We start from the raw sequence: 230,686 nt of genomic DNA, 5'->3' as shown, positions 1-230,686 counted from the left end.
TTGAGGTCTGTGCAACGCTTTGGCGGATTTTGCGGCGACATTTTCGCCGTTGCAGGTTAACTATTGGTTACAGACTGAGGCTAAAATGCCATCTATCGGCCGGATGCCGACCATCGGCATGGCTCGATGGCACCACAGGGCCTCTGTTTCGTATTCAGCCGCTGCACAAGACCCGGGGACCGGCATGCCGGTAAAGGGTGCAGTTTGTTTACTTCTGATGTGTGACGATTTCCGTGAAACTGATCATTGCCGTTATCTACGTTGTCTCCATTGCGTATGTCCATCTGCGTGGTCAGGTGCGCCATAAGCTGGGTCGCCAGTTGAGCGATCACTCGACGTTTCTGGCGCCGATCAACTGCTTTCTTTACCTGTTTTCGAAAACCCCCAACAAGCCGTACCTCGACCCGGCCGACTTCCCCGATCTGCGTGCGCTGCAGGCGCACTGGGAAGAAATTCGTGCCGAAGGCCGGAATCTGCTTCACGCTGGCGAGATCAAGCGTTCGAACCAATACGATGACGTCGGTTTCAACTCGTTTTTCAAGAGCGGCTGGAAGCGCTTCTATCTCAAGTGGTATGGCGACAGCCACCCGTCGGCCATGAAGCTCTGCCCGCGCACCACCGAGCTGTTGCAGGGTATTGACTCGATCAAGGCGGCGATGTTCGCCGAACTGCCGCCCGGCTCCAGACTGGTGCGCCATCGCGACCCGTATGCCGGTTCGTACCGCTACCACCTGGGCCTGGAAACACCCAACGCGCCGAGGGTTGCTACATCAATGTTGATGGCCAGAACTACCACTGGCGCGATGGCGAAGCGGTGATGTTCGATGAGACCTACATTCATTACGCGGAAAATACCACGCCGCACAATCGCATCATTTTGTTCTGCGACATCGAGCGGCCGATGAAGTATCGATGGGCGGCGGCATTCAATCGCTGGTTCAGTCGCCATGTCATGTCGGCCGCTGGTGCGCCGAACGAGGCGGGCGACAGGACCGGCGGGCTGAACCGACTGTTCGGCAGGATCTACAAGGTTCGCCTGCGCGGCAAGCAACTGAAAAAGCGTAACCGCACACTGTACTACCTCGAAAAGTGGTCGATCCTTGCCGGGTTGCTGGTGGTCTTCATTCTGATCTGAGAGGTGTTCTGTTACATCTTCCGGGGAGGTTCTTGTTAACAAATCCGAACCCCGGGCGTAGCGTGGTATCGAAGTCCTTATCCACGCGACGTCGAGAGGCACCCCATGAACCGATACGTGTTTGGCGCCATTGCGCTAGCCTTGAGTGCCATTCTGGGCTCCCAGGCACAGGCCGATGCCTCTGCTTCGTTGCAATTGGCCCAGAACCTGCCAGGCCGCACCAACAACAACCCTTACAACAGTCCGATTCAACGGGCCAATCCCAACAGCATGCAAGGCACTCAACCCAGTGCCCCGGCTATACGCGGACCGAATACCGTTCCGGTCCAGCGCTCGCCGACGCTGGACAACGGCGGCATCGGTAATCGCTATCCCGACCGGAGCGCTCCCGCCAACCCGCCGAAATTCATTGCCAATCCACCCCCACGAGACATCGGTAACAACATCCCTTGAGTGGCGGGCAGGTCGTCTGCCCGCTGTTTTTCAGCAGACCTCATGTTGATCAGAAAAGGAATCGTGCATGTTGCGCAAAAACCTGTTGGCAACCCTCTGTGCCGGCGCATTGATCACCGCCACTGCTGCAGTGCTTGCCGCACCCACCCAGACGATAAAAAGCGAAGCAGGCACCCTTGAGGTTACCCCTGTCGTGACGGGGCTGGAGCACCCCTGGGCGCTGGCGTTCTTGCCGGATGGTAAAAGCATGCTGGTGACCGAACGCCCCGGCAACCTGCGGCTGGTCACCGCCGACGGCAAGCTGTCGGCACCGCTCAATGGCGTGCCAACGGTCTGGGCTAAGCGGGGCAGGGCGGGTTGCTGGACGTGGCGTTGTCACCGGACTTCAAGCAGGACCGGATGGTCTATCTGTCCTATGCCGAAGGGGGTGGTGAGGGTAACAAGGCCGGTACTGCGGTGGGCCGCGGCCGGCTCTGCGAAGATATGACGGCGCTCAAGGATTTCCAGGTGATCCTGCGTCAGGAACCCAAGCTCTCGGTCGGCAACCATTTTGGCTCGCGGCTGGTGTTTGATCGCGACGGCTATCTGTTCGTGACCCTGGGGGAAAACAACGACCGCCCGACCGCCCAGGACCTCGACAAACTGCAAGGCAAGGTGGTGCGAATCTACCCGGACGGCACGGTGCCCAAGGACAACCCCTTTGTCGGCCAGGCCAACGTGCGCCCGGAAATCTGGTCCTACGGGCAGCGTAACCCGCAAGGCGCGGCGCTCAACCCGTGGAACGGCACGCTGTGGGAAAACGAACACGGCCCTCGGGGCGGCGATGAAATCAACATCATCGAGCGTGGCAAGAATTACGGCTGGCCGCTGGCGACCCATGGCATCAACTACTCCGGTCTACCGATTCCCGAAGCCAGGGGCGACAGCGCCGAAGGCACTGTTGCCCCGCACCATGTCTGGGGAAAGTCACCGGGCCTGAGTGGCATGGCGTTTTACGATGCCGACCGTTTCAAGGCCTGGCAGGGCAACGTGTTTATCGGCGCGTTGGTCAGCCAGGAACTGATTCGCCTGAAGTTCCAGGGCGACAAGGTGGTACACGAGGAGCGTTTGCTCGGGGAGTTGAAAAAGCGCATTCGCGATGTGCGACAGGGGCCGGATGGGTATTTGTATGTGCTGACCGATGAAGAGGATGGTGCCTTGTATAAAGTCGGATTGAAGTGAAACTCACACGCCGCCATCGCGAGCAAGCCTGCTCCCACAGGGAATGCATTTCAAGTGTGGGAGCGGGCTTGCTCGCGAAGGCGATCCTGTAGACGCTGCAATTTCCGGATCAGGCCTCTTGTCCGACTTTAAACAAATTTTTCCGATTCTGTAGTCCCCGCACCACCAGATACAACAATGGCCCAATCGATACAAAAATCACGGTGATCAATAGATAAGGCACTACTGAAAGCGCCGATTGCCCGCGCTTTCGCGCATCCTGGTACATCCAGATACCCGCCAACGTCGCCAGCAGATAGAGATCGATCACCACCTGTGCGGTATCCGGGCTGGACATCAGGCTGATGCCGAAATCGATCAGCGATTGCTCGGCCTTGAGCATCACCGAAACGGTATAACCGGCAAAGGCGATCAGGGCGATAAGGGGCAGGGCAACGGCCTTCATGTGTTCCTTCCTTGGGCAATGATTGGAATCAGCAGCCTATAGTGACCACCGCAAATTTGCCATTGACTTGCCACCACCGCACCGCTAATTTCGAGTCATGACTTCCTCCGTATTGCGCTGCCAGCCAAGCATTATTACCGCCATTCCTCATTTGGCGGGCTAGCTCACGACTGCAGCACCCAACCCGCCCTGGAGGCGGGTTTTTACTTTCTGTCTCCCGGGCCCCGATCAACGTCAGGAGACGACGATGAGTTTTACAACCGATCAGCAAGCCCTGCTTGAACGCTACGTCAAACAAATCCTTGCCGCGCCGGTGTATGAGCTGGCGGTGCGCACGCCGTTGCAACCGGCGTCGGCCTTGTCTGAAGCCTTGGGCAACCAGGTCCTGCTCAAGCGCGAAGACTTGCAACCGACCTTTTCCTTCAAGATCCGCGGCGCCTGCAACAAGCTGGTGCAACTGAGCGAAGCGCAAAAGGCTCGCGGCGTGGTCACGGCTTCCGCCGGCAATCATGCGCAGGGTGTGGCCCTGGCCGCGCGGGAGCTGGGGATCAATGCCACCATCGTCATGCCCTGCACGACGCCGCAACTGAAGGTCATCGGGGTGCGCAGTCGCGGCGCTGATGCGGTATTGCAGGGGGAAAGTTTTCCGTTTGCACTGGCCTACGCACTGGACCTGGCCGGGGAAACCGGTCGTACCTTTGTTTCACCCTTCGATGATCCCGAGGTGATCGCGGGCCAAGGCACGGTGGCCATGGAAATCCTGCGCCAGCATCAAGGGCCGCTGGATGCGATCTTCGTGCCGGTGGGGGGCGGGGGGCTGATCGCGGGTATCGCCGCTTACGTCAAATACTTGCGGCCGGAAATCCGCATCATCGGTGTCGAGTCGGAACATTCCGCGTGCCTGCAAGCCGCGTTGCTGACAGGTGAGCGAGTGATCCTGCCCAGCGTCGGCACCTTCGCCGACGGGGTGGCGGTGGCGCAGATCGGCGCTTTCGGCTTTGAGGTCTGCCGGTTTTGCGTCGATGAGGTGGTGACGGTCAGCAACGATGAGCTTTGTGCTGCGATCAAGAATATCTACGACGATACCCGCTCGATCACCGAACCTTCCGGCGCGCTGGCGGTGGCCGGAATCAAGAAGTACGTGGCACGGAGCGGGGCTCGTGGTCAGACCCTGGTCGCCATCGATTCAGGTGCCAACATCAATTTTGACAGCCTGGGGCATGTGGCCGAGCGCGCCGCATTGAGCGGCGCTCCGGCATGACGCTTGCGCAGTCCGCCAGCGGACGCCGCAAGGGGCCGCCAGATGACCGGGTCATTCCTGAATGGCTTTCTCGACCTTGTCCGACGCCGACCAGATCCGGTAGCGCACTTCGATGTCCTTTGGCACGTACAGCACGAGCGGCAGCTTGCTGTTGTAACGCAACCGGAAGCCGTCACCGACCACCGGTACGAAATCCTGTTTGCTCGTGCCGTCCGGGCAGGCCATCAGCGTGCTCATCGGGCCAATGACTTTTTCCAGGCGATAGAACGGGTAGCCCCAACCCTCGAGGTTCTTCTCCTCGAGGATGCCGCCCAGACGCGGGTGATTGCAGTCAACGCTCATTGTTTTGCCAGCCAGGATCTCGACCTGGAAGTCGTTTTCCCGGGTCTGTGGCGCGAGGTGAATCACCTGGCGGGTAAACCCGCTCTCGGCCTTCGGATAGGGCGCGGTTTCTTCGAGTTTGGCGGCGTGCGCCACGCCAGCAAGCCCCAGTGCGAATAGCGCCGCGCAAGCGTTAACGGTCAAAGAACTCATGATGCCTCCTTGCTTGAAGTGAAGGGCGGCATTCTCACTGTCGTGTGCAGTGAATGCAAACCCGGGGCGCCCAGTGTGCAAATTGCAGGGTTGCCAGGGGCGATTATTGCAACCTGCATGGCAGGTTTTACAGGTGACTTGCCTAAACTGTTGAGTTGCCGATGAGCTGCACAGCGAAATTCAGGGGATGTCTTATGCTGTAGCAGTCCTTGAAGCTTGCCGGGATCTGACATGAGCAAGCATTGACCGTTTTTGGCCGTCTCACAAAGGAGAGAGTCGCCATGTTTCTTTCTGCCCTGGAACTTCGCAATATCATCGAAAGCAGTTTTCTACCCAAGCGCTGCCAGTGCACGTTGTCACCGGATCTATCGATGACCGTCAAGGTTTATGCCGACGGGCAAACCGATCACCTGGATCTATTGGTCAGCGGCATCGATGCTTCCGGGCTCAATGGTTGTCGGGAAATAAACGAGTTGATTGCCCAACTGCGGTCCAGACAGCACCATATGGAGGTTGAGCCGCACTCGATGCTGGGCAAGGCGCTTTAACCGGCGGTTTCGAATTCCACTGGTATGCGCCGGGTCTGGAAGAACCCCAGGCCCAGCGCCAGTTCAACCCCGGCGGCCAGCAAAATACCCGTTACGGCATGGCCGTTGAGCCATTCGCCAGAACCCGGTATGGCCAATCCCCCAACAGACGTTTCAGTCAGCCTTGGTTCTCGCAGGCGTCGGAAAGTTTACGGTAGGTAATTTCTGCCGGTTTTCCCGTGTCATCGATGTACTTCATGTCGGCCTTCACCACTTTGCACTCCAGGGTGTCGGGCTCGGTCAGTGAAATCACTTTGCTGACATGCAATGGCATGCCGTAGTGATAGGGCACGGCTTGAGAGGTCGTGGTGTCATTGGCCTGAACCAGGCCGGCAAACGCCGTGCAGGCAAGGGCGGTGGTAACCAGCAGGGTGCGAGTGTTCATCAGCGATCTCCGGTGCGAACGGAAAGTCAGTTCGATGTGTGGCTTGTCGAACCTGCCGCACTGGGCGTCAGAACAGTCTGAGGGCGTGCGGTCCAGTTGAAGTGTTGGACCGCACGGTTAAGCGAGGGTTAACCCGGTTGAACGCCGTGTTTCGCGAATGTGCGGTCATTGTTTAGTTAAGACCATCGAGCGCCTGATAGAAAGTCATCGCGAGCAAGCTCGCTCCCACAATGCCCGAGCGTCAACACAAAAGTTGTGAACGACCCGGAACCCTGTGGGAGCGAGCTTGCTCGCGATGAGGGCGTCAGTGTCAGCGCATCTCCACCTGCTGCCGATAAGGCAAACCCGGCCCGGTCTTGCTGCACGTCAATGCGGCCGCCTGCACGGCGAACTTCAGCATGCGGTCGATCTGCTCTCGGCCCAGTTGCTTCACGCCCTCCACCGAATCCAGCTGCTGTTCGGTCAGCCAGGTAATCAGCGCCGCCTGAAAGGTATCGCCCGCGCCCACGGTGTCGGCGATTTTTACCGAACAGGCGGGAGCCGACCACGAACCATGAGCCCGGCTGAACACGGTCGCGCCTTCGCCGCCCCGGGTCAGGAACACCAGCTGACAGCTGTGCTGCAACCAGCCCTCGATCACCTGCGCCGGCTCCTGGCCGGGATACAACAGATGCAGGTCCTCGTCGCTGACCTTGATCAGGTCGGCCAGCTCTACCAGCGTCGCGATGCGTTTACGCCACAGTTCAATGTCCGGCTCGGGGTTCAGGCGCACGTTCGGGTCGAGGCTGATCAGGCGCTTGCCGCTTTCCCGGCGCACCAATGCCAATAGTGTGTCGGCAATCGGCTGCACCACCAGGGAATACGAGCCGACATGCAGGCCGCGTACCTCAGGCCCGAGTGCCGGCAGGTGCTCCGGTTGCAATTGCCGATCCGCGCAGCCTTCGCCACGGAAGCTGTACTGCGGCGAGCCATTGGCCCCGACCGCGACCATCGCCAGGGTGGTCGGCGCGGCAAAATCCACCAGGAATTCCTGGCGCACGCCTTCATCTTGCAAGGTTTGCAGCAAGCGCCGGCCCAGGTAGTCGGTGGACAACCCGGCCAACAGCGCCGCGTCCACGCCCAACCGGCGCAATCCCACTGCCACGTTGAACGGCGAGCCACCGGCAATGGCTTTGAAATTCACTTTGGAAGCCATACCGCTGGCGTCGTTTTCACTGAAAAAATCGAACAGAGCTTCGCCACACACCAGGTACATAGTTGTTCACTCTTCAAATTGGGTTGCGACATGCTGTCGATAGCGTTCATAAGCCTGCTGGCAGGCTTGCACATTGTCGGTGACCGGCAGGGTTTCACTGGCCGGGTCGAGTTGCAAACCGAACGTCGTGCCTTCAACCACCGCGCGGCACAGGTTGGCCCGGCTCAGGTTGGTCATGGTCAAGCCCGACAGACTGGCGCTGGCATGGGTGGTACATATGTATCGCACACCGGTTAATTGAGGCGGTTCTTTGCCTCGATCCATTGCGCCATGTACTGGGTACTTTTGTGTTGATGATGGCGCAACATGCTGCCGGTGAAGTTATCGCGCCTGATATGTGGCAGATTCCTTTGGCATTCGACCAGCCTGTCGATCAATGCAGGGCCATGGGTGGACTGCGGGTAACGGCTGGCCAACAAGTGCCGGGCCTGCATCTGGGCAGCAAGCCATTGAGTCTTGTCTTTATAAAGCCGCACGGCGTTGTCGGCGAACTCGCGCGCCGTACGGGTCACGGCACCGGGCCAGGGCTCTTCACCGTGCATGGCTTCCGCGCCGACCGGCGTGGTGACATTGGGCGTGCCGCAGAGCATCGCATCGACGATCTTGCCTTTGATCCCCGCACCAAAGCGCAGCGGTGCCAGGCACACCCGCGTCTTCGACATCACGTGCAAGGCATCTTCCGCCCAGTTCATCACATGGAAGCCCTGTGCCGCGTTGTGCAGGGCGGTGGCCTTGGGCGGGGTATACGCACCATAGATGTGCAACTGCGCATCAGGCAGTTGCGCGCGAATCAGCGGCCAGATCGCGGTTTTCAGCCAGAGCACTGCATCCCAGTTGGGCGCATGGCGAAAATTGCCGATGTGCAGAAAATGCGCGCGATCTTCGTACTCTACTGGCGCGCTGGTCGGAAGATCGACCATCAGTGGGCACCAGTGCAACAGGTTACGCGGGATCCTGAACTGCTCGACCAGCAATTCGATTTCCACCTCGGAAACCATCAGCGTCAGGTCACAACGATAAAATGAGGCGATTTCGCGCTTCGCCAGATCGGTATTGGCCATGTGTTCAAATTCTTCACGGGACGCCGGGGCGAACAGGTCGCTGAAGTCATTGTTGTCCTCACTGGCCTTCAAGCGCTCCTTGAGGCGTTGATGCCGACCCTGCCTGAGGCTTTGCAGGTCGCAACTTTCGAGCACGCGCAAGGCGTCGGGACAATGCTTCTCGACCCGCCAGCCGAACTGCTCCTCCATCATGAATTGATCGAACAACACGATGTCCGGTGCCAGTTCGCTGATGAATGCGTCGAAACTGCTGTTGTTCAGCTCGATAGGTACTTCGCGAATGCCCAGCGCCGTCAGGTCGGCACGTTGCTCGCCATAGCTGGCCGGGCTGCTGAACGTGATGTCCCAGCCTTGTTGCAGGAACACCTCGAGTATTTGCATGACATGCCCGCTGGCCGCGGAAGAGCGGGGCTCGGGCCAGACGTAACCGATGACCAGGACTCTGGTTGCGCGGGGCTGATTCATGTACGGGAATTCCTTGAAGCGGAGACAGGGCAGGGACGAAAAAGGCGCGCATTAAACCACAGCCGGGCGCAGGCTCACCCCAGGAGGCTTGTGACCTTGTCCCGCAACTGATCGATGGAGAACGGTTTGCCGATCACGTGCATGCCTTCTGGCACTTCGATGCTTTCGGCATACCCGCTGGCAAACAGGATCGGCAAGGCTGGATGCAAGGCCCGTGCTGCTTTGGCCAGTTCGCGACCGTCCATGTTCGGCAAGCCCACATCGGTCATCATCAGATCAATGTGCTGGTTCGAGTCCCTGAGCATCCCCAGCGCCTGTTCGCTGCCGTCGGCTTCCAGCACCTTGAATTCCAGTTCCTCCAGTACGTCGACGATCAGCATGCGCACAATGGCATCGTCTTCGACGACGAGGATAATGGGCGTGTTGGCGGAGGACATAATGGCTTTCCTGAAAAATGATGGGTTTTCGGGGGGAGTGAAATCACCGGCCTCTTGCATGAGTAAGTGGCGGATCCCGACAAGTTCCCGGCGTCGTGAAAAAGAATGGCCGTACAGGTCAAGCAAGGATAACCCGTGCACCAGAACGGGAGCAGCGGAATGTAGGACCTTGCGCGAAAACATGTCAGAAAATTGGAACAATGTGCCAAATTTGGGGCAAACTCCTTGCATTCTGACAGCTCGACAAGGCCTGCCTCATGCCCTCAGCGTCCTCGGTTGATGAACAACGATTTCGTAAACTCCTGAGCCGCAACATCAGCCTGCCATTGGGGCTGGGCCTCATCAGCGCGGTGTTCTTCGTATCGCTGATTACCTATCTGTTGTCGACGATCAAGTGGGTGGAACACACTGACCGGGTGATCAATAACGCCAATGAAGCGGTCAAGCTGACCGTGGACCTGGAAACCGGGATGCGTGGTTTCCTGCTCAGTGGCGACGAACATTTCCTCGATCCCTACGAAACCGCCAAGCCGCGAATTGCCGTGGCCCTCAATACCTTGCTCGAGCTGACCGCCGATAATCCGGTGCAATCCGACCGCCTGCTGCGGTTGCAGGCATTGCAGATGGAATGGGCCAACTATGCGCAATCGTTGATCGATTTGCAGCGTAGCGGCGGTGACTATCGCGCCGTGGTCAAGGCCGGACGCGGCAAGCGCCTGACCGATGAAATTCGCAAGCAGTTCGAGGACGTGATCGACACCGAACAACAGTTGCGCAGCGCTCGCAATGAAGACGTGCGGCAGAGCACGGTATGGAGCATCAGCCTCTATCTGTTGTTCATTGCCGGCGTCAGCGGCTTGCTGGCGTATGTCGGGCGCCGCGATCTGCTCAATCTTTCGCAAAGCTACAGCATCAATCTCGCTGCCCAACAAGCCAGCGCCCATCGCCTGGAGCAGCAGGCCTGGCTGCGCAACGGCCAGACCGAGCTCGCGGAGCAGGTGCTGGGGCAATTGAGCCTGAACCTGCTGGGACGCAACATCCTGCAATTTTGCGCGCAGTACCTGGGCACCGCCGTGGGGGCGATTTATGTCCGGGAAGATCATGGAGGCCTCAAACGCATTGCTTCCTATGGTTTTTCCCGTGAACAGGAAGCCCTTGGACAACACATCTACAACGATGAAGGCATTGTCGGTCAGGTAGCGCAACAGGCGCGGCTGATTCGCCTCGACGAGGTGCCGGGCGACTATTTCAAGGTCAGTTCCGGCCTCGGCGAAGGTTTGCCGCGCAGCGTGCTGGTAGTGCCGACCAGTGACGACAACCGGGTCAACGGCGTGATCGAACTGGGTTTTTTGCGTCCGCTGAGTGACCGCGACACCGAACTGCTGGAACTGATATCCAGCAACATCGGCACCTCCATCGAGGCGGCGCGCTATCGTCAGCGCCTGCAGGATATGCTGGCCGAAACCCAACAGCTCAACGAAGAACTGCAAGTGCAGCAAGAAGAACTCAAGGCCGCCAACGAAGAGCTCGAAGAGCAGTCGCGGATTCTCAAGGAATCGCAAGCTCACCTGGAAACCCAGCAGGTGGAGCTTGAGCAAACCAATGAACAACTCGCCGAGCAGGCGCAGGTGCTGGCCGATCAGCGCGATACCATGGACTTGAAGAACACCGAGCTCAACCAGGCACAGATTCAGCTTGAAGAACGCGCGGTCGAGTTGCAGCGCTCAAGCAAGTACAAGTCCGAATTCCTCGCCAACATGTCCCACGAGCTGCGCACACCGCTGAACAGCTCGTTGATCCTGGCCAGGTTGTTGGCGGAAAACCCGGAGCAAAACCTCAGTGCCGAGCAGGTCAAGTTCGCCGAGTCGATCTACTCCGCCGGCAATGACTTGCTCCACCTGATCAACGACATTCTGGATATTTCCAAGGTCGAGGCCGGGAAACTGGAAATCCGTCCTGAGAACACCAGCGTGGCGCGCCTGGTGGATGGCCTGCATGGCCTGTTCCAGCCATTGGCCACGGACAAGCAGCTGGATTTCCAGGTGGATATGCAGCAGGGGGCGCCGCAGATGCTGTTCACCGACCACCTGCGTCTGGAGCAAGTCCTCAAGAACCTGCTGTCCAACGCGCTGAAATTCACGGAAAGCGGCAGTGTCAGCCTGTCCGTCGCTCCTGTGCCGAACGACGGCATTGCGTTCAGCGTCCGTGATTCCGGGATTGGCATTGCGCCAGACCAGCACGAAAGCATCTTCGAAGCATTCCGTCAGGCCGATGGCACCACCAATCGACGTTATGGCGGTACCGGGCTGGGTTTGTCGATCTCCCGTGATCTGGCGGCCTTGCTCGGCGGCTCCATCAGTGTGACCAGCACGCCGGGGCAGGGCAGTGTGTTTACCCTGGTCTTGCCGCAGCAATACGTAGAACCCGGTGAAGTGCCTGTTGAACCGATGCGAGCCGCTCCTGTGGCGACTGCGCCGAGTGTATTGCCGCCCACGTTGTCGCCACTGATAGCCGACGTCGACATTCCGCGTTTCGACGACGATCGCAACAACGGTCCGTTCACCAGCCGCTGCATTCTGGTGGTGGAGGATGAGCCGAACTTTGCGCACATCCTCTACGACCTTGCCCATGAACTGGGTTATCAGTGCCTGGTGGCCCATGGCGCCGACGAAGGCTACGACCTGGCCAAGGCGTTCATCCCCGATGCGATCCTGCTGGACATGCGCCTTCCGGATCATTCCGGCCTGACCGTGCTGCAACGCCTGAAGGAACACGCCGAAACCCGGCATATCCCGGTGCATGTGATTTCGGTCGAAGATCGCATCGAAGCAGCGATGCACTTAGGCGCCATTGGCTATGCGGTCAAACCGACCACCCGCGAAGAACTCAAGGATGTGTTTGCACGCCTTGAGGCCAAGCTGACCCAGAAGGTCAAGCGCGTGCTGCTGGTCGAGGACGACGACTTGCAGCGCGACAGCATTGCCCGCCTGATCGGCGACGATGACATCCAGATCACCGCCGTTGGCCTGGCACAGGAGGCGCTGGACCTGCTGCGCACGTGCGTGTTCGATTGCATGATCATCGACCTCAAACTGCCGGACATGCTCGGCAATGACTTGCTCAAGCGCATGTCCACCGAAGACATCTGCTCCTTTCCGCCCGTCATCGTCTATACCGGGCGCAACCTGACCCGCAATGAAGAAGCCGAGCTGCGCAAGTATTCGCGTTCGATCATCATCAAGGGCGCACGCTCTCCGGAGCGGCTGCTGGACGAGGTGACGCTTTTTCTGCACAAAGTCGAATCGCGGTTGTCCCATGAACGCCAGAAGATGCTCAAGGTTGCCCGCAGCCGCGACAAGGTCTTCGAAGGCCGCAAGGTGCTGCTGGTGGATGACGATGTGCGTAACATTTTCGCCCTCACCAGCGCGCTGGAGCAAAAGGGCGCAGTCGTGGTCATTGGCCGCAACGGCCTTGAAGCAATTGAACGATTGAATGAAGTGGAGGACATCGATCTGGTGTTGATGGATGTGATGATGCCGCAGATGGATGGTTTTGAAGCCACCATTGAAATCCGCAAGGACCCGCGCTGGCGCAAGCTGCCAATCATCGCGGTGACCGCCAAGGCCATGAAGGACGATCAGGAGCGCTGCCTGCAGGCCGGCGCCAACGATTACCTGGCCAAGCCCATCGACCTGGATCGCCTGTTTTCGCTGATTCGTGTGTGGCTGCCGAAGATGGAACGTATCTAGTGGAGCGAGACAGCGAAATCGAATTGCGATTGTTGATCGAGGCGATCTACCTCAAGTACAGCTACGATTTTCGTGATTATTCCGGCGCTTCGATCAAGCGCCGGGTCAACCATGCGATGAGTCAGTTCGAGTGCAATACCATCTCGGCGCTGCAGGAAAAGGTCCTGCACGATCCGACGGCCTTCATGCAATTGCTGCAATTGCTGACCATTCCGGTCAGCGAGATGTTTCGCGACCCTTCGCACTTCCTGGCCATCCGCAAGGAAGTGGTACCGCTGCTGCGAACCTACCCTTCGATCAAGATCTGGATCGCCGGATGCAGCACCGGTGAAGAGGTGTATTCGATGGCCATTCTGCTGCGCGAAGAGGGCCTGCTCGACCGCACGAATATCTACGCCACCGACATCAATCCGCGCTCCCTGGAAAAAGCCAGGCAAGGGATTTTCTCGATGGAGAATGTCCGCGCCTACACTGCTAACTATCAGCAGGCCGGTGGCCAGTGTTCGTTTGCCGACTACTATACGGCAGCCTACGGGTACGCGATTTTCGACAAGACACTGCGCGAGAACGTGACCTTCGCCGATCACAGCCTGGCGACGGACAGCGTGTTTTCAGAAACTCAATTAATTTCATGTCGTAACGTACTGATTTATTTTAACAAAAAACTTCAGAATCGGGCATTCGGACTGTTTCATGAATCCCTCTGCCATCGCGGTTTTTTGGTGTTGGGCAGTAAGGAAACCCCGAATTTTTCAGCCTTCGGCAGTCAGTTCGAGCCGCTGGTCAAACTGGAACGGATTTACCGAAAATCATGAGCAGTGCAACGAACCTGCGAGCTATCGAAGCGATCGTGACCGGTGCCTCCGTTGGCGGCATCACCATCGTGCAGGACCCGCAAGAGGCTCAGGTTGCCACCAAGGCTGCGCTGGATACGCACCGGCCGGACCCCATACTTCCCGCACGCGGCATCGGCCGTCTGCTTGTCGAGCTGGAACGAATCGCATGCTAAGTAATATCCCGGCCAAACTGCTGATCGTCGACGATCTGCCGGAGAATCTGCTGGCGCTCGAAGCGCTGATCAGGCGTGAGGACCGGATCGTGTACAAGGCGTTGTCCGCCGACGAAGCCTTGTCACTGCTGTTGCAACACGAATTCGCCATGGCCTTCCTCGATGTGCAGATGCCCGGCATGAATGGCTTCGAGCTGGCCGAATTGATGCGTGGCACGGAAAAAACCAGGAACATCCCGATCGTTTTCGTCAGCGCCGCCGGGCGCGAACTGAACTATGCGTTCAAGGGCTATGAAAGCGGTGCCGTGGACTTCCTGCACAAACCGCTGGATATCCACGCGGTCAAGAGCAAGGTCAATGTGTTCGTCGACCTGTATCGCCAGAGCAAGGCGATGAAGGAACAAGTGCTGGCCCTGGAGCAGAGCCGCCGAGAGCAGGCGGCATTGCTCGAGCAACTGCAAAACACCCGGCTGGAACTGGAACAGGCGGTGCGCATGCGCGATGACTTCATGTCCATCGTCGCCCATGAAGTGCGCACGCCACTCAATGGCCTGATCCTTGAAACCCAGTTGCGCAAGATGCACCTGGCTCGGGACAATGCCGCCGCCTTCACCCTGGACAAGATGCACGCGATGGTCGACCGCGACGAGCGGCAGATCAAAAGCCTCATTCGCTTGATCGAAGACATGCTCGATGTTTCGCGCATTCGCACCGGAAAGTTGTCGATCCGGCCGACACGGTTCGACCTTTCGGCGTTGGTTCGTGACCTGCTGCATAACTTTTCCCAGCAAATCGACGCCGCTGAGGCGTCGGTCACACTGGCTGCCGAGCAGCCGGTGATCGGAAGCTGGGATGAATTTCGCATTGAACAGGTCATTTCCAACCTGTTGACCAACGCCTTGCGCTATGGGGCCAAGAGCCCGGTCTCGGTGAAGGTCTACAGTGAAGGGAGCACGGCGCTGGTGGACGTGCAGGACCAGGGGATTGGTATCAGCGAGGAAAACCAGCAGCGGATTTTCCAGCAGTTCGAACGGGTATCGGCCAGGCACGCCGTCGCCGGGCTGGGCCTGGGATTGTTTATTTCAGAACAGATTGTTACCGCCCATGGCGGTACTATTACGGTCCAGAGCAGGATTGGCGAAGGCGCCTTGTTTCGCGTTTGTCTGCCGCTGCAGGAAAACAGCCAGCTAAACGCAACCTCTGATCGACCCCACGGTCGTATCAGCAGCAAATGACCGAACAAAGGCTTCCCATGAGCGAAGATGCACAAGATGTAGTACTCGTCGTCGAGGATGATCCCTCGATTCTGATGGTGCTGTCCGCTTATCTGTCGGGCGAGGGGTACCGCGTATTGCAGGCCGAAAACGGCGAACAGGCTTTTGAGATCCTGGCGAGCAAACCGCACCTGGACATGATGATCACCGATTTCCGCCTGCCCGGTGGCATCTCCGGCGTGCAGATCGCCGAGCCCGCCGTGAAGCTGCGACCGGAACTCAAGGTGATCTTCATCAGCGGCTATGCCCAGGAAATCCGCGAGACCGACAGCCCGATCACACGCAAGGCGCCGATCCTGGACAAGCCATTCGATCTGGATAAATTGCAGGAGCTTATGCAGGACATGCTTTCGTAAGCATTGTGATCATCTGCAGGCCCGGATCGAGGAACCCGCTGCGCACTGCCGCAACGGGCTGTCTGTTCACTTGCCCCTTGACCGGGATGACGGTTCGACGAAATTCCGGTCGGGGGTCAAAGCCCCTGTTGCAGCGCCGGATCATCGGGGTTCATCTGTTCGAGTTGGGCCAACAGGATCTGCACGTTTTGCAGCTGCCCGCTTTCCTTCCAGTAATTGATCAGCAGTACCCGGGCCTTGCGATCGTTCGGATGGCGCTGAACGATTTCCTGCAACTGTTTCTGTGCCGCTTCCAGTTCCTTCTCAACATGCAACGTGGTGGCCAGGTCGTAGCGGTAATCCCGGTTGTTCGGCTCGAGTTCAACGGCTTTGGACAGGCCGAGGAGGGCGAATTCGCTTTGATCGTGGTGCAGCAACCAGAGTCCCAGGGCATGTTGCAGGTAGGCCGAATCGGGTTGCGCCTGGAGTTGTCTGGCCAGCAGTTGCCGGGCGGCGTCGTTCTGGCCCTGTTTATCCAGCACTTCGATTTGCAGCACCAGCGCCGGCAGGTTGTCCGGCGCCAGGCGCAGGGTGTTGTCCAGCGCCTGTTGCGCGTCCTTGAGCTCGGCGTTGTGCAGGTGCAGGCGGGCCAGTTGGTATTGGTTTTCGGCGCTTTGCGGTTCGCTCTTGAGCTCTTGCTCCCAGGCATCGATGGCTTGCTCCAGCGGTCCGAAATACAAACCGAGATCATCCGGGGACAAACCCAGCAGCGCGTTGATGGCGGCCAGCCGAACGCTTTGTTCGCTGTCATCGAGCAATGGCCCCAGCAATAAACTGCGCTGGCCGCTCGGTACCAGCCCGCTGATGCTCTTGATCGCGGCGATACGCACCTCGGGCGACTCGTTCTGCAAGTCGGCATCCGCCAGTTTCAGGGCCACAGAGCTTGGATAATTGGGCAACTCGGCATGCAACCAGACACGGCGCTTGGGGGACAGGTCCGGACGACCCAACTGCTGATAGAGCACCCGCGCAGCACCTGGTTGGCCGGCCCGGGCAGCCGCCAGCGCTTCGCTGTAGCCATGCTGGATGGCTTCGGGAACCACCGGGGTGGTATCGCGCAGGGAAAACCACGCAAGGCCGACGACGAGCAGGGCGAAGAGGCTGATAAACAGATAGCGGCGGGACTTGGGCATGCAGGAATCCGGAAGCTGGCGAGCTTTTGCAAAGGCGCCAGCTTCGGTCAGGCCAGGCTTTGAGTCAAACCTTGACGACGCTCACTGGCGAATCAAACCGTTGAAAAGCCCTTCAGCCGGCAATAAACGGGCATGCAAGCGGTGCCGACAGCAAAACCTCTCGAGGCACCGCCGCAGTGACTACGCTTGCTGGAGGTGTCTCGACGAGTGTTCCCATGCAAGCGTTGTTGCAGTACTTCAAGGCCATGCTCAACCCCGGGCCCGGGGTATTACTGTTTGCCCTACGAACCATCGCGGCCGGATTGTTGACCCTGTACCTGGCGTTCCTGTTCGATCTGGACCAGCCCAAGTGGTCGATCATGGCCGTGGTCATCATCAGCCAGCCACTGGGCGGCATGGTGCTGGCGCGCAGTTTTGGCCAAGTCATCGGGACCACCATGGGGGCGGTCGTAGCGGTGGCAATCATGGCGATTTTTCCGCAGGCACCGATGCCGTTCATCACCACCCTGGCCCTTTGGCTGGCGCTGTGCACCGCCGGTGGCACGCTCTTGCGCTACACCAGTTCCGGGGCATTCGTGCTCAGTGGCTACACCGCCGTGGTCATCGCGTTGCTGGCGATTCCCGATCAGGACGGCACCTTTTTGCTGGCCGTGACTCGCCTCACCGAAACCTTGCTGGCGGTTGCCTGCGTGTGCGTGGTCAGCCTGCTCACCGCCAGGCCGGAAGCCGTGGCCCGGGATTACTTCGCCAGGATCGATCAAATCACCCGGTTGCTGGCCACCCACGCCAGCGCCGTGATCCGCACCGAAGAGAGCGAAGCCGACTTCCAGCAACGGCAAATGCAGCTGTTGGGCCAGATCAGCGGCCTGGAGGGCGTGCGCCGGCACATGTACTACGATGCCCCGCGCTTGCGCAGTGCCAACGGTCTGGTGCAACTGTTGGGCAATCAATTGGTGTTGTTGACCGCGCGGCTGACGGCCCTGCGTCACCAGCGGCTGCTGTTGACCGAGCGTTGGGAGGGCGAGTTGCCTGAGGAAATTCAACGGTTGCTCGCCGAAGAACTGGCCTTTCTCGATGAGCTGGCGCGGGAGGGGCGATCGCTGTCCAGTGAACAGCGCCATCATTTCACGTCGCTGCAACAACGCTTTGATGAGCTGGCCTACAGGGCCGAACAATTGACCGAGCCGCTGCCGGCCACCTTGCGCTCGCTGGCCTGGTCGCTGCGCTGGGAGCAGGCACGCCTGCTGCAGCAGCTCGAGCAGATTCTGGAGTTGAGTGATGCCATCCAGAGCGGACGCCCCGCCAGCAGCGTGTTTCGCGGGCGCGAAAATCCGCTGCACCTGGACTTCACCCTGGCGACCATGAATGCCATCCGGGCCTTTTCCGCGCTGTTGATCGCCGGCCTGATCTGGATCGAAACCGGCTGGGACGGTGCGCGAGCCGGCATGGTGCTGCTGGGTATCCTGTGCTCGCTGATGTCGACGTTTCCCCGACCGCTGCTGGCCGTTCAAAGCTATGCGCGGGGATTCGGCCTGGCGCTGGTGGCGTCTGCGCTGCTTCAGTTCATGTTTGTGCCAATGATCAGCAATTTCGAGATGCTTGCGTTGCTGCTGGTGCCGCTGCTTTACGCCGTTGCGGTGGGGTTGGCCAGCCCACCCACCACCGGCACCGGCATTGGCCTGGGGCTCACGACGTTTCTGTTGCTCGGCCCGTTGAACGTGGGCATTGGACAAAATACCGCCAACCAATGGTTCGAATTTGCCGGGGCTTATACCTGTGCAACCGTACTTGCGTTGAGTGTCTACGCACTGGTTTTTCCGTTCCGGCCGGACTTGCGCTTGCGCCGGCTGCACAAGGAGAACGGCGAGCAGGTATACGCCTTGCTGAAAACCTCGGCGACCGATGAACAGCAGTTCGCGTTCGAGAGCCGCATGGTCGATCGGTTGACCATGATGCTGGGGCTGCTGCCGGCGACGCAGGAGCCACAGTCCCGTGAACTGTTCCAGGCCAGCCTGGGCTGCATGGCGCTTGGCATTGCCCTGAATCAACTCAGGCAGCAGGGGCAGAACAATGCATTGCTCAGCCCGGATCTGCAGAGCCGGCTGTTTTCGACCGTTCGGGAAACGGGAAGGCTGGTTGCCGGGCGGCCCGGAGTCGAAGTGGCGCAGGTACTCGACAACCTGCGCGCCCTGGGCGACGAGCTGGATGCCCTGCACACCGATGTTCATGAGCGCTTGTGGTCGGTGTTCCGGATGCGTGTGGCGCTATTGATCGTGGTGTCGTTCGTCGAGCGTTATCGCGGCTACTTTCAACCCGCTGGCCTTGAAGGAGACCCTGTCCTTGCCCATTGATCTGGAAGTGGGTGGTGCCTATCTGCCCCCGATTGCTCAGGCGCTGCTGTTGGGCCTGCCGATTTTCCTGTTGCTGGACTGGACGTTACGGCGTCTCGGTGTGCTGCAGTTTGTCTGGCATGAGGCATTGTTCGAAGGCGCGTTGTACGTTTGTGTCTGCGCCACATTGATACTGGTGATGGGAGCCTGATGCCTTGAAGAACATCCTTTCCCGACTCACGACGGTCGCTGTGGTGCTTCTGGCCCTTATCCTGGGCTGGTTCGCCTGGGAACATTACACCCGCGCGCCCTGGACCCGGGATGCCCGGGTGCGTGCCGATGTGGTGACCTTGTCCGCCGACGTTTCGGGGCGAATCGTCAGCCTGGCCGTGCAGGACAACCAACACGTGAACAAAGGCCAGGCGCTGCTGGAGATCGATCCGGCGCGTTACACGCTGGCAGTGGAGCATGCCAAACGTGCCGTTGAAGTGTCGAAAGCCTCGCTCGGCCAAGCCCAGGCGGCCATTACCGCCAGCGAAGCCTTGCTCAAACAACGTCAGAGCGAGGAGCAACGGCGGCGCACACTCAAGGATCGTTCGGCCATTTCCGGCGAAGAGTGGGAAAAAGCCAACACCGATGTGTCGGTGGCCCAGGCTGACTTGCTGCGTAATCAGGCCAACCTGGTGTTGGCCCAGGCCAACGTGCAACTGGCCATCGCGGCACTGACCCAGTCCGAGCTCGACTTGCAGCGGACCCATGTCGTCTCCCCGGTGACCGGTTACGTCACCAATCTGCTGACCCGGGAAGGCGACTACGCCTCGGCCGGAGGTCCATTGCTGGCACTGGTGGACAGCGATTCGTTCTATGTCAGTGGTTACTTTGAAGAAACCAAGTTGCCGCGGATCGGGGAGGGCGACCGGGTGAAGATCGAGTTGATGAGTGGCGAAACCTTCGGCGGCAAAGTACAGAGCATTGCCTTCGCCATTGCCGACCGGGAAAACCTGCCGGGCGGACGCCTGCTGGCCAACATCAACCCCAGTTACACCTGGGTCAAACTGGCGCAGCGGGTGCCGGTGCGGATCGAGATCGATGCCGACTATGCCGGCAAAGACAAATTGCGCGCCGGGACCACCGCGACGGTGACCGTCCAGGAACACCCCTAATCCCTGTAGGAGCGAGCCCGCTCGCGATGGTGGGAAACGATGACGCGGGCAGCCTGAATTAACGCGGTGTTCTCTGGTTCTTCGCGAGCAGGCTCGCTCCTACAAGAGTTGTGGTGAACATAAAAAAGCCCCGCGACCGAATGAGACGCAGGGCAAGGAAACTGGTTGGTTGCGGCCAACCAAAGGAGCGCTTCAAGACATCGGGTTAATTGCTCGCGACCGTTTCCGGCTGCCAGCCGCCTCCGGGCCTTGTAGATCGCGACGATGCCGCGATACAGGTCCACTTCAGCCTGGGCCTGGGTGTCTTCGGCCGCCAGGCGTTCACGCTGGGCATCGAGCAGCACGAGGAAATCGGCCGTGCCTTCGCGGTAGCGAATCTCCGCCAGATCGGCGGCCGAGCGGCTGGACTCGCTCTGACGAATCAGCGAGATCAGGCGCTGTTGGCGTTTGCCGTAGTCGCTGAAGGCATTTTCCGATTCTTCCAGGGCCAGCAGCACTTGCTGCTCGTAGGTCGCCAGGGCGCCTTCGGCATCGGCGTCGGCGCCGCGTATGCGGGCTTTTACGCTGCCCAGGTCAAACGCGGCCCAGGTGATGCTCGGGCCCAGCGCCCAGGCGTTGGCCGCTGAAGAGCCGATCTGCGAACCACGTCCGGCGGTCCAGCCAAGGAAGCCGCTGAGGCTGACCCGCGGGAACAGATCCGCCTTGGCCACGCCGATACGCGCAGTGGCCGAAGCCAGTTGGCGTTCGGCACTGAGAATGTCCGGACGGCGTTGCAGCAGTTCACCCGGATCACCGATCGGCAAGGCCTTGGCAATCGCCGGCAGGTCTTTTGGGCTCAGGTCCACGGTCAGCTTGTCCGGACGTTCACCCAGCAGGGTGGCGATGCGGTTTTTCTGCCGAACCTGTTCGGCCTGCAGTTGCGGCACGCTGGCTTCAACCGACGCCAGTCGCGCATCCGCACGCTCCACATCGAGCTGGTCACCGACGCCGGCATCACGCAGGCTGACCGTGATCTTGCGCGACTCCCGCTGGTTTTCCAGGTTGGCCAGGGCAATTTTTTCCCGCAGCTGCGCGCCGCGCAGTTGGCCGTAGGAATCCACCAGTTCGGCAATCATGGTGACTTGCAGTTGGTACAGATCGGCCTCGAACGCCTGTTGCTCGGCGTTGGCCGACTCCAGGTTGCGCTGGATGCGACCGAACAAGTCAATCTCCCAGGCCATGTCCAGGCCCAGGTCATAGCGCTCGCTGTTGACCCGCTTGGTGGTCTGGCCCGGGATCTGGCCTTTGCCCAAATCACTGCTGGCACGGCTGGTGATGGTCGGCATGGCGTCATTGCTGACGTCATCGCGGATCGCCCGTGCGGCTTTCCAGCGGGCGAAGGCGACGCGCAGATCACGGTTGCCCTTGAGCGACTCGGTCACCAACTGGTTGAGGGTCGGGTCTTCGAACTGTTGCCACCAGACGCCTTCGAAACGCGAACGGTCAAAATTCTTCTGTCCGGCGGCGCCATCGGTGGCGGTCGTGATATTCGCTGGTTCAGTGGCTGGGGTCTTGTAGTCCGGGCCCACGGCACAGGCACTCAAGGCCAGTGCCAGCAGGCTCGGCAGGAACGCTTTCAAACTCATCAGTGCGACTCCAGCTTCAGGTTGGCCTTGGCAGCTTTGCGTGCCTGGCCGCGCTCGACAAAGTTACGAATCAATACGTAGAACACTGGCGTCAACAACAGACCGAAGAAGGTCACCCCGAGCATCCCGGAGAACACCGCCACACCCATGGCGTGACGCATTTCGGCACCGGCACCGCTGGAGAACACCAGTGGCACCACACCCATGATGAACGCGAAGGAGGTCATCAGGATCGGCCGCAGACGCAGGCGGCATGCTTCCAGGACCGCAGCCAGCGGGTTGAGGCCTTCGAGCTGTTTGTCCTTGGCGAACTCGACGATCAGGATCGCGTTCTTGCACGCCAGGCCCACCAGTACGATCAGGCCGATCTGGGTGAAGATGTTGTTGTCACCGCCGGAGGCAATCACACCGGTGATGGCCGACAGCAAGGTCATCGGTACGATCAGGATCACCGCCAGTGGCAGGCTCCAGCTTTCGTATTGAGCCGCCAGTACCAGGAACGCCAGCAGCACGCAGAGCGGGAACACGAACAGCGCGGTGTTGCCGGACAGGATCTGCTGGTAAGTCAGGTCGGTCCATTCGTAGGTCATGCCGTTGGGCAGTTCTTCCTTAAGCAGTTTCTCGATGGCTTTTTCGGCCTGGCCGGAGCTGTAGCCGGGGGCTGCCGCACCGTTGATTTCAGCGGTGATGAAGCCGTTGTAGTGCATCACGCGGTCGGGACCTGAGGTGTCGCTGACCTTGATGAAGGTCGCCAGCGGGATCATCTCGCCCTTGTTGTTGCGCACTTTCAGCTGGCCGATCTGGTCGGATTCGAGGCGGAACTGTTGTTCGGCCTGAACGTTGACCTGATAGGTGCGACCAAAGCGGTTGAAGTCGTTGGCATACAGCGAACCCAGGTAGATTTGCAGGGTGTCGAAGATGTCGCTGACGGCAACGCCGTGGGTCTTGGCTTTTTCCCGGTCGATAGCCGCATCGACCTGCGGCACGTTCACCGTGTAGCTGGTGAACAGGCCGGCCAGCTCCGGCACGCTGTGGCTCTTGGCGATGATGTTCATGGTTTCCTTGTACAGCTCTTCGTAGCCCAGGTTGCCCCGGTCCTCGATCTGCAGGCGGAAACCGCCGATGGTGCCCAGGCCTTGTACCGGTGGCGGCGGGAAGATCGCCATGTAGGCTTCCTGGATGTTCGCGTACTGGCCGTTCAAGGCACCGGCGATCGCACCGGCGGACATGCTCGGGTCTTTGCGTTCGTCGAACGGTTTGAGGGTCACGAACACGATGCCGGCGTTCGGGCTGTTGGTGAAACCGTTGATCGACAGGCCGGGGAAGGCCACCGCACTTTCCACACCCGGCTGTTTCAGCGCCAGGTCGGACATGCGCTTGATCACGTCTTCGGTACGGTCCAGGCTCGAGGCGTCCGGCAATTGCGCGAAGGCCACCAGGTATTGCTTGTCCTGGCCGGGTACGAAACCGGTCGGGGTGCTGGAGAAACCGAAGAAGGTCAGGACCATCAGGCCGGCGTACAGCAGCAGGGCGATGCCGCTTGAGCGGATCACACGGGCAACGGTGCCGACATAACCATGGCTGGCCTTTTCAAAGAAGCGGTTGAACGGACGGAATAACCAGCCGCCGAAAATCTTGTCCAGCACCTTGGAGAAGCGGTCTTTCGGCGTGTCGTGGCCTTTGAGCAAGACGGCGGCCAGCGCCGGCGACAGGGTCAGCGAGTTGAAGGCCGAGATCACGGTCGAAATGGCGATGGTCAGGGCGAACTGCTTGTAGAACTGCCCGGTGAGGCCAGAGATGAACGCCGCCGGAACAAACACCGCACACAGCACCAGCGCCGTGGCAATGATCGGGCCGGTCACTTCACCCATGGCCTTTTTGGTTGCATCGAAGGGGGTGAGTCCCAGTTCGATGTTACGTTCGACGTTCTCCACCACCACGATGGCGTCGTCCACCACGATACCGATCGCCAATACCAGACCGAACAGCGACAGGGCGTTGAGCGAGAAGCCAAACAGGTGCATCACGGCAAAGGTACCGATCAGCGATACCGGCACAGCCACCAACGGAATGATCGAGGCGCGCCAGGTTTGCAGGAACAGGATGACCACCAGCACTACGAGGATCAGCGCTTCGAAGAGGGTGTGAACCACCGCCTCGATGGAGCCGCGCACGAAGATCGTCGGGTCATAAACGATGCTGAAGTCCATGCCTTCGGGGAAGCTCTTCTTCAGTTCGGCCATTTTCGCTCGAACTTCGTTGGAGATCTCGATGGCGTTGGAGCCAGGGCGCTGGAAGATCGGGATCGCCACCGCCGGCTGGTTGTTCAGCAGCGAGCGCAGGGCGTACTGGCTGGAACCCAGCTCAACGCGAGCGATGTCTTTGAGACGAGTGATTTCACCGTTTTCGCCAGAGCGAATGATGATGTTCTCGAACTCTTCCTCACTGACCAAACGGCCCTGAGTGTTGACCGACAGCTGGAAACTTTGGGCATTCGGGGCAGGGGGAGCGCCCAATGCACCGGCGGCCACTTGACGGTTCTGTTCACGAATGGCGGTTACAACATCAGTTGCAGTCAGGTTGCGCGAAGCGGTCTTGTTCGGGTCGAGCCACACCCGCAGCGAGTAGTCGCCCATGCCGAACAGTTGCACGTCACCGACACCGCCCAGTCGCGCCAGCTCATCCTTGATGTTGAGGATCGCGTAGTTGGACAGATAGAGCATGTCGTAGCGTTTGTCCGGCGAGGTCAAGTGCACCACCATCGTCAGGTCGGGTGACGCCTTGTCCACGGTGATGCCGATGCGCGTCACTTCCTCGGGAAGTTTCGGCTCGGTCCGGGTCACGCGGTTCTGCACCTGCACCTGTGCGTTGTCCAGGTCAGTACCCAGGGCAAAGGTGATGGTCAGGGTGATCTTGCCGTCAGCGGTGGATTGCGAGGACATGTACAGCATGTTCTCGACGCCGGTGATGGCTTGCTCCAGGGGAGCGGCCACGGTTTCGCCGATGACTTTCGGGTTGGCACCCGGGAAGTTGGCGCGGACCACCACGGTGGGTGGCACGACTTCCGGGTATTCGCTGATAGGCAACTGGAACAGCGAGATCGCACCGGCGATCAGGATCAGCAGCGACAGCACCGCTGCGAAGATCGGTCGCGAAATAAAGAATTGGGAAAAATTCATCTTGGAAATCCCTTAACCGCGTGGGGTCGTGGCAGCCAGTTTCACAGCCGTACCCGGTGCAACCCTGGCAGGCGCGACTTGGGGCAGGTTGCTGGCTTCCAGCGCTTGGCGTTGTTGTGCGAGTGCCGCGAGGGTTTGTTCGCTGGCCATCGGAATCACTTCAGGGGTGACCGGTGAACCAGGACGTACCCGTTGCAGGCCCTTGACGATGATGGTGTCGTCCTTGTTCAGGCCGCTGCGCACGATGCGCAAGCCTTCAATCTTCGGACCCAGTTCCACCGCGCGGTAGGCGGTCTTGCTGTCACCATCCATCACGATCACGAACTTCTTGCCCAGGTCGGTACCGACCGCTTCATCGTTGATCAGCATGGCGCTGTAGGTGCCGCTGCCCACCAGTTTCAGGCGTGCATACAGGCCGGGGGTGTAGCTGCCATCGCTGTTGTCGAACACGGCGCGACCACGGATGGTGCCGGTTTTCGGGTTGACCTGGTTGTCGACGAAGTTCATGACGCCCTGGTGCGGGTTGCCGTCTTCGTTGGACAGGCCCATGTAAACCGGAGTGGTGGCGCCGCGCTTGCCCTGGCGAGCAAGTTCCGTGTACTTGAGGAACACACGTTCGTCCGCGTCGAAGTAGGCGTACACCTTGTCGGTGGAGACCACGCTGGTCAGCGGAGTAGTGTCAGCGGTCACCAGGTTGCCGGCGGTGATTTCCGCACGACTGACGCGGCCGCTGATCGGCGCGGTGACGCGGGTGAAGCTCAGGTTCAATTTAGCCAGATCAAGCTGCGCTTGCAGGGCGCCGACGGCGGCGCGGGCTTCCTGTGCGGCGCTGGTACGCGAGTCAGCCAGTTCGGCGGAAATGGCGTTGCTGGTGCGCAGGCGCTCACCGCGCTGGGCTTCGTTTTCGCTGCGGGTGGCGTTGGCGCGCGATTGTGCAACCAGTGCTTCGAGGCGGCGGACCTCAGCCTGGAACGGACGCGGGTCGATCTGGAACAGCAGGTCGCCTTTCTTGACCAGGGCGCCTTCAGTGAAGGCCACTTCATCGATCTGGCCGGAGACCCGTGGACGAATCTCGACGGTTTCCGGCGCTTCGAGGCGGCCGGTGAATTCGTCCCATTCGTTGACCGGTTGCTCCAGCACCTTGGCCACACTGACCTTGGCTGCTGGCATGCTGGCGGCGGTTTCCGGGGCCTTGCCGCAGGCGCTGATCACCACTACGGCCAATAAAGCCAACGGGAAGCGCAAATGTTTGAGTGACTGTTCCATGGATGCATCCGCCAATGTGTTGAGATTGGCGAATGATGCGCGGCGGGTTTGTATCTCACGAATCGAATGGGGCGAAGGTAACTATCATTCGGAATGATATGAGACCCCAGCCAGCCCTCTAGCCTGCGCCTTGCGTTCGGTCGTCATCAACTGGATTGATGACAATTGTGTGTTGCATTGGATGCAATAGTCAGGAGGGAGACCGAGGTGCGGCCATCGCGAGCAGGCTCGCTCCTACACTGAATCTTTGTCGTTCCCAAATCCCTGGGGGAGCGGCGGTGCGGCGATCCGACTTGCCTGCGCTGTGCCAATTTCGTCACCGCCAATGCCCAAACCCATCAAGCCATAACGCCTCGGATAGACCACTCTGACCAGTCTGTCCAAGGAGATGACCATGATCCGACTGACCCTGATCGAAGCCCGTGAGTTGGCCGAATCGATCTTGTTGCACAACGGTTTTAATCTTGCCCATGCACAAGCGGTGGCGGCGACGGTGGTGGTTGGCGAGCGTGATGGCTGTGCCTCCCACGGTTTGTACCGGATTCTGGGGTGTGTGAATTCCCTGCGGGCCGGCAAGGTGTCAGCCGATGCCGAGCCACAGGTGATCGACCAGGCGCCGTCGATTGTGCGGGTGGATGCTGGCGGTGGCTTTTCGCAGTTGGCGTTTCAGGCGGGGTTGCCGTTGCTGGCGCAGAAAACCCGGGCCAACGGCATTGCGGCGTTGGCAATCAACCGCTGTGTACATTTCTCGGCGCTGTGGGTGGAGATCGAGCAGCTGACTGCTGCCGGTCTGGTGGCACTGGCGTGTAATCCGAGCCACGCCTGGGTGGCGCCGGCCGGAGGACGACTGCCGGTGTTCGGCACCAATCCCATTGCCTTCGGTTGGCCGCGTGCGGGGCAAGATCCGTTTGTGTTCGACTTCGCCACCAGCGCGATTGCCCGTGGAGATATCGAACTGCACCGGCGTGCCGGCAAGGCGATTCCCGAAGGTTGGGGCGTCGACGCCCAAGGCCAGCCGACCACCGATGCCAACGTGGTGCTCGACAGCGGCGCGATGCTGACGTTCGGCGGGCACAAGGGTTCGGCGCTGGCGGCAATGGTGGAGTTGATTGCCGGGCCGCTGATTGGTGACCTGACCAGTGCCGAGTCGTTGACTTACGACGGGGGCAGCAAGTCGTCGCCGTACCATGGCGAGTTGATCATCGCCCTGGACCCTCGGCGCTTTCTGGGGGACGCCACTGAAGAGCATTTGGCCCGGGCCGAAACGTTGTTCCAGGGCATTGAAGGGCAGGGCGCACGCTTACCGTCGCAACGACGTTACGCGGCGCGGGTACGCAGCCTGGTGGAAGGTGTGCAAATTCCCGAGGCGCTGTACAACGACCTCAAGGCCTTGCTCGCCTGATTGAATCAAAGTGCTCAATCCTGTGGGAGCAACTGTCTGAACCCTGCCATACGTCACCGCCATTCGGTGCCGTCGCGCAGCATGGCATTCAGCCTGATCAGTAGTACCCGCATGCAGACAAGAGCGCGACTTTCGCGCTCTTGCAAAGGGTAAGGGCAAAAGATCGCAGTCTGCGGCAGCACCTGCAGGAACAGTATCCATCCGTTAATGACGGGTGAATGCGGTCGGTGCAGGCGCTGGCGAAGCCTGCGATCTTTCGGGGCCATCAAGCCAAAGAGTCACCCCGGCGCGGGGTGGCTGGTACGGCTGCGTCCACGGCAGCAACCCGCGCCGCCGACTCGGCATCCACCTGGCGCAATGACTTGCCGCGGGTCTCGCGGGTCAGGCCGACAGCCACCACGGAAATCAGCGCGGCGCCCACCAGATACCAGGCGATCGGAGTCGAGCTGTGGTACTTGTTGAGCAAGGTGATGGCGATCAGCGGTGCCAGGGAACCGGCGAAGATCGGCGCCACCTGGTAGCACAGGGACAGAGCGGTGTAGCGTACGTGGGTCGGGAACAGTTCAGCCATCAGCGCCGAGTAAGGCGCGTAAGTCATCGACTCGATGGCCAGGCCCAGAGTGATGGCGGCCATGATCAGCCAGTTGTTGCCGGTGTCCATCATCGGGAAACCGATGAAACTCCAGAACGCTGTGAGCACCGCGCCGGTCAGGTACACCGGTTTGCGCCCGACGATGTCCGACAGATAGCCCATCAGCGGGATCAGGAAAAAGTGCACCAGGTGCGCGCCGAACATCAGCAGCAGAATTTGCGAAGTGTCCTTGTGCACCACCAGTTTCAGATAGGTAATCGAGAACGTCACCACGGTGTAGTAGAGGATGTTCTCGGCAAAGCGTGCGCCGATTCCCACCAGCACCGAACGCCAGTGATGACGCAGCACTTGCACCACACCGAGCTGTTGCTGTTTGGTCTGTGCCTGACGGGCCTGGGCTTCCTTGAAGATCGGCGCGTCATCGACACTGGTGCGAATCCAGTAACCGATCAACACGACTACCGCCGAGAACCAGAACGCCACGCGCCAGCCCCAGGCAAGGAACTGTTGCTCTGACAGGTTCGACGACAACAGCAGCAGGGCGACCGTGGCCACCAGGTTGCCGGCCGGCACCCCGGCTTGCGGCCAACTGGCCCAGAAACCCCGACGATTGTCCGGGCAGTGCTCGGACACCAGCAGAATCGCGCCGCCCCATTCGCCACCGAAAGCGAAGCCCTGGATCAACCGCAACAGCACCAGTAGCACCGGCGCTGCGTAACCGATCTGGTCGAAGCCAGGCAGGCAACCCATCAGGAAGGTGGTGATGCCGACCACTACCAGGCTCAGTTGCAGCAGGCGTTTGCGGCCGAATTTGTCACCGTAGTGACCGAATACCAAACCGCCCAACGGCCGGGCGAGAAAGCCGACCGCGTACAAGGCAAAGGCGGCGATGATGCCGTCGATGGGGCTGTCGGTCTGGCGGAAGAACAGCTGACCGAAGACCAGCGCCGAGGCGGTGCCGTAGAGAAAGAACTCATACCATTCGGCGACGGTGCCAGCCATGGCGGCGGCCACTACGCGTTTGAGTCCCGAGGGTGTGGTTGCGCTTTGCGTGTGTTGAGGATTCGACATGCTGACGTACCTTGTTAAGGCGCAAAAAAAACGGGCGGCCGGGCGGGGCCAGTAGAGGCCCGCCCGGCAATCACTCAGAGACCGACGTCCGGTAGTTCCGGGCGGTTGGCCAACGCCTTGGCCATGATCTGCTCGACAAATACGCGATCGGCTTCCGGCAGGGCCAGGCGTGGCGGACGGGTCAAGGCGCTGCCGCGACCGGCGATGGCTTCACACAGCTTGATGCACTGCACCAGGTCGGCACGGGCATCGAGGTGCAGGATCGGCATCAGCCATTCGTAGATCGGCATGGCTTCGGCGAAACGACCGGCCTTGGCCAGGCGGAAGATGGTTTCGCCTTCTTTCGGGAACACGTTGGACATGCCCGAGACCCAACCTTCGGCACCCACGGCGATGCTTTCCAGCACCACGTCGTCGAGGCCGGCGAACAGCACGAAACGGTCACCGACTTCGTTGCGCACGTCGATGAAGCGGCGGGTGTCGCCGGAAGAATCCTTGAAGCACACCACGTTGTCGCAGTCGGCAAGGGAAATCAGGATGTCCGGGGTGACGTCGTTCTTATAGATAGGTGGGTTGTTGTAGACCATCAGCGGCACGTCGGCGTTTTTCGCCACGTAGCGGTAATGCTCGGCGGTCTCGAACGGCTTGGAACCGTAGACCAGCGCCGGCATCAACATCACGCCATCGACGCCGACCCGGCGTACGGCATTGGCGACCTTGGCCGCTTGTATGCTGGTGAACTCGGCCACGCCGCAAATCACCGGTACGCGACCACGGGCGGCATCGACAGCGACTTCAGTCACGGCGATTTTCTCTTCGGCGGTCAGCGAGGTGTTTTCACCCACCGAGCCGCAGACCACCAGGCCTGAAACGCCGTCGCGGATCACGTTGGAAATCACCTGATGGGTTTTTTCCAGGTTGATAGAGTAGTCATCGTTGAATTGAGTGGTCACCGCTGGGAAGACGCCACTCCAGTTAATGCGCTTGCTCATTGTTGTCTCCGATTCGTTAATAGTATTTCGTATACGACATTTAAAATGACAATGCTCGGCTAGTGCTTTTTCTGGTTTTCGGGGTTTTTTACGGGCCGATGGTCTGGGGGGCAGGGGTTGCGTGATCAGGCGCCGGGCCAAGTGTCGGACAGGCGATAGCCTTGTGGCCACGGATCGCTTGGGTCGAGCAGCAATTGATGGGTGCCGGTGATCCACGCCCGGCCGGAAATGCACGGGTAAATCGCGGCGCGGCCGGCGACTTCGGTCAACGAATCAATGCGGCAGTGGAACTCGGAGCCGATAATCGAACGGCCGACAAAGCACTCGCCAACCTGCATCAAGCCTTTGGCCTGCAACACCGCCATGCGCGCCGAGCAACCAGTGCCGGTGGGGGAGCGGTCGATCTTGCCCGGTTGAATCACCACCGCATTGGCGCCGGTGGCGACGCCGTTCTCATGGACGATCGGCGCGGCGATCTGGCAGAAGGAAATGTGCGACCACTCGGGATTCAGCGGATGCACGAAGCCCAGTTGTTCGTTGGCCGCCCGAGTGATTTTCCGCCCGACCGCCACCAGATCGGCCGCTTCATCCGGGCGGATGGAGAAACCCAGGCCTTTGGCATCGGCAATCACAAAACTGTCGCCACCATAAGCGGTGTCAACCTTCAGCGAGCCGATGCCTTCGACTTCAATCCACGCATCCAGTCGATCCGCGAAGGACGGCACGTTTTTCACTTCCACCCGTTGCACCTTGCCATCCCGGCAGTCGGCCACGGCTTCGATCAGGCCGCCGGGCGCTTCCAGCACCAGGCGGGTTTGCGGCTCGGTCATGGGCAGGATGCCGCTGTCGAGCAATACGGTGGCGACGCACAACGAGTTGGAGCCGGACATCGGCGGGGTGTCCGCCGGTTCCATGATGATCCAGGCCATCTGCGCCCGTGGGTCCTTGGCCGGAACCAGCAGGTTGACGTGGCGGAACACGCCGCCGCGGGGTTCGTTGAGGACGAAGTTGCGCAGGGTTTCGTCCCGGGCGATCCAGCGCGACTGTTCCCACACGGTGGCGCCTGGCGGCGGGGCGACACCGCCCACGATCACGTCGCCGACTTCGCCTTCGGCGTGGCAGCTGACTACATGAATGACTTTTGATGAACGCATGACTTGATCCTTGTTTTTTCTGTTAGGACCTCGATCACTGTAGGAGCTGGCTTGCCAGCGAAGATTGCAAGGACGACGCGTTTATCCAGCATGCACGTGTCATCGTTGACGTTCATCGCTGGCAAGCCAGCTCCTACAGGATTGCTTTGGCCTTGGGTTATTTCACTGATTTCAGAAACTCTGCAGTCTCCGCACGCACCGGATTGCCAATCACCTGATCCGGCGAACCAATCTCATGCACCAGGCCATTGCGGAAGAACGCCACGCGGTCGGACACGTCCCGGGCAAAGCGGATTTCGTGGGTCACCAACACCATGGTCATGCCGTCTTCGGCGAGCATGCGCATGGTGTCCAGCACTTCACCTACCAACTGCGGATCGAGGGCCGAGGTGGCTTCGTCAAACAGCATGTAGTCCGGTGACATGGCCAGGGCGCGGGCGATGGCCATGCGTTGTTGCTGTCCACCGGACAGCTTGCCAGGGAAGGTCTTGAGCTTGTCGCCCAGACCGACGTGGGTCAGTTGCTTCACCGCCAGCTCTTCAGCTTCAGCCTTGCTTTTGCCCAGCACTTTGCGCGGCGCGAGCATGACGTTTTCCAGCACCGTCAGGTGCGGGAAGGCATTCCATTGCTGGAACACAATGCCGATTTTCTGCCGCAGGCGATTGAGGTCGGTGGCGCTGTGATGGACCTCGACGCCGTCAACGCGGATATTGCCTTTCTGGATCGGTTCCAGGCCGTTGATGCACATCAGCAAGGTCGATTTGCCGGAGCCGGAGCCGCCGATGATCGACACCACTTCACCCTTGTTCACCGTCAGGTTGACGCCCTTGACCACTTCGAGGTTGCCGAAGGATTTATGTACGTTGTCGATCTCAATCATTTTCTTGCCACCTTCTTTCCAGACGAGCGCCCAGGCGTGCGACCACCAGGCTCATGACGTAGTAGATAAGGCCCGCGATGCACAGCACCAGCAACGGTTCCTGGATGCGGGTGACGATGGTTTGCGAGGCGCGCAGCAGTTCGACGATGCCGATCCACATCACCAGCGCAGTGTCTTTCATTACACCGAGCACCAGGTTCAGCCAGCCGGGGAACGCTACCCGGGTGGCCATCGGCAGAACGATCCAGCGCAAGTCCTGCAAGAAGCTCAGCCCCAGCGAACGGCTGGCCCGGCGCACGGTGAACGGCACCGCCAGCACGCCGGCACGCACGATCTCGGTGAAGTACGCCGCAGCGTAAACCCCCAACACAATGCAGCCGACGCTAAAGGCGCTGATGTTCAAACCGATGATGCTTTTGAGTGAGTTGAACAGTACGAACTGGATCAGCAACGGCACGCTGCGAAACACGTCCAGCACCCAGGCCAACGGCCGGCTGGCCCGTGGCAACAAGGCCCGCAGCAGGCCGAAGACCAACCCGGCCAAGGAGCCGAGAATGATCGACCAGAACGTCAGTTGCATCGTGACCCACGCACCGTTGAGCAGGAACATCAGGTCATTCGAGGAAAAATCGGTGGAAAACATGGACAGCTCCTCAGTAACGGAACAACCGCCAGGCCATCAGCCGGGCTGCCGCGACGATCGCCTTGGCAATCAAGTAATACAGCACCGCCGCGATGGCGAAATACTCGAAGGTGCGGAAGGTTTTGACGTTGTATTCCTGGGTCACACCGGTCAGGTCATTGTTTAGTCCGACGATCACCCCCAGCGACGTCATCAACACCGCCCAGACCATCTGATTGGTCAGCGGGTAGAACACGATCCGTAGCAGTTGCGGGACGATGATCATGCGGTAGGCCTGGAAGGCACTCATGCCGAGGGAACGCGCCGCACGCACCTGCGTGTCAGGCACGGCCTTGAGGCCGCCGCGAAAGTTCTCCGCCAGATACCCGGCATTGTTGAAGGTGATCCCGGCCAGCAGGGCGAACCAGGAACTGACGTGCAGGTTCAGCGAGCCGAGGCCGAAGTAGAGGATGTAGATCTGGAACAGCGACGGGGTGTTGCGGGCAATCGATACCCAACCGTTGCCGAACCCGCGCAGTAATGGGTGTTTGGCCTCGCGCATCACCGTCAGGACCAGGGCGATCAGCACGCCGAAGATCATCGACAGCGCGGCGGTTTCGAAAGTGACGATGGCACCGGCAAGCATGTCCGGCAGGGCGCGCAAGGCGGAGCGCCATTGGAAGCTGTAGTCAAACATGTGCAGGGGTCTCCAGTAGGGCCGCAGGTTGTAACCAGGCCGGCAAACGTCCGCTGGCCGTTGCGGTGCAGGCCGCGTCGACGCATTCGGCAAGGCTGGCGAAGTGCACCTTGCGGCCGACCAGGCCCGGTGCGTAGTGGGCGTATTTGCCCGAGTTGGTCATCAGGGTTTTAGCCGCCAGGGGGATTACGGGTTCGCCGAGCATGCACCAGCAGGTGTCGGTGACCAGGGTCGCGCCAAACGCTTCGATCACGGCGATGTGCCCGGCCTCGCGGGCCTGCTCCAACACGGCACGGCCGCAGGTGATGGCAAGCACCACATCCGGGTGTCTTTGTCGTCCCCGGCACAGTCGCGCCAGGTGAGCGAACTCGCTGAGGGAAAAGTGCGGGTTACCCAGCGACACGACATCCACCCGGCTATCGCGAGCACTGTTGAGTTCGCGCCAACTCGGCAGCAGGTCCTTCAGGCGGATTTTTTCCACGGCAATGGCAGTGTCCGCATCCAGTACCTGCGCCGGGTCAATGGCCTCCGGGGTGACCCCGGCGATGTGGAACAGTGGTGCCGCAGAGGTGGTGGCGAAGGCCGCGCCAAAGGCTTTGAGGTCGTCCAGGCTTGGCTTGCGTTTTTCCAGTCCCAGCACCAGCGGCACGCGACTGCCGGCCAGGGCACCAATGTGGTAACCCAGCAGCGGGTAGAAGGCATCGTCCAGTTCACCGAGGGCAGGCAGCTCGAGCTGCAACCGGGCCTTGCGTTGCGCGTCCAGGTGGCAGCCGATCAGCGGGGCGCGACCGGTGAGGGCGATGCTGATGTCCAGGTAATCCGGGTATTTCAGGGTGCGTGCACCGAGCACGCTGTTGGCGTAGACCACTGCGTTGGATTCCGCCCAGACGATTTGCTCGCCAGCCTTCGGTGCAGTGTCGAGCAGGTACGGCGCGCAGGTGAAACTGAGCTGTGCGCCCATCGCCATATAGGCATCGCCCAAGGCACTGGCCGGTTCACCCAGTGCCGGATCGATACCCAGTTCGCGCCAACGGCGCTGGTCGACGGAAATTGAATTGAGGGTGGTGGGCACTCGCACTTTTGCTCCCCATTGCACCAGTTGCCCGGCAAAGCGCAGGCTCGCCGGTCCGGTGTAAATGCAGCCGTCGATGTGTGCTTGAGTGACATCCACCAAGTGGTCGGCACCCTGCAGTTCGGCCATACGCAGGACGATCTGCATGGCCATTTGCGCGGCCTTGCCATGCCGGCCATCGAGCAGCGCCCGATCGTGCTCGGTGAGCCTGATCGAGGCGGTGCTGTCAGTGTTTGGTAATGGGCTGTCGAGCGCCTGCCAGGCGTCGCCCGGCAGGTGATCGAACAGGCTCAGCGTTGTATTTTCGACCCGGGCGAAGACCTGGCCGCGAAAGGCGGCGAAGGCCTCCAGACCGATGCACAGCACCGGCAGGGAACGGGCAAAAATGGTCTGCGCCACCAGCACGCCCAAGGTCAGGATCTCGTCGGCTTCGGCCAGCACCAATGCCGCCGGTGCATGGCCGTTGCTGATCAGTTCCATCAACACACTGCTGCCGGTGCACGAGCCGCGACCACTGGGAATCGCCAGCACGCGGTCGGCCAGGTGTTGGCCGCTGAGCGGGTGATGGCGGTCGATGACTTCACCCGTGCAGGGGTCGACTCCGCCCCAGAAACTCAAGCCGACATCGGCGAACAGCAGGGCGCCTTGCGCGGCACCCGCCACCAGGCTGCGTCCGGTCAGAGAAATTGGCCCAGGCATGCCGGACATCTCAGTAGTAGACCTGAGGCACGGTCAGGTTGGTCGGCGGGATCTCGGTGCCGACCCATTTAACGAACAGCTCCTTGTAGCGACCGTTGCGCACTTGTTGGTTGACGAACAGGTTGAGGTAGTTGAGCAGGCCGTACTCGCTGCGCTTGGCACCCAGGGACACGTAGTCGATGACGTACGGGGCGTTACCGGCGACTTTCAGGTTTTTGTATTTGCCCGACTTGAGGGTGGCGGCGGCCACGGTGTTGGTGACGACAGTGGCATCGATGTGGCCTTGGGCGACGGCCAGCAGGGTATCGCTCTGCGACTGGTAGGCTCGGAAACTGCCCGAGCCCCAGTTCTTCACGTCTTTCTCCAGGGCGATGGCCTCATAGGTGCCGCTGGTGTTGCCCACGGCTTTGCCCTTGAGGTCGTCGAAGCCGTTGATGCCGGTGTCGTCGCGGGTCAGCACCACCATCTGGAAGGCAAAGTAGGGCACGGTCAGGCCAACGGTCTTGGCGCGTTCGAGGGTGTCGGAGGTGGACGCGACGATCACGTCAGCCCGCCCGGAGACCAGTGCCGGAATGCGATCCGGGAACGGCGTTTCCACCACTTCGGCCTCGACCCCGAGGATCTTCGCCAGGTCGTGGCAATAGTCCACATCGAAGCCGGCCGGCGAGTTGCTGGCATCGCGAAAGCCCATGGGCGGGAAGTCCAGGGTCACGGCGCAGCGCAGCTTGCCTGAACCGATGATGTCGTCGAGCTTGTCGGCTTGGGCAGTGGCGATAAAGGAGGTACTGAGAACAGCGCTGAGGGCTACGGCAAATGCGGGGTTTTTCATAGAGGCCTCGTTGATGTGAAGTGCTGTTAAATATCGTATCGTGGATTTCGAATACGATATTAACAATAGCAATCAGCGTGCCTATTTCCAGTCCGAGGGGTGAATTTAGTTGTCAGGCCTTGGCGTAGAGGTTTTGTAGCGCTGCAACCCGTAACGCGGTGACGCCAAGGCAGTGAGGACAGGTGTTACATATGGGAGCAGCGGTAGCGTGGGCGCACCTTTAAGAAACACTGGTCAATGCTGTGTGCGGCCTTGAACCACCGATGTCAGAACGATCGCTGAAGATCAAAAGATCGCAGGCTTCGCCAGCTCCTGCACCGAACCTCAGGGGCAGAGCACTTTGGTTACTTTCGCGCTTTTCGAAAGTGACCCGCTGTAAAAGCGGAACCGTAAGTGGCCGTTACCGCAGCAACGGATATGCCCCAAACCTAATGCTGGTTATCGCGATACTGACTCGGCGACAAACTGGTCAGCGCCCGAAACTGCCGGCTGAAGGCACTGTGGTCGGTGTAACCACAGCGCAAGGCAATCTCGGTAATCGGCAACCCGGTGTGCAGTAACAACCGCGAACCTTCTTCCAGGCGCGCCTTGTGAATCATTTGCCGTGGGGTGAGCTGGAACACCCGTTTGCAGTGCCGCTCCAATTGCGCCACGGAATAGCCAGCGATGGCGGTCAGTTCGGCGAGGCTGATGGAGCGGGCGAAGTGGCGGCGGATATGGGCATCCACCGCGGCGAGTTTCTGAAACGCCGGATGGTTGGACTGCGGCGATTGCAGGTCGCGGGAGATACCGGTCAGGCCCACGATTCGACCCTGTTCATCCTTCAAGGCGAGTTTGTGGGTCAGCTCAGTTCCGGTTCGCGCTGGCGCAGTGCACTGGCGCCGATCAGTTCGCAAGCCACGCCCTGGGCTTGCAGGTTCAGGAATTTGCTGTGGGCCACCGCCATTTCTTCGACATTCGCCGCCAGCCACAGCGTGCCGTTGCAGCGGTAGGCACAGCTGTCGGGCAGGTCCGCGCCCAGTTCGCGCCAGCGCTGCAACGAATATTGACTCAGGGCCAGTTCGGCGGGGTTGTCGTCGAGTACCAGCAAGTGGCCCATGCCGGCGGCCGTGGCGCCGTGCAGGCCGGCGTCCAGCACCAGCACCTGCAAGCCGCGACGGGCCAGCGCCTGGGCACAGGTGGCGCCGATAATGCCGGCGCCGATCACGATCACATCGGCCACCTGGCCCTCGTTCATGGACGAATGCCCCAGGCGAACGGGTCGTCCTGTTCGATGATCAGGCTCGCCTCGGCACTGATGAACGCGCGACCACGAATGGTTGGCACGATGCGCTCACCCTGCAGTTCGTAGGAACCCTCGAACTCGCTGCCGATGACGCTGGCCTGGCGCCAGATCTGCCCCGGTTGCAACTTGTCGTCGGCCGCCAGGCATGCCAGTTTGGCACTGGTACCGGTGCCGCAGGGCGAACGGTCATAGGCTTTGCCGGGGCAGAGCACGAAGTTGCGGCTGTCGGCGTGATCGTCATCGGCGAACAACTCGACGTGATCGATCAAGCCGTCGTCTTCACCGCGAATGCCTTGGGCTTCCAGTGCTTGCTGCACGGCGAAGGTGTAAGCGGTCAGCGCTTCGAGGTTGTCGCCGGCCACCCGCAGGCCATGCTCGGCGATCAGGAAAAACCAGTTGCCGCCCCAAGCGATATCACCGACTACTTGGCCGATGCCCGGCACCTGCACCGCCAGCGCCTTGCGGTAACGGTAGGCCGGCACGTTGCGCACGCTCACCGAATGGTCTTCATGCAGGGTTGCCTGCACCGTGCCCACCGGCGTTTCGATGCTGTGCACGCCGGGGCCGATCTTGCCCAGATGCGCCAACGACGCCACCAGGCCGATGGTGCCGTGGCCGCACATGCCCAGATAACCGGTGTTGTTGAAGAATATCACCCCTGCACAGGCGCCAGGGTCCACCGGTGTGCAGAGCAGGGCGCCCACCAGTACATCACTGCCCCGTGGCTCCAGCATACAGGCGGCGCGCCATTGATCATGCTGCTCGGCTAATACCTTGCGCCGTTCGGCCATGCTGCCAGTGCCCAGGTCAGGAAAGCCGGCGGTCACCAGGCGGGTCGGTTCGCCGCCGGTGTGGGAGTCGATCACAGAGATGCGTTTCATGGGAGGGCCACGTCCACTCGGTTGAGTGAACGCAAGAGTGGCCCGTGCGGCGGGGTGTCGGCTTGATGGATTTAGTCTGTGTCGATGACGAAATCGGCACAGTATCCGCAGCTGTCAGTGGGTGTGGGGCAGGTGTTCGAAAAGGGTCGTGCAGACGCCGGCAATGTGCTCGTCCAGAAGCTTCACCGCCAGGTCCACATCCCCGGCGCGGCAGGCCGCCAGGATCTCGCGGTGTTCGTGATCGGCCCGTTCCTTACCGGCCGACAAGCTCATCTGCATGCGTAGATAGCGCTCCAGCTTGTCGTTGACCGAACGGATCAGACTCACCAGAAACGGTCGCTGCGCCGGCTCGTACAGGCAGGAATGCAGCTCCCAGTTGAGCTCGGCCCAGCGCCCCACGTCGTCCTCGCCGATGAACTCCTGACAGATGCGCTCGGCACGGGCGAAGGTCTCTTCGGTCATGTTCGGAATGGCCAGGCGCAGAATCTTGTCCTCCAGCAACATCCGCACTTCGAACATCTGCGCCAGTTCCGCATCGGAAACCCGCGTGACCATCGCCCCGCGATTGCGCTGGAACATCACCAACCCTTCGGCCTCCAGCCGCTTGAGAGCTTCGCGCACCGGGATCTTGCTGACATTGAACTGGCGGGCGATGTCGTCCTGGCGGATCGGCTCATCCTCGGCAAAATGCCCGGCGACAATCGCATCCCGCAGATGGCGGGTGATGATTTCCGAAGTCGAAGGCGTGTTGCCAAGGTCGGGTGCGTTGAGTTTGGGTAGGTTCACGGCGGCGGTCATTTGGAGTGAGATAGCGCTAGGGTATACGAAATTCTTTTGCTGATCTTCCCCGGTTCGACGTCGATGCACCCGATGTCGGTCATGCAACCTGCTACAACAAAACGAGCGCCTGTTAAGGCACCCGTTTTCATTCAGGCCTGCGGCCGCTCCCACTTCACCGTTTGTGCTTGTGCCATTACTCAGCTGCACGCTGGAAGGTACGTCACTGAGTTTACGTCCAGGAGGTCTCTCAAGGTCCGCACTCATGGTTGGGAGCATCCTTTTTTGAGAAGGAGAAAGCTGCCCCCAAACATGCCTCCAGATGCGGTGGAATAAAGCGGATTTTGACGGATTGCACTGGAAGGCTGAAAGGCGTTAAGCGCAGCAAACCTGGTCCTCTTAGAGGTATTCTGCAAGCCTTCTCAGAGGCTATCCGGATCCCCAAAGAACATCTGAATCCGCGACCGCAACCAGCGCTCCCCCGGATCATTGTCCTGCGACCCGCGCCAGGCCATGTGCAGTTCAAAACTGCGCACCGGCAACGGCGGATCCTCCGCCCGCACACCGCCGGCGGCAGTCAATGCATCGGCGGTGTAGTCCGGCACCGTCGCCACGATGTCGGTTCCGGAGAGCAGGGTGCTCAAGCCATTGAACTGCGGCACCGCGAGCACCACGTGACGTTTGCGCCCGAGCTTTTCCAGCTCTTCATCTATGAAGCCGCTGAGGTCACCGGCGAACGACACCAGTGCATGGGGGCGGGCGCAGTAATCGTCCAGGCTCAACGGCCCCGGCACGGTGTCGGCGCGCAACAGCTTCGGCTGGCTGCGGCGCAGTACCTTGCGCTTGGCATTGGCCGGCAGGTCGGTGGTGTAACTGACGCCGATGGAGATCTCACCGGATGCCAGCAACCCCGGCATCAGGATGTAGTTGACCCTGCGCACCACCAGCACAATCCCCGGCGATTCGGCACGCAGGCGCTTGAGCAGCATTGGCAGCAAGGCGAACTCGACATCGTCCGACAGGCCGATACGAAACACCGCGGTGCTGGTGGCCGGGTCGAACTCGGCTGCACGGCTGACCGCGGTGGAAATCGAATCCAGTGCCGGCGACAGCAGGGCGAAAATCTCGATAGCCCGGGCGGACGGCTCCATGCTGCGGCCGGTGCGCACGAACAAAGGATCATCGAACAACCCGCGCAGGCGCGAGAGCGCCGCACTGATGGCTGGCTGGCCGAGGAACAGTTTTTCCGCGGCACGGGTCACGCTGCGTTCGTGCATCAATGTTTCGAAAACGATCAACAGGTTCAGGTCGACACGACGTAGGTCATTACGATTCATCTGGAGTCCTGGCAGAGTCAGCAAACTTGACGTGAGCGGCCATATGAGAACAATGGCCAGCAGGAATATTACGGGGAAAGGCTGGTACTCTGCACCGGGTAATTCAGATTTCCTGCCAAGGAGGCCAGTTTCCTGCAGCATTTGACGATGCTGTGGAATCAATGACAGGCATGTCGACTATTAATAGCCACTGATAGTGTTGGGTTGAAAGCCCAGCTAGAGTTCAAGGCATTAGAGGTTCATTTGGCGAGGTTTGCGATGTCCCGCACGATTCGTTTTCACAAGTTTGGTCCAGCCGAGGTGCTCAAATGCGAAGAGCATGCGGCGGCTCTGCCTGCACCGGGCGAAGTGCAGGTGCGCGTCGAAGCGATCGGCATCAGTTGGTATGACATTCTCTGGCGCCAGAACCTGGCCTCGTCCCATGCTCGCCTGCCTTCGGGCCTTGGTCATGAAATGGCCGGTATCGTCACCGCCGTCGGCGATGGCGTGGATGACCTGGCCGTCGGTGACAAGGTGGCCAGTTTCCCGGCCCAAAGCCCGAACGACTACCCCGTCTACGGCGAGCAGATCGTTCTGCCGCGCTCGGCACTGACCCGCTACCCGGATGTGCTCAGCCCGATTGAAGCCAGCGTGCACTACACACCGTTGCTGGTTGCCTATTTCGGCTATACGGATCTGGCACGGGTCAAACCCGGGCAGTTTGCCCTGGTGACCGACGCCAGCCATTGCGCCGGCCCCTCGTTCGTACAACTGGGCAAGGCCCTGGGTGTTCGAGTGATCGCCGCGACCAAGAGTGCGGAGGAGCGTGAATACCTGCTGTCGCTGGGTGCCGAGAAAGTCATCGTCACCGAGGAAGAAGATCTGCTGATACGGATCAATAAAATCACCGATAACCGCGGCGTGGATGTGGTGTTCGATGGTTTGGGCGGTCCTCAGATGTCGTTGCTTGGCGATGTGCTGGCCCCTCGTGGCAGCCTGGTGCTGTACGGCCTGCAAGGTGGCAACCAGACGCCTTTCCCGGCCTGCGCAGCGTTCCAGAAGAACATTCAGTTCTTCGTACACTGCATCGGCAACTTCACGGGCAAGCCGGAACTGGGCATCACCCAGGACCAGGTCGCACTGCAACGTGCCTTGCGCGACATCAATCAGCTGACCGCCGACCGCGTTCTGCTGCCGCTCAAGACTCGGGTCTTCCCGTTTGCCGAGTTTGTCGAAGCACACCGCTACATGGACGAATGCCCGTGTCGCGAAAGGGTTGCGCTGCAGGTCGAACCGGCCTGATTTACCCCTGAGGATCACCCTCGAAGAGTCCGTGCGCCCACGGACTCTTTCGCTTTCTGCGCTTTACTTCATGAGACGCCATTGACCTGTCGATGGGACTGTTCAGCAACTGAACCGTTTTTTGCTCTCGATCTGTAGCTTCTGATTGGCAACTAAGCCCTGATAATTGGATGATTACTTTAATCTCAAGGAATGAGTCATGGACGGCTATCAGATCGATACTTTTCAATGCGCTGCACGGCTGTCTATTGAAAAACAGCGCACTCTTACACAGTTGCAGAACAATCGTCGGCAACTTCTTTCTTTATTTTTTGTATTAAACGTCTGTGGGATTCTGTAGGGCGTTTCCTAGGATGTCGCGATCCGCTGCCAAAATCCCTTGAAACCGGGCTTTTCCGCTCCTTAGCGTGTGCTCATGGGTGTCTCCATCCGTCCAGTATCTGAAATACCGAGCTGAAAATTTCAGTGTTAGCATTCGTCCATAAATCCACTCATCAAATCATATCCAGGCCATTCCCTGCGCTGTGCGTGCAGTTGTTTGCGCAATATCGGACTTACGAGCATCAGGTAAATAAAGATGACCAGTATCCATGATCAAGCGATGACCTATGTCTACCAACAAGTGCTGCAGCGATTGTTGAGTTTCTTTTCCCGTACAGAACGCACGGCACTGCGGTTGTTGATTCAACGCCTGGGGTTTGCCGCCGGGGGCATGGAGCGGATAGGTGACTTCAAGGTGCTGGTGATCCAGTCCGGTTCTCGTGACAGTTGCTACACCCTGGCGTTGCTGCGCGCCGCACAATTGTCCATCGCCAGCCGGGCGCCGGCGACGTTCCATTTGCGGGTGGCGACCTTGCGCTTGAACGGCAGCAATCCGGTTGCGCTGGAGAACATCCATCGCACCTGCAGCGCGTTGTTCGTCTATGACGATCCACGGGTTGAAGTGCTGATGGTCGATAATCGGGAAGTCCTGGCGCTCGATCACTCGGCACCGATTTCCCCGGCCGGGCGCGAATCCAACCGGACGAACCTGCTGATGCTGGGGCATCGTCGGGTCTGGGAAGGACCGCTTGATCTGTGGGATGACGGTTATTTGTCCACCGGTGAGTTCTACGGGCAAATAGCTCGCTGGAACCATGGAGTCGATGCCTTGGTCAGCAGCGACACACCTGGCCAGCAAAAACAGTTTATCGAGGGTTTGAAACGCGCGGCCGCCAAGGCCGGGCTTCAAGCCTCGGACCAGCATGAGCCAGGCTACGCCGGGTTGTTCGCGTTGCTCGACGAGCTGGGCAACGAAGGCTATCGGCGGTTTTACACCGAGGATGGCCTGGATCCGTGGCGCCCGGCCGAACAGTTTGAAACCCGTCGTGGCGCAACGTTCATCGATATCCACGACATGCTGGTGAGCGATCTGGAGGAGCGTCGGCCATTGCTCACCGAATTTCTCGGATTCCAGGCAGACGAGCCGGCGGCGCAGCTCAGTGACAATGAATACATCAGCTTTCCGGTTTCGGCGCACCTGCGTGGGCTGCAGGCCTGTTTCTTACAAGGTCGCAGCTACGAGGCGGGCGTTGTCGAGTACCTGCAACGGGCCGTGGTGATGATGCGCCGCAAGCAACTGCCGGACCGCTTGTGCGAATTGGCGGAGGAGGTACTTGGCGATCCGGCGATCCTGGCGGATCTGCGTGCACGGGCGACGGCCGAGGCACAGTGCAGTCTGGGTCTTGGCGAAGCGCAATTGGTGTGTCTGCTGTTTGCGCCTTTTGCTGACAATGGCGCGAACCTTGAACGTTTTCTGCGTCAGTGCCACCCCGGCATGTTGGTGGCTATGCCGGAGTTGCACCGGGCCATGCAGGGGCATCCGGTCGCGGATCAGGTCGTGCAATGGATGGTCGACGTCAGCGGCTTGCCGGTCAATTTGATTGGCAAGCTCTATCGCATGGGGCCGGCGCCTGCGAATGAGAGCAGGGCCGTTGAATTGGCGACCTGTGATCCGGGCGTGGAAGCCGGCAACGACAACACCGCCATGACAGCCCCCCTGATGCCCCGTGAGACGAGTCGACATGCCTACACTCCCTTGCCATGAAAGGCCCCCTTCGGTTATTCACCCTCGCGCCATTTGAGCACCGAATGGCAAAGCGCCGGGAGAATTGTTCAGTCTCCAGGGGCTGCATACGCAATATCTGCGTTCGACAGGAATCACGGCCTCTCCACCGCGCTGGACTTGTTGGGGGGAGGCGTTGCGCCGGGAGTCGATCGACAGAGCAGGGCTGTTCGGGATTTTTAACTTTGCGCTTGAATCGAACCGGGATCGATAACGTCGCGCTGCGGTCAAACTGCCAGTAAACTGCGTTCCAATTCCTGAACCACTCTATTCCAGAGGTTTTGCATGACACTCAGTCATTTTGCGGGTAAACCGGCACCGGCAGAATTGTTGGTCGACATCCCGCGACTGGTAACGGCGTATTACACCGGCCAGCCTGATGCCGCCATTTCGACCCAACGCGTGGCCTTCGGCACGTCCGGGCACCGCGGCAGCTCCTTCGACCTGAGTTTCAATGAATGGCACGTGCTGGCGATCAGTCAGGCGATCTGCCTGTATCGCGAAGCCCAGGGCATTGATGGTCCGCTGTTCGTCGGCATCGACACCCATGCGCTGTCCACGCCTGCCGGTGCCAGCGCCCTGGAAGTGCTGGCCGCCAACGGCGTGACAGTGATGATCGCCGAAGGTGACGAATACACGCCGACGCCGGCCATTTCCCACGCGATTCTTTGCTACAACCGCGGACGCACCTCGGGCCTGGCGGACGGCATCGTCATTACGCCCTCCCACAACCCGCCCCAAAGCGGTGGCTACAAGTACAACCCTACCAACGGTGGCCCGGCCGATACCCACATCACCAAGTGGATCGAAGCCAAGGCCAACGAACTGCTGGGCAACAAGCTCGCTGGCGTCAAACGCATCAGCTACGAGCAGGCGCTGAAGGCCAGCACCACCCATCGTCACGACTATGTGAACACCTACGTCGCCGACCTGATCAACGTGATCGATTTCGATGCGATCCGTGATGCCAAGCTGCGTCTGGGTGTCGATCCGTTGGGCGGAGCCGGGGTGCGCTACTGGTCGGCGATTGCCGAGCATTACCGCCTGGATCTCGATGTTGTGAACAAGCAGGTTGATTCGACCTTCCGTTTCATGACCGTCGATTGGGATGGCCAGATTCGCATGGACCCGTCGTCCACTCACGCCATGCAGGGCCTGATCGGTCTCAAAGAGCGTTTCGACGTAGCGTTTGCCTGCGATCCGGACCACGACCGTCATGGCATCGTTACCCCCTCCGGCGGCCTGCTGGCGCCGAACAACTACCTCGCGGTGTCCATTGATTATCTGTTCCAGAACCGTCCGCACTGGCGTGCCGATGCGGCCGTGGGCAAAACCGTGGTCAGCAGCGGCCTGATTGATCGCGTGGCCAAGCGCCTGGGCCGCCGTCTGTACGAAGTACCGGTCGGCTTCAAGTGGTTTGCCGATGGTCTGTTCGACGGTTCCCTGGGTTTTGGTGGCGAAGAAAGCGCCGGTGCATCGTTCCTGCGCAAGGATGGTGGCGTGTGGAGCACCGACAAGGACGGCTTGATCCCGGCGCTGCTGGCAGCCGAAATGACCGCCCGCACCGGGCGCGATCCAAGCCAGGCCTATCGTGCCTTGACCGACGAATTGGGCGAACCGTTCTCGGTACGCGTCGACGCCAAGGCCAATCCGGAGCAGAAAGCCCTGCTGAGCAAGCTGTCGCCGGCGCAGGTCACGTCGACCGAACTGGCTGGTGAGGCGATCCAGAGCATCCTCAGCCATGCACCGGGCAACGACCAGGCGATTGGCGGTCTGAAGGTCATGACCGAGAACGGCTGGTTCGCGGCGCGTCCATCGGGCACCGAGGACATCTACAAGATCTATGCGGAAAGTTTTGTCAGCGATGAGCATCTGAAGCAGTTGGTGGCTGAGGCCCAGACCCTGGTGGATGGTGCTATTTCTGCGAAGTGATTGAATCCATTCGCGAGCAGGCTCGTTCCCACAGAAGGTTACTCAGACCTGTGGGAGCGAGCCTGCTCGCGAAGACTGCGTCATGAACGCTGCAAATTCGAATCAAAAAAAGGGCGACCAATGCGGTTAATGCCGATCAGTTAAGCCTCGTCGCTTGACCTTTGGCCGCAAGAAATCAAAATCCGATGCCTGAATAGGCATCGGATTTTTTTATGCGTCTGGCTCGGGCACTGGAACTAACCCACAACTTCGTCTCGACTCCCAATTCCATTGAGGGATTGGACTCGTTGCTTGATCCCTCTCTGGTCGAGCAAGCGTTGGAACAGGCCGGCGTAGCCACCCTTCGCAAGCGGCGTCTGCCCTTGGAAATGATGCTCTGGTGCGTCATCTCCATGGCGTTTTTCCGGCGCATGTCGGCGTGGGATGTGGTCAGTCGCATGAACATCATGCTGCCCGGGCAACGCCCACTGGTCGCACCCAGCGCCGTAGTCCAGGCCCGTCAACGATTGGGTAGCGAGGCCGTACGACAAGTCTTCGATCTGACGCAGAAAAGCTGGCATGAAGCGGCCGGCCATCCGACCTGGGCCGGATTGCGTTTACTGGGGGTCGACGGTGTCGTCTGGCGAACGCCCGATACACCCGAAAACCGTGCGCGTTACGACTCCGCCAGCAACCAGCATGGCGATACCGGTTTTCCTCAGGTGCGCATGGTTTGCCAAATGGAGTTGACCAGCCATTTGCTGATCGGCAGTGCTTTTGATGGCTATCGCAGTAACGAAATGAAACTGGCAGAGCAACTGATCGACACCACGCCAGATCACTCGCTGACGCTGTTTGATCGCGGTTTCTACTCCTTGGGGTTGCTGCACCAATGGCAGCAGGCCGGCACTGAGCGGCATTGGCTGATGCCGCTGCGTAAAGGTGCGCAGTACGAAGTGATTCAGCGCTTGGGGCGTCAGGATGCGGTGGTCTCGCTCAGCACTTCGCCGCAGGCCCGCAAGCAGTGGCCAGGCTTGCCAGAGCGCCTAACCGCAAGGCTCCTAAGCAAGACCGTAAAGGGCAAGGTCTGTCAGATTTTGACGTCGATGGTCGATCCGCTGCGTTTCCCATCCGATGAAATCGTCGACCTATACAGCCATCGCTGGGAAATCGAATTAGGATTCAGGGAAATGAAACAGACACTGCTCAACAGCAGCTACACGTTGCGTAGCAAGACGCCCGAGATGATCGAGCAAGAGTTGTGGGGCGTGTTGCTGGGCTACAACCTGTTGCGTTATCAGATGGTGGAAATGAGCCGCCATTGTCCGGGCATCCATCCGTGCGAGCTAAGCTTCACCGCGTGTACTTGGGCGATCCTGGGTTTTATCAATGGCGTTTCTGCGGATCGCTCAGGGAACATCCCCAAATACCTCGCCGAATTGCATGCCTCGGCCCCGCACTATGTACTGCCGCATCGCCGGGAAGAGCGGGTTTATCCGCGAGCTATCAGGCTGAAATCCCCGAAGTATCCGATCAAAAATAAAAATGCCAGTCAGCTTAACTGACTGGCATTAACCAATGCGGTCGCCCTTTTTTGTCTCTTACCGGATCAAGCCAGATCCACCAACACGATTTCACTGTCCTCCATCGCCGTCACTCGCAACACCTGCTCATCGGCAACCGCAACACCGTCTCGAGCTTGTGCACGCAAGCCATTGACCTCGATGACACCCGTGGCCGGTACCAGATAGGCGCGGCGGCCGTTATCCAGGTGGTACACGGCACTTTCACCGGCCTTGAGGTTCGCCGCCACCAGCCGCGCATCGGCACGAATGCGCAGGCTCTGATCGTCGCCCGCCTTGCCGCTGGCCAGAGTCACGAAACCTTCGCGCTCACCTTTGGGGAAGGGTTTTGCCCCCCAGGACGGCGCCAGGCCCGATTCATTGGGGATGATCCAGATCTGGAAGATCTTGGTCGGTTTCGCTTCCAGGTTGTATTCGCTGTGGGCGATGCCGGTGCCAGCGCTCATGACCTGCACGTCACCGGCCTCGGTACGGCCCTTGTTGCCAAGGTTGTCCTGGTGGGTAATCGCACCTTCACGCACATAGGTGATGATTTCCATGTCCCGGTGCGGGTGCTGCGGGAAACCGGTGCCGGGGGCGATCACGTCATCGTTCCACACCCGCAGGTTGCCCCAGTTCATGCGCTTGGGGTCGTAGTATTCGGCGAACGAAAAGTGGTGATGGGCATCCAACCAGCCGTGGTGCGCGCCACCGAGCGAGTTGAAGGGTCTGAGTTCAAGCATGATCGTCTCCTGAAAAGGTTCGTCATGAGGCAGGGTGCGTGGGCCACTTGGCGAGACCGGTGGTTGATGACGGGCATCATCCTTCAGCCAACGATCGAGAAAAAGCGTAAAAAGTGCCTCATAACCATCGAATTATTTGATATGAAGTACCCTCGAAACGTTCTTATCCAACATTCAATTCAACGCATAAGCCAATGAACCGAAAGCATTTCACTAGAACTCAACGGCAAATGCAGACACCATAGCTTCCACTGCCTCGAACCCTGGAGTCCGTCCGCGTGTCGCAACACACCCCCGATCTTCCACCCGAACTTCGTCCACTGGCCGAGATGCCGCTGCTCAAGCGCCTGGCCGCGCGTTTTTTTGGTCACGGCCTGACGCGTCTGCGCGCACAACACCGTGCCTCCTGGCTGCACGGCCAGGCGGACGGCTTTCGCAGCGGCCACACCGCAGGCGTGGAATACGGTTACAAGGAAGGCAAGCTTGAGGGGTTGGAAGAGGGCCGGCAGGTCCTGCTGATCCGTGACTCGCGCTCGACCGAGCATCGCCCGCCCAATATCGATGATCATCTGTTTGACGATTGGCGCCTGCCGCTGACCGCCGACATCAAGAAGCGCATGAAAGTCGACGTCGCTCGCCTGCTGCCGGCCCACGCGCAACCCAGTGCCGCCCAGTGGAAGATGATTTTCAGCGACACGCCGTCAACCTCGGTGATCGCCGGCGCTGGTGCCGGCAAGTCGACGACCCTGGTGCTGCGTATCGTGCTGCTGACCCATTACCTGGGGTTCGAGCTGGATTCGATGACGGTGGTGACCTTCACCCGCGAGTCGCGCAAGGACTTCATCAACAAGCTGATCGAACTGTTCGCGCTCTGGGGGCGGTCGCTCAGCTTCAAGGAGGCGCGGGATCTGGTGCGCACCTTCCATTCGCGGATCCTGCCGATGGTGCGCAGCCTGCCAGGCTTCGAACGCCTGCAAGCGTTCGAAAACCTCAGCTTGCGAGCACCCGGCGGCGATGAAGAGGTGGACAGCAATCCGTTCGACCTGCGTATCAACGACGCCCAGCGCCAGCAACTCAACGCCTGCTTTCACGCCTTGCATACCCGAGACGAGCGCTTCCGCGAACTGATCAAACCGTTGTCACGCCATGCCTTGCAACTCAAGGAGCTGGAGCGCGATCACCCGGATGTACAAAAGCGCATGGCGGTCACTGAGCTGGCGGCCAAGCGCGATGAAGAACTGTGCGATACGATCGAGGATCTGTGGTTTCGTGCCGGGGCCTGGCCGATCAAGGGCATCGAGCCGAGTCGCCAGACTTTCGATATCAATGGCTCGGTATTCCATTGCCATGGCTACATCCCATCCCTGGATGCCTGGGTGGTACTGGGGTTCGATCCCCGGGAGAATGCCCAGGTCACTCGCCCCAACGCCAAGTTGACGGTGCGCGCCGAATGGGCGGTAAAGCGCACTCTGTTTCAAGCTTTCTGTCGTAAACCATTGATATGGCTGGATAGTTACGAGTCATCCAGACGTGTGCTGGCGTCACTCGCCGGCGACGCCAGCGCCGGGCCGGGCTTCGAATACAAGGTCAAAGGCGAGTTGGCCGCAGCACCGTTGCTGGATGGCTTTGTCGCGGCGGCCGGGTTCATCGAGAACCTTGGCCTGGACGTGCCCAACGCCGTGAGCCAGATGAGTTTCGCCAAGGACGACCCGGACCGGTTTTTCTTCGAGGCCCTGAGCCTGTACTGGCGCGCCCTGGAAGATCATCTGCTCGACCAGAAGCCGCCGATCATGACCTACAACCGGATGTTTGCCTTGTTCAGCGAGCATTCCCCGGAAAATCTCAAGCTGCTGAGCGATGAGCTGTTGCGGCCGCTTTCGCACCTGATGATCGACGAATTTCAGGACGTATCGCCGCAGATCGTTTCCTGGATCCGCGCCAGCCTGAGCGAAATCCGTAGTCGCGGTCCGAGCATGCACGTTGGACGGGGTGCCCAGCGTTCATCGTTGCTCTGCGTCGGCGACGACTGGCAATCGATCTACGGGTGGCGTGGCAGTTCTCCGAGCTACTTCATGGAGTTCAACAAGGAGTTTTCATCGCCGAGCACCACCAAAGTCATGCTCAGCGACAACTACCGCAGCCACCAGCACATCATCGACGCCGCCGAACACATTGTGCGGGCCGCACCGGCGATTGCCGGGAAAAAGGCGAAGGCCAGTGGCGAGCCGAAGGATTTGCTGCCGGTCAACGTTCTTGATCGCGACGATCCGGGCATGGCCAGGCGCCTGATCGAGCACTATCGCCAGGGCGATTCAATCTTGATGCTTTATCGAAAAAGTAGCGATAAGTCATTGATAGAAGAGCATATTAAGTCTGTAGTTAATGTTGATTCTAGCTTGCCTCAGGAGGCACGACGCCTTAAGCAACTGACCTATCACAGCGCCAAGGGACTGCAGGCCGACGCGGTGTTCCTGCTTGGCGATTGCCAGCACCTGACCCGTTCGCCTTACAAGAATCAGGTGTACCGCATGGCGGGACTGGGCAAGCCCGGCGACAGCGAGCCGTATGACAATGCGCAGAAAGACGAAATCCTGCGTTTGGCCTATGTGGGCATTACCCGGGCGGTGAGTCATTGCTACTGGTATGTCGACGGCCAGGATGCCCAGGCGGCGAACATGCCCAAGGCTTCCGACCGGATCGGCAAGGGCAAGGCGTTCTTCGTCGATCATCGTCAGGGCAAAACGTCGGCGTGAGCCCTTTGTGAATGCATGAAAAAGCCCACATTCAGTGGGCTTCAGGTTTGCTATCCGGCCGTCAGGCATAACTCCTGAGGGCCACCGGCGGAATGAACGCTTCCAGCTCATCTTCCACCGCTTCGATTATTCGCTCGACATCGGCGGCATTCATGACCGTCGCACAAGGAATACCGGCAATGGCGATCATGGTCTCGCCACTGGCCCGATCAAACAGACGGGCAATCATGCTGCCCGGGGCATCCATGCTCGCCTCGAATCCCATGGGATGAAAATGCCAGCGCATCAGCTGGCAGGCATTTGGAAATGTGACCTTGCTGAACCCTTTATTCATATGTTGCCCGCCTTCTTCATCGAGCGCTTCCTTTAGCTCACGTTAGGAGGGAAGAACCTTCATTGGCTCAACCAGTGAGAGAATTTAAAAGTAGCATCCGGATGTGAAAAAAATATGCTTTTTTCAGTCCGTTTGGCGATTGCCGTATTTGTTTTGATTCAGGTCACCGTTCCAGCGCGGCTCGCCCAACCAGGCAGCCATTGATGCGGGCGGGAAACTTCGGCAAGCTCGGTTTTTTTCGTCGAGACCCTTATGCACGCCGAGGATGATGGTCCGCAGCAAACCCAGGCCACGGGCGAGACGGTCATGCGGTATCACTTGTGCTGGAAACACCGCGATCTCGACGGGGTCATGGCGCTGTATCACCCCGAGATTCAGTACAGCGACTTTTTCCAGAACCGCGTGATGGGGCTGGACGAATTGCGTGACTACGTAGGCAACAGCATGCCCCGCGATCCGGATGAAGCACTGGAACACTCGGACCGCATTCGCCTGGACGGTAACACTGCGTTCATTCAGTACCGCATCACCCTGCGCGGCGGGGAAGGCCTGGTGTCGTTTCGCGCCAGCGAGGCCATCACCGTGCGGGACGGACTGATCTGGCGGGTCAACGAGTACGCCTCACTGGTTCACGAGCAAGCAACCGGCAAAACCATCGGCAAGCAGCGTCCGGCGGTCAGTCGCCTCGGCTTGTCGCCGCGCCAGCTGAGCTTCATGGCCGACGATTTGCAGCAGTATTTCCAGCGTCAGCAACCCTATCTCGACCCTGAACTCGACCTGCAACGGGTGGCCAGGGAATGCGGGTACAGCCGCAATCAGATTTCCTATCTGCTCAATCAGGTGCTTGGCCAGAGCTTCTATCGCTACGTCAACCAGGCCCGCCTGCAACACCTGCTGGCAGCGCTGGAAAACACCACGCCACCGTGGCGCATCGATGAACTGGCATTCGCCGCCGGCTTCAATTCACTGTCGGCGTTCTACAGTTGTTTCCGCCAGCACACCGGTCAGTCGCCCAAGGCCTACGCCAAACAAATTTCTTTGCGTGCACGCGCGCAAGACAGCCTCTGAACCCACGCACTAGGATCAACGCCATCGAAGTTCGAGTGGCGGAGTCTTGCATGCCGGCGTGGCGCAGTATCAGTTTGTGGATGGACCAACTCGACGAGCCGCTATTGGCACGTCCGGCGCTGGAACAGGATCTGGACATCGACGTGGCAATCATCGGTGCCGGTTATACCGGGCTGTGGACCGCGTACTACCTCAAGCGTCAGGCACCGCAGCTGAACATTGCCATCATCGAGGCGCAGACCGCCGGTTTTGGTGCCTCGGGCCGTAATGGCGGCTGGCTGATGGGTAATCTGTTGGGCGAAGACCGGCTGCTGGCCGGCCTGTCACCGGAGCAGCGCCGGGCGTCCTATGACTTGTTGCACAACATCCCCGATCAAGTGCGAGTTGTCCTCGAGCGCGAAGGTATCGACTGCGATTTGCGCAAAGGCGGGGCATTGTATTGCGCCGCCCGCTACCCGGAGCAGGAAGCCAGCCTTCGGCTCTATCTGGACAAGCTCTACCGCCAGGGCCTCAACGAAAACGATTACCGCTGGCTCGGCCCGGAACAACTGGCGCAACAGATTCGTATCGCAAAACCCTATGGCGGCATCCATGCGCCCCACGTCGCGACCCTGCACCCGGCGAAACTGGCGCGCGGCCTGGCACGCACGGTCGAGCGCATGGGGGTCAGGATCTACGAAAACAGCCCGGTCACCCAATGGCAGTCCGGCAGCCTGCGCACGGCGCAAGCCTCGGTGCGCAGCCACTGGGTGGTGCCGGCGGTGGAGGGTTATGCCGTCACGTTGCCACCGCTGGGGCGTTATCAGTTACCGGTACAAAGCCTGATCGTCGCCACCGAACCGCTGTCCGCCGGCACCTGGGACGAAATCGGCCTCAGTCAGGGGCAGGCTTTCGGTGAAAGCAGCCGTCAGGTCACTTACGGCCAGCGTACCACCGACAACCGGCTGATCTTCGGCGCCCGGGGCGGCTACCAGTTTGCCGGTCGATTGCGCCATGACTTCGACCTGACCAGCAGCGAAATTGAGCTGCGCCGGTATCTGTTCGGCGAACTGCTCCCGCAACTCAAGAATGTGCGGATCACCCATGGCTGGGGTGGCAACCTGGGCATGTCCCGGCGCTTCAAGCCGCACATGCTGTGCGACCGGGCCAACGGCATTGCCTTGTCCGGCGGTTATGGCGGGGAGGGCGTCGGTGCCAGCAACCTGGGTGGGCGAACCCTGGCGGACCTGATCCTGGAGCGCGATACCGAGCTGGTCCGCCAGCCGTGGGTCATTGCCCAGGGCGGGCTCGACGCACTCAAGGCATGGGAACCCGAGCCGTGTCGCTGGCTCGGCTACAACGCGATCATCCGCAGCTTCGTCCACGAAGATCAGACCCTGGCCAATCCGGTCAGCGCGCCCTGGCGGCGCAAACTCGCCAGCGGGATCGCGGGGTTCATGGAAGGCTTCATGCAGTAAACGGCGCGCTCTTCAACTACAGGCTTTATCGACAGGTACCCCCAATGAGCATCACGCAATTCAAGAACACCGCAACCCTGAAGCTTGAAGAATCGAACCCGGTCGCCGTGCCACTGGGTACGCCCGTGGCCGTGGCTTCGACCACCAGCGTGGAGCGCGACGATGGCGTCGAAACTGGCGTCTGGGAATGCACGCCCGGTCGCTGGCGGCGGCAGATCGTCGCCCAGGAGTTCTGCCACTTCATCCAGGGCCGTTGCACCTTCACTGCGGATGACGGCAAAACCCTGCACATAGAAGCCGGCGACGCACTGATGTTGCCCGCCAACACCCTTGGGATCTGGGATATCCAGGAGACCGTGCGCAAGACATACGTTTTGATTTTTTGATTATTTGATTGCCTGCCAACAACAAAAAACCCTACAGGAATCGACTCATGCTCCGAAAGACACTGACCCTGGCACCCCTGATGCTCGCCGCTTCAATCAGTCAGGCGGCGCAAACCGTCAAGATTTACAACTGGTCGGATTACATCGCGCCGGACACCACGAAGAACTTCCAGAAAGAAACCGGCATCGCCTTCACCTACGACGTCTACGACAGCAACGAAACCCTCGACGGCAAGTTGATGACCGGCAAATCCGGTTACGACGTGGTATTCCCGTCCAACCATTTCATGGCGCGGCAGATTGAAGGCAAGGCGCTGTTGAAGCTCGACAAGAGCCAGTTGCCGAACTGGAAGAACCTCAACCCGGTATTGCTCAAGGCCTTGCAGACCAACGATCCGGGTAACGAACACGGCTTCCCGTACCTGTGGGGCAGTACCGGCATTGGCTACAACATTGCCAAGGTCAAAGCGGTGCTGGGCGATAAGGCCCCGGTGGACTCCTGGGACCTGATTTTCAAGCCGGAAAACATGCAGAAACTGCAGAAATGCGGTGTGGCCATCCTCGATAACGGCCCGGAACTGCTGCCCGCCGCACTGAACTACCTGGGGCTGCCGCACCACAGCAAAAACCCGGAAGACTACAAAAAGGCCGAAGCGCTGCTGATGAAAGTCCGGCCTTATGTCAGCTACTTCCACTCGTCCAAATACACCAGCGACCTGGCCAACGGCGATATCTGCGTGGCGGTCGGGTTCTCCGGCGACATCCTGCAAGCGGAAAATCGCGCCAAAGAAGCCAGGAACGGCATCGACATCGGCTATTCGATTCCCAGGGAAGGTGCTGCGATCTGGTTCGACATGGTCGCCATGCCCGCCGATGCCCCGGATGAGAAGGCCGGTTACGCCTTCATGGACTACCTGCGCCCGGACGTGATGGCGAGCATCAGCAACCATGTGCACTACGCCAATGGCAACGAGCAGGCGGACAGCCTGATCGACCCGGCCATCAAGAACGACACCAAGGTTTACCCGAGTCCCGAGATGATGGGGAAATTGTTCGCGCTGGAAGCGATGCCATTGAACATCGACCGGATTCGTACCCGGGTGTGGAACAAGATTCGCACCGGCAGCTGAGAAGCGGTATCTGGCCATCGGGAAAGGGTGTCCTGATGTGCCATCAGCCGGCTGGCTCGAACGTACAACGCATTTGCCCCGAGCCCGGGATCTGCAAAAAGGCCTCGTTATCGGTTTGCCAAAAGCTGTAGCTACCCCGCAAATCCTTGCCATTGTATTGACTGGCATAATCGTTCGGCACCTGGATAAGGGTGGCAGAGGTGTTCGCCCATTTCAGGTACACCACGCGCGGCTCGACATTGAAGTAAGTGGCGGCAATCAATGCGTTCAATCCTGCGCAACGAAAGGCTACGGGGCCATCGGTGAGCCTGCTTGGATCCTTGGTCCTCGGCAATGGCCGAACCCTGGCGAAGCTGGTGTGCGCGTTCGGCATAACTGCGAATCGTGCATGCCTTGGGCTCGGCCTTGGTGGCACATTGATTGCGCGCGTCGACCCAGAAGCGCTGCTCGATCTCGACCTTGTCGGGGCGCGGTACCGAATGATCGTCCGTGAGCGCCAGGCGATAAAGGCGTGTCAGTTCGATCTCCATCTGCCTGAGCTGTGGGTCGCGACAGATCAGCTTCTCGACGGATGCACTGGCCCTGGCGCAGTCGAAGCTGGTTGCCAGGACCGTCGTCGTCCCGGCATTTGCACAATTGCTAATTACCGCACCAGCGCTGGCGGCGATGAGGCAGCGGTCAAAAGGGCGTGACCATTTTCATGTCGGCTTCACCCGGATCATTTCGTGAGGCCCTGGTGCAAGGCAATCCATCGAGCCCTTGCACCCGTCATTCGTTCATAGGCTGTATCGCAGTTTAAGGCAGTGTGCAAAACCTGCCACACCGGGGAGGATTCCAAAGGGACTACAACGCCGGTTGTGTAGCCTTGCTGGAGCTGCAATCGCTATTGCCTGATGGTCATTCGTTACCTGTAATGGCCTCTTCGCGAACAAGATTGGCGTAAATCCTGTGGAAGCGAGCCTGCTCGCGAAGAACGATAACTCGGTATTCAGAGGTGATCACTTCATTGAAATGTTTAACAGATTAAACATATATAGTCGGACGATTCAACGCACAGAAACTTACCTGTATTTAATAATTAAATTGTCGATTGTCCGACAATAACTCCCGTCCAATGTTTTTTAACTCAATACTTTCTCGGTACGCCCATTGTTTGCGGGCACAGTCCTGAAATAGACAAATTTGACGTCAAAAAAGTAGTGGACGTTTGATTTCTGATTGTGTCAGTTTTCCTATGCCTTCAATGGGCGAGTGATAGGACGATCTCGCCAGGGATCGTCGTAATCTGACAAAAACTGTTCCATAGCTAAACAAGGAAGTGTGTTTATGTCGAAAGTAAAAGTTCACGCTATTGATTCCGCCGAACAGGTGCTGCTGCCACTGTCAGCATTGGCGGCGAGCAGTACTGCGTTCAATCAAGTTTACAGTTTCAGCCATCAGTATGATCGGGGCGGCAACCTCACGGTCAATGGCAAACCCTCGTTCTCCGTCGACCAGGCAGCCAACCAGTTGCTGCGCGACGGCGCCGCTTACCAGGACAAGGACGGTAGCGGCAAAATCGAACTGACCTATACCTTCCTGAATTCGGCATCGTCGAGCACGATGTACAAGCACGGGATTACCGGGTTCAGTCAATTCAGCGCGCAGCAGAAAACCCAGGCCGTGCTTGCCATGCAATCCTGGGCCGACGTGGCCAACGTCACCTTCACCGAGAAGGCCAGCGGCGGCGACGCTCACATGACCTTCGGCAACTACAGCGGTGGTCAGGAGGGTGCGGCGGCGTTTGCCTACTTGCCTGGCACCGGGGCCGGTTACGACGGTACCTCCTGGTACCTGATCGACAGCAGCTACACGCGCAACAAGACGCCGGACCTGAACAACTATGGCCGGCAAACCCTGACCCACGAAATCGGCCACACTCTGGGCCTGGCCCACCCCGGCGACTACAACGCCGGCGAGGGCACACCGACCTACAATGACGCCTCCTACGGGCAAGACACCCGCGGCTACAGCGTCATGAGCTATTGGAGTGAAAGCAACACCAGCCAGAACTTCAGCAAGGGCGGCGTCGAAGCCTATTCGTCCGGTCCGCTGATGGACGATATCGCCGCCATTCAGCAGCTCTACGGCGCCAACACCACGACCCGCACCGGCGACACTACCTACGGTTTCAACTCCAACACCGGCCGCGACTTCCTGAGCGCGTATTCGTCGACGGACAAGGTGGTGTTTTCGGTCTGGGATGCAGGCGGCAAGGACACCCTGGACTTCTCCGGGTTTACCCAGAACCAGAAGATCAACCTCAATGAAGCGTCGTTCTCTGATGTTGGCGGCCTGGTGGGTAACGTCTCCATCGCCAAGGGTGTCACCGTCGAAAACGCCATTGGCGGGTCGGGCAACGACCTGCTGATCGGCAATAACGTGTCCAACGAGCTGAAGGGCGGTGCCGGTAACGACATCCTTTACGGCGCTGGCGGCGCGGACAAACTGTGGGGCGGCGCAGGTTCGGACACCTTCGTGTTTGCGGCCAGCAGTGACTCCAAGCCTGGTGCGGCCGACCAGATCCTCGACTTTGTCAGCGGTCTGGACAAGATCGACCTGACCGGCATCACCAACGGCGCAGGCCTGCACTTTGTCAGCGCCTTCACCGGGGCGGTGGGCGATGCGGTGCTCAGCACGGCGGGCGGCAACAGTTTGTTGTCGGTCGACTTCTCCGGGCATGGCGTGGCTGATTTCATGGTCAGTACCGTGGGCCAGGCGGCGTATTCGGACATCGTGGCTTGATGTGAGATGAACAAGGAGGGCGGCGCTCGATGCGCCGCTCTCTTACCGTAAGCAGGGTTGCGGCCCGGAGTACGAAAACCTATGAGGCACAGCGTCTTTTCCCGCAAGGCAAGCACGTGGCTACTGGCAGCGCTGATGATGTTTTTTGGAGAGGAAACCATGGCAAGCAGTCTGAAACTGGCGGATCCGTCAGAGTTGGCCGGCAATTGGCTGGCTACGTTGAAAACCGCGCAAGACACGGACAAATCACCGCTCGTTGCTTCGAATGAATGCTTGATCGACCTTCAGCCAAACCAGACCCTGGGCGCTGGCGCGGACTGTTTCACCGCCTGGCTCGGGGAGCAGGCGATCGGCTGGTTTCCTGAACCGGACGGCATCGCAATCACCGGCAATGAGGGCTCGAAAATCCTGTTCCTCAGCCGCCAGTACGAAGGGTTTTATCAAGGCACTTTGAAGTCGGGTCGGATCATTACCCTCAAGCGGCCGGTGCGTTTGCCGCAAGGCAATCCATCGCCAGCCCCCGACACTTTATCGATCACAAAACTGTGTTCGTCACTTGTCAACGATAACGGGCAAACAATGTCTCGACCGTGTGCGGACAGTTAACTGGAACCTCGCCCACGGGTGGCGATAAATATCAGCTCAGGAATAACCAATGAAGATGGCGAAGGCCCCAGCCACTGCACCATTAATCAAGGCACTGGGGGACTATAAGAGCATCTTGATCAGCGTCGGTTGTTTTACCGCCCTGATCAATATTCTGATGTTGGCGCCCTCTATCTACATGCTGCAAGTCTATGACCGGGTACTGTCTTCGCAGAATGAAACAACACTGGTCATGTTGTCGCTGATGATTGTCGGGTTCTTTGCCTTTATCGGTTTACTGGAAGCTGTTCGCAGTTTCATCGTTATCCGTATCGGCAGTCAGTTGGAGCGACAATTCAATCTGCGGGTCTATCGGGCGGCGTTCGAGCGCAACCTGTTCAAAGGCGAAGGCAATGCGGGACAGGCGCTGGGGGATTTGACACATATTCGCCAGTTCGTCACCGGCCCTGCGTTGTTCGCGTTCTTCGATGCGCCGTGGTTCCCGGTGTACCTGTTGGTGATTTATCTGTTCAACATCTGGCTCGGCGTTTTTGCCACCGCGGGGGCTCTGTTGCTGATTGCGCTGGCCTGGCTGAATGAGTCCATGACCAAAAAACCGCTGGGTGAAGCCGCCGCGTGTTCCCAGCATTCCAGCCAATTGGCCACCAGCCATTTGCATAACGCCGAAACCATTCAGGCCATGGGCATGCTGGGGGCGTTGCGCAACCGCTGGTTCCAGGCGCATTCACGCTTCCTCGGCCTGCAAAACCAGGCCAGCGACACGGGCGCCGTCATCAGTTCCTTGAGCAAAACCCTGCGCCTGTGCCTGCAATCGTTGGTGCTGGGCCTGGGCGCGCTGCTGGTGATCAAGGGTCACATGACCGCCGGGATGATGATTGCCGGTTCGATCCTGATGGGCCGAGTGCTGAGCCCTATCGATCAGTTGATCGCCGTGTGGAAGCAGTGGAGCGGCGCCAAGCTGGCTTACCGCCGTCTCGACGCTTTGCTGCAGGCCTTCCCGTCGGGCGACGAGGCCATGGCGTTGCCGGCGCCGAAGGGCCAGATCACCTTTGAGCAGGTCAGCGCGGCGCCTCCGGGGCAACGGGCGGCGGCCCTGCACCTGATCAGTTTCAGCCTCGCTGCGGGTGAGGTGATGGGCGTGCTCGGTGCTTCCGGTTCCGGTAAGTCGACACTGGCACGGGTACTGGTGGGTGTCTGGCCGACGCTCGGCGGTACGGTGCGGCTCGACGGTGCGGACATCCATCGCTGGAGCCGCGACGACCTCGGGCCTTACATCGGTTACCTGCCGCAGGACATCGAGTTGTTCAGCGGCAGCATCGCGCAAAACATCGCGCGTTTCCGCGAGGCCGATCCACCGAGCGTCGTGGCTGCCGCGCAGCAGGCCGGGGTGCATGAACTGATCCTGCGCCTGCCGCAAGGGTACGACACAGTGCTCGGCGAAGACGGCAGTGGCCTTTCCGGCGGGCAGAAACAACGGGTGGCCCTGGCCCGTGCGCTGTACGGTCAGCCGAGCCTGGTGGTGCTGGATGAGCCGAACTCCAACCTCGACACCGTGGGTGAAGCGGCCTTGACCACCGCGATTGCGCAAATGAAGGCCCAGGGTACCAGTGTGATTCTGGTGACCCATCGTTCTTCTGCGTTGGCCCAGGCCGACAAGTTGCTGGTGCTCAACGACGGGCGCTTGCAGGCATTCGGTTCGAGCCAGGACGTGCTCAAGGCACTCTCGGGGGTTCAGCAAGCACAACATGAAAAAACCGCGCAAGCGCCGGCCGGGCTCAGCATGAGCTGGCAGTCTCAGCCCGCGACAAGGAGTTCGGGCGTATGAGCCACAGCCAAGTAAAACCTCAAAACGAAGCGACGATGGTGCAGGACTACCTGGCTGGGCAGCCTGAACGCGACGCGCGTTACTTCGCTCGCCTGGGCTGGATACTGGCGATTGTCGGCGCTGGCAGTTTCTTCACCTGGGCCAGCCTGGCCCCCCTCGATCAGGGCATACCGGTACAGGGCACAGTGGTGGTTTCGGGCAAGCGCAAGGCCGTGCAGTCGATGAGCAACGGCGTGGTCAGCCAGATTCTGGTGAGCGAAGGCCAGCGGGTGAAACAGGGGCAGCCGCTGTTCCGGCTCGACCAGACCCAGGTCGCCGCGGATGTGCAATCGTTGCAAGCGCAGTACCGCATGGCCTGGGCCAGCCTTGCCCGTTGGCAAAGTGAGCGGGACAACCTCAAGCAGGTGAATTTCCCCGCCGAGTTGAGCAACGATCCCGACCCGCGTCTGGCGTTGGTGCTGGAAGGCCAGCGCCAGCTGTTCAGCAGCCGCCGCGATGCGTTCGCCCGCGAGCAGGCCGCTTTGCGCGCCAGCATCGAAGGCGCTGGCGCGCAACTGGCCGGCATGCGCCGTGCCCGCAGTGACTTGAGTGCTCAGGCCGATTCCCTGCAACAACAGCTAAGCAATCTGACGCCACTGGCGGAAAACGGCTACATCCCGCGCAATCGCTTGATGGAGTACCAGCGGCAACTGTCGCAAGTGCAACAACAGTTGGCAGAAAATCTCGGCGAAAGCGGCCGGGTGGAGCAGGGCATTGTCGAGTCCCGCTTGAAGCTGCAACAGCATATCGAGGAGTACCAGAAAGAAGTACGCACCCAACTGGCCGAAGCGCAGCTCAAAAGCGTGACGCTGGAAGAACAGTTGACCTCCGCCGGGTTCGATCTGCAGCACAGCGAGATCATCGCCACGGCTGACGGCATTGCGGTCAATCTGGGTGTGCACACGGTAGGCGCGGTGGTGCGTCAGGGCGACAACCTGCTGGAGATCGTGCCTCAGGACACACGCCTGGAAGTGGAAGGGCACCTGCCGGTCAACCTGATCGACAAGGTCGGTCCGCACCTGCCGGTGGATATCCTGTTCACCGCCTTCAACCAGAGCCGTACCCCGCGTGTACCCGGTGAAGTCAGCCTGGTCTCCGCCGACCAGTTGCTCGACGAGAAAACCGGCGCACCGTACTACGTGCTGCGCAGCAGCGTCAGTGACCAGGCCATGGAGCAACTCAATGGCCTGGTGATCAAGCCTGGTATGCCGGCGGAAATGTTCGTGCGGACCGGTGAACGTTCGCTCCTCAATTATTTGTTCAAACCGCTGTTCGACCGGGCAGGCTCCGCGTTGACCGAGGAATAAGGATGTTCGGCTGTATGAATAAGCTTTCGATGCTCGGGGCGGCGTTGCTGTTGTTCGCGGGCAACCCGGCCGTGGCGGCCATGGGACCGTTCGAGATCTATGAACAGGCATTACGCAATGATCCGGTATTCCTCGGCGCCATCAAGGAACGCGATGCAGGCCTTGAGAACCGTGCCATCGGCCGCGCCGGGCTGTTGCCAAGACTGGGTTACAACTACAACAAGGGCCGCAATAGCTCCAAGGTCACCTGGCTCGACGAGCGCAGGCAAAACCAGAGCGATGACCGCAATTACAACAGTTACGGTTCCAGCCTGACCTTGCAACAACCGTTGCTCGACTACGAGGCCTATGCGGCTTATCGCAAGGGCGTCGCGCAATCGCTGTTTGCCGACGAAAACTTTCGTGGCAAGAGCCAGCAATTGCTGGTGCGGGTGCTGGAAAACTACACCAAGGCGTTGTTCGCCCAGGACCAGATCGATATCGCCCAGGCCAGGAAGAAAGCTTTCGAGCAGCAGTTCCAGCAGAACGAGCAGTTGTTTCGCCAGGGCGAAGGTACTCGCACCGACATCCTTGAAGCCGAATCGCGCTACGAACTGGCTACCGCCGAAGAAATCGAAGCGCGTAATGAACAGGATGCATCGCTGCGCGAACTCGGCGCGCTGGTCGGCGTGTCGGCGATCGACATTGCCGACCTTGCACCACTGGATCAAAACTTCCAGACCTTCACCCTGCAGCCAGCCAATTACGACACCTGGCATGAGATGGCCGTGGCCAATAACCCCAACCTGGCTTCCCAGCGCCAGGCGCTGGAAGTGGCGCGCCACGAGGTCGAACGCAACCGGGCCGGGCACCTGCCCAAGGTCAGTGCCTACGCCACGGTGCGTCAGAATGAGTCGGAAAGCGGCAACACCTACAACCAGCGCTACGACACCAACACCATCGGCATCGAAATCAATGTGCCGCTGTACGCCGGCGGTGGTGTTTCTGCATCGACCCGTCAGGCAAGTCGCGCGATGGAGCAGGCCGAGTACGAACTGGACGGCAAGACCCGGGAAACCCTGATCGAATTGCGTCGGCAGTTCAACGCCTGCCTGTCAGGGGTGAGCAAGCTGCGGGCCTATCAGAAAGCCCTGACCTCCGCCGAAGCGCTGGTGGTCTCGACCAGGCAAAGCATTCTGGGCGGTGAGCGGGTCAACCTCGATGCGCTGAACGCCGAACAACAGCTCTACACCACCCGTCGGGACCTGGCCCAGGCGCGCTACGACTATTTGATGGCCTGGACCAGGTTGCATTACCACGCCGGGACCTTGAGCGAGCAGGACCTGGCCAAAGTGGATGAGGCCTTCGGCCAAGGCCCGAGGGCGCAGTAGCTATTGGAAACAGTGTGGCGAGGGCTCACAAAATGCCTGTCGGTCAAGGAATTGAATACCGCGGCCTCTGTAGTAGCGCGTTTTAACCAGGAGGAATTGAGGCAAGGCTTCCAGCAACAAGGATTCAGGCAACACAACTAAGGACGGTAGCTCGATGAATAACAAGTACAACAACCTTGCCTTGCTCTGCGCGTTGGCCACACTGGGCACCGCACACGCGGCACCCTACGTGGAAAACGGCAGGACAGGCGATCCCGAAAGCTGGCGCAGCACAGAGTTCAACGCCGACTGGGGCCTGGGGGCGATCAACGCGCAGGATGCCTATGCGGCCGGTTACACTGGCAAAGGCGTGAATCTGGGGATCTTCGACCAACCGGTGTACGCCTTGCACCCGGAATTTTCCGGCGCCAATAAGGTCATCACGCTGGTGACCAGCGGCATCCGTGAATACACCGATCCGTACATTCCGGTCAAAGCCGGGGACGCCTTTCTCTATGACGGTTCGCCCTCGGTGGGCTCCAACGGCAAACTCGGTGCCCACGGCACTCACGTTGGCGGGATCGCCGCCGGCAGCCGCGATGGCGGGCCGATGCACGGTGTCGCCATTGGGGCGCAGATTATCAGCGCCGACAACGGCGACCCGGGCCCGGAAGACGGTATCGTACGCGGCAACGATGGCGCGGTGTACAAGTCCGGTTGGGACGCCCTGATCGCCAGCGGCGCGCGGATCATCAACAACAGCTGGGGCATCGGCATTACCGACCGCTTCGACCTGGGAGGTCGAAACCCGGCGTATCCGCACTTCACCGTGCAGGACGCACAACTGCAGTTCAACGAGATCCGGACCTTGCTGGGGACCAAACCCGGCGGTGCCTACGATGGCGCCATCGCGGCGGCCCGCAGCGGCATCGTGACGATTTTCGCCGCCGGCAACGACTACAACCTCAACAATCCGGACGCCATTGCCGGTCTCGGCTACTTCGTCCCCGAGATCGCGCCGAACTGGATGACCGTTGCGGCCTTGCAGAAGAACCCGGACACCAACAGCCCCGAGCTCTACAACATCAGCACCTTCTCGTCGCGCTGCGGCTACACCGCAAGCTTCTGCGTGTCGGCACCGGGCAGCCGGATCTACAGCTCGATCATCAGTGGCACCAATGCCGCTGATCTGACCAGCGGTTACGCCAATTATAACGGCACATCCATGGCGGCGCCGCACGTTGCCGGCGCGGCGGCGGTGTTGATGGAACGCTTTCCGTACATGACCGGCGCGCAAGTCGCCAGCGTGCTGCGCACCACCGCCACCGACCTCGGAGCATCGGGTGTCGACGAGCTATATGGCTGGGGGATGATCAACCTGCGCAAAGGCATCGATGGCCCGGCGATGTTCGTCACCGAGCAGGACATTCCCGAGCAATGGCGCATCGACGGCGCTTACGGCTCCAGCCAGTTCGTCGCTGACTTGCCGGGTATCGGCGCGATCATCGACGCCGGAAAACCCACAGAGCGTGTGTGCAACGACGTGCACTGCGGGCTCGACGTCTGGCGTAACGACATTGCCGGCCACGGCGGTCTGACCAAGCAGGGCATCGGTACGCTGGTGCTGACCGGTACCAACACCTACGCCGGCCCGACGCTGGTCAATCAGGGCCGACTGGCCATCAACGGTTCGCTGCTGTCGGCCGTCACCGTCAATGACACTGGCATTCTCGGTGGTAACGGCAGCATCGCGGCACTCACTGCGAAAAGCGGCGGTACCGTGGCGCCCGGCAATTCCATCGGCACCTTGCAGGTGACGGGCGACGTGACCTTCGAGCCAGGCTCGACTTACGCCGTAGAGGTGTCGCCCACCCGCAGCGACCAGATCATTGCCGACGGCAAGGCCGCCGTCGAAGGCGCAACGGTCAGCCTGTCGCTGGAAAACAGCCCGACGCTGTTGACCATCGGCGAGGCGAGAACCTTGCTGGGCAATCAGTACAACATCCTGCAAGCCGCTGGCGGGATCGAAGGGCGTTTCGGTGCGGTGTTGCCGGACTACCTGTTTATCGGTGGCACCCTCGGCTACACGGCGGGCGGCATTCAACTGGCGGTGGAGCGCAACGCAACGTCGTTCACAAGCACCGGCCAGACCCCGAACCAACGCGCCGTGGCCGCTGCCGCCGAGCTACTGGGCGCAGGCAATCCGCTCTACGAAGCCCTGCTGCTGTCGCCGACCGCCGCTGTCGCGCAACAAGCGTTCCAGCAACTGTCCGGCGAGATTCATCCGGCGATCGGTACGCTGCTGATCAACGACAGCCGTTACCTGCGCGATGCTGTCGGCGAACGTCTGCGCGAGCACGATCTGTTCGACGCCACGGCACCGACCGATGAGCGCAGCAACGCCTGGCTCAAAGTGCTGGGCGCCTGGGGCAAGAGCGATGGCGGGCATGACAACGCCAGTTCCAACAGCTCCATTGGCGGGCTACTGGCCGGTGTCGATGGCTTGATCACTGAAGATACGCGGCTGGGTTTCGTCACCGGTTACAGCGACAGCTCGTTGAGCATGGGCGATGGCACACATTCGCAGGCTAAGGTCGACAGCTATCACTTGGGCGCCTACCTGGGCCATGAAATCGATGCGCTGCGCCTGAGCGTCGGCGGTGCTTACAGCTGGCATCGCATTGACGTCAAACGCGACCTGCAATTCGGCGACGTCAGCGGCAAGCAGAAATCCAAACGCGATGCGACCACCGCGCAACTGTTCACCGAAGCGGCGTATCGCCTGGGCTTGCAACCGCTGGCGCTGGAGCCGTTCGTCAACCTGGCGTACGTGCACCTCAACAGCGACAGCTTCAGCGAAAAAGGTGATGCCGCCGCACTCAAGGGTGGTGAAAACAACCGCGATGCGGTGCTCTCGACCCTCGGCCTGCGGGCGAGCAAAGCCATTGCGCTGTCCGATCAGCAACAACTGGAACTGTCCGGCACGCTCGGCTGGCAACACAACCTCAGCAGCATCCGTTCCGAAGACCACCTGGTCTTCGTCAACGGCAACACCCAGTTCAGCGTGCAAAGCGTGTCCATGGACCGCAATGCCGCGGTGGTCGGTGTTCGCGCTGGATGGGCGCTCGGACGCGATACCCGTTTGAACATGGACTACAACGGAGTGCTCGGCTCCCGGGAAAAAGACCATGGAGTAGGCCTGACCCTGGACTGGCAGTTCTGATTTGACACAAAGGAAGCAACAACATGGGACTGTTTGATTACAAAAATGCCGGCAGTGCGGCCGGCAAGGCGTTGTACTCCGACGCGATCGCGCTGACGCTCTACGCGTACACGCCCACCGGCCAGCCGCTGCCGGCAACCGCTTGGGCGCCGATTGGCGCGGCAGCCTTGGGCTACCAGGGCAAGGTCGGGCCTCAAGGCACCTTCTATGGCGAGAAGGACGGCTTCACCAGCGCCGAAGCCGAAATCCTCGGTAAATACGACGGGGCAGGGCAACTGATCGGCCTCGGTATCGCCTTCCGTGGCACCGGTGGCCTGGGCTACAACGACACCTTCGGTGATATGAAGAACAACCTGCTGGCCGCGGTCGGCCCGGTGGATTACGCGACGAACTACGCGAAAAACGCCTTCGACATATTGCTCAAAAACGTCGCCACGTTTGCCATCGCCCACGGCCTGAGCGCCAGGGACGTGCTGGTCAGCGGGCACAGTCTCGGCGGGTTGGGGGTCAACAGCCTGGCGGAGCTAAGCGGTAATAGCTGGGGCGGTTTCTTCAAGGACGCCAACTACATCGCCTTCGCCTCACCGACCCAAAGCGCCACCGGCAACAACGTGCTGAACATCGGTTACGAGAACGATCCGGTGTTTCGTGTGCTCGACGGCACCACTTTCAGCAGTGGCTCGCTGGGCAAGCACGACGGTCATCAGGAGTCGGCGACCAACAACATTGTCAACTTCAATGACCAGTACGCCTCCACCGTGCAGAACCTGGTGCCCTTCAGCATTCTCAATCCGCTGAACTGGAAAGCCCATGGTTCGCCGGGTTACGCCGACGGACTGAACAGGGTGATCGACTCGACCTTCTATGACCTGACCGGGAAGGATTCGACCCTGATCGTCTCCAACCTGTCGGCGTCGTCTCGCGGCACCACCTGGGTCGAAGACCTCGGGCGCAGCGGCGAGCCGCACAGGGGCAGTACGTTTATCATCGGCACCGACAGCAATGACCTGCTCAAGGGCGGTCTCGGCAATGACTTCATCGAAGGCCGGGACGGCGACGACCGTTTCCGCGACGACGGTGGCTTCAACCTACTTTCGGGCGGCAAGGGCAACAACACGTTCGAACTGCTCAAGCCTCTGCAGAATTTCAGCTTCGCCAACGATGGCGATGGCACGCTGTTCGTGCGTGACGCCTATGGCGGCATCAGCATGACCCGGGACATCGGCGCGCTGGTGAGCCAGGAGTCCGGATCATGGGGGAGCACCAAAGGCATCACCTGGACCGTCACCGGCAACGGCCTGCAAAACGGCAATGAACTGACCCACTACAGTCATTCGCTTAACGGTGATGCCCTCGGCAACACGCTGTTGGCCGATGTCCGGGGCGACTGGCTGTTCGGCAACGGCGGCGATGACGTATTGCGCAGCGACAAGGGGCACGTGACCTTCGTCGGCGGCAATGGCAATGACGTGATGCATTCCACCGGAGACGGCAGCAATACCTTCCTGTTCAGCGGTGCGTTCGGATTTGATGCGATCAACGGCTACCAGGGCAGCGACACCCTGGTGTTCATGGGCGTTGAAGGCGCAGGGCAGGGCTATGACTACCGACAGCATGCCGCCCAGGCCGGCCAAGACACGGTGCTGAAGGTTGGCGATTTTTCCGTGACCCTGGTTGGCGTAGGCCTGGATAACCTGTCGACATCCGGCTTGGTGTTTACCTGACAGTTTTTTGTAACAGCACTGGAGGCTCCGGGGCACCCCGCGATCGAGGTGTCCCGGCCGTGAGCGATCTCTGACAATTCCAACAAAGAGAGAGGCAATACCCATGGGTGTGTACGACTACAAGAACCTGAGCACTGCAGACGCCAAAGCGATGTTCACCGATGCGATGGCGATCACGCTGTACGCTTATCACAACCTCGACAATGGCTTTGCCACCGGTTACCAGCACAACGGCTTTGGCCTGGGCCTGCCGGCAACGTTGGCGACCGCGCTGATTGGCGGCACCGGCTCCCAAGGGGTGATTCCCGGTATCCCCTGGAATCCCGATTCGGAAAAAGCCGCACTGGACGCGGTACAGAAAGCCGGTTGGACACCCATCACCGCCGCGCAGCTGGGCTATGAAGGCAAAGTCGATGCACGGGGAACCTTCTTCGGTGAAAAGGCCGGCTATACCAGCGCCCAGGTGGAAATCCTCGGTAAGTACGACACTCAAGGGCACCTCACGGAAATCGGCGTCGCCTTTCGCGGCACCAGCGGCCCTCGTGAAATCCAGATCAGCGACTCCATCGGCGATGTCATCAATGACCTGTTGGCGGCATTGGGTCCACAGGATTACGCGAAAACTATGTGGGTGAAGCCTTCGGCAAGCTGCTCGCCGACGTCGCGGCGTTTGCCCGGGCCAACGGCCTGTCCGGCAAGGATGTGCTGGTCAGCGGTCACAGCCTCGGCGGGCTGGCAGTCAACAGTCTGGCGGATTTGAGCCGCGAAAAATGGGGCGGCTTCTTCCAGGATTCCAACTACATCGCCTACGCCTCGCCAACTCAAGGCAGTAGCGACAAGGTGCTGAACGTCGGCTATGAAAACGATCCAGTGTTCCGCGCGCTGGACGGTTCGGCGTTCAACCTGGCATCGGTCGGTGTGCACGATGCTAATCAAGCCTGGCCACCAACAACATTGTCAGCTTCAATGACCACTATGCGTCGACCGCATGGAATCTGCTGCCGTTTTCCATCCTCAACATTCCGACCTGGATTTCTCACCTGCCGACCGGCTACGGCGACGGCATGACCCGGGTGCTGGAGTCCCGGTTCTACGACCTCACCAGCAAAGACTCGACCATCATTGTTGCCAACCTCTCGACCCGGCGCGAGCCAACACCTGGGTCCAGGACCTGAACCGCAATGCCGACACCCACAAAGGCAGCACTTTCATTATCGGCAGTGACGGCAACGATCTGATTCAGGGCGGCAAGGGCAACGACTATCTGGAAGGCCGCGACGGCAACGACACCTTCCGCGATGCCGGTGGCTACAACATCCTGTTGGGCGGCCAGGGGCACAACGTGCTCGACCTGCAGCAGTCGGTGAAAAACTTCGACTTTGCCAACGACGGCGCCGGCAACCTGTACATCCGCGATGCCAATGGCGGCATCAGTATCACCCGTGACATCGGCAGCATCATGAGTAAGGAGCCGGGCTTTTTATGGGGGCTGTTCAAGGATGACGTGACCCACAGCGTCACCGCCAACGGGCTGGCGGACGGCAACCAGCTGACACAGTACGCGTCGTCGATAAAGGGCGGCGTGGGGAACGATACGCTCAAGGCGCAGGCGCTCGGCGATTGGTTGTTCGGCCTCGACGGCAACGATCATTTGACAGGAGGCAAGGGCAACGACGTGTTGATCGGCGGTGCCGGCGACGACTTGCTGGAATCGGGGCGGATCGATACGTTCCTGTTCAGCGGCGCGTTTGACCACGACCGGGTGCTGGGCTATCACGCGAACGACAAACTGGTGTTTCTCGGGGTGCAGGGCGTGTTGCCGAACGACGACTTCCGGGCCCATGCCACGGTGGTGGGGCAGGATACCGTGCTGACGTTTGGTGATGATTCGGTGACGTTGGTCGGGGTCGGGCTGGACAGCTTGACTGGTGCGGGGATTGTGATCGCCTGAGGATGATCGGACGCTTGTAGTTCTTCGCGAGCAGGCTCGCTTCCACAAGAATCACACGAATTCCTGTGGGAGCGCGCCTGTTCGCGAAGAACGATAGATCGGCAGAAAGTTCGGACGCGCCGAAAAATACCTGACAGCGCTTCCGCCTATCCTTTCCGATTGCATCGGGGAGGGCGTTGCTGGTATCTGTACGCATAACCAGTATTCGATATCCATGGCCCACTTTCCCGTGACTGAAAACCCCCTCGACGATCCGTTCTATTACTTGAACAACTTCATGCAAGTGCTTGACTGGCTTGAGCATCGCTATGGCGATGTGCTGAGCGTCGAGGAGCAGCGGTTCATTCGCGACTTCAATGATTTGTCTCGCGAATCCCGGGCATTGCTGGTCAGGATGGTGATGCGCAAGGGCATTCATTTCAGGTGCAGCAAACTGCATTACGCCGAAATCGGTGACATTGCCAGCGCTGCCGAACCGCTCGTGGCACTGGGGTGGCTCGATGAAAAACTGCCATTGTCGGTCGAGGTGCTGTTCGACCTGTTGCTCAAGGCCGAAGTCGTTCAATACTTTGGCAACGCCATCGACCAGCCCAAGGGTAAAAAGACCGATTGGCTGTTGGCGCTGGTCGAGCGGTTTCCCGAAGCGCGCAGTTTCGGTGAATGGTGTCCGTCGCTGAACGAGCGCTTGTTCAGTTTGACCATCATGGGCCTGTGCGATCGCTTGCGCTTGATGTTTTTCGGCAATCTTTATCAGGACTGGTCCGAGTTCGTGCTGGCCGACCTTGGTATCTTCACCTACGAAAGAGTTGAATTCTGCGCGGATTCCCGGGGTTTTCGCAGCCGTGAGGACGTGGACGCCTGCCTGTTCCTCCACCAATGCCAGCAGCGCTTCGAGGCCGGTGAGGCGTTGGCTGGCATCGTCGAGCAGATCAACGGGTTGACGCTGATCAACCCCTGGCTGCAAAGGCGTCGTGACAAGCTGCTGTTCCAGATCGCCCAGCACTGCGAACGCATGGCGGATTTCTCCATGGCGCTGGCGTTGTACCGCAATTGTGCCTACCCCGGCGCACGTCAGCGGTTGATCCGCGTGCTGGAACGCTGCGGTGAATACGAGCGGGCCCTGGAACTCGCCATCCAGGCCGAACAGTCACCACAAAGCGCCGCCGAACAACAACAGTTGCTGCGCCTGTTGCCCCGACTGCGGCGCAAACTGGGCGGTCCGCCGGTGAAACGTCCGTCTGCGCGGGAAATGCTGCGTCTGGAACTGCAACTGCCCAGGACCGACCCGGTGATGTCGGTGGAATTTCACGTTCAAGCGCACCTGACGGAAGATTCGGCGCCGGTGCATTACGTCGAAAACAGCCTGATCAACTCACTGTTCGGCCTGCTGTGCTGGCCAGCCATTTTTGCGCCGTTGCCGGGGGCCTTTTTCCACCCGTTCCAGCGCGGCCCGGTGGACCTGTTCAACGAAGACTTCCATGAGCGCCGGGCCGACCTGTTCGGAGCCTGCCTTGCGGAACTCGACGACGGGCGATACCGGTCGACCATTCATCGGCGCTATCACGAAAAATGGGGCGTGCAGTCGCCCTTCGTGTTCTGGAACGTACTGAGCGACGAATTGCTGGAACAAGCCCTGGACTGCTTGCCGGCCGAGCACCTCAAGCATTGGTTCAACCGCCTGTTGCTGGACATCAAGGCCAACCGCGCCGGCATGCCGGACCTGATCCAGTTCTGGCCGCAGCAAAAGACCTACCGCATGATCGAAGTCAAAGGCCCGGGGGATCGCCTGCAGGATAACCAGCTGCGCTGGCTGGAGTTCTGCCACGAACACCAGATGCCGATTGCCGTGTGCTACGTGCAATGGGCGGAGCAGGACGCTTGAGCTACAGCATTGCGGTGCGGGCGCTGTGTGAGTTCACCGCCAAGACCGGCGACCTCGATCTGCGTTTCACTCCGTCGCCCACCGCACTGGAGGGCATCGTCGGGCACCGTACGGTGGCATCGCGCCGCAGCGAGGGCTATCAAAGTGAAGTCGCTCTTGAAGGCCAGTATCAAACCTTGACGGTCAAGGGCAGGGCGGATGGTTATGACCCAGGGCAAAACTGCCTGGAAGAGGTCAAGACCTACCGCGGTGACTTGAGCAGACAACCGGCCAACCACCGTCAATTGCATTGGGCCCAGGCCAGGATCTACGGCTGGTTGATGTGCCGCAAACTGGGGCTGCCACAGATCAATCTTGCACTGGTGTATTTCGACATCGTCAGCGAAAAGGAAACCAGCCTGGTCGAGCCCTTCGAGGCCGCGCAACTGCAACAGTTCTTCGAGCTGCACTGCGCGCGCTTCCTCCAATGGGCGCAACAGGAAGTCGCCCATCGCGACGGGCGCAATCTCGCGGCGCAGCATCTGGCGTTTCCCACACCGATTTTCGGACGGGGCAGCGCCACCTGGCCGAGTCGGTGTTCAAGGCTGTCAGCACGGGGCGCTGCCTGATGGCCCAGGCGCCCACTGGCATCGGCAAAACCCTGGGCACCTTGTTTCCCATGTTCAAGGCACTGGCACCGCAGCAACTGGACAAGGTGTTCTTCCTCACGGCGAAAACCCTGACGCAAACTGGCCCTGGACGCCGCGCAAGTGATTCTTGCCAGTGCCGATGCGCCGCCGTTGCGGGTGCTGGAGATGATCGCCCGGGACAAGGCCTGCGAACACCCGGACAAAGCCTGCCACGGCGAGTCCTGTCCACTGGCCCGGGGTTTCTACGATCGCCTGCCGCCGCGCGGCAGGCGGCCGGTCAACTGAGCCTGTTGAACCAGAGCGCCTTGCGCGAGGTCGCCCTGGCACACGATGTCTGTCCGTATTACCTGAGCCAGGAAATGGCGCGCTGGGCCGACGTGGTGGTTGCCGACTACAACTATTATTTCGATTTCAGCGCGCTGCTGTTCGGTCTGGCCCAAGCCAACAACTGGAAAGTCGCGGTGCTGGTCGACGAAGCCCATAACCTGGTGGAACGCGGCCGGCAGATGTACAGCGCCAGTCTCGATCAGGCGACCTTCAACAGCGTGCGCAAAACCGCGCCCGAAGTGCTGAAAAAGCCGATGCAGCGGGTCAACCGCCAGTGGAATGCCCTGCATAACGCGCAAACCGGCGCCTACCAGGCCTATGACAAGGCGCCGGAAAAGCTCCTTCAGGCACTGTCATCGTGCAGCGCCAGCATGGGTGATTATATGAACGATCACCCGCAAGGACTGGACAGCACACTGCAGGGCTTTTACTTCGACATGCTGCATTTTTGCCGGGTGGCCGAACTGTTCGACGAGCAATTCCTGTTCGACATCAGCAAGCGTGACCTCGAGCGCAAGCGCAATCTCTCGCAGCTGTGCCTGCGCAATGTGGTACCCGCCGGGCTCATCCGCCCGCGCCTGACTGCCGCGCGCAGCACGGTGCTGTTTTCCGCGACCCTCAGCCCCCGGCACTATTACGCCGATTTACTGGGAACACCGGCAGATACGGTGTGTATCGACGTCGAGTCACCGTTTCATGCCGATCAACTGCAAGTGCACATCGTCAATCGGATCTCCACGCGGTTCGTCCATCGCCAGTCCTCGCTCGAACCGATCGTGGACTTGATTGCCAGACAGTTCTGCAAACGCCCCGGCAATTACCTGGCGTTTTTCAGCAGTTTCGATTATTTGCATCAGGTGGCGCAGTTACTCGCCGAGAAACATCCGCACATCAGTCTGTGGTCGCAGTCCTGAGGCATGGGCGAAGCGCAACGTCAGCAGTTTCTCGATCAATTCCACGCCGACGGCCAGGGTGTCGGCTTTGCGGTACTGGGCGGGGCCTTTGGTGAAGGCATCGATTTGCCCGGTGCCCGGTTGATCGGCGCATTTATCGCCACGTTGGGGCTGGCACAGCTCAATCCGGTGAACGAGCAACTGAAGCGGCGCATGGCCGCCATTTTTGGCGCCGGTTACGACTATACGTATCTGTTTCCCGGCATACAGAAAGTGGTGCAGGCCGCTGGACGGGTCATCCGTACGCAACAGGACCAAGGGGTGGTGATGTTGATCGATGACCGTTTTGGCGAGGGCAAGGTCAAGCAGTTGCTACCGCGTTGGTGGGCTTTCCAAATTCCCGATATGACGCATACTCCAGAGAAACAATGAGACGGTGGGATCAATGCGCGAAGATCGATCCAGGGTCAGTGCCATCGAAGACGGTCGTTTTCGGCTATTGATCGATGCGGTGATCGACTACGCGATCTACATGATTGATCCCGATGGCATCATTATCAGCTGGAATGCCGGCGCCAGGCGTTTCAAGGGATATGAGGAAGCCGAGATCCTCGGTCAGCATTTCTCGCGTTTCTATACCGATGAAGATCGCCGTGCCGGTATGCCCCAGCGGGCGCTGGACACGGCCATTCGCGAAGGGCGCTTCGAGGGCGAAGGCTGGCGGGTGCGCAAGGACGGTACGCGTTTCTGGTCCCATGTGGTCATCGATCCGATCTTCGACCCGTCGGGCACGTTACTGGGTTTCGCCAAGATCACCCGGGACCTGACCGATCGCAAAATGGCCGAGGAAGTCCTCAAGCAGAGCGAGCAGCAGTTCCGCCTGTTGGTGCAGAGCGTTACTGACTACGCGATCTATATGCTTTCGCCGGACGGACGCGTAAGCAACTGGAACCCTGGAGCCCAGCGCATCAAGGGTTACTTGCCGGAAGAAGTCATTGGCCAGCATTTTTCGATGTTCTATACCCCGGAGGATCGCGAAGCCTGCGAGCCACAAAGGACGCTGGACATCGCTGTTCGTGAGGGGCGCTTTGAAAACAAGGGCTGGAGGATGCGCAAGGACGGTACGCGGTTCCTCGCCCACGTCATCGTCGACCCGATCCGGGGTGACACCGGCACCTTGCTTGGTTTTGCCAAGATTACCCGCGATATCACTGAAGTCACGCAAGCGCAGCAGGTGCTGGAGCAAACCCGGGAGGCCTTGTTCCAGGCGCAGAAAATGCAGGCCATCGGCCAGCTCAGCGGCGGGATCGCTCACGACTTCAACAACCTGCTGACGGTGATACTCGGCAATCTGGAAATCGTGCGCAAACGGGTGACGGACGACCCCAAAATAACCCGGTTGATCGACAATGCCACCCAAGGTGCCTTGCGCGGTGTTTCCCTGACCCAGCGCATGCTGGCGTTTGCCCGACGCCAGGAGCTCAAGTCGGAACCGGTGTGGATACCGGCATTGGTGGAAGGCATTTCCGGGCTATTGCGCAGCTCTCTCGGGCCTTCGGTGAAAATCGAAACGCGTTTTCCCGAGGGTCTCGAACCGGTGATGGCTGACCTCAACCAGCTGGAACTGGCGGTCCTGAACCTGGCGACCAATGCCCGTGATGCCATGCCCCACGGCGGGACCCTCATCTTCAGTGCCAGAACCGATGAAGTGACTGACAGCGCCACTTCATCCCTGGCGGCGGGGCGTTACATCTGCCTGAGTATTGCCGATACGGGCGAGGGCATGGACGAAACCACGCTGGCCTCGGCGATGGACCCGTTCTTTACCACCAAGGGCGTGGGTAAAGGCACGGGCCTGGGGTTGTCGATGGTCCACGGCTTTATCGAGCAATTGGGTGGGCGCTTCATCCTCAAAAGCCAGAAGCACCAAGGTACGACCGCCGAACTCTGGTTACCGGTCGCCGCCAGTGATTCGGTCGCCCAACCGGTCGCCAAAACGTTGGCCGTGACGGTGCCTCGCCTGTGCGTACTGGTGGTGGACGATGACAGCCTGGTGCTGACCAGCACCAGCCTGCTGCTCGAGGACCTCGGGCACCGGGTCATCAGTGCGGCCTCCGGTGCCATGGCGCTGGAGTTGTTTGAAAGTGAACCGGATATTGATCTGGTCATCACCGACATGGCCATGCCGCAGATGAATGGCGCGCAACTGGCCAATACCATCAGGACCATGCGACCGAGCGTGCCGATCATCCTCGCCACGGGTTATGCCGAACGGCTGGAAGGCATTGCGGCCCATCTGCCACGTTTGTCGAAACCCTTTACCCAACTCAACCTGGTGGAAGTCATTGCCTTGGCGATGAAGTGACGCGGTGGAGCAAATTGCCCGGTACTTGTAGGAGCGAGCTTGCTCGCGATGGTGTGTCAGCTGAGTGAATGTCGACTGACACTCCATCGCGAGCAAGCTCGCTCCTACAGGGGATATCAGGCCCTGAGATGGCGCAAACTGCGCTCCATCCGTGCAATGCCTTCTTCCAGCAGCGACCGTGGGCAGCCGAAATTCAGGCGCACGAACTGCTTGCAGTCATCGCCGAAGTCCAGGCCGGCGCTCAAACCGACCCTGGCTTGTTCCAGGAAGAACTGCTGCGGGTTGTCCAGCCCCAGTGCCGTGCAGTCGAGCCATGCCAGGTAGGTGCTTTGCGGCAGGTTCATGGTGATGCCCGGCAGGCGGGTGCGCACGGCCTCGGCGAGGAAATCGCGGTTGCCCTGCAGGTAGACCTTAAGCGCGGCCAGCCATGGCGCGGCTTCGCTGTAGGCGACGCGGGTGGCTTCCATGCCCAGCGGATTGACACTGTCGACCATGCCGCAACGGGCGTGGTTGACCTTCTCGCGCAGGTGGCGGTCCTGGATGATCATGAACGAGGTTTTCAGGCCGGCGATGTTGTAGGCCTTGCTCGCCGACATCAGCGTGATGGTGCGCTGGGCAATCTGCGGGCTCAGGGTAGCCATCGGAATGTGCGTGCGGCCGTCGAAGCACAACTCGGCGTGGATCTCGTCGGAAATGATCCAGGCATCATGCTCAAGGCAGATGTCGGCAATGGCTTGCAGTTCTGCACGGGGAAAGGCCTTGCCCAGCGGGTTATGCGGGTTGCTCAGCAGCAGTGCGCCACCGCCTTGCAGTGACTGGCTCAAGGCATCCAGCTGCGTGGTGTAGGTGCCATCGGCTTGCGCTTCGAAATTCAGCTCGACCTTGTTCAGACCCCAATGCCCGGGGGCGTGGCGCAGCGGCGGGTAGTTCGGAACCTGCACGACGACGTTCTGTTGCGGCTGCACCAGGGCCTTCAATGCCATGTTGAAGCCCGACTCGACGCCCGGCAGGAAAATCAGCGCCTGGGGCTCGACGCGCCAGGCGTATTTGTTCCAGAGGTCGGCAACGATCGCCTCGCGCAGGTCCTCCTGGGCCACGCTGTAACCGACCATCGGGTGTTCCAGGCGCTTTTGCAGGGCCTGGATGATCACCGGTGGCGCAGCGAAATCCATGTCGGCGACCCACATCGGCAACACGTCGGCCGGGTAGCGGCTCCACTTGGTACTGCCGGTGTTGTGGCGGTCGAACACCTGATCAAAATCGAAAGTCATGCGGGGTCTCGTAACGGCAGGTTGGTTATGGCGCCATGATAATCGCCAACCCCTGTAGGAGCAGAGCTTGCTCGCGATGGAGTGTCAGTCGACACGTTCTCAGCTGACACACCATAGTCGGAACGCCGCCCGGAGCAAGCTCGCTCCTACAATGGGTTGTGTCCGGGGCCCGACGGTCGGCTGTCATGGTGAATTCGACAGCATTGACTACAGTTTGTAGTGTCGGCAGCCGGACTGCCGCGACCGTGGTTGTTGAAAAAAGCCCGGCCATGTACCGGGCGCCACCTGATCAGGAGTGCACGATGGATCTCAGCCGTCGTCAGTTCTTCAAGGTCGCCGGCATCGGCCTTGCAGGCTCTAGCCTGGGCGCGTTGGGCATGGCCCCGACGCCAGCCTTTGCCGAACAGGTGCGTCACTTCAAGCTCGCCCACACCCATGAAACCCGCAACACCTGCCCGTATTGCTCGGTCGGTTGCGGCTTGATCATGTACAGCCAGGGCGATACGGCGAAGAATGTCGCGCAAAACATCATCCATATCGAAGGCGACGCCGACCACCCGGTCAACCGCGGCACCCTTTGCCCCAAAGGCGCAGGCCTGCTGGACTTCATCCACAGCCCTGGCCGCCTGCAATACCCGCAGACGCGCAAACCCGGCAGCACCGAGTGGACCCGCATCTCCTGGGATGAAGCGCTCGATCGCGTCGCCGACCTGATGAAGGCCGACCGCGACGCCAACTTCACCGAGAAGAACGCCCAGGGCCAAACGGTGAACCGCTGGCTGACCACCGGTTTCCTCGCGGCATCGGCAGCCTCCAGTGAAGCTGGATATATCACCCACAAAGTGGTTCGCAGTCTCGGCATGCTGGGGTTCGATAACCAGGCGCGTGTCTGACACGGCCCGACGGTGGCAAGTCTTGCCCCGACGTACGGCCGTGGAGCCATGACCAATACCTGGACCGATATCGCCAACGCGAATCTGGTTCTGGTGATGGGCGGCAACGCAGCAGAAGCGCACCCGTGCGGCTTCAAATGGGTGACCGAGGCCAAGGCGCACAACAAGGCGCGGCTGATCGTGGTCGATCCGCGTTTTACCCGGACCGCTTCGGTGGCCGACTATTACGCGCCGATCCGTACCGGCACCGACATCGCCTTCATGGGCGGGTTGATCAATTACCTGCTGACCGAGGACAAGATCCAGCACGAGTACGTGCGCAACTACACCGACGTTTCGTTCATCGTCAAAGCCGGCTATGGCTTCGAGGACGGGATCTTCAGCGGCTACGACGCGGCCAAGCGCCTGTACACCGACAAGTCCGGCTGGGGCTATGAACTGGGCGAAGACGGCTTTGCCAAGGTCGATCCGACCCTGCAAGACCCACGTTGTGTCTATCAGTTGATGAAGCAGCATTACAGCCGCTACAGCAAAGAGCTGGCGAGCCAGATTTGTGGCATGCCGGTCGATGCCATGCAGAAAATATGGGAGGAAATCGCCACTTGCTCGCAACCGGGCAAGACCATGACCATCCTCTATGCGCTGGGCTGGACCCAGCACTCGACTGGCGCGCAGATGATCCGCAGCGCGGCGATGGTGCAATTGCTGCTGGGCAACGTCGGCATGCCGGGCGGGGGCGTGAATGCCTTGCGCGGGCACTCCAACATCCAGGGGCTGACAGACCTGGGGCTGTTGTCCAACTCACTGCCGGGATACCTCTCGCTACCCGGCGATGCCGAACAGGATTACAACGCCTACATCGTCAAGCGCACGCAGAAACCATTGCGTCCGGGGCAACTGTCCTACTGGCAGAACTACGGCAAATTCCACGTCAGCCTGATGAAAGCCTGGTATGGCGCCAACGCCACGGCCGAGAACAACTGGGCCTACGACTACCTGCCGAAACTGGACATTCCCCAATACGACATCCTCAAGGTGTTCGACCTGATGGGCCAGGGCAAGGTCAATGGCTACCTGTGCCAGGGCTTCAACCCGATTGCTGCGCTGCCGGACAAAAACCGGGTGACCGCGGCACTGGCCAAACTGAAGTGGCTGGTGGTGATGGACCCGCTGGCCACCGAAACCTCGGAGTTCTGGCGCAATGTCGGGTCGTACAACGATGTGAAGAGTGCCGACATCCAGACCGAAGTCATTCGCCTGCCCACCACCTGCTTTGCCGAGGAGGATGGCTCGCTGGTCAACAGCAGTCGCTGGCTGCAATGGCACTGGAAGGGTGCCGACGGGCCGGGTGAAGCGCAGACCGACATCCGGATCATGAGCGAACTGTTCGTGCGCCTGCGCCAGCGCTATCAGGCCGAAGGCGGCAAGTACCCCGATCCGCTGCTCAAGCTGTCGTGGCCGTACAAGATCCCGGACGAACCTTCGCCCGAGGAGCTGGCGAAGGAAATCAACGGCTACGCCACCACTGACTTCACCGACGCCACGGGCGCGGCGATCAAGGGCAATTCGCAACTGGCCGGGTTTGGCCAGCTCAAGGATGACGGCAGCACGGCGTCCGGCTGCTGGATTTTCTGTGGCAGCTGGACCGAGCTGGGCAACCAGATGGCCCGCCGCGACAACAGCGACCCGTACGGCATGCACCAGCATCAGGGCTGGGCCTGGGCGTGGCCGGCCAACCGGCGGATTCTCTACAACCGCGCCTCGGCGGATTTGCAAGGCAAACCGTGGGATCCGAAAAAACGCCTGGTGTGGTGGAACGGCAAGGCCTGGGCCGGCACCGATGTGCCGGACTACAAGGTCGACGTGCCGCCGGAAGCCGGGATGAATCCATTCATCATGAACCCCGAAGGCGTGGCGCGATTCTTCGCCGTCGACAAGATGAACGAAGGCCCGTTCCCCGAGCACTACGAGCCGTTCGAGACACCGATCGGCATCAACCCACTGCACCCGCAAAACAAGAAAGCCACCAGCAACCCGGCGGCGCGGATTTTCGATTCGGTCTGGGACTCCCTCGGCGTGGCCAAGGATTACCCGTACGCCGCCACCAGTTACCGGCTGACCGAGCATTTCCACTTCTGGAGCAAACATTGCAAGCTCAACGCGATTGCCCAGCCCGAGCAGTTCGTGGAAATCGGCGAAGTGCTGGCCAAGGAAAAAGGCATCGTCGCCGGCGACCGGGTACGGGTCAGCAGCAAGCGAGGCTTCATTGAAGCGGTGGCCGTGGTGACCAAGCGGATTCGCCCGCTGCAGGTCAACAATCAGGTGGTGCACCAGATCGGCATTCCGCTGCACTGGGGGTTCACCGGGCTCACGCGGCACGGTTACCTGACCAACACCCTGGTGCCGTTCCTCGGCGATGGCAACACCCAGACCCCGGAATCCAAGTCATTCCTGGTCAACGTGGAGAAAGTCTAAATGGCCAGCCAAGACATCATCGCCCGTTCGGCCACCACCACAGTCCCGTCCTCGGTACGCCAGCTGGAGGAAGTCGCCAAGCTGATCGACACCACCAAATGCATCGGTTGCAAGGCTTGCCAGGTCGCCTGCTCGGAATGGAACGAACTGCGGGACGAGGTCGGTCACAACCATGGCACCTACGACAACCCGCAGGACCTCACCGCAGAAACCTGGACGCTGATGCGCTTCACCGAGCACGAGACCGACGCCGGCAACCTCGAATGGCTGATCCGTAAGGATGGCTGCATGCACTGCGCCGAGCCCGGTTGCCTGGCGGCGTGCCCCAGCCCCGGCGCGATCATCAAGCACGCCAATGGCATCGTCGATTTCAACCAGGACCATTGCATCGGCTGCGGCTACTGCATCACCGGGTGTCCGTTCAACATTCCACGGATCTCGCAAAAGGATCACAAGGCCTACAAATGTACCTTGTGCTCGGACAGGGTGGCGGTAGGGCTGGAACCGGCCTGTGTGAAAACCTGCCCGACCGGTGCCATCGTGTTCGGTTCCAAGGACGACATGAAGGAACATGCCGCCGAGCGTATCGTCGATCTCAAAAGCCGGGGCTTTGAAAACGCCGGTCTGTATGACCCCGAAGGCGTCGGCGGCACCCACGTGATGTACGTGTTGCACCACGCCGATACGCCAAGACTGTATGCCGGTTTACCCGATCACCCGGCGATCAGTCCGCTGGTCGGGCTGTGGAAAGGCGTGAGCAAGCCGTTGGCGCTGTTGGCCATGGGTGCAGCGGTGCTGGCCGGGTTCTTCCACTACGTGCGCGTCGGCCCGCAAATCGTCGAAGAGGATGAGCATCCGGCCCCGCCGGACAACGCCGTGCACGAAGTCGATCCGTCGGTGCACACCTTCGATCCCCGTGGGGAGGGCAGGCCATGAGCAACAAGACGATCCTGCGCTACACCAGCAACCAGCGCACCAATCACTGGCTGGTGGCGATTCTGTTCTTCATGGCCGGGCTGTCCGGGCTGGCGCTGTTCCACCCGGCGCTGTTCTGGCTGAGCAACCTGTTCGGCGGCGGCCCCTGGACACGCATCCTCCACCCGTTCATGGGCGTGCTGATGTTCGTGCTGTTTCTCGGTCTGGTGTTGCGCTTCTGGCGCGCCAACTACTTCATCGCCAATGATCGCCTGTGGCTCAAGCGCATCGACCGGGTGATGCTGAACAACGAGGAGGGCGTACCGCCCATCGGCAAATACAACCCCGGGCAGAAGCTGCTGTTCTGGACTTTACTGCTGTGCATGCTGGTGCTGCTACTGAGCGGTCTGGTGATCTGGCGTGCGTACTTCAGCGACTGGTTCGGCATCACCACGATACGCTGGGCGATGTTGCTGCATGCGTTGGCCGCTTTCGTGCTGATCCTGAGCATCATCGTGCACATCTATGCCGGCATCTGGATCAAGGGCTCGGTCAGCGCCATGGTGCACGGCCGGGTCAGCCGCGGCTGGGCGAGGAAACACCACGAACTCTGGTATCGCCAATTGACTCAAGATGAGACCCGCGACGAAGCACCCGAGCGACCGATCACCAAAAAGGGCTGACATTTGCCAACCATCCTCGAACCCGGAGAAATCGAAGCGGCGGCCAGTTCGCCGCCGTTTCTGTACATGCCGCCGCATAACCTGTTCAGCCTGCGCGCCCAGCGCCTGGAAACGCTCGCCGAAGGGCACTCGCTGGCCGATTACCTGCGCCTGATTGCCGGGTTGTGCCGGGTGCAGCAGCAGGTGCTGGACGACCCGCCGCTTGGCGAGCCCCTCGACCGGCAACGCATCGAATTGTGCCAGCAACACGGCTTGCCGCCGTTTGCGGCCGACAGCCTGGCACGGGAAGACGATTGGCAGCTTTACCTCGATGCCTTGCTGCAGCGCTATAGCGCACCGGAACCCTGCGCCGTGGCCGATGCCGTGCAAACCTTGCGCCTGGCCGGTGCCGGGCAACGCCGCGCCTGGGTGGTGGCGTTGCTCAGCGGCCAGTATTCGCTGGTGCCGGCGGCGCTGGTGCCGTTTCTCGGTGCGGCGCTGCAAACTGCGTGGAGCCACTGGCTGTTGAGCACGCCGAACCTGGCTCTGACCCCAGGCGACAGCCTCAGCCAGTGCCCGGCCTGTGGCTCGCCGGCCATGGCCGGGGTCATCCGCCATCGCGGCAAGCACAATGGCTTGCGTTATCTGGTCTGTTCGCTGTGCGCCTGCGAGTGGCATGTGGTGCGGGTCAAGTGCGTGTATTGCGAGCAGAGCAAGGGCCTGGAATACCTCAGCCTCGAAGATGACCGCCATGCCGCCAACCAGGCGCCGTTGCGCGCCGAAGTCTGCCCCGGTTGCAACAGCTATCTGAAGTTGCTCTATCTGGAGAACGATGCGGACGCCGAAGCACTGTCGACAGACCTGTCCAGCCTGATGCTCGACATGCGCCTGGCCCAGGACGGTTATCAGCGTTTGGCACCGAATCTGTTGCTGGCGCCGGGAGACGAGTAACCGCAGCGTCTACACTCTGGCGCGACGGTCATTCGTTTTGAGGAGCGCCAGATGCCTGCACGCGGTGCCAGCCAATCCTTGCGTCTACCTTCCATCGACAGTTTGTTGCGGCACCCGGCGTGCCAGCCGTTGTCCGAGCGCTATGGCCGCGACGTCCTGCTGACGGCCTTGCGGCTGTTGCTGGACGAGTTACGCGAAGGGGTGCAGCAAGGTTTGCTCGAACCTGTAGAAGTCAGCGCCGAAGTGCTGGCGGGCAGGGTCGGCGAACGTTTGGCGATCGAGCATCGCAGCCATGTGCGGCGGATGTTCAACCTCACCGGCACGGTGCTGCACACCAACCTGGGGCGGGCATTGTTGCCCGAGGAAGCGATTGAGGCGGTGCAAATGGCTGCCCGCTATCCGCTCAACCTGGAGTTTGACCTGTGCAGTGGCAAGCGCGGTGACCGCGACGACCTGATCGAAGGCTTGATCCGCGAACTGACCGGCGCCGAAGCGGTGACCGTGGTCAACAACAATGCCGCGGCGGTCTTGCTGACCCTCAACAGCCTGGGTGCGCGCAAGGAAGGGATTATTTCCCGCGGCGAACTGATTGAAATCGGCGGCGCCTTCCGCATTCCCGACATCATGGCCCGTGCCGGGGTGAAGCTGGTTGAGGTCGGCACCACCAACCGCACCCATGTCCGCGACTACGAAGCCGCCATCGGCCCACGCAGCGGATTGATCATGCGGGTGCACGCGAGCAACTACAGCATTCAAGGCTTCACCACGAGCGTGCCGACCGCCGAACTGGCGCAACTGGCACACCGGCACGGCTTGCCGCTGCTCGAAGACCTGGGCAGCGGCAGCCTGCTGGACTTGACCCGCTGGGGGCTGCCCGCTGAACCGACGGTGCGTCAGGCGCTGCTCGATGGCGCGGACATTGTCACCTTCAGTGGCGACAAACTGCTCGGCGGGCCCCAGGCCGGGCTGATTGTCGGCCACAAGGAACTGATCGCCAGGATCAAGGAAAACCCGCTCAAGCGTGCGCTGCGGGTCGACAAAATGACCCTGGCGGCCCTGGAAGCGGTGTTGGGTTTGTACCGCAACCCGGACCGACTGGCCGAGCGCTTGCCCAGCCTGCGCCTGTTGACCCGGCCACAGGCCGATATCCTCGCCCAGGCCGAGCGATTGCGGCCAGCGCTGGCTCATGTGTTGGGTGAGGGCTGGTGCGTCAGCGCCATGCCGGCACTGGGCATGATCGGCAGCGGCAGCCAACCGGTGGCGCGGCTGGCCAGCGCGGCGCTGTGTTTGCGTCCTCTGACGTCCAAGCGCTTGCGCGGGCGCTCCCTGTTGACACTGGAAGCAGCCTTTCGCGCCTTGCCGATCGCGGTACTCGGGCGCATTGACGATGACGCCCTGTGGCTGGACCTGCGGCAACTGGACGATGAGCCGGCATGGCTGACACAGCTCGATCAATTGCAGGTGGAGGGCCGGGCAGGGTGATTGTCGGCACCGCAGGGCACATCGACCACGGCAAGACGGCGCTGCTTCAGGCGCTCACTGGCCAAGCGGGTGACCGACGCCGGGAAGAGCGTGAGCGCGGCATGACCATCGACCTCGGCTACCTGTATGCCGAGCTGGAGCCGGGAGCGGGCTTGACTGGTTTCATCGACGTTCCAGGGCATGAGCGCTTCACCCACAACATGCTTGCCGGGGCGCAGGGCATCGATCTGGTGTTGCTGGTAGTGGCCGCCGATGACGGGGTGATGCCGCAGACCCGCGAGCACCTGGCGATTGTCGAGTTGCTGGGCATCCCCCGGGCGCTGGTGGCGATCAATAAGTGCGACCGGGTCGACAGCGCCAGGGTGCAGGTCGTGCGCGATCAGGCCCGCACCTTGCTCGCGCCCGGGCCCTATGCCGATGCACCGCTGATGGCGCTGTCGAGTGTGACCGGCGAGGGCATCGAATCCTTGCGCAAGGCGTTGCTCGATGCCCAGCGTGAAGTGTCGCAACGCAGCACTGAAGGAGGTTTTCGCCTGGCGATCGATCGGGCCTTCAGTGTGGCCGGGGCCGGTATCGTGGTGACCGGTACCGCGCTGTCCGGTCAGGTTGCGGTGGGCGATACCTTGCTGCTGGGGCCACAAGGCAAACCGGTGCGCATTCGTGGCCTGCACGCGCAAAACCAGGCCGCCGACCACGCCGTTGCCGGCCAGCGCGTGGCATTGAACCTGAGTGCCGAACGGCTGGCCCTGGAGCATATCCATCGCGGCCACTGGTTGCTGGCCGCCGGCTTGTACGCACCGACCCAGCGCCTGGACATCGACATGCGCTTACTCCCCGGCGAGCCCCGGGCCTTCGAGCACTTTCAACCGGTGCACGTGCACCTCGGCACCCAGGACGTCACCGCTCGAGTCGCCTTGCTCGAAGGCGTCAGTCTTGCGCCCGGTGGGCGGATGTTCGCGCAACTGCTGCTCAATACACCGGTGCAGGCGGTGAAAGGCGACCCGCTGATCCTGCGTGATCAGAGTGCCCAACGCACCCTGGGTGGCGGCCGGGTGCTCGATCCGTTTGCACCCGCTCGGCAACGTCGCAGCCCCGAACGATTGGCGCAACTGCAGGCGCTGGCGAACAGCGCAAGGCTGGAAGATGTGTTGCCGGCATTGCTGGCCCACAGCGACACCGGGCTGGATCCGCAGCGCCTGGAACGGCAGTTCAACCGACCGCGCAGCAGTTGGACATTGCCCGCTGATGTGCGCTTGATCGACACCCGCCAGGGCGCGTTGCTGTTCAGTGCCAGCCGCTGGGAAGCCTTGAAGGCTGCAGTGCTCGAGCAACTCGAGCGTTTCCATCAGCTTGAAGCGGATCAGATGGGGCCGGACCGGGATCGCCTGCGCCGATTCACCGGTTGTGAGATGGAGCGCTCGACATTCATCAGTCTGCTCGACGAATTGCTGGCCAGCGGCGACATCGCCAGCAACGGCCCGTGGTTGCATCTGCCCGGGCATCAGGTGCGTTTGAGCGAAGAGGACGAAGCCCTGTGGCTGCAATTGCAGCCGTTGTACGAGCAGGCGGGCTTCGCGCCGCCGTGGGTTCGCGACCTGGGGCATGACGAAGCGGCCGTACGCGGGTTGCTGCGCAAAATGGCGCGTCTGGGCTTGATGCATCAAGTGGTGCGGGACCTGTTTTACCCCGACAGCATGATTCGCCGATTGGCGGCTATGCTGTTGCAACTGGCGGACGCCAACCCGGTGATTCAGGTGGCGGCGTTTCGTGATGCGGTGGGCCTGGGGCGCAAGCGCAGCATTCAGATACTGGAGTACTTCGACCGTATCGGCCTGACCCGGCGCTTTGGCGATCGTCGGCAGGTTCGCCCGGACAGTGCGTTGGCCCAGCGCACGGAGCTCTGATACCAGGGCATGATCCAGGGGCATGGTTTCAAGGAAGGCAATCGCGCCCGGTGGCGCGGCCGGGCTTCAAACCCGGTTGGGGACGGCATCCGTTCCCGGGCAGGTTCGACTCCGGCTGCCTTCCGCCACTTTCCGCTCAGAACGGCCCGAAGTTCAACGGATACTGGATGACCACGTACACCCGGTCGATGTCATCGCCGGCCTGGGCCGCGTTCGCCCGGTGCGACACATGGGACAGTTGCAACGACAAACCCTTGGCCGTCCCGGACTGCACGACGTAGTGCAGGTCGATGTCGCGCTCCCAGTGTTTGCCCCCGGCACCTTGTTGCGGCACGAAGGTGCCGGTCGCCGGGTCGAACGGGTTGTAGGCCCCGCCTTGTGGCGCATGCGTGCCGTCGATCTGGTCACCGGTGACGTAACGGGTCATGAACTTCAGGCCAGGTATGCCGAAGGTAGCCAGGTCCAGGTCGTAACGAACCTGCCAGGAGCGTTCGCGGGCGCCATTGAAGTCGGCGTATTTGATCGAGTTGGCCAGGTAAATGGAGTCGCCACCGACAAAATCGAACGGCGTATCACCGTCGATTTTCTGATAGGCCAGGGTGAACGCATGGGCGCCCAGCGTGTATTGACCGGACAGGCTGTACGCGGTGTTGTCGATGGCACCGGCCAGCGCCTGGCCAGTGTCCTTGGTGTGATAGAGGTTGGCGTCGAGGAACACTTCGGACTGCCTGAAGTGCAGGTTGCCGTAGTACTGGTGCCAGGTGTCGGTTAACTCCGAAGCATACAGCGCGCCGCCGACCGGGCTTCGGGTAAACAGGTCGGCGCCGACAAACGAAATGCCGCCGGCCTCGGTGTTGGCGCCATAGCCGAAAAAGTCGCCCTTGCCTGAAGCACTGTCCTGATTCTTGAACGCCGTGAAGTGGCCGGCTTGCAGGTTCATGCCATCGATTTCGCGACTGTTGAGCAGAAAACCGGTGGCGTACTCCGGTTGCAGGCGTTTGTCCGCGGTGTCGAATACCGGAGACTCGACCATCATTTCGCCATACACCAGGGTGGTTTTCGAGGCCTTGAGCTTGATCGCGCCGCCACCGCTGGAGTAGTGGCTTTCACTGCGGCCATCACTGCCCACGGGTAGCAAACCGGTTCCGGCATGGCCCTTGCCGCCATCGAGTTTCAATCCCAGAAAGGCATGGGCATCGAGGCCGAAGCCGACCGTGCCCGGTGTGAAACCGGATTCAAAAGCGCCGATAAAGCCCTGAGCCCACTCGGCTTTGTAGTTCTTGCCGGTCGGCGAGGGGGATCGATAGTCGCTGTTCAGGTAAAAGTTTCGATTGAGCACGCCAAGCGTTGCGCCGTCCAGAAAGCCCTGCGCCGATTCATCCGCCACCGCGTTCCCGGCTGTGCCGGCGAGCAGCACCGATAACCAGAACTGTAATCCGGCCCTGAGGTCTTGCGAGTCACACTTCATCAATCGTTCACCACAGGCACAGGGATGGTGGGTGATGACTCACTGTAGGAGCGAGCTTGCTCCGGGCGGCGTTCCGACGATGGTCTCAAGAGCGCCGCGTTTAGGCAGTAAACACGCGTTATCGTTAACGACCATCGCGAGCAAGCTCGCTCCTACAGTGAATCGTCATCCGCAGTCGCTTGTTTTCTCAACGGACATCTATGACCTTCGGACGCACCAGACATGGTCTTGGCGTAGATCTGGCCCAGACCGGAGGACGCCATGGTTACGTAGATCGCACCGGGAATATTGAATCGGTGTGCTGTCTTTGACTCATTGTGCGCATACGGTGCATTTGCTTCGCCATGCCGCCAAAACAAAATGAGCGCCACTTGGGCGCTCATTTTTTCCAATCCTTTTCAGTTCATTTTCGCCACGGCCGGCGGGGTCCACTGGCCATCGAGTGCGTCTGATTCCGGCCAATAAGCCCGGATGTACAGCGAAAAACCGGTGTCCCTGGGCGAGGGCAGCCAGTTGCTTTCTTTGTCCTTGCCCGGTGATTCGCTTTGCACATAGAGGGTCAACGAGCCATCAGGGTTGGTTTGCAGGGACTTGCTCTTGGTGCCGACGGAATAGCGCTTGCGATCATTGGGGGCGAAGAAGTGTTGTTCGTTGTACAGCGTCAGCGACCAGAAACCCCTGACCGGCGGCAGATTGCGTTTGGCGAATGTCACGCTGTAGTCGTACCGGCCGTTGAGGCGCAGGCCGTTCTCGTCCAGGTCCTGATAGAAGTACTTGGTCTCTTTCTGCCGGTTCACGAATATGTTCGAACGCGCCACGGCGGTACGGCTGAAATAGTCGGTGCCGAACGCTGCCCCGTTGCTCACCGTGCTCCAGTGATCCGGCAATTGCAGGCCATAGTTACGGAACTGCAACAGTGGGTCTATCACGTCGCTGTCGGCCTTTTTCGCCTCGTCGATCATCGCCGCCCGAAGTTGCGGATCGGCCTTGGCGATGCCCCCCAGGACGGCCATTTGCGCGTAACGGACTTCTTCGCCAGGCAATGGCTTGGCGTCCTTGAGCAGGGCCGGCAGTTCGTCGAAAAACTTCTCTGGTACCACCCATCTGGTTTCGGCGTTGCCATCGGCAGCCTGGGCCGGGAATGTCGGTTGTTTTTTCCAGTCGCGCTTTTTGATCTTGCCGTCGTATTGCGACAGTGGGTACATGTCGATGCCCGACAGGGCCGACTGTACGGCCAGGCGGTCGGCGGCGGTGTCGTCCTGAAAGACCCGCGGAATCACGAACCCGGTGTTCGTGCGCGACCGGTATACCCGGGTAATGCCGGGCGGCACCTTGCCGTTCCAGTCCGGGCCGACCAACAGGTAGAAACCTGGCTGGGTGTTATACATTTTGCCCAGCTCGGCGAAGCTGTCGGAACGCAGGTCGACCACCTGATACACCCAGAAGCGGCCGTCGAAATCCGGCACTTGCAGCACCACCGGCTCAAGGTCCAGAGCAATGCTGCCGGCGCCGTACACTACGTCCTGGTTCGGACAGGCCACCAGCCGCTGGGCCGGGTCAATGTAGTCACTGAGCATCGACAACCGGTTGATCGGGGCCACGGGCACAATGCCACCCATCAAGCCGGGCCCGGGCAGGTCTTTGAAAGCCAGGCGACGATTGAAGATGTTGGCCATCGGCCACGCCCAGAAATACGCCTCGCGCGCCAGCATGCGCACGTATGGCTCAGTGACTTTGGTGCCGGCGACGGGGCCTGGGACCGGGCTGGCGACGGTGGTCTCGACAGCGCGGCTCTGGGCACCCATCAGGGGGGTAGCGGCGAGCGTACTGGCGACCGTAAAGGCAAAGAGGGCGTGGTGCCGGGGCAAACGAATCATGAAGCGTCCTTACCTGATAGCAGTCACCCGATGCAGGTGGGTTGCTGAAAAGATAGCTCACGTTTGCTGCAGCGATGAGGGGAGGGCTGTTACCCATCGACCTCCATAAAAAGCGGCCCGTTTACGCAAACGAGCCGTGCGGTGGAGGTCGCTGTTCGAGGGACAAGCGCGTAACCCGAATCAGCCCTCAAAGATGGTCCGCATCGATCACCGCCTTGGCGAACGCCTGCGGAGCTTCCTGCGGCAGGTTGTGGCCGATGCCGCCGCTGATCAGCCGGAATTCGTATTTGCCGGTGAAACGCTTGGCATAGTCTTCGGGCGCAGGGTGCGGTGCGCCATTGGCATCGCCTTCCAGAGTAATGGTTGGCACGCTGATGGACGGTGCCTTGGCCAGTTTCTGCTCCAGCGCTTCGTATCGGCTTTCGCCCTGGACCAGGCCCAGGCGCCAGCGGTAGTTGAATATGGTGATGTCGACATGGTCCGGGTTGTCCAGTGCCTGGGCGCTGCGGTCAAAGGTGGCGTCATCGAACGCCCATTTCGGTGAAGCCAGTTGCCAGATCAGCTTGGCGAAGTCGTGGGTGTTTCGCTCGTAACCGGCCTGGCCGCGGTCAGTGGCGAAGTAGAACTGATACCACCACTGCAATTCCGCCTTGGGTGGCAGCGGGTTCTTGCCGGCCGCCTGGTTGCCGATCAGATAACCGCTGACCGAGACCAGTGCCTTGACCCGCTCCGGCCACAGCGCCGAGACAATGTCGGCCGAACGCGCACCCCAGTCATAGCCACCGAGCACCGCTTGTTTGATCTTCAGCGCGTCCATGAAGTCGATGACATCACTGGCCAGCGCAGCCGGCTGGCCGTTGCGCAAGGTTTCTTCGGATAGAAAACGCGTATCGCCATAGCCGCGCGCATAGGGCATCAGCACCCGATAGCCCTTGGCGGCCAGCAACGGCGCGACCTCGTCATAGCTGTGAATATCGTACGGCCAGCCGTGCAGCAGGATCACCACCGGCCCGTTGGCCGGACCCGTTTCGGCGTACGCCACGTCCAGCAGTCCGGCGTTGACATGCTTGAGCGGGCCGAAGGGCGAGGGCGCCGCCTGCGTGGTGGCGGCAGGGGTCGTAACTGGCTGCGCGGTGGCGGTCGTTTGCGCATGGGCCGCGCCGAACACGCCGAACAGCGCAAGCGCGAGGATCGAAGGGCCGACCAGGTGACGGCGAGTGTAGCGGGGGTTGCTATTGCGCAGTGCCATGTTCATGGGATGTCTCCATTACCAGCCATGGGTCAGGGGGCCCGTCTGAGCCCCTTCAAACCTTGCTTGCATTGAAACGCGGCAACGTATCGGGCCTGTGTCGAATCGACGGCCGGATGAAAGTCAGTGTATCGGGCAGACGCGCTGACACACTGTGATACACGACGTAACCTTAGCTTCTTTTCAACTCGATCGACACACACAACCCGCGCCTGGTCGTCTCATCCGAGTAACCCAGGCGCACCCGAGCGCTCATGCGCTCGGCAATGGCCCTGACGATGGACAGCCCCAGCCCGGAACCTGCTTCTTCGGTACCCACGCTGCGATAGAACGGATCGAACACGCGCGTTTGTTCATCGGTGGTGATACCCGGTCCGGAATCCTTGACCTGAAGGGTCACGGTTTCCTGCGCCAGCTCCGCCGACAGGTCGACGCGTCCGCCGCAAGGGGTGTAGCGGATCGCGTTGTCCACCAGATTCTTCACCAGGATCAGCAGGTCCATTTCGTTGATGACGAGCTGCACGTCTTCGGTGCTTTCAACACCGATGTCGATGTTCTTGCGCTCCGCCAGGGGCAACAGGTCCTCCAGCACCCGTCGATAGACCTCATGCACCGAAACCGTAGTCTGCGGCCGTTCGGCGTTCGATTGCGCGGCGGCCAGGGCCAGCAACTGATCGATCAGCTTTCTGCTGCGCTCTATGCCGCGCGACAGCGGCAGCAGACGCTCGACGGCTTGCGTCGGCATTGGCGTGGCCTTCAGTCGCTCGGCTTGCAGGGACAGGGCGGTCATGGGCGAGCGCAGTTCGTGGGCGGCGTCGGCGATGAAGCGGCGCTGGGTTTCCATGGACTGCGCAACCCGCGCCAGCAAACGATTGATGGCCACGACGAAAGGGCGGATTTCGGTTGGCAAATGGTGCTCGTCGACCGGGTGCAGGGCCTATTGGTCACGTCGATCAATTTCGTCGGACAGGGTCGCGATGGGGCGAAACAACTTGTGCACCAGATCACTCACCACCAGCAACAGCACGGGAAACAGAATGAGAAACGGCAACAAGCTGCGCAAGGCACTCTCGCGCGCCTCCTTGTCGCGAACACCTGTCTCCTGGGCGACGACGATGCGCTCCCCACGGGCGGTGGTCCTGACCAGTGCGCGAAAGTCTTCCCCGGCGATATTCAAGGTCGACAGACCATCGGCCAGCGTCGTGGGGAAGGGCAGCGGTATGACGCTGTCGTCAGTGCGGCCGGCGGCTTTGCTGCTGTCGGCCAGGTATTGCACGATGACCCGGGACTCTTCGTCGTCACCCGGAATTGTTTCAGCTGCAGGATAGCGCAACGTCATCTGCTGCCGATCGAACAGGATGGCTACCCGACGCAAGGTTTCGTCCTGCATTTCGTGGGCTTCGTCGAGCGCCGAAACGAACGCAAACACTCCGGCTAACACTGCCACGATCAGGATGGCCAGCGACAACGCGACCGACAGCCGTACCTGCACCGAGTCGCTCAAGCGCTTTTTGAAACCATCCATCCCATACCCCTGACGTTCTTGATGACCTGGTTGCCCAGCTTGCGTCGCAGCGAATGAATCAGAAACTCCACGGCGTTGCTTTCCACTTCGTTGCCCCAGCCGTAGAGGCGGTCTTCGAGTTCGCTGCGCGAGAGGATCGCCCCCGGGCGGATCAGCAGGGCCTGCAGCAGGGCGAATTCTCGGCTGGACAGTTGCACGCCGGGGTTTTCGGCAGTACTCGCCTGTTTCGACACCAGGTCCAGTGCCACCACGCCATTGTCCAGCAATGACTGGGCGCTCCCGCCATTGCGGCGCAGCACGGCGCGCATGCGGGCCAGCAGCTCTGCCATGTCGAAGGGTTTGAGCAAGAAGTCGTCGGCACCTCCGTCGAGGCCGCGCAAGCGATCGTCGAGGCTGTCCCGTGCGGTGATGATCAGCAGAGGCACAGGGTTGTTGCGACCGCGAATGCTGTCGAGCACATCGAGCCCGTCCTTGCCTGGCAACCCGAGGTCCAGCAGCACCAGGTCGTAGGGCTGGGTCTCGAGCGCCGAGAGTGCGGTAAGGCCGTTTTTCACCCAGTCGGTCGCGTAGCTCGCATCAGTCAGCGCGCCCTGGATGGCGTCCCCGATCATCGGGTCATCTTCGACCAGCAATATGCGCATGTCCCGCTCCGAATAAAAAAAAGGCGCGGCGGTCTTGACCGTCGCGCCTGTATTGAAGCACCTGTACCGGCGTTTGTCCGCCCGGTTATTACGCGCCTTTCATCGAATCGAAGGCCTTCATCAGCTCGTCCATGCGGGCCTTGCAATCGTTCTGTTGCGGATTGCTGGTACGCAACGCGTCGAGCGCGCGGTCAATGGCCTTGTCCACTACATGCCAGTCGCTGGCAGCGCGAGGCTTGATGCCGGCTTCGGCCGAGTCCCAGGCGCTCTCCAGATCCTTGATGCGGGCTTTCGCGCCCGGCAGGTCGTTTTTATCGACGATCGTGGCAACGTCGGCGGCAATGGTGCGGAACTCGGACAAGTCACCCAGTTTTGAACCGGATTGGGTTTGTGCACTCATCGCACCGGACGGGGCGCCAGCAACGGGCTTGTCGGCGGGTTTCGAGCAGCCGGCGGCGACGCTCAGCAGAAAAATCGACGAGACAATGGCGACGTGGCGAATGATGTGTTGAAAAGGGCGCATGACGATTCCTTGATGGACTATTAAGCGTTACTGAGTGACGAGTTTGCGGTTGCCGACGCTGATCTGCGCGACCGCAACCAGCAGGACGATGACGCACAGGAAGATCGCGCTAGTCCAGGTGGCGCCCATGCCGAGGCCACCATAGGTTTTGGACTGGGTCAGCAAATCGCCCAGAGAAGCACCGAACGGGCGGGTCAGGATGTAGGCGACCCAGAAGGCCAATACCACATTGGCGCCCAGACGCCAGGCCACCAGGGTCGCGGCGATCAGCGCGCCGAAAATCACGGCGCCGAGGGTGAAGCCCAGGCCGAGTGCTTCGGTGGCCAGGTCACCGGCCGCCGTACCGAGGGCAAAGGTGCAGAGCACGGTCGTCCAGTAGAACCATTCCCGTCGCGGTGTGACGATTTCGCGGATCGACAGGTTGTGTTCCACCCGATACCAGACGAAAAAATTGAGTGCCAGCAGGACAGAAAACACAGCCGTGCTGGTGTACAGACTGACGTCTAGAACGTCGGTCAGGATGTCGGTGAGCTGCGTCCCGACGATGCTCACCAGCACCACGGTCAGCCAGTAGATCCAGGGCGAACAGGCGGTTTTGCGCATCTGTATGAACAGCGCGATGGCCAGCAATGTCGCCATGCCGACGCTGGTCCAGCCCAGGCCGAGGCCGGCATCGACAGCGAGGAAGTCCGCGCCGGTTTCACCCACCGTCGTGGACAGGATCTTGATCACCCAAAATGACAGGGTCACCTCGGGTACTTTGTTAAGCCATCCGGCTGTATCGAGTTTCATGGGCGGGGTGCCTCTCCTGTGCAGCGCCGAACTTGCGCAAGGGAGACGATACGCAGCGAAACTTAGCTGAGACTGAGGGGCAGGGAAGTCGACCGGTTTTGTGCTGCGGTTTCGAAGTTCAGGTTGACTTCAGGTCAACAAAGCGTGCTTTTGGCGGGACAGGGTACCGGGGCAGAATAAAAGCCAACTCGACTAAAGCACTACTTATTCGAGTCATGTCGATAAGCGCTGCGTATGGCGGCCGATCTTCGGTTGTGGGAATCTCGGCTGATGTTTCACTCTGATCATCGGAGTGGGTGCCCGGCAAAGGCTATGGCACAACAGAAGAAGCGCAAACCGATATCGTGCGCTTCTTCATGTACTACAACCGCACAAGGCTCTACTTGGTGTTATTGCTTGTGGGCGATATTCTGGATCAAGCAATATCCTCGATTTCTAACAGCGCAGAACAATCGCTCGCCACTGGTGACCTTTTTGAACTTATCTTGCAGGCGGCTAAGGCTCATCCCCAGGCCGCAGTACTGATTCGGCTCTCTACCGATGCTTCGAATCAACTCCTCTTTGCTCACCACCCGGTCATCTGCTTGCACTAGAGTGCTTACCAAAACCGATTCGATGCCTGTGAGGATGACCTTTACATCATCCTTCATCAGCACCTTATGGCTGATGTCTAACTTCCAGTTTTCCTTACTGGGCACGGTCATTTGCAGTTCCTTCTGTTGAATGCAGGTTTCACTTCCCCTGTATAGCGTTCCTCGCCATGCGTAGAGGCGTGCTCATCAGTTCAAATCGTACCCAGCGGTACGGATCAGGACACGATCAAAAGACTGTTGAATACACGTATTCAAAGATGCCACCGGGAACGGTAATTTTGCAAGCTAATTGAAATCCAGATATCCCTATCTATTATTTTTTTTTTTTTTTTTTTTTTTTGGTGAGGAAGGAAAGAATATATGACGCAATATTCGCGACCTGCGGTTATATTCTAGGCATAATTACACATTCTTTCCATAAAGTTAATAAGCGATGGTTCTTGTCATTGCCGACGGCTCTATAAAGTCCTGCGATTCATTCTTCTGTTTCTGAGTTATTTTTTTGGTGATTTTGCGTTTTTTGTCGACTTTGGCTCAAACCGCTATAGCACTCCCTTACTAGCCTCAAGGGAGTGCTGAGCCACCCCATATTTTATGTGTAGGGGGGAATTTGCAAACGTCTAACCACTGAACCCTTTCAGGCTCGACGATCGAAAAAATGGCCCATCAGCTTCAGCAGCGGCCGGCGTCGATTTTTCCAGGCAAAGTCCCATTCATTGATTTGCGATGCCGTCGGACTGTCTTGCTGTTGATTCAGCAGGCTGTGGACCTTGGACAGGCGATACCAGGGCACCGAGGGGAAGGCGTGGTGAACGACATGCAGGTTGAAGTTCAGGATGATAAAGCGCGACCAGAGCGGCAGGCTTTTGCAATCGTGGGATATGGCGTCCTGTTCCCAGTACTGAAGTCGATCGGCATCCTTGGGTAATAGCGGGGCCTCGGCGTGGTGGGGCAAGTTCAGCAACTCCACCATAAAAAAGAGAAACACCCAAGTCACCAGATAAAAGACCACCAAGTCCGCCAGATGACCGAAGGCCAGAGCAACCCCGGCCATCACCAGGTAACCGATCAGGTAGATACCAGGAACGAAACGAATCTCTTTGATTATTCTCGCTGAGCTGTTCCCTGAGTGCGTGCGACAAAGGGCGCTCGCCAGTTGGAGAAATGGTTGGCGGCGATCATGGGGATCCAGTGCTTCCACATGAACTCCAGCCTCCGTTCCTGTTTCTTGGTCATGACCGAGAACTTCTCGATCATGTTTTTGTTTTCCGGATCGTTGATCGGGTGGGCCGCCCAAGTGTGATGGGCCATGTGAAATCGGCGCCGCACCAGAAAGGGCAGGGCGATCAGCCAGCCGCTGAAATGGCCGATGAAGTTGTTGAGGCTGCGATTGTCGGAGGCCGCGCCGTGCAACGCCTCATGCAAGATAAGATAGACCTGCAGAACGGAAAATCCGGCCAATACCAAAGCCAGCCCTTGAAGGATCGTGGATGAACTCAGCCATAGGTTCCAGGCCAGGGTGAGAACCAGCAGGTCAACTACCCACAGTATGACTGTCCAAGGTTCTTTGGCGCCGTCAGGGATCTGTTTTCGAATAACAAGCCATTGCTCTTTGGTCATTTTCTGAAGTATCCAATAGTCATCTGTCTAGGGATGTATGGCGGTCGAATAGATAGAGTTTGTTTTTAATTGGGGCTGATATTGCAAAGATGGTTGGCCAGCCTGGAGTAGGCTTGGTCAAAGAACATCACCTCGGCATCGAAGCCATGGCTTCGTGGCACCTGAGGAAAGTCCTGAAGCACCAGCAAGATGCAGTCGTATCTGGCGCCATCCTGCTGGTACCAGGCGGGGAGGTAGGCGGTAATCGAGAATCCCAGCCTGATCATGCTGCTGATAAGTTCCAGTTTGTCGGCAAGAACACAGGCACTGACGTACTCGGCACTTTTCCAGTGCTGCAGAAGAGTCTTGAGTTCATCCATGATTCCCTGTCCCGTTTCGCTTGCTCCAACATAACCGGACAACATCAGGGCCTTGGCAGCAGTGTCGTAGGAGTAGAGAAATGCCCCGTGCTGATCGGTCCCTTTTGGTCCAGTCAGGTGGGTGGCTGGATAAGCATCGGATACCGGTTCAAGCCCCAGAGGCTTATACAGGTAGTCGCTTATGAACTCAGTGCCGGATTTGCTGGCATACCAGGGCGCTATATGACGGAAGCCGTCCGCGGCCCGAGGATGTATGGCGGTCAGGTGATATTCCCTTATGCCATCGACCATATCCGGGCCACCGTCATGGCCCACTAGCACGGCCGCTCTGATCTTCTTCATGACCGAGTGACTGGCTATATTCCGAGTGATATAGAACCCCAGCTCGGTGGGGTCAGTGAAATGACTTCCCAGGCCGAGTCTTACCAGGCTGGATATGAGGCCTGCTCTGCGGGTGTCTGGATGCACCACCCCGTAACACACTTCCACAGACTGGTTCCAGGGACGGCGGGCGATACATAAGCAGCCCACAATCAGCGAGTCGATTTCGACGATGAACCACTTCTGCAACCCGGAAATCATTGCGTTGTAGATATAGATCGGATTCTGGCAGGGATGGGTCGTTTGCCCATAGGTAACACTGAATAACTCTGCGAGGCTGTTTACATCCTCGGTTCTCCCGGGACGCAGGATAAAACCAGGGGATTGCTGCTCGACACCCAGGGGCAGGGGAGCTACTTGATCCAGATAGATCATTTCGGTCATGGCGGCACACCAAGTTTTTAATGTTTGGTTTTTTATTCGTGACGAGCGAATGCAGTGCGTCGTTAGTGGCGCACGCAATAGAAGAGGGGCGTCAACTTGCAGGTAGCCGCGGTGGCTCTCTGCGAACGTCAATACGCGAGTGGTCGGGGTTGTTCTGGTAGGCTTTTGCGCGGTTCATCTGTAGTTCATCCTTGATCGTGTACATCATGCAACTCCTGTTTTTAGCTCTGGCAGACTGGATTCCTTCCAATTTGCCGCAGATCGACTATAGATACTCATTGTGGCCTGTCAAATGGATTCGGCGAATTTATCGTGTACCCTCGATTCGGTGATCGTCAAGGGCTCTCAGGTTCCTTATCAACATAACTAAACTAAAGAGACATTTAGTTTGGTTATTATTTTCGATCATAAAATAACTGGCTGCTGAAGGGGCAGTTCATCTCAACATTAAACGCACTAGATCCATTCGAGTTAAGCTCTGGTTTAAAATTTCAATCTGGAGTAAGCCTAATGCAGCACCACCTAACGCCATGGATGCTCGAGAGCGCTTACCGTTATTTGAAGGCTTCAATACATCTTAGACGTGGTCATGACATGCTGGACATTGCGCAGATCAATGCTGCGAACAGCATGGAAATCCTGCTGAAAAAGCTTCGTATCAAAGCCCGATTACAAGCTTGGCCAGGTCAATGAAACCTACAAACTGGACGACGATGCGCTTGAAGCTGCACACGAGCATTTGAAAACAGTAGAGAGATCTCCGGTTAACCGCAGATACCCGAATAGGCACGATCTGCTGACGCTGTTTTATGCGATACCTGAACCGATCCGGCAGCGTATTCGGCTTGATCGCCGTGAGCATTGGATCGAGAAATATCGCGACGTTTTCACCAATGCGCGTTATCGATTTGGGAAAAGTGCCGCTAAAGGTTCCGATGACATTTTGATCGGGATCCTGGACGAGCTGATTGATGACGTGGTGGACTGGTATCGCGAACTGGGCTGCAAAGACATGAACGGTAGCGTTCAAATCTAAGCGTTAACGATCAGCACCAAATGAACGAGGGTTCGTTCATGGCTGATCGGAGATCTGCCAGCCGATGAAGGATATCTCTCAGGCGTGTTCGATATGTCGCGTCAGTGTCGGGCTGCATAAAAAATGACAGAGAGTAAGGTCTTGATAGAATTGAAAAATAAAATACGGCCATCGGGATATGATTCACCATCGTAGGAATTCTCATGTTTGAAGAGTAAGAAAGAAGAATTCTCTTAATTGGTGATCTGCATCGGCTACCAAAAACTCGGATTTTCAAGCTTTAATTTGGGTGATTTTTCTCTGTAAAATGATGGGGCTTATCGGCATGCACCTCCGTGCTGATCGGTGGAATGCCGCGCGGGTGGGGGCACCGCTGAAATTTAACAGTTTCTGAAATTCCCGGTATTTTTGCGCGGAATGCATGAGGGAGAAAAACGTTGTGGCGCCAGAATTGCCATCGGACGCTTATTATCTAATTTTGACGGTGGAATTCTCAGTTCGGTGAGCATGTACATACAGGTCGCTTAAATGCTCACCTCAAGCTTTAAGCCAAAATGCTTTACATGGCTTTATGGATATGAGTGGTCATGTGGATTCCGTTCATTTTTGAAACGGCAGCTTTATAATTTCAACTGAAAAAAGTAGCTGAAATTTAATCCTCGACATCCAGCATTCGAGGTTTGCGTGATGATGAGCCACTGCTAAAACTGTTGGTCGCAGGATCGAATATGTCAGTTTTTGATTTTGGTATATGGGTTCTTGCATGAGCGGCATTTTCGAACCGCTTGCGTGCGACTCCGGGCGTCAGGCAGCCGAGTTGCGTCTGGCCGACCTGGAACTGCTGTTGGCGCAGCGCCAAACGCAGATCGAGGATTTGCAGCAGCGTGAAGGTCTGCTGCACGAGCGCCGTGACGCTCAGCAGCACAACCAGACGTTACAGCAGGATCTGCAAGCGCTGCGGGTCAAGGCCGAGCAGGAGCGCGTGGCGCAGGAGAGCTATATCCGGGGTGTGGAGGATCGTGCGCACCGCGAGGTCGACCGCGCCCGGGAGGAGGGTAAGGTCATTACCGCCCAATTCAAGGAAGCCGGGCGGCATGTCGAACAGTTGCAACGGCGACTGGAGTCGCTTCAAACCGAGCTCAACCAAACGCTACAACGCGTCGCGGCTCAGCAGGCTCGTGCCGATACGCTGGAGCAACAACTGACGCAACTACGCCTGGCTGCGGCGACCAAGCGTAAGCCAAGGTCCCGAAAACCCGCGGCGTCAATGTCCGATCCCTGAGGGTGAAGTCGGCATCCGCGCGTCGATACGGTGCAAGTCGATGCAGTAGGTTGTACGCTCCCGACCAAGGGCTGCAACCGGCCGATTCTGTTGAAAAAGTCGACCATGGTTTCCGCAGCAGAAAAGTATGCGTCCGAGATTGAAATCTTTACTTTCGGCAGAGGCTTCCGGACTCAGATTTCACGTAGCAGTGTGCAAAAAAAGGCGTTTTAACCAGTCAATGACCAGGCTGTTTGGGCGAACCGACTTTTTCAACAGAATCGGCCAGAAGCAGACGTTCAATGTGACAAAGAGGGGGCAGTATCTTGCTCTCATTTGCATATAGCGCAGCAGACAACAAAAAATTCATTCCTGTGCGTGGTCGCCCTACATCAGCCTTTAACTGGTGCCCCGAAACCTGCACAATTGCCGGCTTTTTTCGCGACAGGAAGTCCGACCATGCAACGGATTGTAATTCTGGGTAATGCCGGTAGCGGCAAATCTACCTTCGCCCGCGCCCTTGGCATGCGCCTTGGCTTGCCCGTGGTGCACTTGGACACACTGTTCTGGGAGCCCGACTGGGTCGAACCCGACGCTGAACAATTTCGCGCTCGGGTCAGCGAAGCGATCGCACCGGCTGCGTGGATCTGTGAAGGCAACTATGCCAGGCGTACATTCGACCTTCGCCTGCCCCGTGCCGACTTGATCATCTGGCTCGATACGCGGCGGCTCACCTGTTTCACCCGGGTGATCATGCGCAGCATAACGAACCGCCCTCGCCCTGACCTTGCAGCAGGCTGTACAGAGAAGATCGACCGGGCGTTCCTGACCTTTCTGAATTTCGTGTGGAATTTCGATCGTGGCTATCGTCCAGGCATCGAGGCGGTGCGCTTGGCCATAGGCCCGCAAATTCCTACGGTGCATTTGCGTGGTACCCGGCAGATTGCCGCATTTCTCGACAGCTTGCCTGCAACGCCTGAGACCTGTCCTGAATAGATGGACAGCGGCACTCGCAAGCCACGCTCAATGAAGTGGCAAGGCAGCTGAACAGCCGTCCTCGGTAAACACTTAACTACGAAACGCCCGCTGAACGATTTAGCCAATCTGTTGCGTCGACCGGTTGAATCCACAGCCAAGAGCGGTCATTGGATTCTCCATGCACTGCGTAGTCTCCCCCTCTGAGAAGGATGTCAGCGAAGCCTACAACTATCGGTAAGTGAGGGGCGGCTTGTGCTGCGGTAGGCGGCGTGGATCGCACCGCCTGAAAGCGCCAGGCGAAAGGCGTGATGCCTTCGCAGCGGGTGAAAATATGGCAGAAGTGCGCCTGATCGCAGAAGCCGCATTCCAGGCCAATTTGCGTCAGGGTCAGTTTTGTCTTCTCGATCAGTTGCTTGGCCCGGGCGATGCGCTGGCAACGAATCCAGTCCTGCGGCGACAGGCCCGTGCTGCACTTGAAGGTGCGGGAGAAATGACTGCGGGACAACGCGCAGGCCCGTGCCAGTTCGGTGACTTCCAGGTGTTCGCTCAGGCGGTCGAGGATCAATTGCTTGACCAGGCTTTCCCGCCAGGGAGTGAGGCCTCCAGTGGTGGCTTTTCGCTTTTGCGTGGCTGACGCGCAGGTGGTGTTGTGCTGAACATGGGCCATGACAAATGTCCGTGTCGGTGGGAATGTGCTGGCGCACTGCACGGTGGATCAGGGAATTATTCAGGTTTGGGAAAGTCGACGGTGGTGTCGTTGATTCGGTTGAACACGTTGGTAAATGTGATAACCGAGATCGCTAATCCAATGTGAACAATTTCTTCACCGCTATATCCAGTTTCCAGCAGCGCCTGTACTTGCGCTTCCGGCAGAGTGCCAGGTAGTAGACAAATGTAACGAGCGCATCTTGCTTGCTATCACCTGTTGCTTGGCCTTCGCGTATCCGATGCATCGCGTCAGGCGACAGTCCGACCAGTTTTCCGACCATGCTGTGGGCAGCAACACAATAATCGCAGCCCGCAAGCTCACTGATGACAAGCTTGATGGTTTCCTGGTCCGGCTTACTCAGAGGCCCCTCGGAGAGCACTTTATCGGCAGCAAGCATCGCTTGGAGCGCAGCAGGAGCGAGGGTTGCGAGAGCCGCGTAAGCATTGGGAACTTTATCCAGCGTTTTTTAATACTTGCGTAGTTCTCGGCAGTAGCGCCAGTTGCCTGATCCGCTGGAACCGATGTGAAACGAGCCATTGATAAGTCTCCAGAACTGAACGCTTTTGATCAGGCATCGGTCATGCTGGCATCCACGAAAGCCCCAATGTGCCTGGCGGCAGTGCGCGGATACTGCAGTTGTGGACCATGTCCGGAGCTTGGAAAAGTGACGAGGTGCAGCGTTGGTAACTGGTCGTTAAGGGCGTACCAGTTCTCTACGGGGAAGACGATGTCGTGATCGGCGCCAAGATGCAGAACCGGAACGGCAGTCGTTTTAAGGACATGAAGCACGGCGTCAACCGGGAAGACCGGGTTTTTCGGACCATCGCCCAACTGTGCTCCAGCCCATTCATGTGCAACCTCCGGACTGGCGTCATCCCTTCTCGAGGCTAACCGGTTCCACGAGCGCTCTGCTGCGGCTCTGCTGGAAGCTGACGAGGGTTCGAAAAACAAGCTGACGAAATCTTCGAAGTCGTTATCCCGCTTGGCCAGATCATAAAAAGCTGCTCACCCGATTTGGCGAGATTGCCTGGCGGTGTCGTTGCAATAAGGACCAGGTGGCTCAGGATTTGAGGCGCTTGGGCGAGCACAATTTGTGCTGCTACACCGCCAACCGACCAGCCTGCGAGGACCACTTTACCCAACTTCAGGGCTGTGATCAGTTCGATGGTGTCCTTGGCCAATGAGGCTGGGTTATAGGTTCTTTCACCGGTCGATCGCCCCAGACCGCTGTAGTCGAAAATAGTGACCTGAAAACCTTGTTGTACCAGGCTATCGAGAAACATTGGATCCCAGGATTCCATTGTTCCGCGGAATCTAACGCAGAGTACGAGCGGCGTTCCGTGCCCGAATGTACGGTAGGCCAGAGTCCTGCCGTTGATTTCCAGATAGTGGGTCGGCGCATGAAAACTTACGGATTGTTCAGTCATAGCGGCTTACTCTCAGTTGCTCAACACTCGAATGACCAGCTGCTCGGAAGTGTGCGAAATGGCCTGTTAATTCGGTTACGCGTAGGATGTGATCCGGTCACTCCATTCGTCGTATCAACCATGTTCGATTCTGCTTGGTAGGCCCATCGTGCATCGCGTTGACTAGAATTAATACGACATTTAGGGGCATGTTTTCGGACATGACACCCGACGGAGTGGAAATGCATAGAATCGGTTACTTCTTGACGGAAGGTTTCCAGATCATGGCCCTTGGCACCCAGTCGGTGTTCGAGTTCGCCAACGTAGTAGCCAAGGAACAGGTCTACCAAGTCACCAATTACTCGTTGACTGGCGGGGTAGTCACCTCCTCGATTGGTGCCTCGGTCAACACCCTGAAAGCCACCTGCGAGTCGCAAGCAGATACGTGGATGGTGCCCGGAATCGTTGATCCCCTTGCCCGTGACAGTACTGTCGAGGAGCTGAACTTCGTCAAGACCGCTGTCGCCGGGGCGCAGCGCGTTGGAGGGATGTGCAGCGGTGCGTTCGTACTCGCAGAAGCTGGCCTGCTCGAGGGCAGGCGGGTAACGACTCACTGGGCCTATGCAGGTGCCCTCAAGCAGCGATTCCCAAATACCCACGTAGAGCCTGATCACATTTTTATCAATGACGGATCCATCTGGACGTCAGCCGGGCTCTCTGCGGCGATGGATCTAGTGCTGGGTATGGTCGAGAAGGACCTGGGACATAAAGTTGCGAACCGTGTCGCTCGTGTCCTTGTCATGTATCACCGCAGGTCGGGCGGTCAGTCTCAGCATTCGCAAATGCTCAAAATAGCGCCAAAGTCCGATCGGGTTCAGACCGCGCTTGATCACGCTCGGGCCAATCTTGCCGATGATTTGAGCGCGGAAGTGCTGGCGAAGGTCGTCCACCTCAGTGAACGGCAGTTCAGACGCGTTTTTCTCTTTGAAACTGGCTTGTCACCGGCAAAAGCGGTGGAACAACTGCGCCTGGAGACCGCCAGGAATATGATTCAGCGTGGTCGTCACTCGCTGGAAATCATCGCCAGAGAAACAGGGTTTCGAGATCGCCGCCATCTGCGTGAGGTATTTATCCGTAAGCTGGGGGTCTCCCCACAATCTTTCAGGCGTGAAGCGAGAGAAGGCGATGCAGGTGAATAATACAAAGCAGCAGTCAGTGCAGGTATCGCGGTAAATGCCCTGACGGTAGCACAGCAGACGTCCTCGCTATCAGCTTCGTGCTTGCTCAATAGCGTAGTGGATGGAGACGTTTTTATTTTTTGCACACGCTGGGGAAAGAAACCGTCATTCAACAGCGCGCCGGCTCCCCGTTTAAATTGCCAGGTCGATTTTCAGGTCGCTTAAACAATGACCGACACATTCCAAGGCAGCTGTCTCTGCCGCGAAGTGAGATACGAAGTCAAATCACGACTCAAAACGCTTTCCCATTGCCATTGCAGTCAATGTCGCAAAGGCCATGGGGCTGCGTTTACAGCTATGGTTGCGTGCCGCGCGTTGATTCGCATCCAAGGCTTCAAGGGAGGCTCAATTTTCCTGCAATGCAGTTGTATCGCTGGAGTGATAGCCACCTCCCAGCGCCTTGATCAGGGCTATTTCGCTTTCCAGCCGCTGCCCCTGCAACAAGGCAAGGCCGCTATGTTCGGCCAGCAACGGCAGGTTCGACTCAAGCGCTGTAACCCGGTCCAGCAGACCGCGCTGGTAGTGCGCCGTGGCGCTATCGCGATTGAAACGCATATTGCCGATGCGCGATTGCTGCAGTTGCTCCTGGGTTTCCAACCCCTGCTGCTTGCTGCCGGCCACGGCGACATCGCGCACGGCGTCGAGTACGGCCTGGTTGTACTGATACACCAGGCCATTGCTCAAGCTACGGGCGGTGGCCAGTTCGGCATTGAGGCGGCCGCCGTCGAAGATCGGCAGGGTCAGCCCCGGGATCAGGTTGATCTGCCGGCTGCCATGGGCCCACAAATCGCCCATGTGCAGGGCGTCGGCGCCGAAGAAGGCTTTGATATCGAAACTTGGGTAGAAGGCCGCCTTGGCCGCGTCGATGTTCGAATAGGAGGCTTGCACCAGCCATCGCAGAGCCTGGAGGTCCGGTCGCCTTGCCAGCAGTTCGTAGCCCAGGCTATCGGGCACCCCATAAACGTGTTCCGGTAACGAGCGCGGTGCCAGCGGCAAGGTGACGTCGGCCCCCACGCCGAGCAGCGCGCGCATGGCCTCGCGCAGTTGCCATACCTGGCTGCGCAGGGAAACAACCTGGCGATCGATCAGTGCCTGATTGCTCAACGCCTGCTGTTTCAGCGTCTGCGACTCCAGACCCCGCTCGATGCGTGCCTGGTGCGCGGCCAGCACCTCGGCAGTGATGGCCGACATGTGTTGCAAGTCGTCGAGTAGCTGCTGAGCTGTCTGGATCTGGAAATACAGCATGGCCACATTGCTCGATACCTCCAGTTCGACCCAGGCTTCTTCAGCCTGACGCGCATTGTGTACGCCCAGGGCGGCGTCGACCTGAGCCCGTTGGCGCCCCCAGAGATCCAGTTGGTAGACGCCGCCGAGACCCACCACACCCTCGGTGTACCAAGGGCCGGTGAGCCCGATGGCCGGCTCATTCTGCGCGAATGGCCCGAGGAAGCCGTTGGCCGAGACGTGTTGGCGGTTGACCAGCGCGACCAACTGGACTTGCACGCCCATCAAGGATTTCACGGTGTCGGCCTGGGCCCGGGCCTGGTCGATATGGCTGCGGGCAATCGCAATGCCGGGAGCTTGGGCGAGGGCCATCTCAATCAGTTGGTTCAGTTGGGGATCTTCGTATCGCTTCCACCAGCTCGACTCGGGCCAACCCTCGCGGGTCAGGTGCAGGTCGTCAGCCAGACGTAGTTCAGCCGGGTCCCGTAGCGGTGCCAGGCTGCCTTCTTCGCGGATCAATGCGCAGCCACCCAATAACAGGCACAGGCCGAGTAGCCATGCGCAATGAACGTGTCTGTTCATGGGCTCGGCTCCGAGAGGGCACCCTGCTCAAAGTGTCGCCAGTCTGGTAGCGAATCCAGCAGCTGGTGCAGCGTGCGCAGGTCACGCAGCAGGGCTTCGGCGTTCGCGCCGCTCCCAGCCATCGAAATGTCGAGCGTAGGCAAAGTCTCCAATTTCGTATCCCGCGATTGCAGGTGTACGGCATAGCTCTCCAGCCAGGCGCCCATTTCCTGTTGCAGCTCGTCCAGCCAATGCTGCGTTGGCGTCGGGAGCTGCGCTTCGAGTGCCACCCGATTACGTTGCAATTGGTCAGTCAGCAGGAGGACCTCCCGCGCCTTTGCCAGCAGCGTCTGGGTGAACAGTGTCAGCTCCTCATGTTCGCCCTGATACCAACCAGGCTCCAGGGCTACCCGAGCAAGCATGGCCTCGGACTCGGCGAGCTGGCGCCAACTGCGCAGGCTTTGTCCGTGCAGGCGGTCAGATGTATCTCCCGATTCAAGTGTCGGCGAGCGCAGCAGCGTAGCGATCTCGCGCAGGGCTTCAGCCAGGCGTCGGCGCAGGCTGTCGCCCTCGCTTTCTGGCCAGAGCACGCCATGCACCAGGGTGCTGACCAGCACACCGAGCAGGATACCCACCATCCGGTCGCGGATCTCCGTAAGGTCGATGCTCGGGCCAAATTGTTCGAGTAGGGCTAGCGCGAAGCAAAACATGATCTGCAGACCGGCGTAGCTGATGCGTTCGGAGCCCGCAGCCACCCATGCACCGAGGGCGATCACCGGCAGGCTCATCGCCAGCAGGCCAACCAGTGTCTCGATGTGCGGGACAACGAAGACGATACACAGCAGTGCCAGCGCGCTGCCCACCAGGCAGCCGCCGATCCGCAACAAGCCCTTTTGGGTCGAGGCGCCGAGACTGGGCAAGGCAATGATGACGCAAGTCAGCATCACCGTGTGGATGCCCGGCCAGTCCGCACCGTTGTAGAACACGTAGCAGATCAGAGTGGCCAGCCAGGTCTTGAAGGCGAAGCGCAGGTAATTGGGGTTGCTGAAAGCATCGCTCACCAGCAAGGGGGCCTTGGCCGTCGGAGCAGCGGATGGCGTGGCATGTTCGGCAACGGCCAAGGCGCGCAAGGTATCGCGCATTTCTTCCAGTGCAGGGGGGGCCAGTATGCGTTGCAAGGCCTCACTGCTCAGCACGGGTGGCTGCGACAGGGTATCGGCGTCGATGGCGGCGGCCAGGGCCGCGCAATCCTGGCGCAACGCAGACAGGGCCTCGGTGTCGTCACAATTGGACACCAGCGCCGCCGCCGCGTACAAACGGGAAACACAGGTGATCAACGCCAGTTGTTCGATCTCCCGGGTGTCATTCCCAGGGGCGCGCATGCTGGCGAATTTCAGTAGTTTGTGCAGGCTGAGCACCCCCTGCTGGACTTCCACTGCGCCGATCCGCGCAGTTTCCAGATGCCCCTCACCCAACGCGGCCAGGCGCCTGTCGACTTGTGTCAGTTGCCTGCGCATCGTTTCGCGCAATTGCCGCTGGGGCTCTTTGGGCAACAACAAGGTGTTCACCAGCAAGGTCACCAGGGTCGGGTAGACCACCGCCATCCACACCCACAGGCAACCGCGCAACAGCAGTTCCGGTTGTGCAATGAGGTCCACCAGGCTCTGCACGTAAATGGTGACGATGGCCACCACGAAGAACAGCGGTCCGAGGCGTGTTGCGCGCATGGCGAACACACTGACGAGGAACACCACGCTCGCGCAGAGGATGCGCAGCAACGGGTAGCCGTAGGTGAACTTGAGCAGGAGGATGGCAATGCCGATGGCGATGGTCGCACTGACGATGAACAGGATGCCGGCCATGCGCGTCAGCACCAGGTTACTTTGGCTGACGAAAAACACCAGGATCAGCGACAGCGCCAGCAGCGGCACTTCTAGGCTCATGGAGAGGATGATCACCAGTGCGCAGGACATCAGGTTACGGAACAGTGCGTTGCCACGTCCCGGAAAGGGTGAAAGCTCTGCGTCAAGGAAGCGCCAGAAGCGTTGCTCCCACGTTAGCGCAGCACTCATTGCGGCGAGCCCTCATCCTGACCGGCATGAATCAACGCCACGGCCGATGCGCCGATGCGGAACAGATTCGGATCGGGTTTGTCGACGCGGATGCGTACCGGAAAACGCTGTGCCACTCGCACCCAGTTGATGGTCCGCGCGACCTTCGGCAACCCTGCGGCCTGGGCGCCGCCGTCATCAGGGAACACGCCGAAACCAATGGAATCGACTGTGCCGCTGAAGGTGCGGCCACTGTCGCTCATCAGGTAGAGGGTGCTGTGGCTGCCCTTGTGAATCTTGTCCAGTTCGGTCTCGCGGAAGTTCGCCACCACGTACCAGCGACGTGTGTCGATCAGGCTGAAAAGGGGATGGCCGGCGGCAGCGAACTGACCATTGGAGGTGGTCAAACCGACAATGAGCCCGTCGAAGGGCGCGCGTACCACACTGTGTTCCACGTCCAGTTCGGCGCGGGCTATCTCCGCCTGTATTACTGCGCGTTTGCTCACCAGCGCATCGACGCCGCTGACCGCGGCGGCAGCTTGTTTGGCCTGTAGCAGCGCCGCGTTTAATTCGGCACGAGCGCTCTTGGCGGCAGTACGGGCCTGGTCTACCTGCTCCTCGGAGACATAGCCAGGTGACAACAAGGGCTCCATTCGCCGCAGTGTGTCGGCGCTCTGTGCGGCGGCGGCCTTGGCTCGTTCGACACTGGCCTTCACCGCTTCGGAGTTGAACTGTTGGGCATCAACCTGACGCTGGCTCAGGATGATTTCCTTGTTCAGCGCTTGCAGCGAGGCTTGAGCCTGGTCCAGCACGTCCTGATACACCCGCACGTCGATGCGCAGGAGTACGTCTCCCTCTTTCACCTGTTGGTTCTCGCGCACGGGCAGTTCTTCGATGCTGCCGCTCACCTCGGGTGTGACGTTAATGGTGTCGGCATACACGTAGGCATCATCGGTACGTGGAGTGGTGTCCAACCGCCAGACCACCCACAGCAGCATCACCAGCGTCAACCCGACCAATACGAGAACGATCAAACGACGAGGCAGTTTGTTCACAGCGGATTCGCTCATGATGCTAGTCCCCGGTCAATTCTGGAAAAACAGCAGCCAGGTGCTCATCGACAACAACGCGGTCAAAACTGGATAGGTCAGAACCGACGGAGCCAGCCAGGTTGCGAAACCTAGCCGTGCAAGCAGTACCTGAAGCAGAAAGGCCAGCAGCATGCCGGCGAGGATGCAGAACAGACAGTCGGGGAAGTAGGCACCTAGAACGGGTATCGAAGGGGCATTGGAGCAGCCCGACAGCGAGGCAATCAGCAATAGTGCCAACACGTTGTGTTTACGGCTCATTTGAGCTTCCACCCCATTGCAAAGCGGCAATTGGTCGATGCTGTCTACACGACCCAGGACTGTCACAGCACCTAGTGTCCCGATCGCTTAATTCATTAGCTTATTTTTCATCGCGCTCAGCTTTGCCATATGTACCGAGCTGATGATGGCCTCTGCCGTCTTGTTCCATTTGAACGGCTTGGCCGAATGCTCGTTGTGAGCCGTTATGAATTGGCGGATCGCAGCTTTCAGGTCAGTAACGCTGGAGAAGACACCTCGATACAACGCCCGTCTCTCCAACTGCGAAAACCAGCCTTCCACTGCGTTCAGCCAAGACGCGCTGGTCGGTGTGAAGTGCAACTTGAAGCGCGGATGTTTTCCAGCCAGGCCTTGATCGCAGCGGTTTTATGGGTCGAACTGTTGTCCAGAATCACATGGAGATCCAGCTCGGCAGGCGTGTTGCTGTCAATCTGTCGCAGAAAATCCAAGAACTCTTTGGCCCGGTGCCGCTGGGTGATCCGGCCCATAACTTCACCCGTCATGATGTCAAACGCGGCGTACAGGCTTGCCGTGCCATGGCGCTTGTAATCATGGGTTCGCCGCTCGATCTGCCCGGGCCGAAGTTGCAGCATCGGCTGAGTACGGTCCAGCGCCTGGATCTGGGTTTTCTCGTCAACCGAGAGCACCATGGCGTTGTCCGGAGGGCTCAGATAGAGCCCGACCACATCAATGACCTTTTCGGCGAAGTGCGGATCATTGCTGATCTTGAATGTCTTCAGCCGGTGCGGTTTGAGATCGGACGCAGCCCAGATTTGTCGAACTTGCCAGGTGGTAACGCGCGCGTATTTGGCCATCAACCGAACGCTCCAATGCGTTGCTTCCTTGGGAACCCGCTGAGTTGTCAGGGTCAGGATTTCTTTGACTTTCTCAGCACCCAGCTTCAGGGGCTGACCGCTACGCGGCAGGTCGCTCAGGCCCTCGATGCCGGACTCAAGGTAGCGCTTTCGCCACTTGAACACCGTCGGTGAAGTGATCTGTAACTGCCCACAGATGGCCATGGGCGTCACCCCCTTCAGCGAGTAAAAGGAGTATCCGCGCCCGCTGGCCGAGGCTTTGCTCCAGCGTACTCATGCGCAACCAACCTTGAAGCGTAATGACGTCGGCGGCTTGCAGTGCAAAAGGAGCAATTGGTCGAGGCATGCGTGGAACCATCTCGGGCGAGGGGGCACACAGTATATCTTTACACGTTAGTAAATGAACCAGCCGCTCGAGACACTAGAATACCAATGGCTGCACTTCTGATGGTTGAACCTGGCTGAATCTGCTGGTCTATTAAGTACGTAGCGACGGCGTCCATGCCTACGCTATGATTTCCATACTCAGTCGCGAATGAAGGCCAGCAAGTCAGCATTGATCTGTTCCGCATTGGTGGTAGGCATGCCGTGGGGAAAGCCCGGATACGTCTTGAGCGTTGCGTGCTTCAACAGCTTGGCGGACAGTGGAGCAGAGTCGGCAAACGGGACGATCTGGTCGTCCTCTCCATGCATGACCAGTGTGGGGACTTGGATGGCCTTCAGATCCTCAGTGAAATCGGTCTCGGAAAAAGCCTTGATGCAGTCGTAATGCGCTTTGGCACCGCCCATCATGCCTTGGCGCCACCAATTGTCGATGACGCCTTGGGAGACTTTGGCGCCGGGGCGATTGAAGCCATAGAAAGGCCCCGCCGGTACATCGACGTAAAACTGAGCGCGGCTAGCGACCAGTGCTGCCCGGAATCCATCGAACACCTCCAGAGGCAGACCGCCGGGGTTTTTCTCCGATTTGACCATGATCGGCGGGACGGCGCTGATCAGTACGGCTTTAGCTACGCGTCCGGGTTTGGCCCGAGCCGTGTAGCGCGCCACCTCGCCACCACCGGTGGAGTGGCCTACATGAATGGCACCCTTGAGGTCGAGCGCATCGGTCAGTTCGATAACGTCGGCAGTATAGGTGTCCATTTCGTTACCTTCCCAGGTTTGGGTCGAGCGCCCGTGCCCACGGCGGTCGTGAGCGATTACACGATAACCCTTGAGCAGGAAGAACATCATCTGATTGTCCCAGTCGTCGGCGCTCAATGGCCAGCCATGATGAAACACGATGGGCGTTGCGTCCTTCGGACCCCAGTCTTTGTAGAAAATCTCGGAGCCGTCTTTGGTAGTAATTGAGTTCATGACTTGTACTCCTTCGTGACCTGGTTTGGGTAAGGTTGTAGCTTGCTTGTTAGCGGCCTGCGTCAACTCTGAAAAGCTGGAAAGCGGTATCAACAAACCTGCGGCGACGACAGCTGAACTCGTCAGTATGGCCCGACGCTGGAGATCTATTTCTCGAATGGAATCTTTCATTGGCGATTTGATCCCTGATGAAAATTGAGGGAAGGAATCTCGAATCTCATGAGGTTCCAACGGGTTACGCTTTCTACTGGGTAGAGCAGCGGTTGAAAAATGTGATGATTGCGCCGGTCGATCAAAACGATCTCGACGTCGGCATGCCGCAACGCGCGTGCTGCGGCAATAGCGGCAAGCCCCCGTCGACGATGACGATCCGCGGTTTCTGCGCATTCATGATTCGGCGTCATTCTTACTGAACGGACAACCTGCGCGTTCCAGAGCAGCCTGCCGACCCTTCCAGCCACCCGTGCGGTAAGCAACCGAGACCTCGTACACACCGCGACGCGCAGCAAGGACGGGATCATCCGACGGCTCGATACCGTCGGTTAACCGCGTGGGATCGTGCATCATCACCGGATCGCCGATCTCTTCGATGGTGGTCGTTCGAACGATCTTGAGTTGCCCAATGCGTACGCGCGGGCGATCCTCGGGCCACGGTGCATTCGGGTCGTCCTTTGGGTCACCTGCGCCCGCAAGTTGCAAGACAAGATTGAAAATCACCGGTGCCTTGCGCAGCCGCGCTTCGAGTTCCTCGAAGAGATAGGACGGCGCTTGCTTTTGCAGTTCGTCCAACGTCTGGCCGACAACGCCAGCCTCGGGCTCCCAGTGATAGCGCGCGTATTGCGGCTCATCCGCAGCGTTCACAAAGCGGAAGGCATGGAGCATGTGAAACGCTGTCTGGGCGAAGCTGACGGATGCCGGCAGGTCTTTGGCGAGCTGGACCGCGTGCGCGACCCAAGGACGGGCGGTGAGGAACGGCCCGATCCGGTTGGGATCCGGCTGGCCGGTTTCGGGATCAGGTCGAACGGCCTCGAGAAACTCCAGTGTTTCTTCGGGCGTTCGCGCAAAAAACAGCGGGATCGGCAGGGAGACCAAATCTGTCAGGGTGCCATCGGGAAGATAAAAACGTACCGCCATCGAGGCCGTCGTAGCCGGCCCCCAGGGATTCCCCGACCGGCTGTTCGAGTAGCGCACTGTCACCGGGACGGAGTCACCCTGCAGGTGCACGGCTCTACTGATTTTTCCCGCCTCGGGGGTGGCCGTGAATACACCTGCGTAATAGCGGCCCGAGGCATGCACATCCCGATAGCCGGGATGAAACCCCTGAAAATCCTGGTGGATCATCTCTACTAACTTCGCGGACAGGCGGTACTGTCCGTGATTGACGTAGTTGTTCATGTTCGCTCCTTAGGATGGTTTCAACTGGCGGCAGAGTCCAGCAGGACATCGAGCGCCTTCTGCGTCTTCAATGCCTTCCACACTTCCCGGACGGGCGCCGCCGGATACGCGCTGTAGAAGCCGACTGCCGTGACTTGCTGGCTTACGACCCAGTCGTTGATGCTCGGACTGTGGATGCCGGGATAGCCGACAAATTCGTTAAAGAGCAGGTCGATCTCCTCTGGAATGAGAGTGCCGAAGTCGCCCATGTAGGAATCCCAGGTTCCGTCAAAGGTGGAGGCGAATATGACCCGGGTGTCGTTGTCAAAAATGACGAACCGCAGGTCGTGCACTGTACCGATGCGATCCGTATTCTTTTGGCGCTCGCCTGTGAATCCATCGGCGAGGAGCTTGCGCATTCGTTCCGCACCTCCTGGCTTGAGCTTGCAGATCAGTGTGAACTCGTTCGATTGCCCTGCCTTCGTGCCGGGCCGAGCTACGGTTACGGTCGTCGTATTAGTCATCGCAGTCTCCTATGGGTTTACTGTTTCTGGTCTAACTATTGGTTCTCGTCGTCCAGTGCGGCCATCCACTTCAATGCACGCAGGCCGGGCATGAAGCAGTATTCGCCACCGCGGACGGCAACGAACTGCGGTAGCCCGTGAAGGCGACGACGGATGGGGTGCCTAGGAATGGTGAAAATCCCTTCACCTGCGCTATTGCCCACGATCGGGTCCTGTTCATTTGCGTGAGCGATGAAGTTGCCGTCGGTCATCCATTGCGATTGCACGAACTCGAATTGCCGCTTCAGGTGCGCTCCGATCAACAGGAAAACGCCGCCGCGTTCCGCACCGTCATCTTCGAGCACACCTTCCGGCAGCGCAGGGCCGTAATTCGTGCCTCGACGCAGGAAGTGGTGGAGATTCGTGGCGACGAGCTCGTTCTTCAGCGCGTCGCGGGGATTCACACGCCGGACGTGCGCACTGAAGGGGCACTTCAAGCCCTGCATGTCATCTTCGTAGCTGAAGCAGTCATTGCGCTGGGCATCTGCGCCCAGCGTGGCATCATCTCGCTCGGGAGCGAGAACCAGCGGCGCACCGCTGCGCCATCTGCCGACCATCTTTGCGGCGATCAACTCCTGTTCTTCGGCCGATGCGGCGTGCTCTGCCAGGTACTTTCGAAACTCGGCGACCCTGGTGTGAAACTTGCGAAAGGCCAGAAACGTACCGTTTCGTCGCAACACTTCGGGCTCTGGACCCGTCGCTGTCTCACCCACCTCGTCTGGATAACCCAGGATGAACTCGCCGGCCTTGAGCGAAGGTCCATAACCCGGGTGTGCGCGGGCGCCACTGCCTTCGACGTGAGGGTTGTGGAGTCCGTCCTTGAACCCAAACGGATTGCGCCCGTCAGGAAGTTCACTGAACTTCAAGCGATAGACAACTTTTACTGCAGGCAGGTCATGATGGCTCTGCCTCGCCAGCTCCAGCACCGTCTCGAGACTTTCGCTGTCTTTCGAATAGATCGCCAGCGCAACATGCATATCCGCCGTGCCGAACGGATATTCCCAGTTGGCCGGCGCGTTGCCCCCAACGTCATTCAGAACTGCTGCTCGCGCCGCCATCCCTTCGCGGAATTCCACAGGGAAACTGTCCAGTGACGTCTGGGGCACTCCCAGCGCCTTGATACCTTGAAAGGTGAAGGCGATGCCTACCCACGCGGGGAGCATGGGAGTCCACCAGTCGTTCGCCGGCGCCACATGGGGGATGATGCGGCGGAGCATCTCACGGCCCTGCGCGGCATCGTCGATGCGCAGTATCACGTACTCTCCCTTATATGGAGAGGGGCGCGGGCGCAGGACTGTTGCCTGTATGTCGCTCACTTCGAGCGCGATGGCATCGCTTTTCGCCATGGTTGCTTCAACTTGTGTGTTCATTTCGACAGGCTCTCGTTGGAGCGACGAAGCGGGTGATTGGCAAATTCAGTAGTGACCCCATCAGCCTAGCTCAAGGTTTATGACGATAATGGGATTGAACCCCGCACGCACACCAACACCCACAGCACTCTCGATGATGAAGTTTCGGCATCGCCGAGGCCAGCGGCACCTTTTAGAACAATCCATCATGTCTCCAAGGTTTAGAGTCATACACACGCATGGACCATTCTCCCGAGATACATCGTTTCGGCCAACTGAGTGGATAAGACCCGGGTTGTCCGTTTTCTGCTCTCATGTAAAGCAAGCGCAGCAAGGGCAGCAAGAGCAGCAAACAACCGGACATAAATGTTGATATGAGAGGCATGTCCCTGCCTGCCGGGGCACGTCCTTTCGCTCAGGGGTAAAGATCACGCAGGCCCAATTCAGCGAGAGACCTAGCCAAGAGAACCTTTGACTCTCGATCGTGATCTGGATATTGCGAACGTGCTCCGTTTGCACTTCCTGCGGGATGGATCATTGGTAACACAAGTGCCGAATGCCACTAGAAACGACGCCCCACCATGTGCGGAACTTTTACACCGCTCGGACGGGAGATGCCGATTTCACGCGAGCAGAAGCCAGGTTCTGCGGCTTCCTGTATTGATAGAAATGCCTTCCATGAAAGACCACCGAGACAGACAAGCAGTTTCGGCTTCACAAGTTCAAGTTGGCGCTCCAGAAATGGCAGGCAATTTTTAACTTCGGCCGCGCTCGGCATGCGGTCTGTTGATGTACTAGGGCGGCGACCAGGAAAGCACTTTGTGACGGAGGTTTGATAGACGTTGCGTTCAAAATTCGAAAGGCCGCAAGCCGCAAACTGTGCTTTGATGGATTTGCCAGCATCCCCCTGAAAGGGTGCCCGTCTCTCGTACTCGGTCTTGCCTGGGGCCTGGCCAAGCAAAAAGATAGGGTAGCCAACTCCTCCGCTAAAGATAGGTCGCGGCTCAACATCGAATTTGCAGAGAGTACTTGCACACCTGCGGCAGGCTTGAATTTCGTTTTCCAACATTGAAAGAGTCACTAAGCCTCTCCTGGTCTTGAACGCCTGAATTAGGCCGCGCCGCGAAGTGAATCGCCCCGGATTCTCTAGACGCCTTGCAAGCTCATTGCGTAACGCTTTTCAAACTCTACCGGTGACATCTTAACTTAGCTTGCGGATCAACTCAGCTATCAGAAACATCTGGATAGTCTGCGAGCTGGGTGCTTCTGGTACTGTCGTCACGCGGAAGACATTCGTTGCTATTAGAGCGGCAGGGCGGGAAGACTGTCGTTCTGCAGCCTACACCTTTATTCTTCCGAACCTACTCAAGAGGTGAAGCAAAGCGTTCACCTGACAAAGCTATGGAACCCTTAATGGCCTATACCGTTTAGGAGCAGTAGCTATCGGGTCCAAAAGCTCACGCGCCACGATGCAGACCAACCTCAAACGGAGAACTGCTATGTCCACATTGCCCCGTCAATTTCGTGGTCCCGAAAGTCACGCGGCCGAAATAAAATCCCGTGATACCGTGGCGCCCTTCCTTATATCGCGTGGCTACCAAGTTTTGGATGATCAGCGCATAAAAACTGGTATGGCGACCCAACAGTTCATCGTCGCCCGAGCACCTGATGGCCAGAATCTGAAAACCCGCATCCGGCTGTGTTGGCGCCGCGATGGCCGGAAGTTGAACGAGCAGAAGTACTCAGCTGCGCAGCTAGCTGCTCACCTTCGGCCCGGTGGCTGGGATGCCACGCTGGAACATATGGTGGAACGGGACATCTCACAGGGCATTACCCATAATTTGCTGTTTCAGCGTGAAGGGGAAGGAGTGGCCTATGCCGCTCTTATACCTGTGGAGGCGATGCACCCCATTTGGACGCGTCAACGGGACATTAGTGATGATCTGCAACGCCGAGGTTTGAAAGGGCGTATCAGAAAGAATCATGCCCAGAACGGTACCAGCCCGACGCTATGGCTCCAGGATGATCGGATGCCCGACTCCCATGAAGTGGCAGACGCTTTATGGCAATGGCCAGGTGTAATCGACCTGGCGAAACTCGCGCTGCGATCTGCGAACTCAGAAGTGGTGGATGACACCTATGACGATTGTCCTGCTCCCGACTATTCGACCTTGGGTCGAGACCAAGGCAAAAGGATAGCTACAATCCGATCTGAGGTGAAACGAGATCTGAGAGTACGTTTGGCTGTCTTGGTGCGGGCTAAGTTTAAATGCGAGAGAGATGGGTGTGGAGAGAGTCGCAATTTCTTGGGTTTCCTAGACGTTCACCACGTGCTCGGGGCTGAAGTTTCAGACCGCGTTTACAACTGCGTTGCACTTTGCCCAAATTGCCATCGTGAAGCCCATTACTCCAACGAGAGAGACGAACTCAACAGGAGGCTGCTCGATTATGCGCAGCGGTATCAATGAATTCTGCGCCCTGGAGACCATCGACCAGAACGAAGAACTCATCAAGATGACGCTCGCGCTGATGATGGCGCCGGACTGTCCGCAACCCAAAGCTGACGATGGCGACAGGCAGAAACCGGCCAAGAACATGCATTCTTTGCGAATGGCAAATCGAACACACCTACACCTAGCTAAACCCGTCAATCCTCTACAAACCATAACATTCCAGTGTCGAGACTCTTCCTGGCGCACGTTTCGGATAGATGATGTCAAGCCAGCGAATAGAAGTGATTGGGTCAAGCTGAACCTCTTTCATGCAAGGCAGCCGGGGGAAGTCTTCTACTGCGGCGGCCAAAGCGTCCTTTGCATCTTGAAATTGGCCTGATACTCGGTACCGCTCTACAAGCGCGAGGGCCATGCAGGCTTCGACCTGCAATGGCACCTTGATTCCTGTGGGCTTGAAACACTGACCGTAGTAGCTGTTCAGATGCTTTAGGTGTTCAGAAGGCGGCCACTCTGTATCGGAACCCGCTATGGCCTGAGCAATCAGCGACTCCAGGCTAGGTTGGTTGAGAAGTGCGATATCGCTTTTCTTCAGTAACGACTCACCTTGTTCGCCACCGAGGTAATAATGCTTCAGGTAGATGAATGCCAAAAGAGCAATCTTCGGAGACTTCTTCAACCCATCCTTGATTCTAAAGCCCGCTTCTACTACCGGGCGCAAATTCTTCAATGGTCGATGGGGAAAATCCGCAAAGGCTTGGCTAAGGAGTGTCACCAATCCCTCGAAGAATCGTGGGCAGGTTTCCGCAGTCAGGCCAGTGGGGGCATAGATCCACATAGAAGGATCCCACGAGATCCTCAGCACGCTTGGATTGTCATACTCATATGGACAGGGCTCATGAGCAATTTTGTCGGCGCGGCGGACGAACTCCATTATTACCGCGCGCACCAAGCGGAACAGGCCCTGGAACGTGAACATAAGCTTGCCATGATCGGCATACGTTTCTGCGTGGCCCGAGAAATGGAGAAATTCTTTGGTCAACGGCTTGAGCGTGTGCACATAGTCGGAACGTGTGCCGTAGAGGTTCTTGAGCGCAGCTAGCAGCTCTCGCTTACCGATCGGAAGCTTTTCTTTGCTCGCGTGAACGGAGTAATAGTCCGCCGGCAGGTATTCCTGAATGAACTTGGAAAAGCGATGGCCCAGCCGCAAATGCTCTGTTTCAAGAATGGCACACCGCACTGCCAGCGCGTCTGCGTCCTCGAGACTCTCCAGAACCTTGTCGATAGACCCTCGTTTTTCGGTTGGCATGTCCTCCCAAACGACCTGATAGCCATCGAAATCCTGGGCTAACGATTCGATGCTCATGACCAGCAGCGTGTAGGCCAAATCGAGGTCATCGCTCATCCTGTGAACCGCGGCGACGTAGGATCTGATTGCCTTGGTTACGCTTTGGTAGCTGCTGCGTTTTAGCCCTATTAGTTGCTCCGTAAACTTTCCGAATGCTTCCAGCTCTTCGATGTTCGCTCGTAACGATGGCTCGTAGAATCTGGTCAGCCGTTCACTCGGGTGCGGCTCACCTACACGAGCTCGCTGGTGCAGCAAACGCTCGGCAATTCGGACGTCAGGACTGAAAATTGCCTGTAATCCGAACGAGGCTACGTCAGCAAAATCATCGATGTACGCCCCCATCATGCGTGAAGCTATGAGACCCGCCGCAGGCGCGCCCTCGATGTGTTCGTTCAGCTCATAGCAAAGGGCGTGAGGCGTAGTCACTGTGTCAAAAGCGCTGAGCGTTCCGACTGCGCTGCTAAATGTGTCAACACTTCCCAGATCGAGGTTGGTGTAAACCACCCCTCGGAGCGTGTTGACTTGAGGATTATGCGGCTCAGTGAAGAGCTTTCCGGTGGCAGCCTGAAGCATGGTGGTTCCTTGAGTGAGGAGTCTGACGCACACGGTGCAAGTTGTATTGCTTTCGGGCCAGAACGGAGGACGCAGCTGAGCGAGGAGAAACACTGCCAGATTGACAGGGAGTTGTTCAAGCAGGGTGAATCGTCCCGGGATTTTTAGACACATCGAACGGCTGCTTCTGGCCGTTTTTCTGCCTGCCACAAAGGGCTGCAACCCTAAGCTGACGTTCAACATGTAAAAAACGTTAGTGTCAGCGAATGTCGTCGGTTACAAGCATTTTGGTTGATCAGTTGGCTGACTCGGCCCACTTCAACATGCCATCAAGCACCGGACAAAGCTTTTGTCCCCAAGCCGTCAGGCGGTAGTCCACTCGAGGTGGCTTTTCGTCGTAGACGGTACGTATCACCAGCCCATCCTGCTCCAGCCCCCGCAGTTGTTGAGCCAGCATTTTTTGAGATATGCCACTGACCACGCGCTCGAGATCTGAAAAGCGTTGAACCTTGCCATCGAAGAGATGAAACAAAATGACCAGTTTCCATCTGCCGCGCAGTAGTGCAAGTACGGCATTGACATCTTCGGCCGCTGAATCAGGCGTGTAGATTTTGTTGTGGCTCATTGGTACTCACTTACTTTTTCGTGCGTTCTTGTCGAGTTTGGCTGAGGCGCTGATCATGAGTGGCACTTGTCCATCAGGAGAATAACTCGATGAGTATTACTCGGCACCCAGCCATTGAAGCCTATTTTACAAGTGAGACCGGCACCGACGTCGGCACCTTGAAGACAGTATTTACGCAGGATGCGATTGTCCTGGATGAGGGAAAAACCATCGTGGGCATTGATGCCATCACCGCATGGAGAGCGGCTGCAAAAGCGAAATACCAATACACGGCCGACCCCGTGAGCAGTCAGGAGGATGAGGCAAAGTCGGTGATCAGCGTGCGGCTCTCCGGTAATTTTCCCGGCAGCCCTGCGGTAGTGACGTACACCTTCAGTGTTCATGATGGAAAGATAAATACCCTGGAGATTGGTTGATGACTGCCGGCAATGGGTTGGAAGGTTGTCGCGCGCTTGTGACCGGAGGCACACAGGGGATAGGGAAGGCTGTCGTTCAAACGTTGCAGGGGCAGGGCGCCGACGTTCTTGCGGCGTCCAGGCATCGTCCGGAATGGCTTTCAGAGGAACATTTTTTCGCAGCGGACTTAACCACGCTGCACGGTTGCCAAGCCGTCGTCGGCGAAGTGCAGCGCAGATGGGGCAGCATCGATATCGTCGTCCATGTCTTGGGTGGCTCCTCGGCCCCAGGCGGCGGGTTCCAGGCTTTAACGGAGGAACACTGGAGCGCTGCGTTCGACCTGAATTTCTACCCCTCGGTTCGAATAGACCGCGTGTTGGCGCCCCTCATGGTTGCGCAACATTCCGGGGTGATCATTCATGTCACGTCAATCCAAAGCCAGTTGCCGCTTTGCGAGGCAACCACCGCGTACGCGGCCGCAAAAGCGGCGCTTTCCAATTACAGCAAGGCGTTATCCAAAGAGCTCAGTCCGCAAGGCGTACGGGTACTGCGAGTGTCTCCAGGATGGGTAGAAACGGAGGCTGCGATTGGTTTGGTCAGGCGAATTGCGCAGTCAGGCGGGATTGATGAAGAGGCAGCCAAGCAATCTGTAATGGACTCCCTGGGCGGGATTCCTCTCGGTCGTCCCAACCAACCGCAGGAGGTCGCTGACCTTATCAGCTTTTTAGTTTCAACCAAGGCAAGCGCCCTGACAGGTGTCGAGTACGTAATCGATGGCGGGACAATTCCTACTGTCTAAGTATTGCGACTTTGAGTGCCGCGCCAGTGGGGCTAGTGGCATCACTGGCGCGCACTCAACTCAAATCAAATGAACTCGGATGGTCTTGATCTGAATGAAAGACATGGGGGAGTTGTAGAGTTGCAAACGATCGTCCGCTTGGCCGATTGCTATTTGTCTTACGGATCTCTCCGAGGGTAAACGTGCGGCGCGTCGATCCGATCCTTGAGCTTGGCAGCATACTCCTGAGCACTTTTTTCATTCTGGAACTCCACTCGTTTAGTGCCGAAACGTACGGACCAAGGCGCATGGCTTTGACTGGGTAGATACTCGATCCGCACGGACATAATCTTGTCTCCAGAGTGTGATCCCAGGGTTAAAAGTGGATTTCAGCGGTCTTGAGACCCAAGTCTCGAAGCTCGGCGATCAAGTCATCCAGATGCCCGAAAGACTCGACCTCCTCGTTGTCGTCCACCAGGAAATAACTTCTCCCAGCGTCCTTCTTGAAAAACACAATCCACTCCTTGGGGTTGGTCGGATTTGCGATCACATGGGTGTCGAAGGTCACGCCTTCGGCATGTTTGGTTTTCACAGCTTGACGATTCATGTCTGTCACCACGCTACGCGCGTTCTCAAAATTTCTCTATTGGCAGTGCACGCCCGCTCAGCTCCCTCTGAGCTTCCACTATAGAAATCTCCAGCCGCACGAGGCAGTGGAACCAGGGATTCCAATTATCACTGCATGTTAATATTATGCACATGCATCCACTGAGGAGCTAGCCATGATTGCGATAGGTGAGGCATGGAAGGCGGGGTTGTTGGGACGAGGACACTGGCTTCGCAACATGGTGTCTGGCGTGATCGTCGGGGTCGTGGCACTCCCGCTGGCCATGGCGTTTGCCATTGCATCCGGCGTCAAACCTGAGCAAGGCATCTACACCGCAATCATCGGTGGTCTGCTGGTATCACTCTTTGGCGGAAGCCGTTTGCAGATTGCTGGGCCGACAGGTGCGTTCATCGTGATTCTGGCGGGCGTCACGGCCGAGCATGGTGTTGACGGTCTGCAAATCGCCACGATGATGGCAGGGGCGATATTGTTATTGCTGGGGATGGCCCGGCTCGGTGCAATCATCAAGTTTATCCCCGATCCGGTGATTGTCGGATTCACCGCGGGCATCGGCGTGATCATCTGGGTCGGGCAGTGGAGAGACTTTTTCGGTTTACCGAAGGTCAGTGGAGAGCACTTCCATGAAAAGCTCTGGCATCTGCTCCAAGTCCTGCCGGATCTTCACATGGCCACGACCTTGTTGGCGGTACTTAGCCTTTTCCTGGTCATTACCGCGTCAAAAATTCCCGGACTCAAACGAGTGCCTGGCCCACTAATCGCAATGGCAGTCGCTACAGCGATACAGTCAACCTTTCACTTCGAGGGGGTTGCCACGATTGGCAGTGCATTTGGGGGCATACCTCAAGGTTTGCCAGCGTTGAGCCTGCCTGAAATCACGCTCTCTCGTGTCATCGATTTGATTGGTCCGGCGTTCACTATCGCCATGCTTGGGGCAATCGAATCGCTTCTGTCCGCGATGGTGGCCGATGGCATGGCAGGTACCAAGCACGACTCCAATCAGGAGCTGATCGGTCAGGGTGTGGCCAACCTGGTCACGCCATTGTTTGGTGGCTTTGCCGCTACCGGGGCCATTGCCCGCACGGCAACCAATATTCGTAATGGCGGCACAAGCCCGCTCGCTGGCATTACGCACGCGGTCACCTTGGTGCTTATTATTCTGTTTCTGGCACCTCTGGCCTCAAACATCCCACTGTGCGCACTGGCCGCGATACTTTTTGTGGTCGCGTACAACATGAGCGAGCTAAAGCACTTCAAGCGTATGGTCCAGCGAGCCCCGCGTGCAGACGTATCGATCCTGCTAATCACCTTCGGCCTCACCGTGTTCAGTGATTTGGTGATCGCCGTGAATATCGGCGTCATTATGGCGATGCTGCACTTCATGCGCCGCATGGCCTCATCCGTGGAGGTGCAACAGGTCGTCGAGCACGAGCTGGAAGAAGAGCTAAGGGCCAACGGGCATGCTCGCCTGCCGCCTGGGACATTGATCTATACGATTGAAGGGCCGTTGTTCTTTGGCGCGGCTGAGACCTTCGAGCGTGTCCTAGCTCAGACCCATACCGACCCACGCCTGCTGATTATCCGTTTGAAGCGCGTACCGTTTATGGATATCACGGGCTTACAGGTGTTGGAGGAAGTCATTCAGCAACTGCACAAGCGGCATATCGTGGTGAAACTCTGCGAGGCGAATACGAAGGTGCTTAACAAGCTCAATAGGGTGGGTATCTTGCAAGAAATCGGCGCGGAGCATTACCACACCGACTTCAACACCGCGCTGGCTAAAGCTGTCAGTCTCGCAGAGGACACATCGACCCTCTAGAGGCTAACTGCCCGTGTTCGGTTATGACTTGGTGCTGGTGGCGTGCTTGCTTTTGGTCGAATAGCTGGCACCGTGGGTGTCCAGGTAGTCACGAATCAGCTGACGGACCACCTGCGAAGGCGTCAAATCCTGTGCTGCACAGAGCTCCTCGAACGCTTTTTTCTTGATGGGATCAATGAGCACAGTGAGGCGCGCAGTCTTGCTTTCCATGGGGTATTCAATCACTCAATCGCTAGATGTTAATCAAATTGTAATTGCCTTGTCCGGTGCTGTCACTGTTACGACCGTGGGTCGTTCGGCAGGTCGATTGTGATCAGTCATGTGCGACCGGGAAAGACTTCAGAGCTATCCTGAGTCTTTAAGCTGAGCACTGTAGTGATCTTGTGTGCAGGGGCAGGCAGAGCAGCGTTTTTTGACATCAAAATCCAGTATTGGATGTTGTGCTCACCCTCTAGTGAAGAGGGCTCTTTTGATGCTCCACAAGGCCTTTAAGGATAAAGCCCGGTGGCCGTATGGAAAGTAGCAGCAATGAATGCAAAAGTCGGATTGACGAGTGATGCAGAGGCGGAAGACTTTTTCATACAAACACTGGAGCAGGCGATCGATGCCGTTGTGATCATTGATGATCACAATAGGGTGGTGTTTTTCAATGCCGCTGCCGAAGTGTTTTGGGGCTGCTCTCGGATTGAGGTGCTCGGTCGAAATGTCCACGCCTTGGTGCCTCACATCCTGCGCGCCCATCATGATGGCTATATCCGCGCTAATCGCGAGACCGGGATCAACAAAATTGTGGGCGTCAGTCGGGATGTCCGAATTGTACGTGAGGACGGGGAGGAGCGCTGGGGCTCGATGTCGATCTCGAAAATCGCACTTCATGACCGAATCCTGTACGCGGCTTTTCTCAAGGATATAACGCAATTACGCTTGAACGACATCGAACGCCGGTTGCTATCGATGTCGGTCAATGTCACCAGCTCGGCCACCTGTATCGTGGACGCGAACTCATGCCTTATCTATGTCAACGATGGGCTCATTCGACTGCTGGGCTATTCCCGCGAGGAAATGATCGGGCAGTCACCGCTGATGTTTTTTGTTTCAGATGTCCCTGCGCAAGCGCCAGCGGAACCAGGGCTGGAAGGCATTCTCTGTGGTCAACCTCATGATGTCAGCGCCTTGATCAGCAAGCGCAACGGTCAACGACTTTGGGTGCACGTCTCATCAACGCCCGTGTTCGACGCGCAAGGGTTGCTCGAGAATGTCGTGATCGTGCTGACCGACATTACCCAGTCAAAACTGCATGAGGTCCTACAGGAAAGGGTCATTGGGGCACTGCTGAAAGAGGAACCTCTAGAGAGCGTGCTAACCATGATGTGCCACGAGATTGAGCGCATCGCCCCCGAAGTCATTGTCTCGATCCTGAGCGTGGACGAGGAGGGGATCTTGCACCCGTTAGCCAGTCCAGGCTTGCCCACCGATTACTCCAAGGCCATTGAGGGATTATCCATCGGCCCGGTAGCGGGTTCCTGCGGCACGGCCGCCTATCGGGGCGAGCCGGTTCTGGTAACGGACATCAATAATGACCCGCTGTGGGCCGAGTACAAATGGCTGGCGAAACAGTCAGGCTTACGGGCTTGCTGGTCTATTCCTGTGCGCAACGGCTCGGGACGAATTGCGGCGACCTTTGCGCTCTACTTCAGGGAAAGCCGCGGCCCCGACCCCTTGCACGCTCACTTGGTGTCGGCGGGGACGCACTTGTGCATGTTGGCACTTGAACGAGAGGAGGCACGTCAATCCATTCGAAGAATGGCCTTCTATGATGCGTTGACCGGCTTGCCCAATCGAAACTTCCTGCTTACCCAAGCACAGCAATGCATTCTCGAAGTGACTCGAGAGGCTGCAGAGCTTGCCGTTCTGTTTATCGATCTGGACCGATTCAAGCAAGTCAACGACGCCTTGGGGCACGCGTCAGGAGACGAGTTGCTGCGAGTCATGGCCCAACGGTTACGCAGCGTGCTTCGAGAGTCTGATTTCGTTGGACGTTTATCCGGTGATGAGTTCGTGTTGGTACTGCCACGGATGAATGCGACACAGGTCACGATCTTTCTTGAGCGACTGATGATGATCCTGAAGGCTCCGATAGCAATAGCCGGCACCTCCGTCGTCGTTTCGTCCAGCATTGGCATCAGCCTGTTCCCGGGGGATGGTCAAGACATGGAGAGTCTGTTGCATTGCGCTGACATTGCCATGTACCAGGCCAAACGGGCCGAGCGCGGTACTTTCAGTTTCTTTCTTGAAGAGATGAACAGACTCGCTCAAGGGCGATTGATGCTGGAAACAGAACTGCGCAAAGCGCTCACTGACAGTGGCCTGGAACTGCATTATCAGCCACAAATCGACCTGAACAGCGGGCGTCTGGTCGGTGTTGAGGCACTGGCGCGTTGGGCACACCCAACACTCGGTGCTATCTCGCCAATGCAATTTATTCCTCTTGCTGAGGAATGCGGGTTGATCAATGACCTGAGTCAATGGGTGTTGCGGGAGGCCTGTGAGCAGCTTGCCGAGTGGCAGCAGCACGGCTTACAGGTTCCATCCATGTCGATCAATCTCTCACCCATCAACTTTCACAACCTGAACCTAGCGATGCTGATTGCTCAACAACTGCAACGCTGCGGCTTGCAACCCGCCAACTTGTGCGTGGAAGTCACCGAGGGTGTGTTGCTGAGCGACAGTCTTGGGGCCGAGCAAGCCATCCGGGATTTGCACGCTTTAGGGGTACGACTGGCCATTGATGACTTTGGCACAGGCTATTCCAGCCTCGGGTATTTACGGCACCTACCAATCAGCGAGCTGAAACTGGATAAGAGTTTTGTCGACGATCTGGAGCACGATACGTCCTGCCGCGCTTTAAGCGAATCCGTCATAGCGATAGGCAGAGGGCTTTCCTTGCACGTAGTGGCTGAAGGTATAGAACACGCTACTCAGTGTGAGATTCTCAAAGCCCAAGGCTACAAGGTTGGGCAAGGTAACTATTTTTCAGCACCGCTGTCTTACCGGGATTTTGAACAATGGTTCATTGCCTACAACCTTGATTGAGCGCGATTTTCAGATTCAAATGACCAGTCGCTTTTATGGTGTGAGGTCCAAGGCGTCCGGATCATAATGGCGGACATCAGAAATCTGCGGTTTATAATTCATTAGAAATTTTCGCAGGGTGACGTTGTAGGTGTCGAACCCAGGCCAATAATTATCCCAGTAATCATAGTTAAGCGTGACCGCTTCTTCACGCTCAAAGTCATCGAGATGTTCCCAGACAACTTCAAAACGCTTCCTCCAGTTTTTTGCAACCCAAAGCTGCTCACCAGACGTCGCGTCCATTTTTGCATACTTGATCAGCGCATCGAGTGCAAAGCTCTCATTCAAGAGGTTGTCTGGATGTGTTTTGTTGTGGACAGTGTCGACAATATCTAAAATCCAACCGATCGTTTGAAATCGGCATTTGCGTGCCGATCGGGACTCTTCGCTTAATCCATTAATTTCAACCCACGCAAGCTCTTGTCCTTCTCTGTATTCAATATGAATGATGTAACCAGCCATTATCGTTATTCCTGTTTTTATTTTTATAATTCAATCTAACATGCAGTTTTTTGGCCCGCAATTGTTTTTTGGTTGACATTTTTATGTTTGCAGTTATATAGCGAGGAGGAGGGTGGTTATCACGCAGTGATATCACTGTTTCTATGATGGCGAGTGACTTGCGGCTTTATGGAGAGCAGCAACCTATTGCTTTAAAAGCCTTGGTCGGCGGACAGCAGGCAAGTTCTACGGCGTACCAGGCTGCGACGAAGTGATTGCCTTCGCTGGCGAGATTAAGGGAGTCCAGCAACCTGGTGGACGTCATACCCATCCCTCGGATTAGGGGAGACGTTGCCTGAGTTCAACCGCGATCGCGCATTCCGATCCGTTTGACTGAAAACCCGCGCGCTTGATCGTGAGAATGATAATACGTGTCCTGTGTGGTACTGAGGTTGCTGTGCCGTAAATCGACCTGGAGGTCTTTAGCGTCACGCAGCGGCGCATCGAACGTCGCCGAGGTGTGGCGCAACCAATGCGCAGACGCCACCAACAAGCTGTCCATTTCATGCTTCTCACGCCCCTCACCGCGCATTCTTTCCAGCGCCTTGTCGAAGACGATTTGGAGGAGGGCGCGAACCTGCCGATCTGATAGGCCCGATCGGCCTCTGAGGGTCGAGATCAGCGGCGTGGACTCATTGCGTTCAGGCAGATCACTCAGTCCTAGAAATTTTCGGTAGCGCTTAAGGTAACTTTCGATGTACTCGTCGCGAACAGCGATCTTGCCGGCTTTATTGCCTTTTCCCACTGCGTGGTACCACCAGAAGCCCTCAGCGTCTTGGCGGAAGTCGCCCATGGTGGGCTTCCAGTTCTTCCGGCCCACCACATCGGAGACGCGCAGGTACATCGCAAAGAGCGTTGCGAGGATGAAGAGGGTACGTTCAAAACGAACGGGATCATCCTCCGCCAGCTTTTCGGCGGTTTCCAATACGTAATCCCATTGCAGGGGCGTCAAGGCCCGTCCCGAGGTCACGTCGAACGTGTCGTCGGTAAAGCGGTTCGATTTTTTCAGCATTCTGAATGGATTGGCGGCCGCGCCGCCATCTTCGATCAGAAATTCATAAAACCGACTGCACACCGTAAACACCTGTTTGAGGCTGCTTTCAGTGGTCGTATAAACCGGGCTCATGGAGCTCGGCTCTGAAGTCGTTCCTACCGCCTTCGTCATTTTTGAATTGAACGGGAACCACTTTGGATTCGGAATCAAGGCATCCGCCTCGGTGACATGCGCCTCATCGTTAGGAACAAAGCGGCTGCGCGTCACGGGGCCCACCCAGTCCTGGGAAGGATTACGACAAAAATCCAAGTAGTCCTGGGCATCTTGACGTTTTAACAGGTGCAGCGGCTTCTTCTTAACTAGTAGCGTCCACAGAAACAGACGCTCGGCCTGAGTGCGGTATGAACTGAAGGTCTGGGCATTGTCGGAAAATGCCCGCAGGAAGGTGCGCACCGCCATATAGCCACGGCCGGCCTCCAGTTCCTCGGGAAATGAATCTAAAAAGTCTTTGACGCAGTTAAGTGCAGGCTCGCTGAAACTGAAGTCTTGATCAATAAAGGCCTCGTAGGTTTCAAAAATGGGTTTTGGCGCGCTGAGCATTCGAACCACCGGACACTTTAAACGTTGAATAGAAACTTCCAGTTATGGCAGTAATCGGAAGTTACATAGATGCGCTTCACTACTACTCTTTTTTTGCATAACGGATTGACATTGCCGGATAGTAGCCGCTGCTTTGCACTTGCGCAACTACCACTCAGTCCAAACTTATTTGAGTTGCAATGCTTGACAAGCAACACCCTGACGATTTAGTTCGCGGGCGCGGAATCTTTGAATTCCTTTTCTTTTTAGATGCGCTCCGATTCGCAGAATATCCGCTGACCCTACGCTTAATGACCCACGCGCTAATTACCCTAATATTGATACCTCATGTGGTTAATTCTTTTTTAGTACGAAACTCTTCGACCTAACGAGCGTATTTAAAATTAAATACCCAGACCAGAGCCATCTCGCGTATCAGCTCCCTGAGGAATACCGACCGCTAACACCAGCCGCCAACCAGGCACCGTTGCTTTATTCAAATATTGGTAGCGGAAAAGTGTTTGCACGTTGATCGTTCGAAACGATTGTTGCGCATGTCCTTAGATTGATCGCCTTAAAAGCTCCCTGTGCCGGGAACGTCCGTTCATTGGTTAAAACCGCGGAGACCTGCAGATTCCTTGGCCTGCACGGCATCTTTGTTCCAGCAGAGGTCTAGGGAATGTCCGCTCATTTCGTCAAAATGGCACGCCGAGGATGTCTGCTCAAATGGGAAAATCTCACTATCCTTATGATTTATATCGATTTTTACGACGTGATTTCAAAGACGATCGTGAGCCCACAATATCGGTCGGGAAAGTCCGCTGATTTCGTTACACGCAAAAGGACGCTGGGAAGTCCGCTGATTAAAGCCAAAAAGCCTAGGCGCCCGATTTTATTGGCCTGCAGGGCACGTTGCTCAAAATCCTGCACGGGAATGTCCGCTGATTAAGGCAAATCTGGGCGCGTTCCGACGTAATTTCAAGGTGAGGCCCATTCTGACGCGATCGCTGGCTGGTAGCATTTGCCATTGTTCTACGGTGAGGTCGAACGGTTGATATGCGGGGCTTCCAGGAGGTTCGGTACCAGCTTGCCATCGCCAGGAAACCAGTCATTAACCGGAAGCAGTGCCGGGAATGTTCGCTCATTTCGTCACAGAGAAGCAACACCGGGAATGTCCGCTCAATACGTAAAAAAAGTCCATTAGCTACTGATTTTATTGAGTTTTATCCAGAGAGAACGCCAGAGACAATGTTGGATGAGTCCGCTCATTGACGAAAACTCGGGGAAGCTGTTCCCGGAATCCCGCAGGGTAAAAAGCTATGGATATCAGAAGGTTATAAACCTTAGCAAGGATCAGGGTGTCCGCTGATATCGTTAAAAAAGTGATGAGCCGCCTGGATCGTGGCAAACGTATATCCCGCCGAATCAATAGGTTAAGAGGCTAAAGAGGCCGTTTCCGGTGATTTCGCGATTGGAGCAAAAACTCAGTCCAATCTAGCCCTCGGAACTAATTCGTTGAAATTCCATTAATGAAAAAACCAATAAAATTCAGTGGTCTACCATTGTCTATTCGCATGCTTTTCAATGAATTTGTTTGTGGTATTTCACGCCTGCATGGATTGCCTTTTGAGTCTGCAAGTAAACATTTAGGAATGATCGAATGAGATGGTAATGATTGGATGCATTTTTAATGCAGTTGAGTTCTAAGCAGCTTAATACAGGCTGCTTTCGATTATGGAGCTTATACTCAACAAGTCTTCGGAGCGGACCGTGGAAGGAGTTTTCTCTGTGGTGATGTCTCGCCTGGTTCTTAATAGGCGAGTTTTGGATGCTTCCTTCTTATAAAATGGCAAATATCTCAATATCTTTTGACGAGACCAGCCATTGTCCGCTAGGAAGAAGTAAAGGCTGTAGCGAAGTGATCTCATGCTGAATACCGGTCCATTATTTTTTTTTATTAGTTTATTGAAACTATCTTGCACGACTCGAGAACTGACCGGGCCCGGCAGCGCTTTTCGTGTGCTGCGGGGGAAGATATAGTTGTTGGAACCGCCTGCATAAGCCAGCCAGTCCTCAAGTGCCGCCAGAGGGCAGAGTAAAGGAAGGCGATCTAGCTGAAAGGAGTATTTCGTTCTGCGTCTGTTCGCGTTGATACGATCAGTGGTGATTTTGAGAAAACCGTCAGCCATCGTCACCGCGTTCCACCTCAGTTTACACACCTCTGCGGTGGTCAGCCCGAACCAGAAACCTATCAGCAAAATTGCTCTGTTACGGCGGGCAACCAGTCGGGACAAACGAGTTGATCTCACTACTTCGTCGCGTTCTGCGTTGGATGGCGTCTCGGAGAAGAAACGACGTTCATGCGCATCGGCTAGAGACATCACATCAACTATAGATGGGGGAGGGTGAAGAGGAAGATGGCCTTGTGGACGCATCCTGTCTCTGATTTGGCGTGCCAGAGCGATCACTGATGGGCACTTAGTCGGATCGGGAAAGTCATTGTTTTGGTGCCAGCGACGGATCGCCGCCAGACTGGGATCTATTCGCTTTTCGTCACCCCAGGCGTAACAGTCCGCCAGGTAAAGACAGACTTCGTAGGCAAGCGCCGGTAGATCCCGCGTTTGCCACTCAAGGTAATGGTGCAAGGACCAGTCATACTGAACATCTCGACCGGCGAGATCAGCGCTTGGCAAAAGCTTTACCCTATTCATAATGACCCTGCTGAGATGAATGTTGCGTTGCTCTTTGGAAGGGCAGTATGTGCACATGCCGAAGTGCATAGACGCTGAACGTTTCGGTCGTTTTTCAACAACGCTATTTATGCCGTGAGCTATACTTACAGCTTGGTGCTGCCACCCCATTCAAAGGGAATTCAAGCGAGGGACCGGCTAGTCACTCCACGACTAATATCAGTCTAGGAGGCGGCTATGCCTAATAAAACACCGGCCAATGCATTTCTCGCGCGGATCCGTAGCCGCCGATCGGCGCGAAGTAACTTATGGTTGGTCTACAGCCATAAGATCCGCTCTGACCTTATTCTGGAAAGCAACCCGGAACTTGCTCACTGGCTTTTGAACCTTGAGTTTGATCCCCATGTTAATGATTTTTGGATCCCGACGGCAAATGAGTTGTACGGCGAGCTACGCGGCGGCCGTCGGACCCGACCAGATGTGGTGGTGAGAAATGCCGACGGCGGGTTGGAGTGGCATGAGGTCAAAGCAGGGCATGTTGATGAAGTAAATTTCAGCGACCAGATCCTGATGCAGCGAGAAATATGTGCGAACAATGGTGCGCTCTACCGTTTGTTCGATGAGTCCACGCGCATCCCCCGCCAGTATGAGCTAATACCACGTCTGCGCCTGATGCACTTCATTGCCGTTGCGCGCAATCAGCCCATCGTCGATCACGTGCAGACCACTACCCTCGATTACGTGAACCAGGTGAAGGCCGGCACGCTGGGTGGGTTGTTGCAAGCCTATCCCGAGCTGGCGCCCACACACCTGATCAGCGCGTTGGTACGCCTCACGATTGAAGGGGTTGTGGCACTGGAAATCGAAGACACCACCCCCACGCGGCAGACGGCTTGGTCGTTGAGGGGGGCGGTATGAAACGTGTCGCGGTTCCGCAGGCATTCAAAAATGGTGAATGGCCGCGTGTCGTGCCAGCAGCAATACCACAGGCGCAATGGCTGGACTTCGCTTGCAAACGGCTCGCCGTGTCAATGTATATCGACGGCGCTTCAATGAAGGAGATCAAGCTGCGAACCGGAATGCCGAGCAATGAGGTCAATCGAAATGTGCAGCGCTTTTGCTCTATGGATGAGGAGGGACGTTACTTCGGTGAGCAGGCCTTGCTGGCGCAAGCGCGGGTTGTTCTCTATACGCGACGCAAACCCATTGGTCCGAAACGAACCGACCAGCAAGGGGGCCTGACCGGAGTGCTCAACATGCTGTTGTCCGAGCACAGCGAAATTGAAACGACCATGATCGACATCCTCTGCACCCCAGGTACACAACTGAATGACGCCCGCGGAGGTATGAGCTACCTGGTAACGGAATTTTACAAGGCATTGGCCAAGGCCGGAATTGAGTACCCGTCCTGGCCGTTCAACACCAAGCACAAAGGACGTACGTCCATACGGAAGTATTTGAAAGCCCTACGGGCGCGGTACGCAGTCCAGTACATCCACGCTCACGGAGACGAAGCTGCCGTAGCTCATTTGGCGACTGGGACAGGCCATACGCGCTACATCCAGGCGAGGCGGCCTTTCGATTGCGCTCAACTTGATGGCCACTGGATCGATGCCATATTTGCACTGAGGGTAGAAGAGTCTCCGGGAGTCTATCAGTGGGTCGTGGTCGATCGGATCTGGTTACTATCGATGATCGAACCCTTCGCCAACGCCGTCCTGGCTTACAAGCTGGTACTGAGAAGTGAAGTCTCCGCGTCCGATGTGCGCGAAGTCATTGCCCAGGCTTGTCTTGGGCACTGGTGCCCGAGGGTGTTGGCCAATGAAGCATATCGGTACAAGCCGGGCGCCGGGCTGCCCTCGGGTGTCATCGAAGACTGCCGAGGTATCAGCTTCGGGGTGTTGTTTGCCGACGCCCACCTGTCCAACCTCGCCAAAAAAATCACTACCGTGGCACGCAGCGACTTCGGTTTCCACGTGTGCATAGGGCCGGTGAAGCATTTTGAAACGCGGGCGGAGATCGAGCGCTCCTTTCTGGAGGTGGCTCGAAACGTTCACCTGTTGGTGTCATCGACAGGAAGTCATCCTGATGCCGGCCGAGCCAAGGACGCCGAGCAAAAGGCGGTGGAGTACGAAATAGACCTCACGCTCATGGAGGATGCGGTGGACGTGATGCTGGCCAACTATAATGCCCGGCCCAGCGAAGGGCTGGGAAACTTTTCTCCGCTGAGTTACCTGGAACAGTTCTTCCGCCAGGGCATGCTCATACCAAGGTACGGAGCCGATCAGGTCGAGCGATTGCAAGCAGACATGACCACACGCAAGGCCACGGTGCGTGGCAGTTGCGACAGTGGACGTCGTCCTTACATCCAACTAGACCGGGTGCACTACACCAACGAGGTTCTGGCCGGTGATTTCGGCTTCGTCGGCATGGAGTTATTGATCGAAATCGATAATCACGATTACCGGGCAGTCAAAGCGTACCTGCCAACGGGTGGCTGTCTCGGTTTTCTCCTAGCGCAGGGATTTTGGGGCGAATTCAAGCATACGCCCTCCGTACGGCACAGGGTAAACAGCTTGATTCGCTCAGGGGAGCTGCAAATCGATGCGGATAAAAACCCGGCTCAGCAGCTCAGTGATTATTTCATCCAGCACGGGCAAGTTGGTGAGGCGTTGTCCCTCAGTCGGGAAGCGGCCACCTCGGAGGCGGATAACCCGCGCCCCCCCAAAAACCGGGCAGTGCGACCGGACTATTTTATCCAGGCGGATGTCGATTACGGTGAACTGCCCACCCCCGGCCGCGTGCTGAACCGAGGCTAGCGATGAGCTCCTCCGCGCATCCCCTCGTCACGGACAAGGCGCAGATCATCACGCATCAGATGGTGCGTGTACTTCGATTAAGCCTCGATCGGGTGAGCGCCAGACGATCAGCCGTGCTGTTCGAAGGCTCGCCGCGGATCGGTAAATCCCGTTGTGCAGAATTCGTCGCCGACCAGCTGAAGGTCCAGCTGCCGCACGTGCACGTAATGCTACACATCGCCCGTTACCGCGAACCCGGTAAGCGGCAGTCCGTGTTGAGTGAGCTGTGTCTATCGGAGAAGATCAAGCCTGCAGCACATGGCGTAGATTACCTCCAACACCTGCTGGCTTACATCGAAGGGCATGTGACCGGTCAGCCTGCACCGCAATGTGTGCTGGTTGTCGACGAGATTCAACATTGGCGTCCAAACGACTACCACGTATTGGCCGACCTGCACAATTACCTCAAGGTGCAAGGGATTACTCTGACGCTGATTGGTTTCGCGCAATCGGAGATCTATGAGCGGCTCACGGGGCTTTGTGCGGTAGAGCACCATGCGATAGTGGGGCGTTTCTTCACGGAAATCATCCCGTTCCGAGGCTGTCGGAACGTTGAGGAACTGACGACGATTCTAGCGGGATGCGACGATAACTCCGAATACCCTGTCGGGTCGGGCATCAGTTATACCGCCTTCTTCGTGCCCGAGGCATTTGCCGCCGGATTCAGGCTGGTGACGCTGGCCGGCTTATTTTGGAAGGCATTCGATGGCAGCGTAAAAGGGAAGTACGTCAACAATCTCCCCATGCAACATGTGCGCGAGGCGATCGTCGACCTGTTGCTGCTCATCGCGCCACATGACAGCGCCCTGTTCGAAGCCGATGAACAGCTGGTCAACGAGGCGGTGAAGCGCTCCGGTGTTCGGGTATTTTGCGATGTACTATAAGGACGGGCTATTTTTTCCGGATTATTTTCCTTGGCCGTTTGATCATGCCGTGGCCAGCCTGCACAAGGCGGCGGTGGTGAATGGCGTCAGCGGTAGAGTGCTACTGGACAGCTTTCCTCTGAAGAAGACACAGCGAAGTTCGAAAAAAGGCAAGGACGCTCAAATCGAGAAGGCGTTGCGCGAGATCTATCTTTCCTCTCAGCCCGTTGTATCACTCAACAATTTCGCCAAACCCGTCGCCGATCATTTTCCGAAAAATGTGAACGGCACCGCCAAGTACTGTGCGCAATGCCTGGCGGAGACAGGATTTGTAGCGGCGTTCTTTGCACTGCGTTTTATTGTCTGCTGCCCGTGGCATCAGCAGCCGTTGAAACCACTTTGTGCGCGCTGTCAGGATATTCGGAAATTCACACCCACCCCTTTTGGCAGTGTGGTTGGCTACAGTTGCCAGGACTGTGGCTACTGGGTCCCGAACCGGCCGGCGATTTTTGCGGCCTGTCGTTCCCGTGTCGTCAGCCCTTTCATCTTCGCTTGTCGCGATTTTCTCGCCAATACTGAACGGCTGGACCGGTTGGCGGTGTTGGACGTGCTCCATTTCGCCAGGGTACCTGGCCGTGCGCAAGCCCTTGCCGCTGGATGCACCATCTCGGAGGTCCTTCCTGACGAAACTACAAAAATATGGCAGAAGGAGTTCTCGATGAGGTGTCCGTATCTGGCGGAGTTGGACCTACCAGATGAAGGCTACCGGCGTTTCGTCAGCTTTCATCAGTTGCGCCTGCTCAATGCTCATCGCGACTGCCCATGCCGTGGCGTTCTTTCGCTACCTGACTATGGTGATTCGACGCGCAGCGTTTGCGTGTATAACGCGGCATTGTCTTTATTTCGGCAAAAATTTGAGTTTGAGAGAACCAACCAAATGATACCGAGCCTTTCAGCGCTGGCCTGGGAGGCACTGCTCAAGCAAAACATGGCGCCCAGCGCAGCGCGAGTTTTTTTTCAATGCGTGTTCTACCAGTTGCTCGCCCGCTTATGGTTTTGGAGTCGCTCGGCGTCGCGGTTTTTCGCTCATGTTGATCGTTATCATTTTTTTGCGGTACTGGAGGCCAGCAGTAACCAGACCATGTTGGATCGCCTGCTGGGGCAACGGCTGCAAGGGGACTATCAGTGTACGTTTGACCTTCCCGCAGACCGCGTGTCCATGCGCCGGCTGCTGGGGCCGGTTGAAGACGAGCAGGTGCTGGTTATCCGCAATTTCGGCAACTGCGCAGAGTTTAGTAGCCCGGCAGAACCCACCCTGTTCTACGGTACCCTGAAGGCGACGCCGTTGTTTTACTTCTAGCTGAGCTGCCTGGCAACGCGGTATGAGGTGTTCTCACCCTCGCAAGCAAAAGGAGGGCCGGCTTGTTAAGGCGGTCGTTTCCGCCTCGTGTCTGCCAGTCTGCTGGCTGGATGGGGGCGCATGCGACAGAGTGTGAAACGCACCAGGGGGGCGCGCTGAACACCAGCCTCCAATCTGGTACGCTTTCCTGTAACAAGAGGCAGAGCGTTCAAGGCCGGAGATGACGCCCCCCCTCAAGCGTCGAGCGCGGGGTCTGTTGTGCTGCGTGCCGCGCTATCAGGGTCGGAGGGCTGCACGGCGAGTTCCATTCGGTGATCGTTTGACGGCACGATCGCCTGCGATGCTGGCTTGAGCAGTTGAGTGGCGCGGCTGTCCAGCAGTGCCCCCGCCTGAAAGTAGCCCATCACCGTGGTCACGCTGCGGTGTTCGGTCATGGCCATCACTTCACCCAGCGCTACGCCCTGGCGTCCGGCTTCGGTGACATACCCCGAGCGCAGACTGTGCGCCGCCCAATCGCCCTCCAGCCCCGCAAGCTTCGCTCGGCGCTGGACGATGCGGGCGACCTGATCGGTAGATAAGCCTGATGTACCGACCTTGCCACCTTTATACAGGCGGCGAAACAGCGGGCCGGATGCAGCTGGCGCGGCCGCCAGCCAGGCCATGAGCGCGTGGGCCGCGGGACCGCGCAGGGGCTTCTCGCGACGCACACCGCCGGTGTCGGTTTTGGTGGCACCGAGCACATACAACCAGGTGTCAGCATCCAATTGGCGCACATCGCCCACTTGCAGTCCCACCACTTCCGAACGGCGCCGGCCGCCACCGCTCCAGGCCAACAGCAACAGGGCGCGATCACGCACGCCGCGCATACCGTCGGTGCAGGTGGCGAGCAGCGCCTGCAACGGCTCGAGCACAATGGCGGTTTTCTTGCGCACGTTCACGCCCTGGCGCGACTGGGCTTTGCGCGCTTCGCGCAGCAGGGTCTTCAGCGCCGATGCTTCGGTAGGGCTGTCCCACTCGTTGAGTCGGTGCCATTTGCCGAGCACCGCCAGACGATGACTCACCGTGTTGAACGCCAATGGCCCCAACTTGGCCTTAACCCGGGCAGTGACGAGTGCGGCGTCGATTGACGGCGGCAACAGGTGGACCCAGGTGCCGTCGGCCAACGGCCGCGCCAGGTGATCCAGCACGAACTGCACGGCCACGGTGGCCGGCAGGGGCGCATCGCCCAGCGCCTGGCCGTAACGCAACTGTAACCAGGCCGACCAGTAGGTCAGGGCGCTGCGGTAGCTGCGCACGGTATTGGCTGCGGTGCCGGCGGCGATAAACGCTGCCGCGGCTTCCTGGGCGTTAATGGCCAAAAAATGCGGGTCCAGCGGGGTTTCGTCGACCAGAGGCAACTGATCTGTAATTTTTATTACGTTCAACGTATGATAATTCCAGTATTCAAAAAATAACGTCGGATAACATTCTATTATCAGACCTAATATACGCAGGGGTGAGTCATGGCGGTAGGGGTGCCGGAAAACGACGTGTTCGCCGCGGCGGACGCGGTGCTGGCGCGGGGCGAACGACCGACGGTGGAACGGGTACGCCTGGAACTTGGACGCGGCAGCCCGGCGCGAGTCGGCGGCTTGCTTGATCAGTGGTGGGCGCGTTTGGCTGAACGTCTGAATGGAGAAACGCGATTGCCGGCATTGCCTGGCGAGGTCTCGCAGGCCTTTGTCGCCGTGTGGCAACAGGCGATTCACCTGGCGCAGGGCGTCGCCGAACAGGCGCTGGACGAACAACGGCAGGTGATGGCTGCCGAGCGCGAACGCGTAGCGGCGGTCGAGGACCAGGCGCGTCAGGATGCGGCGCAGTTTCGCCAGCAGGCGGCCGACGCCGTGGCCGGGCACCAGGGTGTCGAGGCGCGTCTGGTGGACCTGGAACTGCTGTTGGCGCAACGCCAAACCCAGATCGAAGACCTGCAGCAGCAGCGTGAAGGTTTGCTGCACGAGCGCCGTGAAGCTCAGCAGCACAACCAGACGTTGCAGCAGGATCTGCAGGCGCTGCGGGTCAAGGCCGAGCAGGAGCGCGTTGCGCAGGAGAGCTACGTCCGCAGTGTGGAGGATCGTGCGCACCGTGAGGTCGACCGAGCGCGGGAGGAGGGCAAGGCGATATCGGCCCAGCTCAAAGAAGCTGTACGGCACATCGAACAATTGCAACGGCGGCTGGAGTCGATCCAGGCCGAGCTCAGCCAAACCCAGCAACGTGCCGCGGCGCAGCATGCCCGCGCTGAAACACTGGAGCAGCAACTGACGCAGGTGCGGCAGATTCCTGCGACCAAGCGCAAGCCACAGAGTCGAAAACCCAAGGCGTCCAAGAGCGATTCCTTAGGATGATGTCGGTGTGCCGATTTGATTTTGTTGGGGGGCGGTAGAAATCTTGGACTGGTTATGCCGCGAGGCCCAGGCTCTCAAGATACTCAGCGGGACTGAGAGCGCCGAGGGAAATCTTGATCCGTTTCTCGTTGTGCCAGCGAATGTATGAATCCAGATCCTGAATGAACTGCTCAATGCTCGTTGACTGCCAGTTGCGAGGATAGAACAGTTCCGTTTTCAGCCGGCCGTAGAAGCCTTCACAAGCCACGTTGTCAGGCGAGCAGCCCTTGCGCGACATCGAACGAATCAGCTTCGCATCAGCGATGCGCGATAACCAGCCGGGCCAGCGGTAGTGGGCGCCACGATCAGAGGGAACGACAGGCCGTTTGCTGTTGCGAGCCACCGTTTCGACGGCGGCATCCAGCATCGTGTTCACAAGCCCGGCGTCCGGGCGCGTGCCGATCGACCAGCTGATGACCTTTCCATCGAAGCAGTCGATCATGGGGGACAGGTACACCTTGCCGGCCGGAATCTGGAACTCCGTGATATCAGTGAGCCATTTCTCATTCGGAGCAACAGCCGTGAAGTCGCGATTGACGAGGTTGCCCGAAATCGCTGACCTACCTGAATACTCGGCAATCGATTCTCTTTTATGCGTTTTCCATAGACCGCTTAAGAGTCAGCTAAAGTCGTCAGTCTGGTTCAAAATCGTATCAGCGCCAACTCTGCCGCCACAATTCAGTGTCCGTCGCAGTTGGTCAAAACCCTCACCCCATCGAGTCGAAAGGCACAACCTGACCCTACTTGTGGGACAATGAGACAAGCGCCATCCAGCTGACGACGTTAGAAGAATTTAATCTCGTAGCCGAATCGAGATGCCGCGGCAACGATATGCTGCCCCATGATCTGTCGCGCCGCCGCTGCATTCCGGTCGACCAGCGCCTGCACGAGTTCTTCATGCTCCCCACGCGCCGCATGAGGAATATTGCTGAACATCGGGCCTCGCCGCGCAAAAGTCATCGTGATCAGTGCCCGCATCGGCTCAAGCACCGTGCGAATCATCGTCTCCAGATAATCGTTGCCTGACGCTGCGGCGACGGCCCGGTGAAAGTCGAGGTCAGCGTTGACAGTTTCCAGCGTCGGTTCACCTTCATACTGCATGCGCAATACCGCCGCCTGAATCGTTTTCAGTTTGCGCGGCGTCATGTGTGAAGCCGCGAGCGCCGCGGCCTGGCTTTCTAATACCGCCCGCACTTCGAACATGTTGCGCATCGTGTTGTCACCGTCCAGCATCGGCTCACTCGCGCGCGGAGATACTGATACAGGTTCCGGCGACCGGGATGCGGCCGAGACGAATACACCTACGCCCTGGCGTGACTGGATCAGCCCCTGTGCTCGAAGCGTTGCAATCCCTTCCCGAACAACGTTCCTGCTGACGCCGAAGTTTTGCGAGAGAAATTGTTCGGTCGGCAAACGGTCGCCTGGCCGTAGTCGGCCGGCAGCAATCTCGTCACTTAACGAGCGGGCGATGTGCTCGGCCAGATGAGGTCGCCGCGCTACGGGTTGCAGGTTCATTTCACTCATGTCCACTCCTCCCACTTGTCTACTTAATCTACATCAGAAGACTTGTTCCACGCAGTAAAAACTGAAATTCATTGAACGCATTAATTTTAAAACCTTTTAAATCAACATCATAGATACTTATGGCTAGAACCTTTTAAAAAGAACAACTTGTTCAGTTGAAGGACAACAGGACGCCATGTACGTTGTGCTCAACCTGACGCGGGAAATCCGAAATTGCCGCGCCAGCTTTGCAACCTGCATGAGGCGCAGTCTTATGAAAATTGCCAGCATTGAAACCATTCCGCTTCGAATTCCCTTCACCACGGGTGGTAAGTCAGCCGGTGGGGTCTGGGGGCCGAAAGACCTTCAGATGGTCGATTCCCTCGTGGTCAAGGTCACCACGGATGACGGTATCGTCGGATGGGGCGAAACCTTCGGCTTCACTGCGATTCCGGCAGTGAAAGTTGTGATCGACACGATCCTGGCGCCCGAATTGATCGGCAGTGATGTCACGCGGCGCGAGAAATTGCAGGGCGATCTGCAGAAGAGGTTTCACGTCTTCGGTCGCAGCGGTGCGTTCATCTATGGTCTGTCGGCGATTGATATCGCGCTGTGGGATATCGCTGGCAAAGCTGCCGGTAAACCAATCTTCCAACTGCTTGGCGGCAGTGAGGCCACTTCACTTGCTGCGTATGCAAGCCTGATCCGATATGCCGACCCCGAACTCATCCGCGTCAATGTGCAACGCGCGGTCAGTAGCGGCTTCCGGCACCTCAAGCTGCATGAGGTTGATCTCGAGGTCATCCGCGCCGCATGCCAAGCCGCGGGCCCCGACGTGGAAATCACGCTCGACGTCAACGCCCCGTGGACAGTGCGCGAAGCGCTCGATATGACCGAGAAACTACGCCCGTTGAATCTGCGCTGGATCGAAGAGCCGGTGTGGCCGCCGGAAGACTATTCGGGTCTGGCGAGGGTACGCAAGCAAGGCGGCATTCCGGTAGCGGCCGGCGAGAACGCGTCGACGCTTATGGACTTCCAGCATCTGCTTGAAGCCGGCGCGGTCGATTTCGTTCAGCCCAGCCCCGCCAAAATGGGCGGCATCACCGAACTGCAAAAAGTGTATGCGTTGGCAAACGCCCATGGCGTCACTGTAATGGTCCACGCCTTTTATGACGGCCCCGGCCTGCTGGCCGCCGTACATGGAAGTGCGGCCCTTGGTGGCGCGAAGTCACTGGTCGAATGGCGTTATTTCGATCTCGAAGCGCAACTCTATGGCGACGCCATCATTCCGCGTAACGGACGCATCGACGTACCGCAAGGGCCGGGTCTTGGCATCGAGCCGGACCAGGATGTCATTCGGGACTACCGCTTCAAACCTTAACGACATAAGCCGCTTGGTCAGTGCAGCGTTGATCGAAGCCGAGGTGTCGGCCTCGATCAGCCATGACGACATTCTTGATAAAAACAAATACGAGGATTGAGGACATGTTAGACAGAATCGTAGGACCCATTTTGCCCGTGGCATTTGTGATCGCGCTTGGCTTTATCGCCGGCAAACGTGGACGGCTTACCCATTCGGACAGCTTGCTGATCAGCAGGCTGGTGCTCGGCTGGATATTCCCGACGCTGCTTTTTGTCGGGATGGCGAGCACGCCCCGTGAACAGCTCTTCGATTTCAAGTTCATCGTGGCCACGTTTATCGGCATCATGGGCATGTACACGATAGCGCTGGTGATCGGCTGGTTCAGCTCTCGCGATCTCAAGGTTGCAACGCTCAAGGGTTTCGTCAACGGTTATCCAGACGCTGCTTTCATGGGCATCCCGATCCTCGGTGCGATGTTCGGAGCGGGCAGCATCTATTCGGTGCTCGTGCTCAACCTGGTCGCAAGCCTGGTAATGATCCCGTTGACGACCATGTTACTCACTATCGCCGATGGAAAAGGCAGTGGCACCCAGGCGTTCGTGTCGAGCCTGTCGGGTGCCGTGCGCCGCCCGCTGATGTGGGCTCCGGCCTTGGGCATTCTGCTCTCCCTGCTACAAGTCAAGCTGCCTCCCCTTGCTGCGGAGTCACTCAATCTTCTCGGCAAGGCGACGCCTGGTGTATCCCTGCTGTGCCTGGGATTGATCATGTCGTCGGAGAAGCTGAAAATGTCGGGTGAGGTGTGGGGCAACCTTGGGCTCAAATTGTTCATTCACCCGGTGCTGATGTTCGCAGCCACAGTTCTGCTGGGCACTCACGGACTTTACGCACAACAGATGATCCTGCTTTGTGCGCTGCCATCGGCGACGATCCCAGCGATGTTTGCGAACCAGACCGGCGCCTATCAGAGTGAAGCCGCGACATCCATTCTGGTCAGTACCGTGCTGTCGATCGTGACGTTTTCTGCTGCGATCTACCTGATTGATGGAGGACTTGCTGCAGTTTGACTGCTGGTCCCGGCAATGGACGGATGGCGTGGATTGAGGCTCTCGTGTCGAAATACCACGCCCGGGATTATCCCGAAACCAAATCAGCGTGGAGCAGCCTTGGGCAGTTCCTTCAAGAATCGGCGACTTCTGAATCAACGCCTGCGCAACGGCACCACCCCACTCGCATCCCAAACGGCCGAAACACGCTGATGAGCACCTGCACCGTCAGGTTGCCGCCGTCCTGCTCCAACTGCCACAGCGCGCAACGAGATTTTGCACATCCCGGCAAACTGCTCCTGACGCAATCCGGTAATCTCTATTCGGAAGTGCTTCACCGCCGCGCCCATGCTGATGCTGCCGGCGAGCAACCGTTTGCTGTAGTTCTTCGAGAATAATGCCGCGCTGCTGGATTCGTCATCCATAGCAGATGGACGCTATGAAGACGGGTGACTTCGAGGGTGCGCTGCTGAGCAGGGCCGGCCTAGCCTCCCTCGATCTGGGGGGCGAGACCGCCCACGACGCCCTGTTCGCGGTGGTCTTGACCGGCGATGACGACTTGCTGAGCGCCTTAGGACGGGCCAGCTTCCTTGCCCGCAACGGCATCGACGTCGTCAATTGGCATAGTGCCAAATCCCCTGAGATCCACGAGCACCTTTTGCTGAACGATATGTATGCCGCCAGCCACGGCGTGTTCGGCGTACCCTCGTTCTTGGTCGGGGACGAGCTGTTTTTCGGCAACGACCAGCTGGATTTCGTCCGCGCCGCCCTGCACCCCACAACTCGCGAAGGAGCACATCCATGAGCACCGGCAAACGCGCAGTGCTCACCAGCGTCGGCCCCGGGACCGGACTCGCCATCGTTCGACCTCACATGGCCGGCGGCTACCGAGTGGCCATGATCGCCCGGGAACTGCCGGACACCCACGCGTTCGCCGGCGACGTCACCGACTAGGTAGCGCTGGACCGGGCACTCAACCGCATCGTGCCGGAACTGGGCCAGCCGCAGGTACTGATCCACAACGCCGTGGGCGGTGCCTTAGGCACCTTCCTGGATATTGAGCCGGGTGCTAAACGGCAACTTCCAGACCAACGTCATGGCTTTCCTGCACCTGGCCCGATGTCTGGCGCCGGCGATGATCGAGACCGGAGAGGGCGCAATCCTGGCCACCGGCAATACCTCGGCGCTGCGCGGCAAAAAGCCGTTTCGCGTCGACCAAGGCAGCCCAGCGCATCCTCCCGGCACCGCCAGGCGCCTGCCGGATTCCGGCGACGCTGTCCGCGCCCAAGCCATCGCCAGCTTCAGCACCATGATCGGCGCCCAGGGTCTGACCCGGGAGCTGGGCGACCTCGAACTGTCCAAGGAGATCTTGGCCGTGGTTCGCGGGCGCCTGGTCGCGCAATTCGCACCGGCCGCGCTCCGGGATGAATGACGCGCCGCCGCGTTGGAAACCTCCAGCGATTCCATCCCTGAGGTTGCAAGCGGACACGGCAGTGCATTCGGGCGAATTAGCGGTTGTTCGTATCCCTTTGTATTCGGACCCAGAGTCCGGCTACTCGCTTACAAATGTTCCTGCCCATCGATACATCACGGAAACACACCTGAGGCGAAATGGTCACACCCGAACGAGGTGGTCCCAAGAGCCTCGCTCTAGGGTTCCAACGCCCTAGTAGCATGACTCGCGTGGCTTTGCCGCGCATAGTATCCGGAGAAGCACCATGTCCCGTTCCCAAATCTCGAACAACACCCGTATTGGCCTGATCGCTGTCGCCCTGGCCGGCGGCATCAAAATGGCCTCGTCCGCCGCCTTCGCCGTGGAGGCACTGCCCCAGAGCTACCAGCTTGCCGCGGCGGACAAGGCGGGGAAGGCAAATGCGGCGCGGCTGAAGCTAGCGCAAAAACAACTAGCGCCAAGGCCGCCAAAGGCAAGTGTGGTGAAGGCAAGAGCGGCGACGCCTCCATCGCCCGTACCAACACCGACGACGATGGCCGGGTGTCGCGCCAGGAACTCCTGACTGTGGCCCCGAACGACGAGGGTGAGTTCATTGCGATGGACACCAACAAGGACGGCTACCTGTCCAAAGCCGAGGTCCACAAGTTCCGTACCAACCAGTACACCTCGAACGGCAAGAATGTGCCCGCCGAGCTGTTCACCAAGATGAGCGAGGCCAAGAGCTGATTTTGGCTCCTTGATTCACTCTCCCTGTGCCCCTCGCTGGGGAGCGATCCCCAGCCTCTGGAGAATTCCCATGACCACTGCTTCTTTCCCGCAGGGTGCAGTCCTCGGTTTGCGGCGCGCTGCTCCCTGCATTGCTGGCAATCGACGCCGGTGCCATGGATTTCCTGGAGTGCACGCCGGACAACCGGATTCAAGTCGGCGGTCGTCAAGGTGACGTTCTCGAGCAACTGCCCGAGCGTTTCCTGCTGGTCAGCCATGGCCTGTCGCTGCCCCTCGGTGGTCCGGCGCCCCTGGATCACGAGCGGTTGCGGCGCACGCGCGAATTCTTCGATCGCCACAAGGTGGCGTTCTTCAGCAAGCTCCTGAGCTACTGCTCGGATGACTCCTGCTGAGCGATCGGCTGCAAGGTGACGCGCGCCGACTGTCGCCGGCACTTACAGCCTGGCCGATGGGCTGAGCCGCCGGCCTGCTGTGGGCGCCCTGCACGGGCCCCATCCTGGGGGGATTCAGCCCTGCGCCATGCTCAACGGCTCCAATGCCTCCTTCAACCTGCTGTTGATGAGTTTCGGTCTCGGCAGCGTCTTGGCGATGGGCTCCCTGATTTTCCTCGGGCGCGGCACCTTCCAGCGGGCGAAGTTGTCAATGGGTGCGCTGCAGTGGTTGCGTCGTGGCCCTGCTGGCATTGGTGGGTATTGCCAGCGGGACCAGCAATCAACTGACGGCGGAGGGATCGTCGCACGTGTCTGCCAAACTGGAGCGTAAGGTGATCCAGGGTGCTCCCATCCTGCTGGAGAAGTTGGTGGGCAGCCCCCACGCGGACAGCGTCGAATCGCAGCCGGATTTGGGCGCGATGCCGTCACTGGAGGGGGCCACCCAATGGCTCAATGGCCCTGATCTGAGCAATGAAACGCTGCGCGGCAAGGTGGATCTGGTGGACTTCTGGACCTTCGACTGCATCAACTGCTGGAACAGCCTGCCTTACGTAAAGCAGTGGGCCGAGCGCTACGCCGACCAGGGCCTGGTGGTGATCGGCGTGCACACGCCCGAGTATCCGTTAGAGCGGATACTCGACAACTTGCGCAAGGCGACCGTTCGCCTGGGCGTCCAGCCCCGGTTACCATAGACAACCAGTACCGCATCTGGAGTGCCTTCTCCAGTCAGTACTGGCCGGCGCATTACTTCATCGATGCCAAGGGACCTGCTCGTCACCTGCATATCGGCGAGCGTGATTACGAGCAGCAGGAAGCCATCATCCAGAAGCTGCTGCAGGAGCGTACGGCAGCGGCGAAGGTCGGTAGTGCGACCTGATCCTTCGAATGGTCGTGGCATATACCTTGATGCAGCACCTTCGAAAGCACCTGCCTAGAATGGCAGGTGCTTTCACCAATGACGTGCTGGCGATCTCGCCCAAATGCAGGGCGGGTCATGCAGTCTGCTGATTCGTCAATAACAAAGAGAGAGGCCGGCCTCCCTCTTTTGTCCTTTCACGCGATTACCACTTGCCAGTGCTCTGACCGCCGTCCACCGGGAGGACAGCACCGGTGGTAAAACCGGCCTTGGCGAGGTACAGCACCGCATCGGCAATTTCGTCGACTGTGCCAAGACGACCGAACGGGGAGAGGTTGCTGAGGAACTCGTGTGTGCTCGGATCATGCATGGGGGTGTTGATGATGCCGGGAGCAACCGCGTTCACCTTGATGTTGTACGGAGACAATTCCAGGGCCAGAGCGCGGGTCATCTGGTTGATACCGCCCTTGATCAGCAGCGGCAAGGCCGCGGGTACGGCGATATTAGGCTGGATAGCCAAGGCTGCCGTGATGTTCACGATATGCCCGTCACCGCGATGCCTCATGTGCTCGACCGCCACCTGGGTCGTGTAGACCACGCCCTTGAGGTTGGTGTCCAGCAACGCTTCCAGATCTTCCGGGGAGTAATCGGTAAATGGCCGTGGCAGGAAGAAGCCGGCGTTGTTGACCAGTACGTCTACGCTGCCGAACGTCTCAATGGCTGTGGCGAAGAGGTTGCGGGCAGTCTCCGGGTCGGCAACGTATCCCGCCACGCCGATAAAGCTGTCCGGGTTGCCGAGGTTATTGGCGGCTTCTAGCAGGCGTTCGATGGCGCGCGCACTGCCGACGACGTTGTAGCCGTTGTCGATGAAGGCCTTGGCCAGGCCCAGGCCGATGCCGCTGGATGCACCGGTGATGACGACAGTCTTCTTGCTCATGATCCGATTCCTCACAAATTTGCATAGGGGCGTGGATTAGCAGCGAGTTACTGGAAAGGAGCTGCTAGTGAGGCGGACTCTATTTGCAATCTATAGGTAGATAAATTGTGCTGTGTTCATTTCAATTGTGACGTGGGGTAATCAATAAGGTGCAGCCGGAGATCCCGAGACGCGAAGGTGGTACATCGAAGGTCCTCTCCTCAGCGGCCCCAGGGCGCACCGAGGCTGGCCTCGATGCCATAGCGCGAGCGTGCCTGGGCGTGTTTTCCAGGATCGATGGCCGCGAGCGCGATGTGCTGGCGGTCGACCTCGAAGAAGCGGCGCAGGGCAGGACGCGTATCGCTAATGACGCGTCGAGATGAGGTGAAATCAGCTGCGCATAACCGCGCACGTAGTCACTAGCGGCAATTACCGGCATGGCTCCTAGCAGGCAGCGCTGAGGCGGAAGCACTGCAACGGTTCGTCGACCAACTTGTCCGGGAATATGGTGCTGGGCGCATCGATTCTGAATTTGCAGTGGCGTAACTCGCGCAGCTGATTTTTCTGTACATCCTGCGCGGCCATTTTACATCCGCGGGCAAGCAGATGGCCGGTCGTCTTCGAGCGATCAGCAACCCGCCGCGCATCACGCCGGCGATCCGTCTGCTGCACGGTGACCCAAGCCGCGCATGGCGACTCACCGAACTCGCCGGCGCCTGTGCGACGTCGCGTACGGTATTCGTTGCCTACTTAAAGTACATCGCCAGTGTGGTGCCGCTCACCTACTTGACGCAATGACGCATGCACCTGGCCGAACGCGCGCTGCGAGGGAGTGTCGCTGGCTGTATTGTCGGAGTCGCTCAGTAACTCATTGGAAAGCAGTTTCAGGACGGCGTTCAAGCGCGTCATGGGCAAGTCATCCAAGCACTATCGCGCCACCGTAGACCGAGACCAGGCGCAGACCAGGAGTAGCAGCCTGCACGGGTTGAATCCGGGCGTTCCTTGGCCAGTTCCGCGATCAAGCACGGTAAGTCAGTAGACGTCGCGCACCATCAGTTCGGGAGCACGGTAGCGCCGTCAGGCACGCATTCGATTTTCACGCCGGCCAACCCCTCCAGCACTTCCACCACATGGCTCATGTCGCGGGTTGGCTCGCCGGTGTTGATGGCCTGGTCGAAGAATTGCTTCACCACCGCGCTGGTGATGGCGGGCACACCAGCCGCCTCTGCTTCGGTGAGGAATAGGCGGATGTCCTTACGCATCAAATCAAGGCGGAAACCGAAGTTGAAATCCCGTGGCAATACGGTACCAGCAAGGATGCTTTCGCTCGTGTAGCTGCGTGCCGTGCTGGCGTTGAGGATGTCCAGCATTTGCCCTGCATCGAGACCGACCTTGATCCCGAACAGTAAGGCCTCACTGGTGGCCACCAGGGTGGCGCTGACGATCATGTTATTTACCAATTTGAGGGTCTGGCCCAGGCCGGCCGTCTCGCCCAGGTGAACCACCTTGCGGCCGTAGGCGGCGAATACTGGTTGGCAGCGCGCATAGGCAGCGGCATCACCGGCCGCCATTACCGACAGGGTGCCGGCCTCGGCGCCGGCTACTCCGCCGGCCAGGGGCGCGTCCAGACTGGCGATGCCGCGTGCTTTCAGGACCTGCTCCAGGCGGCGGGCGACGGTTGGCCCGGTGGTGGAGTGGTCTACCAGGATACGGACCCGCTGCCCGAGTATTACGCCGTGCTCGCCCAGCACGACCTGCTCGACGATTTCCGGAGTGGGCACACACACCAGTACGATTTCTGCGGCGTCGGCCACCTCCCGTGGCGTCGCATGGCGGCGAGCGCCACGTTGCAGCAGGGGCGCCATGGCCTGGGGAGAGGGGTTGAACAGTTCTAGGCCGAATCCGTGATCCAGCAAGTGTCGGGCCATTCTCTGGCCCATGGCGCCCAGGCCAATGAATCCGATGCTTTCGCTCATGCCGTTGCTCCGCTTCAACAGGTAGGTCCGATCACCCGGTGTGCCTCGAGGTGACGACTCGCATTCAGTTTCAGGAATGCCAAGGCATACGGGAGGGTGGATTGGTTCGGCGCCTGGCGTTTAGGTTGACCCGAGACGATGGCGCATGAATAAAACGGGGGGAGGGCTGTCCTCCCCCTTGTCGTTCAGGCCATTACCACTTACCGGTGCTCATCCCCCCGTCCACCGGCAAGATGACACCGGTGGTGAAGTCGGCGCCGGCCAGGTACAGCACCGCTTCCGCAATTTCCTCGACAGTACCGATGCGACCGGCTGGCGCCAGGTTGCTGAGAAAGCCATGGGAGCTCGGATCGTACATGGGGGTATCGATGATGCCGGGTGCGACGGCGTTGACCGTGATCTTGTGCGGTGACAGCTCCAAGGCCAGTGCACGGGTCATCTGGTTGATGCCACCCTTGATCAGCAGCGGAATCGCTGCGGGAACAGAGATGTTGGGTTGGATGGCCAGCGCCGCGGAGATGTTCACGATGTGCCCGCCGCCGCGTTGCTGCATGTGCGCGGCAGCCATCTGGGAGGGGTAGACAGTGCCTTTGAGGTTGGTCGCGACCAGCGCGTCCACTTCGTCCGGGGTGTAGTCGGTGAAGGGTTTGGACAGAAAGTAGCCGGCATTGTTGACCAGGACTTCGACGCTGCCGAACTTCTCGATTGCCTTGTCGAAGATGTTACGAGCAGTAGCCGGATCAGCGACATCGCCGGCGACCACGACGAAATTGCCGGGGTTGCCCAGGCTCTCAGCAGCTTCCTGCAGGTGCTCGATGGAGCGCGCGCTGCCGACGACGTTGTAGCCGTGCGCCAGAAACGCCGTGACCAGGCCTAGGCCGATACCACTGGATGCGCCGGTGACGACTACGGTTTTCTTGCTCATGATCAGATTCCTCGTCGAGATAGTCATGGGGCACGGCGTAGCAGGGGGGAAGGCGAAAGCTGCTGCTAGCTGGGCGAACTATATTTTTGCTTTTGGAGTCGATAAATGCCTTTTTCCTATATTCAATTGATATGTGGCGAAATCAATGGTGCTACAGGATGGCCGCTTACGAACTCTTGATTGTGCAGAATGCAGTGCCGCTACAATCGTCCGGACGTTCATGAACGACAGCCCGGCGGCGATCGGTGGGTTGAGTATAGTGTGCGGCCAATGCCGGGCAGCAGTAGGCGACAGACTGTGTGCCCAGCAACGCGAACGACCCTTCGGACCGTAGCTTCGCCGGTCAGCTGTAGGCCCCGCGGTATGCGAAGACGCTCGGTATTCCGCCGGTCATCAGGAAGAGCAGGTTGCTACCGGCCGCAATGTCCCTTTGGCGAATGGACGCCAGCAATCCGGCGAACGCTTTGCCTCCATAAACAGGGTCCGTCAGCAACCCTTCGCGGGAGGCCAGCAAGCGGGTCGCCGCCAGCATCGCGTCGGTCGGTGCGCCGTAAGCTTCACCCCGCTGGCTACCGTCCACATTGATACGTGCTTCGTCCAACACCGCGGACGGCGCAAGGAGCTGCAGTACCTGGCTAGACTTGTCCCGCGTCGTTGCCAGGGTCTGCTCGGTCGTACCGAGTACGCTGTAGCCGGTTATCTGCGTTGAAGACCCAGCCAACGTGAGGCCGGCCAGCAGCCCCGAGTGGGTTCCGCTGCTGCCATTGGGCACGATGATTCGGTCGAACTGTACGCCGAGCGCATCCGACTGGCGCAGGAGCTCGCCAGCACAGGCGGAGTAGCCCAGGCAGCCCCTCGGACTGGAACCGCCCAGCGGCATGACGAAGGGTTTCCTGCCTTGCTCCCTGAGCGCTGCGACCCGTTCGGCGGCGAAGGCGTCGGGGGCGGCGCCAAGGGGCAATTGATGGATCGTGGCGCCGAATAGCGCATCGAGCAGGAAGTTGCCGTTGTGGCGAAAGTCCTCGTCCGTGCGGATGCTGGAAGGTGTCAGGATCAGTTCGCACGGAAGACCTTGGCGAGCGGCGACGGCTGCGGTCAGGCGCGCGTGGTTGGATTGCAGGCCGCCCCAGGTGATCAAGGTGTCGGCGCCCTCGGCAAGGGCCTCGCCAAGGAGGAATTCCAGTTTGCGAAGCTTGTTGCCTCCGCCGCCCAGGCCGGTGAGGTCATCGCGTTTCACATACAGATTGCAACCGTTCAGCTCGGGCAGAGCACTCAGGCGTGAGAGGTGCTGGATAGGCGTAAATCCGTCCAGCAACGCCACCCGAGCATAGCGGGCAAGGGCGGTTTCCAGGCAGCTGTAGTCATGTGGCATGGAGGTTTCTCCCGTCGAGATAAACGTCATTGCGGTTAAACAGCGGAGGCGCATCGGTCGTACTTCTGCATGAGGTGTACGACCGCGTTCAGGCCTTCGGTCGGTAATTGGGGGTTCAGCTCAAATGGCCAGAAATCGAGCTCGACATCCTGTTCCGGTATCCGCTCCAGTTCTTCAGGGGCGATCGCGCGCCATGGGCAGACCGGGTCGGAGATGAAGTCGTTATGAATGGGACTACTCACTGCGCATCCTTCGATTTCGTTCAAGTGGCCACGCGCGCGGCGCCTCGGGCCACTGCTTCGGCAACTCTGGCGGTGTGCCCGTAGCCGCTGTGGTAGATGATTGTAACGGTGGTGTTCATGCGTACCTCCGAATCGAACGATAATTAGGTTTGCCCACCCGGCGGTGTGCCGGGTGGGAACTGATCGGATAAGCGTCAGCCAGGCTGGTTCTTGCGGTACTCGGTGGTGGTCATTCCGGCGTAGCCCCAGTTATCGGTGTCCACTTCCTCGATGACGATGTGCGTGAGGTCGGGGCGCTTGCCCAGCACGCGCTGCAGGGTGTCGGTGATCTCGGCGATGACCTGGGCTTTTTGCTCCCGGGTCACCCCGTCACGGGTGATACGAACGCTAACGAACGGCATCTCAAACCTCCTTGGAGGGTTGGTTAATGGGCCAGGGCAGCAGGATGTCGCTACCCTCGGTTCGGTTGGCCGCTACCAGTTCATGGGCCAAGGAGACCACGACTGCAACTGGCTGCGCATCTATGGCTATTCCCGTAGAACGGCAAGGAGTGCAAGATCCTCGCCCGAGGTAACTGCTGCGCCGACGACGCACGGGTGGGTGTGCCCCCGGCGAAGTCCGGCGTCAGCCAGTTCCAGACTTATCGCTTCAACGTCGAGCGAGAGCTGGCGGAACGGTCGCTGGTAAAGGTGCTCCAGAAGTTCGGCGGACGCTCTTGTCCTTAGACCCTGTTGTACCCTCATGACCGCCATGTTCCTCTACACCTGTGTGCCTTCAATGGCGTAAAAGCGAGAGTGCGTGCCACTAAAAAGGGGAAGGGTACGAGGCAGTTCCGGGCTGCAATTGGCTCGGTCAGATTGTTAGCAGCATTCGGCAGTCGAAGAGCTGTCATTCCCACTCCCTTGTTTCAACGTGGGCCCGGAACAGATCACGCCGGCACGCCACGGCGCGCCGGCATATCGAAAATCTGTTGGCAGTTGCAGTTATTGCGCCGACCTGGGTCTTGCGGACACAGGCAAGCACGAGCGGCAGTCTTGAGATCCGCCTTGCCCCATCTCCGCTGGCTACTCAGAGCGGAAGATCAGACTTCAGACCAGGTTCACTTCGGCGTAGATGTTACCCCGCGTCGCCTTGGAGTACGGGCAGGCCTGGTGCGCGGCATCCACCACGGCCTGGGCGGTTTTGCGGTCCATCCCGGGCAGGCTAACATTCAGGCGTGCCTGGATGAAATAGTCTTCGCCGGTCATGCCGAGGTCCACTTCGGCATCCACGGCAACGTCTTTCGGGACGGCGATCTTCATTCGGCTGGCCACAACACCGATCGCGCCAATGAAGCAGGCTGACCAGCCCGCGGCGAACAGTTGTTCTGGGTTCGTCCCATTGCCGGGGCCACCGGGCGATGAGTGCTTGATGTCCAGGCGTTTGTCAGAGCTGGATGATGCACCGTCGCGGCCGCCAGTGGTGTGGACCTTGGCGGTGTACAAGACTTTTTCGATCTTGGTCATGATGGACCCTCTTAGGTGAGGTGCAGGTAGCTGCGTGGCTATTGCGTTCGAGCAGGTTGAACGGCGTTAAGACTAGTTGAGTAACCGCGCGGTCCTTGGGAGTCCCGCCGAGCGGTCAATTCGCCCCGAGTCAGATAATGGGTCACTTGTGAATGGCACTTCGGGATGTGTCCACTAGACTGCATATTGCCTGTTGCGGGCTATTGGTCGGCGCAGATGCTCATAAGCCGTGATCACCTCAACGAGTCGCCCCCGAAACCGACGACGCGATTGACGTTGTATTTGACGTGGCCGTTCGCCGACGGCTCCCTTGCAGGAATGTCGTGACGGATGTTGTCGCGAAGGTACGACTGCTTCCGGTCTATTCCGCGCGACTCAAGGTCAACCTGCTGTTGGCAGTAGTCGTCTTCCTGATATTGCAGAGGTCTGACACCGGGGCATGACCGCAACGAAAACCAGCGCTTTGCTCCACCAGGAGCCCGGTCATGCCGGTCGTCGTTGTCCGGATTGGCCACAAGTGGGTCGGTCGGGCCGTGATGCGGTCACGGAGAAACAGTAGTAACCGGATAAAGAGGATTCAGATCTCGCTCAAGGGAACCCACAAAAACTCCAACAACCACCTGGAGGTTTCCTCCCATGAAATTGCATCTGCTAACGGCCGCGCTGATCGCAGGCAGCTTGGTGTTCTCCGGCTCCATCCAGGCTGCCGAAGCGTCGAAGGAAACCGGTACGTCCAATTCGTCCAGCACGGTAAAGAAGGAAATCAAGCTCACTCGAATCAGCCCCGAATATTGGCGGGTCACCTTCCACAATCCGCCATTCAACATCTATGGCCCCGAGACCATGCCTCAGTTGAACGAGGTCATCACGGCCATCGAGACTGATCCGAAGGTCCGGGTCGTGGTATTCGAAAGCGATGTGCAAGATTTCTTCCTGACTCACTACGACTTCGTGCCACCCCTCACGGATACGACCAGCATGCCGAACGGTCCGACGGGGCTGCCCCCGCTTCCGGACATGCTGGTCCGCTTGAGCCGCGCTCCGGTCGTCTCGATTGTCTCGATCCGTGGACGCGCCACTGGCGTCGGCAGCGAGTTGGCCCTGGCCAGCGACATGCGATTCGCCAGTCGCGAGAAGGCAATTTTGTCGCAGTGGGAGATTGGTGCCGCACTGGTGCCCGGAGGCGGGCCCATGTCGCGCCTTCCTCGACTGATGGGGCGGGGGCGCGCGTTGGAGATTCTGCTGTCGGGCAATGACATCGACGGTGCGCTGGCCGAGCGTTATGGCTACGTCAATCGCGCGTTCCCCGATGCGGAGCTGGACAAGTTCGTCGACACGCTGGCGCGACGAATCGCCAAATTCGACAAGCAATCCATTGCTGACATCAAACACTTGGTCGATAAGTCCAGCCTGCCGTCGACCGAGGAGATAGGTGCCGAATGGGACGGTTTCATCGGCTCTGTGCAGCGCCCGGCGGCACAGGAACGGATCAAGCAGCTCATGGGGCTTGGAATGCAAAAGAACCCGGATATCGAGAAGCGCCTTGGTCATTACACCGGGACCCTTGGTGAACAGTCGAAGTGATTTTCCGCACGGGCGCCGGGTCATCCTGGCGCCCAACCGATCTTCTCGGTCCAGCTAGGGCGTCTGTATCCCATTGTGTATAGACGCCGTCCGGATACATCCGCTTGTGAATCCCGCCCTGACCAATACATCCCCGATACAGGTCTGTGATGAACTGAGGATTCCGACGTTCCTGATAACCGGAGCGTCAGCCGACATTGATCGCTAATCACGGGGTACCAAATGACCACAACACTGCCTGAACGTATCCAGCAGTATGTCCCACACCGGCACATGCGGCTCGATGTCTTTTTCCTCCACCATCCAGGCCAGCATCGGCGCAGTACCGTAAGCGGTGTCGCCGATGAGGCGCTCCGGCTTGATGTCGAACTGCACTTCGACCCGGTCGATCATGGTCTTGGTGCTCTCAACCTCGGCCGTTCGATGAGCAGGTGTGGGTTCCACATCCACGATGACGCCGTGTTCGGTATCGATCAGATAGTTCGTGGAATAGGCGAAGAACGCTGGGCCTCCCGGAGCAGCGGTCCAGCGGGCTTGAGGATCAGTCAGCGATAGGCGCTTCGGTAGCGTTTCGGCCAGAGCCTCTTCATCGAGTGCCTCAAGGTACTCACGCACGGCGCGGGTGCTCAGGGACGGATCGCTCCAGTTGACCTGTTCATCTCCCGGTACGCCGCGCTGCCGACTCGCATCCGCTTTGATGATGCTGGCGTCCACGGCAAAGCCTTCACCCTTGACCAGACCTGCGTCCATGCAGCGACGCAGCACTTCATTGAACAACCAGCGAAACAGATCGCTGTCCCGAAAACGGCCGTGTCGATTTTTGGAAAAGGTCGAGTGATTGGGTACTTCGTCTTCAAGGCTCAACCGGCAGAACCAGCGATAGGCCAGGTTCAGATGAGCCTCTTCGCACAACCGCCGCTCGGAGCGGATGCCATAGCAGTAGCCCACGATCAGCATGCGGATCATCAGTTCAGGATCAATCGACGGACGCCCGATCGGGCTATAGAAATCGGCGAGGTAATGGCGCAGGTCGCTCAGATCAAGACACCGATCAATGCTGCGCAGAAGGTGATTGGCGGGGATGTGATCTTCAAGGTTGAACGAGTAAAACAGCCGTTCCTGCCCACTCGATAACTGTCCCATCATGCTGTGTTTCCCTGCTGGCCAATGCAGAGATTTTGCCGCAGGCCAGACAGGGGAGCTACTTTTTCAACAGAATCGACCCATTGACTCTCGGCATAGTGAAAATTCCCTCAATATCTTCGAACTAATAGGCGACCCTACCCTGACTGACATCTCTTAGGAGACGCTGCAAAAATAGCCAACCGTCCCCACCCTTGGCACACTGAGCACCTTCAACCAGCCCCCCTCTCCGTGAGCCTTGTTACGCGCGTGCAGAAGACCTTCTCCGAACTCGAATACACCGGCAAGAAAAAGCAGACTCGCCGCGATCGCTTCCTGGCTGACCTCGAACAGCTGGTGCCCTGGGCACAACTGGAGGCGCAAGTGGCGCCGTTTTATAGCGACACCACAGGCAAGCGCGGGCGCCCTGCAATTGGGTTGTCGCGCATGTTGCGCATGTATGTCGTGCAGCAGTGTTTCGGTTTCTCCGACGAAGGCACCGAAGATGCCGTCTACGACAGCCAGGCCATTCGTGGTTTTATCGGCATCGACCTGGGCCGTGAGTCGGCACCGGATGCCACCACCTTGCTGCGATTTCGCCGCTTGCTGGAAACCCATCAGCTGACGCGAGTGCTGTTTGAAACGATCAACCAGCATCTGGCCAGCCGGGGTCTGCTGCTCAAGGAAGGCACTATCGTCGACGCTACCCTGATCGCCGCGCCGCCCTCGGTCAAGAACCGAGAAGGCAAGCGCGATCCTGAGATGCATCAGGCGAAAAAAGGCAACCAGTGGCACTTCGGGATGAAGGCCCATGTCGGTGTCGACGCCACATCGGGGCTGGTGCACAGCCTGGTGGGGACGGCCGCCAACGTGGCGGATGTCACCCAGGTCGACCAGTTGCTGCACGGTGCCGAAACCTATGTTTCGGGTGACGCTGGATACACCGGTGCGGCCAAACGGCCGGAGCATGCTGAACGGGACGTTATCTGGTCGATTGCAGCACGGCCAAGCAGTTACCAGCACCACGGCAAAGGCAGCTTGCTGTTCCGGGTCAAGCGCAAGATCGAATACGCCAAGGCGCAACTGCGTGCCAAGGTCGAGCATCCCTATATGGACTCCTCCTCTTTGCAAGCCCCTTCGCTCTAGCGCCCGTGCCGACTGCACACGTATATTCGGCCTCTGACTGTGGCATCAAATCGATGCTGGGCCATGATGGGCTATTCGCGCGTTGGTTCCCAATCGTTCCGCCGTGCTTTTCGCACCTGGATGCTTAAGGGTTTTACCAACGCCGGTTCGACCGGTTTGCCATCGTTCGGGTTGCGTCGCAATCGTGGTTAAGGGTTGTTTCTGTTGTAGGGTGCCTCCGGTGAATAGATCAGGTTGCCGCCCGATCCGGTTGGTAATCAGAATCATGACGCAGCATCGCCCATGCCATGCGTGCCGTTTTATTGGCCAGCGCGACAGCGGCCACATTGGGATGTGAGCGCTCGGCTAAACGGACGGCCCACTGGCTGAGTCGGTCGTTTTTGGGTTTCGCCGTACGCAACGCCGAGCGGGCACCATGCACCATCAGTGTTCGCAGATACGCATCGCCGCGTTTGCTGATGCCAAGCAATCGATCCTTGCCGCCGGAGCTATGTTGCCTCGGCGTCAATCCCAGTGAAGCGGCGAACTGTCGGCCGTTGGCAAACTGCCGAGGATCACCGAGGGCGACGACGAGTGCGGTGGCGATCATCGGGCCGACGCCGCGTAGCTGTTGTAGGCGGACGGCGGCTGGTTCGCTTGTCGCAATGGCAGCAATCTCGCTGTCGAGTTCGTTCACGCGCTCATCCAGTACGCGAAGATCGCCCCACAAGCCATCCAGCAAATGGCGAAAGCGTGCCGTCAAACCGTTATCCGGATCCTCCAGCCAGCACGGCATCGCACGACGTAGCATGAGTAATTCTTTCGGGGCGATGAGGCCGTACTCGGCGACCAGCCCACGAATCTGATTGGCGTTGGCCGTCCGTTGTTCAATTAAGCCGGCCCGGATGCGATGCGTCGCCTGGATATCCTGTTGCTCGATGGTCTTGATGGCGACGAAGCGCATGCTGGGGCGGCTCATCGCTTCACAGATGGCCTCGGAATCGTTGGCGTCGTTCTTGTTGCTCTTGACATACGGTTTGACGAACTGCGGCGCGATCAGCTTCACCCGAAATCCGCATGCCTTGAGCTGTCGTGCCCAATGGTGCGCACCGCCGTAACTTTCCATGCCAATCTCACAGCCGGGCTCGATCCTCTCCAGCACCGTTTGAAGCCAGCGATCACGAGGCAGACGCTGCCGCCAGATTGGCTGGTCATGGCAATCCACGCCGTGGATCTGAAACACGTTCTTGGCCAGGTCGACCCCAATGCGCATAAGCTTCATGTGTGGACTCCTTCTCGCATTTGACTGTGGTTCGCACCTTCAGTCTGGCACTCAAGATGCCGAGGTGAGGAGGAGTCCATCCCATTGTTCCAGGTAATCAAGGTGCGTTTCAATCATCGAAAGGTTCGCTACCGTGGACTGGAAAAGAATACGGCGCAGTTGTTCAGTCTGTTTGGGTTGGCCAATCTGATGCTGGCCAAGCGGTATTTGCAACGGGCGGCGGGATAAATCCGTCTGAAAGACGAGGCTGGCCCGCAAATCAGCAAAATGAGGGTAGAAATCGGCCCCAGAAACGCAGAATAAGGCCGATGGGTTGAAAAAAGACGGCTTGAAAATGGAGGACGGCGCGAACGGGTTAATTGTTCAGCGCCTCCCTAGATGGTGTAGACAAAATAAACTAAACTCAGTGCTCCTTCTGCCTGGATGGCCTTGACGTCATGCCTCGAACCGGACGCCCTCCCGCGATTGCTGCAGAGCAGTACCCACTGCTGGTCAAGCTTGCACGCACTCATCCCTTCTCCAGCCAAGCTGAATTAGCCGATGCATTCCACGCTGCAACGGGCATCACCGCTCATCCTGACACATTTGCAAAGGCTTTGAAGCTGGCTGGAATCACACGCGTGAAGCAGCGTGCCAAGGGCAGCTTTGTTGCAGCCGAACCTCGCAAGTCCTATGGCTACAATGAGACGCACCGCCGCCAGTTGCCGGAGCAGCGATATCCCAGCTGCCTGACTGATGCTGAATGGGCGCTAGTCGCCGATCTGTTTGAAGCCCAGGGCGGTCGGGGTGTACCACCGCGTCATTCTCGACGGACGTTGCTCGAAGCCTGCTGCTATGTCGTGCGTACAGGATGTTCCTGGCGCATGCTGCCGCACGAGTTTCCTCACTGGGACAACGTCTACAAGACCTTCCGCCGGTGGAGTCTCCAGGGTAAATTCGAGCAAATGCATGATCGCTTACGCGCGCAATGGCGGGACAGGGAAGATCGCGATGCCGCTCCGTCAGCGGCTGTCTTGGATTCGCAGTCGACCCGCAGTTCTCCACAGGGAGGGGACAGCGGCTTCGACGCTGGCAAGAAGGTGAAGGGGCGCAAACGAAGTCTGATAGTGGATACGCTGGGGCTGCTGCTGGCGGTGAGTATCAGCGCCGCCAGTGTGCAGGATCGCGACGCGGCGGACGACGCGGTGGCGTACTCGAAGGAAAAATACCCATCATTGAATACGCTCTTCGTCGACAGTGCGTACGCAGGAAAATGGGCTCAACGGATGCAGCAAACGCACGCGGTCGAGGTTCAAGTGATCCGAGGGCCAAACAATAGACGAACGGGGCAATGGCACTCAGAGCAAGGTGATCTGTTCACGGTAGCGCCTGCCCCGACCGGCTTCGTGGTGATGCCCAGGCGCTGGGTGGTGGAGCGGACTCATGCCTGGAATGAAAGGGCTCGACGACTGATCATGCACCATGATCGTCTGTTTGCCGTGAGCGAGGCCTGGGTATGGCTGGCCGAGGCACGGATGCTCGCACGGCGGCTCACGACTTGATTTTGTCTACACCCTCCTAGGGGATCGCTTCTTCGGGCACTTGGGCCCGGCTCACGCAATCAGCCGAGTATCTCCTTGATGATGGACGCGACATTTCTGGCATCGTCTATCCCCCGGAGGTAGGTGCCCACGGCTCCGATGACAGGTCAGGCTAAAAATCGTTGAAAGGATCGGACGTTGAAGATATTCCTAGATTGCGAATTTACCCAGCTCAATCAGGACTCGAAGCTGATATCCCTAGCTCTGGTATCGGAGTCAGGCAAAGAGTTCTACGTCGAGCTGATGGACACCTATTCGGTCGAGGACTGCAGTGATTTCGTCATCCAGTACGTTTTACCGCAACTCGATCCGCTGCGATGTGGTCAGTCGCTTAGCGAAGCCAAAATCTCTCTTCGAAGATTTCTAGGTAGCTTCGCCGAGGAGCTTGAGGTGTGTTCAGATGCTCCACATTGGGATTGGAAGTTTTTCTGTGATCTTGCTTGTGCAGATCAACCCTGGCCAGTCCAGGTTGTGAGTGAACCGACCAACCTTACAAGCCTCTTCAATCAAGTGAATGCGGAAGCTCTTGAACAGGTAGAACTGTCTGATCTGCCGCACCATGCGTTACTAGACGCGCGAATGCTTGCAGAGCTTTTCAAGGTCTTGGCCTCTAGGCTTGTTTTGTCACCATCGAGGCGCATCACGACTAGGCCGATCTGATTTGGACGGTGTACTGCGGGTGGTTCGAGTTTCGCCAACGGTGGGAAAGTGGCAAAACTGAATTATCCCAAATTATGGCTCAGTCATAATTATTGCTGAGCCATAATTTTTGGCGATTCATCCATGTCAGTTTCAGTGTTAGCAAGCAGTCCATATTGCGATGACCGATTTGCAATATACTGTTAAGTAACTACTGAAAAGAGATCTCTCATGTCCAAACTCGCTGAATTCCGTCAGCTCGAAAAAAATCTCGCCGAGCAGCTCCAAGCTCTCGAAGCCCTGAAAGACGATGCTGGCCTGAAAAAAGAAATCGAATTTGAAACGAAGCTACGCGCACTGCTCGCCGAGTATGGTTATAGCCTGCCTAACGTGATCAACCTGCTTGATCCACAGGCTGGCCGTCGTCGCGCTCCAGCAGTCGAGTCCAAAACTGCCACTCGCAAACCGCGCCAGGTAAAGGTCTACAAAAACCCTCATACAGGCGAAGTCGTCGAAACCAAAGGCGGCAATCACAAAACGCTGAAGGAATGGAAAACTGAGCACGGCTCCGCGACCGTTGAGTCCTGGCTGACCAAGTGATTTTGGTTTGAGTACAAAAAGGCCCGTGAGGGCCTTTTTATGGGAAGCATCGTTGAAGTTCTTCGTCGATCAATGTTGCGGTTTAAGCCTGAGTGTTGCATCCACTCACCTTACTCGTGATCGGAGTGTCTCGTGCCCCAGGACTTAGGGGTATTCATTCTTTTATGCCTCGTAAGCGCAATGAGCGTCGACGCAGCAGTTCAACGACAACCAGTAATGTCACCGAGCCAAGAATGAGCAAAGTAGCTGCTGCAAGGATGGTTGGGCTGATCTGTTCGCGCATGCCTGACCACATCTGTCGCGGTATGGTGCGCTGCTCAACCCCTCCAAGAAACTGTACTAGAACAGCCTCGTCAAATGAGGTCACCATCGCAAAGAGCGCTCCGGACATGATACCTGGGCGAATTATCGGGAAGGTTACTCGGAAAAAAGTATAGGTTGATGATGCGCCCAGACTTGCTGCGGCCCTGGTCAATGAATGATCGAATCCGACCAGCGTCGCTGTCACGGTAATGATGACAAATGGGGTACCTAATACTGCGTGGCCCAAGATAATGCCTATATGGTTTTGCCCGATGCCCAGTGTGCTGTAGAAAAAGTACATGCCAGCCGAGGAGATGATCACTGGCACGATCATCGGTGAAATCAGGGTACCCATCAGGAGTCCCTTGCACGGCAAATTGGCACGACACAAACCGAGTGCTGCCAGCGTTCCCAAAGTCGTTGCGATGACGGTGGCGCAGAAGGCAATCAACAGACTGTTCTTGAACGACAGCACCCACAATGGGTCTTCAAGCAGCATGTGGTACCAGCGCATTGAAAAGGCTGCCGGTTCGAGGCTGAGCATCCCACTGGTGAAGCTGAAGTAGGGCTCTACATTGAATGACAAAGGCACAACTACCAATATTGGTAGGATCAAAAACAGTAGTACCAATACACCGAAGCCACGAACACTGAAGAACCAGACTTTGCCCATCGGGCTGGTATAGCTTGGAAGACTCATCTCGATTACCCCAGTTTCATGTTGTTGATGCCAACGACCCGGTCATAGATCCAATACAACACCAGGACGATTAGCAGCAGGATGGAGGCGATGGCGGCGGCCAGTCCCCAGTTCAGGGAGGTCTGCATGTGGTAGGCAATAAAGTTACTGATAACTTGACCCGTACGACCTCCCACCAACGCAGGAGTGATGTAGTAACCAGTGGCGAGGATGAATACGAGAATACCGCCGGCACTCAATCCGGGCAGGGAGAGAGGAAAGTAGATTTGTACAAAAGTACGGAACGAACTGGCTCCCATGGAGTGCGCTGCGCGGGTGTAGGTGCTGTCGATACTTTTCATGACGCTGTACATCGGCAACACCATGAACGGCAGCAGGATGTGAGTCATGGCAATGACTGTTCCGAACATGTTGTACATCAACTCAAGTGGCTGGGTGATCAAACCCATGCTGCTCAACGAGCTATTGAGCACGCCGTTAGACTGTAGGATCACCATCCAGGCACTGGTGCGTACCAGCAGTGATGTCCAGAAAGGTAGTAGCACCATGACCATCAACAAATTGCTGGTTTTCGCTGGAAGGGTCGCCAGCATGTACGCCAGCGGGTAACCCAGGAGCATGCACAACGCTGTGATACCGAGTGCAACCAGCAACGTCTTGATAAGGATGCCGACGTAGATGCGTCGGCTTTCAGGTTGCTGCACAACCTGGCCCTTGTCGTCATAACGCAAGTCCAGCGCGGCAAGGTAGTTGAAGGCGGAATAGGCTGGGGCCATTTTCTTCAACTGCATCCAGGTACCGATCTCTCCCCAGCGTTTGTCGATAGCGGTCATACGGCTATTGAAAGAGCCCGGCTCGACGGCTTCGCTGGTTAGGCCGCGTGCGGTGCGGGCCATCAGACTTTTGGCATCACTCATGACTCGATTGAGATCTGAGCCAACACTGTCCAGTTGCCGCGCCTGTTGCAGACTGAGAATTTCATGGCCAACGACGGAGAACATTTGCTCGTCCGGTAGTGCCGTACCCTCCCAGTTGAGCAGCGCGGTAGCGGTCTGTGGCATTGCCGCCGAAAGAGTGGGGGTTTGCATGCTGCGCAGCAACATGGTTCCAATCGGCAGCAGGAAAAACACCGCAATGAACGCCAACAATGGGACGACCAACAGCAATGACTTGGTCTTGTTGAGGCGTTCTGCGCGGTCGAGTCTTTCCTTCAGGCCGACTTGAGACTGTGCCGTGTCGACAGGGTCGAGCGTGGGACTGACACTATATGAATTGTTCATCTGGGTACTCCGGCAAAACGGTAAAGTCGTTGAGGGGGGTCAGGCATCCAGCGCTCGACAGTCGTCGGCCGACCAACCCACATCAATGCACGTACCGGCCTGGGGCGCCGGGTGTCCCGCTGTATTGACCATCTTGACGATGAACTCGTCATTGCCTGCCAACTTCAGGCGAGCGCGCAAATGGTCACCGTGGTAGATGATTTCTTCGATGCGGGCGGGCATATGGTTGTCGTACTCGCCCGCGCGGGCACCAATCTGCACGCGTTCAGGGCGAATCGATAAGGTGGTGTTCGCACTGGCGGCGATGTTGACGGAAAGAGCCTTTACCAGATGATTGCCGACGCGCACTTTGCAGTAGCCTTGCTGACGCTCAACAATCTGCCCTGGCAGTCGGTTGTTCTCACCAATGAAGCTCGCGACAAACGCGGTCTGCGGTTTCTCGTAGAGGACTGAAGGATTGGCCAGTTGCTGCACAATCCCATCATTGAACACAGCGATGCGATCCGACATTGTCAGCGCTTCAGTTTGATCGTGGGTGACGTACACCACGGTGATTCCAAGCTGCTTTGATAGGCGCTTGATCTCGTATTGCATTTGTTCGCGCAGCTGCTTGTCCAGAGCACCCAATGGCTCATCCATCAGCACCAGGCGCGGTTCGAAAATCAATGCACGGGCGAGCGCGACGCGTTGTTTCTGACCACCGGACAACTGCGAGGGCATTCGCTTGGAAAATGCCCCTAGAGCGACCAGATTCAGTGATTTGCGCACTCGATCTTCGATGTCTTGCCGGGACAGTTTGCGCACCTTGAGCGGGAAGGCCAGGTTCTCTTCAATGGTCATGTGGGGGAACAGAGCGTAGTTCTGGAACACCATGCCGATGCCGCGTTTTTGCGGGGCGATATCGTTGACCGGCTGCCCATCAATGCAGATCTGCCCATGGGTTACCGTCTCGAACCCGGCCAACATCATCAGGCAGGTGGTTTTGCCGGAGCCCGAAGGGCCAAGCATGGTGACGAACTCTCCCTGTTCGATTTCGAGGTTGAAGTTTTTGACGACGAGATGTTCGCCGTCATAACTCTTCTGCACATTTCGAAAGCTAACGAAAGATTCAGTACGCATGGGGGATCTCTCTTGTTATGGGGCGTAGCGGAGCTGGGCACGAAAAGTCGCCCAGCCCCATCAAGGGGTTATGTCAGGTGTGTTGCTGGCAACGTCGGGGGGGATGTGTTTGCGCTTATTTGGAGAGCCAGGCGTTGAAGCGCTCATTCAACTCGTCGGAATGATCGCCCCACCACTGTGAGTCAACCTGCAAGGCGCTGGCGAAGTTTTCCGGGCTGGTAGGTAAGTCGGGCCTGACTTTCGGATCGATCAATGCCTGTGCCGAACGCCGGGTGGGGCCGTAGGCGATGTAGTTACTCTGATCGGCCAGAATCGGGCTCTGGGTGGCGAACTTCAGGAACGCCAGAGCCTGGTCTTTCTTGGGATTACCGGCTGGAACCACCCAGGCTTCCATGTCGTACATCTGGCCATCCCAGAGGATTTTGAACGGTTGTTGTTCCTTCTGCCGAGCAATCACGATTCGCCCGCTGTAGGCCGAGATCATGCTGACCTCACCATCAGCCAACAACTGCGGGGCCTGTGCCCCAGCTTCCCACCAGATAGTGTCTTTTTTGATGGTATCGAGCTTGGTAAACGCGCGCTCCAGACCTTCCTCAGTCCCCAGCAGCTCGTACACCTGCTCACGAGGGACGCCGTCGGCCATCAACGCCCATTCAAGATTCACCTGCGGCGCCTTGCGCAGCGCCCGTTTGCCGGGGAAGCGCTTGGTATCGAAAAAATCTTTCAGCGTTTGAGGCTGGTCACCCTTGAATGCTTTGGTGTTGTAAGCCACGACGGTTGACCAGATGTAACTGGCCACGCCGCACTCTGTTAGAGCCCCGGCAGGAAGTCCTTTACAGCGGGTGTGCCATCCGGTGCGGGAGCCAGTGAGGCCGGGTCGATTCGCTCCAGCAAGCCGTTGTTGCAGGCGCGAATGACGTTGGGGATTTCGGCATCCACCACATCCCAGGTGACTTTCTTGCTATCGACCTGGGTCTTGATTTGGGCGATACCGCCGGAGTAATCCTCGGAGATCACTCGAGTGCCAGTCGCTGCGGTGAATGGCTTGTGTGCGGATTGAATCTGGGCGTTGGTTAAGTTGCCGCCATATGACACGACGGTCAGGGAATTTTCTGCGAACGCGCTGCAGGAAACGATGCTTGAAAGCAAAAGCAATGTTGCGCTTTTCATGCGGGATACCCCTCATTTTTATTTTTGTGGGTAACCGTCGCAAGGTCGTTACGCAGCAGGTGCGTGTGCGGCCGTAGAGACGATCAGGGCTTTACTTTCGGTAAAAAAAGGCGAAGGTAAAAGCAATAAAAAAAAGCCCAATGGGGCGATTTTTTTTATGGGTACGACACAAAAATTATCTGTGAGGGAGAGTAGAGCGATGCGTTCGTCCTATCCCATTTCCAAGTTTAAATTCGTCCTGCTCAATCCTCGCCACGCGCCGCCAATGCTTCTTCCATCAACCAATTGGCAAAGGCAGCCGCCTGGGGATTGACGATTTTGTGCGGGGAATACACTAAGTAAAACGCTTCTGAGGTTTTGAACCTGGCCGTCAAGGGGGCGATGAGTTGTCCGGATTGAAGGTACTGCTCGACCAACGAAGAGCGTGCTAGGGCAACGCCTTGCCCCAACTCTGCCATTTTTAGCGCTGAGATCAGCGTATCGAACTGCAGGCCTTGAGATGAATCGACGTCATCCGCTTTGGCTTTTTTCAACCAGTAACCCCACCCTTCCTCATATCCCAAGACATGTAGCAATTCATGGTGACGAAGATCCCTTGGGGTTCTCAAGGGCCTTTCGATTGTGGACAAATTGGGGGAGCACACGGGAAATAACATATCCCAAGTCAACCGCTCACTTTTCAGACCACTCCACTTCCCACTGCCGTAACGAATTTCCAGATCGGCTTCAAGGTCGGTATCGCCCATCCAGATATTGCTGGTGATCCGCAGATTGATGTCCGGGTTCTGCTCACGAAAATGTGGCAATCGGTTCGCCAGCCAATGGGTAAAGAATACCAAGCTGCTGCGCACCGTCAGTACCTTGCGATGTCCTTGGCCGAAAATTTCATCGGTGGCCGCTGCCAGGCGCTCCACCGATTCATGCACAACCGGGAGGAAGGCCAGTCCCGGCTCCGTCAATTCAAGGCCCCTGGGTAATCGCTTGAATAGCGCAGCGCCCAGCTGTGACTCCAACGCTTTGATCTGTTGGCTGACCGCTGCTTGAGTCAGGCTAAGTTCCAATGCCGCGTCGGTAAAACTGAGGTGGCGAGCGGCTGATTCAAATGCGCGTAACCAGTTGAGCGGGGGCAATCGCTTCTTCATGGCGCTAGGTTCTCTAGGGGGAATTGGGCTGACTGTGGAGCGCGCCAAGGCGCGTTTTTCCGCGCTAACCCATAAATCCTACTCCTGCCGCATAAAAAAAATGAACCCATAGGCCTTTTTTTTATTGCTTTCGCAGTAACCAGCTTTTCTCGAAAGTAGCCCCAGATCGCCATTCAAAGGGCCGAGCCTGAAACGCTATGAGCCTCTGCAAACGGCTTCTGAAAACCGAAACCCTGCGTGAAGCTGGAAGAAGCAGGACAATAAAAATAATGGGTGAAACATGGCAAAGCTCAGTCAGCTACCCCTCTGCGGTGTGAACGTCATCGATTTTGGTCAATACATCTCCGGCCCCGCCGTCGCGATGATATTGGGCGATCTCGGTGCCACGGTCATCCATATCGATCCACCTGCCGGCCCACTTTGGGACAGTCCGGCAAACGCTGTCCTCAACCGTAACAAACAGTGTCTGCGCCTGGATTTGAAATCTGCGGCGGGCCTGCAACAGGCGCGACAGATGATTGCCAAGGCCGACATCGTAATTGAGAACTTCCGGCCAGGCGTGATGAAAAACTTGGGGCTGGATTTTTCTGAGCTGCGCCGTGAGCGTCCGCAACTGATCACCCTGTCCATTCCCGGCTTTGCCTCCAATGATGAACTGCGCAACCAATGGCGTGCCACCGAGGCCATCATCGCTTCGGCTTCCGGCGTGTTCACGGATATGGGGCAAAACCGGGTATTGATGGGCATCAATCCCAGTTTCTCGCCGCTACCGCTGGCATCCGCCTACGGCACCATGCTTGCTGTTTCGGCTGTTGTACTGGCGTTGCAGGCCCGGCAACGCACGGGGCTGGGCGACGAGATCGAAGTACCGTTGGCAGCAGCGGTCATGGAAGGGCTGTCTTACAACTCGATCAAGATTGACGGGTATCCCGCGCGCTATAAAACCCTGCGTGAAAAAGAGATTGAGCGCCGGCGTGCAGAGAACTTGCCAATGAATCTCAGTTATGAGGATTTGCAGGAGTATCTCGACCCTTTCTATCGCACCTATGAATGTGCTGATGGACGCAAGTTTTACGCCGTTTGCCCATCGCATCGCTCCCACGCCAAACGTTGCCTGCAGGCCATGGGCTTGTACGAAGAAATGCTCGCGGCGGGTCTGCCTAAAGTCGACGACCCCTATCTGCCGTTCGACCAATGGGAAGGGGATGCGTCCCTCGGAGTCTATCCATTACCCGAAAACTGGGCGAAACGGATCTCTGCGCGGATGAAGGAAGTTTTCCTGACCAAGACGGCAGCGCAATGGGAAAAAATCTTTGGTGAAGGGCAGTTTCCTGGAGCACCTCATCGCTCCACTCAAGAATGGTTGCACGACGAGCATGCCAATACGGCTGGTTTGGTGGTCGACGTCGTGGATTACCAATATGGGCCGATGAAGCAGCCCGGTGCTATTGCTTGGCTGGAGGACAGTTCAGAGTTGATGCTGTCACCGCTCTCTCGTCGGGAAGTCAGTGTTGAAGAGGCACTCGCTACCTTGAGTGAAGGTACTCGGGAGGTATTGCCGGTCGCAACGCAGCAAAGCTCAAAAGGATGGCTGGACGGAGTTAAAATTCTCGACCTGACCAACGTTATCGCTGGCCCGCACTCGACCTCATTCCTTGGCCGATTTGGTGCTGATGTCATCAAGCTGGATCCGACCACTCCCAATTACGACCCTTGGAATACCGTCGTGTTTGGTATGTCGTCCGCTCGTGGCAAACAGAGCATTTTGGTCGACCTCAATCAGGACGAGGGGCGTGAGGTATTCAACCACTTGGTGAAGTCGGTTGATGTCATCGTGATGAACGCGCCGGATCGCCAACTGGTACCGCTGGGGTTGGATGAAGCCAGTCTGAAGGCGGTGAACCCGGAGGTGATTTTCTGCCAACTGGACTGCTTCGGTGGCCCTCGCCGTGGCCCTCGCACCGACTATTTGGGTTATGACGACCTGATCCAGGCGACGACCGGCATCATGCTGCGTTTCGGCGGTGGTATGCAGACGCCGGAAGAGCACGCCCACGTTGGCACCATCGACGTGATGTGTGGCTTCGCCGCTGCACTTGGGGTGGCCACCGCGCTGTATCAAAAATCCAGAACAGGGAAAGTGAGTCGTGCTCGTACATCGCTCGCGGCGTTGGGCAACCTGGTTCAAATACCTTTCTGCTATGACTACGCGGGCCGTGCACCCTTTGATGAGCCGGCGGGACGCGAGGCATTGGGATACAGCGAACTATCGCGTTTCTATCGCACGGCGGACGGCTGGCTTTACCTCGACGCCAGCGTTGCAGATCTGAACAAACTGGAGTCTGTTCAAGGTCTACAAGGACTGTCTGCTGCTTGTGACTATGCGCAGTTCCTCCAGGCTGCACTGCTAAAAACAGCGGGAGAAACCTGGCAGGCCCGTTTGCAGGAGGCCGGCGTCGCTGCGGCTGTGCCGGACAATATCGACACGCTTCGGCAGCGCTACAGCCGACCTGCTGACAACTATCCGGGCACAGACAACGGCAGCTACTCGTTCAGCGTCTACGCCAACCACCCGAGCGGGCGATGCGTGACACAACTCGACCCTTTTGCCATCCGGCCACGGCATGCCGCTATCCGCACATTGGCACCGGCGGAAAAATTTGGCGCATCTACGCGATCAGTACTGACCGAACTCGGTTACAGCCAGAGCCGGATCGAAGCATTGATGGCGGGCCACGTCATCAGTGACAGCTGGAGCCAGGAATATTTGCCTAGCTGACGTACTCATCTGAACCGAGGGTGCGGCGCACAGCAAAGGCTCTGTACCCGGATGAACTTCATCAGAAACAGCAGTTGGGAGCGGACTCTCCAGGGAGGGCCATTCCCGCATGGAAATCCCGGAGGCAATATGTCCAATCAAGTAGTCCTGCCGCGCATCCTGCAGGTAGGTGCGAAGGCAAGTGAAGCCATTCCCGATGTGCTCAGCAGTTTGGGGTGTTCCCGTCCACTGATCATCACCGACAAAATGATGGTACAGCTCAGTTATGCCGGTCGTATTCAGGACGTACTCGCCACAAAGGGCCTGAGCGCAGATGTCTTCGCCGACACAGTGCCGGAGCCTACGGTCGACTCGATTCGTGCCGGTGTGGAGTATGCGCGCTCGGGTGACTATGACAGCATCATCGCGTTAGGCGGTGGTAGTCCTATCGACAGCGCGAAAGCCATCGGTATTCTCGCCAAGTTCGGTGGCGAGATGCGTGACTACAAGTTTCCACGCCAGGTGAGTGAGCAAGGCTTGCCGATCATCGCAGTGCCGACGACCGCCGGCACCGGTTCCGAAGTGACCCGTTTCACCATCATAACGGATGAGCAGAACGACGAAAAAATGCTTTGTGTGGGGATCGGTTTCATGCCGGTGGCGGCATTGGTCGATTACAACCTGACGCTCAGCCTGCCAGCCCGTGTTACGGCCGATACTGGGATCGATGCATTGACCCACGCCATCGAGGCCTACGTCGGCCTCAAAGCCAACCTCTACAGCGATAGCCAGGCGCTGGCCGCGATGCGTTTGATTGGCCCAAATTTGCGTCGAGCCTATCACTCCGGTCAGGACACCGCAGCTCGTGAAGCGCTGATGCTGGGATCGACATTGGCAGGAGTTGCGTTCTCGGCAGCCTCCGTCGCTCTGGTTCATGGCATGAGCCGACCGATTGGTGCTTTTTTCCATGTTCCCCACGGTCTTTCCAACGCAATGCTGCTGCCAGGTGTGACGGCCTTTTCCATTCCTGGTGCGCCAAAGCGTTACGCCGATTGTGCTCGGGCCATGGGTGTCGCGACCGCTCAGGACTGCGACGAAAGCGCCAACGTCAAGTTGCTCGCGGAACTGCACGCACTCAATGAAGAGCTGCAAGTTCCGACACCTGAAGGCTTTGGTATCAGTCGCTCACGCTTCTTCGAACTGATGCCAACCATGGCTGAACAAGCAATTGCCTCCGGTTCACCGGGCAACAATCCTCGCGTGCCTTCGGTCGACGAGATGATCGAACTCTACCGCAACCTCTGGTAGCCAAAACATAACCCCGCCAGCGTCATCACATCAGCGGAAAAGCCGCGTTTTAACAATAAGGAACACTCTTATGATTACTGTAGGTCATCTAATCAACGGTCAGATTGTCACTGATACTGAGCGCACTCAGGACGTGTTCAATCCGGCGACGGGCGAAGTCACCAAACAGGTTGCACTGGCCTCGAAACAAACGGTCGAGAAAGCCATTGCTGCCGCTGAAGCGGCTTTTCCTGAGTGGCGTAACACACCACCGATCAAGCGTGCGCGGGTGATGTTTCGTTTCAAGGAATTGCTTGAGCAGAACGCCGAGCGTATCTGCCAAATGATTGGTGAAGAGCACGGGAAGATCGTTCACGATGCCATGGGCGAACTTCAGCGGGGCATCGAAAACGTTGAATATGCGTGTGGTGTCCCCGAGTTGCTCAAGGGTGAACACAGCAAGAATGTCGGGCCCAACATTGACTCCTGGAGTGAGTTCCAGCCGCTGGGCGTGGTCGCGGGTATTACGCCGTTCAACTTCCCGGCAATGGTGCCGCTGTGGATGTTCCCGATGGCGATTGCCTGCGGCAACTGTTTCATCCTGAAACCCTCCGAGCGCGACCCAAGTTCGACCCTGTTCATCGCGCAACTGCTGCAGGAAGCCGGATTGCCGAACGGCGTCATGAGCGTGGTCAACGGTGACAAAGAGGCCGTCGATACGTTGCTCCACGACCCTCGTGTGCAGGCCGTGAGTTTCGTAGGTTCGACACCCATCGCCGAGTACATCTACCGCACTGCCGCAGCAAACGGCAAGCGTTGCCAGGCGTTGGGCGGTGCCAAAAACCACGCCATCGTCATGCCCGACGCGGACATTGATAACGCCGTCAATCAACTGGTAGGGGCTGCGTTTGGTTCGTCAGGGGAACGTTGCATGGCGCTGTCTGTCGCCGTCACCGTAGGTGATGCAACAGCCGATGCCTTGATCGGCAAAATGCGCAAAGCTATGACTTCCCTTAAGGTTGGAGCCTACCAAGATAAGAGTAATGATTTCGGCCCTTTGATCACTCGCCAGCATCAGCAGAAAGTAATCGGCTACATCGATAGTGCAGAGGAAGAGGGGGCCGAGGTCGTCGTCGATGGCCGGTCGATTCAAGTCCCAGCTTGCGAGAATGGTTTTTTTGTAGGGGGAACACTGATCGATCAGGTCAAACCCGGCATGCGCTGCTACGAGGAGGAGATCTTTGGGCCGGTATTGTTGATCGTGCGCGCGCAGAGTATGCAAGAGGCGATGCAACTGATCGATGCTCATGAATACGGTAATGGCACGTGCATTTTCACTCGCGATGGTGAAGCCGCCCGATACTTCTCGGACAACATCAAGGTCGGCATGGTCGGTATCAATGTACCGCTCCCAGTACCTGTCGCGTATCACAGCTTTGGTGGCTGGAAACGTTCGCTGTTTGGCGATTTGCATGCCTACGGCCCGGATGCCGTTCGTTTCTATAGCAAGCGCAAAACGGTCACACAGCGCTGGCCATCTTCTGGAATTCGCGAAGGTGTAGAGTTCTCTATGCCGACGATGAAGTGACTAAACGACACGGAGAAATCCGGCGTAGAGCGTTCGCTTCATCAAGTGCCGTAGCCATTGAAATTTCGCCCAGGTGACACCGAGTCTTGGTTGACCTAGAGATTTTCTCTGAGCACAAAAAGGCCTCTCTCAGACTGTGTGAAAACACACTGATGAACGCCTCAGCAAACGCCCCGAGTTGTTCGGGGCGTTTTGCTTCGTGTTGGAAACAGACGAAAAAAGCCTGCCGCACATTTGGAGTCGTTGCTAAATCAAGTGAGGTTTCAGGTCTCCGAGCATTTAAGCCTTAGCTGGCCCTTTAACCCCGTGGGCTGCCTTGGTCTTGCCTGGTGCTGTTTCCTTCAAGGCCAGGCCTACGACGAGGCCGACGATTACGGACTCTCCGAAAAAGTCCGCAGATGTGTTGCCGCTGATACGGAATTGACCCGTTGCCGACGCAACGCTGACCCGATACCAAACGACGAAAATCCAGCATTGGTAATGGTTCACAAGACAACAGCCTGGGTCAGTGAAATTTCGGCAACTGGGTCAATCCTGCGCTGGCGACAACACTGCATGGACGCAGGCCTGGTCAAAGGCGAAGGCTTTGCCGTGGACGCCAGCATCATCAAGGCGGATGCGAGTCGGCAGCGCGGCGTACCGGGTGATGAACAGGTCAACTGGAGCGATCCGGCCCTGAGCAGCCGCGTCGTACGTGAGTACCTTGAAGCGCTCGATGAAGAGGCTTTGGCCGAAACGCTACCGAAGCGCCTGTCGCTGACGGATCCTCAGGCCCGCTGGACCGCTGCTCCAGGTGGCCCAGCTTTCTACGCTTACTCCACGAATTATCTGATCGATACCGAGCACGGCGTGATCATGGATGTGGAACCCACACCGGCTCATCGAACCGCAGAAGTCGAGAGCACCAAGACGATGATCGATCGGGTCGAAGCGCAGTTCGACATTAAGCCGGATCGCCTCATCGGCGATACCGCTTACGGCACAGCGCCGATGCTGGCCTGGATGGTGGAGGAAAAAAACATCAAACCGCATGTGCCGGTGTGGGACAAAACCGAGCGCAAGAACGACAGCTTTTCGAGTAACGATTTCCACTGGAATGAAGAGGCTGAGGAATACCGCTGCCCAGCCGGCAACGTATTACGCAGCGAATGGCGAGCCTTCAAGAACGAGCGTTCGCACGTCACCAAAGCCAACACCATCATCTTCCGATCCAGACAGACCGACTGCGCGACATGTCCGATGAAAGCCAAGTGCTGCCCGAACACTTCGATTCGCAAGATCGTCCGCAGCGTCCATGAAGCCGCTCGCGATGTGGCTCGACGCATTGCAGTAACGCCGGCGTATCAGCGCTCTCGCCACGAACGTAAAAAGGTCGAAATGTTGTTTGCCCACCTCAAACGCATCCTTAAATTGGATCGCCTGCGGCTACGTGGCATGAGTGGCGCGACGGATGAATTCACGCTGGCCGCTGCGGTGCAGAACCTGCGTCGGCTGGCCAAATTTTCATCTCAAGGGCCACCAGTCACGGGATAGGTGCGCCTGCACCAAGCAAAAAACCTCAAATTAACCCACTAACAGCGCAGCAACGGTCACCGAAGGGCCGAAAAACCACTCAATGTGGTGAGTAGGTTCTCCGGTGGTGGTCGTGCCTGAGTTCAGGCCATTTGAAAATCCGACTTTTTCAACAGAATCGGCCGTTTACTGCCTGTCGCGAAGGTCAGCAATTCAAAGCAAACCTTCGACCTGGCGGTGACACAACCCAGATATTTCCTGATCCGGGTTGTGGTGATGCCACTCCGTCTGAATCTAATTCAGGGACAATTGGCGAAGCCCCCCGGATTACCAGAACTTAATCGTGTAACCGAGAATCAGGCGGTTCTCATCAACATCGGTGGTCAAGCCGTTGCCGGAACGGAAGGTGACATTGCGCCAGCGGATGCTCAGGCCCTTGAGGGCGCCATTCTGCACCACGTAGGCAAGGTCGCTGTCGCGTTCCCATTCTTTACCGTCATCAGTGCTGGCGGTCTTGACGTTGCGGCCGTCGACATAGCGGGTCATGAAAGTCAGGCCGGGGATACCCAGGCTGGCGAAGTCGAAGTCGTAGCGCAGCTGCCAGGCATCCTCATCGGCGAGGGTGAAGTTGTTTAAGGTCACCAAGTTGACCACATAGGGGTCGCCGCCATTAAGGAAGGGAAAGGCGCTGTCGCCGGACATGCGCTGGAAGGCCGCACTGAACCGGTGCGGGCCCTTGCTGAGGCTGACCATGCCGTTGAAGTTGCGGTTGTCGATCTTGCCGGCGCGCTCGACACCGTCGCCACGACTGTCAAAGAAGCGAAGGTCACTGCGCAGACTGAACCCGCCCGGCAGGGGTTGGGTGTGCACCAGGCCGATGAACTGCTGGCGGTAGATCTCGTCCAGCCGGCCGTAGTAGTAGCTGACCGCTAGTTGGGGGGTGATGGCGTATGTGCCGCCGGCGAAGTCGAACGCATCGCTCGTCGCGGCACCGTATCCGACTTCGTCGCGGCCGGAGCTGTCGCGCAGGTTCGTGCGAGTCAGTCGGCCACCGTTGAAGGTCAGGCCATCCAGTTCCTGGGAAGTTAGCATGCCACCCTGGAAGGTCGAGGCGAGCAGTCGGGTGTCGTTGTAGGTAACCACGGGCAACTGCGGCTGTAGGGTACCCAAGCGCAGCACACTCTTCGAAGCATGCAGCTTTGCGGTCAGACCGAGCTCGCTGTAGTCGTCCACTGGCTCCTTACTAACGGGGTTGAAGGGCAAAAGGCCGGTGCCACGCCGATCGCGACTGGAGTCCAGCTTGAGCCCAAGCTGGCCGATGGCATCCAGGCCGACGCCTATCTTGCCCTCGGTGAAGCCCGACTCAAAGCGTGCGGTGAAGCCCTGGCCCCATTCAGCAGCTTTGGACTGGGCGGCGCCGCTCTGGCGGAAGTCGCGGTTCAGATAAAAGTTGCGCAGTTCCAGAGTAGCCTTGCTGTCTTCGACGAAGCCGGCCATGGCTGCGGAGACGGTAAGTAGGCAAGGAGCGGTGAATAGGATTGCAAGTCGCTGCGGGGTGAGCAAATAAGTACGGTTCATTGTTGTTGTTCCCGATACTGAGTCTTGTCGGTGAGCGTTAGCGTTCTGTGCTGAGTGGCGCGGGCAGCACTGATCCCGGTCATGGAGTGGATGAAATGGGCCAGATATCCATCACCACCTCGTCTTCGATCACCTTGCACTTGCAGATGGAGTAGACGCCGGCGTTGCAGGAATAGGGGAGATCGGCACCTTGGGCGTTGCCGGCGCCGCGCACGCTGACGCTATTGCGCGGTCGTCGCTGATCAGGGTGATCTGGCTGGTGGCGCCATCGCGGCCTTCCGCGCTTCTGGCTGCTGCCGGCGACAGCGAACAGTTCGAAGTGGATGCGCTCGGCGGGCACGCCGCGTCCAAGGAGACTTGACGTCGATCCAGCGAGCGAACAGTTGACCGCGTTTGTCGGCGTCGGTCCGCCTGCTATGGAAATCCACGTCCTGCTGTTCGCGGCTGAACACGAAGATCAGGGTGAGACGCTGCAGATAGCGGTTCTTCAGGTCTTCCAGTTGCTCACGGAACAGAGCAGGCGCTCCAACTGGTGCTGGCGCAATTGATCGACACTGGCGGTTTCCAACGTGTCGAGTCGGGAGGTTTTGGCGATCATGTTCATGGCTTCACTCGAATTGTTTTTATATAGCGGTCCATAGGAAGGGCATTGGCCGTCAGGAACAGCCAATGCCTCCAGAGGCGGTTTGATCTCGGAAGATCGGCGTCACACTCGTTCGATGATTAGTGCTATCCCCTGGCCGACACCAATGCACATGGTGCATAGGGCGTAGCGTGCCTGGCGCTCCTCCAGTTCGTGCAGCGCGGTGGTGACCAGGCGGGCGCCGCTCATGCCCAGCGGGTGGCCGAGAGCGATGGCGCCGCCATTGGGATTGACTCGCGGATCGTCGTCGGCCAGCCCCAGTTCGCGGAGCACGGCCAGGCCTTGTGCGGCGAAGGCTTCGTTGAGTTCGATCACGTCCAGATCAGCAAGGCTCAGGTTGGCCAGTTCCAGCACCTTGCGGGTCGCCGGTACTGGGCCGATGCCCATGATGCGCGGCTCGACGCCGGCGGTGGCCATGGCCACGACCCGGCCACGAGCCTTGAGGCCATAGCGTTGGGCCTGTTCGGCGCTGGCCAGGAGCAGGGCGCAGGCGCCGTCGTTCACGCCCGAGGCGTTGCCGGCGGTAACGCTGCCACCGTTGCGAAATGGGGTGCCGAGCTTCAGCAGTTGCTCCAGGGTGGTGTCACCGCGTGGGTGCTCGTCCTGGTAAACCACCTTTGCCGGGCCTTTGCGCTGGGCAATTTCGACCGCAACTATTTCTTTGGCCAGGCGGCCGTTGGCCTGGGCGGCAGCGGCGCGCTGCTGGCTGCGCAGGGCGAAGGCGTCCTGGTCGGCGCGAGAAACATTGAACTGCTCGGCGACGTTTTCAGCGGTCTCGGGCATGGAGTCGATGCCGTACTGCTTTTGCATGAGCGGGTTGACGAAGCGCCAGCCGATGGTGGTGTCGAACAGTTCAGCCTGGCGCGAGAAGGCATGTTCGGCCTTACCCATGACCATGGGCGCGCGGGACATGGATTCGACACCGCCCACCAGCATCAGGCCGGCTTCGCCGCAGCGGATGGCGCGGGCGGCGCTGCCGATCGCGTCCAGCCCCGAGCCGCACAGGCGGTTGAGGGTGGTGCCGGGCACGCTCACTGGCAGACCTGCCAGCAAGGCAGACATGCGCGCGACGTTGCGGTTGTCCTCGCCGGCCTGGTTTGCGCAACCGTAGATGACGTCGTCGACCTGGCTCCAGTCCACCTGAGGGTGGCGCTGCAACAGGGCACGCATTGGCACCGCGCCGAGGTCGTCGGCACGCACGCCGCTCAAGGCTCCGGCATAGCGACCGATGGGAGTGCGTACTGCATCGATGATCAGGGCGTCTTTCATTCGGGGGTCTCCTGCGCCAGCACTGTGCCGCGCACTTTGTAGGATTTGCCATGGAACAGCGCAATCAGCTGCTCCTGCTTGTTTGCAATGCGTACGTCGTAGTTACCGGGCCGACCGCTGCGGCTTTTCTCGCTGCACTCGGTGGTGAGGGTGTCGTCCAGGCGAGCCGGTCCACTGGACAGCAGGCGCATACCCATCCCCTGGCTGACGGCATTACGCTCGACTAGCGCGCGGGCACAGGCTACGGCGAGCGACAAGTCTTCATGGGTGGTCATGGAAGGCTCTCCCTTCGGCGCCAAGGCGGCGCAACAGCAGGGAAGGGCGGTAGCGCTCCTCACCATAGGCCGTCTGGAGGTTGCGCAGGATGGCCACCACGGCGGGTAGGCCGATGGCATCGGCCCAAGTCAGCGGGCCCTGGGGATAGTTCACGCCGGCGCGCATGGCCAGGTCGATGTCGCTGGCCGAGCCCACACGCTGGAACACCGCGTCGGCACCCTCGTTGGCCAGCATGGCGACGGTGCGCAGTACGACGAGTCCCGGAATGTCGGCGAGGGGACTGACCTTGAGGCCGGCCCGCCGCAGCAGAGCCACTGCTTGGTCGCGGGCGGCGGCGGAGGTGCCGGCGGCCCAGGCGATACCGAGGCGGGAAGCCTTTGCGTAGTCCAGGGCGAGGTCCAGCAGCACCAGGTTGGCGAGGCCGTCCTCGCTGGCGCGCTGGCAGGCCAGGCGGCCGTCGGTCAGGGCCAGCACCGCGTCGCCGACCCGCAGCAGGCCGTCGCCGTCACGGCGGGTCACCTTCACGCCGACTTCGGTCAGGCGCTGCACCAGGGGTTCCGCAACGCCCAGGCTGCCTTCTACCACACAGGCATCGACGTGGGTCCCGCTGCCGAGCTCGACGGGCTCGGGTCGCTGCGCGCCTTCGGTGTAGTCGTAGAAGCCGAAACCGCTCTTGCGGCCCAGGCGGCCAGCGTCCACCAGTTCCTTTTGAATCAGCGAAGGCTGGAAACGGAAGTCGCCGTAGTAGGCGTCGAACACCGAGCAGGTGACGGCGTAGTTGACGTCATGGCCAATCAGGTCGGTGAGCTCGAAGGCGCCCATGCGAAAGCCGCCGGCGTCGCGGATCAGCGCATCCAGGGTCGCGCAGTCGGCGGCGCCTTCATGCAAGAGGCGCAGGCTTTCGGCGTAGAAGGGGCGCGCCACCCGGTTGACGATGAAGCCAGGTGTGGAGCGGGCGTGCACCGGCTGCTTGCCCCAGGCCTTGGCGGTTTCGTAGAGGCATGCGACCAGCACCGGGTCGCTGGCCAAGCCGGAGACGATCTCCACCAGGGCCATCAGCGGCGCCGGGTTGAAGAAATGCATGCCGATCATCCGGCCCTGGTGCTCCAGGCCGGCGGCGAGGCTGGTGATTGACAGGGAGGAGGTGTTGCTGGCGAGGATGCAGTCGGGGCTGCACAGGTCTTCCAGTTGGCGCAGCAGGTCGCGCTTGACCTCCAGGTTCTCGACAATGGCCTCGATCACCAGGTCGGCGTCGGCCAGAGCCTCGATGCTCTCCACCGGCTGCAGGCGGTCGACGATGGCGGCGTGCGCCTCGGCGCCGAGCTTGCCTTTCTCCACAAGGCGGCCGAGCTGGCGATCGATGCCCTTGACCGCGTGAGCGGCTGCGCCGGCGCGGGCGTCGTAGAGCTTGACCGGGTGACCGCCTTGAGCGGCGACCTGGGCAATGCCGGCACCCATGGCGCCAGCGCCGATGACGGCGACGGTAGCGGAAGTTTTCAGGGCGGGCATGGGCTTAGCGTCCTTTGAAGGTGGGGGTGCGCTTTTCCAGGAAGGCACTGACGCCTTCGCGGTAATCCTCGCTGTGGCCGGCCAGACGCTGCAGGTCGCGCTCCAGGTCGAGTTGCTCGTCGAGGCTGTTGTTCAGACTGGCGTTTAGGCTGCGCTTGATCAGGGCCAGCCCGTAGGTGGGCTGGGTGGCCAGGTGGCGGGCGAGCTTGAAGGCCTCCTCGCGCAAGTCGGCATCGTCCACCACGCGGTAGATCAGACCCCACTGCTCGGCCTGCTCGGCGGACAGGCGCCCCCCCAGCAGCGACAGCGCCTTGGCGCGGGCCATGCCGACGTGGCGGGAAGGGTCCAGGTGCCGCCGGAATCCGGAAGCAGGCCGATCTTGCAAAAGGCCTGGATGAAGCTGGCGGAGCGTGCTGCCAGCACCAGGTCGCAGGCCAGGGGAATACTGGCTCCGGCGCCGGCGGCGACGCCGTTCACCGCGCAGATCACCGGTATTGGCAAGTCGCGAAGAGCGCGGATCAGCGGGTTGTAGAACTTCTCGATGGATTCGCCCAGATCCGGCGCGGCGGCGCCCGGCGTCACATTGCGGTCGGCCAGGTCCTGGCCTGCACAGAAGCCGCGACCCTCGCCGGTCAGCAGCAGAACGCGCACCTCGGCGTCCTGGCGCACCCGTTTGAGGACTTCGTGGACCTCGCCGTGCATCCTGGCATTGAAGCTGTTCAGTTGCTCCGGGCGGTTGAGACTGAGGATGGCGACGCCAGCCTCAATGGAAAAGAGGATGTGTTCTAAGTTCATGACTCGGGCACTCCAGGGCGTCGGAAGAGGGCGGCCAGCGGTCACTGGCCGGTAAATTCGGGGCGGCGCTTTTCCTGGAAGGCGCGGATACCTTCCTCGCGGTCGCGGGTGCCGGCCAGAAGAGTGAAGGCGTGGCGCTCGAAGCGCAGGCCGCTGGCCAAATCGGTGTCTTCGGCCTTCAGCAGCGCCTCCTTGGCCAGGCGCACCGCCAGGGGCGCCTTCTGAGCGATGACCCGGGCGATGGCGATGGCCCGCTCGACGGTGAGTTCCGGTTGAGTTACTTCACTGACCAGACCCGCGCGCAGGGCGTGGCGGGCGTCGATTGACTCGCCGGTGAGGACCATTTGCATGGCCAGGGGCTTGCCCACCGCACGCAGCAGGCGTTGCGTGCCGCCAGCGCCCGGCATAATCCCGAGGTTGATTTCCGGCTGGCCGAAGCGGGCGTCCTCGCCTGCAATGAGGATGTCTGCGTGCATGGCCAGTTCGCAGCCACCGCCCAAGCAGAAGCCGTTGACGGCTGCAATCAGCGGCTTCGAGAAGCTGGCGATGCGTTGCCAATGGGCAATGCGCGGGTCGTTCAGGATGCCGACCAGGTCGCGTTCGGCCATTTCCTTGATGTCGGCACCGGCGGCGAAGGCCTTGCGGCTGCCGGTGATCACTACTGAACGGATCTTGGCGTCCTGTTCGGCGGCAGCGAGTTCGGCGGCCAGTTCGCCGAGCAATTCGGTGTTCAATGCGTTGAGCGCTTCCGGGCGCCGCAGGGTGATCAGGCGGACGCCTGGCTCCGGGGAAAGTACGGCGAGGGTGAGAGACATTCCAAAATCCTCAGGCTGCACGCGCGGCTTCGCAAGCCGAACTGGTCATCGGTGTTAGTGCGTGTTGTCGTTCCAGGGCGGCCATGGGTCGCTGATCCGGCGCTGTCGTCGGCATATCGCGTCCATGGCCACGCGGGCCAGCTGCACCCGCGCGCGGCTGGCTGGCTTGCAAGCACTGGTTCGAGGCGCGGACTGCCCGCGCGATCTTTCAACCGGCAAAGGCGTGGTCTTCATCAATCCGTTCTATGAATGCCGCGGCCTCTTGAAGCGATTTGTCGACGTCCGGCATTTGCGTCGACGACGAGACCCTCACCGGGTCCGGAACACCGCCGACCAGGACTCCCGCCTCGACAGCTGCGCACACTTCGCTCATCGACAAGCCTGCGCTGCGGAACACCTGTTCGTTGTGCTCGCCGCGAAATGCCGGCGCGCTGCGCGGGCCGAGTTCGTCGTCTGAAAAACGCCACGGATAGCCGTGAAGACGATACGAGCCACCATGCCGATCAGGGACTTCCTGCACTGCGCCCCACTGCTTTGCCCAGTCGGTCTCGGCGAGTTCCTTCAGCGAACGGATCTGGCCGATGGCAATCTTCGCTTCGTCCAGCTGTGCATCGAGCGTCTGCAGGTCGCGGAACGAGAGCATCCATTTTTGGATCAGCGCATGCAGTTCGCCGTAGTTCTGTAGCCGCAGCTCAGCGGTACTGAAGCGCGGATCGCGCGCAAGATCCATCCGGCGCATCGCGCGCAGATAGTTTGGAAAGGTGTTGGTGCCGACGATGCTCTGCGCCGCGACAAATGCCTCGCCCGCCGGTCCGACGAAGTGCGGGCCTTCTGTCGCACCGAGCACACCCGGTTCCGCACCGGTATCGACACCCGCGAGGTCAAGGTGCGCGCGTTCGTTTATGGACAGCATCACCGCCGCCATGGCCACATCGATGTACTGTCCGCGACCAGTCACTTCTCGCTTGTGCACCGCAGCAAGCACCGCGATGGTCGCCTGCAAGCCCGCGTAGACGTCCGCGTGCGACAGCGGATCGGTCCATTTGCGCCCTGCATCGATGCCCTCGAAATGCCGCATTGTGTTGTGTGTGAAGCCGGCTTCGGCTTGCACTGTCGGCGCATAGGCCATGCGCGATGCCCAAGGTCCGCGCTGCCCGTAGCCGGTGATCGAAACATACACCAGCTTCGGATTGCGCAGGCTGAGCGTCTCGTAGTCAAGACCAAACGACTTGAGCGTACCCGCACGGAAGTTTTCGACGATGATGTCAGCCTCGTCGCACAGGCGCAGCACCAGCTCGCGTGCGTTGCCCACATTTAGATCGACGCTGACGTTGCGCTTGCCGCTATTCTGTTGCGCGTAGTAGCCCGACATGCCGTTCTGGTTCGGGAACGCGGAGCGCGACACGTCCGGGCGTGGAGGCTCGATCTTGATCACATCCGCGCCAAGATCGGCGAGTGTGCGTGCGCAGAGCGGTCCGGCCAGCACCCGCGAGAAGTCGACAACCTTGAGTCCGTTTAGTGGTCCAGTCATATCAGTCCCCCTTGAATTCTGCCGTGCCGGGTCCAGTCTTGCCGAAGGCTTCGAGTCCCCGCTTGAGGTCCTGCGACGCCCAGATCGGCTTCTGTAGTTCGAACATCGCTTCGTCGGCTGCTTTGAGGCCTTCGTTGAGCGCGATGCTTACAAGCTGCTTCGTAGCGCCGTGCGCGACTGTCGGGCCCGCAGCCAGTTCCTGGGCGACCGACAACGCTGCCTCGTCGAGGTTTTCGTCGGGCACTACCAGGTTGATCAGGCCCCAGCGCTCAAGCGTTGCGGCGTCATAGCGACGGCCGAGCATCGACATCTCTTTGGCGCGGGCCGGTCCCGCGCGCACCACCTGACGCTGGATTCCGCCAAGTAGCGGATGCAAGCCGACTGCGGCCTCGACTGAACCTATCTTGGCCGACTCGGCGACCACGCTGAAGTCGCACGCGAGCACCAGTTCGAAGCCGCCGCCGAGACAGGTGCCATTGACCGCTGCGACGATCGGAATCGGCAGCGTCTCGAATGCGCGCAGGACTTCGAGCGGATCGACCAGCCCTTTACCCTCTTGCGCAATGCGATCGGGGAACAGCGACACTTCGGCGCCCGCTGAGAAATGCCGCAATGCGCTGCGCAGCAGGATTGCGCGCGAACCGCGCTCGACGGCCGCGTCAATTTCCTCGAGTAGCGCACCGTACATCGTTGGACCCATCAGGTTGTGCGGACGAAAATTCATCGTCAGTACTGTCACGCGGTCCTTTATCTCGCGTATCACGATCGGTTCGTTCATTTTTGCTCCATATCACTGGTAGGTGTCTGCTACACAGACAGCGTTCGTTGCAATAGTCCGGGGGGGTTGAATTAGCGGCTTCAGCCGGGCTTCCAGATCGCGTTCATCCGGTTGTCCCTCGCAGTAATTGGACGCCGGTCAGTTCGCTGAGCGCATCGAACGACAGGTCCGTGCAGATCTCGATCACCTCCAGGCCCGATCGCGTGACATCGATAACCGCCAGATCGGTATAGATCCGGCTCACACAACCCATTCCCGTAACCGGATAGGAGCATCGCTCGACGATCTTGCTTGCACCCTCTCTGGTCAGATGCTCCATCATCACGTACACATTCTTCGCGCCGGACGCGAGATCCATTGCACCGCCAACTGCCGGAATCGCATCGGCTTGTCCGGTGTGCCAATTCGCCAGGTCGCCACGGACCGAAACCTGGAACGCGCCCAAAATGCAGTAGTCGAGATGTCCGCCGCGAATCATTGCGAACGAATCGGCATGGTGGAAGAAGGCGCCTCCTGGAACCAGCGTGACGGGTTCCTTGCCAGCGTTGATCAGGTCCTCGTCCTCTTCGCCAGGCACTGGCGCGGGTCCCATCCCGAGGACGCCGTTTTCGCTGTGTAGAATGATTTCCCGGTGTGGGTGCAGATGGTTGGCGACAAGCGTCGGGACGCCAATTCCCAGATTGACATACGCGCCGTCCGGGATATCTCGCGCGACGCGCTGTGCCATTTCGATCCGTGTAAGCTTCTTCATTTCTGCGATCTCATCTCTAACTCTTCCACTCAGTAAGCCGACTACGAGACCCGTACCACGCGCTGTACATATATTCCGGGCGTAACCACCGTCTCCGGATTCAACGTACCGAGTGGAACGATTTCGCTGACTTGAACGATCGTAGTTGTCGCCGCGCTGGCCATGACCGGGCCAAAATTGCGACCAGACATCCTGTACGTCAGGTTGCCCCAGCGGTCTGCGTGATAGGCCTTCACGAGGGCGAAGTCAGCTTTCAGTGGTAATTCGAAAACGTAATTCTTGTCGCCGATCTTGCGGGACTCTTTTCCTTCCGCGAGCCTGGTACCGTAGGCTGTCGGGGTATAAAAGCCGCCAATTCCAGCGCCTGCCGCCCGCATGCGTTCCGCCAAGTTACCTTGTGGAACCACTTCAAGTTCCACCTCTCCTGCCCGATAAGCCGCGTCAAACAGGGTTGCTCCGGGGAGCCGTGGAAATGAACAAATAAGTTTCCTTACGCGCTTCTGCCGAATGAGCTCACCGAATCCGGAATCATCGCTGCCGGAGTTGTTGCTGATGATGGTGAGATCGCGCGCACCTTGTTCAACCAGCGCATCAATCAGTCGTAAGGGAAGACCTGCCCGCCCGAAGCCGCTGATCATGATGGTTGCCCCATCCTTGATGTCCTCCAGTGCTGTGTCACATGTGTCCAGAATCTTGTTCATCATAAGAATCATCCGAGGGCGACTGGCATGCCCGTTCGCTTGGGTAAATGATGTTCCATCGAGCGCCGGCGCCTGGTCTCGAGACAAACCGGGCACGAGTTCCTCCGCGAGGGTCGAAGATTCGAACCACGTTCGGCATTGATGGAAAACTCTCCAGAGAGCGATGAGCAGCCAGAAGGCCGGGAAAGGCCCCAGTAATGGCTTGGCCGCTACCGCGGGCCGTTGCGTGTCAGCGTCCTGGATTTTTCAGGCGCAACCGGTCCGATCAGCCTTCGCTCGGATCGTAGGGTGAGGCGCAGTTCTCAAGCTTCCACCGCTTCTCGGCTACCGTATCGGGACGAGGCGGGTGAATGCTGTCGATCAACCAAAGTTCTTGCGGTGTTTCGCCGACATGCAACTCGAAGTGGTAGCCCCGGTCCTGAACAAAGGGTGCGATCGCGGCATTCGCCTTGCGTAGCCAGGAAGCCGTCCACTCAGGGTCTTCGGCGATGTGCCTGGCGAAGTGGTCCAGCCGGATTCTGACAAAATCACCGCGCGCCTCTCCTCCCATGTAGAAGGAGTCTTTGGGCTGTTCATGAAACAGAACGCCTACATAGAAGCGAGGAATGATGTAGATGTCGGCAATGCGATTTGCCATCTCCCTTTTTTCTTCTGCTGTATAGGCGCCGACTGGGTGGTAGATATTCCACAAAGGCATTTTTATTCTCCACACTTCATAGATGCCGCTTTCCTCATGTCAACGCATCTGAATTTCTTTCGAAAAGGTACGTGACATCTGTAAGACGGCGATATCAATAGCTCAGGAATGAGCTACCGGATTGAAATGATGCTTTTCGCAAATGCAGTATTCTCTTGTTGGGGAACGCGGTTCGGCTTCCTGTCAGCTTCCCTTGGGTTTCGTGGGCAGCGTTCCAACCGGGTCCGTTGTAATCAGCTTCTTGTTAACGAACTCCTCGAATCCAGCCATCGACAGCTCCCTCCCGAATCCGGAGTTCTTGACACCTCCGAACGGTAGCTGAGGAGTCGTCGCAAACGGTCGATTGACAAACACCATGCCGCTGTCGATTTGCGTAGCAATCTGCTCGCCACGCTCAAGATCGGCAGTCAGGATTGAGCCTCCGAGCCCATACTGCGAATCGTTTGCCAGCCGAATGGCTTCTTCTTCATTTGCAACAACGAAGAAGGAAGCGATAGGACCGAAGAACTCTTCCTGATAAATCGGGGCGCTCGTGTCGATGTTGCTAAGAATGGTGGGTTCGATGTAGAAGCCTTCTCGATCGATACGATGGCCGCCACATTCGATTGTTGCGCCGCAATCCACTGCGCGCTGGATCTGGCCAAGAAGGTGTTCGAGGGCTCTTTGCGACGAAACCGGTCCGAGCGTCGTGTTCGCGTCCGTAGGGTCACCTGCCTGCAGGGCGGTCATGGCCTTTTTGAAACCACTGAGGAATTCTTCACCACGCTGCTTGCCGATGACGATGATGCGTTTCGAGCCAACGCAAACCTGTCCGCAATTCAACGTCCGTCCGATTAATGCGGTATTGATTGCCCAATCGAGCGGCGCATCTTCCAGAACGATCATGGCATCGTTGCCGCCGAGTTCGAGCACCACCTTTTTCAGATTGCGCCCGGCTCGCTCAGCCACCGCGGCACCGGCTCTTTCACTGCCCGTGAGGGTGACACCACGCACACGTGGATCGTCGATGATCCTCCCGACCTGGTCAATCGACGCAAAAACGTTGGTGTAGACCCCCGTTGGCGCACCTGCTTCTTCAAATAGTCGGGCAAACGCCAGCGCGCATTGCGGCACGCTTTCAGCGTGCTTCAGGATGAGTACGTTGCCAACCATGAGTTGCGGAGCGGCAACGCGGGCGATTTGGTAGTAAGGGTAATTCCACGGTTCGACACCCAGCAGGATGCCAACCGGATAGACATGGACTCTGGCGCCCGAAACCTCAGGTACTGGTTTTGGCTCAACGAACTCGTGTGCATGCTGGGCGTAATAGTCGAGGATATTTGCAGACAGTCTCACTTCGACGCGTGCTTCGGCGATCCGCTTTCCCATCTCCAACGTAATGATCTGCGCATATTCTTCCTCCTTGTCGCGCAGGATAGAGGCGGCCTTCGAGATAATATGCGCACGATCCGCAACGGACCGTTGCCGCCAATCCAGTTCAAAAGCACTGTGGGCGGTCGCGATCAGTCCCTCGATCTCGTGGTCATTCGCACCCTCGAACGCTTTGACTAATTTCCCGGTTGCCGGGTTGATTGTTTTGTAGTCCATCGAACAGTCCTCGCTGTGTCGGTCGCATAGGGATGAAAAATGGGATCAGACAGCGCCCGATTCCATGAATCTCCTTACCGCCCATGCATCGTTTGTTCATTCTCGAACTGACGCTGTCGACTGACAATCCCATTGGGAACGGATGCTGTGTTCACTGCCAGTTAACCTTGCGCCTTCGTCACAGCCCCCGGGATCGGATGGGCGTGGCACGTCGATCAGTGCACACGTGGCGAGGCCTGGTGTGGCGCGGGCGGTTGGTGCCGACGCGAACATGGCGTGCTCTGCGAAGGCCCGTTGGAGCGGGTGCATCGGTGGTCAGCAGTGTGGTCAGAATGAACAAAGGGTTCTCGCGGCGGCGCCTGGGCGGCCGCGCGATTATTGATACGCCTTGTTGACCGCTACGGTGCAACTAGATGCGGTGAGGCGTCGAATTGGCGCACAGGATGGGAGGGATGGAGCAGGGTGATGCACTTACTTCCAGCACTCAGCGCATTCTCTCAATTCCTTTTCCAGGTATTCGATCAATGCCCGCTTTGCGGGTGACGGGAAACGGCTGGGAAGCGTGAGAATATACAAGCTGTTTAGCTGGCCGACGATCTGGTACTGCGCAAGTACTTGCTGCAGATTTTTGGCGGTGGGTCCGCGCATTGCGTATGTCGGCAGAATACCGATGCCCATACCTTCCATTACCGCATCGAGGATAAAGGGTAGTCGGCCGATTGCAGCGTTGGCTGGATATGGACGAGTTGGGCGTCCGTGTCGTCATTTCGATTTCTAAGCTCGATCGTAGCCTCCAGACTCGGCGGCAATCCGATAAAAGTCTGCGACGCGAGGTCTGCAGGGTGGTTAATCGGTCCACGTCGCTGAAAATAGTCCGCGGATGCACAAAGAATCCAGTCAATTGAGCAAACTTCACGCGCAACGCAATCCAGAGGCGGTGATCGCTCGATGCGCAGCGCGATGTCGACTTCGCAGGCGATAAGGTCTTCGATCCTGTTATTGAAGGTGATCGCCAGCGAGATTCCCGGATGAATCCGTGCGAATTCACGTAGCTTGGGCCCAACAAATAACCTGCCAACACCAGTGGGTACGCTGATGCGAATCCGCCCTGTCAGTGTTTGCCCAAGCATGTCGATGGATGCACGGGCGTTATCCAAATCATCCAGTATGCGCCGTCCGCTGGCGTAGAGAACCTGACCCGCTTCGGTCAACTCGAAGCTGCGTGCCGAACGTCGAACAAGTTGTGCTCCTGTTTCACGCTCAAGAACCTTGAGTCTCTGGCTGATGTTTGACTTCGACATATCGAGCTTGCGCGCTGCTGCAGCCAAGCCACGACACTCCACAATCTCGACGAACAACGTGATCAGATTCAGATCCATTTCAGGTACTTGATGAGTAGCGGCTGCAGGCCGGTGTCGACCTCTCAGTCATCGCACTGTGACTCGGTTACGAGGGGCCGGTAGCGACGCAGGGCTACGTCGAAACTGATCTCGCCATGTAGAAACGGGCCCTGGACACGATCCAGGGCCCAGGGGCGGATCGGGTAATCGATCCGCTTGTCGTCGATGGGCAAGTTGCCATTTGTGCAGCGTGGATGGGTATTCAATCTTCTGCAGCGGGAGTCAGGTCGGCTGACGTCGCACCGGTTGTCTGCGGGTTGTCCATGGCAAGGAACAGGCCAATACCACCTAGAATCATCAGCGAGCCCATGACGAACAGTCCATTGTTGAGACTGCCTGTCGTGACCTTGATCCAGCCCATCATGGCCGGACTGAAGAAGCTCCCCAACTGACCCAGGCTGCTGATGACGGCAATCCCCGCCGCGGCGCCAACGCCAGAGAGGTAGCGTTGCGGAATCGCCCAAAAGACAGCCAGGGCCGAGTAGGTCAGCGTCGCGGCAATGGTAAGTAACGCCAGCGCAGCCGGCAGGTTGTGTGTCCAGAAGGCCAGGACGAACAACGCAATACCGCCGCCGACCGCACAGATGAGATGGTGCCAGCGTCGCTCCTGCGTTGCATCCGAATGTCTGGAAATCAAGATGATTCCAATGGTCCCGATCCCGTAAGGAATCGCACTGAGATAGCCGACCTCAAAGATCGTCTTTGCGCCGGCGTCCTTGATCACGGCTGGCAGCCAGAAGCTGATCACCGCCCCTCCACAGACCAGCGAGAACCAGACCGCAGCCAGGAGATACACACGCGCATTCCTGAGCACATCCCTCGTGGAATTCGCTGTACCTTCCGTGTTTCGTTCGTCCTCTTCGCTCAGCCTGGCGATCAAGGTATCGCGCTCCAGCGGCGCCAGCCACACGGCAGTGCGCGGACCGTCATCGATCATCCAGTAGGCCATGATCCCAAGTACTACCGCGGGAATTCCCTCCAGTATGTACATCCATTGCCAGCCCCTGAGACCATGAAGCCCATTGGTGTGGTCCATGATCGCTCCCGACACGATTCCCCCAACGACGCCAGCAACGGTAATGCCTACGAAGATCCAGGAAGTCGCGGAGGCTCGTCGGCTTGGCGGGAACCAGTAGGACAGATAGAGGACGATCCCAGGGAAGAAGCCGGCCTCGAACACGCCCAACAGGAAACGCACAACATACATTTGCCAAGGTTCGACAACGAAAGCCATACCGACGGAAACCAGACCCCAGCATGCCATGATCCGCACGAAGGTTCGGCGGGCACCTATCCTGTGCAGGAGAAGGTTACTCGGCACTTCGAACAGGAAATAGCCAAGAAAAAAAATCCCTGCGCCCAGCCCGTATACCGCATCGCTGAAGCCGAGATCGCCCTTCATCTGCATCTGGGCAAAGCCAATATTGATACGGTCAATGAAGGCAACAACGTAGGCGACAAAGAGGAAGGGCATCACGCGAAGTGTGACTTTCCGGTAAAGAGCGTCCTCCGCTGCGGCGCAGCGGTTCTTATTCATAGGGATCATTTCTGTCTCCGGCTGCCTCTGCCTGCGAGCAGAAGCCGTTTTATGCCGCGTTACCTTTTCAGTTGGCGTCGCGGTCGATGAATAGGGTTGGCCATTTCGACCATCCCAGGTAGGCCAGGGGCTTGAATCAGTGATGCAGGACAGGACTCACTGGCCGTCCTGGCAGACGTAGCAAGGAACGGGCGGCGCAGAGGGACGCCCGCGCTGCCATTCGGCGGGGCCTGGCGCCAGCTCGCCCGCGGTTACGTCTCAGTCTTCTACACCTGCGACGATGCGCGCGTCCCTTTCTGCGCCATCCCCCAGTACGGCCAATACCTTTTGATAAGCCTCGCTCTGATACGCAGCAAGAGCCTGCTCGAAGCTCGGAAATTCAACCACGACGGTCCGCTGCTCCAGACCCGCCTCGGCCGCAACAACCTCGCCGCCTCGCGCCAGAAACTTTCCGCCCGCTGCCTTCACCACTGGTCCCGCGAGGGCTCCGTACGCCGCCAACTTATCTAGATCATGAATTGCTCGATACGCTGCCACCCAATATCCTTTTGCCATTTTTTTATTCCTCAGTTGAAGAGCATTTGAGAACGCAAAGATCATTTACACAGACGTCTCTGCATGAGTACTGAGTGCGTGTATGCAGGCGACGAAGAAGGGCCAAGGCATCAACCGGCACTTGTCACAACGGAAACGGTGAAGCGCGAAATATCAACTGGCCGCGTAGTGCATAAACACACTCATCCAGACTGATGAAACGGTCCTCGCGGTGTCGGTCGAATATGGATGACATTGGGATCAGACAGTGCCCGATTCCATGAATCTCCTTACCACCCATGCGCCTTTTTTTTCATTCTGGAATTGACGCTACCGACTGACAATCCCATTGGGAACGGACGCTGTGTTCACTGTCAGTTAACCTTGCGCCCAGGATCGGATGGGCGTGGCACGTCGATCAGTGCACGCGTGGCGAGGCTTGGTGTGGCGCGGGCGATCATTGATACGCCTTGTTGACAGCTACGGTGCAAATAGATGCGCAGAGGCGTCGAATTGGCGCCCAGGATGGGAGGGATGGCACAGGTTGATGCGCTTACTTCCAGCTCTCGGCGTATTCTCTCAATTCCTTTTCCAGGTATTCGATCAATGCCCGCTTTGCGGGTGACGGGAAACGGCTGGGAAGCGTGAGAATATACAAGCTGTTTAGCTGGCCGACGATCCGGTACTGCGGAAGTACTTGTTGCAGATTTTTGGCGGTCGATCCGCGTATTGCGTATATCGGCAGAATACCGATGCCCATGCCTTCCAGTACCGCGTCGAGGATAAAGGGGTAGTCGGCCGATTGCAGCGTTGGCTGGATATGGACGAGTTGGGCGTCCGCGTCGTCATTTCGATTTCTAAGCTCGATCGTGTCCTCCAGACTCGGCGGCAATCCGATAAAAGTCTGCGACGCGAGGTCTGCAGGGTGGTTAATCGGTCCACGTCGCTGAAAATAGTCCGCGGATGCACAAAGAATCCAGTCAATTGAGCAAACTTCACGCGCAACGCAATCCAGAGGCGGTGATCGCTCGATGCGCAGCGCGATGTCGACTTCGCAGGCGATAAGGTCTTCGATCCTGTTATTGAAGGTGATCGCCAGCGAGATTCCCGGATGAATCCGCGCGAATTCACGTAGCTTGGGCCCGACAAATAACCTGCCAACACCAGTGGGTACGCTGATGCGAATCCGCCCCGTCAGCGTTTGCCCAAGCATGTCAATGGAGGCGCGAGCGTTATCCAAATCATCGAGCATGCGCCGTCCGCTGGTGTAGAGAACCTGACCCGCTTCGGTCAACTCGAAGCTGCGTGCCGAACGTCGAACAAGTTGTGCTCCTGTTTCACGTTCAAGAACCTTGAGTCTCTGGCTGATGTTCGACTTCGACATATCGAGCTTGCGCGCTGCTGCAGCCAAGCCACGACACTCAACAATCTCGACGAACAACGTGATCAGATTCAGATCCATTCCATGTACTCGATGAATAGTTGGTGGGAAGGGCTAAGCCAAAAGACCTGGAGATCGTGCGTGCATGGCCTCTAGCTGCGACGTGCTGATCGAAAACTACATGGCCGGCTCGTTGGCGAAGTATGGGCTGGATTACGCCACCTTGTCCGGGCTCAATCCGCGACTGGTGTATTGCTCGGTGACGGGGTTCGGGCAAACCGGCCCTCGGGCGGCCGGACCGGGCTGTACTCGACGGTGGCCATTCAGGCTGCGTTGCTCAGTCGCGAGAAGACCTGCCCGGGCCAGCATGTCGACATGGCGCTGCTTCATCTGCAACACTCCTTCTGCTTACACAGAATTTAGTTGTGTTGCATCGACCGGTTGAATCCACAGCCGATTACTGCCTACGGCAAAGGGCAACAATCGACCCAGGCTGTGTGAAAACGCACTGAATACGTCGAAAGCTGAGAGCTATGGGCGTTACCTGCGAAACCAGCAGACGCAAGCGCGTATTGCCTTGGTCAGCTACATAGTCCTTCGTAAAGGCTGTTTGGGCCGCGTCAGCGCCCAAACACCAATCACGGCCGATCACGCGGCTGGATTCACGCCCTGATCGCTTCAAGCAATCCTGCGATGCCGAAGATGCTCATCATTCGCTTGAGGTTGTAGGCGAGCACATGAAGGCTCATCTCGGTGCTTACCCTCGGCAGGGTTTTGGTCAGGAAGTGGGTACTCCCATCCAGTATTTGAGCGTTCCAAAGGATGTTCAACGGTCTGTCGGCGACGCCTCATCATCGTTGGATCATTTTCCAGCCGTACCTGCATCGCATCGATGACGGCTTCATGTTCCCAGCGCTTTACCCGGCGCTCCTTACCCGTCGTACATTGCTTGCGCATTGCGCAGGACTGGCAGCCCGAGAACCAATAACAGTGCAGTAGCATGCCGTCTTCCACCGAAGAATGCCGCCGGGTCAGTAACTGCCCCGCCGGGCACCGATACTCGTCCGATGCAGCAACGTAGATGAAGTCCTGCTTACCAAATCGGCCTTCGGCTTTGCTGCCCGATGTCAGGGGTTTCGGTACGAAGGTGGTGATGCCAGCCTGCTCGCAGGCAAGGATTTCCAGACCCTTGTAATAACCTCGGTCGGCGACCACCGTCAGCGACTCGGCGCCGATCTCTTCACGCGCCTGGTTCGCCATATTGCTGAGTTGCGTCCGGTCATTGCCAACGTTGGTCACCTCATGGGCAATGATCAGATGGTGCTTGTCGTCGACGGCTGTTTGTACGTTGTAGCCAACCGTTCCGGTACCTCGGCCGCTCGTGGCCATTGAGCGTGCGTCTGGATCGGTAAGCGAGATCTGCTGGTCTGGACTGTCGTGGAGCTGCGCCTCGATGTCCTTGAGTTTCTGCATCTGCTGTTTCAGGGTTTCTATCTTTTCTTTCAGCCGCTCGGCTTTGGCCTCGGCCACTTCGGGTGTTGCCCGATCCGCCGAATCCATCGCCGCCAGATAGCGGTCAATGCTCTGCTCGATCTGCTGCATGCGTGCCTTCACTTTGCCCTGGGTGAAGTTACGGTCGCGATTATTGACGGCTTTGAATTTGCTGCCGTCGATGGCGATGATTGATTGGGAGAAGAGGTCGAGGTTGCGGCAAAGCACTACGAACTGGCGGCAGACGCTGCGAATGGCTTTGCCGTTGTCCTTGCGAAAGTCGGCGATGGTTTTGAAGTCCGGGGCCAAACGCCCCGTCAGCCACATCAACTCGACGTTGCGCTCGGCCTCACGTTCAAGCCGGCGGCTGGACTGAATCCGATTGAGATAGCCGTAGATATAGATCTTCAGCAAGATCGCTGGATGGTAGGCAGGACGCCCCGTTGCAGCAGGGTCAACACCCTCAAACCCAAGTGCCCCCAGGTCGAGTTCATCAACGAAAACGTCGATCACACGCACTGGATTTTCTTCGGCAACGTAATCGTCCAGGCACTCCGGCAGCAACGTGACTTGCGTCCGAGCCTCACCTTCAATGAATCGCTTCATGATCGTCCCCGCTACGATCTCGACGATCAGAAGATTAGACAAACGCTGGTGTTTTCACACAGCCTGGACCCATTGCTGCCGGTCACGCGTGTCTATAAATCAGGGACAATCCGGTCGTCTTGGCTTGATTCATTCAATAGCGATCCACGTCCACCACCGGCCATGACAGTAGATCACTCGCAGTTTCAAATGATGGCCCGCATAAGCAATGACCAAGTGACTGAGCTTCAAACACTCTGGATCAATCCTGCGTTCAGCCCGAACAGTCGCCACTGCGCTAGTGCAAACGTTTCGAACACGCCCTCGACGTGGTACGGGTCCTTCAGGGCCAGTGCCATCGCTTCGTCTGTCGACTGCGCCCGATAAATGAACAGTGCGCCCGAGCCGTCAGCGAAAGGCCCCGCCATGATCAGTTCTCCGTTCGCCTTGAGTGCCTGTGTATACGACTGATGCGCAGGCATCACTTGCTCGACGTGGGAGCGGTCGGACACGTATTTCGCGTAGTTGACGTAGAGGCGTGCGGTGTGTTCGTCCGGGGCGACGGGGGTAGCGTCGGGTGCACGCGGTAGTTTGGGAGGGGCACGCCGATTCGCAGGGACGAGCGAGGCAGTGAGCAACTCGATGTTGCTGTCGAGCACGGTCCATTCGGTCAGGCGATAGTTCGCAATCGCTCCTTTGAGAGCGAAGGGATCGTGTTGGGCCAGCGTTTCGGCTTGCTGTTTCGATTCGACATCATAAACGAGCAGGACGCCGCTGGGCCGTCCATCGTCGTCGAGCAGCGGCCCGCCCATCACCAGCCGATCGTGCTCGCGAAGCATATCCGCATAGGTCTGGTGCTCGGCCCGGGACGCGTCCACCCTGGCCCGGTCCTGAACGTACATCGCGTAGTTCACGATTTTCATCTGGACTGGATTTCCCGAGAGCACTCCGGAAAGTGTGGGAAGTGAAGACGCCGCCATGACCGAAGGCATGTCGGTCAATGCAAGGCATGCGACACCTGCGGCGGATGCGAGAAAGCGGCGGCGCGACAGATCTTGAGACACGAAGTTGTCCTCGAGTTGGAGCACGGCTGATGAGGCGTATCGAATGTGGCTTTATTGCCCCTGCGATGCTTTCACCAGCACGGCATGCACGGCCTTCAAAATTTTATCGGACAACGAAGGGTCGCTTTTGGCGACGGCCCGGGCGACGGCCATGGCACCGATTTCCGCCGCGACGATGGTCATCGCCAGTTGGCGCCGTTCGGCCTCGGGAATGGCGTCGTCGAGCACCGCTTCGAACGCGCTTGCCTTGCTCTGAAACCCGTTGGCGAACTGTTCACTGATGTCCTTTCCGTGTCGGCCGATTTCACTCGCCGACGCCGTCAGCGGACAACTCATGCCTGGGTCGTCCCGGTTAAGCGGCGAAAGCAGGTAGTCGAGATACCCCGACACGCTGTGCTGGCGACGCGACTCTTCGCCCCGGAACGCTTCGCGGCTCTGCATCAGGCCCAGCGAAAAGGCTTGCGCCGCAAGATCACCTTTCGAGCGGAAATGCGCGTACAGCGCTCCATGCGTCAGCCCGGCTTCGCGCGCGATTTGCGCAACGCCCACGCCATCAATGCCCGTTCGCGAAATAGTCTGCTGGCCGTAGCCAGCAGCACTTCGCGGTTTTCGTCGGATTGCTCACGTTTTACATACACCACGGTCTTCTCCTGAAACGGCTGAAGTTCAGCGCTGCGCGAATACCAGCAATGGTTTGGCATCGTGTGCAGTGCTCTCGGCAGCCGTGAAGGCTTCGAATGCACGATCGACTGAATAGCGCTCTGTTGCCGGCGGTTTCAAGCAGCCCACGGCGATGCTATCCAGCAGATTGCGCAACGCCTGGCTGCTTTCATCCAGCCCCTTGCGTGCCAGCCACGAGAAGATGAGCCAGCCGCGCACCTCGGCACTTGAATAGATAAGCGCCGGGGCGAAAACAGGCATCTCGAAAGCCGCGGGGTCGGTCTGGCGGTGCGACGACAAGGCTCCATAGACGAGCAGGCGGCCATTCGGGGCCAACTGGCGCGCAAGCGTGGCGCCAGTGCGGCCGGCGACGCAATCGATCGCGCAGACGATGCCCTTGCCATCGGTGGCCTTCACCAACTGCTCGGGCCAGCTCTCGTCGGCAGTGCAGAGCACGATGTCACCACCAAGCTTCTGGATCTCGGCAACCTGCTCTGCACGGCGAACGAGGTTGATGGTGTGGACCCCCTGCGCTTTCGCGATCTGCAGTACAAGGCGACCCACCGTCGAGCCGGCTGCGCTCTGTACCAGCCAGTCGCCGCGTTGTAGCTGGTGCTCCGACATCGTCATCGCCCATGCCGTCATCGGATTGATCAGGGCCTGCGCGGCGTCCTCGTCGGAGATCGCCGCCGGAACAGGGATTGCGCGGGCCGCCGGACTAATGACTTGCTCTCTCCAGGTTCCGGGCACGTCCAGTAAAACCACGCGTTCTCCGACCCGCGTGTGTGGCACGTCGCTACCGACGGCGTCGATGATTCCGACACCCTCGGTTCCGGGCGAGGCGGGCAGTACGGGCTGACGCTGACGAGCGAAGCGCCCACGGATGATATGCAAGTCGGACGGATGCACGGGCGCCATCAGCATCCTCACGCGGACTTCAGCTGGACCGGGCGTAGGCTCGGGTAAATCCCGCCAGTGGACTACCTCTGACGGCTCGCCGTTTTGTTCGATGATCAGGGCCTTCATTTGCTTACTCCTTCACTCGAGTGACGGTGTCAATCATGCCCCCGTGGGCGCGACGCGATGCCAAGGCTGCACTCATGTAAAGCCAGGTTTAGAGGCTTGATTGTGGTCGCAATCAAAATGAGGCACAAGCGTCGCGCCACGCCCATTGACCAACGGTATGGATGCGCAATGAATCTGCCCCAAACTTTGATGTTGTTTTCGTTTAGAACCTGCAATTCGAGTAAAAAATGGACCGGCATAAAAATACAGCAGCTGCCGGAGGCTCAAGCTAAAAAGGCCAGTGCTGAATTGGCACCGCCCAAAAAAGTCTAAATACATCAGCGAAGCCGAGCGATTGAAGCTGGCTGCCGTGTCCAGTCAAGAACCAACTGTTTCCACCGAGAGTTGATTTGCAGCTGAAGCGGCATCTTCTGGAACCAGGGCCAAATGTATTTGGCGACTTCAAGAATGCTGGTCCAGTGCGATCTGTACGAGCCACTGTTCAAGCGATTGGTCGAACAGACCCGCTCGGCAGCATCGCCAATGGGGTGGACGAGGGTGATGTTGTGCGGGGGAGAAGCCGATAGGGTGATCTGGCCGATGGTGCGCACAAGTGGAAACATGCAGTTTCTGCTAAATCGTCACCGTCTCAATGTGGCGCTATCCAGAGCTCGTGATTCGGTGATCATCTTCGGCCACTCGGATTGCCTGGCAGTTGAAGGCAAAGACCTGGTTGCAGCCCGTCACGACAGGCAGCAAATGGCCGATTCTGTTGAAAAAGTCGGTTCGCCCAAACAGCCTGGTCATTGACTGGTTAAAACGTCTTTTTTGAACACTGCTACGTGAAATCTGAGTCCGTAAGCCTCTGCCGAAAGTAAAGATTTCAATCTCGAGCGCGTACTTTTCTACCGTGGAAACCATGGCCGACTTTTTCAACAGAATCGGCCGTTTGAAGCCTGTCACGAAGGGCGGCAATCGCTCTATGGCCGACCGACGGCATGCCTGCAATCGTTGACGATTTCGCTGCTGTTTCACCTTATACATCTCGCGGTCTGCCAGCTTTGTGGCCTCGTCCACCGTCATGCTGCCCGGTATCACTGCCACGACTCCAACACTCGCGCCGGCGTAGTGAACATAACCAAAACCCTGGCCCAGCTCCTATCGCCCGATCGTTGCGTTGGACAGGCGATAGAGGCAGCACTCTTCGCGATCACTTGCGCAGAGTGCCCCTGTGAACGGATCGGCTTTAACCGCCTTGTTGCTGCATGTGATGGCCTGCGTGCTGGTGAGATTCATCATGCGTGTCCTGCGCCATCGGTGCCTCAGGCTTTAACCGTTCAGTCTCTTCTGCCAGATAGGTCAATACGGCATTGGCCTCTATATCACCCAAGCGCAGATTGGGCATCGCCAGGCGGTTGTATTGCTCGTACAACTGCATCGCCAGTGGGTCTTTCTCGGCCAGCACCTGATCGGGTTCCTTGATCCAGCGTTTCAGCCATTGCGGGTCGCGCTGGCGGGTGACGCCGATCAGGTCCGGGCCGATGCTGCGTATGCCGGCGTTCTGGGTGTCACCCAGGGTATGGCAGGACGAGCAGCGGGTACGGTAGATCTGCTCGCCGGCGCTTGGCGGGCGCACGGTCGGGGCGCTGGCGTAATCCTGGTTGCTGGTGCTGGCCTGTTTCCAGTTCTGCAGGGTTTTGCCCAGGCGGTCGGCCAGAATGTAGGGGTTCTCCATGGGTGAGGATTTCATCCAGCGGCCGGTGCTCTGGTTGCCGATGATCAGGCTCAGGTTGTGGTCCTTGTTGCGGCCGTTGTCGATGCCGTCGATGAACAGGCCCAGGCTCTTGCGCAAGGCGGTGATGTCGTCCTTGTTGCCAGTGAGGAATTGCCAGCCGGGGCCGATCTTGAATTTCTCGGTGTATTGCTTGAGCACTTGCGGTGTGTCGGTTTCCGGGTCGATGCTGATCGAGTAGAGAAAGATGTCCTTGCCGACCCGATCGCCGAGGACTTTCTGTACCTGTAGCAGGCGTGCGGTTTCCAGCGGGCAGGAGTCGGTGCAAGAGGTGAAGATGAAGTTGATCGCCACCACCTTGTCCTTGATCAGGTCATCGAAAAAACGCACCTTCTGGCCATCCTGATTGACCAGCTCGGTATTGGGGAAATAGTCCTTTCCCCAAGGGGTGCCGGTGTCGCTGTCTTCGGCAGCGGCTGCCGACCATCCGGTGATGCCCAGGGTAAAAAGGAACAGCAGGCGAAGAAGTTTGATCGGCCGGGTCCAGTGTGAAGTGATCATGATTGCGTCCTGTGCAGAGTACTGATGGATGCCTTGCACTCCAGCTGTACGGGCTGGAGTGCAAGGTGATACCGGTCAACGGACAGAGAGGGGCGCCGTGACCGAGCGACCGGAGGATGATTTGATCGTCACGGTCGGAGTGGATGCCGGTCCGTTGCCTGTGGTGGTCGCCGAGATCCGCCAGCGGGCGCCGGTGGCTGTTGGTGTCATCGTCGCCGTGCCCAGGACGAGCGGCCCGCCGGTGGTCGCTGCGGAAATCGTCAGGACCGTGCCAGTCTGCGACGTGGTCCCGGCCAGATCCCAGGTGTAACGGTTGTTGCTGCGTACCACCACGGTGGCGCTGGTCACTTGCAGGTCCTCGTTGCTGGTCACCGCCGGCGCCACTGCGATGGTCACAGTACCGGGCGTTGCCGAGACGCCACCCTTGGCGTCGCGCACCTCATAGGTGAAGGTGGCGGTGGCAGGTTCGGTGAGGGTGGCCGGCGGCGTGTAGATCACCCGGGTGCCATCGGTGGTGGCCGTGCCCATGCCGGAGTCCGGCTGGCTCAAGCCGACCACAGTGAGCGGCATGTTGTTGTCAGGGTCACTGTCATTGGCCAGGACGTTGAGGGTGACGGCCACACCGGCCGTGGTGCTGGCACTGTCGGGGCCGGCAACCGGCAGCTTGTTGGTGCTGTTGTCGTCGCCATCATCCCCGTCATCGTCATCATTGCCGCTACCCTTGCCACCCGTACGGAAGGTGGGCAGCGCGGCCGAAGCCACATATTCGACGCCATCCCAGCCGGGTAGCGGCGTCGGCATCAGCTCGAACTGGCCGGGGTGTTCGATGTCCCAGCGCAGCAACATGGACGAGTCTTCGTGCTGGGTGTTGTGGCAGTGCTCCATGTAGGTCCCGGCAAACTCGCGGAAGCGAATCGCCATGGACACGTCCGTGGAACTGTCGACTTCCGGCCCGATGCGGAACACATCCTTGCGTGCCCATTTTTCCCAGTCCGGCGGTGCCTTGCCATCGCGGCTAAGGATCACCCCTTCCTCGAAGTGCACATGCACCGGGTGACTCCAGCCGTTGCCGCCGTTCTTGATGTCCCACACCTCGAGGGTGCCGTCGCCACTGAAGCCGGCGTCTGTTGCCCCGGTGGACAATTGCGCCGCCACGGTGAGCTGTCGTGGGTCCATGCTGTAGCCGAAGCCACCATCGGTCTTGATGGTCCAGGGCGCCAGGTCGGTGCCGTCGGAACGGCCAAAGGTAAAGCTGCGATGACGAGCCTGGTCGAGTTTTGCCTTGTCGGCCACATCGTCGCGGTTGATGGTCAACGGGATCATTTTCTTGCCTGCCGCCTTGCCAGGCTTGGCCGGCTCATAGGCGGTGGGGTCCATGCTCTGGTCTTGACCTGCGTAGGAATTGACGATCAATTGCAGGAACTTGCTCACCACCCGGATCGCCCTTGTCCCATTGCGACCCCTTGCTGCTTTGCTTGAGGACGGCCTTGTACTTCTCGGACAGCACATCGGCCAGGGACAGTTCGTCTTTCTCCGGGCCCTTGCCGGTCTTGTGTTCCATCAGGTTGACGAAGTAGATCTTGTCCCCGGTCTTGATCCCGTTTTTCGCGAAATTAATGATGATGTCGTAGCGTTCGGCGATGGCCTGGGTCGGCAGGATGGCGTTGTTGTCCTTCAAGTCACCGTCGCCGTCGAGGTCCATGCTGCCGTCGAAGGGGATGGCGTGTTCCATGATGTTGCCGTCGTTGCCGATCATGTGGAACGGCACCCGTGCATAGGACACGCCCGAGCCGGACGGCCCGGGGAATTCGCCGCCCGTGCCCTTGATTTCGCGGACCACGGCCAGCTTGAAGTAGCGCGATACCGAACCGTTGAGGATACGGAAGCGGTAGCTACGGGCGCGCACGTTCATGAATGGCTGGTACTGCCAGTTCACCAGCATCTGGTCGCCGAGGAAGCCGTCGGTGTTGAACGGGTTGAACCACAACTGGCCGTTGGCATCCCAGGCCTTGTCGGCGATCACCAGGTTGACGTCATAGTCGCGGTTACCCCAGGGCAGGGCGTTGCCGCTGGGCAGACGCAGGTTGATGCCATCCTCGACGGCCTCGTTGCCGCGATCGATGGCGCTGTAGTAGTTCATCATCACCGCGTTGCCCTTGTAGACGTTCTGGGCGGTGAAATCGAGCATGTGGTCGTGGAACCAGTGGGTGCTCATGGTTTCGCGCCAGTCGCCACGGATCTTGATGCTGCCGTTTTCGCAGGTCTTGCGCGAAGGGGTCATGTCGTTGACCCACAGGGTCTCGCCCGGCGAGCAGGGGAACGCGGCCCTTGGGTCCTCGGCCTTGGTGTTGATGGTGTCGTAGCCGGCCAGTTGCACCGGCCAGCGATAGTCGTAGTACTGGCCGGGGAAGAAGAAGGCGTTGGCATAACCATCGCTCTCGGCCGGGTTGTGACCATTGTGCTCATGGGTACTGATGGTGTGCAGGCCGAAACCGTTGTTGGCGGCCGGGTCGATGGGCAGGGCGTTGTAGTGACGCATCAGCAGCGGTTGCCCGTAGCGCACCATGAGGAGTTTGGGCGGCAGGGTGCCGTCGAAGGTCCACACCGAGTTGTGGTTCTGGATCGGCATCTTCGGATGGATGCGAATGTCGATGCCCTTGGTGGTGCCCTTGGTGTTCGAGAGGCCGGCGGTGTTGTGATAGAGCCCGCCAGGGCCGAACTCACCCTTGGTGTAGCCATGCATCTGTTTGCTGTCGCGCAGGCCGAGGTTTTGTCGTGCACCCGCTTGCACGGTCTTGAACGCGGCTTGCGGGTAGAACTCGTTCCAGCGCTGGTGCGACCAGCCTTTGCCGCCTGGCCGTCCCTCGGCCGGGGAGCCCACCGGCGCGCGGTTGAGGAAGGCTTCGATATGCGCCTTCCAGGGGTTGCGGTCCAGCACGTTGGAGTACTGAGTCGGGAACGGCGTCAGTCCTGGTTGCCGCAGGAAGGCTTCCAGCGCGGTTCCCGAGGGGCCGCTGCGGGCCACGTTGTTAGGGTCCTGGCCGGGCATCGGACCCACCGTCGGTACGGGGAAAGTCATTTGCGCCGGAGGCGTTTGCGGGTCGAGCTTCTCCGGGCCGAACTCCTCAAACAGCACAAGCTGCTGGGTAAAGGCTTCTGCGCCAAACAGCGGGCTAGGCTTGCCGTTGGTGGGGAAGTTGAACGAGGTCTGCAGGGCAGGGGGCAGGACGTTGTCGGTCCGTGGCGTGTCGCGGTTACCCTGGCCACCATTGGGCAGGGACAGCGAGCCGTGGTTGGCCTCCGGCATCGTGCGGATTTCCAGCAATGCGGCCGTAGGGTCCGCAGGCTGGGGACGATAGTAGGAGGGGTCGGTGGGCGATGGCTGGCTCTCATCGTCCATTGGCGAAGCGCCGGCATCCGCCCCGCAGAGGGCCAACAATATCGCCGAGGCCATGTCCGGCCGCATGAAGAGTGCGCAAGATAGAGTAGTTTTATTGGCCTTCATACTTTTGCCTCCCAGCATGGTGATGAGCCAGACACGCGTTGTGTCGATAGCACTTTGCCCTTGGTTTTGGCCGTAAGCAGAGTCCATGCCAATCGCGGGAGACGACTGTGAAACTTCCAGGTGTTCTCATGGAACTGACGTTCTGCAGGCGATCGAGGCTGCTCCGATGGCGTCGAATGGAAAGATGAAAATTGGGGGGGATTCCCCTGAATCGGGGATGGTGGGTCAACAGGCCCGGACCGAGTTCCGGGGTAAATGGGGACGATTCGTGCCAATCGCGACGGGCTGCTTCTGGCCGATTCTGTTGAAAAAGTCGGCCATGGTTTCCACGGTAGAAAAGTACGCGCTCGAGATTGAAATCTTTACTTTCGGCAGAGGCTTACGGACTCAGATTTCACGTAGCAGTGTTCAAAAAAGACGTTTTAACCAGTCAATGACCAGGCTGTTTGGGCGAACCGACTTTTTCAACAGAATCGGCCGTTTTCTGCCTGTCGCGTGAGGCAGAAAACGCCCCATTGTAGACGTTCAGGGCAACTATTAGCCGGCAGGAGAGGAAAGCAGAGCGTGTAACGTCGCGTACTCCTCGTGTCGTCAGCGTGCGTGTACCACGGTCGAGCTGGTCAACGTGACAAAGCCAAGCGGGTCCGCATCGATTCCCCACCCAGCGTGAAAGGTGAAGTTCCAAGGGGCCTCTAGATCGGCAGCACCCCGGTGTCCAGACTGAGCAGGACATCAACGAGGAGCCTTCCATGAACCTGTCCCGACTCTGGCCCCTGCTGCTGGGCAGCGGTATCACGCTCGGCCTCGGTACTCCAATCGCGAAGGTAGCGGCGCACCACTGCGTGGGCGCACTCGCTTTCGCACTCTGGCCCACGCTGGCAGCCGGCCTGCTGCTCGGTGCGATCGGGCTGCTTCGGCAAGGACGTCCCGCCGACCTGCCACGCCTGGTACGCTTCGGCAGCATCGCCGGCCTGTTCGGCCACGCGTTGCCAATGTCCGCAGTGTTCTGGTTGTCCTCGCACGCCGGCGCTGGTTTCGCATCTTTTTCGCTGGCGTTGCCGCCGGTATTCACGCTGCTGTTCACCTTGCTGCTAGGTTTCGAACGGCTTGCGCTACGCCGCGGGGTCGCAGTCGGGTTGGGCCTGTCCGGGGCGCTGCTGATGCTCGCCGGCCGCGGCGGTTCGTTCGAAGCCACGCCAGCGCTGCTGGGCATGGCGCTGGCCATTCCCGTCTCGATCGGCGCAACTAATATCTATCGCGCGCGTCGCATGCCGTCCGACGTCAGCGGCGAGTGGTTGTCGTCGATGACGCTGCTGTCTTCGTCGTCAATGCTTGCGCTTGCAGCCCTCGCCCTGGACACCATCGTGCCGCCGCTGACGACCCCGGCCCTCGCCTGGCTGGCGCTGCAGACCGGCGTGCTCACCGTTGGCTACCTCTTCTACTTCGCGCTGCAACGGCGGGCCGAACCGGTGACCTTCAGCTTCATCGGCTACGTGATGATGCTGCCAGGGGTGACGATCGGAACCTTTGCATTCGGCGAGCGACTGCCCTGGACGGTGTGGCCCGCGGCCGCACTGGTGTTAGTGGCGCTGCTTTTGTTGCAGCGGCCGGCGCGGGCCCCCATGCCCGTTGCGACCCACCACGATCAGGAGGCACGGGTATGAACCATTTCGAGATTCGCCGTAGCGTAGAGCGCGGCACGATGCGCAACGCCTGGCTTGATGTACGTTTCAGCTTCAGCTTTGACGACTATGTCGACCCACGGCGCATGCGTTTCGGCCCGCTGCTGGCGCTCAACGAAGACCGCGTACAACCGGGCACCGGCTTTGCGATGCACCCTCACCGTGACCTCGAGATTGTCATGCTGCCGCGCATCGGGGCCGTCGAGCATCGAGACAGTGAGGGCCGCGAGATGCTGGTGCATCCCGGTGAACTCCAGTGGATGCGCGCCGGACACGGCATTCGCCATCGGCAGTGGAACATCTCGTCCCACGAGGTCGACCACCACTTCCAGATCTGGTTTGCACCGTCCGTCACGGGGCAAGAACCGACCGTCGAGCGGCGCTCTTACCTAGCGCCCACGGCCGGTGCCTGGCGTACCCTCGTGTCGCCGCAGTCGCAGGACGCAGCGCTCGACATCGGCGTCGACGTGATACTCGCCCTCGGCCACGTTACGCCGGGCCAGCCGCTTGAGATACCGGCACGGATCACCGGCGGTCTCTACCTGCACGTGATGCAGGGGCAGGTCGAAGTGCAAGGCGCCGACATTGATCGTGTATTGCTCGAAAGCGGTGACGCGATGGTGTTCTTCGATGGCGTGCCTCAACTGCACCTGCAGGCATTAGCGTCGGCCGAGCTTCTGCGTTTCGACACGCCTGCGGTCGACCCGGAAACCGGACTGAGCGACTCGCCAACCTTCCACACGAACATTTGAAGGAGTTCACTCATGCCCCGCATCGTCTCCTACTGGTTCGGGTGGTGCGCCCACGGCTCAACAGTGCTCTTCGGCGCGCACCTGCAAGGCCACTACATGGTGCCGCCAGTCATACTGGCGTTCGCCCTCGACTACACTTTCATCATCGTGTCGATGCAATGGCAAGGCATGGGGTGGCGGGGCACTTACCGCGAGAGATTCATGGACAGGCACTTAGCTCTGCAATGCTTCTGTCGCGTTGTCGAGACGGGCGGGTTCGCCGCGGCGGCACGCGATCTCGACTACTCGCCATCGATGGTGAATAAGTACATCGTGCATCTCGAAGAGTGGACAGGCAGTCGCTTGCTAGCTCGTACCACGCGACGCATGCAGCTTACCGAGGCCGGTGAGCAATTCTACGCGTACTGCCGACGCGTGCTGGATGACACCGAATGCACGCTGGGGGAGATCCGCGCAGCCCGCGGCGAGCTTTCCGGCCGATTGGTGCTGGCGGTGCCGGTGTCGCTCACGCTGGCCTTTCTCAATGACCATCTGCATGCCTTTCAGGCGGCCTACCCGGGTATCGAGCTCGAGCTGAGGCTGTCGGACCGGCCCGTCGATCTGGTACGCGACGGCATCGACGTAGCGCTGCGCGGCCAGGCGCAGCTCGATGATTCCTCGCTGATCGCCGTGCCGCTGATGGTGATAGAGCGTGCCGTGGCCGCAGCACCGGACTACTGGCGCCAATATGGCAAACCCGAACATCCGTCGGGACTGGCGTGTCACAACTGCCTGCCTTATCTACTCGGCAGCGACGCCACGCGCTGGCATTTCGACGGGCCTGGCGGTTCACAGGCCGTGGACATTCGCGGCAACTTCCGCGCGGACAATAGCCTGATGCTGATCGATGCGATGCTGCGAGGCGTGGGCGTGGGGTTGGTTCCTCGCGTGATGATGCGCACCGAAATCACCGAGGGGCGGCTGGAGGTCGCGCTGGAGGATTGGCGTGCCGAGCCGCGCAAGATGTTTGCCATCTACCCGAGTCGTGAGCACCTGCCAGAGCGGGTGCGCACGCTCTTGCACTTCCTGAAAGAGCGGTTAGACGCGGCGGGTGGTTGAGCGCGTCTTCTCGCTGCAACCGGCCCAGCGCCAACTCGCGTGTCACCACAACCATCGACGCCTCTTTTGGTTACCGGGTACCCATATCGGTTCTCTGCATAGACGCCAGATAAAAATCCACCTGCCTGAGTATTTTCCACGTGGTTTCAGGCGCCACTTCACCCCCTATAGGAGTTTTGATATGTACTCGAAGATGCTCGTCGCCGTCGCATCCGCTGTGCTAGCCACCGCAACCTTCGCTGCCGATGTAAAGTCTGTATCGCGGCTCGCATTCGGCCCCGAAAACACTCTGTTTGTTGCCGACTGGAAAGGTGCTCAAGTGCATGCGCTGGCGTTGTCTGCGCCTGTGCCCAGAAAGGGCGAAGGGACCTTCAACATCGTGGACCTGGAGACGTTGCTGTCCAAGTCGCTTGGCGCCGGCAAGGTCAAGGTTGAAGACATGGCAGCGCGCCCGGGCTCGGGCGAGGTTTACTTGGCAGTGAGCGTCGGGGCGAACAAGACGCCGGCGATTGTCGCTGTCACTGCCGACCAGAAGGTTCGCAAGCTCAACCTTGCGAGCATGAAGTCGACTACGGTGACGCTGAAGAACCCAAACAACTCCAAGGTTGAGTTCTGGAAGGAAACACCGGAGCGCAGCTTCACCGTTACGGACATGAAATGGAATAACGGCGAGTTGTTTGTTGCGGGTCTGTCAAACCAGGACTTCGCGTCGACGCTGCGTCGCATTCCGTACCCGTTCACCGACAAACAAACGATGACGTCGGTGGAGATCTACCACACCACGCACAATCAGATTGAAACGCGAGCACCCATTCGCGCGCTATCGTTCGCCACACTCGACGGAAAGCCTTACGTCGTCGCCGCCTATGTTTGCACGCCACTCGTGACCATCCCGCTCGAGGACCTGAAGGACGGTGCGCACATCAAGGGCAAAGCTATCGCAGAACTGGGCTACGGCAACACGCCAGCGGACATGATCTCGTACAGCGCCAAGGACACGAGCGGCAAACCGCAAGACATGCTGATGCTGCTGAACTACCACCGTTCGGGCAACATCATCCCGGTCAACGAGATCCAGGCTGCGAATGAGAAGCCCGGCATCGACAAGCCTGTTCCTGCCGGTGAAATCATAGGTGTGCAGGAGACGCCGGCACCGTTGGTGGGGGCCACCCGTATCGACAACCTCGACGACCAATTCTTCATCGTCGTGCGGCGCGTGCTGGAGACTGATGCCTTGCAGCTGGTGTCATTCGACAAGGCCATGTTGTTCCGGCTGACCGATTTCGTTTCCGAGTACGACTTCCCGCAGTACCGCTACAACAACGTCGAGTTCCAGCTCAAGTACTTCAAGCCTGCCCATGACATCCTGATGAAGCAGGAAGGGTTCCCCGAACTCATCGGCACGCATGAGTGAGGTCGGTATGACGAACGCGTTGCGCGCTCTGTGCGCGTTGGCTCTGTGGATTGCGGCTGGAACTCAGGCGGTCGAGGCTGAACCAGTGCCTGTTGCCGTTCAACCGTCCGGACCGGAGGTGCCGGCGAACCTGCTGCGCATTTCTCTGGTGTTCGCGCAGCCGGTTGGCGAGCAGGTCCTGCCTCGGTTGGAACTGCGCCAGGCCAACGGTAATGTTATCGACAAGCCATTTTTCGAGCAGGAGCTCTGGTCTCCCACCGGCAAGATTCTGACGTTGCTTTTGCATCCTGGGCGCGTGAAGAGCGGGCTTATCGCCCATGACACCGTCGGACCTGTGCTCCACGCCGACGGGGTGTTGGTGTTGATGTTGGATGGTCTGGAGATCAAGCGCTGGAAGGTGGGGGCGGACGACCTCGATGGCCCGCGCCCGTCTGGCTGGAGCATCGCAAGCGTGCGTGCAGGCACACGCGAACCGCTAGTGGTGGAGCTGGACGCGCCCATCGACGGTCGTGATGTCGACTATCTTGCGGTTGCGAACTCGAGTAATCGCCGAGTCCGGGGGCGCGCTCGCCTGGAAGTTGGCGAAAAAAGATGGACCTTTACGCCCGACGTTCCCTGGGCTGATTCGCGGTACACGCTGGCAGTCTTCGGCAACCTTGAAGATCCTTCCGGCAACCGGTTGAACGGACACTTCGAGTCGCCCGGCACTGCGCCTGAGCCAACTGCGGCCGACGTCTACATCCCATTAACGATTAACCGAGCGTTGGTGAAGCGCCAGCAGCACCCTTAGAGCACGGTTAGAGGTGTTGCTGGACGTTAGGCGGAACAATCAAGCGCGTTTTACACGACCCTAAAAGCGGACCCCCCCGCAAGGCGGGGGGTGACGCTGGAGAGTCTGGGCACACTCCAGACCGAAGTGAACGTCGTCGAGAAGCAGGAAAGGGTGTCAATCGATCTGACAGTTTGAGTTCAATGTCCGTATATGGACTCCTCCTCATTGCAAGCCCCCTTTGCTTTGGCGCCCGTGCCGACTGCACACGTATATTCGGCCTCTGACTTCGGCATCGATTCGATGCAGGGCCATGATGGGCTATTCGCGCGTCGGCTCCCAATCGCTTCTACGTGCTTTACGCACCTGGACACTTAAGGGTTTTGCCAACGCCGGTTCGACCGGTTTGCCATCGTTCGGGTTGCTTAGCAATCTAGGTGGACGGTTTGTTTACGCGTTGGACGTGGCGGCTTGGTAGATCAGGCCGCAGCCCGATCTGGTTGGTAATCGCTCCCGTTGCGCAGCATCGCCCAAGCCATGCGTGCGGTTTTGTTCGCTAGTGCGATAGCGGCCACATTGGGATGTGAGCGCTCGGCCAAGCGGACGACCCACTGGCTGAGTCGATCGTCTTTGGACTTGGCTGTGCGCAGAGCCGACCGCGCACCGTGGACCATCAACGTTCGCAGATAAGTATCTCCACGTTTGCTGATGCCAAGCAGTCGATCCTTGCCGCCAGAGCTGTGTTGCTTTGGCGTCAGCCCTAGCGAGGCGGCCAACTGTCAGCCATTGGCAAACTGTCGGGCGTCACCGATGGCAGCAATGAGTGCGGTGGCGATCATCGGCCGACGCCGCGCAGTTGCTGCAAACGGATGGCCGTCGGCTCGCTTGCCGCGATCGCAGATATTTCGCTGTCGAGTTGGCCAACACGTTCATCCAATGCGCGAAGGTCGCCCCACAGGCCATCCAGTAAACGACGCAAGCGTACCGTCAAACCGTTATCCGCCTCTTCCAACCAGCACGGTATCGCACGACGCAGCATGAGCAATTCCTTTGGGGCGACGAGACCGTACTCGGCGACCAGCCCACGAATCTGATTGGCTTTGGCCGTTCGCTGTTCGATTGCCGGCCCGGATGCGATGCGTCGCCTGGATATCCTGTTGCTCGATAGTCTTGATGGCGACGAAGCGCATGCTGGGGCGGCTCATCGCTTCACAGATTGCTTCGGCATCGTTGGCGTCGTTCTTGTTGCTCTTGACGTACGGTTTGACGAACTGCGGCGCGATCAGCCTCACTTGAAATCCGCGTGCCTGTAGTTGCCGGCCGCCCAATGGTGCGCACCGCCACAACTTTCCATGCCAATCTCACAGCCGGGCTCGATCTTCTCCAGCACCGTTTGTAGCCAGCGATCGCGAGGTAAACGCTGCCGCCAGACAGGCTGCTCATGACGATCCACTCCGTGAATCTGAAACACGTTCTTGGCCAGGTCGACCCCAATGCGCATAAGCTTCATGTGTGGACTCCTTCTCACGGTTGACTGTGGTTCGCACCTTCAGTCTGGCACTCAAGATGCCGAGGTGAGGAGGAGTCCATCCCATTGCTTCTGGCCGAGGCTGTGTAAAAACGTTTTTGAGCGCGACAGGTACTCAAAATCGGACTGGAAATCGCGTTTCTACGCGAAATCCACATCTGCTGACGTGCCGATAAATTTCAGATTTAACGTAGATGCGCATACTTCAATTTTTGTGAAGCGTTTTTACACACTCTGGGCCGTTAACTGCCTGCTAAGAACTGCCATAAGCGCCCCATTCATGGCTTGAAGGTCGCCTGTTGCTCACGTCCCCAGGGCCTGATCCGCGCTTTTTCGCCCCACCTGCCACTTTCGCCACAATCGGCGTGGATCTAAAGTCAGGGCGCACCTTCAGGGGACTTCCAGTCATGTACAGCTCGCTTGCCATACCGAGCACCGCTCGCCAATTGCATGACCGGATCTATGCTGGCGAGATCATTCGCTTCACTGACCTGCAGCCCATGACGGCACTGGTGGAATATACGCGTGCGTTCCTCGAAGACGCGCTGCATCCCTGGTCGCCGCAACAGATCCATCGCCATTTGAGCCACCCTGAGCAGACTGAGCGCTTTGCGAAAATTCAGAACGACTTCGCAGGCTCGGCTGAGGTCCAGCAGCGCTGGCAGGACGTCGTGCAAAGCCTTGGCATCGCCCCCGATACCCTGGCGTGCGATCGCCTGCATTTGCGTTTTCAGCCGCATTGCGAGCCAGGGCAGTCGACACCGCGTGCCCGCACGACGGCCACCATCGCGTTTCACCGCGATACCTGGGGGTCGAATATCTATGCACAAACTAACTGGTGGGCGCCCATCTATCCCATCGCGGCAGGGCGTACCGTCGCCTTGTATCCAGGCCTCTGGCAGCGACCGCTGGGTAATTCGAGCGCAGATTTCGATATGCGCGCCATTTTGCAGCGATCCCATCGAGACGGCCGCAATGCCGTGAATGTCGACGAAGCCATTCCGCATCTGCTGGAAGCGATCGACCCGCAGGAGGGGATTGCCGTCGATATCGCTCCGGGGAGCCTGATCGCCTTTTCCGGGGCTCATGCCCATGCCGGCGTTGGCAATAGCACCGGGCTGACACGCATCTCTTTCGAGACCCGATCAATACTGATCGCCGACTTGTTGGCCGAATTGGGAGCGCCCAATGTCGATGGTCACGCGCCGTGGAAGACTATTGGACTGTTTCGCCGAATGAACGATGCGCAACGCCTAAACGAGATCCTTGGCTGCGGCTTTATCGAGCCCTATCTGCGGCCAACAGAGCCCTAACGCTGGCGCCGGTAGTCGCGTGGGGAAAGACCGGTGTGCTTGCGAAATACATGGGCGAAGTGACTGGGGTTGGAGTAGCCGACTTCATTGGCGACAGTGACCATGCTCAGTTGTGTTTCGCGCAATAAGCGCCACAACGCCTTGAACGAACAGGCGGCTGGCCACGGGCCGTTCGGCTTCTTCGCGCAGGCATTGCAGCAATGCGACCAGCTGCGAATCCTCGAAGCCGGACACATCCCGAAGCGTGGCGTGTGCGTCGTTTGCCCCGAAGACGTCCTGCAGTGCCTCGTCGAATAGCGACAGGCCCAGCAGCACAATGACCAATTCGAAAGGTTCGGGGCTTAACCGTCTCCAGCGAAAGTCATAGGGCGCACCGGCGGCGCTGAGGAAAAGTAAGCGTACCGGGAACACACCTTCCGAACTCCAGCATTAAGGACGATGGTGTCCGCGTATTTTTAAGCGGACGCGATCGCCCTTAACGTCAGGATTTCCATGCGCCATCGAAGCTCTTACCCGAAACCCTTCAAAGCCCAGGTTGTTCAGGAATGCCTACAACCAGGGGCAACCCTATCCAGCGTTGCCATCAGCCACGGCATCAACGCCAACGTTATCCGCAAGTGGCTACCGCTTTACCGAGATCAGCCGCCAGCGGCGTTGCCGGCTTTCGTTCCGTTGAGAGCTACGCCCAAACGGCAGGCGGAAACGTTGGCGATTATTGAGCTGCCGCTTGGCGAGCAATCGATCACAGTGAAATGGCCAACTTCCGATCCTGACGGCTGCGCCCGCTTTGTCCGTGGGCTCACTCAATGATCCGCATCGACACCATCTGGCTCGCCACCGAACCCATGGACATGCGTGCCGGCACTGAAACTGCGCTGGCCAGGGTGATCACGGTGTTCGGTGCGGCGAAGCCGCACTGCGCTTATCTGTTCGCCAACCGCCGCGCCACCCGCATGAAGGTTCTGGTGCATGACGGGTTTGGCGTCTGGCTGGCTGCACGCCGGTTGAACCAAGGCAAGTAATGAGATGGTCACCCCGCACCCTGCGAGGGCTACGCTTTCGCAGGGTGTTTTTAGTTCGGAGACCATCACCATGAGTGATTTCGCACTGGTCGGTATCGACCTTGGCAAACATACCTTCCATCTGCACGGCCAGGACAAATCCGGTCGAGAGCTGTTTCGCAAGAAGCTTTCACGACAGCAGATGATGCGGTTCTTCGCCAACCTATCCGCTTGCACCGTGGTGATGGAAGCCTGCGCTGGTGCGCATTTCGTAGCGCGCGAGCTGACAGCCTTGGGCCATCAAGCCAAGCTGATTTCCCCGCAGTTCGTTAAGCCCTTCGTCAAAGGCAACAAAAACGACTTCATCGATGCGCAAGCGATCTGCGAGGCCGCTTCGCGCCCGACAATGCGCTTTGTTTCACCCAAGACGGAAGCCCAACAAACCCTTTCAGTTTTGCACCGCCTGCGCGAATCTCTGGTTAGAGATCGCACCAAGGCCGTCAATCAGATGCATGGGTTCCTGTTGGAATTCGGCATCAGCCTGCCGCAGGGGCTGGCCGTCATGAAGCGTCTGTCTGAAGTGCTCGCCGAGCACGAGTTGCCTATTCGGTTAACAGTGCTGCTACAGCGTTTGCACGACCATTTCGTCTACCTGGACGAGCAGGTCAAAGGGCTCGATAAAGAGCTAGCTGGCCAACTGGCTGACGATGATCTGGGTAGTCGTTTGCTGAGCATGCCGTGCGTCGGGCCGATCACCGCCAGCCTGCTGGCTGTGGAAATGGGTGATGGCCAGCAATACGGTTGTAGTCGCGACTTCGCAGCGTCTGTCGGACTGGTACCCAGACAATACAGCACGGGCGGGCGGGCGAATTTGCTGGGGATCAGCAAGCGTGGTGACAAGAACCTGCGACGGCTTTTGGTGCAGTGCGCCAGGGTCTACATACAGCGTCTAGAGCATCAGAAAGGCGCTCTGGCCGACTGGGTACGCAACCTGCTGATGCGACGTCATTCCAACGTAGTCGCCTGCGCGCTGGCCAATAAGCTGGCACGTATAGCGTGGGCAATCGCCGCACACCATACCCAATACGAAGCGGGGCCAGACGCACTGAACGCCTGACCCTGCGGTCGATGCTGTACCACGATTCACCTTTTAGGTTTTGCGATAGCTGAACAACAGATGAAATGAATGGCCTACCGGCCTGGCGAGGATCCTGACAGTGAAACCGGCTAGCTAGTGAAGCCGAGCAAGTTCTTAAGGTTCGTCAGGCGCGACTCTCATCGTGGCGCGGGGGCATACCCCAATTAGACGCCGGATAGATTTAAGCAAGCCAACCACTTCATCCGTTAAACAGCATTGCAAAAAATGGGGTGACCATAGATTTCACTGGCCAGGCATTCGACAAGGCTGCGAGGTGGAGCTGGACACCGAGCAACTTCAGGCTTTGGTGCTCGGTCTACCTTGGCAACGCGTTGGGGCTGGAGGTGCAATCACACTGCTTTAAAAGCGTAGTTAGCCCCTTGGCCTACTGCCGCAAGCGACCTGCTTTGGTAAAGTCCAGGGCATGACTTCCTCGCCCAACCTCGATCAGATGACCCCCGACCAACTGCGTGCCTTCGCGGCGCAGTTGCTGTCTCAGGTTGATTCGCTCGGACAGCAAGTCGACAGGATGGGCAAGAAGAACGACCGCGACCAAACCATCATCGAGCAACTGACCCACGAAATCGCCTGGTTCAAACGTAACAAGTTTGCCAAGCGCAGTGAGCAATTGAGCCCTGCTCAAGGCAGCCTGCTCGACGATCTGCTCGACACCGACATCGCAGCTATTGAAGCCGAGCTGAAGGCGTTGAATCCGCCGGCTGCGCCGGCCGAGCCACGCAAGCAGCCCAAGCGTGTTCCCTTGCCTGCGCAGTTTCCGCGTACCGTGATTTATCACGAACCCGACAACACCCAATGTGCCTGCGGCTGCCAGCTCCAGCGGATCGGCGAGGACGTCAGCGAGAAGCTCGATTACACGCCGGGCGTGTTCACCGTGGAGCAGCATGTGCGCGGTAAATGGGTCTGCCGCGAGTGTGAAACGCTGACTCAGGCACCGGTTCCGGCTCAGGTAATCGACAAGGGCATCCCGACCGCAGGGCTGTTGGCGCATGTGATGGTGGCCAAGTTCGCTGACCATTTGCCGCTGTATCGCCAAGAGAAAATTTTTGGTCGCGCCGGTCTGGCTATCGCCCGCTCGACACTGGCGCAATGGGTTGGCCAAACCGGCGTGCAGCTCCAGCCCTTGGTCGATGCACTGCGCGAAGCGGTACTTGCCCAAGACGTTATCCACGCTGACGAAACGCCGGTGCAGATGCTCGCGCCGGGCGAAAAGAAAACCCATCGCGCTTATGTCTGGGCCTACTGCACTACGCCGTTTTCGGCGCTCAAGGCAGTGGTTTACGACTTCAGCCCGAGCCGTGCGGGCGAGCATGCGCGTAACTTCCTTGGTCAGTGGAATGGCAAGCTGGTGTGCGACGATTTTGCCGGTTATGTTGCGGCGGGAGTTATGTTGTGATGGCAAAAGGCGCCGCCTCCAATCGGGAGGTCGGCGCAAAAAGTGGCACATAAATTCATGCTACAACCCTCGCATGAACGCCATGAGAGACGCTGAATTCGGTCGCAGGCGCACAGCCTCAGGCACATTTGTGACGTCCAAACATGCAAGGGCCTTGGCCTTCATTTCGAGATCGACTTCCGCGTAGATGTGGGTCGTGTCCAGGGAGACATGCCCGAGCCAAGCCCGAATTGTATTGATATCGACCCCGGCTCTTAACAGGTGAACGGCAGTCGTGTGTCGAATAGTGTGCGGGCTGATGCGCTTACCTTGCATGGAATCAACCCGCTTGCCGGCTGCTCGTCCATACACCGACACAACGCGATGTATGCCGAATCGAGTCATAGGATTCCCGGCACGACCTATGAATACGCGATCCTCTGTTCTGCGTTCGACGATGAGTGCCCGCAGCGCGGTAGCTGTTACTGGCCACAGGGGGCATACGCGCCATTTGTTTCCCTTACCCAGAATGCGCACGGAGGGTGAAGTCCCAAGTTGCAAATTACCAACGCTGAGGCAGGCAGCTTCGTCAGCGCGGGCGCCGGTGTTATATAGGAAAAGCAAAATCCCATAGTCCCGTGCACCCTGGCTCGTAGCCCGATTAGGTGCCCGGAGCAGAGCCTCTACTTCTGGTTTGTCGAGGTAGTTGATGACTGCCTGGGTAGTTTTTTTGAACGGGATAGAACGGATCTCTGTGCACCACGCCAAATGCTCTGGCGATCGCATAGCAATGAAACGCCCTAATGAATGAATCGCGCAGAGCCGCTGGTTGCGCGTGACGATGCCACAACCGCGCTCGTGTTCGACGTGTTCAAGGAATGCACGCACGATGGCGGGCGATATGTCGAGCACCGACAAATGGTCGATTGCCACCGAGGCTCTTCGACTGACAAATGGAAGCAGGAGCGTCAGCGTGTCGCGGTAACTGATCTGAGTGTTGTGGGAAAGGTTACGCTCGGCGACCAGATACTCCAACAAGAAGCGACGTACCCATGCCCCGAGGAGATTGCGGTCATTCATGATCAATCTCCTGGCCTGAATAAATGGCAAATCGGCGACTCGCTTCGTGCAACAGTTCGGGAGTCATACGCAGATAGCGCTGGGTCGACCTTATGTCGACATGCCCCAGATACGCTGCCAATTGCGGCAATAGCCGCTGTACGTCCTTACCGGCGCGATACCATCCCAGTACACGATGAACGGCGGCTGTATGCCGCAGATCATGGAGGCGCGGAGGCCGTAGTTCGCCAGTCGGGCGAGCAATACCGGCAGCCAAACGAACGCGTTGGAACAGAGTTATGACGTATTGGTAGTTCAGGCGATGGCCAGTACGAGTGCACAGCAGGGCAGAGTCTTGGCCTAGTGGAAGTGCTAGCGCGCAACGTTGTCGTAGATAGACTCGCAGTTTCGATGCCAGCCTGGGCCCAATCGGCACCAGCCTTGTCTTATAAAACTTTGTGTCACGAACGGTGATGATTCGCTGCTCGAGGTCGACGTCACAGAGGTTTAGTCTGATTGCCTCTCCGACGCGCAACCCGGCACCGTAAAGGATCAGCAGGAGGGTTCTGTATGTCGCAGCTTGAAGGCGACTGAGCGAGGTACTCAGTATGACGGTGGCATCTAACAGGTGCTGTATTTCTGTGGTGGCATAGACATAGGGAGTCTGTGCCGGTGGAAGCTGTGGTGGTCGTTCCGGCAGGGGCGAGATCGTTGTGTGGCCACGTGCGATTGCGAAGCGATAAAAACTAACAAGTAATCCTCGCTTCGTCTTCCACGTAGCGCTCAGCTCACCGTGCCCGTGCAGAAATACGGCTACTGCCTCTGGAGTAACTTCGGGGAGCGGCAGGTTTCCAGTCTCACGTGCAAACTGACGCAGCACTCTGACACTGCTATTCAGGCCCACGCCTTGGGCACGACGGACAGCCACGTAGGCATTGACTACGTCCAAGGTTCTCATAGCAGGTCTCCCAGGTCGAAGTCACCGACTTCACGTAACGAGACCAGATCAACCTTGGTGTACGTCATTGTCGCCGATGTGCTGCGGTGGCCAAGGTGGTCGCCAATCTCCTTGAGGCTCAGCCCATTGGCGAGCAGTCTGGCCGCGCATGCATGTCGAAGCGCATGCGGCCCCAAATGTGCAGCTTGTATGTTGAGCAGACGCAATCTGCCGCTGACGATGTTGTATAAACCAGCAGCGGAGATGGGGATTCGCGGCGCCCGAGTTCGGATGAATATCTCAGGGTGCAGTACCTTCGGACGCACTGTGTCGACATATTGCGCTAATGCCTCAGCCACTGTGAACGCCAATGGGTAAACCTGTGGCTGACGACGCTTCAATCGCCAAATACGCAATTGGCCAGCAGCCCAGTCGATCTGATCCAACCGGAGTGCGGCAACTTCTCCCCGGCGTAAACCGTAGACGGCAAGAAGCATCAGGATGGCTCGATCGCGCACATCGCGTTCAGAGCTTGAATTTGTAGTTGCGAGTACTCGCTGAACATCCTCCCAGCTCAGTGCATAGGGAAGTGACTCTAGGGCGTAATGTCGCGGGGCGTGGATCGAGTCGGCCAATGCACTGCTGCATGCTCCCTGCGTTGCCGCGTAGCGCAGGAATACCCGCAACATTGTTGCGACGTGCCCTGCCGAAATTCGCGACCACCGTTGCGCACCGTAGGTGATGAAGTAGGCATCAATATCCTCGGGCCTAAGCGTCGAAAATCTGCGGCCTGTGTTGAAGCACCAGCGCAAAAAGGTTGCCGCTCGACTGCGCCATTGACTGATGGTACATGGTGTCAAGCCGCGTTCATCCCGCATCCACGAGACGAAAAGCTCAAGATTCTCCTCGAATGGAGTCGTCTCCGTTGGCTCTTGCCACCAGCCCAGGAACTTAAACCAAGGTCTTGCGGTGTTTATCAACGTCGTAGCAGTTGCAGGAGAATTGGCCGGCAATGGCCCTTCGTGAATGATCTGGTGCAGCCGTGACGAATTGATTGCATTGATGTCGCTTGGCTGCACCCGCTCGGCAATCCAAAGCAAGCAGCACGCCTTCAAGTAAAGGGAGGCATGCGTACAGCCCTGCTCAGCACAGTGTTGTAGGTATCGCTCGCGTTCAGCGGCCAGCGATCCGGCACGATGGCGTTTACAGGCAGCGTTTGAAGAATAGATATTCTCGAACATGGCAGACACTCCAGGTGATGAAGGTCTACCAAGGCGCTGCAATTTATGTTGCGTCAATCGCCTATCGACAACAGAGAAACTGCCTATTCGCCCGGTCGGGATCACATAACTCAGGCCGCAACATAACCACCAAAATCGTCGCACACCAGCTTGCCTTTCCAGTCTTGCAGGAAGGCGCGGGCGTGTTCGCCCGAGCGGCTAGGGCTGAAGTCGTACACCACCGCGCGGATATCGGCAGAGGCGGTCGTCGCATAGGCCCAGACGTAGGCCCGATGGGTTTTCTTCGCGCCTGGCATGAGCACCTGTACCGGCGTTTCATCGGCGTGCACCACGTTGTGTCCAAGCACCACTTCGCGCAGAGCATCGACCAGCGGTTGCAGTTGCACACCGCAGGTGCCGACCCACTGCGCCAAGGTCGAGCGTGGGATAGCGAGGCCGGCCCGGCCAAAGATCTGTTCCTGACGGTACAGCGGCAAATGATCACCGTATTTGGCGATCATCACGTGGGCCAGCAGACCTGCCGTAGGGATGCCCTTGTCGATGATCTGCGCAGGAACCGGTGCCTGGATCAGGGTCTCGCAGTCATCACAGACCCACTTGCCACGGATGTGTTGTTCAACGGTGAACACGCCGGGCGTGTAGTCGAGTTTCTCGCTGACATCCTCGCCGATACGCTTGAGGGCGCAGCCGCATTGACAGTGAGTGTTGTCCGGTTCGTGATGGATCTGCGTGCGTGGAAACTCAGATGGCAAGGCTGTGCGTTTAGGTTTTTGCCGAGCCCCAGTCGGCGCTGGAGCGGGTTGCAACGCCTCAAGCTCAGCTTCGATGGCCGCGATGTCAGCGTCGATCAGGTCATCGAGCAGGCTGGCTTGATACGGGCCTAATTGCTCGCTGCGCTTGGCAAACTTGAAGCGCTTGAGCTGTGCGATCTCATGGGTCAGCCTGTCGTTGACCGTTTTGTAGTGATGGATCTGCTTGTCCATTGACTCGACTTTTTGATCGAGATTCTCGACACGCTGCATCAACTGCGCTGCGATAGCGCGCAGTTGTTCAGGGTTTAATTGGTCGAGATCAGGAAGCGAAGTCATGCCACCGATTTTGCCAGAGCAGGCCAACACCGGCGATAGGCTCATCGGACAATTGCACGGCGACGCTGGCCATAGCAGTGATTACATCAGGGTGATCGCACTGTTTTGCCCAACTCTTTGCCAGGGTAAACCCAGCACCAGGGCATGCAGTTGTTCGGCACCCAATTCCATCTGTGAGCCGTGTCGAGAGCCCGGCCAGAAGAACTTGCCTTGATGCAGGCGGCGCGCCGCCAGCCAGATACCCAACCCATCATGCACCAGCACTTTCATGCGATTGGCGCGGCGGTTGGCAAACAGATAAGCACAGTGCGGCTGCGCCGCACCGAACACGGCGACCACACGTGCCAGAGCGGTGTCGGTGCCGGCGCGCATGTCCATGGGTTCGGTGGCGAGCCAGATGGAGTCGATGCGGATCATCGCAACAGATCTCGAAGAAAGGTCGCGCACGCAGCCGCGCTGTCGGTTGGCCAATTCACTTTGACGGTACCGCGCGGGTGCTGGATTTCAACGCAGATGCTCAATGACGCAGCTTGTGACTCTGCTCCGGCCAGCGGCACGGGTAACGAAATAAACGCAGGTTGCAGCCCAGTGCTTTTCTGCGTTTGCAGCCGAATCCACTTGTGGACGAGGTTCGCATTGAGGCTGTGGCTCAGCGCGACGTTGGCAATCGAGGCGCCGGGTTGGGAGCACTCTTGAATAACCTGCGCCTTGAAGGATTGGGAATAGGAACGGCGTTGTGGCTGCATGAAAGACCCTCTTAAAAGGCTAGAAATGGTGTCCACTTAAATCAGGTGGACACCATCGCCTTTGGCGTGGGGGTCAGTAAGGTGTGTTGGCCGACCGGTTACCCGGATCGAATACGGCAACCTTGATATCCAGCTCGACCAGAGCGGCCAGGCCGTCGATGGATTTTCGGAAGTCCACGGGTTTGGGGTAGAGGTACACTTTTTCGACTTTGGCGTCGGGTCGCATCATGGTGGCTGGCTCCAGAAAGAAATCGGGAGCACAGCATTAGGCTTCAATTGGCGGTGTTGAATGTGTAGGTGATGGATCGCTTACGAAAGACGTAGTTCGGTCATGCGTTTATTCGGTATCCAGCCCCATATTTGCCGTTTTTACGTAGCTTGCGCCATATCCTTTTCAGATAGTGCTTTCTAGGAAGTGCTGGAGACCGGAAGGGTTTTCAGGATTAACGTTCTCCCTCTCACTTATACGTTGAAAGAGCGGTTGGGCTAACGCCTACGGTTAGGAGCATGCTCATGTCCCAGTCCGGTTCCATCCTTGCTACTACCAAGGTTACAGAAGCTTATTGGCGGGTAACCATCAGTAACCCGCCGATCAATCTCTACGATCCTCAGATGTTCGCTGACCTACGCTTATTCATCAATGCTGTAGAGCAGGATCCGTCTCTTAAAGTCGTCGTTTTCGACAGCGCGAACCCCGATTTTTTTATTGCTCATTACGATGTAGTCCGTGGCCAAGAGATACCGGACCGCCCCGGGAGCGCCCCCTTTACCGAATGGCCGGATTTTGTCACGCGATTGGCCCGGTCGCGTGTTGTCAGCGTCGCGTCAATACGAGGGCGTACGAGGGGGCATGGTAGTGAGTTAGCGCTGGCATGCGATATGCGATTTGCCAGTATAGAAAAGGCGGTCTTCGGCCAGATTGAAGTGGGCCTTGGTGTTTTGCCTGGTGGAGGAGCCATAGATTGGTTATCACGTCTTGCTGGCCGCTCGCGCACATTAGAGATCGTTTTGGGCGCAGATGATTTTGATGCGGTTACCGCCGAACGCTATGGGTGGATTAATAGGGCAATGCCTGATTCTGAGCTTGATGGTTTTGTCGATAGGTTTGCCAAGCGAGTTTCTAGCTTCGATAAGCAAGCACTCCAGCAGGCGAAACACTTGATCAACATGCGATCCAATGTAGTAACAGAGTCCGATTTACGTGATTCAAACCTTGCTTTCATCGAGTCGACTCAATGGAGTGGTATTCAACAGAAGGTGGCTCGCGCGCTCCAGCTTGGGTTGCAGCAACCGGGTGACTACGAATTGAATCTTGGGGCGCATCTTACTGATTTGAGTGAGCACACCAAATAATCCTGCTGACGAATACTTGTCCATCCTAGGACTGTGATCCTCACCAGTCGCTTGTCCGTCATACCTCTCATCCAGTCCGCAATTTGCCGGTTTTACGTAGTCCGCCTGTTGGCATTTCTGGATCATGCGTTCCTTCACAAGGTTTGGATGGTGCCTCATGGCTAAGCGCTCCCAGTGTTTTGATAGAACATACAATGCTGGGGAAATTGACGCGAAGACCCTACGTGCATTGAGCTGGCTAATACGTTCGAGGGACAGGGCATGCAACGGATAATTTGTTTGGTCGTGACTTCAGCGGTGAGCTTTCCTTTGTTCGCCCATGAGCCTGGGGGTATAGACAGCGCGAAAAGTCAGACAGATGCCGCGTTTGATCTGGTTCATACGCATATTTATCGCGACGGCAACAATCTCGTTTTTCAACAAATTGTCGGTGGCGTAGCAGGCAGCAGCACGCCTAAAGCCACTGGTAAATTTGCAGGCTCAGACGTGTATAGCTATGTCTGGCCAACCAGCTTGGATAGCGACGCCGTCGGGTTCGAGCCCAAGTCCGGGATCTTGGCGCTGGCGTTGACCTCCCACCCCGATTTTGACGACACCCCACAGCTGGATGAAAACAAGGATGGTAAAAAGGACAACGATGGTGGGTTATGGCATTCCCATTGGGTCGTCCTGACCAAGGAAGCCAGTTGCGGGCCCAGCGGACTCAAGGTTCGAGACGTTCCCAAAGATGCAAAGCCAAAGATGCCAGCCACATGGCCTGGCGTGCCGCTGTATATCGATTCTCCCGGCTACGGGCTCAAGGTTTCCAAAAACACCGTCACAATCCAAGTCCCTTTGGAGGCCGTCGGCTTTCCTGAAACCTTCAAGTACGACGGCGTCACGGCGGGGCTGAAGGTCAACGCGGACCTTCACGATCCGTTGCTGTGTGTAAGTTCGGTATGGGATGTCGCCTCGGGTGATCTTTCATTGCCGGCCACGTGGAACACCAAGGATAAGCCTTGAGTGATAACCCCGTTTTTTAACAGTTGCTGGGAGGTTCTAATGAGTGATGTCACTTATTCTCGCGAACGCACCGGTTTATTACTGGTGGATCCATACAACGACTTCCTCAGCGAAGGTGGCAAGCTCGCCGGGTTGGCCAAGGCGGTAGCTGATGAGGTCGACACGCTGAACAATTTGCGCCGGGTAGTCGCCACAGCTCGCACAGCAGGCTTACAAGTTTTTTACGTACCCCATCATCGTTCCACTCCAGAGGATTTCCAGGGGTGGAAGCATCCTAGTCCTTATCAGTTGGGAGCGGGCAAAGCACAGGTGTTTGCGGCGGGTAGCTGGGGAGGCGAATGGCACCCGGATTTCGTGCCGCAACCGAACGATGTTGTTGTAAAGGAACATTGGGGCGGCAGCGGCTTCGCAAACACGGATCTAGATTTCCAGCTCAAACAGCACGGCATCGATAAGGTCATCATCGTCGGAATGTTGGCCAATACCTGTATCGAGACGACTGCCAAATTTGCAGCAGAGTTGGGTTATCACGTCACGCTGGTTAAGGATGCAACCGCGGCGTTTTCCAAGGAAGCCATGACCGCCGCGCATTTGATCAATGGACCGACTTACGCGCATGCCATCGTTACCACTCGCGAATTGGCTGAGTTGCTTTAATCCCTTCAGAGGTCAATCTGATGAACGATAAAACGCTCACTCACGCTACCGGTGCACCGGTGGTCGACAATCTTAATAGCCAAACGGCCGGACCTCGCGGGCCCGCGTTGTTGCAGGATATCTGGCTGCTGGAAAAGTTGGCGCATTTCGATCGGGAAGTAATTCCCGAGCGGCGCATGCATGCCAAGGGCGCCGGCGCCTACGGCACCTTTACTGTCACCGCCGACGTCAGTCGTTATTGCAAGGCCAAGCTATTGGCCGAGGTCGGTAAGCAGACGCCAGTTTTTGTACGTTTTTCCACGGTAGCCGGAGAGCGAGGGGCGGCGGACGCCGAGCGGGATATTCGGGGTTTTGCGGTGAAGCTGTATACCGAGGAAGGCAACTGGGACATCGTGGGCAACAATACGCCAGTGTTCTTTTTTCGCGATCCCCTTCGGTTTTCCGACCTGAATCATGTGGTCAAGCGCGACCCGCGCACAGGGATGCGATCAGCGACTAACAACTGGGATTTCTGGACGCTCCTGCCCGAGGCATTGCACCAGGTGACGATCGTCATGAGTGATCGGGGCATTCCTTCCAGCTACCGGCACATGCACGGGTTCGGTAGTCATACGTTCAGCCTTATCAATGCACGGAACGAGCGAGTGTGGACCAAGTTTCATTTCGTGTGCCAACAAGCGATTACTAACCTGAGCGATAGCGAAGCGGCACAGGTCATTGGCAATGACCGCGAAAGCCACCTGCGGGATCTTTATGAATGCATCGAGCGCGGAGAATTTCCGAGCTGGAAATTGTGCATCCAGACCATGACTGAGGAGCAGGCGCGTGTGCATCGGCACAACCCGTTCGACTTGACCAAGGTCTGGCCCCATGCCGAATTTCCGCTTGAGGAAGTGGGCATTCTGCAATTGAACCGTAACCCCGAAAATCATTTTGCCGAAGTGGAGCAAGCCGCTTTTTCCCCAGCCAACATTGTTCCGGGAGTGAGTTTTTCACCTGACAAAATGCTCCAGGCGCGGCTGTTTTCTTATGGTGATGCGCAGCGATATCGTCTCGGCGTGAATTTCAATCATATACCGGTCAATGCGCCGAGGTGCCCGTTCCACAGCTATCACCGTGACGGGGCCATGCGCACCGATGGCAACCTCGGCTCGACATTGTCTTACTACCCCAACAGCTTCGGTGAGTGGGAAGACCATCGGGAATTACACGAGCCTGCTCTGGCGCTTGAAGGCGAGGCAGGACATTGGGATCAGAGCATCGTTGAGGACCATTTCGAGCAACCCGGCAATCTATTTCGTCTAATGACGCCGCTTCAACAACACCAGCTTTTCGAAAACACGGCGCGAGCGATGGGCGACGCGCCGGTGATGATCAAGCATCGACATATCGACAATTGCTCGAAAGCCGATCTGGCCTACGGTGCCGGTGTGGCGAAAGCGCTTGGCTTGAATCTGGTCGCGCAGGAGTTACAAACGACGAACTGAATCCGGGGCATCCAGTAGACCAGAAGGAATCAGGCATGCAGGCCACCCCATTTGGCAACCTGTCATCGGGAGAAAGAACATGAATAATGGTGATTCGAACAAAAAAGCACTGGTGGTCGTCGATATTCAGAACGACTACTTTCCAGGGGGCAGATGGGCCCTTTCCCATGTCGAGGACGCTGCCGCACATGCGGCGCGGGTCATTGACCGGTTCCGCGAACTGGGTGACCTAGTGGTTCATATCCGTCATGAGTTCAAGGACGAAAACGCGCCTTTTTTCCGCCCCGGCAGCGAGGGTGCTCAAATACACGATAGCGCGAAGAATCGTGAGGACGAGCCGGTGGTGCTCAAGCACTTCATCAATTCGTTTCGAGAGACCGAACTGAAAGCTATCCTCGACCGGCATGGGATCAACGAAGTGGTCGTAGTTGGAAACATGAGTCACATGTGTGTGGATGGCATGACCCGCGCTGCTGTAGATTTCGGCTACACCACGACGGTGTTGCACGATGCGTGCGCCACGCTAGATCTTGAGTTCAACGGGGTTAAAGTTCCTGCCGCGCACGTGCATGCGGCATTCATGGCGGCGCTGAGCTTCGGTTATGCACCAGTCATCTCAACCTCGGAGTACCTGAGCCGCTGAACCGTTGCACCGAGTGGGCAGAGGGACGGCGATGCGCGTTCATCTGCCTGCCGTTTTTGTAGTCTATGCTCATCGTCTGGACCGATTTGGCATGGAGGCTGCCTTCCACTGAGTGGGATGAGTGAGGTGGGCGATGCAGCTGATCTGCTCGGAGTTCGACGAATTCGAAGAGGCGTTGTACGGGGTGCAAGGTCGTTATGTGCTGCGCACGAGGCAGCAGCGCGATTGGCAACTCAACGTCGTTGACCTGAATGGCGTGGCACTCATGAGTGGCCGCGAGGGCGCCGGCACGGTGTATACCGGCATCGGCCTGCCAGGTTACTTCAACATCTTCCTACCGCTGACGGGACATGAGTCCACCTTGGTCGACGGCCATCCCTTCAACCGCCGACGAATCGGCTGGATGGTGCCCAATGCTATGTTTCACATCAATGCGAAAAGCCCCGCCAGTTGGCTGACGGTGGCGATGTCCTGCGAGTTAGTGCTCCGCTGGGCGTCGGTACGTGAAGATGAGTTCGACTTTTGCGTGTTGCATCGCAACCTTGTGAGCAACGCCCAGCGTAATCTCGGTCCATTGTTGTGGCTGGCACGACGTCTGTTCCACATCGAGGCCCAATCCCCCGAGGTTCTGCACAACGAGGAAACTGAGGAAGCCGCGCGCCGGGAGGTGATGGATGTGGTCTTCCGCATGCTGCTGCCCGTAGATCCGCTTCACGCCGCACCACGGCACCATCGCGATCACAAAGAGATACTCAAGCGTGCATTGGAGTTGCTGGATACGCTGGAGGTCCAGTCTGTTTACACTGAAGACATCTGTCAGGCCACCTGTGCCTCAGAGCGCACTGTACGCAATGTATTCAACGAGTACCTCGGCATGAGTCCTCATCGGTATTTGATGATTCGTCGCTTGCATGGGATTCGTGATGCCATCCGTCATGCTGGGCCTGACGATACGATCACTAGCATTTGCGCACGCTTTGGGGTCTGGGATTTTGGCCGTTTCGCCAGCCTGTACCGCCAGTATTTTGGAATGCTGCCGGCGCAATCGCTAAAGGCTTCGAAGGCGTTGTCGCATCCATGATGCTTAAGGCGTTCACAGCAGCGTCCGAATCAGGGTTTGGCGGGGGTATTCCCCGAACAGCCTCTGATAATCCGACGCCATTCGGCCACTGTCGGAAAAACCGAAGCGCGAGGCGATATCGCTGACGGATGTCGTGTTGGCGTTGGCTATCGACAGCGCGGCACGGACCAGATGCAGCCTGCGAATGTGCAAATAACGGTTCGGCCCCATACCGAACACCTCTTTGAAAATGGAGCGCAAAGTGCGTTCGCTAATGCTTGCATAGCGACACAATTCGGATAGGCGGATCGGTTTTTCTTCATACACATGCAGCAGATCCAGCACCTTGGCCACGTTTTCCTGGTGTTTGGCACCTTGCCATCCGGCTCGCATTTTTGGTCGGGATTCTAAGTGCTGGGCCGAGAGAGGGGGCTTCTGCATTTCAACCTGTCATTCAACTCATTTCAGGTCGGCTAAGGGTCTCTTAATTCTCCGCAATGAACTACGTAAAACAGGCAAAAACACTGAGCGTATTTATCAGCGAAGCTCCGATTCTAAATTGCCGTTTTTACGTAGCTCGGCCGCTTCTGCATTGGGATCATCGGTTGTATGTCATAGATGAATGTTCCACAAGGTCACTAATCATGAGCAGTCAGGTGTTAGCAAGCTCCACTCGCAGAAGCGTCATCCAAGCCCCCATTGAGAGTATCGATTTAAGCGAGTGGCTCTTCACGCTGAGCGATGAAGAGTACCAAGCCTGTTCGGTGGCCCACATTGCTGCTGGGGCAAGCCGACTCCTAGATGGTCGGCGCGTCTCCATCAATGTCGAGAAGCCTGGCGATACGCTGATGGTTCAACACTATGTGGAGGAGGTGACCGAGCGGCAGCGTTGTTTAGTGTCTTCATTGACTGACGCGTTTTCTCCGCTTGGGCGCACTAAGTGGGAGGTTTGCTGGGAGGTAAGCGTGAGTTCAATTGACGCGTCATCTTGCGAGTTCGTTAATCATTTTGAGGTCACCGCGACCGAGTCATTTTTAGCGCTTTTGCAAGCCAACAGCGTCCCCTTTGACGCTGTAACGAAAGTTGCTCAACAAAAGGCAGATGAACACAACGAAGAGGAAACGCCACTTTTCGCTGCCGACATCCAGGGGAAAGCGTTACGCGGAGTATGGATTTCGTAATGCCTGCTCCAGGCGGTCACAGCAATAACTGACTCATCCACATCCAACAAAACCGGCTAATCTCTCATTCGAGGGAATCATGACAAAGTCTCAAATAGATCAAGGCCGACGTCATCTCATCCTGAGTGCAGTGGTGTTGGCAGCGGCGCCCTTGCTACCCGATTTTTTCCAAGCGGACGCACAGGCATCTGAATCCAATCCACCTCAAGAAAACCATGGAGTCCATAAAACCATGAGTACTTTCACAACCAAAGATGGCGTGGAAATCTATTACAAGGACTGGGGCAAGGGCCCGGTCGTGGTGTTCAGCCATGGCTGGCCGCTGGATGCGGACAGTTGGGAGTCGCAGATGTATCACCTGGCCCTTAACGGCTTTCGTTGCATTGCGCATGACCGCCGTGGACATGGCCGCTCCAGCCAACCTTGGGATGGCAACGACATGGACCATTACGCCGACGACCTGGCGCAATTGCTCGATCACCTAGACGTAAAAGATGCCACGTTGTTTGGTTTCTCCACTGGCGGAGGTGAGGTGGCACGATACATTGGTCGTCATGGCACCAAGCGTGTGAAAAAAGCCGGCCTTATATCTTCCGTGCCTCCACTGATGGTTAAGACTGAGGCCAATCCCGGCGGCCTGCCCATCAAGGTCTTCGATGACATTCGCGAAGCCTTCTTGGCCAATAGATCACAGCTGTTCATCGACATCCCGAGCGGTCCATTCTTTGGCTACAACCGCCCTGGCGCGAAGCCATCGCAAGGAGTCATCAACGCTTGGTGGATGCAAGGCATGTTAGGTGGCCACAAGAATACATATGACAGCATAAAGGCATTTTCGGAAACTGATTTCACCCAGGATCTGAAGAAGTTCGATGTGCCAACGCTGATCATTCATGGTGATGACGATCAAATTGTACCTATCGATGCAGCTGGCCGTGCTTCGGCCAAACTGATCAAGAACAGCAAATTGATCGTCTACGAAGGCGCTCCTCATGGCATTACCGACACACACAAAGAACGGCTGAATGCCGACCTTCTGGCATTTGTGAAATCCTGAGACACATTTACCTGGAGCGGCCAGTAGTCCCTTCGCCGCGCCTTACGTGGAGGCAGTCTATGTTGGGTATTACACCTTTCGGCATGCTGCATACCGCCCTCGCCCTAGTAGCAGTGGCTGGAGCAATCGTTACGCTTCTGAGGCACGGCGAAATTAACTCTCGCACGCGTTCGGGTCGGATCTACGTGTGGTTCACCGTAGCGACCAGTATCACAGGGCTGTTTATCTTTCACCACGGAGGTTTTGGTGCTCCGCATATTCTGTCGATCACAACACTAGTCGTGTTGGCCATCGCCTATTTGGCCGAGACCCGCGCTAGCCAACGAGGCCTTTCCCGATACATTGCTGTGTTGGGTTACTCACTGACTTTCTTTTTCCACTTCATCCCCGGTCTCACTGAAACGGGAACGAGAGTACCCATGGGCCACCCAGTTTTTGCTGGTCCGGAGGACCCAACACTCAAGATGCTGGTCGGGGTTTGTTTCCTGATCTACCTGGCAGGCGCAGCCGTTCAAATTGTGAGTATCCGTAGGTCACACCGTCTAGCAAGTAACGCGTGACGCGTTTCGGCACGCCGAAACGCATTGTGGTGGGCGGCGCGACGAATGAAAAAGCGTGGCCGTGGCTAATGCTTTTCAACTAGCAAATCAGGCTGCTCAAGTTGATCGAGACTCCCTCCTAAACCCCCCGGCGACTGCTTTTGATGTCCGACCTTCAAGGATGAGATTTGATGGTATTGAACCGTAAGCGAACGGGCATTACAGGTTGCGCAACGGCATCCAGTTATGCGGCAACAACTCGTCGATCTCACTCGCCCGCTGCGTCGGTAGCCGGGCCAGGACGTCCTTCAGATAAGCATACGGATCATGCTCATTGAGCTTGGCCGACTGGATCAGGCTCATCAGCGCCGCCGCTCGTTGACCGCTGCGTAGCGATCCTGCGAAGAGCCAGTTCTTGCGTCCAAGAGCCCATGGCCGGATCTGTTGCTCGATGTGGTTGTTATCGATAGGAACCGCGCCGTCATCCAGATAATGTGACAACGCCGTCCAGCGTTTTAGGCTGTAATCCAGAGCTTTGGCGATGGCCACGCCATCATGCACCAGCTCGCGCTGGGCCATCATCCAGGCGTGCAGCATTTCCATCACGGGCACGGCTTTTTCTTGCCGTATTTGTCGCCGTAAATCGGGTTCCAGGTCGCGGATCTCACTTTCTATTTCGTATAGCAACTGGATATAGCGCAGGGCTTGCTCGGCCAGCTGGCTTTTATTCGTGGCGTGCAGATCGAAGAACTTGCGCCGCGCATGGGCCATGCAGCCGATTTCGGTGACACCGAGTGCAAAACTGGCCTTGTAACCGCCATTATGAGTTGCAAAACATAACGCTGGTTACAAGGCCAGCTTCGAACTCGGCGTGACCGAGATCGGCTGCATGGCCCATGCGCGGCGCAAGTTCTTCGAACTACACGCCACCAACAAGAGCATGCTCGCCGAGCAGGCCCTGCGCTATATCCAATTGTTGTACGAAATCGAAAGTGAAATACGCGACCTGGAGCCGGATATACGCCGCCAAATACGGCAAGAAAAAGCCGTAGCGGTGATGGATACGCTGCATGCCTGGATGATCGCCCAGCGTGAGCTGGTGCCCGAGGGTTCAGCTATCAGTAAAGCACTGGATTACAGCCTGAAACGCTGGGCAGCTCTGTCGCGCTACCTCGATGATGGAGCAGTACCCATTGACAACAATTGGGCCGAGAACCAGATCCGACCGTGGGCTCTTGGACGCAAGAACTGGCTCTTCGCAGGATCGCTACGCAGCGGCAAACGAGCGGCGGCGATCATGAGTTTGATCCAGTCTGCACGACTCAATGGGCATGATCCGTATGCTTATTTGAAAAACGTTCTCACGCGTCTACCGACGCAGCGGGCAAGTGAAATTGACAAATTGCTGCCGCATAGGTGGCAGCCAATCTAGCTAGTTACGCATGGCGTGATGCCCGTGTTTGTACAAATAAACCGGTGAGAAATATGATTAATATTCGTGAAGCTACTAAAGCCGACCTAGTGTGCTGTTCG

The 230,686-nt window shown here is 58.6% G+C and carries 184 protein-coding genes, 1 tRNA gene and 32 pseudogenes; 100 read left to right on the top strand and 117 right to left on the bottom strand.

Going from position 1 to position 230,686, the window contains the following annotated elements; all coding sequences use genetic code 11:
• The first annotated feature begins 233 nt into the window (after positions 1-233).
• From lpxO to RS887_RS21845, 3 genes and pseudogenes are all read left to right on the top strand, one after another.
• Positions 234-1,135: pseudogene (lpxO, locus tag RS887_RS21855) on the top strand (lipid A hydroxylase LpxO).
• 105 nt (positions 1,136-1,240) lie between these two features.
• Entirely contained in the window at positions 1,241-1,588 is a 348-nt protein-coding gene (locus RS887_RS21850; protein WP_322616986.1) for a hypothetical protein, read from the top strand.
• Positions 1,589-1,655: 67 nt separating this feature from the next.
• A pseudogene (locus RS887_RS21845) lies at positions 1,656-2,809 on the top strand (PQQ-dependent sugar dehydrogenase).
• Positions 2,810-2,918: 109 nt separating this feature from the next.
• Here the strand turns inward: RS887_RS21845 and RS887_RS21840 are convergent.
• Positions 2,919-3,254: a DUF2834 domain-containing protein gene (locus RS887_RS21840; protein WP_322616985.1), complete on the bottom strand. Its 336-nt coding sequence runs from the start codon at positions 3,252-3,254 to the stop codon at positions 2,919-2,921.
• Positions 3,255-3,501: 247 nt separating this feature from the next.
• On the opposite strand from RS887_RS21840, the gene ilvA reads away from it, so the two are divergent.
• A complete protein-coding gene (gene ilvA / locus RS887_RS21835; protein WP_322616984.1) occupies positions 3,502-4,515 on the top strand; it encodes a threonine ammonia-lyase, biosynthetic in 1,014 nt (337 codons plus the stop codon).
• A gap of 51 nt (positions 4,516-4,566) precedes the next feature.
• On the opposite strand, the gene eco is transcribed toward ilvA, so the two are convergent.
• Complete coding sequence (eco, locus tag RS887_RS21830) at positions 4,567-5,049, bottom strand: serine protease inhibitor ecotin (protein WP_322616983.1); 483 nt, start codon at positions 5,047-5,049, stop codon at positions 4,567-4,569.
• A gap of 281 nt (positions 5,050-5,330) precedes the next feature.
• Here eco and RS887_RS21825 point away from each other — a divergent pair, with 281 nt between their 5' ends.
• A complete protein-coding gene (locus tag RS887_RS21825) occupies positions 5,331-5,597 on the top strand; it encodes a DUF1652 domain-containing protein (RefSeq protein ID WP_008022677.1) in 267 nt (88 codons plus the stop codon).
• Here the strand turns inward: RS887_RS21825 and RS887_RS21820 are convergent.
• The 6 genes and pseudogenes from RS887_RS21820 to RS887_RS21795 all read right to left on the bottom strand — a co-directional run bounded on the left by RS887_RS21820 (position 5,594) and on the right by RS887_RS21795 (position 9,239).
• Positions 5,594-5,734, bottom strand: a complete 141-nt coding sequence (locus RS887_RS21820) for a hypothetical protein (protein ID WP_181456770.1) — start codon at positions 5,732-5,734, stop codon at positions 5,594-5,596. The two genes, RS887_RS21825 and RS887_RS21820, sit on opposite strands and share 4 nt — an antisense overlap.
• A 20-nt stretch (positions 5,735-5,754) precedes the next feature.
• A complete protein-coding gene (locus tag RS887_RS21815) occupies positions 5,755-6,021 on the bottom strand; it encodes a DUF2790 domain-containing protein (RefSeq protein WP_322616982.1) in 267 nt (88 codons plus the stop codon).
• Between the two features lie 310 nt (positions 6,022-6,331).
• Positions 6,332-7,276 carry a carbohydrate kinase gene (locus RS887_RS21810; RefSeq protein WP_322616981.1) on the bottom strand — a complete coding sequence of 315 codons (945 nt, stop codon included), beginning with the start codon at positions 7,274-7,276 and terminating at the stop codon, positions 6,332-6,334.
• Positions 7,277-7,282: 6 nt separating this feature from the next.
• Positions 7,283-7,486: pseudogene (locus RS887_RS21805) on the bottom strand (xylulokinase); the annotation flags it as partial.
• 23 nt (positions 7,487-7,509) lie between these two features.
• On the bottom strand, positions 7,510-8,802 hold the full coding sequence (locus tag RS887_RS21800) for a glycosyltransferase (RefSeq protein WP_322616980.1): 1,293 nt from the start codon (positions 8,800-8,802) through the stop codon (positions 7,510-7,512).
• A gap of 74 nt (positions 8,803-8,876) precedes the next feature.
• Positions 8,877-9,239: a response regulator gene (locus RS887_RS21795; protein ID WP_322616979.1), complete on the bottom strand. Its 363-nt coding sequence runs from the start codon at positions 9,237-9,239 to the stop codon at positions 8,877-8,879.
• A gap of 257 nt (positions 9,240-9,496) precedes the next feature.
• Here RS887_RS21795 and RS887_RS21790 point away from each other — a divergent pair, with 257 nt between their 5' ends.
• From RS887_RS21790 to RS887_RS21770, 5 genes and pseudogenes are all read left to right on the top strand, one after another.
• Positions 9,497-12,988: a response regulator gene (locus RS887_RS21790; protein WP_322616978.1), complete on the top strand. Its 3,492-nt coding sequence runs from the start codon at positions 9,497-9,499 to the stop codon at positions 12,986-12,988.
• Complete coding sequence (locus RS887_RS21785) at positions 12,988-13,803, top strand: protein-glutamate O-methyltransferase CheR (RefSeq protein WP_322616977.1); 816 nt, start codon at positions 12,988-12,990, stop codon at positions 13,801-13,803. Before RS887_RS21790 ends, RS887_RS21785 begins: the two co-directional genes overlap by 1 nt.
• A 53-nt stretch (positions 13,804-13,856) precedes the next feature.
• Positions 13,857-13,997, top strand: a pseudogene (locus RS887_RS21780) (chemotaxis protein CheB); the annotation flags it as partial.
• A complete protein-coding gene (locus tag RS887_RS21775; protein ID WP_322616976.1) occupies positions 13,991-15,232 on the top strand; it encodes a hybrid sensor histidine kinase/response regulator in 1,242 nt (413 codons plus the stop codon). The pseudogene RS887_RS21780 and the gene RS887_RS21775, both read left to right, overlap by 7 nt.
• A gap of 17 nt (positions 15,233-15,249) precedes the next feature.
• Complete coding sequence (locus RS887_RS21770) at positions 15,250-15,627, top strand: response regulator (RefSeq protein WP_007970583.1); 378 nt, start codon at positions 15,250-15,252, stop codon at positions 15,625-15,627.
• 116 nt (positions 15,628-15,743) lie between these two features.
• On the opposite strand, the gene RS887_RS21765 is transcribed toward RS887_RS21770, so the two are convergent.
• Positions 15,744-16,799, bottom strand: coding sequence for a tetratricopeptide repeat protein (locus RS887_RS21765; protein ID WP_322616975.1), 1,056 nt, complete (start codon positions 16,797-16,799; stop codon positions 15,744-15,746).
• 215 nt (positions 16,800-17,014) lie between these two features.
• On the opposite strand from RS887_RS21765, the gene RS887_RS21760 reads away from it, so the two are divergent.
• Genes RS887_RS21760 through RS887_RS21750 form a run of 3 tightly spaced genes read left to right on the top strand, consistent with a single transcriptional unit; the run spans position 17,015 to position 20,292 of the window.
• A complete protein-coding gene (locus RS887_RS21760) occupies positions 17,015-19,150 on the top strand; it encodes an FUSC family protein (protein ID WP_322616974.1) in 2,136 nt (711 codons plus the stop codon).
• Positions 19,140-19,340, top strand: a complete 201-nt coding sequence (locus tag RS887_RS21755) for a DUF1656 domain-containing protein (protein WP_008001544.1) — start codon at positions 19,140-19,142, stop codon at positions 19,338-19,340. Before RS887_RS21760 ends, RS887_RS21755 begins: the two co-directional genes overlap by 11 nt.
• Before the next feature lie 4 nt (positions 19,341-19,344).
• The gene (locus RS887_RS21750; RefSeq protein ID WP_322616973.1) at positions 19,345-20,292 is read left to right on the top strand and encodes an HlyD family secretion protein; all 948 of its coding nucleotides are present in this window, start codon (positions 19,345-19,347) and stop codon (positions 20,290-20,292) included.
• 205 nt (positions 20,293-20,497) lie between these two features.
• Here the strand turns inward: RS887_RS21750 and RS887_RS21745 are convergent.
• The 3 genes and pseudogenes from RS887_RS21745 to mexE form a co-directional block, all read right to left on the bottom strand.
• Positions 20,498-21,917, bottom strand: a pseudogene (locus tag RS887_RS21745) (efflux transporter outer membrane subunit).
• Positions 21,917-25,096, bottom strand: a complete 3,180-nt coding sequence (locus tag RS887_RS21740; RefSeq protein WP_322616972.1) for an efflux RND transporter permease subunit — start codon at positions 25,094-25,096, stop codon at positions 21,917-21,919. The pseudogene RS887_RS21745 and the gene RS887_RS21740 overlap by 1 nt, the downstream one beginning before the upstream one ends.
• A gap of 12 nt (positions 25,097-25,108) precedes the next feature.
• Positions 25,109-26,362: a multidrug efflux RND transporter periplasmic adaptor subunit MexE gene (gene mexE / locus RS887_RS21735; protein ID WP_322616971.1), complete on the bottom strand. Its 1,254-nt coding sequence runs from the start codon at positions 26,360-26,362 to the stop codon at positions 25,109-25,111.
• Between the two features lie 394 nt (positions 26,363-26,756).
• Here mexE and RS887_RS21730 point away from each other — a divergent pair, with 394 nt between their 5' ends.
• A complete protein-coding gene (locus tag RS887_RS21730) occupies positions 26,757-27,764 on the top strand; it encodes an Ldh family oxidoreductase (protein ID WP_322616970.1) in 1,008 nt (335 codons plus the stop codon).
• Between the two features lie 265 nt (positions 27,765-28,029).
• On the opposite strand, the gene abaF is transcribed toward RS887_RS21730, so the two are convergent.
• The 13 genes and pseudogenes from abaF to RS887_RS21665 form a co-directional block, all read right to left on the bottom strand.
• Positions 28,030-29,427: a fosfomycin efflux MFS transporter AbaF gene (gene abaF / locus RS887_RS21725; protein WP_322616969.1), complete on the bottom strand. Its 1,398-nt coding sequence runs from the start codon at positions 29,425-29,427 to the stop codon at positions 28,030-28,032.
• Between the two features lie 74 nt (positions 29,428-29,501).
• Positions 29,502-30,419 carry a dihydrodipicolinate synthase family protein gene (locus tag RS887_RS21720; protein WP_008018644.1) on the bottom strand — a complete coding sequence of 306 codons (918 nt, stop codon included), beginning with the start codon at positions 30,417-30,419 and terminating at the stop codon, positions 29,502-29,504.
• A 125-nt stretch (positions 30,420-30,544) separates the two neighbouring features.
• Positions 30,545-31,573: a trans-3-hydroxy-L-proline dehydratase gene (locus RS887_RS21715; RefSeq protein WP_322616968.1), complete on the bottom strand. Its 1,029-nt coding sequence runs from the start codon at positions 31,571-31,573 to the stop codon at positions 30,545-30,547.
• Between the two features lie 157 nt (positions 31,574-31,730).
• Entirely contained in the window at positions 31,731-32,453 is a 723-nt protein-coding gene (locus RS887_RS21710; protein WP_008018646.1) for an amino acid ABC transporter ATP-binding protein, read from the bottom strand.
• Entirely contained in the window at positions 32,446-33,096 is a 651-nt protein-coding gene (locus tag RS887_RS21705; protein ID WP_008018647.1) for an amino acid ABC transporter permease, read from the bottom strand. The genes RS887_RS21710 and RS887_RS21705 overlap by 8 nt, the downstream gene beginning before the upstream one ends.
• A gap of 10 nt (positions 33,097-33,106) precedes the next feature.
• Positions 33,107-33,772 carry an amino acid ABC transporter permease gene (locus tag RS887_RS21700; protein ID WP_322616967.1) on the bottom strand — a complete coding sequence of 222 codons (666 nt, stop codon included), beginning with the start codon at positions 33,770-33,772 and terminating at the stop codon, positions 33,107-33,109.
• Positions 33,765-35,543, bottom strand: a complete 1,779-nt coding sequence (locus RS887_RS21695; RefSeq protein ID WP_322616966.1) for an aconitase X — start codon at positions 35,541-35,543, stop codon at positions 33,765-33,767. The genes RS887_RS21700 and RS887_RS21695 overlap by 8 nt, the downstream gene beginning before the upstream one ends.
• Positions 35,544-35,553: 10 nt before the next feature.
• Positions 35,554-36,372: a transporter substrate-binding domain-containing protein gene (locus RS887_RS21690; protein WP_322616965.1), complete on the bottom strand. Its 819-nt coding sequence runs from the start codon at positions 36,370-36,372 to the stop codon at positions 35,554-35,556.
• A 428-nt stretch (positions 36,373-36,800) separates the two neighbouring features.
• Positions 36,801-37,217 (bottom strand): annotated as a pseudogene (locus tag RS887_RS21685) (helix-turn-helix domain-containing protein); the annotation flags it as partial.
• 2 nt (positions 37,218-37,219) lie between these two features.
• Positions 37,220-37,609: pseudogene (locus RS887_RS21680) on the bottom strand (NAD(P)/FAD-dependent oxidoreductase); the annotation flags it as partial.
• Positions 37,606-38,538, bottom strand: a complete 933-nt coding sequence (locus tag RS887_RS21675; RefSeq protein WP_322616964.1) for a 4-hydroxyproline epimerase — start codon at positions 38,536-38,538, stop codon at positions 37,606-37,608. The gene RS887_RS21675 and the pseudogene RS887_RS21680, both read right to left, overlap by 4 nt.
• Positions 38,539-38,652: 114 nt before the next feature.
• On the bottom strand, positions 38,653-39,336 hold the full coding sequence (locus tag RS887_RS21670; RefSeq protein ID WP_007994315.1) for a GntR family transcriptional regulator: 684 nt from the start codon (positions 39,334-39,336) through the stop codon (positions 38,653-38,655).
• A 401-nt stretch (positions 39,337-39,737) separates the two neighbouring features.
• Entirely contained in the window at positions 39,738-40,652 is a 915-nt protein-coding gene (locus RS887_RS21665; protein ID WP_085715204.1) for a LysR family transcriptional regulator, read from the bottom strand.
• A 258-nt stretch (positions 40,653-40,910) separates the two neighbouring features.
• Between RS887_RS21665 and RS887_RS21660 the strand changes: the two genes are divergently transcribed.
• The 4 genes from RS887_RS21660 to RS887_RS21645 all read left to right on the top strand — a co-directional run bounded on the left by RS887_RS21660 (position 40,911) and on the right by RS887_RS21645 (position 47,513).
• Positions 40,911-41,933: a zinc-dependent alcohol dehydrogenase family protein gene (locus RS887_RS21660; protein WP_322616963.1), complete on the top strand. Its 1,023-nt coding sequence runs from the start codon at positions 40,911-40,913 to the stop codon at positions 41,931-41,933.
• A 577-nt stretch (positions 41,934-42,510) separates the two neighbouring features.
• The gene (locus tag RS887_RS21655) at positions 42,511-44,019 is read left to right on the top strand and encodes a hypothetical protein (RefSeq protein WP_322616962.1); all 1,509 of its coding nucleotides are present in this window, start codon (positions 42,511-42,513) and stop codon (positions 44,017-44,019) included.
• A 303-nt stretch (positions 44,020-44,322) separates the two neighbouring features.
• Positions 44,323-45,969 (top strand): phosphoglucomutase (alpha-D-glucose-1,6-bisphosphate-dependent), encoded by a 1,647-nt coding sequence (gene pgm, locus RS887_RS21650; protein WP_008018662.1) that lies wholly within the window; start codon positions 44,323-44,325, stop codon positions 45,967-45,969.
• A 212-nt stretch (positions 45,970-46,181) separates the two neighbouring features.
• A complete protein-coding gene (locus RS887_RS21645) occupies positions 46,182-47,513 on the top strand; it encodes an IS4 family transposase (RefSeq protein WP_322614248.1) in 1,332 nt (443 codons plus the stop codon).
• A gap of 44 nt (positions 47,514-47,557) precedes the next feature.
• Here RS887_RS21645 and RS887_RS21640 read toward each other — a convergent pair whose 3' ends face one another.
• Positions 47,558-48,253 (bottom strand): pirin family protein, encoded by a 696-nt coding sequence (locus RS887_RS21640; protein WP_322616961.1) that lies wholly within the window; start codon positions 48,251-48,253, stop codon positions 47,558-47,560.
• A gap of 278 nt (positions 48,254-48,531) precedes the next feature.
• Between RS887_RS21640 and RS887_RS21635 the strand changes: the two genes are divergently transcribed.
• On the top strand, positions 48,532-51,006 hold the full coding sequence (locus tag RS887_RS21635; protein ID WP_322616960.1) for a UvrD-helicase domain-containing protein: 2,475 nt from the start codon (positions 48,532-48,534) through the stop codon (positions 51,004-51,006).
• A 61-nt stretch (positions 51,007-51,067) separates the two neighbouring features.
• On the opposite strand, the gene RS887_RS21630 is transcribed toward RS887_RS21635, so the two are convergent.
• Complete coding sequence (locus RS887_RS21630) at positions 51,068-51,340, bottom strand: DUF1652 domain-containing protein (protein WP_033054957.1); 273 nt, start codon at positions 51,338-51,340, stop codon at positions 51,068-51,070.
• 252 nt (positions 51,341-51,592) lie between these two features.
• On the opposite strand from RS887_RS21630, the gene RS887_RS21625 reads away from it, so the two are divergent.
• The 4 genes from RS887_RS21625 to RS887_RS21610 are packed head-to-tail and all read left to right on the top strand — an operon-like array spanning position 51,593 to position 55,381.
• Positions 51,593-52,408, top strand: a complete 816-nt coding sequence (locus RS887_RS21625) for a helix-turn-helix domain-containing protein (protein WP_111283836.1) — start codon at positions 51,593-51,595, stop codon at positions 52,406-52,408.
• Between the two features lie 50 nt (positions 52,409-52,458).
• Positions 52,459-53,865, top strand: coding sequence for an FAD-dependent oxidoreductase (locus tag RS887_RS21620; RefSeq protein ID WP_322616959.1), 1,407 nt, complete (start codon positions 52,459-52,461; stop codon positions 53,863-53,865).
• 44 nt (positions 53,866-53,909) lie between these two features.
• Positions 53,910-54,251 (top strand): cupin domain-containing protein, encoded by a 342-nt coding sequence (locus RS887_RS21615; RefSeq protein ID WP_322616958.1) that lies wholly within the window; start codon positions 53,910-53,912, stop codon positions 54,249-54,251.
• Between the two features lie 47 nt (positions 54,252-54,298).
• Positions 54,299-55,381: a polyamine ABC transporter substrate-binding protein gene (locus tag RS887_RS21610; protein ID WP_322616957.1), complete on the top strand. Its 1,083-nt coding sequence runs from the start codon at positions 54,299-54,301 to the stop codon at positions 55,379-55,381.
• A 43-nt stretch (positions 55,382-55,424) separates the two neighbouring features.
• Here the strand turns inward: RS887_RS21610 and RS887_RS21605 are convergent.
• A pseudogene (locus RS887_RS21605) lies at positions 55,425-56,025 on the bottom strand (hypothetical protein).
• A gap of 682 nt (positions 56,026-56,707) precedes the next feature.
• Between RS887_RS21605 and RS887_RS21600 the strand changes: the two are divergent.
• The 11 genes and pseudogenes from RS887_RS21600 (at position 56,708) to RS887_RS21550 (ending at position 76,285) form a co-directional block, all read left to right on the top strand.
• Positions 56,708-58,165 (top strand): serralysin family metalloprotease, encoded by a 1,458-nt coding sequence (locus RS887_RS21600; RefSeq protein WP_322616956.1) that lies wholly within the window; start codon positions 56,708-56,710, stop codon positions 58,163-58,165.
• An 81-nt stretch (positions 58,166-58,246) separates the two neighbouring features.
• A pseudogene (locus RS887_RS21595) lies at positions 58,247-58,648 on the top strand (AprI/Inh family metalloprotease inhibitor); the annotation flags it as partial.
• A gap of 172 nt (positions 58,649-58,820) precedes the next feature.
• Entirely contained in the window at positions 58,821-60,596 is a 1,776-nt protein-coding gene (locus RS887_RS21590; RefSeq protein ID WP_322616955.1) for a type I secretion system permease/ATPase, read from the top strand.
• A gap of 35 nt (positions 60,597-60,631) precedes the next feature.
• A complete protein-coding gene (locus RS887_RS21585) occupies positions 60,632-61,942 on the top strand; it encodes an HlyD family type I secretion periplasmic adaptor subunit (RefSeq protein WP_416340005.1) in 1,311 nt (436 codons plus the stop codon).
• A 2-nt stretch (positions 61,943-61,944) separates the two neighbouring features.
• Positions 61,945-63,312 carry a TolC family outer membrane protein gene (locus RS887_RS21580; protein ID WP_322616953.1) on the top strand — a complete coding sequence of 456 codons (1,368 nt, stop codon included), beginning with the start codon at positions 61,945-61,947 and terminating at the stop codon, positions 63,310-63,312.
• A 154-nt stretch (positions 63,313-63,466) separates the two neighbouring features.
• On the top strand, positions 63,467-66,514 hold the full coding sequence (locus RS887_RS21575; RefSeq protein WP_322616952.1) for an autotransporter outer membrane beta-barrel domain-containing protein: 3,048 nt from the start codon (positions 63,467-63,469) through the stop codon (positions 66,512-66,514).
• Between the two features lie 23 nt (positions 66,515-66,537).
• Entirely contained in the window at positions 66,538-68,238 is a 1,701-nt protein-coding gene (locus tag RS887_RS21570) for a polyurethanase (protein ID WP_322616951.1), read from the top strand.
• A 103-nt stretch (positions 68,239-68,341) separates the two neighbouring features.
• A pseudogene (locus RS887_RS21565) lies at positions 68,342-70,189 on the top strand (polyurethanase).
• Between the two features lie 214 nt (positions 70,190-70,403).
• Positions 70,404-72,071: a VRR-NUC domain-containing protein gene (locus RS887_RS21560; protein WP_322616950.1), complete on the top strand. Its 1,668-nt coding sequence runs from the start codon at positions 70,404-70,406 to the stop codon at positions 72,069-72,071.
• Positions 72,068-74,352: pseudogene (locus RS887_RS21555) on the top strand (ATP-dependent DNA helicase). Before RS887_RS21560 ends, RS887_RS21555 begins: the two are co-directional and overlap by 4 nt.
• A 13-nt stretch (positions 74,353-74,365) precedes the next feature.
• Positions 74,366-76,285 (top strand): PAS domain S-box protein, encoded by a 1,920-nt coding sequence (locus RS887_RS21550; protein WP_322616949.1) that lies wholly within the window; start codon positions 74,366-74,368, stop codon positions 76,283-76,285.
• Positions 76,286-76,401: 116 nt separating this feature from the next.
• Here the strand turns inward: RS887_RS21550 and RS887_RS21545 are convergent, their stop codons facing one another.
• On the bottom strand, positions 76,402-77,556 hold the full coding sequence (locus RS887_RS21545; RefSeq protein WP_322616948.1) for a PatB family C-S lyase: 1,155 nt from the start codon (positions 77,554-77,556) through the stop codon (positions 76,402-76,404).
• Between the two features lie 302 nt (positions 77,557-77,858).
• Here RS887_RS21545 and fdnG point away from each other — a divergent pair, with 302 nt between their 5' ends.
• The 7 genes from fdnG (at position 77,859) to RS887_RS21510 (ending at position 86,966) form a co-directional block, all read left to right on the top strand.
• Positions 77,859-80,924 (top strand): formate dehydrogenase-N subunit alpha, encoded by a 3,066-nt coding sequence (gene fdnG, locus RS887_RS21540; protein ID WP_322616947.1) that lies wholly within the window; start codon positions 77,859-77,861, stop codon positions 80,922-80,924.
• Positions 80,925-81,860: a formate dehydrogenase subunit beta gene (gene fdxH / locus RS887_RS21535; RefSeq protein WP_111283872.1), complete on the top strand. Its 936-nt coding sequence runs from the start codon at positions 80,925-80,927 to the stop codon at positions 81,858-81,860. It begins immediately after the preceding gene.
• Positions 81,857-82,522 (top strand): formate dehydrogenase subunit gamma, encoded by a 666-nt coding sequence (locus tag RS887_RS21530; RefSeq protein ID WP_322616946.1) that lies wholly within the window; start codon positions 81,857-81,859, stop codon positions 82,520-82,522. The genes fdxH and RS887_RS21530 overlap by 4 nt, the downstream gene beginning before the upstream one ends.
• A gap of 3 nt (positions 82,523-82,525) precedes the next feature.
• Positions 82,526-83,452, top strand: coding sequence for a formate dehydrogenase accessory protein FdhE (fdhE, locus tag RS887_RS21525; RefSeq protein WP_322616945.1), 927 nt, complete (start codon positions 82,526-82,528; stop codon positions 83,450-83,452).
• Between the two features lie 51 nt (positions 83,453-83,503).
• Positions 83,504-84,934: an L-seryl-tRNA(Sec) selenium transferase gene (gene selA, locus RS887_RS21520; protein ID WP_322616944.1), complete on the top strand. Its 1,431-nt coding sequence runs from the start codon at positions 83,504-83,506 to the stop codon at positions 84,932-84,934.
• Positions 84,931-86,838, top strand: a complete 1,908-nt coding sequence (gene selB / locus RS887_RS21515) for a selenocysteine-specific translation elongation factor (RefSeq protein WP_322617296.1) — start codon at positions 84,931-84,933, stop codon at positions 86,836-86,838. Before selA ends, selB begins: the two co-directional genes overlap by 4 nt.
• Before the next feature lie 32 nt (positions 86,839-86,870).
• Positions 86,871-86,966 (top strand) — tRNA-Sec (locus tag RS887_RS21510).
• 8 nt (positions 86,967-86,974) lie between these two features.
• On the opposite strand, the gene RS887_RS21505 is transcribed toward RS887_RS21510, so the two are convergent.
• From RS887_RS21505 to RS887_RS21450, 12 genes and pseudogenes are all read right to left on the bottom strand, one after another.
• Positions 86,975-88,306 (bottom strand): OprD family porin, encoded by a 1,332-nt coding sequence (locus RS887_RS21505; RefSeq protein WP_322616943.1) that lies wholly within the window; start codon positions 88,304-88,306, stop codon positions 86,975-86,977.
• A 152-nt stretch (positions 88,307-88,458) separates the two neighbouring features.
• Entirely contained in the window at positions 88,459-88,689 is a 231-nt protein-coding gene (locus tag RS887_RS21500; RefSeq protein ID WP_322616942.1) for a hypothetical protein, read from the bottom strand.
• Positions 88,690-88,704: 15 nt separating this feature from the next.
• Positions 88,705-90,183 carry a DUF1254 domain-containing protein gene (locus tag RS887_RS21495; RefSeq protein ID WP_322616941.1) on the bottom strand — a complete coding sequence of 493 codons (1,479 nt, stop codon included), beginning with the start codon at positions 90,181-90,183 and terminating at the stop codon, positions 88,705-88,707.
• Between the two features lie 187 nt (positions 90,184-90,370).
• Positions 90,371-91,438: an alpha/beta hydrolase gene (locus RS887_RS21490; protein ID WP_322616940.1), complete on the bottom strand. Its 1,068-nt coding sequence runs from the start codon at positions 91,436-91,438 to the stop codon at positions 90,371-90,373.
• 166 nt (positions 91,439-91,604) lie between these two features.
• A pseudogene (locus RS887_RS21485) lies at positions 91,605-92,957 on the bottom strand (ATP-binding protein).
• On the bottom strand, positions 92,933-93,598 hold the full coding sequence (locus RS887_RS21480; protein ID WP_322616939.1) for a response regulator transcription factor: 666 nt from the start codon (positions 93,596-93,598) through the stop codon (positions 92,933-92,935). The pseudogene RS887_RS21485 and the gene RS887_RS21480 overlap by 25 nt, the downstream one beginning before the upstream one ends.
• Positions 93,599-93,686: 88 nt before the next feature.
• Positions 93,687-94,121: a hypothetical protein gene (locus RS887_RS21475; RefSeq protein WP_322616938.1), complete on the bottom strand. Its 435-nt coding sequence runs from the start codon at positions 94,119-94,121 to the stop codon at positions 93,687-93,689.
• Positions 94,122-94,148: 27 nt separating this feature from the next.
• On the bottom strand, positions 94,149-94,913 hold the full coding sequence (locus tag RS887_RS21470) for a hypothetical protein (protein WP_322616937.1): 765 nt from the start codon (positions 94,911-94,913) through the stop codon (positions 94,149-94,151).
• 389 nt (positions 94,914-95,302) lie between these two features.
• Positions 95,303-95,617 (bottom strand): winged helix-turn-helix domain-containing protein, encoded by a 315-nt coding sequence (locus RS887_RS21465; protein WP_322616936.1) that lies wholly within the window; start codon positions 95,615-95,617, stop codon positions 95,303-95,305.
• A 526-nt stretch (positions 95,618-96,143) separates the two neighbouring features.
• Entirely contained in the window at positions 96,144-96,707 is a 564-nt protein-coding gene (locus RS887_RS21460; RefSeq protein ID WP_322616935.1) for a fatty acid desaturase, read from the bottom strand.
• A complete protein-coding gene (locus RS887_RS21455; RefSeq protein ID WP_322616934.1) occupies positions 96,611-97,126 on the bottom strand; it encodes a fatty acid desaturase in 516 nt (171 codons plus the stop codon). The genes RS887_RS21460 and RS887_RS21455 overlap by 97 nt, the downstream gene beginning before the upstream one ends.
• A gap of 65 nt (positions 97,127-97,191) precedes the next feature.
• Positions 97,192-98,250, bottom strand: coding sequence for a hypothetical protein (locus RS887_RS21450; protein WP_322616933.1), 1,059 nt, complete (start codon positions 98,248-98,250; stop codon positions 97,192-97,194).
• Between the two features lie 739 nt (positions 98,251-98,989).
• Between RS887_RS21450 and RS887_RS21445 the strand changes: the two genes are divergently transcribed.
• The 3 genes and pseudogenes from RS887_RS21445 (at position 98,990) to RS887_RS21435 (ending at position 101,543) form a co-directional block, all read left to right on the top strand.
• Positions 98,990-99,286 (top strand): hypothetical protein, encoded by a 297-nt coding sequence (locus RS887_RS21445; protein WP_322616932.1) that lies wholly within the window; start codon positions 98,990-98,992, stop codon positions 99,284-99,286.
• Positions 99,287-100,082: 796 nt separating this feature from the next.
• A pseudogene (locus RS887_RS21440) lies at positions 100,083-100,568 on the top strand (plasmid replication region); the annotation flags it as partial.
• A gap of 438 nt (positions 100,569-101,006) precedes the next feature.
• Entirely contained in the window at positions 101,007-101,543 is a 537-nt protein-coding gene (locus RS887_RS21435; RefSeq protein WP_322616931.1) for an AAA family ATPase, read from the top strand.
• Between the two features lie 247 nt (positions 101,544-101,790).
• Here RS887_RS21435 and RS887_RS21430 read toward each other — a convergent pair.
• From RS887_RS21430 to RS887_RS21415, 4 genes and pseudogenes are all read right to left on the bottom strand, one after another.
• Positions 101,791-102,192: pseudogene (locus RS887_RS21430) on the bottom strand (helix-turn-helix domain-containing protein); the annotation flags it as partial.
• A 133-nt stretch (positions 102,193-102,325) separates the two neighbouring features.
• Complete coding sequence (locus RS887_RS21425; RefSeq protein WP_322616930.1) at positions 102,326-102,631, bottom strand: carboxymuconolactone decarboxylase family protein; 306 nt, start codon at positions 102,629-102,631, stop codon at positions 102,326-102,328.
• Positions 102,632-102,801: 170 nt separating this feature from the next.
• Positions 102,802-103,065 carry an alpha/beta hydrolase gene (locus tag RS887_RS21420; protein ID WP_322616929.1) on the bottom strand — a complete coding sequence of 88 codons (264 nt, stop codon included), beginning with the start codon at positions 103,063-103,065 and terminating at the stop codon, positions 102,802-102,804.
• Between the two features lie 56 nt (positions 103,066-103,121).
• Positions 103,122-103,661: an alpha/beta hydrolase gene (locus tag RS887_RS21415; RefSeq protein WP_322616928.1), complete on the bottom strand. Its 540-nt coding sequence runs from the start codon at positions 103,659-103,661 to the stop codon at positions 103,122-103,124.
• Positions 103,662-103,882: 221 nt separating this feature from the next.
• On the opposite strand from RS887_RS21415, the gene RS887_RS21410 reads away from it, so the two are divergent.
• Positions 103,883-104,839, top strand: a complete 957-nt coding sequence (locus tag RS887_RS21410) for a GlxA family transcriptional regulator (RefSeq protein WP_322616927.1) — start codon at positions 103,883-103,885, stop codon at positions 104,837-104,839.
• Positions 104,840-105,046: 207 nt separating this feature from the next.
• Positions 105,047-105,198 (top strand): annotated as a pseudogene (locus RS887_RS21405) (GFA family protein); the annotation flags it as partial.
• 25 nt (positions 105,199-105,223) lie between these two features.
• Here RS887_RS21405 and RS887_RS21400 read toward each other — a convergent pair.
• The 6 genes and pseudogenes from RS887_RS21400 to RS887_RS21375 form a co-directional block, all read right to left on the bottom strand.
• Complete coding sequence (locus RS887_RS21400) at positions 105,224-106,684, bottom strand: efflux transporter outer membrane subunit (RefSeq protein ID WP_322616926.1); 1,461 nt, start codon at positions 106,682-106,684, stop codon at positions 105,224-105,226.
• The gene (locus tag RS887_RS21395; protein ID WP_322616925.1) at positions 106,681-108,735 is read right to left on the bottom strand and encodes an FUSC family protein; all 2,055 of its coding nucleotides are present in this window, start codon (positions 108,733-108,735) and stop codon (positions 106,681-106,683) included. Before RS887_RS21395 ends, RS887_RS21400 begins: the two co-directional genes overlap by 4 nt.
• A complete protein-coding gene (mdtN, locus tag RS887_RS21390; protein ID WP_322616924.1) occupies positions 108,732-109,784 on the bottom strand; it encodes a multidrug transporter subunit MdtN in 1,053 nt (350 codons plus the stop codon). Before mdtN ends, RS887_RS21395 begins: the two co-directional genes overlap by 4 nt.
• 15 nt (positions 109,785-109,799) lie before the next feature.
• A complete protein-coding gene (locus tag RS887_RS21385; RefSeq protein ID WP_322616923.1) occupies positions 109,800-110,063 on the bottom strand; it encodes a YtcA family lipoprotein in 264 nt (87 codons plus the stop codon).
• 87 nt (positions 110,064-110,150) lie between these two features.
• Positions 110,151-111,242 (bottom strand): annotated as a pseudogene (locus tag RS887_RS21380) (IS630 family transposase).
• A gap of 179 nt (positions 111,243-111,421) precedes the next feature.
• On the bottom strand, positions 111,422-112,252 hold the full coding sequence (locus tag RS887_RS21375) for an alpha/beta hydrolase (RefSeq protein WP_322616922.1): 831 nt from the start codon (positions 112,250-112,252) through the stop codon (positions 111,422-111,424).
• Positions 112,253-112,440: 188 nt separating this feature from the next.
• Between RS887_RS21375 and RS887_RS21370 the strand changes: the two genes are divergently transcribed.
• Entirely contained in the window at positions 112,441-112,665 is a 225-nt protein-coding gene (locus tag RS887_RS21370; protein ID WP_322616921.1) for a hypothetical protein, read from the top strand.
• On the opposite strand, the gene RS887_RS21365 is transcribed toward RS887_RS21370, so the two are convergent.
• The 4 genes from RS887_RS21365 to RS887_RS21350 form a co-directional block, all read right to left on the bottom strand.
• Positions 112,640-113,647, bottom strand: coding sequence for a catalase family peroxidase (locus RS887_RS21365; protein ID WP_322616920.1), 1,008 nt, complete (start codon positions 113,645-113,647; stop codon positions 112,640-112,642). The two genes, RS887_RS21370 and RS887_RS21365, sit on opposite strands and share 26 nt — an antisense overlap.
• A gap of 20 nt (positions 113,648-113,667) precedes the next feature.
• Entirely contained in the window at positions 113,668-114,150 is a 483-nt protein-coding gene (locus RS887_RS21360) for a hypothetical protein (RefSeq protein ID WP_322616919.1), read from the bottom strand.
• A gap of 35 nt (positions 114,151-114,185) precedes the next feature.
• Positions 114,186-115,559 carry a Dyp-type peroxidase gene (locus RS887_RS21355; protein ID WP_322616918.1) on the bottom strand — a complete coding sequence of 458 codons (1,374 nt, stop codon included), beginning with the start codon at positions 115,557-115,559 and terminating at the stop codon, positions 114,186-114,188.
• Positions 115,560-116,100: 541 nt separating this feature from the next.
• The gene (locus tag RS887_RS21350; RefSeq protein WP_322616917.1) at positions 116,101-116,619 is read right to left on the bottom strand and encodes a uracil-DNA glycosylase; all 519 of its coding nucleotides are present in this window, start codon (positions 116,617-116,619) and stop codon (positions 116,101-116,103) included.
• Positions 116,620-117,037: 418 nt separating this feature from the next.
• On the opposite strand from RS887_RS21350, the gene RS887_RS21345 reads away from it, so the two are divergent.
• A complete protein-coding gene (locus RS887_RS21345; RefSeq protein ID WP_322616916.1) occupies positions 117,038-118,006 on the top strand; it encodes an HNH endonuclease signature motif containing protein in 969 nt (322 codons plus the stop codon).
• 187 nt (positions 118,007-118,193) lie between these two features.
• Here RS887_RS21345 and RS887_RS21340 read toward each other — a convergent pair whose 3' ends face one another.
• Both RS887_RS21340 and RS887_RS21335 read right to left on the bottom strand, forming a co-directional pair.
• Positions 118,194-120,131, bottom strand: a complete 1,938-nt coding sequence (locus RS887_RS21340; protein WP_322616915.1) for a hypothetical protein — start codon at positions 120,129-120,131, stop codon at positions 118,194-118,196.
• A 52-nt stretch (positions 120,132-120,183) separates the two neighbouring features.
• Entirely contained in the window at positions 120,184-120,513 is a 330-nt protein-coding gene (locus tag RS887_RS21335) for a helix-turn-helix domain-containing protein (protein WP_322616914.1), read from the bottom strand.
• Between the two features lie 89 nt (positions 120,514-120,602).
• Between RS887_RS21335 and RS887_RS21330 the strand changes: the two genes are divergently transcribed.
• Both RS887_RS21330 and RS887_RS21325 read left to right on the top strand, forming a co-directional pair.
• Positions 120,603-120,929, top strand: a complete 327-nt coding sequence (locus tag RS887_RS21330; protein ID WP_322616913.1) for a nuclear transport factor 2 family protein — start codon at positions 120,603-120,605, stop codon at positions 120,927-120,929.
• Positions 120,929-121,708, top strand: coding sequence for an SDR family oxidoreductase (locus RS887_RS21325; protein WP_322616912.1), 780 nt, complete (start codon positions 120,929-120,931; stop codon positions 121,706-121,708). The genes RS887_RS21330 and RS887_RS21325 overlap by 1 nt, the downstream gene beginning before the upstream one ends.
• Before the next feature lie 355 nt (positions 121,709-122,063).
• On the opposite strand, the gene RS887_RS21320 is transcribed toward RS887_RS21325, so the two are convergent.
• Positions 122,064-122,294: a hypothetical protein gene (locus tag RS887_RS21320; RefSeq protein WP_204123385.1), complete on the bottom strand. Its 231-nt coding sequence runs from the start codon at positions 122,292-122,294 to the stop codon at positions 122,064-122,066.
• Between the two features lie 175 nt (positions 122,295-122,469).
• Here RS887_RS21320 and RS887_RS21315 point away from each other — a divergent pair, with 175 nt between their 5' ends.
• Positions 122,470-124,131, top strand: coding sequence for a SulP family inorganic anion transporter (locus tag RS887_RS21315; protein ID WP_322616911.1), 1,662 nt, complete (start codon positions 122,470-122,472; stop codon positions 124,129-124,131).
• A gap of 21 nt (positions 124,132-124,152) precedes the next feature.
• Here the strand turns inward: RS887_RS21315 and RS887_RS21310 are convergent, their stop codons facing one another.
• The gene (locus RS887_RS21310; RefSeq protein WP_204123383.1) at positions 124,153-124,341 is read right to left on the bottom strand and encodes a ribbon-helix-helix protein, CopG family; all 189 of its coding nucleotides are present in this window, start codon (positions 124,339-124,341) and stop codon (positions 124,153-124,155) included.
• A gap of 318 nt (positions 124,342-124,659) precedes the next feature.
• Here RS887_RS21310 and RS887_RS21305 point away from each other — a divergent pair, with 318 nt between their 5' ends.
• Positions 124,660-127,224 carry an EAL domain-containing protein gene (locus RS887_RS21305; RefSeq protein ID WP_322616910.1) on the top strand — a complete coding sequence of 855 codons (2,565 nt, stop codon included), beginning with the start codon at positions 124,660-124,662 and terminating at the stop codon, positions 127,222-127,224.
• A gap of 33 nt (positions 127,225-127,257) precedes the next feature.
• On the opposite strand, the gene RS887_RS21300 is transcribed toward RS887_RS21305, so the two are convergent.
• From RS887_RS21300 to RS887_RS21290, 3 genes are all read right to left on the bottom strand, one after another.
• Complete coding sequence (locus RS887_RS21300; RefSeq protein ID WP_322616909.1) at positions 127,258-127,725, bottom strand: hypothetical protein; 468 nt, start codon at positions 127,723-127,725, stop codon at positions 127,258-127,260.
• A gap of 340 nt (positions 127,726-128,065) precedes the next feature.
• The gene (locus tag RS887_RS21295; RefSeq protein WP_322616908.1) at positions 128,066-129,358 is read right to left on the bottom strand and encodes a site-specific integrase; all 1,293 of its coding nucleotides are present in this window, start codon (positions 129,356-129,358) and stop codon (positions 128,066-128,068) included.
• A 1,691-nt stretch (positions 129,359-131,049) separates the two neighbouring features.
• Positions 131,050-132,048: a tyrosine-type recombinase/integrase gene (locus RS887_RS21290; protein WP_322616907.1), complete on the bottom strand. Its 999-nt coding sequence runs from the start codon at positions 132,046-132,048 to the stop codon at positions 131,050-131,052.
• Positions 132,049-132,264: 216 nt separating this feature from the next.
• Here RS887_RS21290 and RS887_RS21285 point away from each other — a divergent pair, with 216 nt between their 5' ends.
• Genes RS887_RS21285 through RS887_RS21270 form a run of 4 tightly spaced genes read left to right on the top strand, consistent with a single transcriptional unit; the run spans position 132,265 to position 137,108 of the window.
• Entirely contained in the window at positions 132,265-132,945 is a 681-nt protein-coding gene (locus tag RS887_RS21285; protein WP_322616906.1) for a hypothetical protein, read from the top strand.
• The gene (locus RS887_RS21280; RefSeq protein WP_322616905.1) at positions 132,942-134,846 is read left to right on the top strand and encodes a hypothetical protein; all 1,905 of its coding nucleotides are present in this window, start codon (positions 132,942-132,944) and stop codon (positions 134,844-134,846) included. The genes RS887_RS21285 and RS887_RS21280 overlap by 4 nt, the downstream gene beginning before the upstream one ends.
• 2 nt (positions 134,847-134,848) lie before the next feature.
• Positions 134,849-135,769 carry an ATP-binding protein gene (locus tag RS887_RS21275; protein WP_322616904.1) on the top strand — a complete coding sequence of 307 codons (921 nt, stop codon included), beginning with the start codon at positions 134,849-134,851 and terminating at the stop codon, positions 135,767-135,769.
• Positions 135,759-137,108 (top strand): hypothetical protein, encoded by a 1,350-nt coding sequence (locus RS887_RS21270; RefSeq protein ID WP_322616903.1) that lies wholly within the window; start codon positions 135,759-135,761, stop codon positions 137,106-137,108. Before RS887_RS21275 ends, RS887_RS21270 begins: the two co-directional genes overlap by 11 nt.
• 233 nt (positions 137,109-137,341) lie before the next feature.
• Here the strand turns inward: RS887_RS21270 and RS887_RS21265 are convergent, their stop codons facing one another.
• Positions 137,342-138,532 carry a site-specific integrase gene (locus RS887_RS21265; RefSeq protein WP_322616902.1) on the bottom strand — a complete coding sequence of 397 codons (1,191 nt, stop codon included), beginning with the start codon at positions 138,530-138,532 and terminating at the stop codon, positions 137,342-137,344.
• 78 nt (positions 138,533-138,610) lie between these two features.
• Between RS887_RS21265 and RS887_RS21260 the strand changes: the two genes are divergently transcribed.
• A complete protein-coding gene (locus RS887_RS21260; RefSeq protein WP_322616901.1) occupies positions 138,611-139,489 on the top strand; it encodes a DNA-binding protein in 879 nt (292 codons plus the stop codon).
• 52 nt (positions 139,490-139,541) lie between these two features.
• Here the strand turns inward: RS887_RS21260 and RS887_RS21255 are convergent.
• Both RS887_RS21255 and RS887_RS21250 read right to left on the bottom strand, forming a co-directional pair.
• Positions 139,542-140,129: pseudogene (locus RS887_RS21255) on the bottom strand (IS3 family transposase); the annotation flags it as partial.
• Positions 140,130-140,311: 182 nt separating this feature from the next.
• Complete coding sequence (locus RS887_RS21250) at positions 140,312-141,052, bottom strand: FadR/GntR family transcriptional regulator (protein ID WP_322616900.1); 741 nt, start codon at positions 141,050-141,052, stop codon at positions 140,312-140,314.
• A gap of 253 nt (positions 141,053-141,305) precedes the next feature.
• Between RS887_RS21250 and RS887_RS21245 the strand changes: the two genes are divergently transcribed.
• Together RS887_RS21245 and RS887_RS21240 are read left to right on the top strand one after the other, a co-directional pair.
• Entirely contained in the window at positions 141,306-142,412 is a 1,107-nt protein-coding gene (locus RS887_RS21245; protein WP_322616899.1) for a mandelate racemase/muconate lactonizing enzyme family protein, read from the top strand.
• Between the two features lie 104 nt (positions 142,413-142,516).
• Positions 142,517-143,458 (top strand): AEC family transporter, encoded by a 942-nt coding sequence (locus RS887_RS21240; protein ID WP_322616898.1) that lies wholly within the window; start codon positions 142,517-142,519, stop codon positions 143,456-143,458.
• Positions 143,459-143,592: 134 nt separating this feature from the next.
• On the opposite strand, the gene RS887_RS21235 is transcribed toward RS887_RS21240, so the two are convergent.
• Complete coding sequence (locus RS887_RS21235; protein ID WP_322616897.1) at positions 143,593-143,862, bottom strand: hypothetical protein; 270 nt, start codon at positions 143,860-143,862, stop codon at positions 143,593-143,595.
• Between the two features lie 14 nt (positions 143,863-143,876).
• Between RS887_RS21235 and RS887_RS21230 the strand changes: the two genes are divergently transcribed.
• The 7 genes and pseudogenes from RS887_RS21230 (at position 143,877) to RS887_RS21200 (ending at position 146,739) form a co-directional block, all read left to right on the top strand.
• The gene (locus RS887_RS21230; protein ID WP_416339994.1) at positions 143,877-144,242 is read left to right on the top strand and encodes a DsbA family protein; all 366 of its coding nucleotides are present in this window, start codon (positions 143,877-143,879) and stop codon (positions 144,240-144,242) included.
• Positions 144,239-144,391: a hypothetical protein gene (locus tag RS887_RS21225; RefSeq protein WP_322616895.1), complete on the top strand. Its 153-nt coding sequence runs from the start codon at positions 144,239-144,241 to the stop codon at positions 144,389-144,391. Before RS887_RS21230 ends, RS887_RS21225 begins: the two co-directional genes overlap by 4 nt.
• Before the next feature lie 112 nt (positions 144,392-144,503).
• A complete protein-coding gene (locus RS887_RS21220) occupies positions 144,504-144,869 on the top strand; it encodes a hypothetical protein (protein WP_322616894.1) in 366 nt (121 codons plus the stop codon).
• Positions 144,870-145,155: 286 nt separating this feature from the next.
• Positions 145,156-145,616: pseudogene (locus RS887_RS21215) on the top strand (hypothetical protein).
• A 131-nt stretch (positions 145,617-145,747) separates the two neighbouring features.
• Complete coding sequence (locus tag RS887_RS21210) at positions 145,748-146,008, top strand: DUF692 family multinuclear iron-containing protein (RefSeq protein WP_416339993.1); 261 nt, start codon at positions 145,748-145,750, stop codon at positions 146,006-146,008.
• A gap of 127 nt (positions 146,009-146,135) precedes the next feature.
• On the top strand, positions 146,136-146,378 hold the full coding sequence (locus RS887_RS21205) for a hypothetical protein (protein ID WP_322616893.1): 243 nt from the start codon (positions 146,136-146,138) through the stop codon (positions 146,376-146,378).
• On the top strand, positions 146,356-146,739 hold the full coding sequence (locus RS887_RS21200; protein WP_322616892.1) for a hypothetical protein: 384 nt from the start codon (positions 146,356-146,358) through the stop codon (positions 146,737-146,739). The genes RS887_RS21205 and RS887_RS21200 overlap by 23 nt, the downstream gene beginning before the upstream one ends.
• Positions 146,740-147,108: 369 nt before the next feature.
• On the opposite strand, the gene RS887_RS21195 is transcribed toward RS887_RS21200, so the two are convergent.
• Complete coding sequence (locus RS887_RS21195; protein WP_322617294.1) at positions 147,109-147,843, bottom strand: SDR family oxidoreductase; 735 nt, start codon at positions 147,841-147,843, stop codon at positions 147,109-147,111.
• 582 nt (positions 147,844-148,425) lie between these two features.
• Here RS887_RS21195 and RS887_RS21185 point away from each other — a divergent pair.
• Positions 148,426-148,617, top strand: coding sequence for a hypothetical protein (locus RS887_RS21185; protein WP_322616891.1), 192 nt, complete (start codon positions 148,426-148,428; stop codon positions 148,615-148,617).
• A gap of 254 nt (positions 148,618-148,871) precedes the next feature.
• On the opposite strand, the gene RS887_RS21180 is transcribed toward RS887_RS21185, so the two are convergent.
• The 6 genes from RS887_RS21180 to RS887_RS21150 all read right to left on the bottom strand — a co-directional run bounded on the left by RS887_RS21180 (position 148,872) and on the right by RS887_RS21150 (position 153,839).
• Entirely contained in the window at positions 148,872-149,795 is a 924-nt protein-coding gene (locus RS887_RS21180) for an NAD(P)-dependent oxidoreductase (RefSeq protein WP_322616890.1), read from the bottom strand.
• 193 nt (positions 149,796-149,988) lie between these two features.
• The gene (locus tag RS887_RS21175; RefSeq protein WP_322617293.1) at positions 149,989-150,723 is read right to left on the bottom strand and encodes an SDR family NAD(P)-dependent oxidoreductase; all 735 of its coding nucleotides are present in this window, start codon (positions 150,721-150,723) and stop codon (positions 149,989-149,991) included.
• Between the two features lie 340 nt (positions 150,724-151,063).
• Positions 151,064-152,092 carry a D-cysteine desulfhydrase family protein gene (locus RS887_RS21170; protein ID WP_322616889.1) on the bottom strand — a complete coding sequence of 343 codons (1,029 nt, stop codon included), beginning with the start codon at positions 152,090-152,092 and terminating at the stop codon, positions 151,064-151,066.
• Between the two features lie 35 nt (positions 152,093-152,127).
• A complete protein-coding gene (locus RS887_RS21165; RefSeq protein WP_322616888.1) occupies positions 152,128-152,334 on the bottom strand; it encodes a hypothetical protein in 207 nt (68 codons plus the stop codon).
• Positions 152,335-152,528: 194 nt separating this feature from the next.
• A complete protein-coding gene (locus RS887_RS21160) occupies positions 152,529-152,735 on the bottom strand; it encodes a tautomerase family protein (RefSeq protein ID WP_271407487.1) in 207 nt (68 codons plus the stop codon).
• 687 nt (positions 152,736-153,422) lie between these two features.
• Positions 153,423-153,839, bottom strand: coding sequence for an organic hydroperoxide resistance protein (locus tag RS887_RS21150; protein WP_322616887.1), 417 nt, complete (start codon positions 153,837-153,839; stop codon positions 153,423-153,425).
• Positions 153,840-154,475: 636 nt separating this feature from the next.
• Here RS887_RS21150 and RS887_RS21145 point away from each other — a divergent pair.
• Entirely contained in the window at positions 154,476-155,423 is a 948-nt protein-coding gene (locus RS887_RS21145) for an enoyl-CoA hydratase/isomerase family protein (protein ID WP_322616886.1), read from the top strand.
• 258 nt (positions 155,424-155,681) lie between these two features.
• Here the strand turns inward: RS887_RS21145 and RS887_RS21140 are convergent.
• Positions 155,682-156,569, bottom strand: a pseudogene (locus tag RS887_RS21140) (transposase); the annotation flags it as partial.
• Positions 156,570-156,815: 246 nt separating this feature from the next.
• On the opposite strand from RS887_RS21140, the pseudogene RS887_RS21135 reads away from it, so the two are divergent.
• Positions 156,816-157,655 (top strand): annotated as a pseudogene (locus RS887_RS21135) (IS5 family transposase); the annotation flags it as partial.
• A gap of 265 nt (positions 157,656-157,920) precedes the next feature.
• Here the strand turns inward: RS887_RS21135 and RS887_RS21130 are convergent.
• Positions 157,921-158,952 (bottom strand): IS110 family transposase, encoded by a 1,032-nt coding sequence (locus RS887_RS21130; RefSeq protein ID WP_322616885.1) that lies wholly within the window; start codon positions 158,950-158,952, stop codon positions 157,921-157,923.
• 87 nt (positions 158,953-159,039) lie between these two features.
• Between RS887_RS21130 and RS887_RS21125 the strand changes: the two are divergent.
• From RS887_RS21125 to RS887_RS21110, 4 genes and pseudogenes are all read left to right on the top strand, one after another.
• Positions 159,040-159,180: pseudogene (locus tag RS887_RS21125) on the top strand (IS5/IS1182 family transposase); the annotation flags it as partial.
• A 209-nt stretch (positions 159,181-159,389) separates the two neighbouring features.
• A complete protein-coding gene (locus RS887_RS21120; protein WP_322616884.1) occupies positions 159,390-160,493 on the top strand; it encodes an IS5 family transposase in 1,104 nt (367 codons plus the stop codon).
• Between the two features lie 177 nt (positions 160,494-160,670).
• Positions 160,671-161,192 carry a 3'-5' exoribonuclease domain-containing protein gene (locus tag RS887_RS21115; protein ID WP_322616883.1) on the top strand — a complete coding sequence of 174 codons (522 nt, stop codon included), beginning with the start codon at positions 160,671-160,673 and terminating at the stop codon, positions 161,190-161,192.
• A 210-nt stretch (positions 161,193-161,402) separates the two neighbouring features.
• On the top strand, positions 161,403-161,771 hold the full coding sequence (locus RS887_RS21110) for a histone-like nucleoid-structuring protein, MvaT/MvaU family (protein WP_322616882.1): 369 nt from the start codon (positions 161,403-161,405) through the stop codon (positions 161,769-161,771).
• Positions 161,772-161,925: 154 nt separating this feature from the next.
• Here RS887_RS21110 and RS887_RS21105 read toward each other — a convergent pair whose 3' ends face one another.
• From RS887_RS21105 to gcvA, 6 genes are all read right to left on the bottom strand, one after another.
• A complete protein-coding gene (locus tag RS887_RS21105; protein WP_322616881.1) occupies positions 161,926-162,774 on the bottom strand; it encodes an ABC transporter permease in 849 nt (282 codons plus the stop codon).
• A 5-nt stretch (positions 162,775-162,779) separates the two neighbouring features.
• Complete coding sequence (locus RS887_RS21100; protein ID WP_322616880.1) at positions 162,780-164,054, bottom strand: ABC transporter permease; 1,275 nt, start codon at positions 164,052-164,054, stop codon at positions 162,780-162,782.
• 39 nt (positions 164,055-164,093) lie between these two features.
• Positions 164,094-165,173, bottom strand: a complete 1,080-nt coding sequence (locus tag RS887_RS21095) for an ABC transporter ATP-binding protein (protein ID WP_322616879.1) — start codon at positions 165,171-165,173, stop codon at positions 164,094-164,096.
• A 115-nt stretch (positions 165,174-165,288) separates the two neighbouring features.
• A complete protein-coding gene (locus RS887_RS21090; protein WP_322616878.1) occupies positions 165,289-165,972 on the bottom strand; it encodes an extracellular solute-binding protein in 684 nt (227 codons plus the stop codon).
• Between the two features lie 11 nt (positions 165,973-165,983).
• Positions 165,984-166,343 carry an extracellular solute-binding protein gene (locus RS887_RS21085; RefSeq protein WP_322616877.1) on the bottom strand — a complete coding sequence of 120 codons (360 nt, stop codon included), beginning with the start codon at positions 166,341-166,343 and terminating at the stop codon, positions 165,984-165,986.
• Positions 166,344-166,585: 242 nt separating this feature from the next.
• Positions 166,586-167,485, bottom strand: coding sequence for a transcriptional regulator GcvA (gene gcvA / locus RS887_RS21080; protein WP_322616876.1), 900 nt, complete (start codon positions 167,483-167,485; stop codon positions 166,586-166,588).
• 280 nt (positions 167,486-167,765) lie between these two features.
• Here gcvA and RS887_RS21075 point away from each other — a divergent pair, with 280 nt between their 5' ends.
• The 4 genes and pseudogenes from RS887_RS21075 to RS887_RS21060 form a co-directional block, all read left to right on the top strand.
• Positions 167,766-170,264, top strand: a complete 2,499-nt coding sequence (locus tag RS887_RS21075) for a CoA transferase (RefSeq protein WP_322616875.1) — start codon at positions 167,766-167,768, stop codon at positions 170,262-170,264.
• 129 nt (positions 170,265-170,393) lie between these two features.
• Entirely contained in the window at positions 170,394-171,551 is a 1,158-nt protein-coding gene (locus tag RS887_RS21070; protein ID WP_322616874.1) for an iron-containing alcohol dehydrogenase, read from the top strand.
• Between the two features lie 70 nt (positions 171,552-171,621).
• Positions 171,622-173,118, top strand: coding sequence for a CoA-acylating methylmalonate-semialdehyde dehydrogenase (locus RS887_RS21065; RefSeq protein WP_322616873.1), 1,497 nt, complete (start codon positions 171,622-171,624; stop codon positions 173,116-173,118).
• A 546-nt stretch (positions 173,119-173,664) separates the two neighbouring features.
• Positions 173,665-174,651 (top strand): annotated as a pseudogene (locus RS887_RS21060) (transposase); the annotation flags it as partial.
• A gap of 306 nt (positions 174,652-174,957) precedes the next feature.
• Here RS887_RS21060 and RS887_RS21055 read toward each other — a convergent pair.
• From RS887_RS21055 to RS887_RS20970, 18 genes and pseudogenes are all read right to left on the bottom strand, one after another.
• Positions 174,958-176,208 carry an OprD family porin gene (locus tag RS887_RS21055; RefSeq protein WP_322616872.1) on the bottom strand — a complete coding sequence of 417 codons (1,251 nt, stop codon included), beginning with the start codon at positions 176,206-176,208 and terminating at the stop codon, positions 174,958-174,960.
• A 106-nt stretch (positions 176,209-176,314) separates the two neighbouring features.
• Positions 176,315-176,726, bottom strand: a pseudogene (locus tag RS887_RS21050) (flavin reductase family protein); the annotation flags it as partial.
• Between the two features lie 188 nt (positions 176,727-176,914).
• Complete coding sequence (gene pcaF / locus RS887_RS21045; protein WP_160107314.1) at positions 176,915-178,120, bottom strand: 3-oxoadipyl-CoA thiolase; 1,206 nt, start codon at positions 178,118-178,120, stop codon at positions 176,915-176,917.
• Entirely contained in the window at positions 178,117-178,395 is a 279-nt protein-coding gene (locus RS887_RS21040) for a hypothetical protein (protein ID WP_322616871.1), read from the bottom strand. Before RS887_RS21040 ends, pcaF begins: the two co-directional genes overlap by 4 nt.
• Complete coding sequence (paaH, locus tag RS887_RS21035; RefSeq protein WP_322616870.1) at positions 178,382-179,905, bottom strand: 3-hydroxyacyl-CoA dehydrogenase PaaH; 1,524 nt, start codon at positions 179,903-179,905, stop codon at positions 178,382-178,384. Before paaH ends, RS887_RS21040 begins: the two co-directional genes overlap by 14 nt.
• 4 nt (positions 179,906-179,909) lie before the next feature.
• A pseudogene (gene paaG, locus RS887_RS21030) lies at positions 179,910-180,700 on the bottom strand (2-(1,2-epoxy-1,2-dihydrophenyl)acetyl-CoA isomerase PaaG).
• Positions 180,701-180,741: 41 nt separating this feature from the next.
• Positions 180,742-181,515, bottom strand: coding sequence for a 2,3-dehydroadipyl-CoA hydratase PaaF (gene paaF, locus RS887_RS21025; RefSeq protein ID WP_322616869.1), 774 nt, complete (start codon positions 181,513-181,515; stop codon positions 180,742-180,744).
• Positions 181,516-181,723: 208 nt separating this feature from the next.
• A complete protein-coding gene (locus RS887_RS21020; RefSeq protein ID WP_322616868.1) occupies positions 181,724-183,046 on the bottom strand; it encodes a CoA transferase in 1,323 nt (440 codons plus the stop codon).
• A gap of 1 nt (position 183,047) precedes the next feature.
• Positions 183,048-183,824 carry an enoyl-CoA hydratase/isomerase family protein gene (locus RS887_RS21015; RefSeq protein WP_322616867.1) on the bottom strand — a complete coding sequence of 259 codons (777 nt, stop codon included), beginning with the start codon at positions 183,822-183,824 and terminating at the stop codon, positions 183,048-183,050.
• A 103-nt stretch (positions 183,825-183,927) separates the two neighbouring features.
• A complete protein-coding gene (locus RS887_RS21010) occupies positions 183,928-184,584 on the bottom strand; it encodes a 3-oxoacid CoA-transferase subunit B (RefSeq protein ID WP_322617292.1) in 657 nt (218 codons plus the stop codon).
• 32 nt (positions 184,585-184,616) lie between these two features.
• Entirely contained in the window at positions 184,617-185,279 is a 663-nt protein-coding gene (locus RS887_RS21005; RefSeq protein ID WP_322616866.1) for a 3-oxoacid CoA-transferase subunit A, read from the bottom strand.
• Between the two features lie 262 nt (positions 185,280-185,541).
• The gene (locus RS887_RS21000) at positions 185,542-185,973 is read right to left on the bottom strand and encodes a tautomerase family protein (RefSeq protein WP_322616865.1); all 432 of its coding nucleotides are present in this window, start codon (positions 185,971-185,973) and stop codon (positions 185,542-185,544) included.
• Positions 185,974-186,156: 183 nt separating this feature from the next.
• Positions 186,157-187,560 (bottom strand): NAD-dependent succinate-semialdehyde dehydrogenase, encoded by a 1,404-nt coding sequence (locus tag RS887_RS20995; RefSeq protein ID WP_322616864.1) that lies wholly within the window; start codon positions 187,558-187,560, stop codon positions 186,157-186,159.
• A 471-nt stretch (positions 187,561-188,031) separates the two neighbouring features.
• On the bottom strand, positions 188,032-188,238 hold the full coding sequence (locus RS887_RS20990; RefSeq protein WP_322616863.1) for a hypothetical protein: 207 nt from the start codon (positions 188,236-188,238) through the stop codon (positions 188,032-188,034).
• A gap of 8 nt (positions 188,239-188,246) precedes the next feature.
• Complete coding sequence (locus tag RS887_RS20985) at positions 188,247-188,939, bottom strand: LysR family transcriptional regulator (RefSeq protein WP_322616862.1); 693 nt, start codon at positions 188,937-188,939, stop codon at positions 188,247-188,249.
• 223 nt (positions 188,940-189,162) lie between these two features.
• The gene (locus RS887_RS20980) at positions 189,163-190,497 is read right to left on the bottom strand and encodes an MFS transporter (protein WP_322616861.1); all 1,335 of its coding nucleotides are present in this window, start codon (positions 190,495-190,497) and stop codon (positions 189,163-189,165) included.
• 258 nt (positions 190,498-190,755) lie between these two features.
• The gene (locus RS887_RS20975; RefSeq protein ID WP_322616860.1) at positions 190,756-191,097 is read right to left on the bottom strand and encodes a DUF1330 domain-containing protein; all 342 of its coding nucleotides are present in this window, start codon (positions 191,095-191,097) and stop codon (positions 190,756-190,758) included.
• A gap of 487 nt (positions 191,098-191,584) precedes the next feature.
• A complete protein-coding gene (locus RS887_RS20970; protein ID WP_322616859.1) occupies positions 191,585-192,493 on the bottom strand; it encodes a LysR family transcriptional regulator in 909 nt (302 codons plus the stop codon).
• A 64-nt stretch (positions 192,494-192,557) separates the two neighbouring features.
• Between RS887_RS20970 and RS887_RS20965 the strand changes: the two are divergent.
• Positions 192,558-192,808: pseudogene (locus RS887_RS20965) on the top strand (CoA transferase); the annotation flags it as partial.
• Positions 192,809-193,074: 266 nt separating this feature from the next.
• Here the strand turns inward: RS887_RS20965 and RS887_RS20960 are convergent.
• The 4 genes and pseudogenes from RS887_RS20960 to RS887_RS20945 form a co-directional block, all read right to left on the bottom strand.
• Positions 193,075-194,509, bottom strand: a pseudogene (locus RS887_RS20960) (IS1182 family transposase).
• A gap of 227 nt (positions 194,510-194,736) precedes the next feature.
• Positions 194,737-195,552, bottom strand: a complete 816-nt coding sequence (locus RS887_RS20955; protein WP_322616858.1) for a YciI family protein — start codon at positions 195,550-195,552, stop codon at positions 194,737-194,739.
• 51 nt (positions 195,553-195,603) lie between these two features.
• On the bottom strand, positions 195,604-196,125 hold the full coding sequence (locus RS887_RS20950; protein WP_322617291.1) for a TetR/AcrR family transcriptional regulator: 522 nt from the start codon (positions 196,123-196,125) through the stop codon (positions 195,604-195,606).
• A gap of 93 nt (positions 196,126-196,218) precedes the next feature.
• A complete protein-coding gene (locus tag RS887_RS20945; protein WP_322616857.1) occupies positions 196,219-197,238 on the bottom strand; it encodes a zinc-dependent alcohol dehydrogenase family protein in 1,020 nt (339 codons plus the stop codon).
• Positions 197,239-197,406: 168 nt separating this feature from the next.
• On the opposite strand from RS887_RS20945, the gene RS887_RS30640 reads away from it, so the two are divergent.
• Genes RS887_RS30640 through RS887_RS20935 form a run of 3 tightly spaced genes read left to right on the top strand, consistent with a single transcriptional unit; the run spans position 197,407 to position 198,027 of the window.
• Positions 197,407-197,550: a hypothetical protein gene (locus RS887_RS30640; protein ID WP_416340007.1), complete on the top strand. Its 144-nt coding sequence runs from the start codon at positions 197,407-197,409 to the stop codon at positions 197,548-197,550.
• Positions 197,519-197,626, top strand: a complete 108-nt coding sequence (locus RS887_RS20940) for a DUF2986 domain-containing protein (RefSeq protein ID WP_416339992.1) — start codon at positions 197,519-197,521, stop codon at positions 197,624-197,626. Before RS887_RS30640 ends, RS887_RS20940 begins: the two co-directional genes overlap by 32 nt.
• Positions 197,627-197,664: 38 nt before the next feature.
• Positions 197,665-198,027: an AAA domain-containing protein gene (locus RS887_RS20935; protein ID WP_416339991.1), complete on the top strand. Its 363-nt coding sequence runs from the start codon at positions 197,665-197,667 to the stop codon at positions 198,025-198,027.
• A 436-nt stretch (positions 198,028-198,463) separates the two neighbouring features.
• On the opposite strand, the gene RS887_RS20930 is transcribed toward RS887_RS20935, so the two are convergent.
• Together RS887_RS20930 and RS887_RS20925 are read right to left on the bottom strand one after the other, a co-directional pair.
• Positions 198,464-199,507, bottom strand: a complete 1,044-nt coding sequence (locus RS887_RS20930; protein ID WP_416340004.1) for an SCO family protein — start codon at positions 199,505-199,507, stop codon at positions 198,464-198,466.
• A 78-nt stretch (positions 199,508-199,585) separates the two neighbouring features.
• Positions 199,586-202,976, bottom strand: a pseudogene (locus RS887_RS20925) (Ig-like domain-containing protein).
• Positions 202,977-203,764: 788 nt separating this feature from the next.
• On the opposite strand from RS887_RS20925, the gene RS887_RS20920 reads away from it, so the two are divergent.
• The 5 genes from RS887_RS20920 to RS887_RS20900 all read left to right on the top strand — a co-directional run bounded on the left by RS887_RS20920 (position 203,765) and on the right by RS887_RS20900 (position 208,751).
• Entirely contained in the window at positions 203,765-204,679 is a 915-nt protein-coding gene (locus RS887_RS20920) for a DMT family transporter (RefSeq protein ID WP_322616855.1), read from the top strand.
• The gene (locus tag RS887_RS20915; RefSeq protein ID WP_322616854.1) at positions 204,676-205,449 is read left to right on the top strand and encodes a pirin family protein; all 774 of its coding nucleotides are present in this window, start codon (positions 204,676-204,678) and stop codon (positions 205,447-205,449) included. The genes RS887_RS20920 and RS887_RS20915 overlap by 4 nt, the downstream gene beginning before the upstream one ends.
• A 12-nt stretch (positions 205,450-205,461) precedes the next feature.
• On the top strand, positions 205,462-206,547 hold the full coding sequence (locus tag RS887_RS20910; protein WP_322616853.1) for a LysR family transcriptional regulator: 1,086 nt from the start codon (positions 205,462-205,464) through the stop codon (positions 206,545-206,547).
• A gap of 181 nt (positions 206,548-206,728) precedes the next feature.
• On the top strand, positions 206,729-207,961 hold the full coding sequence (locus RS887_RS20905; RefSeq protein ID WP_322616852.1) for a hypothetical protein: 1,233 nt from the start codon (positions 206,729-206,731) through the stop codon (positions 207,959-207,961).
• A gap of 7 nt (positions 207,962-207,968) precedes the next feature.
• Positions 207,969-208,751: a hypothetical protein gene (locus RS887_RS20900; RefSeq protein WP_322616851.1), complete on the top strand. Its 783-nt coding sequence runs from the start codon at positions 207,969-207,971 to the stop codon at positions 208,749-208,751.
• Between the two features lie 458 nt (positions 208,752-209,209).
• On the opposite strand, the pseudogene RS887_RS20895 reads toward RS887_RS20900, so the two are convergent.
• Positions 209,210-210,240 (bottom strand): annotated as a pseudogene (locus tag RS887_RS20895) (IS110 family transposase).
• A 425-nt stretch (positions 210,241-210,665) separates the two neighbouring features.
• On the opposite strand from RS887_RS20895, the gene RS887_RS20890 reads away from it, so the two are divergent.
• A complete protein-coding gene (locus tag RS887_RS20890; protein ID WP_322616850.1) occupies positions 210,666-211,571 on the top strand; it encodes a hypothetical protein in 906 nt (301 codons plus the stop codon).
• On the opposite strand, the gene RS887_RS20885 is transcribed toward RS887_RS20890, so the two are convergent.
• Both RS887_RS20885 and RS887_RS20880 read right to left on the bottom strand, forming a co-directional pair.
• Positions 211,568-211,696 carry a helix-turn-helix domain-containing protein gene (locus tag RS887_RS20885; protein ID WP_416339990.1) on the bottom strand — a complete coding sequence of 43 codons (129 nt, stop codon included), beginning with the start codon at positions 211,694-211,696 and terminating at the stop codon, positions 211,568-211,570. The two genes, RS887_RS20890 and RS887_RS20885, sit on opposite strands and share 4 nt — an antisense overlap.
• Complete coding sequence (locus tag RS887_RS20880) at positions 211,656-211,982, bottom strand: hypothetical protein (RefSeq protein WP_322616848.1); 327 nt, start codon at positions 211,980-211,982, stop codon at positions 211,656-211,658. The genes RS887_RS20885 and RS887_RS20880 overlap by 41 nt, the downstream gene beginning before the upstream one ends.
• 81 nt (positions 211,983-212,063) lie before the next feature.
• On the opposite strand from RS887_RS20880, the gene tnpA (RS887_RS20875) reads away from it, so the two are divergent.
• The 4 genes and pseudogenes from tnpA (RS887_RS20875) to tnpC (RS887_RS20860) all read left to right on the top strand — a co-directional run.
• Complete coding sequence (tnpA, locus tag RS887_RS20875; protein ID WP_322616847.1) at positions 212,064-212,381, top strand: IS66-like element accessory protein TnpA; 318 nt, start codon at positions 212,064-212,066, stop codon at positions 212,379-212,381.
• Positions 212,378-212,593 carry an IS66 family insertion sequence element accessory protein TnpB gene (tnpB, locus tag RS887_RS20870; protein WP_322616846.1) on the top strand — a complete coding sequence of 72 codons (216 nt, stop codon included), beginning with the start codon at positions 212,378-212,380 and terminating at the stop codon, positions 212,591-212,593. Before tnpA (RS887_RS20875) ends, tnpB (RS887_RS20870) begins: the two co-directional genes overlap by 4 nt.
• 70 nt (positions 212,594-212,663) lie before the next feature.
• Positions 212,664-213,689, top strand: a complete 1,026-nt coding sequence (locus RS887_RS20865; protein ID WP_322617289.1) for an IS110 family transposase — start codon at positions 212,664-212,666, stop codon at positions 213,687-213,689.
• A 445-nt stretch (positions 213,690-214,134) separates the two neighbouring features.
• Positions 214,135-215,109, top strand: a pseudogene (tnpC, locus tag RS887_RS20860) (IS66 family transposase); the annotation flags it as partial.
• Between the two features lie 75 nt (positions 215,110-215,184).
• On the opposite strand, the gene RS887_RS20855 reads toward tnpC (RS887_RS20860), so the two are convergent.
• From RS887_RS20855 to tnpB (RS887_RS20830), 7 genes and pseudogenes are all read right to left on the bottom strand, one after another.
• Positions 215,185-216,183, bottom strand: a complete 999-nt coding sequence (locus tag RS887_RS20855) for a tyrosine-type recombinase/integrase (RefSeq protein ID WP_322616845.1) — start codon at positions 216,181-216,183, stop codon at positions 215,185-215,187.
• Complete coding sequence (locus RS887_RS30635) at positions 216,176-217,120, bottom strand: tyrosine-type recombinase/integrase (RefSeq protein WP_416339989.1); 945 nt, start codon at positions 217,118-217,120, stop codon at positions 216,176-216,178. The genes RS887_RS20855 and RS887_RS30635 overlap by 8 nt, the downstream gene beginning before the upstream one ends.
• Positions 217,117-218,340 carry a tyrosine-type recombinase/integrase gene (locus RS887_RS20850; RefSeq protein WP_322616844.1) on the bottom strand — a complete coding sequence of 408 codons (1,224 nt, stop codon included), beginning with the start codon at positions 218,338-218,340 and terminating at the stop codon, positions 217,117-217,119. The genes RS887_RS30635 and RS887_RS20850 overlap by 4 nt, the downstream gene beginning before the upstream one ends.
• Before the next feature lie 113 nt (positions 218,341-218,453).
• Positions 218,454-219,428: pseudogene (tnpC, locus tag RS887_RS20845) on the bottom strand (IS66 family transposase); the annotation flags it as partial.
• An 81-nt stretch (positions 219,429-219,509) separates the two neighbouring features.
• Complete coding sequence (gene tnpB, locus RS887_RS20840) at positions 219,510-219,845, bottom strand: IS66 family insertion sequence element accessory protein TnpB (RefSeq protein ID WP_322616843.1); 336 nt, start codon at positions 219,843-219,845, stop codon at positions 219,510-219,512.
• Positions 219,842-220,174 carry an IS66-like element accessory protein TnpA gene (tnpA, locus tag RS887_RS20835; protein ID WP_322616842.1) on the bottom strand — a complete coding sequence of 111 codons (333 nt, stop codon included), beginning with the start codon at positions 220,172-220,174 and terminating at the stop codon, positions 219,842-219,844. The genes tnpB (RS887_RS20840) and tnpA (RS887_RS20835) overlap by 4 nt, the downstream gene beginning before the upstream one ends.
• A 73-nt stretch (positions 220,175-220,247) precedes the next feature.
• The gene (tnpB, locus tag RS887_RS20830) at positions 220,248-220,403 is read right to left on the bottom strand and encodes an IS66 family insertion sequence element accessory protein TnpB (protein ID WP_322616841.1); all 156 of its coding nucleotides are present in this window, start codon (positions 220,401-220,403) and stop codon (positions 220,248-220,250) included.
• Between the two features lie 284 nt (positions 220,404-220,687).
• Here tnpB (RS887_RS20830) and RS887_RS20825 point away from each other — a divergent pair, with 284 nt between their 5' ends.
• From RS887_RS20825 to RS887_RS20800, 6 genes are all read left to right on the top strand, one after another.
• Positions 220,688-221,527, top strand: a complete 840-nt coding sequence (locus tag RS887_RS20825; protein WP_322616840.1) for an enoyl-CoA hydratase/isomerase family protein — start codon at positions 220,688-220,690, stop codon at positions 221,525-221,527.
• Between the two features lie 261 nt (positions 221,528-221,788).
• Positions 221,789-222,529, top strand: a complete 741-nt coding sequence (locus tag RS887_RS20820) for a hypothetical protein (protein ID WP_322616839.1) — start codon at positions 221,789-221,791, stop codon at positions 222,527-222,529.
• Between the two features lie 39 nt (positions 222,530-222,568).
• Positions 222,569-223,186 carry an isochorismatase family cysteine hydrolase gene (locus RS887_RS20815; RefSeq protein WP_322616838.1) on the top strand — a complete coding sequence of 206 codons (618 nt, stop codon included), beginning with the start codon at positions 222,569-222,571 and terminating at the stop codon, positions 223,184-223,186.
• 20 nt (positions 223,187-223,206) lie between these two features.
• On the top strand, positions 223,207-224,673 hold the full coding sequence (locus tag RS887_RS20810; protein ID WP_322616837.1) for a catalase: 1,467 nt from the start codon (positions 223,207-223,209) through the stop codon (positions 224,671-224,673).
• Between the two features lie 79 nt (positions 224,674-224,752).
• Positions 224,753-225,316 carry a cysteine hydrolase family protein gene (locus tag RS887_RS20805; protein ID WP_322616836.1) on the top strand — a complete coding sequence of 188 codons (564 nt, stop codon included), beginning with the start codon at positions 224,753-224,755 and terminating at the stop codon, positions 225,314-225,316.
• Between the two features lie 133 nt (positions 225,317-225,449).
• Positions 225,450-226,397 carry a helix-turn-helix domain-containing protein gene (locus RS887_RS20800; RefSeq protein ID WP_322616835.1) on the top strand — a complete coding sequence of 316 codons (948 nt, stop codon included), beginning with the start codon at positions 225,450-225,452 and terminating at the stop codon, positions 226,395-226,397.
• Between the two features lie 12 nt (positions 226,398-226,409).
• Here RS887_RS20800 and RS887_RS20795 read toward each other — a convergent pair whose 3' ends face one another.
• Complete coding sequence (locus tag RS887_RS20795; protein ID WP_322616834.1) at positions 226,410-226,730, bottom strand: helix-turn-helix transcriptional regulator; 321 nt, start codon at positions 226,728-226,730, stop codon at positions 226,410-226,412.
• A gap of 290 nt (positions 226,731-227,020) precedes the next feature.
• On the opposite strand from RS887_RS20795, the gene RS887_RS20790 reads away from it, so the two are divergent.
• Both RS887_RS20790 and RS887_RS20785 read left to right on the top strand, forming a co-directional pair.
• Positions 227,021-227,557 (top strand): hypothetical protein, encoded by a 537-nt coding sequence (locus RS887_RS20790; RefSeq protein WP_322616833.1) that lies wholly within the window; start codon positions 227,021-227,023, stop codon positions 227,555-227,557.
• A gap of 232 nt (positions 227,558-227,789) precedes the next feature.
• A complete protein-coding gene (locus tag RS887_RS20785; protein WP_322617288.1) occupies positions 227,790-228,614 on the top strand; it encodes an alpha/beta hydrolase in 825 nt (274 codons plus the stop codon).
• A gap of 758 nt (positions 228,615-229,372) precedes the next feature.
• Here the strand turns inward: RS887_RS20785 and tnpC (RS887_RS20780) are convergent.
• A pseudogene (gene tnpC / locus RS887_RS20780) lies at positions 229,373-229,969 on the bottom strand (IS66 family transposase); the annotation flags it as partial.
• 25 nt (positions 229,970-229,994) lie between these two features.
• Between tnpC (RS887_RS20780) and tnpC (RS887_RS20775) the strand changes: the two are divergent.
• Positions 229,995-230,585: pseudogene (gene tnpC, locus RS887_RS20775) on the top strand (IS66 family transposase); the annotation flags it as partial.
• Between the last annotated feature and the right edge of the window lie 101 nt (positions 230,586-230,686).

It is taken from the genome of Pseudomonas sp. BIC9C, assembly GCF_034541995.1.
In the GTDB taxonomy this organism is placed as follows: Bacteria; Pseudomonadota; Gammaproteobacteria; order Pseudomonadales; family Pseudomonadaceae; genus Aquipseudomonas; species Aquipseudomonas fluorescens_CC.
Note: the sequence above shows the minus strand (reverse complement) of the source record. Positions and strands in the feature narration are given on the sequence as shown.

What these genes read in the sequence shown, in the direction of transcription:
- RS887_RS21480 (WP_322616939.1), bottom strand. Translation starts at nt 93,598, where the DNA reads ATGCGCATATTGCTGGTCGAAGATGACCCGATGATCGGGGACGCCATC.
- RS887_RS21640 (WP_322616961.1), bottom strand. Translation starts at nt 48,253, where the DNA reads ATGCTTGAACTCAGACCCTTCAACTCGCTCGGTGGCGCGCACCACGGC.
- RS887_RS21145 (WP_322616886.1), top strand. Translation starts at nt 154,476, where the DNA reads ATGAAATTGCATCTGCTAACGGCCGCGCTGATCGCAGGCAGCTTGGTG.
- RS887_RS21815 (WP_322616982.1), bottom strand. Translation starts at nt 6,021, where the DNA reads ATGAACACTCGCACCCTGCTGGTTACCACCGCCCTTGCCTGCACGGCG.
- RS887_RS21075 (WP_322616875.1), top strand. Translation starts at nt 167,766, where the DNA reads ATGGCAAAGCTCAGTCAGCTACCCCTCTGCGGTGTGAACGTCATCGAT.
- RS887_RS21760 (WP_322616974.1), top strand. Translation starts at nt 17,015, where the DNA reads ATGCAAGCGTTGTTGCAGTACTTCAAGGCCATGCTCAACCCCGGGCCC.
- RS887_RS21505 (WP_322616943.1), bottom strand. Translation starts at nt 88,306, where the DNA reads ATGAAGTGTGACTCGCAAGACCTCAGGGCCGGATTACAGTTCTGGTTA.
- RS887_RS30640 (WP_416340007.1), top strand. Translation starts at nt 197,407, where the DNA reads ATGAATCTGCCCCAAACTTTGATGTTGTTTTCGTTTAGAACCTGCAAT.
- gcvA (WP_322616876.1), bottom strand. Translation starts at nt 167,485, where the DNA reads ATGAAGAAGCGATTGCCCCCGCTCAACTGGTTACGCGCATTTGAATCA.
- RS887_RS21455 (WP_322616934.1), bottom strand. Translation starts at nt 97,126, where the DNA reads ATGACCAAAGAGCAATGGCTTGTTATTCGAAAACAGATCCCTGACGGC.
- RS887_RS20985 (WP_322616862.1), bottom strand. Translation starts at nt 188,939, where the DNA reads ATGGATCTGAATCTGATCACGTTGTTCGTCGAGATTGTGGAGTGTCGT.
- RS887_RS21600 (WP_322616956.1), top strand. Translation starts at nt 56,708, where the DNA reads ATGTCGAAAGTAAAAGTTCACGCTATTGATTCCGCCGAACAGGTGCTG.
- RS887_RS20905 (WP_322616852.1), top strand. Translation starts at nt 206,729, where the DNA reads ATGTACTCGAAGATGCTCGTCGCCGTCGCATCCGCTGTGCTAGCCACC.
- RS887_RS21370 (WP_322616921.1), top strand. Translation starts at nt 112,441, where the DNA reads ATGAAAATTGAGGGAAGGAATCTCGAATCTCATGAGGTTCCAACGGGT.
- RS887_RS20990 (WP_322616863.1), bottom strand. Translation starts at nt 188,238, where the DNA reads ATGGGCATCGGTATTCTGCCGACATACGCAATGCGCGGACCCACCGCC.
- paaH (WP_322616870.1), bottom strand. Translation starts at nt 179,905, where the DNA reads ATGCCCGCCCTGAAAACTTCCGCTACCGTCGCCGTCATCGGCGCTGGC.
- abaF (WP_322616969.1), bottom strand. Translation starts at nt 29,427, where the DNA reads ATGTCGAATCCTCAACACACGCAAAGCGCAACCACACCCTCGGGACTC.
- RS887_RS21450 (WP_322616933.1), bottom strand. Translation starts at nt 98,250, where the DNA reads ATGACCGAAATGATCTATCTGGATCAAGTAGCTCCCCTGCCCCTGGGT.
- RS887_RS21465 (WP_322616936.1), bottom strand. Translation starts at nt 95,617, where the DNA reads ATGACCGTGCCCAGTAAGGAAAACTGGAAGTTAGACATCAGCCATAAG.
- RS887_RS21840 (WP_322616985.1), bottom strand. Translation starts at nt 3,254, where the DNA reads ATGAAGGCCGTTGCCCTGCCCCTTATCGCCCTGATCGCCTTTGCCGGT.
- RS887_RS20915 (WP_322616854.1), top strand. Translation starts at nt 204,676, where the DNA reads ATGAACCATTTCGAGATTCGCCGTAGCGTAGAGCGCGGCACGATGCGC.
- RS887_RS21245 (WP_322616899.1), top strand. Translation starts at nt 141,306, where the DNA reads ATGAAAATTGCCAGCATTGAAACCATTCCGCTTCGAATTCCCTTCACC.
- RS887_RS20945 (WP_322616857.1), bottom strand. Translation starts at nt 197,238, where the DNA reads ATGAAGGCCCTGATCATCGAACAAAACGGCGAGCCGTCAGAGGTAGTC.
- selA (WP_322616944.1), top strand. Translation starts at nt 83,504, where the DNA reads ATGCCTGCACGCGGTGCCAGCCAATCCTTGCGTCTACCTTCCATCGAC.
- RS887_RS21345 (WP_322616916.1), top strand. Translation starts at nt 117,038, where the DNA reads ATGTCCACATTGCCCCGTCAATTTCGTGGTCCCGAAAGTCACGCGGCC.
- RS887_RS21810 (WP_322616981.1), bottom strand. Translation starts at nt 7,276, where the DNA reads ATGTACCTGGTGTGTGGCGAAGCTCTGTTCGATTTTTTCAGTGAAAAC.
- RS887_RS21695 (WP_322616966.1), bottom strand. Translation starts at nt 35,543, where the DNA reads ATGCCTGGGCCAATTTCTCTGACCGGACGCAGCCTGGTGGCGGGTGCC.
- RS887_RS21305 (WP_322616910.1), top strand. Translation starts at nt 124,660, where the DNA reads ATGAATGCAAAAGTCGGATTGACGAGTGATGCAGAGGCGGAAGACTTT.
- RS887_RS21765 (WP_322616975.1), bottom strand. Translation starts at nt 16,799, where the DNA reads ATGCCCAAGTCCCGCCGCTATCTGTTTATCAGCCTCTTCGCCCTGCTC.
- RS887_RS21715 (WP_322616968.1), bottom strand. Translation starts at nt 31,573, where the DNA reads ATGCGTTCATCAAAAGTCATTCATGTAGTCAGCTGCCACGCCGAAGGC.
- RS887_RS21015 (WP_322616867.1), bottom strand. Translation starts at nt 183,824, where the DNA reads ATGAACGAACCGATCGTGATACGCGAGATAAAGGACCGCGTGACAGTA.
- RS887_RS21205 (WP_322616893.1), top strand. Translation starts at nt 146,136, where the DNA reads ATGCTCAACGGCTCCAATGCCTCCTTCAACCTGCTGTTGATGAGTTTC.
- RS887_RS21290 (WP_322616907.1), bottom strand. Translation starts at nt 132,048, where the DNA reads ATGAATAGGGTAAAGCTTTTGCCAAGCGCTGATCTCGCCGGTCGAGAT.
- RS887_RS21795 (WP_322616979.1), bottom strand. Translation starts at nt 9,239, where the DNA reads ATGTCCTCCGCCAACACGCCCATTATCCTCGTCGTCGAAGACGATGCC.
- RS887_RS21385 (WP_322616923.1), bottom strand. Translation starts at nt 110,063, where the DNA reads ATGAGCCGTAAACACAACGTGTTGGCACTATTGCTGATTGCCTCGCTG.
- RS887_RS20910 (WP_322616853.1), top strand. Translation starts at nt 205,462, where the DNA reads ATGCCCCGCATCGTCTCCTACTGGTTCGGGTGGTGCGCCCACGGCTCA.
- RS887_RS21285 (WP_322616906.1), top strand. Translation starts at nt 132,265, where the DNA reads ATGCCTAATAAAACACCGGCCAATGCATTTCTCGCGCGGATCCGTAGC.
- RS887_RS21295 (WP_322616908.1), bottom strand. Translation starts at nt 129,358, where the DNA reads ATGCTCAGCGCGCCAAAACCCATTTTTGAAACCTACGAGGCCTTTATT.
- RS887_RS20900 (WP_322616851.1), top strand. Translation starts at nt 207,969, where the DNA reads ATGACGAACGCGTTGCGCGCTCTGTGCGCGTTGGCTCTGTGGATTGCG.
- RS887_RS20855 (WP_322616845.1), bottom strand. Translation starts at nt 216,183, where the DNA reads ATGAATGACCGCAATCTCCTCGGGGCATGGGTACGTCGCTTCTTGTTG.
- RS887_RS21070 (WP_322616874.1), top strand. Translation starts at nt 170,394, where the DNA reads ATGTCCAATCAAGTAGTCCTGCCGCGCATCCTGCAGGTAGGTGCGAAG.
- RS887_RS21500 (WP_322616942.1), bottom strand. Translation starts at nt 88,689, where the DNA reads ATGAGCGCCCAAGTGGCGCTCATTTTGTTTTGGCGGCATGGCGAAGCA.
- RS887_RS21100 (WP_322616880.1), bottom strand. Translation starts at nt 164,054, where the DNA reads ATGAACAATTCATATAGTGTCAGTCCCACGCTCGACCCTGTCGACACG.
- RS887_RS21740 (WP_322616972.1), bottom strand. Translation starts at nt 25,096, where the DNA reads ATGAATTTTTCCCAATTCTTTATTTCGCGACCGATCTTCGCAGCGGTG.
- RS887_RS21185 (WP_322616891.1), top strand. Translation starts at nt 148,426, where the DNA reads ATGGCCGGTCGTCTTCGAGCGATCAGCAACCCGCCGCGCATCACGCCG.
- RS887_RS21470 (WP_322616937.1), bottom strand. Translation starts at nt 94,913, where the DNA reads ATGAAACTCGATACAGCCGGATGGCTTAACAAAGTACCCGAGGTGACC.
- RS887_RS21770 (WP_007970583.1), top strand. Translation starts at nt 15,250, where the DNA reads ATGAGCGAAGATGCACAAGATGTAGTACTCGTCGTCGAGGATGATCCC.
- RS887_RS21560 (WP_322616950.1), top strand. Translation starts at nt 70,404, where the DNA reads ATGGCCCACTTTCCCGTGACTGAAAACCCCCTCGACGATCCGTTCTAT.
- RS887_RS30635 (WP_416339989.1), bottom strand. Translation starts at nt 217,120, where the DNA reads ATGAGAACCTTGGACGTAGTCAATGCCTACGTGGCTGTCCGTCGTGCC.
- RS887_RS21655 (WP_322616962.1), top strand. Translation starts at nt 42,511, where the DNA reads ATGACCAGTATCCATGATCAAGCGATGACCTATGTCTACCAACAAGTG.
- RS887_RS21120 (WP_322616884.1), top strand. Translation starts at nt 159,390, where the DNA reads ATGCCTCGAACCGGACGCCCTCCCGCGATTGCTGCAGAGCAGTACCCA.
- RS887_RS21095 (WP_322616879.1), bottom strand. Translation starts at nt 165,173, where the DNA reads ATGCGTACTGAATCTTTCGTTAGCTTTCGAAATGTGCAGAAGAGTTAT.
- RS887_RS21575 (WP_322616952.1), top strand. Translation starts at nt 63,467, where the DNA reads ATGAATAACAAGTACAACAACCTTGCCTTGCTCTGCGCGTTGGCCACA.
- RS887_RS21435 (WP_322616931.1), top strand. Translation starts at nt 101,007, where the DNA reads ATGCAACGGATTGTAATTCTGGGTAATGCCGGTAGCGGCAAATCTACC.
- RS887_RS20935 (WP_416339991.1), top strand. Translation starts at nt 197,665, where the DNA reads ATGTATTTGGCGACTTCAAGAATGCTGGTCCAGTGCGATCTGTACGAG.
- RS887_RS21020 (WP_322616868.1), bottom strand. Translation starts at nt 183,046, where the DNA reads ATGACTGGACCACTAAACGGACTCAAGGTTGTCGACTTCTCGCGGGTG.
- RS887_RS20800 (WP_322616835.1), top strand. Translation starts at nt 225,450, where the DNA reads ATGCAGCTGATCTGCTCGGAGTTCGACGAATTCGAAGAGGCGTTGTAC.
- RS887_RS21240 (WP_322616898.1), top strand. Translation starts at nt 142,517, where the DNA reads ATGTTAGACAGAATCGTAGGACCCATTTTGCCCGTGGCATTTGTGATC.
- RS887_RS20920 (WP_322616855.1), top strand. Translation starts at nt 203,765, where the DNA reads ATGAACCTGTCCCGACTCTGGCCCCTGCTGCTGGGCAGCGGTATCACG.
- RS887_RS21530 (WP_322616946.1), top strand. Translation starts at nt 81,857, where the DNA reads ATGAGCAACAAGACGATCCTGCGCTACACCAGCAACCAGCGCACCAAT.
- RS887_RS21320 (WP_204123385.1), bottom strand. Translation starts at nt 122,294, where the DNA reads ATGAATCGTCAAGCTGTGAAAACCAAACATGCCGAAGGCGTGACCTTC.
- RS887_RS21850 (WP_322616986.1), top strand. Translation starts at nt 1,241, where the DNA reads ATGAACCGATACGTGTTTGGCGCCATTGCGCTAGCCTTGAGTGCCATT.
- RS887_RS20785 (WP_322617288.1), top strand. Translation starts at nt 227,790, where the DNA reads ATGAGTACTTTCACAACCAAAGATGGCGTGGAAATCTATTACAAGGAC.
- RS887_RS21055 (WP_322616872.1), bottom strand. Translation starts at nt 176,208, where the DNA reads ATGAACCGTACTTATTTGCTCACCCCGCAGCGACTTGCAATCCTATTC.
- RS887_RS21630 (WP_033054957.1), bottom strand. Translation starts at nt 51,340, where the DNA reads ATGAATAAAGGGTTCAGCAAGGTCACATTTCCAAATGCCTGCCAGCTG.
- RS887_RS21235 (WP_322616897.1), bottom strand. Translation starts at nt 143,862, where the DNA reads ATGGATGACGAATCCAGCAGCGCGGCATTATTCTCGAAGAACTACAGC.
- RS887_RS20810 (WP_322616837.1), top strand. Translation starts at nt 223,207, where the DNA reads ATGAACGATAAAACGCTCACTCACGCTACCGGTGCACCGGTGGTCGAC.
- fdxH (WP_111283872.1), top strand. Translation starts at nt 80,925, where the DNA reads ATGGCCAGCCAAGACATCATCGCCCGTTCGGCCACCACCACAGTCCCG.
- RS887_RS21800 (WP_322616980.1), bottom strand. Translation starts at nt 8,802, where the DNA reads ATGAATCAGCCCCGCGCAACCAGAGTCCTGGTCATCGGTTACGTCTGG.
- RS887_RS21260 (WP_322616901.1), top strand. Translation starts at nt 138,611, where the DNA reads ATGGCGGTAGGGGTGCCGGAAAACGACGTGTTCGCCGCGGCGGACGCG.
- RS887_RS21225 (WP_322616895.1), top strand. Translation starts at nt 144,239, where the DNA reads ATGAGCACCGGCAAACGCGCAGTGCTCACCAGCGTCGGCCCCGGGACC.
- RS887_RS21590 (WP_322616955.1), top strand. Translation starts at nt 58,821, where the DNA reads ATGAAGATGGCGAAGGCCCCAGCCACTGCACCATTAATCAAGGCACTG.
- RS887_RS21315 (WP_322616911.1), top strand. Translation starts at nt 122,470, where the DNA reads ATGATTGCGATAGGTGAGGCATGGAAGGCGGGGTTGTTGGGACGAGGA.
- RS887_RS21250 (WP_322616900.1), bottom strand. Translation starts at nt 141,052, where the DNA reads ATGAGTGAAATGAACCTGCAACCCGTAGCGCGGCGACCTCATCTGGCC.
- RS887_RS20890 (WP_322616850.1), top strand. Translation starts at nt 210,666, where the DNA reads ATGTACAGCTCGCTTGCCATACCGAGCACCGCTCGCCAATTGCATGAC.
- RS887_RS21545 (WP_322616948.1), bottom strand. Translation starts at nt 77,556, where the DNA reads ATGACTTTCGATTTTGATCAGGTGTTCGACCGCCACAACACCGGCAGT.
- RS887_RS21585 (WP_416340005.1), top strand. Translation starts at nt 60,632, where the DNA reads ATGGTGCAGGACTACCTGGCTGGGCAGCCTGAACGCGACGCGCGTTAC.
- tnpA (WP_322616847.1), top strand. Translation starts at nt 212,064, where the DNA reads ATGCGCCATCGAAGCTCTTACCCGAAACCCTTCAAAGCCCAGGTTGTT.
- RS887_RS21065 (WP_322616873.1), top strand. Translation starts at nt 171,622, where the DNA reads ATGATTACTGTAGGTCATCTAATCAACGGTCAGATTGTCACTGATACT.
- RS887_RS20865 (WP_322617289.1), top strand. Translation starts at nt 212,664, where the DNA reads ATGAGTGATTTCGCACTGGTCGGTATCGACCTTGGCAAACATACCTTC.
- RS887_RS21615 (WP_322616958.1), top strand. Translation starts at nt 53,910, where the DNA reads ATGAGCATCACGCAATTCAAGAACACCGCAACCCTGAAGCTTGAAGAA.
- RS887_RS21495 (WP_322616941.1), bottom strand. Translation starts at nt 90,183, where the DNA reads ATGATTCGTTTGCCCCGGCACCACGCCCTCTTTGCCTTTACGGTCGCC.
- RS887_RS21700 (WP_322616967.1), bottom strand. Translation starts at nt 33,772, where the DNA reads ATGTTTGACTACAGCTTCCAATGGCGCTCCGCCTTGCGCGCCCTGCCG.
- RS887_RS21085 (WP_322616877.1), bottom strand. Translation starts at nt 166,343, where the DNA reads ATGAAAAGCGCAACATTGCTTTTGCTTTCAAGCATCGTTTCCTGCAGC.
- paaF (WP_322616869.1), bottom strand. Translation starts at nt 181,515, where the DNA reads ATGTCTCTCACCCTCGCCGTACTTTCCCCGGAGCCAGGCGTCCGCCTG.
- RS887_RS20995 (WP_322616864.1), bottom strand. Translation starts at nt 187,560, where the DNA reads ATGGACTACAAAACAATCAACCCGGCAACCGGGAAATTAGTCAAAGCG.
- RS887_RS21310 (WP_204123383.1), bottom strand. Translation starts at nt 124,341, where the DNA reads ATGGAAAGCAAGACTGCGCGCCTCACTGTGCTCATTGATCCCATCAAG.
- RS887_RS21375 (WP_322616922.1), bottom strand. Translation starts at nt 112,252, where the DNA reads ATGAACTCAATTACTACCAAAGACGGCTCCGAGATTTTCTACAAAGAC.
- RS887_RS20820 (WP_322616839.1), top strand. Translation starts at nt 221,789, where the DNA reads ATGCAACGGATAATTTGTTTGGTCGTGACTTCAGCGGTGAGCTTTCCT.
- RS887_RS21705 (WP_008018647.1), bottom strand. Translation starts at nt 33,096, where the DNA reads ATGTTTTCCACCGATTTTTCCTCGAATGACCTGATGTTCCTGCTCAAC.
- RS887_RS21570 (WP_322616951.1), top strand. Translation starts at nt 66,538, where the DNA reads ATGGGACTGTTTGATTACAAAAATGCCGGCAGTGCGGCCGGCAAGGCG.
- RS887_RS21365 (WP_322616920.1), bottom strand. Translation starts at nt 113,647, where the DNA reads ATGAACAACTACGTCAATCACGGACAGTACCGCCTGTCCGCGAAGTTA.
- RS887_RS21400 (WP_322616926.1), bottom strand. Translation starts at nt 106,684, where the DNA reads ATGAACAGACACGTTCATTGCGCATGGCTACTCGGCCTGTGCCTGTTA.
- RS887_RS21475 (WP_322616938.1), bottom strand. Translation starts at nt 94,121, where the DNA reads ATGCGCCCTTTTCAACACATCATTCGCCACGTCGCCATTGTCTCGTCG.
- RS887_RS21825 (WP_008022677.1), top strand. Translation starts at nt 5,331, where the DNA reads ATGTTTCTTTCTGCCCTGGAACTTCGCAATATCATCGAAAGCAGTTTT.
- RS887_RS21275 (WP_322616904.1), top strand. Translation starts at nt 134,849, where the DNA reads ATGAGCTCCTCCGCGCATCCCCTCGTCACGGACAAGGCGCAGATCATC.
- mexE (WP_322616971.1), bottom strand. Translation starts at nt 26,362, where the DNA reads ATGGAACAGTCACTCAAACATTTGCGCTTCCCGTTGGCTTTATTGGCC.
- ilvA (WP_322616984.1), top strand. Translation starts at nt 3,502, where the DNA reads ATGAGTTTTACAACCGATCAGCAAGCCCTGCTTGAACGCTACGTCAAA.
- RS887_RS21775 (WP_322616976.1), top strand. Translation starts at nt 13,991, where the DNA reads ATGCTAAGTAATATCCCGGCCAAACTGCTGATCGTCGACGATCTGCCG.
- RS887_RS21150 (WP_322616887.1), bottom strand. Translation starts at nt 153,839, where the DNA reads ATGACCAAGATCGAAAAAGTCTTGTACACCGCCAAGGTCCACACCACT.
- RS887_RS21040 (WP_322616871.1), bottom strand. Translation starts at nt 178,395, where the DNA reads ATGACCACCCATGAAGACTTGTCGCTCGCCGTAGCCTGTGCCCGCGCG.
- RS887_RS21340 (WP_322616915.1), bottom strand. Translation starts at nt 120,131, where the DNA reads ATGTTGAACGTCAGCTTAGGGTTGCAGCCCTTTGTGGCAGGCAGAAAA.
- RS887_RS21000 (WP_322616865.1), bottom strand. Translation starts at nt 185,973, where the DNA reads ATGCCTTTGTGGAATATCTACCACCCAGTCGGCGCCTATACAGCAGAA.
- RS887_RS20970 (WP_322616859.1), bottom strand. Translation starts at nt 192,493, where the DNA reads ATGGATCTGAATCTGATCACGTTGTTCGTCGAGATTGTTGAGTGTCGT.
- RS887_RS20980 (WP_322616861.1), bottom strand. Translation starts at nt 190,497, where the DNA reads ATGAATAAGAACCGCTGCGCCGCAGCGGAGGACGCTCTTTACCGGAAA.
- eco (WP_322616983.1), bottom strand. Translation starts at nt 5,049, where the DNA reads ATGAGTTCTTTGACCGTTAACGCTTGCGCGGCGCTATTCGCACTGGGG.
- RS887_RS21395 (WP_322616925.1), bottom strand. Translation starts at nt 108,735, where the DNA reads ATGAGTGCTGCGCTAACGTGGGAGCAACGCTTCTGGCGCTTCCTTGAC.
- RS887_RS21425 (WP_322616930.1), bottom strand. Translation starts at nt 102,631, where the DNA reads ATGCTTGCTGCCGATAAAGTGCTCTCCGAGGGGCCTCTGAGTAAGCCG.
- RS887_RS21130 (WP_322616885.1), bottom strand. Translation starts at nt 158,952, where the DNA reads ATGAAGCTTATGCGCATTGGGGTCGACCTGGCCAAGAACGTGTTTCAG.
- RS887_RS21180 (WP_322616890.1), bottom strand. Translation starts at nt 149,795, where the DNA reads ATGAGCGAAAGCATCGGATTCATTGGCCTGGGCGCCATGGGCCAGAGA.
- RS887_RS20975 (WP_322616860.1), bottom strand. Translation starts at nt 191,097, where the DNA reads ATGATCTTTGCGTTCTCAAATGCTCTTCAACTGAGGAATAAAAAAATG.
- RS887_RS21360 (WP_322616919.1), bottom strand. Translation starts at nt 114,150, where the DNA reads ATGACTAATACGACGACCGTAACCGTAGCTCGGCCCGGCACGAAGGCA.
- RS887_RS21270 (WP_322616903.1), top strand. Translation starts at nt 135,759, where the DNA reads ATGTACTATAAGGACGGGCTATTTTTTCCGGATTATTTTCCTTGGCCG.
- tnpB (WP_322616846.1), top strand. Translation starts at nt 212,378, where the DNA reads ATGATCCGCATCGACACCATCTGGCTCGCCACCGAACCCATGGACATG.
- tnpA (WP_322616842.1), bottom strand. Translation starts at nt 220,174, where the DNA reads ATGCAGCCACAACGCCGTTCCTATTCCCAATCCTTCAAGGCGCAGGTT.
- tnpB (WP_322616841.1), bottom strand. Translation starts at nt 220,403, where the DNA reads ATGATGCGACCCGACGCCAAAGTCGAAAAAGTGTACCTCTACCCCAAA.
- RS887_RS21710 (WP_008018646.1), bottom strand. Translation starts at nt 32,453, where the DNA reads ATGATTGAGATCGACAACGTACATAAATCCTTCGGCAACCTCGAAGTG.
- RS887_RS21625 (WP_111283836.1), top strand. Translation starts at nt 51,593, where the DNA reads ATGCACGCCGAGGATGATGGTCCGCAGCAAACCCAGGCCACGGGCGAG.
- RS887_RS21675 (WP_322616964.1), bottom strand. Translation starts at nt 38,538, where the DNA reads ATGAAACGCATCTCTGTGATCGACTCCCACACCGGCGGCGAACCGACC.
- RS887_RS21620 (WP_322616959.1), top strand. Translation starts at nt 52,459, where the DNA reads ATGCCGGCGTGGCGCAGTATCAGTTTGTGGATGGACCAACTCGACGAG.
- RS887_RS21170 (WP_322616889.1), bottom strand. Translation starts at nt 152,092, where the DNA reads ATGCCACATGACTACAGCTGCCTGGAAACCGCCCTTGCCCGCTATGCT.
- RS887_RS21105 (WP_322616881.1), bottom strand. Translation starts at nt 162,774, where the DNA reads ATGAGTCTTCCAAGCTATACCAGCCCGATGGGCAAAGTCTGGTTCTTC.
- tnpB (WP_322616843.1), bottom strand. Translation starts at nt 219,845, where the DNA reads ATGATCCGCATCGACTCCATCTGGCTCGCCACCGAACCCATGGACATG.
- RS887_RS21670 (WP_007994315.1), bottom strand. Translation starts at nt 39,336, where the DNA reads ATGACCGCCGCCGTGAACCTACCCAAACTCAACGCACCCGACCTTGGC.
- RS887_RS21790 (WP_322616978.1), top strand. Translation starts at nt 9,497, where the DNA reads ATGCCCTCAGCGTCCTCGGTTGATGAACAACGATTTCGTAAACTCCTG.
- RS887_RS21110 (WP_322616882.1), top strand. Translation starts at nt 161,403, where the DNA reads ATGTCCAAACTCGCTGAATTCCGTCAGCTCGAAAAAAATCTCGCCGAG.
- RS887_RS20850 (WP_322616844.1), bottom strand. Translation starts at nt 218,340, where the DNA reads ATGTTCGAGAATATCTATTCTTCAAACGCTGCCTGTAAACGCCATCGT.
- RS887_RS21335 (WP_322616914.1), bottom strand. Translation starts at nt 120,513, where the DNA reads ATGAGCCACAACAAAATCTACACGCCTGATTCAGCGGCCGAAGATGTC.
- mdtN (WP_322616924.1), bottom strand. Translation starts at nt 109,784, where the DNA reads ATGAGCGAATCCGCTGTGAACAAACTGCCTCGTCGTTTGATCGTTCTC.
- RS887_RS21325 (WP_322616912.1), top strand. Translation starts at nt 120,929, where the DNA reads ATGACTGCCGGCAATGGGTTGGAAGGTTGTCGCGCGCTTGTGACCGGA.
- RS887_RS21645 (WP_322614248.1), top strand. Translation starts at nt 46,182, where the DNA reads ATGCGTCTGGCTCGGGCACTGGAACTAACCCACAACTTCGTCTCGACT.
- RS887_RS21690 (WP_322616965.1), bottom strand. Translation starts at nt 36,372, where the DNA reads ATGAAAAACCCCGCATTTGCCGTAGCCCTCAGCGCTGTTCTCAGTACC.
- RS887_RS21410 (WP_322616927.1), top strand. Translation starts at nt 103,883, where the DNA reads ATGCATAGAATCGGTTACTTCTTGACGGAAGGTTTCCAGATCATGGCC.
- pgm (WP_008018662.1), top strand. Translation starts at nt 44,323, where the DNA reads ATGACACTCAGTCATTTTGCGGGTAAACCGGCACCGGCAGAATTGTTG.
- RS887_RS20805 (WP_322616836.1), top strand. Translation starts at nt 224,753, where the DNA reads ATGAATAATGGTGATTCGAACAAAAAAGCACTGGTGGTCGTCGATATT.
- RS887_RS21355 (WP_322616918.1), bottom strand. Translation starts at nt 115,559, where the DNA reads ATGAACACACAAGTTGAAGCAACCATGGCGAAAAGCGATGCCATCGCG.
- RS887_RS21550 (WP_322616949.1), top strand. Translation starts at nt 74,366, where the DNA reads ATGCGCGAAGATCGATCCAGGGTCAGTGCCATCGAAGACGGTCGTTTT.
- RS887_RS21160 (WP_271407487.1), bottom strand. Translation starts at nt 152,735, where the DNA reads ATGCCGTTCGTTAGCGTTCGTATCACCCGTGACGGGGTGACCCGGGAG.
- RS887_RS21720 (WP_008018644.1), bottom strand. Translation starts at nt 30,419, where the DNA reads ATGAGCAAGCGCATTAACTGGAGTGGCGTCTTCCCAGCGGTGACCACT.
- RS887_RS21005 (WP_322616866.1), bottom strand. Translation starts at nt 185,279, where the DNA reads ATGATGAACAAGATTCTGGACACATGTGACACAGCACTGGAGGACATC.
- RS887_RS21490 (WP_322616940.1), bottom strand. Translation starts at nt 91,438, where the DNA reads ATGAACATGGCACTGCGCAATAGCAACCCCCGCTACACTCGCCGTCAC.
- pcaF (WP_160107314.1), bottom strand. Translation starts at nt 178,120, where the DNA reads ATGAAAGACGCCCTGATCATCGATGCAGTACGCACTCCCATCGGTCGC.
- RS887_RS21280 (WP_322616905.1), top strand. Translation starts at nt 132,942, where the DNA reads ATGAAACGTGTCGCGGTTCCGCAGGCATTCAAAAATGGTGAATGGCCG.
- RS887_RS21730 (WP_322616970.1), top strand. Translation starts at nt 26,757, where the DNA reads ATGATCCGACTGACCCTGATCGAAGCCCGTGAGTTGGCCGAATCGATC.
- RS887_RS21230 (WP_416339994.1), top strand. Translation starts at nt 143,877, where the DNA reads ATGAAGACGGGTGACTTCGAGGGTGCGCTGCTGAGCAGGGCCGGCCTA.
- RS887_RS21300 (WP_322616909.1), bottom strand. Translation starts at nt 127,725, where the DNA reads ATGGCTGGTTACATCATTCATATTGAATACAGAGAAGGACAAGAGCTT.
- RS887_RS21330 (WP_322616913.1), top strand. Translation starts at nt 120,603, where the DNA reads ATGAGTATTACTCGGCACCCAGCCATTGAAGCCTATTTTACAAGTGAG.
- RS887_RS21660 (WP_322616963.1), top strand. Translation starts at nt 40,911, where the DNA reads ATGTCCCGCACGATTCGTTTTCACAAGTTTGGTCCAGCCGAGGTGCTC.
- RS887_RS21665 (WP_085715204.1), bottom strand. Translation starts at nt 40,652, where the DNA reads ATGAATCGTAATGACCTACGTCGTGTCGACCTGAACCTGTTGATCGTT.
- RS887_RS21580 (WP_322616953.1), top strand. Translation starts at nt 61,945, where the DNA reads ATGTTCGGCTGTATGAATAAGCTTTCGATGCTCGGGGCGGCGTTGCTG.
- RS887_RS20825 (WP_322616840.1), top strand. Translation starts at nt 220,688, where the DNA reads ATGTCCCAGTCCGGTTCCATCCTTGCTACTACCAAGGTTACAGAAGCT.
- RS887_RS20815 (WP_322616838.1), top strand. Translation starts at nt 222,569, where the DNA reads ATGAGTGATGTCACTTATTCTCGCGAACGCACCGGTTTATTACTGGTG.
- RS887_RS20790 (WP_322616833.1), top strand. Translation starts at nt 227,021, where the DNA reads ATGAGCAGTCAGGTGTTAGCAAGCTCCACTCGCAGAAGCGTCATCCAA.
- RS887_RS21610 (WP_322616957.1), top strand. Translation starts at nt 54,299, where the DNA reads ATGCTCCGAAAGACACTGACCCTGGCACCCCTGATGCTCGCCGCTTCA.
- RS887_RS21415 (WP_322616928.1), bottom strand. Translation starts at nt 103,661, where the DNA reads ATGACTGAACAATCCGTAAGTTTTCATGCGCCGACCCACTATCTGGAA.